Raw genomic sequence first — 188,557 nt, 5'->3', positions numbered from 1 at the left:
ATCAGTTCCTCCAGTATGACCTTGGCGCGAAACAAAGGCCAGCTACGACGAGGGATATGATCGCACGGAACTAAACACTTAGGTGGCAAGTCGATGGATATAAGCTTCAGACTGCATTAGGAAGGCGTTGAATCCACTGACATAAAGGCGCTGGAAACTGAGACGGTCCGGCAGCAGGAACTCCATCTGCTCGTCCGACAGAGTGAACCAAAGCTGGACCTGGAGGATACGCACCCTGTCCTCGGTGAGTAATGGCGGACGGCAGCCACGCTCACGGCTGGGGTGCGGCACCGCTGATCGACCGCTGCCGCCATCGCCGCGAAGTCAACGTGCCGCTCCAGCACTTGCAGCGCGTCGCCCAGCTTGGTCAGCTTGGCCTCACGCTCCTGGGCGGCAAACAGGCCCGGTCTCATCCCGGCATTGTCGCCATTTTTGATGGGCCTACATCATGTCTCAATGCGGAGCTTTTCGAGGTTCCCTCCAGTCTCAACCTCTTAATCAATCCCGTCATATCTGCGCCACTCCGGCGAATGCGGTATAACCCTCCACGCATACCAAGCATCGCACTAGCCCTATTGGTTGCCCTGCGTGCAACTGATAACCTGCACAAATACCTGCACCATCCATCAGCTCGGAGCATTCATGTCTGACCCAGTTCGTTTTTTCTACCGCGGCGAGGTCCACAGCGTCGCGGATAGCGCACCCACCCGTACCCTGCTCCAGCACCTGCGGGAAGACTTGCACTGCACCGGCACCAAGGAAGGCTGCGCCGAGGGTGACTGCGGCGCCTGCACCGTGGTCGTGGCCGAGCTGCAGCCGGATGGCGAGGTCGCCATGAAATCGGTGAACTCCTGCATCCAGTTCCTGCCCACCCTGGACGGCAAGGCCGTCTACACCATCGAAGACCTGAAGCAGCCCGACGGCGCCCTGCATCCGGTGCAGGAAGCCCTGGTCGAATGCCACGCTTCACAGTGCGGCTTCTGCACGCCGGGCTTTGCAATGTCGCTGTGGAGCCTGTACCTGAAGCAGGAAGGCAAAGCGGACCAGCCCTGCCGCAAGACCATAGATGAAACGCTGTCCGGCAACCTGTGCCGCTGCACCGGCTACCGCCCTATCATAGACGCCGCGCGCCGCATGGGCGAGCTGCCGCCGGTGACCTTCGACCGAGCAGCCCTCAAGGCCACGCTGCAATCGCTGCAGCGCGACACCATGGCCAGCTTCAGCCACGGCGGCCAGACCTTCTACGCCCCTCGCACCCTGGACGAGCTGTGCGCCCTGCGCGCGGAAAAGCCCGGCGCCACCATCGTGGCCGGCTCCACCGACGTGGGCTTGTGGGTCACCAAACAGATGCGCGACCTGGGCGACATGATCTATGTGCGCCAGGTGCAGGAGCTGTTCCACATGCAGGAGGCGGACGGCATGCTGACCGTCGGCGCGGCCGTGTCGCTGAACGATGCGTATGCAGCCATCTGCCGCCATTACAAGGACGAGCTGACCGAGATGTGGCAGCGCTTCGCCTCCCAGCCCATCCGCAACACCGGCACCCTGGGCGGCAGCGTCGCCAACGGTTCGCCCATCGGCGATTCGGCGCCCTGGATGATCGCGCTGGGCGCCGAGATCGTGCTGCGCAGCGTGCACGGCCAGCGCACCCTGCTGCTGGAGAAGTTCTACCTGGACTATATGAAGAAGGACTGGCAGCCCGGCGAGTTCGTGGAGGCGGTGCGCATCCCGCTGCCGCGCAAGGACGTTCGGTTCCGCACCTATAAGCTGTCCAAGCGCTACGACCAGGACATCTCCGCCGTGTGCGCAGCCTTCACCATCACGCTCAAGGACGGCGTGGTGAGCGACGCCCATGTGGCCTACGGCGGCATGGCCGCCACCTCGCGCCGCGCCCCGCTGGCGGAAGCGGCCATGAACGGCCAGCCCTGGAACGAGGAGACCGCGCTGGCCGCGATGGCAGCACTGGCCCAGGACTACACGCCGCTGACGGACATGCGCGCCTCGGCCGCCTACCGCATGAAGACCGCGCAGAACCTGCTGCGCCGCTTCTGGCTGGAGACCGATCCGGTGGCCGGCCAGCCCCTGCAATCGATCAACGCTTTCCACTATGCCGAAGGAGCCGCATTCGCATGAACAGCAAAAACGACGCCTTCCTGAATCAGCCGGAGAAGCAAGCCTGGGCGGCGGTGGGCAAGAACGCCAAGCACGAATCGGCCGAGCTGCATGTGCTGGGCGAAGCCACTTACACCGACGATATCCGCGAAGAACATGGCACGCTGCACGCGGCGCTGGGCATCTCGGCCAAGGCCCACGCCAATATTTTGTCCATGAACTTCGATGCCGTGCGCGCCGCGCCGGGCGTGGTGGCCGTGTACACCCACAAGGATATCCCGGGCACCAACGATTGCGGCCCCATCATCCATGACGATCCGATCTTGTCGGAAGGTCTGGTGCAGTATATCGGCCAGCCCATCTTCATCGTGGTGGCGGACACCCATGACAACGCGCGCCGCGCCGCCCGCAAGGCCGTAATCGAATACGAGGAACTGCCCGCCGTGCTGACGCCGCAGGCCGCGCGCGATGCGCAGTCTTTCGTGGTACCGCCCATGCACCTGGCGCGCGGCGATGCGCAGGCAGCCTTTGAGCGCTCCAGGCACAAGCTCAAGGGCGAGCTGTATGTCGGCGGCCAGGAGCAGTTCTACCTGGAGGGCCAGATTTCGTATGCCATCCCCAGGGAAGGCAACGGCATGCTGATACACTGCTCCACCCAGCACCCGACCGAGATGCAGCACGTGGTGGCCCACGCCCTGCACCGCCACTCGCACGACATCGTGGTGCAATGCCGCCGCATGGGCGGCGGCTTCGGCGGCAAGGAGTCGCAATCGGCGCTGTGGGCGGCCTGCGCGGCCATCGCGGCGGCGCGCCTCAAGCGTCCCGTCAAGCTGCGCGCCGACCGCGACGACGACATGATGGTGACCGGCAAGCGCCACTGCTTCTATTACGAATACGAGATCGGCTACGGCGACGATGGCCGCATCGCCGCCGCCAAGGTGGAAATGGTGAGCCGCGCCGGCTACTCGGCCGACCTGTCGGCGCCGGTCGCCACCCGCGCCATGTGCCACTTCGATAACGCCTACTACCTGGGCGACGTCGATATCCGCGCCATGGCGGGCAAGACCAACACCCAGTCCAACACGGCTTTCCGCGGCTTCGGCGGTCCTCAAGGGGCGATCGCCATCGAATACATCATCGATGAAATCGCGCGCAACCTGGGCATGGATGCGCTCGACGTCCGCAAGATCAACTTCTACGGCCGCAACGACGAGGAAGGCCGCAACGTCACCCAATACCAGCAAAAGGTGGTGGACAATGTGATCCACGAACTGGTGGCGCAGCTGGAGCACGACAGCGAGTACCGCAAGCGCCGCCAGGACATCAACGCCTTCAACAAAGGCAGCAAGGTGCTCAAGCGCGGCCTGGCGCTCACGCCCGTGAAATTCGGTATCGCGTTCAACGTCACCCACTTCAACCAGGCCGGCGCGCTGGTGCATGTGTACACGGACGGATCGGTGCTGGTTAACCACGGCGGCACCGAGATGGGCCAGGGCATCAACACCAAAGTCTGCCAGGTGGTGGCGCATGAGCTGGGACTGGACCTGGACTGGGTGCGCGCCAGCGCCACCGATACCAGCAAGGTCGCCAACACCTCGGCCACCGCCGCCTCCACCGGCGCGGACCTGAACGGCAAGGCGGCCCAGGATGCGGCCCACACCATCCGTAGGCGGCTGGCCGAATTCGCGGCAAGCCGCCATGACGGCAATCCGGACGAGGTGCGCTTCGAGGATAACTTTGTCCATGTGAACGGGCAGGCGATTCCGTTCGCGGAGCTGGTGCAAAAGGCCTACATGGCGCGCGTGCAGCTGTGGTCGGACGGCTTCTACGCCACGCCCGGCCTGCACTGGGACCCGAAAACCATGAGCGGCAATCCCTTCTCCTACTTCGCCTACGGCGCCGCCGTGTCGGAAGTGGTGGTCGATACGCTCACCGGCGAATGGAAGCTGCTGCGCGCCGATGCGCTGTACGATGCCGGCAATTCGCTCAATCCCGCCATCGATATCGGCCAGGTCGAGGGCGCTTTCATCCAGGGCATGGGCTGGCTGACCACCGAAGAACTGTGGTGGAACCCGGCCGGCAAGCTGATGACGCATGCGCCGTCCACCTACAAGATCCCGGCCGTGTCGGACTGCCCGGGGAATTTCAAGGTCCAGCTGTACAAGAACCGCAACGCGGCCGACAGCATACACCGCTCCAAGGCGGTGGGCGAGCCGCCGCTGCTGTTGCCCATCTCCGTGTTCCTGGCCATCCGCGACGCCTGCTCGGCCGTGGGCGGACACCGTTACAACCCGCCCTTGAAGGCGCCGGCCACCAGTGAGGCTATACTGAACGCCATCAGCGCCGTGCAGGAGCGCGCCGCCGTACAGGATGCGGCCGAAGCGGCCGATTAAGCGAACCAGCAGCCATGTCCAACAGCTTGCCATTACAACAAAATGCCCTATTCGCCGCCGCCAGCGAGGCCGTGCCGCGCGTGCTGGTGACGGTGGCGCAGGTGGCCGGTTCCGGTCCGCGCGAACCCGGCGCCAAGATGCTGGTGACGGCGCATCACACCTTCGACACCATAGGCGGCGGCCACCTGGAGCTGCGCGCCATCGAGATCGCGCGCGAGATGCTGGCTGCGGCGCCGGGAAAACTGCAGCACGAGCGCCGCTACGAACGCTTCCCGCTCGGTCCCAGCCTGGGCCAGTGCTGCGGCGGCGTGGTGTTCCTGGTCTTTGAGCGTATCCACGCCCAGTCGGGCGGTCCATCGGGCGCCCATTTCCTTACCCTGGCCCAGCGCTGGCGCGAAGGTCAGACCAGCTGGCGCTTGCTGCCGCTGGACGTGCTGGAAGCGCCCAGCAGCTACGATGGCAGCGGCGTGCTGCTGTCCGGCCCAGGTCCGCTGCGCCTCACACTGCCCGGTCCCGGCGTGGACTGCAAGCTGCGCGTGGACGAGCAAGGCCGGCGCTGGCTGCTGGACGCCATCCAGCCACATCGCCATACGCTGTATATCTTCGGCGCGGGCCACGTCGGCGCCGCCATCGTGCGCGCGCTGGGCGAGCTTCCCTGCCGCGTGGTCTGGGTCGATGAGCGGGACGACCTGTTCCCCGCCATCCTGCCCGCCAATGCCCGCATCGAAGCCACCGATACGCCGCAAGCCGTGGTCGACCAGGCCCCGGCCGGATCGTCCTTCCTGGTGCTAACCTACAGCCATGCGTTGGATTTGCAGCTGTCCGAGCATATTTTGCGGCGGCGCGATGTCACCTGGTTCGGGCTGATCGGCTCCAACACCAAGCGCGTCTCCTTCGAGCGCCGCTTGCAGGAGCGCGGCATCGCTGCCGGGCGCATGGCGGACATGACCTGTCCCATCGGCCTGCCCGGCATCACCGGCAAAGCCCCGGCCGTGATCGCGGTGTCGGTGGCGGCGCAGCTGATGCAGGTCTGGGAGCCGGCCAACGCCCGCCTTGCAAGCGCCCCAGTTACTGCTACAATGGCCGATGCTGCACATCGCAGCGCAACAGAACAACACACCACATGCAAGGTTTGAATTTTATTCCATCGCCTGTATCTCGGGCACCCTCACTCTCCGGCAGCGCCGGGGCGGGAGCGTGCCATCGCCTCTCATTGAGCTAGCCCCGCGCTAGCAATTCACCACCCATCGACCGTCCGCGCGCCTCGCGCCGGGGACCATGCCGCGCGCCATTCCAATGCCTGCGGCGTCTTCGCGCGCGCCCCGCCGGTCCAGCGATCAACCGACATACAAGATAGATACAAGATAGATACGAGGATAGACTCATGGCACAAGCTACCACCTTCGAGGCATACCGCGCCAGCCTGCTGCACTTCAAGGCCGATCCGGCCTACCACACCGATGCCACCGCCTGGCACGAGGATGGCCTGCTGCTCCTCAAGGACGGCAAGGTCCACCAGGCAGGCGACTACGCCGCGCTGGCCACGACTCTGGAACCCGGCACGCAGGTGCACGACTACCGTGGCAAGATCATCATGCCCGGCTTTATCGACACCCACGTCCACTACCCGCAAACCGACATGATCGCCTCGCCGGCGCCCGGCCTGCTGCCGTGGCTGGAAAAGTACACCTTCCCTACCGAGCGCCGGTTTTCCGATCCTGCACACGCGGGCCAAGTGGCCAGCTTCTTCCTCGATGAGCTGACCCGCTGCGGCACCACCACCGCCATGGTCTATTGCACCGTCCATCCGCAATCGGTGGACGCCTTTTTCACCGAAAGCGAAAAGCGCAACCTGCGCATGGTGGCCGGCAAGGTGCTGATGGACCGCCACTGCCCGGACTTCCTGAAGGACACGGCCGAAACCGGCGTGCGTGACAGCGAAGACCTGATCAAGCGCTGGCACAAGCGCGGCCGCCAGCTGTACGCCATCACGCCGCGCTTCGCGCCTACCTCCACCGAGCAGCAGCTGGAGCTGGCCGGTGCGCTGGCGCAGGCATACCCGGACACCTATCTGCAAACCCATGTAGCCGAGAACACCGACGAAGTGGCCTGGGTCAAGTCGCTATTCCCCCATGCGCGCAGCTACATGGATGTGTACGACCATTTCGGCATGCTGCGTCCGCGCTCCATGTATGCGCACTGCATCTGGCTGGACGACGGCGACCGCGCGCGCATGGCGCAGACACAATCGGCGGTGTCGATCTGCCCGACCTCCAACCTGTTCCTGGGCAGCGGACTGTTTGACTTCGAGCCCGCCGACGCGCAGAACGTCCCGCTGTCGCTGGCCACGGACGTGGGCGGCGGCACCTCCTTCTCCATGCTGCAGACCATGAACGAAGCCTACAAGGTGGCGCGCATGGGCGGGACCTATCTCCCGGCGCTGCGCATGTTTTACCTGGCCACCCTGGGCGGTGCGCGCGCGATGCAGCTGGAAGGCGTGATCGGCCATTTCGTGCCGGGCGCGGAGGCGGACTTCGTCGTGCTCGATCCCAAGGCCACGCCGCTGCTGGCGCGCCGCACGGAGCGCACCGACAGCCTGGAGGAACTGCTGTTCGCGCTCGCCATGCTGGGCGACGACCGCACCATCGCTGCAACGTACGCGGCTGGCCACGCCGTGCATCACCGGGACGCGTGACCCGGGCCACGGGCGGCAAAGCTGTGGTCCGATCAGGAGTGAACTAGGCGCGCAGGCGCGGGCGGACTTCGGCCCCTGCCGGCAGCGCGGCGGGCAGGCAACCCAGGCCGGCCAGCGTGGCATGCACCGCAATGTCCAGTGGCGTGCGCGGTTCGCCGCCCAGCACTTCCAGCAAACGGCTGTTATTCATGCGGACCGGCGTTTGCCACAGATAGCGCATCTCCACCAGCTCGCGGAACAACGGCACCAGCGGCGCAGCCAAGCGCATCAGCCACCACGGCATGCGGTTCACCTTGAGGTCCGGCAGCCCGGCGGCGCGGCGTATGGCTTCCACCATGCGCGTGCCGTCCGCGTCCCAGTGGCCGTCCATGTGGAAGCTGGCGAACGGCTCCAGCTTGTCCTCCAGTTCCACCAAACGCACCATGGTTTCGGCCACGTCGGGCAGATACGCCCATTGGTGGCCGACGCCGGGAGCGCCAGGGTAGCCGATGGAGCGCAGCGGCTGGCCCGGTTTGACCAAACCCTGTGCAAACCAGCTGTTGCCGGCGCGCGGGCCGAAGAAATCGCCGGCACGCACGATCAGGGTGCGCACGCCCTCTCGCGCCGCCGCCTTCAAGCGCGCTTCCAGCTCGGCGCGGATTGCCCCCTTGCGGGTCACCGGATGCTGGGCCGAGCCTTCCCGGATATCGGGAAAACTGTCCGGGCCATAGTTGTAGACCGTGCCCGGCAGCAGGATGCGGGCGCCGCTGGCACGGGCGGCGGCGATGGTGTTGTCTATCATGGGCAGCACCAGCTGGCCCCAGTTGCGGTAACCGGGCGGGTTGACCGCGTGCACGATCAGCTGGGCGCCACGCGCCGCGTTCACCACGTCGTCGCGGTGCATGGCGTCGCCCTGCATCCAGTGCAGGCCATCGCTGCCCTTGCTGGCCTGCGCCGGGGCGCGGTGCAGCGCCTTGACATGCCAGCCGCGCGCCACCAGCAGGCGCGCCACCTCGCCGCCCACGCCGCCCGTTGCGCCCAGTACCAAAGCCGTCTTTTTCATGTTTCGCTCCTATCCGTTGGTTGATGGAGCCAGTGTGCCTGCGGCCGAGCTAAAAGAAAATTACTGAAATCAGCATATCCGCTATACTATTTTGTATGAACCACACAGAACCGGATTGGGGTCTATACCGTACCTTCCTCGCCGTGATGGCGGAAGGATCGCTGTCAGGCGCGGCCAGGGCGCTGGGATTGACACAGCCCACCGTGGGGCGCCATATCGATGCGCTGGAACAGGGCTTGTCGCTGTCCCTGTTCACGCGCTCGCAAAATGGCTTCAGCCCGACCGAGGCCGCGTTCGCGCTGCAGTCGTACGCTCAAACGCTGGCCTCCACCTCGGCGGCGCTGTTGCGCGCGGCGTCCTCCATCGGACGCGGAGAGGGACAGGAGATCCAGGGCCGGGTGCGGATCACGGCGGCGGAGGTGGTCGGGGTCGAGGTACTGCCGCCCATCCTGGCCAGGCTGCACGAACAGCATCCAGGCATCGTGGTGGAGCTGGGCATTTCGAACCGCATCGAGAACCTGATACGGCGCGATGCCGACATCGCCATCCGCATGCAGCGGCCGGAGCAGGACGTGCTGATCGCCCGCCGCGTGGGCGTGATCGAACTGGGCCTGCATGCTCACCGTGATTACCTGAAACGGCGCGGCAAGCCGCGCAGCTGGGACGACCTGGCGGGCCACAGTCTGATCGGGGTCGAGCGCGAGAACGCTTTTACGCGCTCGATCAGCGCCCGGCTGGCTGGCGTGGCGCGCGCCCATATCGCCCTGCGCAGCGATAACGACCTGCTGCACCTGGGTGCGATACGCGCCGGGCTGGGACTGGGCATCTGCCAAGTTGGCGCGGCGCGGCGCTATCCCGGGGTGGAGCGGGTGCTGCCCGGCCTGCTCTCCATCGAGCTGGAAACCTGGATCGCCATGCACGAAAACCTGCGCAGCAATCCGGCCTGCAGCGCCACCTTCACCACTCTGGCCGAAGGCCTGGAAGACTACATCCGGGGCGCCGCAGCGCCGGAAGAACCCAGAAAAAAGGCATAAAAAAGCTCTCCACGGCGTTGCACCGGGAGAGCAAACAGCACAGCATCCCGGAGTTTGGAGGTTCCCGGGACCCGGCCTTCGAGAAGACTTCAGGCGGCCGCCGCCTCGTCCAGCGGCCAGATTTGGGCGATGCGCAGCAAATTGGTGCTGCCCGGCTGGCCGAAGGGCACCCCGGCCGTGATGGCGATCTGGTCGCCCGGCCGGCCGAATCCCTCGCGCAGCGCGGCCTGGCAGGCGGAATTGACCATGCGGTCCACATTGCGCACGTCCTGGCTCACGGTGGAATGCACGCCCCACACCACCGCCAGCCGCCGCGCCGTCAGCAAATTGGGCGTGATGCTGAGGATGGGCGCCGAGGGCCGCTCGCGCGCCGCCCGCAAACTGGTGTGGCCGGAGCTGGTGTAAGTCACGGTGGCCACCGCGCCCACGATGCTGGACACGTCGCGCAGCGCCGAGCAGATCGCATCGCCGCTGTTGGCCTGGGGCGGCGGATTCTGGGCGTCGATGATCTGGCGGTAAAGCGGGTCCTTTTCCACTTCCACGATGATGCGGCTCATGATGGACACCGCCTCCACCGGATACGCCCCGCTGGCCGATTCGGCCGACAGCATCACGGCGTCGGCGCCGTCGTAGATGGCGCTGGCGACGTCGGACGCCTCGGCGCGGGTCGGCACGGGCGAGGTGATCATCGATTCCAGCATCTGGGTGGCGATGATGACCGGCTTGCCCTGCTGGCGGCAGGCGCGCACGATGCGCTTCTGTGCGCCCGGCACCTGCTCCGGCGGTAGCTCCACGCCCAGGTCGCCGCGCGCCACCATCACCGAGTCCGACACGGCGACGATGTCATCGAGGGTATCCATGGCGGCGGGCTTCTCCAGCTTGGACATGATGGCTGCACGCTCGCCTATGATGGCGCGCGCCTGCAGCACATCCTCCGGCCGCTGCACGAAGGACAGCGCCACCCAGTCCGCCCCCATGGCCAGCGCGAACTCCAGGTCGCGCAAGTCCTTTTCCGTCAGCGACGGTATCGGCAGCACGGCGTCCGGCACGTTCACGCCCTTGCGGTCGGACAGGGCGCCGTTGTTCAGCACCCGGGTGCGGATGTGGCGGCCGTCGCTGTCCAGCACCGCCAGCTTGACCTTGCCGTCGTCCAGCAGCAGCGACTGGCCGCCCTTGATGGCCTCGAACAGCTCCGGGTGCGGCAGGCACACGCGCGTCTCGTCGCCCGGCGTCGGGTCGCGGTCCAGGGTGAAATCCTGGCCGGCGGACAGCGCGATTTTCCCGGACCGGAAGGTGCCGATGCGCAGCTTGGGGCCCTGCAGGTCGGCCAGGATGGCGATGGGACGGCCTACCTTGCGCTCAACCTCACGCACGATGTTGCAGCGCGCCTGGTGGTCCTGGTGCGTGCCGTGGCTGAAGTTGAAGCGAAATACATCGACACCCGCTTCGAACAAGGCCAGGATGGCCTCCTTGCTGCTGCTGGATGGTCCCAGCGTGGCCACGATCTTGGCCTGGCGTGTGCGCCTCATGTTGGTTTCCCCTACTCGTTTTTGGTTTGTTACAGTATCAGCACTGCGCGGAAGTCATTGACGTTGGTGCGCGTGGGGCCGCTGACCACCAGGTCGTCCAGCGCACTGAAGAAGCCGTAGCCATCGTTATTTTCCAGCAGCGTCCTGGCGCGCAGACCCTGGGCGGCGGCGCGCGCCAGTGAATCCGGGCCGTACAGCGCGCCGGCGTTGTCTTCCGAGCCGTCGATGCCGTCCGTGTCGCAGGCCACGGCGTGGATGTCGGGATGGCCGTCCAGCGCCACCGCAAGGCTGAGCAGGAATTCGGCGTTGCGCCCGCCTCGCCCGCTGCCGCGCACCGTCACCGTGGTTTCGCCGCCGGAGATGATGACGCAGGGTCGCTGGAAGGGCTGGCCGCGCGCCGCCACCTGCCTGGCCATGGCAGCGTGCACCAGCGCCACGTCGCGCGACTCGCCTTCGATGCCGTCGGACAGGATGTAGGGCGTGATGCCGGCCGCGCTGGCGTGCGCCGCCGCCGCTTCCAGCGCGTCCTGGGCGATGGCGATCACGTGGTGGCTGTTACGGGCGAAGATGGGGTCGCCCGGCTTGGGCGTTTCGCCGCGTCCCGACTCCAGGTATTCGCGCACGGAGCCCGGCACCTCGATGCCGTACTTGCGCAGCACGGCGATGGCGTCCTCGCAGGTGGTGGGATCGGGCAGCGTGGGGCCGCTGGCCACCACCGCCGGATCGTCGCCCGGCACGTCGGAAATCAGCAAGGTCACCACGCGCGCCGGCGCGCAGGCTTGCGCCAGGCGGCCGCCCTTGATGCCGGACAGGTGCTTGCGCACGCAGTTCATCTCGGAGATGGTGGCGCCGGACTTGAGCAGCGCGCGGTTCAGCGCTTGCTTCTGTTCCAGCGTGATGCCGGGCGCCGGCATGGATAGCAAGGCCGAGCCGCCGCCCGAGATCAGGCACAGCACCAGGTCGTTTTCGGCCAGGCCCTGTACCATCTGCAGCATGCGGGCGGCTGCCTTGCGGCCCGCTTCATCCGGTACCGGGTGGGCCGCCTCCACCACCTCGATGCGCTGGCAGTCGGCGCCGTGTTCGTAGCGCGTCACCACCAGGCCCGAGATGTCGCCCTTCCAGTGCTGCTCCACGGCGCGCGCCATGGCGGCGGCGCCCTTGCCCGCGCCGATGACCAGCGTGCGTCCGTTCCTGGGCGGCTCGGGCAGGAAGGCGGGCAGGCATTTGGCGGCGCTGACGGCGTCCACCGCGCTGCCATACAGGTCGAGTAAGAATTGGCGTGGATTGAAGGTGCTCATCCGGATGCTTTCGTATAAAAAGAATGTGGCGGCCGCTTAGGCTTGGGGAGTCGAAGCCGCCACATTGCGGTAACTGGTATATCTCGTTAAAAATGGTCAGGGCTACGCGCAGGCCAAGGCCGCGGCGACGACGACAGTGCGCTTGCACGGCAAGGAGCTGCAACGACGCCCTGGCCATTTTTTTATGCTTGGGCGATCTGGTGGTTGGACATGATCTCGATAGCCCGGCACAGCGCCGAGTGGTCCGAACCGCTCAGGCCATTGGCGGCGCAGGCATTCATCAGCTCCTGGGCCTGGGCCGTGTTCGGCAGCGACACGCCCATGGCCTTGGCGCCCTGCAGCGCCAGGTTCAAGTCCTTCTGGTGCAGCTCGATGCGGAAGCCGGGGTTGAAGGTACGCTTGACCATGCGCTCGCCGTGCACCTCCAGGATGCGCGAATTGGCGAAGCCGCCCATGAGCGCGGCGCGCACCTTGGCCGGATCGGCACCAGCCTTGGAGGCGAACAGCAGGGCCTCGGCCACGGCCTGGATGTTCAGCGCCACGATGATCTGGTTGGCCACCTTGGTGGTCTGGCCATCGCCATTGCCGCCCACCAGGGTGATGTTCTTGCCCATCAGTTCAAACAGCGGCTTGACGGTATTGAACGCGCCTTCCGGGCCGCCCACCATGATGGTCAGCGAGGCCGCCTTGGCGCCCACTTCGCCGCCGGACACGGGCGCGTCCAGGTAGTCGCAGCCCAGGGCGTTGATCTTCTTGGCGAATTTCTTGGTTTCGATGGGCGAGATGGAGCTCATGTCCACCACGATGGTGCCCGCGCGCAGGCCTTCGGCCACGCCCTTCTCGCCGAACAGCACCGCTTCCACGTGCGGCGTATCCGGCACCATGATGATGATGATGTCGGCCCGCATGGCCACTTCGGCGGCCGAGGTGCACACGGTGGCGCCGCCTTCGATCAGCGAATACGGCGGGTTCTTGACGTCGTGCAGATACAGCTTGTGGCCGCCGTTCAGCAGGTGCTGCGCCATCGGGGCGCCCATGATACCCAGACCGATAAATCCAACTCGCGACATGATGATTTCCTTTTATGGTGTTGAAGGGATACGCTTGCGGCCACCGCTCGCCGGCGGCCGGCACGGCTCTTCTTTACAGTCCGTGTTCCGCACGCCAGCCCAGTCCATCCCTGGTCGTGGTGCGGGGCTTGTATTCGCAGCCCACGTAGCCGTCATAGCCGAAGGCGTCCAGCTGCGCAAACAGGAAGCGGTAGTTGATCTCGCCCGTGCCCGGTTCGTTGCGGCCCGGATTGTCTGCCAGCTGCACATGCTTGATCAGCGGCAGGTTGGCCTTGATGGTGTTGCTCAGCTCTCCCTCCATGCGCTGCATGTGGTAGATGTCGTACTGGATGAACAGGTTGTCCGAGCCGGTTTCCTCGATGATGCGCACGGCCTGGCTGGTGCGCGACAGGAAGAAGCCCGGAATATCGTAGGTGTTGATCGGTTCGATCAGCAACCGTATGCCGTGCTCCTTGAGCGCCGCCGCAGCGAAGCCCAGGTTGGCGACCACGGTGCGGTGCGCCGCGTCCTGGCTGACGCCGGGCGGCACGATACCGACCAGGCAGTTCAGCTGCGTCACGCCCAGCTGTTTAGCGTAGCTGATGGCGGTCTGCACCCCAGCGCGGAACTCGTCTACCCGGTCCGGATGGCAGGCGATGCCACGCTCGCCGGCGTCCCAGTTCCCGGCCGGGAGGTTATGCAGCACCAGTTCCAGCTTGTGGGCCTGCAGGCGTTCGGCCAGTTCCCGCGCTTCATACGGATACGGGAACAGGAATTCCACTGCCGTGAAGCCCGCTTCCGCGGCCGCCGCGAAGCGGTCCAGGAAAGGAAGTTCGGTAAACAGCATGGTCAGATTGGCGGCTAATTTGGTCATGTTCTTGTCCCTTTCTCAATCGAGCATCTCGGTGAGCGCGGTCGGCGCGTCGCCCGGCTTGGTGGCCAGTTCTTCGAATTCGTTGATCTTGTCGATGTCGGTGCCCATGGCGATGTTGGTCACACGCTCCAGTATCACTTCCACCACCACCGGCACGCGGAACTTGGCCATCAGGTCCTGGGCTTGCTGGAACGCGGCCGGCAGGTCGGCGGCGTCGTGCACGCGGATCGCCTTGCAGCCCAGGCCTTCCACCACCGCGATGTGGTCGACGCCGTAGCCGTTCAGCTCCGGCGCATTCACGTTCTCGAACGAGAGGGAGACGCAGAAGTCCATGTCGAAGGCGCGCTGCGCCTGGCGGATCAGGCCCAGGTAGGAGTTATTCACCACCACGTGCAGGTAGGGCAGTTTGAACTGCGCACCCACGGCCAGCTCCTCGATCATGAACTGGAAGTCGTAGTCGCCGGAGATGGCCACCACCTTGCGCTGCGGGTCGGCCGCCACCACGCCCAGCGCGGCCGGGATGGTCCAGCCCAGCGGGCCGGCCTGGCCGCAGTTGATCCAGTTGCGCGGCTGGTACACGTGCAGGAACTGGGCGGCGGCGATCTGCGACAGGCCGATGGTGCTGACGTAGCAGGTCTCGCGGCCGAAAGCCTTGTTCATTTCCTCGTACACGCGCTGCGGCTTGACCGGCACCTGCTCGAAGTGGGTCTTGCGGTGCATGGTGCGCTTGCGTTCCAGGCATTGCGCTGCCCAGGCCGAGCGGTCCTTGAGCTTGCCGGCGGCCTTCCACTCCGTGGCCACCTCGACCAGCAGCTTGAGCGCGGCGCCGGCGTCGGACACGATCCCGAAGTCGGGACCGAACACGCGGCCGATCTGGGTCGGTTCGATATCGATGTGGACAAACTTGCGGTCCTTGGTGAACACTTCGATGGTGCCCGTATGGCGGTTGGCCCAGCGGTTGCCTATGCCCATGACGAAGTCAGAAGCCAGCAGCGTGGCGTTGCCATAACGGTGGCTGGTCTGCAGGCCGACCATGCCGGCCATGAGCTTGTGATCGTCGGGGATGGAACCCCAGGCCATCAGGGTCGGAATCACCGGCACCCCGGTGAGTTCCGCGAACTGCACCAGCAGTTCGGAGGCGTTGGCGTTGATGACGCCGCCGCCGGCCGTGATCAAGGGGTGCTCGGCCTCGTTCAGCATGGCCAGCGCCTTTTCGATCTGAGCGCGGGACGCCTTCGGCTTGTAGGCTTCCAGCGGCTGATAGGTATCGGCGTCGAATTCGATTTCCGCCACCTGCACGTCGAACGGCAGGTCGATCAGCACCGGGCCGGGACGGCCCGAGCGCATGATGTGGAAAGCCTGCTGGAACACCTGCGGCACCAGGGCCGGCTCGCGCACGGTCACGGCCCACTTGGTCACAGGCTTGGCGATGGATTCGATATCGACCGCCTGGAAATCCTCCTTGTACAGGCGGGCGCGCGGGGCCTGGCCGGTAATGCAGAGGATGGGTATGGAATCGGCCTGGGCGGAATACAGGCCGGTGATCATGTCGGTGCCAGCCGGGCCGGAGGTGCCGATGCAGATGCCGATATTGCCCGGTTTGGCGCGGGTGTAGCCCTCGGCCATGTGCGAGGCGCCCTCCACGTGGCGCGCCAGGATGTGCTTGGCGCTGCCCTGTTTCTTCAACGCGGCGTAAAACGGATTGATGGCGGCCCCGGGGACGCCGAACACCTGGTTCACGCCCTCTTTCTCCAAAACGATTGCCGCTGCCTGCGCTGCTGTCATGCGTGCCATGCTGGTCTCCCTGATTCGATGGTGGCGATGTGATGCTTGCATCGTAGCGGGATAGGGGAAGCTTGATAAGAACACAAAATATCGTTTTATTCGGTACTGAAAATACGGAATATGTGTGGTTTAATCTTATCCATGGACAAACTCACCCAAATCGAAGCCTTTGTGGACGTGGCCGAGAAAGGCAGCCTGGTCCGCGCCGCCCTGGGACAGCACATCACGCCCGTGATGCTGGGACGCCGCATCGACGCGCTGGAGAAGCGCCTGGGCGTGAAGCTGATGCACCGCACCACGCGGCATCTGACGCTCACCGAGCAAGGCACGCTGTACCTCGACCATTGCCGCAAAATCCTCGCGGATCTGGGCCATGCGGACCGCATGGTGTCGGAAGGCCGCCATCGCGCCACCGGCCACCTGATCGTGTCGGCTCCGGCCGCCTTCGGCCGCAAGCACGTTGCGCCGCACGCGGCGGGCTTCGTGCGCGCCCATCCGGACGTGCAGATTTCATTCAACCTGACCGACCGCGTGGTGGACCTGGTGCGGGACGGCTACGACGTGGGCATACGCATAGGCGGCGCCATCGATCCCAGCTTCGTGGCGGTCAAGCTGGCCAGCAACCGGCGCGTGGTGTGCGGCACGCCGGAATACTTCGAGCGCAACGGCATCCCGCGCACGCTGGACGACCTGGCGCACCACAACTGCCTCGCTTTCAACCTGCAAGGCGGACAGCAGCGCGGCTGGTACTTCCAGGACCAGGGCAAACAGGTGACGATACGGGTGGAAGGAAATTTGAACTGCAACGACGGCGAATTGCTGCACCGCTGGGCCACCGAGGGGCTGGGGCTGGCCTGGCGCTCGTCGTGGGAAATCCAGGCGCAGCTGGCGTCCGGCGAGCTGATCACGGTGCTGGACGACTACGCGCTGCCGCAATACGACATCATGGCGGTGTATCCTCAGCAGCGCCACCTGCCGGCCAAGGTGCGCTTCTTCATCGATATGCTGAAGGATATCTACAGCAAGCCGGCCTACTGGCTGAATGCCTAGCGGCTGGCCATTGCCACCTGGCGGCGCAGGCCGTCCTGCATCACCATGGTGCTGCGCGCGGCCTGCAGGGTGGCGGCATCCAGGCTGACCGCGCGTTTGGGAACGGGGCGCGGCAGGCTGGCCCACGGGCTGCGCACGTCGCGCACGGCGATGGACAGATCGTTGCCGTGGATGCGTTCACCGCTGCTGCTCAATTGTGGTTCGCCAGTGGCCAGCGTGACGCCTTCCCGCGCGGCGCCTTCCCGCGCGGCGCCTTCCCGCGCGGCGCTTTCCTGCGTGGCGCCTTCCCGCGCCGGGCTTTCCTGCACGGCGCCGGACTGCAGGCCGGATGCGCCAAGCGGCGTGGCATTCGGACCGGCGCACGGCGCATCGGTGAAGGTCACACGGCCTGCGGCGTCCACGCATTTGTTGATATCGGCATTGGCGCCTGCGGCGCAGGCCAGCAGCGCGCCAGCCATCAGCAGTTGATAGGTTTTCATCATGCAGCCCTCCCCTGTGGATGGCTAGATGATGCGGCGCGCGCGGCCCGGGTTCTGTGCGGATGTTCACCAACCCGTGTAGGCGGGGAACCCGTTTCAAAGTGTAAGCGTGCGGGGCAGGCGTTATCGTGAAGGTTACAATATCGTTTCCACAGTAACGAAACGGCCCAGTTTTTTGCCCATGCGGATGAAATCCCTCACCATGCTGGCGGCGGCCCTTGCCCTCGCCCACCCGGCGGTCCACGCCGATTCCATCGAACCCACCAACGCCCACGGCTGGAACACGTCCGCTGAACTGGGCGCCATCACCACTTCCGGCAACACGGTCGGTACTTCCGTCACCGGCAAGATCGACGCCAAGCAGGAACTCCCCGACTGGAGCAACGAATACATCCTGGCCGGTTACTTCAAGGACGAGGAAGTCACCCTGGACGATGGCGAAAAAACCCGCGAGCGGTCGGCCCAGCGCTATTCGGCATCGGCCAAGGCCGCGTTCAAGCTGCTGCAGCCGGGCGACAAGCTGTTTGGCCTGGTCACCCACGTGGACGACCGCTTCGGCGCCTACACCCGCTACTCCACCGTGGGCGTCGGTTATGGCACCCAATGGTACAAGACCGACACCCGTTCGCTGGACGTGGAGCTGGGCCCCGGCTACTTCCATGGCGCCCGTCCTGCAGGCGAAATCGAAAGCGGCATGACCATACGCGGCGCCGCCAACCTGAAATGGAAGCTCAGCGACAGCGCGCTGTTCACCCAGAACGTGAGCGTGGAACGGGGCACCTCCAACATCCACTCGCTGGCCGAGACGGCGGTACGCACCAAGATCAACAGCACCATGCAGATGAAGGCCGCCTTCAGCGCCCGCAACGACACCAACGTCCCTGCCGACAAGAAGAACACGGATACCCAGACTTCCGTGACCCTGGTCTACTCGTTCTGAACCGCGGCGCTCCCTCAGCGCCCATTCAGCACCCACGCGGCGCTGTCCAAAGCGGTGGCATTTTGCTATAGTCGGCCCGCGCGCCGCGCATCATGGCGGCGCGGCCCTTTCACCGCACTTTCTGGATTCCGCCATGACCACCACACCCCGCACTTTCGGTACGCCGCTCTCTCCCAACGCCACCAGGGTCATGCTGCTGGGATCAGGAGAACTGGGCAAGGAAGTCATCATCGCGCTGCAGCGCCTGGGCGTGGAAGTGATTGCCGTGGACCGCTACCCGAACGCGCCGGGCCACCAGGTCGCACACCGCGCCCACGTCATCAGCATGACGGACGGCGCCGCACTGGCTGCGCTCATCGAGCAGGAGAAACCCGACCTGATCGTGCCCGAGATCGAAGCCATCGCCACCGATACCCTGGCTGCGCTGGAGCAGGCGGGCAAGATCACCTGCATCCCCACCGCGCGTGCGGCCCAGCTGACCATGAACCGGGAAGGCATACGCCGCCTGGCCGCCGAGACACTGGGCCTGGCCACCTCGCCCTACCGCTTCGCCAGCAGCCTGGAAGAACTGCAGGCCGCCTGCGCCGAGATCGGCTTCCCCTGCGTGGTCAAGCCTGTCATGTCCTCCTCCGGCAAGGGCCAGTCCAAGCTGGATGGCGCGCATGAAGTGCAAGCGGCCTGGGACTACGCCGCCGCCGGCAGCCGGGTCGATTCCGGGCGCGTGATCGTGGAAGGCTTTATCAACTTCGACTATGAAATCACCCTGCTGACGGTGCGCTCCATCGACGCCGACGGCCAGGTACAAACCCAGTTCTGCGAGCCGGTCGGCCACGTGCAGGTCAAGGGCGACTACGTGGAATCGTGGCAGCCTTGCCGCATGCATCCGCTGGCGCTGGAACGGGCCCAGGACATCGCCCGCAAGGTCACCGGCGACCTGGGCGGCCTGGGCCTGTTCGGGGTCGAGCTGTTCGTCAAGGACGAGATGGTGTGGTTCTCCGAAGTGAGCCCCCGTCCGCACGATACCGGCATGGTGACCATGGCGACCCAGGTGCAAAGCGAATTTGAGCTGCACGCCAAGGCCATCCTGGGCCTGCCGGTCAACGTGGCGCTCAAGTCCCCGGGCGCCTCGGCTGTGATCTACGGCCAGCACGAGGCGGCCGGCATCGCCTTCGAAGGGGTGGCGCACGCGCTGCAAGTGCCCGGCAGCGATATCCGCCTGTTCGGCAAGCCGGAATCGTTCGAGCGCCGGCGCATGGGCGTGGCCCTGGCCACCGCCGATGATGTGGAAACGGCACGCGAGCGCGCCAAGGAAGCTGCCTCGCGCGTCAAACCCGTGCTTCCACGATAAGCCGCTTTCGGTTCCGCAGGTGCGGCATCCGATACCGAGACTACAAGGAGACTTGGTGTGAGCACAGCTACTGAACATCCCACCGTCAGCGCATGGCTGGCCAAGGCCAACAAGTGGCAGGACGAATATACACGCCTGCGCGCAATTGCCTTGTCCAGCGGGCTGACCGAAGACTTCAAGTGGGGCAATCCTTGCTACACGCTGGACGGCCAGAACGTGGTCCTGATCCACGGCTTCAAGGAATATTGCGCCTTCCTTTTCTTCAAGGGTGCGCTGATGCAGGATCCCAAGGGTATCCTGATCCAGCAGACCGCCAACGTGCAATCGGCGCGCCAGGTGCGCTTCACCAGCGCGCAGCAGATCGACGGACTGAAAAAGACGCTGAAGGCTTACATCAAGGATGCCATCCAGGTCGAGCAGTCGGGCGCCAAGGTGGAATTCAAGAAGACCACGGAATTCACAGTACCGGAAGAATTCCAGAGCCGGCTGGATGAGGACCTGGCGCTGCGTGACGCTTTCCAGGCCCTGACGCCGGGTAGGCAGCGCGCCTATCTGCTGCACTTCTCGTCGGCCAAGCAGTCCAGCACCCGCGTGGCCCGCATCGAGAAAAGCATACCCATGATTTTTGCAGGAAAAGGTTTGAATGACTAAGGTGTTGGACCGGCTGCCGCCGCGCCGGGCGGTGTTTTCCGCCGAAGAAGCGGAGGCCCAGCGGGAGGAACGCGAGCGCAAGGAGGCCCATATACGCGGCGTGGACTCCATCCCCGCCATGCGCGAGGCCATCAAGCAGGCCAGCCGCCGCGCGCCTGTCATCACCGAGGTGCCGCGCCTGCGCAAGCCCGATGCGGCAGCCTTCCGCCGGCAAGCCGCCATCGGCTTGCCCTTCCTGATTGACGGCATCGTCCAGCGCTGGCCGCTTGCTGCGCTGCCGCCGTCCATCCTGCGCGAGCAATACGGCCACATGCCGGTGCGGGCGCGCGTGGGCGACTACATCAACACCGCTTTCGCCGCCGACCGCGCCATGCAGGACATGGCGATGGCCGAGTATCTGGACCTGGTCGATACCTGGAGCGCCCCGCTGCCGCCCTATCTCGGCAACCTGGAGCTGCGCGAGCTGAACAGCCTGTGCCATTGGCCCGGCTACTTCGGGAAAATGGGCCCGGCGCGCTTCTGGGTCGGCCCGGAAGGCACCTGCACCCCGCTGCACTGCGACTACGACGACAATATCTTCGCGCAAGTCTGGGGCACCAAGCGCATCTGGTTGGCGCCCGCGCACCATGATGAATACCTGTACACCTGGCAGGCCAACTCGCTGCTGTACGGGTCACATTTCAATCCTGAGGCGCCGGACTACGACAAGTATCCGCTGGCGCGCCAGGCGGCGCTGATCGAATGCGTGGTCCAGCCGGGGGATATGCTGTATGTGCCGGCCGGGTGGTACCATCAGGTCAACGCACTGACATTTTCACTGTCGTCCAACCGCTGGGCCAGGAGCGTGCCGTTTGCCCTGGCCGGAAAATAGGGGAGCGGCATGCGGCTCTCCCTCCAGGCTACCGCGTTGCTGGCCTGTTTGTGGAAGTGATTCACGCTGCGCTGGAAGCGGATACATCTCGCAGGGTTCTTCTACGAGCCGGGATTGGAGGCGCTGGCACGGCCGTATTCCCGCGCCGCGATCTATCTGTCCGCGCTGGGCGTCGTGATGCATGAGTTTACTGCGTTCAACAAGCGAAACTGACAGTTCGCCCCCTGAAATCAACCGCATATCGCATGAAGGCCCGCTGTTGGGGCGGCATGGATTATCTTCATGAATCCGACTACCCCCCCCCAGGAGACCTCATGACGCGCTTGTTCATCACCGCTTTGCTCGCCGCCACCGTACACGGCCCCGTCCTCGCCGGCCCGGACTTTTCACCGGGCGCATACAAGCTGCAGCGGGGGACCAGCAACGAGGCGATGGTGCTCGGCACCCCACATCTCTCCGGATTGCCCAAGTCTTTTGATACTGCCAACCTCGGACTGCTGCTGGACCGGCTGGCGGAATGGCGGCCACAGGCAATCGCCATCGAGGCCTTGTCCGGCATGCAGTGCGCTTACCTACGGTCCTATCCACAGCGCTACCGCGATTCCATAGCGCCGTATTGCTGGGATCCCGCGCCCGCGACGTCTGCGACCGGGCTGGAGGTCCCGGCCGCCAACGCCAGGGCCGCCGAGCTGCTGGCGGCGTGGCCGGCATCGCCCTCGCCTGCCCAGCGGCGCACGCTGGCCTCGGTGTTCCTGGCCGCTGGAGAGCCCAGTTCCGCGCTGGTACAGTGGCTGCGCCTGCCGGAATCCGAGCGCCACGCCGGCGACGGCTTGAATGACAGCCTGGTCGCCGTGCTGGAAAAACTACGCCAGCGCCGCAACGAAGACAACCTGGTGGCGGCGCCGCTGGCCGCCAGTCTGGGGCTGGAGCGCGTCTACCCCATGGACGATCACACCTCCGACGCAGCCAGCGCGGACGAGAAAGCGGCCGGTGAGGCCATCATGAAGGCCTGGGACAACCCGTACACGGCGGCACGCCGCAAGCAGGATGATGAATTGCGCAGCAGCCTGACCAGTCCAGCCAGCGTGGTCGCCATGTACCGCGCCTACAATGCGCGCGGCACGGCCGAGCAAGCCTTCCACAGCGACTTCGGCGCCGCGCTGGAGGAGCCCTCCCCGCAGCGCTACGGACGCAGCTACGTCGCCTACTGGGAGGTGCGCAACCTGCGCATGGCGGCCAACATCCGCGAGGTGATGCTGGACCGCCCCGGCATCCGCACCCTGGTCATCGTGGGCGCTTCCCATAAGGGGTATCTGGAAGCGTATCTCGACCAAATGCATGACGTGCGCATCGTGAGCACAGAGCAGGTGCTGCGCTGATACAAGCCCGACTCGCCAATTGTATCCGGCTCTGAAGAAAGCATCGCGGTCGCGGTGTCACCAACACATGTTAATTGACACAGGGGGAAGCGGAGACATATAAATATCAGAACTGATGCGGCGCAAGCGGCTTGGCCGGATCGAAGGAAACCAGGTTTCCTTCGATCCACGAAGCAACGTCGGTGACCGCCATGCCGCGCCGGCTGTTGAACGTCGCATTCTTGTCCCAAGCGACACCGCGTCCCTGGGCAAATGCGGCACGGTACTTGCGCATCATCTTGCCCGGCTCGCGTTCCAGCTCGGCCAGCAAATACTCCTCGCTCCATTCCGAACGCCGAAACGGACGGCCCAGGCCCGATTCCAGCTTATCGGCGACTTCTCCATACGTCACGGTGTCGCCGGCCAGATAGATGATCTCATTGCGGATGCGAGGCATTGCAAACATGACCTCCGCGGTCAGCGCGCCGATATCGTCAGGAGTCGTCAGCGTCACAGCGGTGTCGAGGCTGCCCAGTGCATGGACTGCGTCGTTTTGCAGGTCTACCACACCGAATTCGGGCTCGAACAGATAGCTCATGAACATGCCCGTAGAGATGATCACCCATTCGGTCTGATGCTGGCTTCGCAACAAGTCCCGCACGTCCAATTGCGCGTCGAATACGTCTTGTGGGCTGCCGCGACCGATGACGTCGAAATCGACCCCGAACTGCCACGGAAAATACCTGGGGATTCGAGCCTGCAGGGCAGCGTGGGCCAGTTTCATGGGCGTGTCGATGCCGGCCGCATAACCGGCGCAGCCGACGACGGTGTCGTATTGTGCAAACACGGCAGCCAGCTCGTCAACCGAGCTCTTCACCAGGTCGCCTGTCACTATCCCCAGATCCCGAAGCTCGGCGATAGTGCGCCGCTTGTCCTGGGCCTTGGACTCGACGGTACTGGCGCGCAGCAGGACGCTGATCCTCACGCCGTCCATGCCCCTGGCGCGGCGCGCCAGACTGCGCAGCACCGGCAATCCGAGTTCCCCGGCGCCGAGCACGAGAATGTTACGGGACGGTGTGTCAGGTTCGGCCTCGTTCATCGATGCCGGGACTCGCGGTGCTTGGACTTGATTGGACATGGTTGAGTTCTCCTTGTGGTGTGATATCTGCACTGTAGCGACCGGACCTGTGCGAAAAAAGTAGCCGCCAAGGTTTTCAACATACCGAAAAGGCGAATAATCATGGGTTATAGTGCGGTTTTTGTATCGCTATGAGGACTATTCATGGACCGCGTACAAGCAATGCAGGTATTTATACGCGTGGTCGAAAGCAGGAGTTTTGTACGCGCGGCGGAGACCCTGGGCTTGCCGGCGTCATCAGTGACCGGCCTGATCAAGAGGCTGGAACAGCATTTGCAGACCCGTTTGCTCAACCGTTCCACCAGGAACCTCAGCTTTACACCGGAGGGTGAGCGCTACTTTTACCGCTGCCGCGAAATTCTTGAATTGATAGACGATACGGAATCCGGCCTGCGCGGCGCCGGTGAGCGCCCACAGGGAAGACTGAGGGTGGATGTACCCGGAGGCATAGCCCATGGCATCATCCTTTCCCGACTGGAACAATTCCAGAAACGTTATCCCGGCATCTATCTGATGATCGGCATAAACGACCGCCAGGTGGACCTGGTACAGGATGGCGTGGATTGCGTGATCCGTACTGGGAGCCTGAATGACTCCACGCTGGTGGCGCGCCGCTTGGGCGAGTTGCGCTGGATCACCTGTGCGGCGCCATCTTACCTGGAAGACATGGGAATTCCTGCGGATCTGGCGGATTTGCAGCGTCACCGGGCGGTTCATTACTTTTCCAGCAACACGCGGCGAGGTGGCGAACTGCATTTTCTGGATGCTGGAAGCAGCGTCAGCGTTCCTGTGCACGGTACGGTTGCAGTCAACGAAACCGGGCTGTACATCAAGCTAGGGATCCGAGGGCTGGGCCTCATGCAGCTGGCCGAAATACTGGTAGCGGACCAGCTGCGCACCGGCACATTGGTCGAGGTGCTTGCGCACATGCGCCCTGCACCCGTGCCGGTATCACTGGTCTACCCGCATCACCGTTTTCTCTCACCGGCCATGCGGGCCTTCGCCGATTGGACAGCCGAGTTGTTCAACAATGCCGGCGCGGGCGCAAGCCGGCGCTGACCGGGCAGGCCGCCTACATCTGTTTGAACAACTCCACGTAATTCCGGCTCACCACCAGCTCATCCTTGCGGCCCTTGAGGCGCACCATGAGGCGGCCGCGGAAATCGTGGCGGGTACCGGCGATGTGGCGGGCGGCGACGATCACGCTGCGGTGGATTTGCCAGAACTCGTCCGGGTCCAGCTGTTCGCGCAGCTTGCTGAGCGGGGTGCGTATCAGGCTTTCGCCATCGGCCAGGAACACGCTGGTATATTTGTCGTTGCTCTCGAAGTAGATCACTTCTTCGATGGGGATCAGGCGCACCTCTTCGCCGTGGGCGGCGCGTATCCAGCGCAGCGGTGCGACCGGCGGCGGGACCGCAGGGGCCGCAGGGGCGGCAGGGGCGGCGGCGGCCAGCGCCTGCGGCGCTACGCCCAGCTGCTGCAGCAGCGCCTGCAGCACCGGGGCCGAAATGGCCGGCGCCGCAGGCGCTGCAGCGGCGCCCTGCGCCGCACGCGCCGCCAGCGCCTTTTTCAGCTTGTCCACCGTGCGCGCCAGCCGCTCCTGGGTGGCCGGCTTGAGCAGGTAATCGACTGCCGAATGTTCGAACGCGTCCACCGCATACTGGTCGTGCGCCGTGACGAATACGATCTGCGGCGGATGCTCGCCACCCACCAGCTTTGCCGCCACATCGAGCCCGGTAAGGCCGGGCATGCTGATGTCCAGGAAGGCCACGTCCGGCGCTTCCTCGTCAATCAGGCGCAAGGCGTCCAGGCCGTTGGCGGCGCGGGCGACGATGCGCAATTCGGGCCAGGCGGTTTTCAGCTGGGTTTCCAGGTAGTCGCGCAGATGGGCTTCGTCATCTGCGATCAGGGCGCGTACGGGTTCGATGTTGGTACCTCGTTCAAGGGCAGCAGCAGACGCACGATCATGCCGCTGGGTTGATTTTCCAGCAATTGTACTTGAGCCGCGCCGCCATACAAACTGGCCAGCCGTTCGCGGAGGTTGCTGAGGCCGACGCCGCCGCCCGGCTTGGCGGATTTGACCGGCGCCCCGTCCAGGCCGACGCCGGTGTCGCTGACCTCGATGCGCAGCCGGCTGTCCTGCCGGCCCACCGTCAGCGCCACCTCGCCGCCCTCCACCTTGGGCTCCAGGCCATGGGCGATGGCGTTTTCCACGATGGGCTGCAGCAGCATGGGCGCGATGGGGACCTGGCGCAGCTCGTCCGGCAGCTCGATGCGGTAGCGCAGGCGATCACCCATGCGCACCGCCAGCACGTCCAGGTAGGCCGCGATCAGGCGCGCTTCGGCGCCCAGGGTCGAGCGCTCCTCGCGGCTGGCGGCCAGGCTGGCGCGCAGGTAGGCAATGAAGCGCTCCAGCATGTGCTGGGCGCGCTCCGGCTGCGGACCGATCAGGCTCAGGACATTGGCCAGGGTGTTGTACAGGAAGTGCGGCTCGATCTGGGCCTGGAGCGCGCGCAAGCGGGCTTCGGACAACAGGGCGGCAGTGACGGCGGCCTGCTCCTTTCCGCGCGCTTCCAGGATTTCGCGGGCGATGCGGTGCTCGCTGGCCACGTGCACCAGGGTCATGAACAGGCCGATACCGACCGCGAACAGCAGGGTCACGGTCAGCGCGCCCGAGTTCTGCAGGATGGCCAGCGGGCTGCGGCCGCGCAGGATGGCGGTGCCCAGCACGATGCCCAGCACCACCGAGACGGCCACCAGTACCGCTCCATACAGCCGCCGCTGCCTGCCGCTGGCCTGGCGCGGCCGGCTGCGCAGCACGCGGTTGAGCAGCACCGAACCGCCGTGGATCAGGAAGCCGATCAGGTTGGAGATCAGCAGCATCGGTATCCAGTGCGGCAGGAAGCCCTGGTGGCTGCGGTCGGTCAGCATGCTGGCCAGGGCCAGCATCACGGACACGCCGGTGCTCCACAGCGCCGTGTACAGCACATTGCGCATGCGCGACGGCCGCCAGCGCCGGAACAGGGGGATGGTGTCCAGCGGATGCCAGAGCAAGGCGGTGCCATCCGGGTCGAGTTCCAGCTGCGGGTCCAGGCTGTCGCGCTTCATGCTGTGGGTTCCTTTGATTCTGTTTACTTAGGCAGGCAGGAAGTTACCATGAAAGCAAACCGGCGAGCGATATGGCAGCCGCGCCAGCGCCACCGGACCGGCCGCCACCCGGGCCGCATCGAACACGGTCAGCACGGTGCGGTCCTTCCTGGTGTCCTGCGCCACGCCGACCAGGTAGCCGTCGGTTTCCGAGCGGGCGCCACGGCGCGGCACCAGCACATGCTCCTCCACGCGCCAGCCGGCGCCGAAGCGGTAGCTGTCCACCTTGCCGCTGTCGGTGTCGATCAGGTTCACGCTGTTGAGGGTGAAGTCCGGGCTGTCGGCGCTCTGGCCCAGCACCAGCAACTTGCGGTGGCGGGCCGCGATCACCTGCGGCGCCACGCGCGGGAACTCGCTGACGCCCAGCATGCGCGCTTCGCGCGCCTGGCCGTTCTTGAAATCCAGGGTGATCTGCACCGTGGCGCTGCGGCTGGCAAGGTTGGCGCGGACTTCGCCGTGCATGGGCAGGCCCGCTTCGCGCAGGGCGTCGCCTTCATGCAGCACGGCGTCCAGGCGCAGGCTGTCGCCATCGTCCCAGGCGTTCCCCAGATGGAAGCCGACGCGCGGCGCCAGTTCAAAGACCTGGCGCACTTCCAGCGTATCCTTGGCCACCACCACGGCCCGCAGCGGGCGCGCTTGCGGTCCCGCCCCGGCCCAGAGATGGCGCTCGGCGAAGGCCAGCGCGCTATCGGGCGAGAAGTCGTAGGGCGGCACCAGGAACACCAGGTGGCGGGCGCTGACCACGAAGTCATGCACCATGTTCAGCTGCGGCACCTGGACCACATTCACCCGGCGCACCGCACCGCTGGCGTCCAGCTGGTACAGTGCCAGGCGGTTGGCGCCCGGCAGGATGCCGAAATTCCACAGCTGTCCGTCCGGATCGACCTTGGGGTGGGCCGAGAACGGCATGGATTTCATGTCCTCGCGCCAGGTCTTGAGACCGCGCGTTTCCAGCGTCACCGGATCGAGCTCGGTGGCCGAGCCGCCTTCCCACAGGGCGTACACGCCGCCGGCGAACGGCAGCAGGTTGGTGTTGGCGGTATTGATGGTGTCGTTGTTCTTGACCGGCTTGCGGTTGATGGCGGTGCCGAAGGCCGGGTACAGGAAGCGTCCGGCCTCGCTCTCCTCGATGAACTTCTGGGTGCGCACGAAGCGGCCCCGGTGGCTGACCTTGCCGCCGGCGATCTGCCAGCGCTGGGCGTAGCCGTCGCCATCGAACCAGTGGTGCAGGCGCTCGCCGTCGCGCTCGAAGCGCCCCGGCCCGTTGCGGAAATAGACCCCATTCAGGTCGCGCGGCAGTTGCCCGCTGACGACGGCCTCGCCGGACTGGTCGCCCTCGACGCCGGCAAAGGCCGACAGTTCGGGGTGGCGCCCCAGGGCCTCGTGGAAGCGGCGGTAGGTGTCGCTGTCGGCCAGGGCGGAGCCGGAGGCCAGGCCGAGGGCGGCCAGGCTGGCGGAACGGGTCAGGAACAGGCGGCGGTCCATGTCGGCTCTCCTTATTTCAGGTTGATGCTGGTGGCCAGGCCGTCGGCCGGCACGGTGATGCGGGCCTGCTCGAAGCTGGGCGGGCCCATCTTGCCCAGGGCGTTGTTGCTGAAACCGTAGTCCTCCACCGGCATGCCCATCATGTTGGCGTCCATCTTGCCGTTGCCGTTGGCGTCGTGCAGGACCACCAAGGCGTAGTCGCCCGGCGCCAGGTCCTTGACCACCACGCTGCTGCTGCCGGCCACCGCCGGGACCACCATGCCGGCCACGGGCTTGCGCTGGAAGGTCTCGGCCGAGTTGAACACGGCCACGCGCAGCTGGCCGTCGGCGCTTTTCACATTGTCGATACGGATGGTGAGGTCGGCGGCCTGGGCCAGGCCGGCGCCGGCCAGGGCGCCCAGGAAGATGGCCAGTGTCAGTGCTTTCATGTTCGGTCTCCGCTAAGTGGTGGTTGATGGGTGTACTGTAGCGGCCGGCGGCGGGCCAGGGCCGGCCGTGCGACGAATTGCACGCGGGTGGCGCGAAACGCAGCCAGTCGGCGCGAAATGCCGTGCAAAGCGGAATGCAAGCCACACGCCGCCCGCTCCGCCCTGTGGCGCGCCCGACACGTCCGCCATGCGCGCACGGCGCCACCCGCACCGATTTGGGCTATAGTTTTACTTGACGACAACAATGAGACGCAGCCATGGCGGTAGGCACGGATACCGATCTGCATACAGCCGCGGCGCGGCCCCGGCGGCTACAACACGATGCCTGGGCCAGGCTCGCGCCGCCGCCCCGCCTGCGTAACGGCGCCCTGCCGCGCGCCATTCTGCTGCTGGCGCTGTGCTATTTTGCGGTGGCCCGCGCCAGCCTGCTGCTGGCTTTCGCCCAAAGCAACGCCACCCCGGTATGGCCGCCTTCCGGCATCGCGCTGGCCGCGGTGCTGATGCTGGGCCCCCCCGTATGGCCGGGCATCCTGCTGGGCGCCCTGGCCGCCAATGTCGCCAGTTTCCTGTCCAACGGGCTGCCGGCCAGCGGCGCGGTGGGCCTGGTATCGCTGCTGATCGCCATCGGCAACACCCTGGAGGCGCTGTGCGGCGCCTGGCTGCTGCGGCACGTGACCAACAGCCGCCAGCCGCTGGGCCAACTGCAGAATGTCTACAAATTCGCCCTGGTCGCCATGCTGATGTGCGCCGTCAGCGCCGCCATCGGCAGCACCGCCCTGATGCTGTCCGGCCTGGTGCCGCCGTCCGCCTACTGGACCGTGGTGCTGACCTGGTGGGTGGGCGACACCGCTGGGGTGCTGCTGGTGACGCCGGCGCTGGTGGCCTGGCGCCTGGGGCGGCGCAGCCGCTGGCAGCCCGGCCGCCTGTTCGAGGCCTGCGCCTCCCTGGCCCTGCTGCTGGTGATACTGCTGGTGTTCGGCATGCGCTACGAGGCCGATGGCGGCATGGGCTGGCTGGCCTTCATGTTCGTGCCCTGCGTGGCCTGGGCCTCCTACCGCCACGGGCTGCGCGGCGCCACCCTGGCCTGCCTGCTGACGGCCGGCGGCGCGGTGCTGGGCACCGTCAACGGCCTGGGCCCTTTCGCCTTCGGCACCCTGAACGACGCCCTGATCGCGCTGGAAACCTATATCGCCCTGTGCGCCCTGGTCGGCCTGGTGTTGTGCGCCGATGCCAGCGAGCGCCAGCGCATGCGTCCCGGTATGCGAAAAGGGCTGCTGGCCCACTGGGGCACGCTGCTGGGCGGCGTCGGGCTGACGGTGGTGGTATGGCACCTAGTGGCGCTGGACACGGAACGCCGCGCCCACGAACAGTTCGACGCCAGGTGCGCCGACATCAGCCAGCGCATCGTGCGCCGGGTGGCGCTGTACGAGACCGGCCTGCGCAGCGCCCAGGCCCTGTTCCAGGCCGAGCCCTCGCTCAGCCGTGAGCAGTGGCGCGACTTCGTGGCCGGCATGGACATCGCCCACAACTTCCCGGGCATGCTGGGGCTGGGCTATGCACGCTACGTGCCGGCCACCGATGCCACCCAAGTGGAGCGCGCGGTGCGGGCCGAGCTGATGTCCGATTTCCGCATCTGGAGCAATCCGGCCCACACGGCGCCGCCCGACCCGGCCAACGGCGCCCCGGCCGCCCACGTGCCGGTGTACTACCTGGAGCCGTTCAACGATCACAACCAGCGCGCCCTGGGCTACGACATGCTGTCCGAGCCGGTACGGCGCCAGGCCCTGATGCAGGCCGCGCACTCAGGCCAGGCCGCGCTGACCGGCAAGGTGACCCTGGTGCAGAACGCCAGCGCCGACGGCCAGCCGGGCTTCCTGATCTACCTGCCCATCTACCGGCGCGACGCGCCGCAATCGAGTGCGGCCGAGCGCCTGGCCGCCCTGCACGGCTACGCCTACAGCCCGATCCGCGCCGACGACCTGATGCGCGACATCATGGGCCCGGCCGAGCGCGACCTGCAGCTGGAGATCTACGACGGCAACCGCGCCGATCCCGCCTCGTTACTGTACAGCAGCACCAGCATCAGCGCGCACGACCGCCAGCTGTATCCCAATCCGTTCGAGCGCGAACTGGACCAGCAGCTGGTGCAGCACGGCTGGACCCTGCGCTTCACGTCCCTGCCCGCCTTCGAGGCTTCGATCGACCGCCAGAAGTCGCACATCCTGCTGCTGGCGGGCGCCATTATCAGCCTGCTGTTCTTCGGCGTGGTGCGCGCCCTGAACGCCCGCCAGGCCTATGCCCTGGCGCTGGCGGACGACATGACGGCCGCCCTGCGGCGCTCGGAAAGCTCGCTGATCACCGCGCGCGATGCAGCCGAAGCGGCCAGCCGCGCCAAGAGCGAGTTCGTGGCCAACATGAGCCACGAAATCCGCACTCCGCTCAACGCCGTGCTGGGCATGAGCCAGCTGCTGGGCAACACCGCACTGACCCGGGAACAGCAGCGCTACCTGGCCATGATCAGCACCGCCGGCAATTCGCTGTTGTCCATCCTGAACGATGTGCTGGATTTTTCCAAGATCGAGGCCGGGCGCATGGAACTGGCGCCGGCCCCTTTTCATCTGTGCGCGGAACTGGAGGCCATCGCCACCATCATGGCCGTCAACGGCGGCGACAAGGAACTGGAGCTGGCCATCGGCGTACAGCCGGACGTACCCCAATGGCTGTACGGCGACGGCCACCGCCTGCAGCAGATCCTGATCAACCTGGTCGGCAACGCCATCAAGTTCACCGAGCGCGGCAGGGTTTCGGTGCTGGTCGAGGTGGCCCGGGCGGCGCCGCTCCAGCTGCGCTTCGTGGTGCGCGATAGCGGCATCGGCATCGCCCCGGAGCGCCTGGCGCAGCTGTTCGCGCCCTTCGAGCAAGCCGACGCCTCGATGACGCGGCGCTTTGGCGGCACCGGCCTGGGGCTGGCGATCTCGCGCCGCATCGCCGCCTTGATGGGCGGCGCCATCGAGGTCGCCAGCACGCCGGGACAGGGGTCGGAATTCATACTGACCGTGCCGCTGGCGGCCGCCCCGGCGGCGCCCGCGCCGGACCCGGCGCCGCCGCTGCGGCTGCTGGTGGCCGACGACGACGCCGTCAGCGCCGACTACCTGTGCCGCACCATACGCTGGCACGGCTGGCAGGCGCAGTGCGTGGGCGGCGGCGCCGCTGCCATGGCGCTGCTGCGGGAAGCGCCGGCGGCCCACGACGCGCTGCTGGTGGACTGGGACATGCCCGGCATGGACGGCCTGGCCGCCATCGGCGCCATCCGCGCAGAATTTGGCGCCCAGGCGCCGGCCCTGGTGCTGATGGCCAGCGCCGCCGCCCAGGCCAGGCTGCAGCAGGCCGGCGGCGCCGCCCAGGCCGACGCCGTGCTGCTCAAGCCAGCAACCGCTGTCGGTATCGCGGAGACGGTGCGTCAGGCGCTGGCCGCGCGCCGCCCGGCGCAGGCGCCGGTACAGGAGGCCGCGCAGGAAGCAGGGGGCGACGCAAGACAGGAAGCGGCGCCAGCGGCAACGCAGGCAACCGGGCTGGAATCCGGTCCGGCGCCGGCACAGGCCGTGGTGGCGGGCCAGCCGCCGCGCATCGACGGCGTGCACATCCTGCTGGTGGAGGACAATCCCATCAACCAGCTGGTGGCGCGCAGCATGCTGGCCTTTGCCGGCGCCACCATCGAGACGGCCGACAACGGCCGCGCCGCCATCGAGCAACTGGCGGCCGCGCCGCAGCGCTACGACATGGTGCTGATGGATGTGCAAATGCCGGAAATGGACGGCTTCGAGGCCACCCGCCAGATCCGCACCCGCCTGGGCCTGACCCTGCCGGTGCTGGCCATGACGGCCGGCGTACTGCTGTCCGAGCGCGAGCAATGCATCGCCTCCGGCATGGACGATTTCATCGCCAAGCCCATCGACGTCGAGCAAATGCTGCGCGCCATCGCCCGCAACCTGCCGACGGCACGGCGCGCCGCGGCCGGCAGCTAGCGCCGCCCGGGCGCCTAGGCTTTCCTCAACACGCTGAAATTTGGGGACTGGCGCGGCATGCCGGGAAAGATGCGTTCCAGCGCGCCGTCGCCCAGCCGCAGGTGGCGTTCGGCCACCTGCGCCAGCACACTGCGGAAATCCGTGGTCACCGGCAAATCGCGGCCCTCGTGCAGCTGGGCGTCGCCGACGCCTTGCCAGTCGCCATAGACCTTGCCGCCGGCCACATCGCCGCCCAGCAGCCACATGGCGTTGCCGTGGCCGTGGTCGGTGCCGCCGTTGCCGTTTTCGCGGGCGGTGCGGCCGAATTCGGACATCACGACGATGGTGGTGTCGTCGAACATGGGCCCCAGGCGCCGGGCCAGCACGGCCAGCCCCTGGCCCAGCGGCGCCAGGCGGCCGGCCAGCTGGCCGCTGCCGGCGCCCTGGTTGGCATGGGTATCCCAGCCGCCCAGCGCCACGAAGGCCAGCTGTATCCTGGGATCGTTGCGCATCAGCGTGGCCAGGCGCGCGGCGTCGTCGGGAAAGCCGTTCGGCAGCGGCGCGCCGCCGTTGGCGGCCTGCTGCTCGCTGTCCATCATGGACGGCGCCATGGCGGCATCCATCACTTCGCGGTGGGTATCCTTGCCGACCTGGTAAGCCTTGCCGAAGCGGGTATTGTCCTGGTACAGGCGGTCGAAGGCGCCGCCCACGGCCGGCTTGTCCAGGATGCTGGCGCGGGTGCCGGCCGCGCCGTTGGCGATGTTGGTGGCCGGCGCCTGTCCGGCCAGGATGCGCGGCATGACGGGACCGATGCTGACCGCGCGCGTCGGTCCGGAGGCGCCGGGCAGCGCCGTCACCACCCGGTTCAGCCAGCCATCCGGCGTATTCTTGCGGCCCGGCGTGGCCGATTCCATGTAGTCCTGGGCGTCGAAGTGGGAACGGGTGCCGTCCGGCGAACCGCTGGCGTGCACGAAGGCCAGCTTGTGCTCGCGCCAGAGCGGCAGCAGCGGCGAGAGCGCCGGATGCAGGGCGAAATAGCCGTCCAGGTCCCAGGCGCCGCCATCGCAGCCAGGAGCGGCCAGGGCGATGCGCGGGCGCAGCCGTGCATAATTGGGGTCGCCCAGCGGCGCCACCACGTTCAGGCCATCGACGGCGCCGCGCAGCATGACGACCACCAGCTTGCGCCGGGTGCCGCTGGCGGCCTGCCCGTCGTCGGCAGTCGCGGCCCAGGCGCTGCGGCCCAGGGGGGTGGCCAGGCCGGCGCCGGCGGCCAGGGCGTTGAGGAAGTCTCTGCGCTGCATGATGTTCTCCAGTGGGTGATCAACGCTGCATGAAGTCGGGGCTGCCCAGTATCATGGCTGTCTGCAGCTGCTGTGGGCCCTGCGCCACGGCGCTGCGGGTCTGCGCCGACAGCGCCCCGCCCAGCGTGGCCTCCAGCCGCGCCGCGTCCAGCGCCGGCGCATAGCCGGCCAGGGTGTTGGCAAAGGCGATGCGCCGGTTCAGCGCATCCGGATTGAGCCAGGCATCCTGGGTATTCTTGTAGCCGTCCGGCGTCTGGCAGCCGTACAGCGGCATGCCCAGGCGGTTCAGGGCGCCCAGCACCGGCTCCACCTTAGTGATCTGCACGCCGCTGGCGCGGATGGCCGAGATCACGTACTGGTAGGGCGTCTTGAACTTGGCGCCTATCGCCGCCGGCGCCGTGAACTCGGGGCTGGTGAACAGGGTGCGCAGCACCGCCGCGATATTGCCCTGGCTGGCCATCCAGGTGGCCGCCATGCGCTCGACCAGCGCCGGCGGCGGGTCATCCTGCACAAAATACTGGGCCAGCTGGTAGCTGACGTGGCGCGCCGTGGCCGGATGCATGGCCAGCACGTCCAGGGCCTGTTCGCCTTCGGCCTGCCCGGCGCCGGCCACGCGCCGGCCCAGCCATTCCTTGCCGCCGCGATCGTGGCGGCGCGGGTCGAAGGCGAAGCCGACATTGGAGCGCACCAACTCGCGGTTGTCGTAGGTCCAGCCGGTCAGCATGCGCGCCAGCTCGGTCACGTCCTTCTGCGTGTAGCCGCCGTCCACGCCCAGGGTATGCAGCTCCATCAGTTCGCGTGCGTAGTTTTCGTTCAGTCCCGAGGACTTGGCCTTCTGCCCGCCGGCCTTGCCGCGCGGCTGGAAGTCCTTGCCCGTCGATAGCCAGTTATCCAGGTAGTACAGCATGGCCGGATGCTTGGCGGTGGCGCCCAGCAGAGCGCGGAAGGAACCCAGGGCATAGGGGCGGATGGCGTCGCGCTCGTAGCTGGCCACCAGTGCGCGGTCCAGGCCCTTGCCGATGTAGACATTGAAGTGGTTGTACCAGAAGTCCACCATCACTTCTTCCAGCTGTCGAGGGCTGGCGATGGCGCGCTCGATACGGGCCGCCTCGGTTTCCACCGTCATGCGCGTGTAGAGCTGCTTGCGCTGCGCCGCTGCGCCGGTGCCATCCTCCCTGGCCTCTTTGCGCGCCGCCAGGAAGGCGCCCAGGGTGGCGCCGGCCGGCGCCTGGGCTGTCTCCAGCGCCGCCAGCCTGGCCTGCAGCGCTTCCGGCAAGGGAATGGCGGACGGATTCAATTGCTCGTCGATATAGGCCGCCACTCCCATGCGCCGCACCCGCTCGATGTCACCCGGCGCGGGACCGTAGGCCAGGCGGTTCAGCACATGCTCGGCCAGCTGCTGGCCGCCTGGCTGCAGGCCGGCTGCGGGGACCGGCGCCTCGGGGCTGGCGGCCACCGCGCAGCAGGCGGCGGCCAGGGCAACGGTCAGGGTCAGGCGGATGCGCGGCAACATGGCGGCCTCTCTGGTTGTCGGGAAATAAAATCCAGTGTAGCCCAGCTTTCTTGCTCCCGACTGGCAGCCATGTATATATTGTAAGGGGATGTTACATCAGCCTTCCACCACCATGGCCGGACGCAGGCGCTTGCGCGAGGCGCGCGCGTGCGGCACCCAGGCTTGGGTGGCCCAGCGCCGCCACATGATGAGGCCGCGCAGCCATTCGTCGGCGGCGTAGGCCAGCCACACGCCCTTGAGGCCCCAGCCCAGCACCACGCCCAACAGCCAGCTGCCGCCGGCCAGTACGATCAGCATGGAAAAGGCGCCGGCCGCCACCGGGAAGCGCGCGTCGCCGGCTGCCCGCAGCGCGTTGATCACCACCAGGTTGAAGGTGCGGCCCGGCTCCAGCAGCACCGTCATCCACAGCAGGACCAGGCCGGCCTCGATGATGTCCGCATCGTGCGTGAACAGCGCCAGCAGCGGCCGGCCCAGCAGGGCGGCGGCGGCCGCGATCAGCACGCACACCAGCAGGCCGCGCAGCAGCGCGCGCCGCACCACCTTGTGCGCCTCGCGCAAATGGCCGGCGCCGATCAGGTAGCCGACCATGATCTCGACCGCGAAGCCGGTCGCCAGGCTGAACATCATGATGCCGTTCATCAGCTGCAGCACATATGCCTGGGTGGCCAGCGCCCGCGCGCCCAGCTGGGCCGCGGTGGCGACGCTGACCATGAAGGCCAGGCGCCAGGCGATGTTTTCGGCGGCCCCCGGCAGCCCGATGTGCAGCACCGCCGCCAGTTCGCGCCGCGGCAGCTTCCACCAGTCGCTGCGCCGCGGCACGATGTGCAGGTGCAGGCGCCACATCCACAGGTGCAGCACCAGGCCGATGCCACGGCCCAGCGCCAGCGCGATGGCGTAGCCGGGCAGGCCCAGGGCCGGCAGCGGCCCCCAGCCGAACATCAGCGGGAAGGCCAGGGCGAAGTGGCTGGCGTGCATGATCACCAGCACCAGCAGGGTGTCGCGGGTGCGCAGGTGGGCCCGCATCACGCTGGCCATGGAGGCGTTCCAGGCGTCGAACAGCATGGCCGGCGCCAGCGCCTGCAGGAAAGGGATGGCCAGCGGCATGACCTCGGCCGGGGCGTTCAGGATGCGCAGCAGGCCGCCGGCGCCAGCCAGCGCCACCGCCGCCGTGAGGGCGCCCAGCCAGGTGCTGGCGCCCAGCACAGCGCGCGCCACCTGGTCGGCCGCCGCGCGCTGCTGGCCGCCCAGGTTCTGGGTCACCACCACGCTGACGCCTGCGCCTATGATGCGGAACAGCACGAACAGCATGGCCGACACCTGGCTGCCCAGGGCGAAAGCGCCGCCGGCCGTGTCGGACTGGCGCGCCGCCATGGCGGTACCGACAATACCGGCCGCCATCGCCAGGCCCAGTTCGACCAGCAGCGGCCAGGCCAGGGCGAACATGGCGGGCTTGGGCGCGACGGGGGCAGATGACGTTGACATGTAGAAATTGTAGCGCAGATCAGACTGGAAACGCTTCCCATCGACTATGCATCGGAAAAATTTCATGCTTTGCCGACAAAAAACTTGCGTGCAACGCTACACTGCGCCGAATGCCTACGTCCGCCCTTCCCCGCCCACCCCGCCTGCGCCGCGCCGCACGCCGGCTGGCCGCGCTGCTGCTGTGGAGCGGCGCCGTGCTGGCGCAGGCGCAAGGGCTGGCGGTGCTGTATCCCGATACCGGCGAGCCCTATCGCAGCGTGTTCATGGAAATCATCGAGGGCGTGGAGGAGCAGGCGCGCGCCCGGGTCCGGGCCTATCCCGTGGCCGGCGCCCCGGCGGCCGGCGTACCGGCGGCCGAGCTGCAGGCGGCGCTCAAGGGCAGCAAGGCGGTGATTGCCCTGGGCCGCCAGGGGGTGAAGGCGGCGTCCGCGCTGGAGGCCGCGCTGCCGGTGGTGGCGGGCGCCGTCAGCGCCCCTCCCGATCCGGACAGGCAAGCCGGCATCAGCCTGGCGCCCGATCCGGCCCTGCTGTTCGCGCGCCTGAAAAGCCTGCTGCCCGGCGTACGGCGGGTGCTGGCGGTCTACCAGCCTCAGCAGAACGAAGCACTGATGCGGCTGGCGCGCGATGCCGCCCGCAGCGCCGGGCTGGAACTGCTGGCGCTGGAGGCGCCCGACCTGGCCGCCGCCGCGCGCCGCTACGAAAGCCTGTTTGCCGCCGCCGACGCCCGCCGCGACGCCCTGTGGCTGCCGCAGGACAGCGTAAGCGCGGACGAATCCACGCTGCTGCCCATGATACTGAAGGAATGCTGGAACCGCAGCCTGCCGCTGTTCTCCAGCAGCTATGTGCATGTCCGGCAGGGCGCCCTGTTCGCCCTCTATCCCAACCATGTCGAACTGGGACGCGACCTGGCCGCGCTGGCCCTCGCCATGGCCGGCGGCGAGCCGGCGCGGCGCGGCATGGCGCCGCTGCGGGCCGTGCGCACCGCCTTCAACAGCCGTACCGCCAGCCACCTGGGGCTGGTCCCCTCGCCCGCGCTGCAGCGCGAATTCGATGCGATCTTTCCGCAACCGTAGCGCGCCAGCCTCTTGAGAACGTTACCATCCTTTAACTATTGGTAAATTTGTTTCCAATGAGGAAAGGGCGGCTTATACTTGCAGGTTGTACTCCTGTCCGGCGCCGCCCTGGCGCCGGGCTGCAATTGACTGTTCAATGACCAAGATACTCATGAAGGCCGGCCGCCTGCTACGCGCCGGCACGGCGCTGCTGCTGGCCGCCCTGTCCGCGCCGGGCACGGCCTCCGGCCTGGGCTATGAACCGGCGCCGGCGCCCGTGCAGGCCCTGCTGGAGCGGCCAGCGCCGCCGCATCCGGCAGTGCGCGAATTGACCCTGGCCCAGCTGGAGGACCAGCTGCGCCGGCCCGAGGTCCAGGCCACGATCGGCAAGGGCAGCATCGCCGTGCTCTACCCCAACGTGGACGAGCCGTTCCGCTCCGCCTTCGTCAGCATGATCCAGGGCATAGAGGAACGCACGCGTATCAAGGTGCGCAGCTACCCGGTCGATCCCAAGGTCGACACGGCCGACCTGAACGCTACGCTCAAGCACAACGGCACCCGGGTGGTGATCGCCCTGGGGCGCCAGGGCTTGAACGCCGCTACCGGCCTGGACCGCGACATCAGCGTGCTGGCCGGCGGCGTGCTGCTGCTCTCCGAGTCCGAAAACGTGATGGGCATCAGCATGACGCCCGATCCGGCCATGCTGTTCGCCCGCCTGCGCGCCCTGCTGCCCGAACTGCGCCGCGTGATCGTGGTGTACAACCCGCAGAAAAGCGAGTGGCTGGTCAAGCTGGCGCGCGATGCGGCCCGCGCCCAGGGCCTGGAACTGGCCGCCCACACGGCCAGCGACATGGCGCGCGCGGTACAGCTGTACCCGCAGCTGATCGCCGCCGCCGACAACCGCCACGACGCGCTCTGGCTGCCGCACGACAGCACCACCGTGGAGGAAACCACCATCCTGCCGCTGGTGCTGCGCGAATCATGGAACAGCGGCGTGCCGCTATTTTCCAGCAATGCCCTGCACGTCAAGAAGGGCGCGCTGTTCGCCATGGTGCCCAACAACGTGGAACTGGGCCGCACCCTGGCCAGTTCCGCGCTGGGCGTGATCAACGGCGACACCCGGCGCCGCAACCTGGTGCCGGCGCGCGAGCTGCAGACCGCCATCAACCTGCGCACGGCCAGCCACATCGGCCTGAACCTGGGCGCCCAGCAGCAGCGCGCCTTCGACTTCATCTATCCGCAGCCCTGACCATGGTCTCCGTGTTCCGCAACTACCTACGCCGCACCGGCTTCCAGCGCCAGCTGACCGTGATCGCCTCGGCCTCGATACTCGGGCTGGCGCTGTTTTCCTCCATCATGAACTCATGGGAAGCCAGCGCGCGCATGCGCGACTACTTCCTGGGCCAGGGCCAGCGCATCGCGGAGAACCTGGCGCGCCAGAGCACCCTGGCGCTGCTGCTGCACTCGCCCGAGAACGCGCGCGAGGTGGTGGGCGCCACCCTCGCCTTCCCCGACGTGGTGGCGCTGCAGATCACCGACGCCAGGCACAAGGTGCTGCTGGCGCGCACCGAAGGCAAGACCGCGCTGCTGCGCGAAGCCCAGGCGCACGAGGTGGCGGCGCGCGCCAGCCTGGCCGGCGAAGACAAGAACGCCTGGCTGTTCACCGCCCCGGTATATGGCGGCCAGGCCGAGGCCACGCCGTTCGAGCTGCAGGACCACGCGCCGCAGCTGCTGGGCTATGTCCACGTCCAGATCGGCAAGGATACCCTGCATGAACTGACATGGTCGCTGTTGCTGGTCAACCTGGCGCTGACCCTGTCGTTTGCCGTGGTGCTGCTGGTGCTGGGCCGCATCCTGACGCGCCACATGATGAATCCCCTGAACGCCCTGTCGAGCCGCATGCGGCGCGCCGCCGCCGGCGAGTCCGGCATGCGCGCGGCGCCGGCCGGTCCGCGCGACCTGATCGACATGGCGCACGCCTTCAACAAGATGATGGACGTGCTGGAACAGCGCGAGCAGGAACTCAAGGAATCGCGCGACGACGCCGTCAACATGGCGCAGATGAAGGCGCAATTCGCCGCCACCGTCAGCCACGAGGTGCGCACGCCGCTCAACGGCGTGGTCGGCATGCTGGACATGCTGAAGGAGACCCGGCTCAGCCCGCGCCAGCAGGAGTGCGTGGACGTGGCCTGGAATTCCTCGCGCACCCTGATCGAACTGATCAACAACATCCTGGACTACTCCAAGATGGAGGCCGGCAAGCTGGTGCTGGAAGAAACCGAATTCGACCTGCGCCTGCTGCTGGAGGATGTGCTGGAGCTGGTGGCCCGTCCGGCCCAGCAGAAGGGGCTGGAGCTGGGCTACCTGATGGCGCCCGGGGTGCCGGCCCGTATCCACGGCGACGCCCTGCGCCTGCGCCAGATCCTGATCAACCTCGCCGGCAACGCCATCAAGTTCACCGAGCGCGGCGAAGTGGCGCTGCGCGTATCGCTTGAGGCAGAAATGCACCCGGCGGCGCAGGCCGGCCAGGGCGTGTGCCGGCTGCGCTTCGAGGTGCAGGACACCGGCATCGGCATGAGCCGCCAGGCCCAGGAGCATCTGTTCGAATCCTATGTGCAGCCTGATCCCTCCAGCACGCGGCGCCATGGCGGCACCGGCCTGGGCCTGGCCATCTGCAAGCAGCTGACCGGCCTGCTGGGCGGGCAGATCAGCGTCGCCAGCACCCTGGGGGCGGGCACCACCTTCGTGCTCTCCCTGCCATGCCGCGCCGGCGCTGCGCCGCACACGGCCGGCCAGGAACTGGGCGGGCTGCGCGTGCTGGCCGCCGACAGCGGCGCCCTGGGGCGCGCCTTCCTGCAGGATGTGCTGGCGCGCCATGGCGCCGACGCCGCCGTCCACGCCTCGGGCAGCGACGCGCTGCAGGCGCTCAAGGAAGCGGCCGGCGGGCCCCGGCCCTACCGCGTCTTCATCATGGAACTGGGTGGCGCCGACGACCACGGCGCCGACCTGGCGGCGCGGGTCGCGGCCAGCGGCGTGGCAGTGGAGCTGCTGGTGCTGGACCGCCACGGTCCGGGCGCCGGCGGCGTCAGCGTCGACGGCCACGCCCTGCTGGGCAAGCCGCTACGCGAACGGCGCCTGGTGGACACCCTGCGGCGCCTGCAGTCAGAGCGGCGCGCACCGCGCCCGCAGCGCGCATGGCTGGCGCCATCCCCGCCGGCGCCGCAGGCGGACGCGCCGTCCGCACATGCGGCGGCGCCGCACCAGTTCCGCGTGCTGGTGGCCGAGGACAACCGCACCAACCAGATGGTGGCGGCCGGCATGCTGTCCATGAACGGCTGCATCTGCGAATTCGCCGCCAACGGCCGCGAAGCGGTGGAAGCGGCCGAGCGCGGCCACTACGACCTGATCCTGATGGATTGCAGCATGCCGGAAATGGATGGCTACGAAGCCACCGCCCACATCCGCGTGGCCGAGCAGGCCCTGGGACGGCGTACCCCGCTGATCGCCATGACCGCCAACACCCAGCGCGGCGATGCCGAGAAATGCCTGGCGGCCGGCATGGACGATTACCTGGCCAAGCCCATCACCCTGGTCGAGCTGCGCCATAAACTGGAAAAATGGCTGCCGCAGGGTGCGCCGCGGCGCCCGCCGGCGCACACGGAGGATGTTGTGCACGGCGACGGCGCCATCGACCACAACGTATTCGACAAGCTGCGCGAGATCCTGGGCCCGGCGCTGTCGCACGCCATTGCCCCCTACCTGGAGGATACCCCCGGCTACCTGGACCAGCTGGAGCAGGCGGTGCGCGAGGGCGACGCCGGAACCGCCCGCGCCCGCGCCCATGCGCTCAAGGGCTCGTCCAGCAATTTCGGCGCCGATCCGCTGTCGCAGCTGGCGGCGCAGGCCGAACAGCTGGCCATGGCGGGCCGCGTGGCCGAGATCGCGCCCCTGCTGCCACCCCTGCGCACCAGCTACGAAGCGGTGCAATCCTTCCTGCGCGCGCAGCTGGACGCCCAGGACAGCGCCACGCACGGCCAGGAGGACCGCCCCCAGGTACTGGTGGTGGACGACGACCGCAGCACCCGCAGCACCCTGCGCCACACCCTGCAGCGGGACGGCTTCCGGGTCGAGGAGGCGGCCGACGGGGCCCAGGCCCTGGCCCTGCTCAAGCGCTTCCAGCCGGACGTGATCCTGATGGACGCCGTGATGCCGGTAATGGACGGTTTCACCGCCTGCGCGCGTCTGCAGGAACTGCCCAACGGCAGCAGCATCCCGGTGCTGATGATCACCGCCCTGCAGGACAATGCCTCGGTGGAGCGCGCCTTCGCGGCCGGCGCCAGCGACTACATCCCCAAGCCCATCCACTACGCCGTGCTGTCGCAGCGGGTGCGCCGCATCATCGAGGGCAACCGCGCCGAAAAGCGTATCCGCCACCTGGCCTACAACGACCTCTTGACCGGCCTGCCCAACCGCGCCCTGTTCTTCGAGCTGCTGGGGCAGAGCATTGAGCAGGCGGCGGCGGCCGGCACCCAGGCGGCGGTGCTGTTCATGGACCTGGACCGCTTCAAGTACGTCAACGACAACCTGGGCCACGACGTCGGCGACCGCCTGCTGCAGGCGGTGGCGCAGCGGGTGCGCCACACGGTGCGCACGGTGGACACCGTGGCGCGCCTGGGGGGCGACGAATTCACCGTGGTGCTGGGCGACCTGGACAGCCCGGCGGCGGCCGCCACGGCGGCCCACAACATCTGCCGCATGCTGGCCGCCCCGTTCGAGATCGACGGCCACGACATCTTCGTCACCAGCAGCGTGGGCATCGCCATGTATCCGCACGACGGCGCCGACGTGGCCACCCTGGTCAAGCATGCCGACAGCGCCATGTACCGCGCCAAGCGCACCAACACCGGATTCCAGTTCTACGAAGCCTCGATGGAGCACACACTGTCCGAACACGTGCGCCTGGAGAGCGACTTGCGGCGCGCCCTGGAGCAGCAGCAGCTGGAAGTGTACTACCAGCCGCAGGCCTGCTTCGACAGTGGCCGCATCCTCGCGATGGAGGCGCTGGTGCGCTGGCGCCATCCCACGCGCGGCATGATCGCCCCGCCCGACTTCATCCCGCTGGCCGAGGAAACCGGCTTGATCAACCCGCTCGGCGACCTGGTGCTGCGCACCGCCTGCAACCAGCTGCAGCAGTGGCTGCGCCAGGGCCTGCCGCGCATGCGGGTGGCGGTCAACCTGTCGGTGCGCCAGCTGCTGCAGAAGGATTTCGCCGCCAGCGTGGAAGCGGCGCTGGCCGACACCGGCCTGCCGGCCGAACTGCTGGAACTGGAAATCACGGAAAGCACGCTGATGGAAAACGCGCACGATACCCTGGCCGCGCTGCACAAGCTGCGCTCCCTGGGGGTGCGGCTGTCCATCGACGATTTCGGCACCGGTTATTCCTCGCTGTCCTACCTCAAGCGCTTCCCGGTCGACATCATCAAGATCGACCGTTCATTCGTGCGCGACGTGCCCATGGACGCCGACGACGCCGCCATCATTACGGCCATCATCGCGCTGGCCCACAGCCTGCGCCTGGAGGTGGTGGCCGAGGGCGTGGAGACCGAGGCCCAGGCCCAGTTCCTGCGCGGCCGCCATTGCGACCTGCTGCAGGGCTACCTGCTCAGCCCCGCCGTGCCGGCCGAGCAGTTCGCGGCCCTGGTGCTGGAACGCCAGAAAACCATCCCCCAGACCCAATGACCCCCAACACGACCACCCCGACCACGACGATGACCATGAGCATAGCGCGCGCCTGCCGCCTATGGCTGTCCACCCTGCTGCTGCCGGCAGCGGCGCTGGCGGCCCAGCCGCCCCTCCAGGACGATGAGGAAGACCTGGCCCTGGTCTACGCCGAGAGCGGCAGCGTCAGCATCGCCACCGGCACCAGCCTGGCGCTGCGCCGGGCGCCGGCCGTGGCCTCGGTGATCACGGCGGCCGACATCGCCGCCATGGGCGCCACCGACCTGGACCAGGTCCTGGAAAGCGTGCCCGGCATGCACGTCAACCGCACGCCCAACAGCTATTCGCCGCTGTACGTCATGCGCGGCATCGTCAGCGCCTACACGCCGCAGCTGCTGGTGCTGCAGAACGGGGTGCCGGTCACCACCGCCTTCACGGGCAACAAGGGCAATATCTGGGGCGGCTATCCGCTCGAGCACATCGCCCGCATCGAGATCATCCGCGGTCCCGGCTCGGCGCTGTACGGCTCGGACGCCTTCTCGGGCGTGATCAACATTATCACCAAGGGCGCGGCCGACACACCCGGCACCGAGATCGGCGCCCGCGCCGGCTCCTTCGGCACCCTGGACGGCTGGGCCCAGCATGGCGGCAAGGCCGGTCCGCTGGAAGTGGCGGCCTATGTGCGCGCCGGCCGCAGCGACGGCTTTCGCAGCATCATCGAGGCCGACGCGCAAAGCCGCAACGACAGCCTGTTCGGCACCCACGCCAGCCGGGCGCCGGGGCCGGTGAACGTCAACTACGAGGCCATCGACGCCAACCTCGAGCTGGGCTACGGCAACTGGCGCGCGCGGGCCGGCTACAAGCACCGCGACACCGGCAGCGGCGCCGGCATCGCCTCCGCGCTCGACCCCACCGGCCAGCAGCGCAGCGAACGCATCACCGCCGGCCTGTCCTGGAGCGATGCGCAATGGAGCCGGGACTGGGGCCTGGGCGCCAGCCTCAACACCCTGCAATACACCCAGGAGGTGCAGACCGACTACCTGCTGCTGCCGGCCGGCACGGTGCTGCCCAGCGGCGCCTTCCCGAACGGGATGATAGGCGGACCGGACACCTGGGAGCGCCAGTACCGGCTCGCCTTCTACGCCGACTACGGCGGCTGGGCCGCGCACAAGCTGCGCCTGGGCGCCGGCCATGACGACATCGACCTGTACCGCACCCACGAGACGCGCAACTTCACCTATGCCGCCAACGGCGCCCCCATCCCGCTGGCGCAGGTGGCCGAAATCGCGGGCGCGGCCTCCTTCCTGCTGCCGCAGCGGCGCAGGATCGATTACGCCTACCTGCAGGATGAATGGCGCCTGGCCCAGGACTGGGCGCTGACCGCCGGCGTGCGCCACGACCGCTATTCCGATTTCGGCGGCACCACCAATCCGCGCCTGGCGCTGGTATGGGACGCCAGCTATGACCTCACCGCCAAGCTGCTGTATGGCCGCGCCTTCCGCGCGCCCTCGTTCAACGAAGCCTACAGCATCAACAATCCAGTCGCGCTGGGCAATCCTAACCTCAGGCCGGAGCGCAACGCCACGCTGGAGGCGGCGCTGTCGTGGCAGGCCAGCATCGATGCGCAATTGAATGCGACCGCGTACCGCTACGACATGAAGGACATCATCCGCACCGTGGCCAACCTGGTGCCGGGAACTGGCGCCACCTACGCCAACACGGGCGACCAGAGCGGCCACGGGATCGAGCTGGAGGCGGTGTGGAATCCCGACCGCGAACTGCGGCTGAGCGGCAACTACGCCTGGCAGCGCTCGACCGACCAGGCCACCCATACGGATGCCGGCTATGCGCCGCACCACCACCTGTACGCCCGCCTCGACTGGCATGGCCTGGGCGGCTATGTGCTGAGCAGCCAGCTGAACTGGGTGGCGGGCCGCCAGCGCGCCTACGGCGACGCGCGGCCGCCGCTGGGCGACTACCAGACCGTGGACCTGAGCCTGTCGACCCGGCACGGACGCGGACGCTGGAACTATACGCTGGCCCTGCGCAACCTGTTCAACGCCGACGTGCGCGAACCCAGCCAGGCGCCCGGCCTCACGCTGCCCAAGGACCTGCCGATGGCGCCGCGGGCGGTTTCCCTGCAGGCGGTCTACAGGATGTAATTTGGTGAGCATGCGCGGGCCATGCCGGGCCGCGCAGGCCGGGCCGCACAGGCCGGGCCGTGCAGGCCGCGCCGTGACGTAAAGGCCGGGTCAGGCCTCCACGTCGCAGATGCGGTCGCGGCCTGCCGACTTGGCCTGGTACAGGCGCCGGTCTATACGGTCCAGGAACACGTTGGGATCGTCGTTCGCGCCCGGGATGATGGTGCCCGCCCCCAGGCTGATGGTGACCAGCCGCCCCGCGCCGGAACGGGCGTGCGGTAGTTCCTTCTGCCCCACCAGCTTGCGGCAGCGCTCGGCCACGCCGCGCGCGCTGGCAGCGTCGGTGGATGGCAGCAGCAGCACGAATTCCTCGCCGCCCAGGCGCGCGCACAGCTCGTGCGGACGGGCCGCAGCGCTGTCCAGCGCCTGCGCCACCGCGCGCAGGCAGGCGTCGCCCTGCACGTGGCCATAGTGGTCGTTGTACTGCTTGAAGTAATCGATATCGATCACCACCAGCGACAGCGGATGGCCGCTGTCGCGCGCCTTGGCCCATTCGACCGGATACAGGGTGTCGAACAGGCGGCGGTTGGCGACCCCGGTCAAGCTGTCGCGGTAGGACAGCACCTCCAGCTCGCGCTGCAGCTGCAGGATTTTTTCCTCGGCCTGCTTGCGCTCCGTGATGTCGAACATGAAGCCCACCAGCGCCTCCACGCTGCCGTCGGCGCGCCGCACCACGTGCACCACGTCGCGTATCCAGACGTAGTCGCCGTCGGCCGTCAGGGCCCGGTAGTCGGCCTCGTGGTCCACGCCCTGGCGCGATTGCGCAATGCAGAAATCCACGGTCTTCTGGCGGTCGTCCTCGTGGATGCGGGCGGCCCAGTCGTTTGCCGACAGCCAGCTGGCCTGCTTCCAGCCCAGCAGAGCCTCGATTTGCGGGCCGATGTAGGTGAACTGCATGGTGGCCCAGTCTATGCGCCAGGGGATGGCGCGGGTGGATTCAAGCAAGGTGCGATAAACGGCGGGATCGGTCATGACTCTTCAAGGATGCAAGCAACCCCGTATTGTGCATCAAAACGGGGCGGCCGCACATCCTAGCCATGCAGCTGGCGGCCGCGCAGGGCCTTGCCGATTGCGTGGTTGAGCTCGGCGATCTTGAAGGGTTTGCGCAGCACGGTGCCGTTGCCGATGGCGCTTTGCACCGCCTCCATGTCGGCGTAGCCGGTGGCGACGATCACCGGCAGGCCGGGGAAGCGCCCCACCGCCGCCTGCGCCAGTTCGGCGCCCGTCATGCCCGGCATCAGGTAATCGGTCAGCAGCAAATCGGGGCGCTCCTGCGCCAGCACGGCCATGCCCTCGTCGCCGCTGGCAGCCTGGGCCACGTCGAAGCCCAGCGCCGTCAGCGCATCGACGATGCCGCCCCGCACCGTGTCGTCATCCTCCACCACCAGCACCCTGGCGCCCGCAGTGGCGGCGTTATCCGCCGCTTCCTGGCGCTCGTCGCTGTCGCTGTGGATGGCGGCGCGCAGCCAGACCTCCACCGTGGTGCCCTGGCCGCGCTGGCTGTCGATGCGGGCCAGTCCGCCCGACTGTTCGGCCATGCCGTACACCTGGCTCAAGCCCAGCCCGGTACCCTTGCCCACGCCCTTGGTGGTGAAAAAGGGTTCGAACACGTGTGCGGCGATCTCCGGGCTCATGCCGCTGCCATTGTCCGACACCGCCACCCGGATGTAGCCCTGCCCGGGCGCCAGTCCGGACGGCGGCGGCGCGGCGGCCGCGCTCAAGCGGATGCGGCCGGCGCCGGACATGGCGTCGCGCGAATTGATCAACATGTTCAGCAGCGCCATTTCCATCTGCCCGGCATCGGCCAGCACCCCGTCCGCGCCCTCTTCTATCTCGACCTGCAGGTCGATGCTGGCGCCCAGCAGCGGGCGCGCCAGCGAGGCCACGTTGTCGAACAGGGACTGCAGGTGCAGCGGCTTGATGTCCAGCTTCTGGTTGCGGGCAAACGTCAGCAGCTGGGCGGTCAGGCGCGCGCCGCGCTCGCAGGCAGCCTTGGCGATCTGGGCCCGCTTGCGCACGCCCTCGTCGTTGCTGGTCAACAGGGTCAGCTCCATGCTGCTCTGGATCACGCTGAGGATATTGTTGAAGTCGTGCGCCACTCCGCCCGTCAGTCGGCCCAGGGATTCCATTTTCTGGTACTGCAGCATGGCTTGCTGCGCTTTCTCGCGCTCGAAGATCTCGGCGGTCAGGCGGTCGTTGGCCTGGGCCAGCGCCCGCGTGCGCATCTCCACCCGGTCCTCCAGGGTGGCGTTCAGGGCCGCCAGCTGGTCCGACACGGCCTGGCGGTCGGACAGCACGGCGCGCGCCTGGTACTGGCGGCGCCTCGCCCGCAGCGCGGACAGGCCGGCGCTGCGCAGGGTCCCGGCGCTCAGCGGCCGCTCCAGCAGGATCACGTTGCCGAGCGAGTCCAGGGCCGCGTGCAGCGCCACGTCCTTGCTGTCGAGCTTGCGCGACAGCAGTATCACGAAGGGGAAGTCGGACCAATGCTCCTGCGCCTCCAGCCAGGCCCGCAGCGGTCCCAGGTCGGCGCCGACAAAGGCTTCCTCGGCAATCACCGCGGCGGCCGCACTGGCCGCCACCGCCGCGCACAGGGCGTTGAAGTCGGCCACGGCCTCGCAAGCCAGGCCATCGCGCCCCAGCACCTCGGCGATCACGGCGGCGTCGCGGCCACGCGGCGCCAGCACCAGCACACGTTCTTCCGCGCTAGCCATGGGCATCCGGCGGCATCATGGCGATCTCGCCCCGATAGGTCGGCAGGCCGGTCAGCACACCTTCGAAGCCGGTCAGCACCTCGCCGATGCGGATGCCGCCGGCATCCATGCGCATTTCGTGGATGGTCATGGCGTGGCGCGACATGCGGCTCTTGATGACGGTGATGGCGCGCCGAAGCTGGCCTTCGGCCTCGAAATAGCGCAGCACCACGGTGGCGTCGCTCAGGTAGCTGAGGTCCACGTTGCGGTGCATGTCGCCCACCAGGCCGCTCTCGCCCAGGATGATGGCGGTGGTCACGCCCTGCTGGTTCAGGTAGGACAGCAGTTCGTGCATCTGCAGGGTGAGGAACTGTTCGCCCGGCATGGCCTGCAGGTAGCCGTTCAGGCTGTCGATCACGAGGAAACGCGCGCCGTCCGTCTCCACCGCGTCGCGCAGCAGCTGGGCGAACTCGCCCGGCGACAGCTCGGCCGGATCGACATGGCGCATCAACAGCTGGCCGCTGTCGGCATAGGGCTGCAAATCCAAGCCCAGCTGCCTGCAGCGCCCCAGAAGGGTGCCCATGCCCTCGTCGAACAGGTAGAAAGCCGCCTTCTCGCCGCGCTGCAGGGCGGCCACCATCCATTGCGCCGTGACGCTGGTCTTGCCCACTCCGGACGGGCCCACCACCAGGGTGTTGGTGCCGGCCATCAGGCCGCCGCCCAGCAGCGCGTCGAACTCGGCCACGCCGGTGGAGCGCTGCTCCGGCTGGAAGCTGGCCTGGTGCTCGAGCGCCACCAGGCGCGGGAATACCCGGATGCCGCCGCGCTCCAGCACATAATCGTGGTAGCCGCCGCGGAAGCGGATGCCGCGCATTTTGACGATGTTCACACGGCGGCGCTCGCGGCCGAATTCGTGGGCGTTCTGCTCCAGGCTGATCACGCCGTGGGCGATGCTGTGCAAATGCTGGTCGGAGGCGCTGGTCTTGTCATCCAGCATCAGGACGGTGCAGGCCTTGGACGAGAAAAATTGCTTCAGAGCCAGTATCTGGCGCCGGTAGCGCAAGGGGTGCTGGGCCAGCAGGCGCAGCTCGGACAGGCTGTCGAACACCACCCGCGCCGGATTGACGCGCTCGACCTGCTCCATCACGCCGCGTGAGGTTTCACCCAGTTCCATTTCGGCCGGGTGCAATATCGATTGCTGGGTGTCGGGGTTGAGGGCCTGGTCGTCGGCCAGCTCGTAGATGGACAGCTGGTCGATGGACCAGCCATGGCTCTCGGCCACGGCGTACAGTTCATCGGCCGTCTCGGACAGGGTGATGTACAAGCCGCGTTCGCCGCGCGCCAGGCCGTCGAGCAAGAATTGCAGGCCCAGCGTGGTCTTGCCGGTGCCCGGGTCGCCTTCCACCAGGTAGACCCGTTCGGCGGTCAGGCCGCCGCACAACACGTCGTCCAACCCCGGCACACCGGAGCTGATGCGGATGGTCGGCTTGCGCGTGGATGGTGTGGATGGTGTGGATGTCATGGGACTGGTCCCCAGCTCGTTTTGTTATGACAATTCTAAGCCTGACCGCCGCCGCGTTTTGATACCTAGGTAACAGTGCGCGCATCTCAGCAGTACCAACTGCCGCGCTCAGCTCTTGTCGTACAGCGCTTCGAGCTCCTCGCGCCGGTCGGCGTCGGCAATGTGCACGATCAGGGTGTCGCGCAGCTCCTGCCCGGGATGGGCGGCGCGGTGCCTGGCGTACCAGAATACTTCCTCAATATCCTCATCCTCGTGCGCGGAGGTCAGCACCGCCAGTTCGGCCGGCACGTCCTCGTAGTCGGTGGCTTCCAGGAAGGCGTCCTCGACGGACTCCTCCCAGCTTGCGCAGCCGGCGCCCCACACCTGCACGTAGCGCGCGCCGGCCGCCACCAGCCAGCGGCTCACTTCCCATTGCCAAATGTCGGACACTTCCTCCTCCACCAGCACGATGGCGCGGAAGCGCTCCAGGCCGGGCAGCGCCGGCAGTGCGCTGTCGACCGGCAGGTGCAGGTATTTCACGGGGTTGTTTTGCATGGCGTTCTTTCCATCATCATCATCGGCGACGCGGGCGGCGACTGCGTCCAGCGTCGCCGCATTCTATCGCAGACACCACGCCCATCACCAGATCAGTCGGACACGCGGTCACGGATGGCACCTTGCGGGAGGAATAGCGCATATACTTGCAGGAAGATAAACACCAGCCGGGAGTGCCATGACTTTCCAAGCAGACCGCCGCAAGCTACTGCGCCTGGCCGCCGCCGGCGCCGCACTGGGCGCCACACCCACCCCCACTGCAGCAGCCGACTGGGATGGCCTGGCCGGCCTGTATGAGGTATCGCCCGACTTCGTCAACCTGGAAAACGCTTACTACGGCATCATGGCGCGGCCTGTCGCCGACGAATTCAAGCGCAATATCGACTTCCTGAACCGGGAAAACTCCCGCTACCTGCGGCGCGACTTCGACCGTGGCGGCATCGAGGCCATACGCCGGCAGCTGGCGGACCACCTGGGTGTGCCAGCCGACGAGGTCGCCATCACACGGGGCGCCACCGAATCGCTGCAAAACCTGATTTCCAACTACCGCCTGCTGCGCCAGGGCGACGCCATCCTGTACGCCGACCTGGACTACGACGCCATGCAGTACGCAATGAACGACCTGGCGCGCCGCAGCGGCGCCCGCACCGAGGTGCTGCGCATCCCGGAACCGGCCACCCGCCAGGGCGTGCTGGACGCGTACGACAGGGCCATGCGCTCCACCAGGCGCCCGAAGCTGATGCTGCTGACCCACATCAGCCACCGCACCGGCCTGGTCATGCCGGTGAACGAACTGGTGCGTATGGCCAGGGCGCTCGGCATCGACGTGATCGTGGACGTGGCCCAGTCCTGGGGCCAGCTGGACTACCAGTTGCCCGCGCTGGGCGCCGACTTCATCGGCGGCAACCTGCACAAATGGATAGGCGCTCCGCTGGGCCTGGGATTCCTGCACATCCGCAAGGACAGGCTGCGCGACATCGGCGTGCACCTGGGCGACGAGGACTACGGGCCCGCCGACATCCGTTCGCGCGTGCACTCGGGCACGCTGAATGCGGCCGCCATCATGACCATCCCGGCCGCGCTCAAGCTGCATGAACAGATAGGCACCGCCACCAAGGGCGCGCGCCTGCGCCAGTTGCGCGACTATTGGGTGGCGCAGGCCCGCGAACTGCAGCGCCTGCAAATACTCACACCGGACGAACCCGGCATGTCGGGCGCCGTCACCTCGTTCCGCGTGCGCGGCCTCACTACGCCGGAAGCCAATGCGGCGCTGGTGGACCGGCTGCTGAACGAATTCGGCATCCTGACCGTGATACGGCGCGGCCCGGTGGGCGGCGCCTGCATCCGCGTCACGCCGGCGCTGTTCACCAGCACGGCCCAGCTGGACCGGCTGGTGGCGGCCCTGCGTGTGATCGCAGCCTAGGCCATCAGGAGGAGCGGTTGGACGGTATCAGCCGCCAGCCCAGCTCCTCGCGGATACGCTCGGGTCCGGGCGGCGGCCGGTCCTCGGCGCGGCGGCGCTGCAAGTGGGCGCGCACGCTTTCCTTGCTGGGATGGGTGGTTTGGATCGCACGCTGCGACTGAGCCATGATGACCTCCGCTCGGTAAGACCGTCCCGCCATCTTGCGCCCGACTGTATGCATGAGATATGAGGAATAGCAAAGCCTATGCGCGCCTGCTGTTCCTTTTAAGGCCATGCGGCGCCGGCGCAACGGCCGCCTCAGCTGTCGTGTAACCCCGGCGTCAGACAGACACCGTCCCCGGTGTCGGCCCGCGGTGTCAGGTCTGCCATTGGTACATGAGTCCGTCAGGCCCGCGGTGTCGGCCCCCGGTGTCGGTCGGCCCCCAGTGTCAGGTCTGCCATTAGTACATGAGTCCGTCTTGCGAGGCAAACTCATGTACCAATGGCAGATCTGACACCAGGTTGGGTTGGACACCGGGTTGGTTTGGGTTCGTGACACCGGGTCCCGGGTTGGATTGTTTAGCCGGCGCTGCGTGCGTTCAGGTAGGACACGCGGGCGTCCTGGGCTGGCTGCTGCGGGAACAGGAAGCGCTGGCGCATGCAGGCTTCGATGTCGGCCGGCGGCATGGGCCGCGCCACGTAATAGCCCTGCACTTCGTTGCACTGCAGCTCCTGCAGCATGCGCAGCTGCTGGGCTGTCTCCACTCCCTCCGCCACCACCGACATGCCCAGCGCATGCGCCATCGAGACGATGGCCTGGAAGAACACCAGCCCTTCCTGCGAGTTGCACAGCTCCGAGGTGAAGGCCTTGTCGACCTTGAGCACGTCCATGCGCAGCTTCTGCAGCTGCGACAGCGAGGAATAGCCGGTGCCGAAATCGTCCACGTGCAGCTTGACGCCCAGGTCGCGGATGGCCGCCAGCTCGGCGATGATGTCCTCCTGCTCGCCCATCATGGCCGACTCGGTGATCTCCACCTCCAGCAGGCCGGGTTCGATGCCGTGGCGCGCCAGCTGCTGCGCCAGCTGACGGTGTATGCTGCCCTGGGAGAACTGCTTGGGCGACACATTGATCGACACCGGCACCAGCGCCAGCCCGCGCGCGCGCCATTCGGCCAGCTGGGCGCAGGCCTTGGCCATCACCATCTCGCCTATGCGCAGTATCATGCCGCTGCTTTCGGCCAGCGGGATGAATTCCAGCGGCGGAATCAGGCCCATCTCGGGATGCACCCAGCGCACCAGCGCCTCCATGCTGCACAGCTCACCCGTGACCGTGTCCACGCGCGGCTGGTAGTACAGCTGCAGCTGGTCGCGCTCGATGGCTTCCAGCAGGCTGTGCTTGAGGCGCGCGCGCGACTTGAGCCGCGTGTACAGGGCCGGGTCGAAGAAGCGGTACTGGCCCTTGCCCTCGCTTTTACCGGAATACATGGCGATATCGCCATGCTTGATCAGGCTTTCGGTATCGTCGCCATCGCGCGGGAACATGCTGATGCCGATCGAGGCGCCCACCGCCTGGCTTTCCTCGGCCACCACGAAGGGCTGGCCGAAGGCGCGCAGGATGCGCTCGGCCACGGCCGCTACCCGCGCGTCCGACTCCACCGGATCGAGCAGCACGATGAATTCGTCGCCACCGAAGCGCACCACCCGGTCGCTGGGGCGCAGCAGCGATGTCAGGCGCTGCGCGGCCTGCTGCAGCAGCACATCGCCGGCCGCATGGCCCTGGGTATCGTTGACGTGCTTGAACTCGTCCAGGTCGATGAACAGCAGCGCCACCGCATGGCCCTGCGCGCGCGCGGCCGCCAGCGCGCCCGGCAGGTAATGGTTCAGCCAGTGCCTGTTGGGCAGCGACGTGAGCGCGTCCTCGTTGGCCATGCGCAGCAAATCATCCTCGTGCGCCTTGCGTTCGCTGATGTCGCGCAGGGTGATCGCCAGGCCGTTGCCGACCCGGACCAGGCGCCGCCGCCCCCACTGGATGTTGAGGCGGTTATCGGCCGGCAGGCGGCGGTCGTCCTCGTGGAAGCCGGCGGCCATGGCTTCCACATAAGTCTCGAACAGCCCGGCGCCGAACACGCTGGCGTCCACCTGCGACAGGCGCGCCCCCAGCAGCTGCTCGCGCGACAGGCCGTAGAAATAGGCGCCGCGCTCGTTGCAGTCGACCACTTCGAAGTCGACGATGGCGCCGGCGTCATTGCGCACCGCGCTGGCCATATAGAAGCCGTCGTGGGCGCTCTCAGTGGCGGTGCGGTAGGCGCGCCGCACCTCCTCTTCCTCGTCCTGGCGGCGCTGGGCGCGCCAGGCCAGCAGCGCGCCCGCCGCCGACAGCGCCATCAGCACCGCGGTCCAGATCCCGCCCTGGCGCCAGGCGGCGGCCCGGCTGGCTTCGGAAGCGGCCATCATCTCATCCCGCGCCAGCCCCACCAGGGCCAGCACCGGGTACACGCCGGAACGTCGCCAGGCCAGGATGCGAGCCTGGGCGTCGCGGAAAACGCCGGCGCCGCCGGCCAGCCGCACGCCTTCGGCGCTGGCCGGGGCGGCGGCCAGCAGCAGCGAATCGCGGCCGGTGTCGGACACGCCGGCGCCGCGCCGCTCCAGGCGCGCCCCGCCCTCGCCCAGCAGCGCGATCATGCCCTGCTGCCCCAGCGCGCGGGCGCTGTAGAAGGCATTGAAATAGGCGGCGCCGACGTTTACCACCAGCACACCGGCAAAGCTGTCGTCCGGGCCGTCCAGGCGGCGCGAGAACAGCAGGCTGTCCTGAACCTGGCCGGGCAAGGCGCCCTGCGGCGGAGCGCTGATGCGCAGCGCGGTGGAATTGTTATTGCGGTGATAGGCGAACAAACCGGTGCCGCGCAGGTCGGGCGGCAGGCCTGCGCGGGTGGCGCTGCGCACCTTGCCGCTGGCGTCGGCGATGACCACGGAAAGGAAGGCGCTATCGGTAAACATGCCGTCGCGCCGCATGTCCTCCAGCCGCAGGCGGGCCCCGGACTGCTCCCAGCTGTGCTTGAGCTGCATGGTGACCTGGTCCATCTGGGCGATGGAGCGGGTCAGGTATTGTTCATACGCTTCAGCGTAGAAGGCGGCGTCGCGTTCGGCCCCGCGCTCGGCGCGATCGCGTTCGCTGTCAGCGCCGGCGATGGTGACGGCCCACAGCACGGCCGACAGCATCAGCCCGGCCAGCGGCCACACCAGGAAACGCCAGCGCCGCGCCGTGCCGCCACGGCGCCAGACGGCGCCCTGAGGCGCCGCAGCTGCGGCCATGGCGACCTGCGGCGGCCGGTGCCGGCCCTCGGAGGCCATGTCGCCCATGCTCACCGGCGCCGCCATCTCATGCGGCTGGCGCCAGCAAGCGCAGCTGCGGCGCCCCCAGCGCGAGCGCACCCGCCACACCGTCCAGGCGGAACTGCCCGACCATGGCGGCCAGGCCGCGCGCCTGGGCCTGCATGGCGCCGGCGGCGGCCGCCGCCTGTTCCACCAGCGCGGCGTTCTGCTGGGTCACCCGGTCCATCTCGGCCACGGCCGCGCCGACCTGCACGATCCCGATCTCCTGTCCGGCGCTGGCGGTGCTGATGTCGCCCATGATGCGGGTCACCTTGTCCACGCTGGCCACGATATCGTCCATGGTGGCGCCGGCCGCCTGCGCCAATGCGCTGCCGCTGGCGATGCGCGCGGCCGAATCGGCTATCAGCTGCTTGATCTCGCGCGCCGCGTCGGCCGAGCGCTGCGCCAGGCCGCGCACCTCGCTCGCCACCACCGCGAAGCCGCGGCCCTGCTCACCGGCGCGGGCCGCTTCCACCGCCGCGTTCAGGGCCAGGATATTGGTCTGGAACGCAATGCCGTCAATGACGCCGGTGATGTCGCCTATCCTGCCGGCATAAGCCTGGATCTCGGCCATCGTGTCCACCACCTGCGACACCACCTGGCCACCCTTGCCAGCCACCTCCGCCGCCGACAGCGCCAGCGCGTTGGCGGCGCGGGCATTGCTGCTGTTGCGGCGCACGGCTGCGGTGAGCTCTTCCATCGAGGATGCGGTTTCCTGCAGGGCGCCGGCCTGGTGCTCGGTGCGGTGCGACAAATCCATGTTACCGCTGGCGATCTCGCGCGCCGCCGTGTCGATGGCCAGCGCGCCGTCGCGCACCCGGCCGACGGTGCTGGCCAGGCTGGCCGTCATGTGGGCCAGGGCGTCGAACAGCTGTCCGAATTCATCGCTGCGCGCATGGGCGATGCTGGCGCCCAGGTCGCCGTCCGCCACCTGGCCGGCCAGCGTGGCGGCCTGGCGCAGCGGCCGCACCACGCTGCGCGTCAGCCACCAGGCCAGGGCCGCGCCCAGGGCCAGCGCGGCCAGCCCGAGTCCGGCCACCATGGCCCGGCTGAGCGCGAACTGGCCGGCCGAGTCGTGCGCCTGGGCCTGGGCCCGGCTGGTCTGCAGCGCCAGCTGCTGCTCCAGGGCGCTGCTGTAGGCCTGGAACACGGCCGCCATCTTGTTGTCCAGCAGGTCGTTGACCTCCTGGGTGCGGCCCATGTCCTTAAGCTTGAAGACCTGTTCGCGCAAACCCATGTAGGCTGCCTTGCGCTGCGCCACCTGGCGCAGCCGCTCCTGCTCGGCGGCGTCGTGCGGCAGCGCCGCAAGCCGGGCTTCCAGCGCCTGCTGGGCCAGGTCACCGTCGCGCAGCTGGGCCGTGAACAGATCGGCCACTTCCAGGCTGTCGCTGCGGGCGATCGACGTGGCGCGCACCGCGTTGAGCTGGGCCGCGGACAGCAGCGCGGCGCCCAGCTGCTGCTTGGCCAGCTCATTGTTGACGAGGTGCGCGGCAGCCGCGTCGGCGGCCTGCAATCGCCACAGCGACAGCGCGGACATGCACAGCAGGAGCAGCAGCACGGCCGCAAAAGCGGCCACCACGCGCAGGCCGGTGTTGAGGGCGGGTAATCGTATGGATTTCATGGCGAGGACATCCGGGGCGATGGAAAACATGCCCTGCAGAATACTCACCAAATGTTACGCCCGAGTTACAGCAAAGAAATTAATTCACTTAGAGAATTTATATTACTTATTTATAACTCTAATTTCTTACAAATAATCCTGTAATGAAGCAGTAACAATTGCTCGCTAGCATGCCACATCAGCTTTCATCCCATAAGGATACCGCTCGTGGAGTTCAACGCATCCCGCCATCACCTTCCCCGCTTCCGCCTGTCGGTGGCCGCCGACCTGTGCGTGGAGACAGTTTCGGTACAGTCCGAGGCCAGCAACTTCGCCGTGCTGGAACTGTTCACCGAACGGCGTGACCTGATGAGCTTGCCGGTGATAGAGGATGGCCGCCCGATCGGCCTGATCAGCCGCAACATCTTCATGTCGCAAATGTCCAAGCCCTTCTACCACGAGGTCTATGGCAAGAAAAGCTGCATCGCCTTCATGGACAAGGAACCCCTGATCGTGGATGCCGCAATGAGCATCGAAGCCCTCACCTTCCGCGCCGTGGAGTCGGGCGAGAAGGCGCTGGCGGACGGTTTCATCATCACCCGCAACGGCGCCCTGGCGGGGGTCGGCTTCGGCCTGCAGTTGATGAATGTGGTGGCCAACATGCAGGCCGAAAAAAACCGCCAGATCATGCACAGCATCGATTACGCCAGCGTGATACAGCGTTCGCTGCTGCGCCCGGCCCACAGCGCGCTGGCCGAAGCGCTGGACGACGCCCACCTCGAATGGCAGCCGCGCGACGTGGTGGGCGGCGATTTTTACCACTTCGCCGATTTCGGCGATGGCTGGTTCGCCGCCATCGCCGACTGCACCGGCCACGGCGTGCCGGGCGCCTTCATGACCCTGATCGCCTCTTCCATCCTGGCGCGGGCCCTGCAGCAGCAGGGGCCGCGCGATCCGGCCGCGCTCCTGGCCGAGGTCAGCCGGGGCGTGAAAGCCATGCTGGGCCAGGATGGCGGCGCCAGCGAATCCAACGACGGCATGGACGCCGCCTTCCTGTGGTACGAGCGCGCCAGCCGCCGCCTGCATTTTGCCGGCGCCAGACTGCCGCTGTTCCTGCTGGCGCCGGACCAGCAGGCAGTGCAGGCCGTGGACGGCGAGCGCATGGGCGCCGGCTATGTCGACACCCCCGCCGGCCATGCGTGGAGCAACCGCCAGCTCGACATCGCGCCCGGCACCCTGCTGTTCCTGACCACGGACGGCCTGATCGACCAGATCGGCGGCAGCAAGGATATCGCCTACGGCAAGCGCCGCATGCGCGACGTGCTGCTGGCCCAGCGCGGCCAGCCGGCGGCGCAGGTGGCGCAGGCGATGCTGGAGGACTTCGGCGCCTGGCAGGGGGCGCAGCCCCGGCGCGACGACCTGACTTTTTTCTGTTTCCGGCCCTGAGCGGCCGACCTCACCTGGAGCAGCCGTGCTGTACGAAGAATTCAACGACTTCTGGGACGTGGCGCGCAAGCGCCATATCATCTTTTTCTACGTGGGCTATTTTTCCCAGCACGTGGTGGCCGCCATTTCCGAGACCATCAAGGCGCGCCTGGACACGGCCGGCGCCGCCGGCCCCACGCGCCGGCGCATCTTCTCGTCCTTCGTCGAAATGTCGCAGAACATCATGCACTACTCGTCCGACACCCTGGCCACGGACCACCCGGAGGGCAAGCAGATGCGGCGCGGCTCGTTCTGCATCGGCATGAAGGGCGACAGCTTCTTCCTGCTGTGCGCCAACCCGGTCGACAACGACAACGTGGACCGCATCCGCAGCCGCCTGGAGCCGCTGCACAGCATGACCATGGAGGAAATCAAGTCCGCCTACAAGAAGGCCCTGCGCGACGAGACCCCGGCCGACAGCAAGGGCGCCGGCCTGGGCTTCCTGACCATGGCGCGCGACGCCAGCGAACCGCTGGAGTTCGAATTCGTGCGCGAGGCCCTCGCGCCGGACACCACCGTGTTCTGCATCAAGGCCATCATCTAACCGCTATCGACCACAAGCAACCATGGAACCATTGTTCATCCCCGCCTCGCCGACCTCGCCGGAAATCGACTTCCGCTTCGACCTGGCCACCCTGTCCATCAAGGGCGAATCCTACCCCGAGAACGCGGCCGCCTTCTATGGCCCCCTGATCGAACGGGTGCGCGCCTGGCTGGCCGGCTGCAGCGAAGCCGCCATCACGGTCAATGTGTCGCTGGCCTATTTCAACAGTTCCAGCACCAAGATGCTGTTCAGCTTTTTCGAGGCCCTGAACGGCGCCGCCCTGGCCGGCAACCGGGTCCGGCTGAACTGGTACCACGACGAGGATGACGACACCATCCTGGAATTCGGCCAGGAGCTGCAGGACGACTTCGAAGCCCTGGACTTCGTCGACCACGCCATCGGCGCGGGCTGACCCATGGCGCCCGAAGCCGACCTGTTTGCCATGGAAAGCGCGGCGCTGGCCAACGCCCGCGCCGCGCATGGCGATCCGCGCGCCGACACGCGTGCGGCCTTGGGCGAACTGATCGTCCACTACGAACGCCTGATGCGCGAGAGCCGGCGCCTGATACGGCGCAGCGACCGCGCGGAACTGGACATGAACCAGCTCAACCGCCAGCTGCACGAGCTGGCCGCCCAGCTGGAATATCGCGCCACCCACGATCCGCTCACCGGGGCCCTGAACCGCAGCGCCGTGATCGAGCGCGCCAGCGCCGCCCTGGCCCGCGGCGACCTGGCCCTGATCGTGCTCGACATCGACCACTTCAAGTGGATCAACGACGATTTCGGCCATCCCACCGGCGACGCCGTGATACGCACCGTGGTGCAGTGCCTGACCCGGTTGCTGCCGCCCCGCACCGTGATCGGCCGCGTCGGCGGCGAGGAATTCTCGGTGGCCTGGCCCACCGCCAGCGTGGAGGAGGCGCGCGCCATCGGCGCCGCCATCTGCGACGCCATCGCCGACCAGGTATTCGAGGCCCCGGTGGACCGCCAGATCACGGCCAGCGTGGGCATCAGCTGGTGCCCGGCCGGGACCAGCTTCGAAAGCGCCTACGGCCACGCCGACGAAGCCCTGTACGCCGCCAAGCGCGCCGGCCGCAACTGCGTGCGCCTGACCGCGCTGCCGGCGCCGGCCGCGCTCGATAGTGCGCCGTGTAACGCAAACTGAAAACTAGTGCAAACAGGACCGCCGCCGTCTCGCATCGGCGGCCCAAAGCTGGCATAGTAGTGTCCTGGACAATATTTCCGGGAGACGCGACATGAAAACCGATCTGCATCTGCCCCGCTTCGACAGCAGCGGCGTGGGCCAGTGGAAGGGACTGCTGGGCTGGGTCCTGCTGTGCTTTGCGGCCGCCGCCGTGGGCGCCGTGGCCTCGGCCGGGGCCCAGGACTTCTATCTCAACCTGAACCGGCCCTCCTGGGCGCCGCCGGCCAAGGTGTTCGGCCCGGTCTGGACCGTGCTGTACGCCATGATGGCGGTGGCGGCCTGGATGGTGTGGCGGGTACGCGGTTTGCGCGCCGCGCCGCGCACCCTGGGCCTGTTCCTGGCCCAGCTGGCCGCCAATGCCCTGTGGAGCTGGCTGTTCTTCAAATGGCAGCTGGGGCTGGCAGCCTTGGTGGAAGTGCTGCTGCTGTGGGCCCTGATCCTGGCCACCGCCATCGCCTTCTGGCGCGTGCGGCCGCTGGCCGGCATGCTGCTGCTGCCCTACCTGGCCTGGGTCAGCTTCGCCTCTGCCCTGACCTGGGCCTGCTGGCGCCTCAATCCCGGCGTGCTGGGATAGGCGGGGCGGACGCCACGAAATGCCCACACCGCAGGCCTGCGGCGTGGACATTCCCATGACAATTCCGTATGCTTCCCTGAAACATTAACTAACAGCAGCAGTTTTCAGGGAGAGCACCCGGAGTTGAACGCCCATGCCCAGCATGCGCAGCGCGCCCGCCGCGCCGCGTCTCTCCGCATGCCGCAGCCGGCGCCGGCCCTGCCACGCCGGACCGGCAGGCTGTTGCTGTCGTTATTGCTGGTAGTCCTGCTGCAGCTGGCGCCCGCCGCGCGCGCGGCGCCCGACCGCTGGGACGCCCTGGCCACGCCGCTGTTCGAGCACCTGGGCCTGGAACAGGGCTTGCCCAACCCGGTCGCCATGGCCGTGGCCCAGGATGGCGAAGGCTATATCTGGATAGGCACCCAGAGCGGCCTGGCGCGCTGGGATGGCTACCGCATGCGCGTATTCCGCCACGACGCCGCCGATGCACGCTCGCTGCCGGGCGACTTCATCCAGAGCCTGCACGTGGACGGCGCCGGGCGCCTGTGGGTAGGCACGGCGGCGGCCGGGGTCGCCATGTACGACAGACAGTGCGAGTGCTTCGCGGCGCTGCCGGTGGCGCTCAACCAGGGCGCCATCACCGGCCTGGCCAGCGATCCGGACGGCGGCCTGTGGATAGGCAGCTCGGCCGGCCTCGATTACTTCCATCCGGTCAGCAAGCGGCACCGGCGCTACCAGGCCGCAGCGCCGGCTGCCGCAGCGCCGGCTGCCGCAGCATCGGCTGCCGCAGCAACGGCTGCCGCACCTTCCTCCCTCCTGCCGGGCAACCAGATCCGCGCCCTGCTCACCGACCGCGACGGCCAGCTGTGGATAGGCCACAACGGCGGCCTGGCGCGGCGCGACGCCGCCAGCGACCGCTTCATCCCGGTCCCCATCACCGGCGGCCCGCCAGGCTGGAGCGACGCCGTGATGGCGCTGGGCCAGAACAGCGGCGGCCAGATCGCCTTCGGCACCCTGAAAAGCGGGGTCGGCATGGTGGATGCGGACCGGCGCGCTGCGCGCCTGGCCAACCCCGCCGGGGTGGGAGACCTGGGCGCCAACATGGTGCTGGCGGTGGCCGAGGTGGTCCCCGGACGCTGGTGGGCCGGCACCTACGGCAACGGTGTGGTCCAGTACGAGCAGGACGGCAGCCATGGCCGCCGCATCCAGCACCAGGCGGCCGTGTCCTTCAGCCTGGCCAGCGACCGCACCGCCGCCCTGCTGCGCGACCGCAGCGGCCTGGTATGGATTTGCAACGAGCGCGGGGTGGACATCTACGATCCCCGCAACGAGGGCGTGGATGCGGTGTTCGGCGCCGAGGGGGCGCTGGAGGCGGGGGTCTCGGCCCTGATGGCCGACAGCCGCGGCCGGGTCTGGATAGGCCTGGCCGACCAGGGCGTGGACATCGTCGATGCGCAGGGCCGGCGCAGCGCCGCCCTGCGTCCCGATCCATTGCAGCCGGACAGCGCCCTCCCCAACCGGGTGCTGCTGGCCTTCGAAGAGGCCGAGTCGGGCGAGGCCTGGATAGGCACCCAGCTGGGCCTGTACCGCACCGGCAGCCAGGGCCGTACCGTGCGGCGCGTGCCGCTGCCGCAGGCCAACCCGTATCCGCGCGTGGGCAGCGTGCTGGAGCGCCACGGCGAACTGTGGCTGGGCACCTTCGACGGCCTGCTGCGCTACAACCCGGACAGCGGCCGGCTGCAGCGCTACGCCCAGGGCGCGGCGGCCGAGGGCGGCCTCACCGACAACCGCATCCACACCGTCCTGCCCGACCTGGACGGCAGCCTGTGGATCGCGACCCGCAATGGCTTGAACCGGCTGCTGCCGGACACGGGCAAGGTGGAACAGGTGCTGCCCAAGCCGGCCGTGGCGCACGCCCTGTCCGATGCCGTGGTCAGCGCGCTGGCCCTGGACGGGCGCGGCCGCCTGTGGGCCGGCACCTATGGCAGCGGCATCTGCGTGATGACCGGCCGCGACGCGCGCGGCGAGCCGGTATTCCAGCGCCTGGGCACGGCCGACGGCCTGCCCAGCGCCACCATCATGGCCCTGCTGGCCGACCGCAACGGCCACATCTGGGCCTCCACCGCCGACGGCATCGCCCATATCGACATGGGCACGCTCAAGGCGCGCGCCGTGGGCCGCGCCGACGGCCTGGCCTTCCGCACCTTCTTCGTCGGCGCGGCCGCCGTCTCGCCCGAGCACGATCTGCTGTATGGCGCCACCACCGGCCTGGCCGTGGTGCATCCGCTGGAGCTGAACGACTGGGGCTACCGTCCGCCCCTGGTGATCAGCGCGGTGCGGGTCAACGGCAAGGCGCTGCCGGCGTCCGCCCTGCGCGGCGCCAACGGCGTCCTGGCCCTGAACGTGCCGCCGGAAGCGCGCAACATCGAAATCGAGAGCGCCGCCCTGGACTATTCGGCGCCGCAGCGCAACCGCTACAGCCACATGCTGGAGGGCTATGACCGCCAGTGGGTGGACAGCGACGCCGGACGCCGCCTGGCCAGCTACAGCAACCTGTCCCCCGGCCACTACCTGCTGCGGCTGCGCGGCAGCAACCGCGAAGGCTTGTGGAACGCGGACGAACTGCAGCTGGCCATCGAGGTGCTGCCGGCCTGGCACCAGACCTGGTGGGCCCGCCTGGCCTACCTGCTGGGCGCCAGCGCCGTGGCCTGGGCCGTGTACCGCTGGCGCGTGCGGCGCCTGCACCTGCGCGGCGAGCGTCTGCAGGCGCTGGTCTATTCGCGCACCCTGCACCTGGAAAAGCTCAACGCCATCGTACGCTCCATCAACGAGCAGCTCGATTTCGACGCCCTGCTGCAAGCCATCCTCAAGGAATCGGCCGTGATCGAGGGGGTGGACGGCGCCCTGGCCCTGGTGCTGGACCCGGACAGCGACACCCTGGTCCAGCATGCCAGCTGGGGACGCATCGACGCCGGCGCCGCGCCGCTGCGCATGAGCCAGCAGGAGGCCGCCGCCCAGTATGCCCGCTACACCGACCAGATCGCGCCCGACATCTACCTGCGGCGCGAGCAGTCGCCGCGCCTGGACCAGCCGCGCGCCGTGCTGTCGGTGCGCATCCGCATCGCCGGCCGCACCGAGGGCTACCTGGTGTTCGAAAACTTCCAGTACCACCCGGTGTTCACCTCGGCCGACCTCGACCTGCTCAAGGCGCTGAAGGAACCGTTCGCCTCCGCCTTCCACAAGGCGCGCGCCCTGCGCCTGCTGGAACAGGCGCGCGCCAACGCGGAGGCGGCCACGCGCGCCAAGAGCGACTTCCTGGCCAATATCAGCCACGAGATCCGCACCCCGATGAACGCCATCCTCGGCTTCGCCGGCCTGGGCACCCACCTGGAGCTGAGCAGCCAGGCGCTGGACTACTTCCGCAAGATAGGCCGCGCCGGCCAGAGCCTGCTGCAGATCATCAACGACGTGCTGGACTTTTCCAAGATCGAATCGGGCAAGCTGGAACTGGAACAGGTGCCGTTCGACCTGCCCGACACCCTGAACCAGCTGGCCGACCTGTTTTCCTGGCGCGCCGCCGAACGCGGACTGGAACTGGTGATCTGGGCCGATCCCGAAGTGCCGGCCCAGCTGTGCGGCGATCCGCTGCGCCTGAGCCAGGTGCTGGTCAATCTGGTCGGCAACGCCCTCAAGTTCACGGCGCACGGCCACATTGCCGTGCACGTGACGCTGGACACGGAGGCGCAAGCGCCGCCGGACTGCATCGGACTGCGCTTCACGGTGGAGGACACCGGCTTGGGCATCAGCGCCGAACAGCAGCAGCGCCTGTTCCAGGCCTTCGCCCAGGCCGACGCCAGCACCACCCGGCTGTATGGCGGCACCGGCCTGGGACTGGCCATCTCGCAGCAGCTGGTGCGCAAGATGGGCGGCGTGATACGGCTGGACAGCCAGCCCGGCGCCGGCAGCCGCTTCAGCTTTGCCATCTGCCTGCCCTGCCCCGGCGGCCAGGAGCCGCGCCTGCCGCCGGCGCCGTCCGGGGTGCAGGGACGGCGCGTGCTGGTGCTGGACGACAGCGCGCCGGCCACCCAGGCCCTGGCCTCGCAGCTGGCCTTGCTGGGCCTGCGGGTGCGCAGCGCCGCCACCGTGCCCGAAGCCGTCCTGCTGCTGGCCGACGAGCCCTGCGAGCTGCTGATGGTGGACTGGGGCCTGCCGGACATGAACGGAGTCGAGGCGCTGCAGCTGCTGCGGGCCGACGCCGCGCTGGCGGCCATCCCGGCCATCATCATGGCCAGCGCCTACGCCCGCGAGCAAAGCCGCGAGGCCCAGGAATATGCCGGCGTGCTGCCCTTCCTCGACAAACCGGTCAACCCCTACCTGCTGCGCAGCGCGGTACTGATCGCGCTGGGCGCCGAAACGGAACAGATGGCGGTGCGGCCGGCCGCCGCGCCCTCCGCCGCCATGCAGCGCATCCGCGGCGCGCGCGTGCTGGTGGTGGACGACAACACCATCAACCAGCAGGTGGCGCGCGAGATCCTGCAGCGCGCCGGGGTCCAGGTGGCGCTGGCCAGCAGCGGCGCGGAAGCGACGCGCATGAACGACGAGGCCCACTACGACGCCATCCTGATGGACATCCAGATGCCGGACATGGACGGCTACCAGGCCACCGCCCTGATACGCGCCTCGGAACGCCATCCCTCGCTGCCCATCATCGCCATGACGGCGCACGCGGTGGGCGGCTACCGCGAACGCTGCCTGGCGCTGGACATGAACGACTACGTCACCAAGCCGATCGACCCGGATACCCTGTACGCGGTGCTGGCCAACTGGGTCCAGGGTGACGCCGGCGCCGTGGCCTCGGCCGCGCCGCCCCCGGCCCCTCCACAGGCGACGCCACGGCCCGGCATCGACATTGCGGCCGCCCTGGAGCGCCTGGGCGGCCACGGCGCCCTGCTGAACCGCCTGCTGGCGCTGTTCATCCAGGATTTTGGTGCAAGTTTGCAACAGATCGAGGAAGCCATCGCGGCCGGCGACCTGGCCCGCGCGGCGCAGCTGGTGCACAAGGTGCGCGGCGCGGCCGGCAACCTGTCGGCAACCGGCCTGTTCGACGCGGCCGGCGCCCTGGAGGAACGCCTGCGGGCACCCGAACACAGCCTGCCCGCGCTGCTGGAAGACTTTGCAACAGCACATCAGGAAGTCCTGGCAGGCGCGCGCCAGCATCTGGACCAGCCCGATAAACTTGCAACTTGATACGTTTGATAGTCCTTGAGCTGGCGCACATCCTGTCCTAGGATGAATCAGGCGTACCCAACGCGCTGCAATCCCTACCTCTGATGAAAGGATTCAACAATGGCAACCCATGCTCCACACGCTATCGACACCCTGCTGGACAAGCTGGCCGGCGACGACGTATTCCGCGCACAACTGGTGGACCGTCCACAGCAGGCGCTCGACAGCATCGGCATCCAGGTCGAGGCCGAGCGGATTCCCGCCGTGCGCTGCCTCCCGGCCAAGGAAGTGATTGCCGCCAACCGCGCCGCCCTGCGCGGCAAGCTGGACAACGTGGCCGCCGCCTTCCCCTTCTTCCTCGGCGACAAGTAAGCGTCCCTCGGACGTTGCAGCGGACGGCGCGCGCCAGCGGCCGTCCGTTTTTTTATGGCCGCAGCTCCAGCATGTCGTCGCGCCCGGAAGCCGGGCCGCAGCCGCACACCGCCACCACCATGTGGCGCAGCGGGTCCAGACCGAAGGCCTGTTCCAGTTCGCCCTCATTGATGGCGGCCGTGACGAAGGCCGGCATCCCGGCCTCCTGGGCCAGCAGGTAAAAGGTTTGCGACAGATGGCCGCAGTCCAGCAGCACGGCGCGATGCGCCTTGGCGTGGTTGCGGTACTTCCAGAAGTTGCGCTCGACCCGGGCCGCCAGCACCACCAGCATGGGCGCATCGACGAACCACTCCTGGTCGGCCACGGCGCCCAGCGCCAGTTCAGCGGTCTGCGCCGTGTCCATGGCGCGCAGCGGCTCCAGCACGTGGCGCAGCGGATGGTAGTGGTACAGGCCGGGCGCGACGCCCGCTATGCGCTGGGCGATCACATAGGCCTCGGTGGGATGCAGGCCCCCGGCCGACGGGCTGGCTTTTTTCAGCACCATGGCGCCGGGCGCCATCTCGCGCTGGAACTGGGCGCCGAAGGCGCGCTGCAGCAGGCGCGCGGCCACGGCCAGCGGCAGCGTGGCCTGCGGGTCGAAATTGCGGCCTGTATAGCGGGCCAGCAGCAGCTGCTCCAGCGGGGTGCATTCCGCTTGTGTCCCAGGTTGCGGCTCAACTTGAGTCTCCGCGCGCGGATCGGCTTGCGGCGCCGTTTGCGGCGCCGGTCGCGCCCCGGCTCGCGGTTCCTCCTGCGATTGCGGCGCCGGCTGCGGCAGCGCAATGGCGTCTTCCAGTGAAGACAGTTCGATGGTGGGCGGCGGCGGCGCGCCGTAGGAATCGACCAGCTGGTCGAAGCTGGGGAATTGCATGCCCTTGTCGGCCCGCATCCCGGTCCAGCGGCTGTAGACGTGCGCCAAAGCCGACAGCGGGCGCCAGTGCTGCGAGCGCAGGGTTTCGTCGCGCTCGCGCATGGCGGCATGTTCGGCGCCGTCGGCTATCAGCAGCCCGAGTTCCAGCAGGCGCGCCACGGTGTCTGCACCGTGGCGCTGCTCACAGGCGGCGCGCTCCAGCCACAGCGTCTGGCCGATGGCGCCGATGGCGGCCGCTTCCTGCGGCGACAATTCGGTTTCCGTGCCCAGGTGCGGCGCCAGCGCGATCCAGCGCGTGGCCGCGCCCAGCACGCCCTGCCCGGAGAATAGCGCGGACAAATCCAGGTCCAGTTCCTCGCGGGGTTCCAGGTACAGCACGGCGCAGCGGCGTATCAGCATGGGAACCTCGTCTCCAGGAGAAAATTGGGGGACAAGCATCCCCGGCTTATTTTACCCTCTGCTTTTCCAGCTTGCGGGCCAGGGTGCGGCGGTGCATGCCGAGGCGCCGCGCCGCTTCCGAGATGTTGAAGTCCGTTTCCGCCAGCACCGTGTGGATGTGCTCCCACTCCAGGGTCTTGATCGAGGTCGAGCGGGCCGTCACTTCAATGTCTTCCGCGCCCGCCACGTGCTCGAAGGCGGCTTCGATGTCGTCCGTGTTGGACGGCTTGGCCAGGTATTGGCAGGCGCCCAGCTTGATCGCTTCCACCGCCGTGTTGATGCTGGCGTAGCCGGTCAGCACCACAATCAGCATGTCCGGATCGTGCTCGTGCAGCAGCTGCACGCAGGCCAGGCCGGAGGAATTTCCCTTCAGTTTCAAGTCCACCACGGCGTAGCCGGGCGAGTGTTCGGCCAGCAGCGCACCGGCTTCGTCCACATTCTCGGCCAGCAGCACGCGGTAGCCGCGCCGCTCGAACGAGCGGCTCAGGGTGCGCGCGAAAGCCGCGTCATCTTCCACTATCATCAACAGACGATCACTCGTCATCCTGTGCATCCTCTTCATCAAAAACGATGGCGGACAGCGGCAGGCGCAAGCGCACCGCCGCACCGCCCTCGGCGCGGTTGCTGGCCGAGACCGTCCCGCCCAGCTTGCGCGCCACATTGGTCACCAAGAACAGCCCCAGGCCGCCGCCCGGCTTGCCCTTGGTGGACTGGTAGGGCTTGCCGATCTGGCCCAGCATGCCCGGCGCGAAGCCCGGGCCCCGGTCCAGCACCGCCAGTTCCAGGGCGTCGCCATCGAGCCCGGCCTGCAGGCTGACCCACTGCGGCGACGCTTCCAGCGCATTATCCAACAGATTGCAGATGGTCTGCTTGAGCGTGGAATCGGACACCACCGGCCGGTCCTGGCTGATGGCGTTGTGGAACTCGAAGGTTGCCACCGGGCGGCTTTCGCGCCACTCGTCCACCAGGTCTTCCAGGAAGGTGTTGATGGTGGTCTTGACCGCCGACTCGCCGCGCGTCTCGCCGGCCGACATCAGGATGCCGCTGACCGTGGCCTTGCAGCGCTGGAGCTGGGTCTGCATCTCGGCAATCTCGCCCAGCAGTTCCGGGTTGTTGCGGAACTCGGGCATGCGCTTCCAGTCGCCCAGGATCACGGCCAGGGTGGCCAGCGGCGTGCCCAGTTCGTGGGCCGCGCCCGAGGCCAGCAAGCCCATGCGCACGATATGGTCTTCCTCGGCCGCGCGCTGGCGCAGGTCGGCCAGCTTGGCGGCGCTGGCGTTCAGGTTGGCGTTGATGCGGGTGATGAAGTACACCAGCAGCCCGGCGTTCATCACAAAGCACAGCAGCATGCCCTGCATGTACAGCGAAAAGAAGCCCAGCTCGCGGTCCAGCGGCAGGGTCAGCGGCTTGGAAAACAGCGCCAGCCCGGCCACGCAGCAGCTGGTCACCACCACGATCAGCCAGGTCGACCAGGTCTCCAGCAGAATGGCGGACAAAATCACCTGCAGCAGGTACAGCGAGACAAAGGGATTGGTGGTGCCGCCGCTCAGGTACAACTGGGCCGTCAGGCTGCCGACGTCGACCAGCATGGCCAGCACCAGCTCGTGGTTGCTGACCTGCTGCACCTCGTGCCAGCGCAAATGGCTGGCGATGTTGAAGGCGATCAAACAGGCCAGCACGTTGAGCATGGCCGCCATCGGCAGCTTGACGTCGAACACCAGGGTGGCGGCGCAGATGGTGGTGATCTGGCCGAACACGGCGATCCAGCGCAGCTGTATCAGCTGCTGCATGTTCTTGTGGCCGGCCGCGTGCACGATCTCCTCGGCCGGCACATCGCGCTCGGCCTTGCCCAGCACCTTGAACAGATTGGGTATCACCATCTACAACAATCTCACCGAGTCAATCCAGGCGGGCCTTGCGCCCGGAGCGCAGCACCCAGATAAAAGCGCCCACCACCATGGCGGCCAGGGCGTACCAGGTGACAGCATAAACCAGGTGGTTGTTGTGGAAGGAAATCACGGTCAGTCCGCCCACCGGACGGCCGGCGTCAGCCTCGCTTTTCGAGCCTTTCGAACGGTTCGCATCGGCATCGGCGTCGATGAAGTACGGCGCCACCTGCGGCACGCCACGGGTGGCGGCGATGGCCTGCACGTCGCGCGAATGCCAGCGGTCAGCGGCCGGATCATTGGCGCGCAGGTAGCCGCCGCCCGGTTCGCTCAGGCGCAGCAGCCCGGTAACGGTCACGTCCTGCCCTTCGCGCGCCTCATGCGGCCGGCAGCCGCCGTCGGCGCCCGGCGCGGGAGCGGGGAGCGGCGCGCGCGCCGCCGCAGCCTCGGTAATGAAGCCGCGGTTGACCAGCACCACATTGCCGTCCGTGCCGCACAGCGGGGTCATGACCCAGAAGCCGGCGCCCAGGTCGGTGGTGGCCTGCACCCGCGCGCTCAGCGCTTCCAGGTAGGCGCCGGTGACGCGCACATGGCGGTATTCGTCGCCGTCGGCCGTGATGGCCGGCCATTGCGCCGGGCCGGGCGCGTCCGCCACGGGGGCGTGCACGCGCTGCTCAACACGTTCGATCAGGGCCAGCTTCCAGTGCAGGCGCTTCACTTGCCAGGTGCCTAAAGAAAAAAAGCCTGCAAACAGCAGGCTCGCGCACAAGGCCAGGAAGAACCGCGAGGCGGCGGAGCGGCGCTCCGCCTGGCCTTGCGGTCCGGCCATCATGGCATCTTGTGCATGGCGTCTTCTATCATGCCAGGCATCATGTTGTGGTTCATGTGATACATGACCCAGATCGAGCCGGCCAGCATGATGACCACCACCATCACGGTGAAGATCAGGGCCAGCAGGTTCCAGCCGCCTTCCGATTTCGGGCTCATGTGCAGGAAGTAGATCATGTGCACCACGATCTGCACCGCGCCCATGGCCAGCAGGACGAAGCCGGCCGTGCTGGAGTCGCTGAACACCTTGCCCATCACCAGGTAGAACGGGATGGCGGTCAGGATCACCGCCAGCACGAAGCCGGTGGCGTATTCGCGCAGGGTGACGTGCGGATGGTTGTTATCGTGGCCGTGGTCGTCGTGACCGTGGCCGTGATCATGGTGGTGGTCGCTCAAGGCAGTACTCCCATCAGGTAGACAAAGGTAAACACGCCGATCCACACCACGTCCAGGAAGTGCCAGAACATCGACAGGCACAGCAGGCGGCGGGTGTTGGCGGCGTTCAGGCCGTGTTTTTTCAGCTGGAACAGCAGGGTCACCAGCCAGATGATGCCGAAGCTCACGTGCAGGCCGTGGGTGCCGACCAGCGCGAAGAACGAGGTCAGGAAGCCGCTGCGCTGCGGACCGGCGCCTTCGTGGATCAGGTGCACGAACTCGTACAGCTCGAAGTAGATGAAGCCGGCGCCCAGGAGGCCGGTGATGGCCAGCCAGACGATGGTGCCGTTCAGGTGCTTGCGCTGGGCCGACAGCATGGAGAAGCCGTAGGTGATGGACGACAGCAGCAGCAGCGCCGTGTTGAGCGCCACCAGCGGCAGGTCGAACAGTTCGGCGCCGGTGGGGCCGCCCGCATAGTTGCGGCCCAGGACGGCATAGCCGGCGAACAGGCTGGCGAACACCAGGCAGTCGCTCATCAGGTACAGCCAGAAGCCCAGCAGGGTGCCGTTCTCCGGATGGTGCTCGGTTACGAAGTAGCGCGAGCTGGGGGCGGCGCTCGCGGCGCCGGCAGCGGTTACGTTAATCTCAGACATGGCTTTCCAGCAAACGGGTGCGAGCATTTTCCACGCGGACGACTTCTTCCGCCGGGATGTAATAGTCGCGTTTGTAGTTGAAGGTATGGGCGATGGTGGCGGCCGCCAGGGCGACAAACGAGATGACGGCGATGGCCCACATATGCCAGATCAGGGCGAAGCCCACCACGAAGCTCAGGGCCGCGATGATAAAGCCGGCGCCGGTGTTCTTCGGCATGTGGATGGACACGAAATCCTTCAGCGGACGCTGGTAGCCGTTTTTCTTCATGTCGGCAAAGGTGTCGTTGTCATGCACGTACGGGGTGAAGGCGAAGTTGTAGTCCGGCGGCGGCGACGAGGTCGACCACTCCAGGGTACGGCCGTTCCACGGGTCGCCGGTCACGTCGCGCAGCTCTTTGCGGCGCAGGAAGGAGACGGCGAACTGGACGACCATGGCGCCCACGCCCAGCGCGAAGATGCCGGCGCCGATGGCGGCGATGATGAACCAGATGTGCAGCGACGGGTCTTCGAAGTGGCTCATGCGGCGGGTCACGCCCATCAGGCCCAGCACGTACAGCGGCATGAAGGCCAGGTAGAAGCCGACCACCCAGCACCAGAACTGCACTTTGCCCCAGAACACGTCCAGCTTGAAGCCGAAGGCTTTCGGGAACCAGAAGTTGATGCCGGCGAACAGGCCGAACAGCACGCCGCCGATGATCACGTTGTGGAAGTGGGCGATCAGGAACAGCGAGTTATGCAGCACGAAGTCGGCCGGGGGAACGGCCAGCAGCACGCCGGTCATGCCGCCGATGACGAAGGTGATCATGAAGGCGATGGTCCACATCATGGGCAGCTCGTAGCGGATGCGGCCATGGTACATGGTGAACAGCCAGTTGAAGATCTTGGCGCCGGTCGGGATCGAGATGATCATCGTGGTGATGCCGAAGAACGAGTTGACGCTGGCGCCCGAACCCATGGTGAAGAAGTGGTGCAGCCACACCAGGTAGGACAGGATGGTGATCACGACGGTCGCATACACCATGGAGGTGTAGCCGAACAGGCGCTTGCCGCAGAAGGTGGACACCACTTCCGAGAAGATGCCGAAGGCCGGCAGCACCAGGATGTAGACCTCGGGGTGGCCCCAGATCCAGATCAGGTTCACGTACAGCATGGCGTTGCCGCCCATGTCGGTGGTGAAGAAGTGGGTGCCGAAGGTGCGGTCCAGCGACAGCATGGCCAGCACGGCGGTCAGGACCGGGAACACGGCCACGATCAGGATGTTGGTGCACAGCGAGGTCCAGGTGAAGACGGGCATCTTCATCATGGTCATGCCGGGGGCGCGCATCTTGATGATGGTGACGATCAGGTTCACGCCGGACAATAGCGTCCCCACCCCGGCTATCTGCAGGGCCCAGATGTAGTAGTCGACCCCGACGTCCGGACTGGCCAGGATGCCGGACAGCGGCGGATAGGCCAGCCAGCCGGTGCGGGCGAATTCACCCACGAACAGCGAAGCCATCACCAGCATGCCGCCGAACACGCTCATCCAGAAGGAGAAGTTGTTCAGGAACGGGAAGGCCACGTCGCGCGCGCCGATCTGCAGCGGCACCACGTAGTTCATGAAACCGGTCACCAGGGGCATGGCCACGAAGAAGATCATGATCACGCCGTGGGCGGTGAACACCTGGTCGTAGTGGTGCGGCGGCAGGAAGCCGTGCGAGTCGCCGAACGACAGCGCCTGCTGGGCGCGCATCATCAGGGCGTCGGCAAAGCCGCGCAGGAACATGATGAGGCCGAAGATGATATACATGATACCGATCTTCTTGTGGTCGATGCTGGTGATCCAGTCGCGCCACAGCGGGCCCCACAGCTTGAATTTGGTGATCAGGGCCAGCACAGCCAGGCCGCCCAGCGCCACCGCGCAGAAAGTCACGAGCAGGATGGGCTCATGGAACGGTATCGCGTCCCAGCCCAGCCGGCCCAGGATCAGGTCGTTTTGGTCTTGCATTATTGAGTCTTCTTCGGGTTGGTGGGCGTGATGCAGACTTCGTCGATGCTAGCCTGCGCGATGCGGCGCGCGCTGCGTTCCGCCGCCAGCGACATCTCGGTGGCGTGGCGTATCATGCGCTCGCTGTCCTCGGCTACCTGGTCGCGGATGCACACGGCATTGCGGTCCACGCAGCGGTTGACGATGGCTTCATACAGGTCGGCGTCGACGCCGGCGTAGTGTTTCACCGCATCCTTGATGCTGGGCTCGGCCAGCTGCTGGTAGGTGGCGCGGTCCAGCTTGGCGGTCGCGCCCTTGGCCGATTCCACCCACTTGTCGAAGTCGGCCTGGCTGTCGCCGTGGAACTTGAAGCGCATGTCGGAGAAGCCGGCGCCGCTGTAGTTCGAGGAGAAGCCTTCATACACGCCGGGCTTGTTGATCACGGCGTTCAGCTGGGTCTGCATGCCGGGCATGGCGTAGATCTGGCCGGCCAGGGCGGGCACGTAGAACGCGTTCATGACGGACGAAGCGGTCAGCTTGAAGCGGATCGGACGGTCCACCGGCGCGTGCAGCTCGTTGACCGAGGCCACGCCCAGTTCCGGGTAGATGAACAGCCATTTCCAGTCCAGCGCGATGGCTTCCACTTCCAGCGGCTTGACGTCGGCCGGCAGCGCGCGCTGGTGGTCCAGGCGCGACAGCGGACGATAGGGATCGAGCAAATGGGTGCTGATCCAGGTGATCAGGCCCAGGGCGATGATGATCAGCAGGGGCGCGCCCCAGATCACCAGTTCCAGACGGGTCGAGTGGTCCCAGTCCGGCTCGTACTTGGCAGCCGTGTTGCTTGCGCGATAACGCCAGGCAAACAGGATCGTCAGGGCGATCACGGGGATGATGATAAGGAGCATGAGGCCGGTGGAGACGGCGATCAGGTGCCCCTGCTGGGCGGCGATGTCTCCTGACGGATTCATTACTACCGTATTGCAACCAGCAAGCGCAATAAGCGGGGTAACTAACAGCCAGCGACGAATGAGTTTAAGTATCATGCGATAAAAGTGCTGTACAGAGTGTGGAGATCGTGCCAATGTACACTTACCGCCGCGTTTTGGACATTGGACACTTTGTCCCACCCCGGGGCGTGGCGGCCTAGGCATGTATAAAAAAGATCACAACTTTTCGAGACGAAGACTATGGCTAGCATACATACGACGCATGACGGCAGCGTAGCTGCCGATTACCCCCTTGGACCCAACTCGGAGGCGGCACGCCGGCTCAACACCGACAACCATCCGATTTCCCCCGGCGAGATCGCGGTCGGCGTGGTGATCGGGCGCGCATCCGAATATTTCGACTTCTTCGTCTACGCCATCGCTTCGGTGCTGGTGTTTCCTTCCGTGTTCTTCCCGTTTGACGCGCGCCTGGAAGGAACGTTGTACGCATTCACTATATTTGCTTTCGCTTTCATTGCAAGGCCGTTCGGCACCATCCTGTCGATGGAGATACAAAAACGCTACGGCCGCGAAGCCAAGCTGACCCTGGCGCTGTTCCTGCTGGGGACCACCACCGCCGGCATCGCCTTCCTGCCCTCGTATGCCGAACTGGGCGCGAATGCCATCCTGCTACTGTCGCTTTTACGCATCGGCCAGGGCCTGGCGCTGGGCGGTTCCTGGGACGGCCTGCCCTCGCTGCTGGCGCTCAACGCGCCGGCCGAGAAGCGCGGCTGGTACGCCATGCTGGGCCAGCTGGGCGCGCCGGTCGGCTTCTTCATCGCGGCGGCCCTGTTCTGGTACCTGATCTCCAACCTGGACAACATGGACTTCCTGACCTGGGGCTGGCGCTACCCGTTCTACGTGGCCTTCGCCATCAACGTGGTGGCCCTGTTCGCCCGTTTGCGCCTGGTGTCCACCAATGAATACACCCACCTGCTGGAAGACCGCGAGCTGCAGCCGGTCAGCGTGACGGAAATCAGCCACACCCAGGGCCGCAACGTGGTGATCGGCGCCCTGGCCGCACTGGCCAGCTACGCCCTGTTCCACCTGGTGACGGTGTTCCCGCTGTCCTGGATCTCGCTGTATTCGCCGCGTAGCATGGCCGAGTTCCTGTACACCCAGATGACGGGCGTGGTCATCATGGCGGTGTGCGTGATCATCTCCGGCGTGATCGCCGACCGCTTTGGCCGGCGCCGCACGCTGGGCTCGCTGGCCATGGCGATTGCCGTGTTCAGCGGCTTCGTTCCCATGCTCATGGATGGCGGCAAGCTGGGACAAGACGTATTCATCATGGTCGGCTTCGCACTGCTGGGCCTTTCCTACGGCCAGGCCGCCGGCGCCGTGACCGCCAACTTCACGCCACGCTTCCGCTACACCGGCGCGGCCCTGACCTCGGACCTGGCCTGGCTGGTGGGTGCCGCCTTTGCCCCGCTGGTGGCGCTGGGCGTGGCCTCGCACTTCGGGCTGGCGTATGTGGGCCTGTACCTGTTGTCCGGCGCGGTCTGCTCACTGGCCGCACTGAGCCTGAACCGGGCCCTGGATATACGCAACTAGGCCCGCACCAGTCCGCTGGGCGGCGCATCCGACGGGGAACCCACACGGGTTCCCCGTATTATTTTTACCACACCTCAGCGACACCTCACCCACGCCTCAGCTGCGCACCTTAGCCTCTGCGCAACATTGCCCTCCCCCGCTATGATCGCCCTCAACCAACTGGCGAAGGAGAGCGGCAATGGCGGACACAGTGGGCGATTTCGTCCTCAAACGGCTGGGCGCCTGGGGCGTCAAGCGCATCTACGGCTATCCCGGCGACGGCATCAATGGCGTGATCGGCGCCTTCGGCCACAGGGACACGGGCATAGAATTCGTGCAGGCGCGGCACGAGGAGCTGGCCGCCTTCATGGCCTGCGCCCACGCCAAGTTCAGCGGCGAGGTCGGGGTCTGCCTGGCCACCTCGGGCCCCGGCGCCATCCACCTGCTCAACGGCCTGTATGACGCCCGCATGGACCACCAGCCGGTGGTGGCCATCGTCGGCCAGCAAAGCCGCATGGCGCTGGGCGGCGACTACCAGCAGGAAGTGGACCTCATGTCGCTGTTCAAGGACGTGGCGCACGACTTCGTGCAAATGGCCACCACGCCGGAACAGGTGCGCCACCTGATCGACCGTGCCATGCGCATCGCCATCGAGCGCCGCACGGTCACCTGCGTGATCCTGCCCAACGACCTGCAGGAACTCAAGGCCGTGGAAACGCCGCCGCGCGAGCACGGCACCATCCACAGCGGCATAGGCTGGACCGGACGCGCCCTGACCCCGCCCGAGGCCGAGCTGCAGCGCGCGGCCGACATCCTCAACGCCGGCAAGAAAGTCGCCATCCTGGCCGGGGCCGGCGCCCTGCACGCCACCGACGAACTGATCGCCGTGGCCGAGAAACTGGGCGCCGGCATCGCCAAGGCGCTGCTGGGCAAGGCCGCCGTGCCGGACGAACTGCCTTTCGTGACCGGCTCCATCGGTCTCCTGGGCACCAAGGCCAGCTGGGACTTGATGAACGAATGCGACACCCTGCTGATGGTGGGCTCGGCCTTCCCCTATTCCGAATTCCTGCCCAAGGAAGGCCAGGCGCGCGGCGTACAAATCGATATCGACGCGCGCATGCTGAACCTGCGCTACCCGATGGAAGCGTCGCTGGTGGGCGACAGCGCCGCCACCCTGCGCGCCCTGCTGCCGCTACTGCAGCCACGCACCGACCACGGCTGGCGCCAGCAGGTCGAGAACAACGTGGCCGAGTGGTGGAAGGTGCTGGAGGCGCGCGCCATGAACGAGGCCAAGCCGGTCAATCCGCAGCGCGTGTTCTGGGAATTGTCGCCGCGCCTGCCGGACGACTGCATCCTGTGCTGCGATTCCGGCTCGGTGGCGGGCTGGTATGCGCGCGACCTCAAGCTGCGGCGCGGCATGATGGCCTCGCTGTCGGGCGGGCTGGCCACCATGGGTTCGGCCGTGCCCTACGCGCTGGCCGCCAAGTACGTGCATCCGGAACGTCCCGTGATCGCGCTGCTGGGCGACGGCGCCATGCAGATGAACGGCATCAACGCCCTGATCACGCTGGCGCGCGTGTGGTCTTCCTGGCGCGATCCGCGCATGACCATCATGGTGCTGAACAACGGTGACCTCAACATGGTGAGCTGGGAGCAGCGCATCACCGAGGGCGACGCCAAGCTGCCGGCCTCGCAGGACCTGCCCTCCTTCCCGTATGCGGCCTACGCAGAACTGCTGGGCCTGCGCGGCATCCGCGTCAGCAAGCCGGAGGAAGTGGGCCCGGCCTGGGACAAGGCGCTGGCGTCCGGCATCCCGACCGTGATCGAGATGGTCACCGATCCCGACGTGGCGCCGCTACCGCCGCACATCTCCAACAAGCAGACCCGCAACTACCTGCGCGCCCTGCTGCGCGGCGACCCCGACGCGCTGGGCGTGGTCACCGCCACCATCAAGGAAGCGTGGGACGGACTGTTCCCGGGGCGCGGCAAGAAGGACTAGGCGGCCAGGCTGCCGTAGAATGGGGGCATGAAAACCTATCACGGCAGCTGCCACTGCGGCGCGGTGACCTTCGAGGCCGGCCTGGACCTGGCCCGGGGCACCATCAAGTGCAATTGTTCGATCTGCGCCAAGGGCAGGATCTGGTCGGCCATCGTGCCGCGCGAGGCGTTCCGGCTGCTGTCCGGCGCAGAGGCGCTGGCCGAGTACCGCTTCCTCAGCCGGCGCGACGGCCACTATTTTTGCAAGCACTGCGGCATCCGCCCCTATGGCACCGGGAGTTCGCCGCGCTGGGGCGATTTCTACGCGGTCAACCTCGCCTGCCTGGACGGCATCAGCGACGCCGAGCTGGCCGCCGTCGCTGTCACCTACCTGGACGGCAAGCACGACAACTGGGCCAGCGCTCCTGCGGAAACTCGCCACCTATGAAAATCAGACCTTACCAGGCGGCCGACTTCCCGGCGATCTGCGCCATCTACGCCGACGCCAAGCGCGACGAACTGGGACCGGTGCAGGTGGACATCATTCCCTTGCAGGACGATCCCGGGCTGCTGGCCGCCTTCCATGAGTCACAGGTTACGGTATGCGAAGACGGCGAGGTGCTGGGCTTCAGCGCCACCTTTGAAGGACAGCTACGCGCACTGTTCATCCACAGCGGCGCGCGCGGCAAGGGCGCTGGCGGCGCGCTGCTGGCGGCGGCACTGGCCAGCCCGCAGCCCTGCACCTCGCTGCGCGTCGCGCAGACCAATGTACGCGCCATCAAATTCTATGAGCGGCATGGTTTCAAGGTGAGCGGCCGGGCGAGCAGGGAGTACAACGGCCAGCGCATCGTCTATCTCGACATGGTGCATGCATAAAGCGGGTTTCCGCCACCCCGGTGTCCACCCGGTGTCAGATCTGCCATTGGTACATGAGGCCGCTGCGTCTACCCGGTGTCAGATCTGCCATTGGTACATGAGGCCGCTGCAACTGGCGAGCCCATGTACTCTTGGCAGATCTGACACCGATTTGCCGATTTGTGGACACCGATTTGTGTGACACCGGTTTACATGCAAGTTGCCCACCCTGCGCCGCTGATTAAGCACCTTCCGGGGCCATGCGCGCCAGCGCGCCGGCCAGTTCCTGTTCGAGGGCTTGCACGTGCGGTCCGGCGCTGGCCAGTTCGCCGGCGTCGGCCAGCTTTTCGATCAAGGCGCAACGCGTGTGCAAGGCTTCGGCGCCGAGATAGGCGGCGCTGCCCATCAGGCTGTGGGCGGACAGCGCCACCGCCATCGCATCCCCTTGGTCCAGGCCCTGCTGCATGACCGCCAGCAGCCGCGGCCCTTCACCGACGAAGGCGGCCCGCATGGCGGGATACAGACGGCCTGTCATCGGGATGGCTGCGGGCGCATTGGCGCCAGCCGGCAGGTCCGCCACGCCGAACAGCGCATCGAGCTCCGCCAGCGCCGGTGCGCCGGCCGCCATGGCGCGCTGCTCGCCGATCAGCGTGCTGCCCTGCGCCAGCAGCGCCGCCAGTTGGCGCGCGATTTCCGCGTGCAGCGCGGCCTCATCCACCGGCTTGGCCAGGAAACCGTTGGCGCCGGCCGCCAGGAAACGCTGGCGGTCCTCGGCATTGGCATTGGCAGTCAGCGCGATCACCGGCACCTGGGGATTGCGTACGCCGTCCAGCCCCGCGCGCAAACGCTGCAGGGCAGCCATGCCATCCATGCGCGGCATGCGTCCATCCATGATCACCAGGTCGTAATCATTGGCCGCCAGCTCGTCCAGTGCGGCGACGCCGTCTTCGGCGATCGTGATGCTGTGGCCCATATTCTCCAGCAGCTCGCGCAGGATGATCTGGTTGGTGCTGCCATCCTCGGCGCACAGCACGGCCAGCCGGGCCGCGTGAGGGCGCGCCAGCCCGGCCTCGCTGCCGGCCGTTTCCACGCCGGGCTGCAACGGCAGGTGGACGCGGAATTGGCTGCCCACGCCCACGGTGCTGCGCACGTCGATGCGCCCGCCCATGGCGGACACGATGTTCTTGCAGATCGCCAGCCCCAGGCCGGCGCCGCCATATTTGCGCGAGGTGGCGGCGTCGGCCTGCTCGAATTTCTGGAACAGGCGGCCCAGCGCTTCGGCAGGAATGCCGATGCCGCTGTCACACACCGCCAGCACGATCCCGCCGCCCTCATGCAAGGCCAGGCTGACCCTCACCTCGCCGCGCGCGGTGAACTTGATGCCGTTGCCCACCAGGTTGACCACCACCTGCCGCAGCCGGGTCGGATCGCCGCGCCACCAGGCCGGCAGCGCCGGGTCCAGGTCGGCGATCAGCGAAACGCCCTTGGCCTCGGCGCGGTCGGCCAGCAATCCCACCACGTCGTTCAACAGGGCCGGCAGGTTGAAATCCAGTTCCTCCAGCGGCATCTTGCCCGCCTCCAGGCGCGAGAAGTCCAGGATGTCGTTGATGATCTGCAGCAGCACCTCGGCATTGCTCAGGCTCAGGCGCAGCTTGTCGCGCGTGTGGGGCGCCAGGCTGCCATCCTTCTGGGCCGAGCGCAGCATGCCGATCACCCCGCCCAGCGGAGTGCGCACCTCGTGGCTGATCATGGCCAGGAAATCGCTCTTGAGCTGGCTGGAAACTTCGGCCGCGCGCTGCGCCGCCAGCGATTCCGCATAGCGCGCCTGCGAGGCCCGCAGGTCGGCTTCACGCGCATGCAGGGTGGCGATCTGGCTTTCCAGGGTCTGGCGGTAGCGCGCCTCGTTGTCCTGAATACGGGCGTGCACGGCGCGCTGGCGCGCCAGGGCGCCGTCCAGCCCGCGCAGCAGATAGGTGCAGGACAGGGTCAGCACCCCGCCCACCAGCAGGAAATTCAGGGTGAGGATGGCCCAGTGCGCGGCCGGCGCCACCACCACCAGGGCCATCCCCGGCTCGATGCCGCCCACGTGACCGGCCAGGAACAGCGTGGCGGCGCAGCCCAGCAGCGCCGCCATCGCCACGCGGCTGCCGGCCAGCACCGTGCACAGCACCGGCACCGCCAGCAGGTAGATCTGCGACACCGGCCCGATCGAGAACAGCAGCACCACCGCGATCAGGTAGGCGATGGCCATGATGGCGAAAGCGCGCAGCCGGTAGGCCAGGTCGCGCCGGTAGTGCAGCAAGCCCATGGCGGCCAGCGCCAGCGCGTCGGTTGCCACCAGCGTCCAGTGCTGCTGGCTAGCGCTGCCCCACATGCTGGGCAGCACCGCCAGCAGGCCCAGTCCGAAGGCGACCGCGCACAAGCCGTCCAGCAGGCGGTTGCGCCAGCCTTGCAGGTCTTCCGCGCCGCCGTCCAGCGTTTCCAGGCGCCGCGACCAGGCGGCGCGCAGTGCGCGTACCGGTGGACTATCTATCAAAAGAGGGACTCGCTAAAAGGTAGCCACAAAGTTACGATTGTACTACCACTTGTTGGCCCTTCACTTACCTCCAAGTGCGTACTTACGAAAAGTAAGCTTTTGAATTACCCTACCGCTACCCTACAACCCCGAAAGAGGAAATCATGAGCAAGATCGTCATCGTCTACCATTCCGGCTACGGCCATACCAAGCGCGTGGCCGAGTACGTGGCCCAGGGTTCGGGCGGCGAGCTGCTGGCCATCGACGCCGAAGGCAATCTGCCGGACGGCGGCTGGGACAAACTGAACGCGGCCGACGCCATCATCTTCGGCACGCCGACCTACATGGGCAGCCCCAGCTGGCAGTTCAAGAAATTCGCCGACGCCAGCTCCAAGGCCTGGTTCACCCGCGCCTGGCAGGACAAGGTGTTCGGCGGCTTCACCAACAGCGCCAGCCTGAGCGGCGACAAGCAGGTCAGCCTGATCGCCCTGCAGACCCTGGCCTCGCAGCATGGCGGCATCTGGGTCAGCCTGGGCGTCCCGCCAGCCAACAGCAAGGCGGCCCAGCGCACCGACATCAACAACATTGGCGGCTCGGTGGGCGCCATGGTGCAGTCGCCGTCCGACGCCAGCGTGGATGAAATCCCGCAGGGCGACCTGGACACCGCGCGCGGCTACGGCGAACGCGTGGCCGCCATCACCGCCCGACTGCGCCCGGCCGCCTGACCCAGCGCTCTTAACGCGCGGCCAGCTCCGGCATGGCCGAGGAGTGGTGGTTGAGTATCTTCCACTCCTTGCCCACCTTCTTGTAGACATAGGTGTAGCGCGCCTGCACCTTGGCCGGCTGGCCGTCGCGCGTGATGGCAAAGGTGTAGACCCCGGTATCGAGCGCCGTGTCCGGCCCCAGCAGGCGGATCTGGCGGAAGTTGATGGTGCCCTGCGGCGACAGCTTGAGGAAGTGCTCGAAGTAATCCTGGATGCCGGCCGGCGTGGTGCGCACCTCGTTCGAGACGGTGGGCTCCAGCACGCCGTCCGGCGCATACAGGGCGGCCACCTTGGCCGCGTCGCCCATGGCCAGGGCCGCGTTCCAGCGGTCGAACAGGGCCGCGATTTCCGCTTCGCGCGCGTTGCCGGGCGCCTTGGCAGTGTCGGTGTAGAACTTGGGCGCCGGGCCTTCCGCGTGGGCTGCAAGCGAGCTGGCGGCCAGGACCAGGGCGATCAGGATACGTTTCATGCTGTGCTCCATCGATATGTTGTTGCCCCAGCGGCATGCTGGCGGCTTGCATCCAGTATGGCGCGCCCTCCCCCTGAAAAAATCTGCCGGCCGGCGGGTTGGACGTATGCCGGGTGGCATATAATCGGCAAAAACTCCCGATATGCCGACCATGTCCGACACCCCTGCCAGCGCGCGCACGGCGCGCAGCCGCTACCGCCAGGCCGAGAGCAGCGTGGCCCGTTTGCGCCTGCTGTCCGACAGCGCCGCCGTGCTGGCCGAACAAGGACGTCGCCCGTCCGCCCTGGGCGCGGTGCTGTCCAAGGTCCTGGCCTTCCTGGCGCTGGAGGATGGCTTGCTGCTGGCCAGCCAGGACGACGCCCTGCACGTTTGCGCCGCGCAAGGCCCGGTCCATCCCATCGGCGCCCGCCTTTCTTACGACCGGGTGCTGCAGGGCGCGCTGCAGCGGGCGCCACAGGTGCGGCAGGACGTGGCCAGCGCCCTACGCGTGGGCCGCGAACAGCGTGCCGGCCTGGAAGTGCTGGTGCCGCTGGTCTACGACGGCAAGGGCCGCGGGCTACTGGCCCTGCTCAGCGCCCGCCCCGCGCCTGCGCCGGATGCCGAGGACCTGGAAACCCTGCAAGCCCTGGCCACGCTGCTGGGCGCCGCCCTGGCCACCGCCCAGCCGTCCACGGCGCGCAGCGCTGCTGCCGACAGTTCCGCCGTGCTCAGGCAGCTGACGCCGCGCGAACTGCAGGTCTTCAAGCTGCTGCCGGGCGGACTGACCAATGCCGAAATCGCGCACCAGCTGGGCATCGCGCCCGGCACGGTCAAGATCCACGTCGAACGCATCCTGGCCAAGCTGGACCTGCACGACCGCACCCAGGCCGCCGTACGCGCCGCCGATTGCGGGCTGGGCGCGTGATGAACGCGGCCAAACACCACGCCGGCCACGCCCTGCATCCGCGCCACTGGTCGCTGGGCCTCAAGGGCGGGGTGCTGATCGCGGCCTCGGTCTCGCTGCTGCTGGGATCGGCGGTAACCAGCTACACGGTGGAGCGCAAGACCGCGGCCGCCACCGCCGACATGCTGCGCACCATGCAAGTCCAGGGCGACATCCAGCGCCTGCACACCCAGATCGCCGAAGCCGCCACCGGCGTGCGCGGCTACCTGCTGACCGGCCGCGACGACTTCCTCACACCCTACCGCACGGCGGCCGCCCAGCTGCCCGCCACCCTGGCCAGCCTGCAGAACGAGGTCCAGGACCCGGAACAGCGCGCCCGCCTGCAGCGCGTGCTGCCGCTCATGCAAAGCAAGCTGGCCAGCCTGGAACTGATGCGCCAGCAGCGCAACGCCAGCCCGGCCGTGCTGCAGGAGCACCTGCTGCGCAGCAAGCAGATCCTGGACCAGCTGCGCGCCGAGATCGGCGCCATGCACAGCCACGAGGCGGCCGTGGTGGCGCAGCGCACCCTGGCCCTGCAGGAAGCGTCCAGCCGCAACTTCTGGATGACCATGGCCGTGATCGCGGCCGGCCTGTTCGGCGCCCTGGCCACGCTGGGCTTCACCGTCGGCCTGGTGCGGCGGGTGCAGCTGGCGGCCGAGAACGCCGAACGCTTGACCAGCGACCTGCCCCTGAAACCCACGCCGGACACCACAGACGAACTGGGCCAGCTGGCCCGGCGCTTGCACCAGGCCTCGGTGCTGCTGGCCGGGCGGGCCTCGGCGGCGCAGGCCGCCAGCCAGGCCAAGACCGCCTTCCTGGCCCGCACCAGCCATGAACTGCGCACCCCGCTCAACGCCATCCTCGGCTATGCGCAGCTGCTGGAATCGGCCTTGCGCGACACCCGCGAGCACGAACAGGCCGTGCAGATTCGCGAAGCCGGCCAGCACTTGCTGCTGCTGATAGAGGAAGTGCTGGACATAGGCCGCATCGAGGCCGGCAAGCTGACCCTGGCATGCAGCCCGGTGGCGCTGGGGTCGCTGGTGGTGGAAGCGCTGCGCCTGATGCATCCGCTGGCCCAGCAGCGCTCGGTACAGCTGCGGCCGGAAGGCATGGCCGGCGCCGGCGCGGTGCTGGCCGACCGCCAGCGTCTGCTGCAGGTGATACTCAACCTGCTGTCCAACGCCATCAAGTACAGCCCGCCGGGCAGCTGCGTGGAAATTGCCGCCGCGCGCGCGGATGGCGCCGTGCTGCTGCACATCGACGATGTGGGTCCCGGCATCGCGCCGGCCCTGCGCGAGCGCCTGTTCACGCCCTTCGACCGGCTCGGCGCCGAGCGCGGCAAGACCGATGGCGTGGGACTGGGCCTGGCGGTATCGAAAGCGCTGATGCAGGCCATGCAGGGCGATATCGCCCATGCGGACAAGCAGGGTCCGGGCAGCCGCTTCACCCTCAGCCTGCAGCTGGCCAGCGCGGCGCCGCCGGCGCCGGCCCAGCCCACGGATGCGGCGCCGGAGCCGGAACAGGCCGCCAGCAGCGCCACCCACAGCCTGCTGTGCGTGGACGAAGATGCCTCCACCCGCACGCTGGTGGCGGCCCTGCTGCGGCGCCGTCCGCACTGGCAGGCAGCACTGGCGGCCAATGTGGCCGGCGGCGTGGCCCTGGCCCGCCAGCGCCGTCCCGACCTGCTGCTGCTGGCCGATGGATTGCCGCAAGACGCGCTGCACGTGGTGTGCGGACCCGGCGCCCAATTGGTGCTGCTGGGCGGCGCTGCCGGTAGCGATGCAGCAGCGGAACTAAGGCTGGACAAGCCGCTCGAAGTGCCCGCCTTCCTTGCCTTACTTGACCAGATAGAACAACGCCATGTTGGAAAATGAAATCCTGGCCTCGCGCATCCTGATCATCGACGACCAGCCAGCCAATTTGCGGCTGCTGGAAGACTTGTTCATTGCCGAGGGCCTGACCCACGTGGTCGGCACCACCGACGCCGAAACGGCGCTGGGCCTGTTCGCCGCCTTCGATCCCGACCTGATCGTGCTGGACCTGATGATGCCGGAGATGGATGGCTACGCCGTGCTGGAACGCCTCAAGCGGCGCGGCGACCCCTACGATTTCCGGCCGGTGCTGGTCATCACGGCCGACGCCACCGCCGAAGCGCGCCGCCGCGCCCTGGCCCTGGGCGCCAGGGACTTCCTCACCAAGCCCTTCGACATGCTGGAAGCCATGCTGCGCGTCTGGAACCTGCTGGAAACCCGCGCCCTCTACAAGCGCCTGCAAGCCCTCGCGCCCGAGCACGGACTTGCGCCGCAAAGCTACCGCAGCCGCCAGACGGATGGCTGATGCTGCTGTTCACTGATATGAGCACCGCATTTCCATTAATAGTCGAGCTGCCCTTTCGCGGCTGCGACCGTTTCTACCGGTTGTCAACGCGCCCATGGCTTTATCCGCCTGCGCGATGTACGCGCCTACTGCTTGCGGCGGAATTTGATCTATATTTTTACGTTCAGCAAGTTCGATAGCATCCAATATCGAGCAAGCAATCTTCACAGCGGCCTCGTTGGGCACATCAGACTCTACATCACGGAAGTAGTCCCTTTTTACCTCCTTGGGCAAGCCTGCCTGCTCCAGAGCCTTCACGCAGTAATACAGCGCCTCCGTTCCAATATTCCGTGGGGCATCGCCGACGAATTTCAACATGTCCATATTTTCCTCCGAATTCACAACTCAATAGCATCAAATAGTGCCCTGGGCAGATCTTCGATAATGTACTCCTCGGAGAGAGGATTCGCGCGCTCTCTCACTGCCACCGGCTTCAGTAGCGTGGCGACAGGGGCTCCGGGAATGACTAACAACAGGGGCCGAAAGTCAGCTATCTCGACCAATTGCACGATGTCGCAGATTTCATCGTGCTGCGCCGTACTAATCAATCCGGACTGCAGCCGGACATAGGCGCCGTGCCTAAGCCGCGCACGCCCGCTGGAAATTTTCGCTGAATGAAGGTCGCCGCACTCCACTTCCTTCTTCAAACGCCAATAGATATCACGCGGACTGGAGGTCGGTGGAATTGAATTGCTGGGATTGAGAGATGACGTCGGATCAAAATACGGTGTACACCAAACATAGTGCAGCCCGCCATAAAACCGCTGATTGATTTCGTACGCCAGCCATGTGCTGCAAGAGTAATAAATGCTTTTCGTATTCATTTACCTGTCTCCGCGAGGTGTCGCTCGTCCGATAATATGCAGAACACGGTCGCGCTAGAGGACTTGCATCAAGGCTGCGTGCGGACACGCACAGCCAGGGGTTGGTGGGCCTGTCATCCTGTCACGTCACTCTCTTTTAATAACGGAGGATACGATGACTCAAGTAAATACCGAATTGCAGGGCAAGCGTGTGGCAGTGCTGATGACCGATGGCGTGGAGCAGGTGGAATACACCGGCCCGCGTGCATTCCTGGAACAGCACGGCGCCCAGGTCATCCTGGTCTCGCCCAAGGGCCAGGGCGAGCAGGTACAGGGCTTCAACCACCTGGACCATGGCGACCGCTTCGAGGTCGAACTGGACGTGCGCGACGCCCGCCCGGCCGAATTCGACGCGCTGGTGCTGCCGGGCGGCGTGGCCAATCCCGACCAGCTGCGCCTGAGCACGGAAGCGATTACCTTCATCCGCGAATTCGCACGCGAGAACAAGCCCATCGCCGCCATCTGCCACGGCCCCTGGACCCTGATCGACGCTGATATCGCCAAGGGCAAGCAGGTGACCAGCTGGCCCACGCTGGAACTGGACCTGCGCAATGCCGGCGCCGAATGGCGCGATGCACAGGTGGTGGTGGATGGCAAGCTGATCACCAGCCGCAAGCCGGACGACATCCCGGCCTTCAATGAGGCGCTGCTCAAGGAGCTGCGGCATTAAGAATGGATACGAAACGAGCAGGGCCAGGTGCGAGCACCGCGCTCTGGCCCTGTTGAGACAGCTCCGAAGCGGAAGCAGGCAATAGCGGGAACAATTCGCCCTGGCCTTGGCCTGCGCCCCGCCCCGCCCCGCTCATTTTTCAAAGCGGGTCAGGCAGGACCTTACTGCGTCCGCGTGCCCAGCACGCTCCACACCTGTTCCAGCCCCAGCGGGCGCCACAGCAGGCCGCCGCCTATGTGCTGCGCGTCCGAATCGATGCCATTGAACTGCAGGCCCAATAAGCCCGTCCCCTCGATGCTGCTGAACAGGGTGGACAGTGTGGGCCCCACCAGGCTCACCAGGCAAATGCCGCTGATGGGGATGGGCAGCGGACCGGTCGCCAGCGGCGCCGTGAAGGTGCCCTGGACCGTGAAGATGGACAGCTCTATCTTGGGACGCTGCAGCTGGGTTTCCGCAACCAGCTGCGCCAGGTCGCTGGCGGCCGGCAGATCGAGGTCGGTGAAGCGGTAATTCAGGTTGCCGCGCACGCTGTCGCCTTCCGGGTTTTTCAGGATCAGCTTGTAGATCAATTCGCTCATGATGCGCTCCAGTAAGTTGATTTAAAAGGATAGGAACATTGCCTACTTAACATCAGATAGAATGTCCAGCTTATCCATCCCGGAGAGACGGACCATGATCAGATCGATATTTTCCCTCACTTTGCTGGCTTCCACGCAGGTTTCGGCCGATGAAGTGCTGTTTTCCGGCCACGTCCTGTCTTCCACCGTGATACCGATAGGCGCGCCGGGCTGCCCCAGCCTGAACAGCAACACCCCAACCGGCAATGGCGGCGCCACCATCACCATCTCCAACGACTGCGGCTGCATGACCACGAGGCTGAAGGTGGATGAAGTGCTGGCCGGCACCATGAACGAGGCAGAATTCACCCTCAGCCAGCGGGTGGGAGAATGGTGCCGGCTGGACCTGGCCGCGGCCACTGGCCCGGTGCTGATGCAAACGGGCTCCGGCCAGCCGTCATGGTCCGGTACGCGCAAGAAGCCGGACGGGCTGTATTTCCAGACCAGACGCTTCCAATCGCTGGCCGGCATCCTCGCCAGCTCACTGAAGGCCGATGGCGAAGGCATGGCATCGCTGGACGAACTGAAGCAGCGCCTACGCCAACAGCGCGGTGGCAACTGAAGCACGCTGCACTGCAACAAAAACCGAGAGTTGCGATATAATTCAGGGTTTTTGCCCGGAAGAATTGCAATGAATCAGGACAAATCGATCAGGGAAGCGGCCGAGCTGGCGGCCCGCGTGTGGCGCCAGGCCGCCGTGTTTTTCATGAGCATAGAAGTATGGCTGCTGGTTGCCACCGCCTTCATCACGGTGGGCGGCATGTTCCTCGCTTTCATGGGCGACCTGCGCTGCCTGCCGGCCTTCGGCTTCGTGCTCGCCTACTTCCTGGCCCGCCCCATATTGCACGTCAAGGGCATATTGCGCTGGCCCTTCCTGTAAACACCCGTTTCAGGAGACCATGGCGTCGTTGCCGCTGCTTGCCGTGCAAGCGCATCTGCGTCGCGGCGCCTGGCCCTGCTCATTTTGAAACGGGCCCTGGGCGGGTGGCGGCGTCATGGCCGTGTCATAAAGGACGACTACACTGGTAGGCCGACATTTGTCCGATCCACGAGGCTTACCATGATGAACACCGAACCCCAGGACCTGGCGCGCCGCGTGCAGCTCGACATCGACGACAGCTACGACGAGGAACTGGAGCTGGAACTCGACGACCGCGACCTTGATCCCGACACCCTGCTGCCCGCCAAGGGCCGCAGCGAGGAGGAAAAGGAAGCGCGCCGCATGTATTTCCGCGAGCTGTTCCGCCTGCAGGCGGAGCTGGTCAAGCTGCAGGACTGGGTGGTCCACACCGGGCACAAGGTGGTGATACTCTTCGAGGGCCGCGACGCGGCCGGCAAGGGCGGCGCCATCAAGCGCATCGTGCAGCGCCTCAATCCGCGCGTGTGCCGCGTGGCCGCCCTGCCCGCCCCCAACAACCGCGAGCGCACCCAGTGGTACTTCCAGCGCTACGTGTCGCACCTGCCGGCCGCCGGCGAAATCGTGCTGTTCGACCGCAGCTGGTACAACCGCGCCGGGGTCGAACGCGTGATGGGCTTCTGCACCGATGAGCAGTACGAGGAATTCTTCCAGACCGTGCCCGAGTTCGAGCGCATGCTGGTGCGCTCCGGCATACAAGTGATCAAATACTGGTTCTCGATCTCGGACGAGGAGCAGAACGCGCGCTTCCTGAGCCGCATCCACGATCCGCTCAAGCAGTGGAAGCTCAGCCCCATGGACCTGGAATCGCGCCGCCGCTGGGAGGAATACACGCGCGCCAAGGAAATCATGCTGGAGCGCACCCACATCCCGGAAGCCAGGTGGTGGGTGGTGCAGGGTGTGGACAAGAAGCGCGCGCGCCTGAACTGCATCCATCACCTGCTGCAGCAAATGCCCTACGTGGAAGTGGAACGCTCGGTGATACAGCTGCCCGAGCGCGAATACCACGACGATTACGTGCGCCGCCCGGTGCCCAGCGAAATCATCGTCCCCGAGGTGTACTGACACGGACGGCGCCGGCGCGATAGCGGCGCTGGACGCATATGCATGCGCGTTTATCTTCGTTCCGCCGGGGGTGGCAGGGTGCTAAGCTGATTGCATCGATGACCACTTGCCGACGTCTCGCGACGCGCTTACGCCATGTCCCAATTATCCTACCTGCACTCCGTACAGACCCCGCCCCCGCACGCGCCCCTGGAGCCGGAACCGCTGGACAGGGACCTGGCCACGCTGGTGGCGGCCAATTTGTCGCGCCTGCGGGCGCTGCGCCGTTTGTCGCTGGATGCGCTGGGACGCAAGGCCGGCGTGAGCCGCGCCATGCTGGCGCAAATCGAGTCGGGCCGCAGCGTGCCCACCATCCGCATTTTGCAGCGCATCGCCACCGCGCTGCAGGTGTCGGTGCCGGCCTTCCTGCGCGACCTGAGCACGGCCGGCATCCAGGAAATCCGCGCCGCCAGCACGCCGCGCCTGATCAGCGCCAGCGGCAAGCTGTCGATCCGCGCGCTGTACCCGCAGCAGCGCCAGCTGCGCAGCGACCTGCATGAGGTGCGCCTGGCGGCCGGCGCCAGCGAAACGCTGGCCACCCTGCTGCCTGGCACTGCAAAGAATGTGGTGCTGGTGCAGGGCCAGCTGGAAGTGACGGTGGCCGGCCAGGCCAGCCTGCTGGGCCAGGGCGACGCCCTGTTCTTCGACGCCGACCAGGCCCACAACTACCGCAATCCCGGCGCCGTCGAGGTGCTGGCCTATGTGGTGACGCATCACCCCGAGGCCTGAGCTGCGGGCCTTACCTGGCCTCCACCAGCACCGGACCCGGAATACCCGCCTCCTTGCCCGGCTCCGCCTCCACCAGCACATTCAGCTGGCGCTTGGCGGCGCCGGCCGGCAGGTCGATGCGCCAGTCGCGCACCTCGTACTTGTCCTTCTTCCCTATCAGTACGCCGTCCAGCCAGGCTTCGGCCTTGCCCGCCACCTTCTCGAAGCGGATACGGCCCTTGCCCTCGGCAGCCGGACCGCGCGGCGTGAACTCGGTGCGGTACACGCGGTAGCCGCCCACCGTGGCGCCATCCACCATGGGCGGCTGGCCCGGTTCCCAGGTGTTCATGTCGTTGGCCGCCAGCTGGCGGTTGGGGTCCGGGCGCTCCTTGCTGGCCGGCGAGATGCGCCAGCCCTGCAGGTAGGTGGCGGGCGCCTCGAACGGCGGCACGTAGGCCACGCCGGCCGTCTTGCGCACCGGGATGGCGACGCTGGCCGGCGCCAGGCCGGGCGCGCTGGCGGCAATGCGCAGCTGGCCTTCGCTGTCATAGGCGCTTTGCACGATCAGCTGCGCCAAGCCGTGGAACAATCGGCGGGTCTTGCCCTTTTCATCCTCATGCGAGTTCGGATCGCCATTGCCGTGGCCCAGGGACTGGCCCGCGCCCGTCACCTCCAGGGTGACCAGCGGATCGGCCTCGGGCACTTCGCGTCCGGCCGCGTCCACGGCGCGCACCGTGACCGGCATGGCGTCGCGGCCATCGCCGGCCAGCGCCTCGCGGTCCGGCACCAACTGCAGGGCCACTGCCGGGCCAGTGGTTTCCACCGTGGCGCGCACCGTCTCCTTGCCCTTGCTGTAGCCGACCGCTTCCAGCTTGCCCGGCTGGTACGGCACCTGGAAGAAGTTCATGCGGTAGGGATCGACCTTCTGCTCGCCCAGGTCCTTGCCGTTCAGGCTGAGGCGGATGGTGTCGGTATTGGCCATCACCATCACGCGGATGTCCTGTCCTTCCTTGCCGGCCCAATTCCAGTGCGGCGCGATGTAAATCAGCGGCTTGTCCTTGATCCACTGCACCTGGTGCATGTAATAGGCCGTCTTGGGGAAGCCGTTCAAGTCCATGATGCCGAAGAAGGAACTGACCGAGGGCCACTCGTAAGGCGTCGGCTCGCCCCGGTAGTCGAAACCGGTCCAGACGAAACCGCCCGCCACATAGGGCCGGGTGGCGATGGCCTGCCAGCCGTCGCGGTGGCTGTTGCCCCAGGGAGCAAAGTCGTCATCGTAGCTGGCCGCGATGTTGCGCGACTTGTCGGTGGTGAATTCGCCGCGCGTCATGAAGGCCGAGGTATCCTCCGAGCTGGTGAAGGGCTTGTCCGGATTGGCCGTGTGGTAGCGGTCGTAATCCTTGACCTGGTAGTTCGCGCCCAGCACGTCCACCGCGTGCGACACGTTCAGCGGCGTGAAGAAGCCGCCGTTCATGGCCGCCGTCACCGGGCGGGTATCGTCCAGCGCCTTGACGGCCGCCGCCATGCGGCGCGCCATCTCGTAGCCGATCTCGGTGGCCTGCACCGGCTCCTCGTTGAACACCGACCACAGGATCACGCTGGGGTGGTGGCGGTCGCGCCGCACCATCCATTCGAGCTGCTTCATGTAGTCGGGCGAGGGATTGAAGTTGCGGTTCTCGTCCATCACCAGGAAGCCCATGCGGTCGGCCATGTCCAGCACCTCCGCGGCGGGCGCGTTGTGCGAGAAGCGTATCGCGTTCACGCCCAGCTCCTTCAGGCGGCGCAGCCGGTACTCCCACACCGCGTCCGGCAGCGCCACGCCGACCCCGGCATGGTCCTGGTGTATGCACACGCCCTGCAGCTTGACGTGGCGGCCGTTCAGGAAGAAGCCCTCGCGGCTGTCGAAGCGCAGGGTACGGAATCCGGTCTTGAGCGTGAGCTCGTCCACCGCCTTGCCATCCTGCCTGACCACGGCGCGCACGCTGTACAGCTTGCGCTGCTCCAGGCTCCACAAGGCCGGCGCCTTGACCGCCACCGGCAGCGCCGCCCGGCCCTGCCCCAGCAGCGGCACGCTGACGGCCTGCTGGCGCTGCGCCACCTGCTTGCCGTCCGGGTCGAACACGGTCACTTCCACCGTGACGTTTTCCGCCTTCTTGCCGCTGTTGGACAGGCTGACCTCGACCGGGATGCTCCAGGCGCCGTTCTTGTCCTGGCGCGGGGTGGCGTGGATGCCGTCGGTATCGATATGCACCGGGTTGGTCTTGACCAGCCAGGTGTGGCGATACATGCCGGCGCCCTCGTACCACCAGCCCTCCATCACGCTGGCGTCGGCCCGCACGGCGATGGTGTTGCCGGCGTCGCCGTAGCGCAGGTAGGGCGTGATGTCGATATAGCTGGCGCCGTAGCCGGACCAGTTGCGCTCCACCACGTTACCGTTGACCCAGACCGTGGAATTGCTGGCCACCGCGTCCAGCTGCAGCTCGAAGTGGCGGCCACGCTCGCTCTCGTCCACCTTCAGGTAGCGGCGGTACCAGCCTATGCCGCGCGGACGGTAGCCCTGGCCGATGTTCGCCTTGGGATCGAAGGGGCCTTCCACCGCCCAGTCGTGCGGCAGGTCCAGCTTGCGCCAGCTGGCGTCGTTGTAGCGGGTGCCGGCGGCGCCGGCCGCGTTGCCGGCCTTGGCGTTGAGGTAGGTGTCCTCGTGGGTGACAATGTCCGGCGGGGCGATGTCGCCCAGGTGGAACAGCCAGCCCCGGTCCAGGGACAGGCGTTCGCGCCCGGCCTCGGCGCCGTAGACACAGGAAAGGGAGGCCGCCAATGCGGCGGCAAGCACGGTACGTGCGAGCTTGAAGCGGATTGTCATTGTTATCGCTCTCTGGGTTCTCGGGGCGGATCGCCGCGCCGATTGTATGACAACGCTGCCATAGGCGTCACGCGCTGGCCAAAAAGTCATCCCCGCGCACGCAACGGTTATCGCCTCCCGCCATCTGCAGGCCCGCCCCATTGCGGGGTGGGCCATGTCATTTACGGCAGAAGCTCAGCCCAGGCGGCGCACCTGGAAGTCCGTGATCCTCTGGCGCGACTGCGTGGTACGGAAGCCGAAGTAGCCGCCCAGCGGCGCCCCGGGCGCCGCAAAATACAGCGCATCATTGACGTACACCCGGGTGCCCTGCCCGTCCACCACGGTGCGGATGCGGTACGGCGTGTTCGGCTTGAGCAGGTAGGGCGCCTGCAGATACTCCTTGAGCAGCTTGCGCTCCTTGCCGTCGTAGCGGCGGAAGCGTGTGGTGCTGTTGGTGTTGCCGCCTATGCCGGCATAGTACATCGGCAGGTCGTCGTAGCTTTCGAACTTGCCGCTGCGCGTGAAGCGCTGGCCGCTGTCGGGCAGCTGCGCTTCCCAGAACTGGTTCAGGTCCGACACGCGGTCGTTGGGCCCGCCCTCGGACAGCACGGTGCGGGTGTAGCTGATTTCATAGCTGCCAGAGAGGCGCTGCGCCAGCCACACGGTCAAGCCCCTGGGAGCATCCAATACCAGGGCGCCGCCGCTGGCATAGGCCACCTTGCCGGCCTCGCCGGCTTCCGCTTCCACCGCCCACAAGCTGGCGTCGAAGCTGCGGAAGCTATCCCGCACCAGCAGGCTGGCCTGCGCCTCCAGCGCCAGCATGCCGATCGCGCCCAGGCCCCACTGCGCGGCCGAGTTGGTCGAAATGGCGGCCGCCTCGTCCACCGGCTGCAGCACTTCCGGCGGCAGCAGGCGTTGGGACTGGAAGGCGGCGTCCTTCAAGCCAGCCTCGCCCTTGCGGAACTGGGCCCAGGCCTGGTCCAGGGTGGCGCGCTCGCCACTGAGCACACCGGCGTAGCCGAGCAGGCGCGCATGGCCCTGCCCCAGGTTGAGCTTGCCCAATTCCTTGCCCAGCTCGCGGCGCTGCGCCTCGGCGCTGGCGCTGTACAGGCGGCCGTACTGCATCCAGGCCTTGCGGAAGGCCGTTTGCTCGGGCATCGAGCGTATCAACTCGCTGCACACCTCGGCCAGGCCGAACACGGCGCTCAGGTGCGAAACATCGAGCTTGCCGCTCTGGTCGATCTGGTAGGCGCCGGTATCCAGGTTCATCACGCTGATGCCGGTGAAGAAGCCGTGCGGTTGGGCCGCGATGGTGGCCATGCTGCTCAGCAGCCGGTCGCGGTAGACCGTGTTGCCGGTGCGTTCCCACTCCGTCAGCCAGGCGGACGCCACCGAACTCCAGTCGGTGCCGAAAGCCACGGTGGCGTTGCGCGCGCCTTCGGCCAGCTTGTCGCCTACCTTGCGGCCCGGGATCAGGGTGCGCAGGCGCTCGACGGCGTCGGCCTGCTCGTGCAGCAGGTCGCCCAGGCGCTCATCCGCGCTCAGGTAGTACATGAAGCGGCGGTTGATGGCCGTGGAAACGCGCAGCTGCTTGCTGCTGTCGCCCCAGTGCTGCACGGCGTGGCGCGATCCCAGGGGGCTGAACGGTCCGATGTGGTGGATATCGACCTCGCTGGTGTGGCGCGTCATGGCTTCGGCGAAGCGGAAGGCTTCGGGCCGGCCGCTGTACAGGAAGTAGTGCCACAGCCAGATCTCGGTGCTCAGTTCCGAGTTGTCCCAGGCAAAGCCGCCCACGTCGTAGCGCCACACATGGCGCTTGGGATCGTAGGTGTGCATCACGTCGCCATAGTCCCAGTAGCCGTACCACTTGTGCTGCTCGACCTGGGCGCGGTAGAAATCGAACAGCCAGTCGAGCTGCTGGTGCAGGCGCGCTTCATTGGCGTTGGGCGTGGCCGAGGCGGGGATCCAGAATTCGCTGAAGGCCTGGCCCTCATACAGGCGGGCCGGCGGCGGCAGCAGCGTGGGCGGCGACTGGATGCGGCGGCTGATGGAAACCAGCTCGGCCGCGCTGGGGGTGGCCGGCAGCAGCTGCAATTCCAGTTCGCTGGTGCGGGCCACGCCGTAGGGCGTGCCGAAGCCCGGCTCGTAATCCTCGTAGGTGATGTCGAGCGCGTCGCGCTGCTTGTCGTAGCTGTCCTCGCCCAGGCCGTCGTGGAAGAAGCGCAGGTCCATGGGCTGGGCCTTGGGCGCCCACAGCCACAGGGTCAGCGTGGCCAGCTCGCTGGCGGCGTTGCTGATGTCGATCTGGCCGGGATAGCTTTGCCAGAAGTTGCGCACGCCGAAGGCCACCCCGCCCTGCGGCGTGCCCAGGTAGCCGGCGCCGGCCGCGCGCGAACCGCTGGCGGCATGTATCCAGCCATAGCCCTTGGCGGTGCGCTTGCTGATGGCGTAGCCGTCGGCATGGCTTTGCAGCAGGCTGTAGTCGCCGTAGGCCGGGATGTAATGGATGTTCTTCTGCACCGCCTGGCTGATGGAGGGAACGGCCAGGCCTTCCAGCTGGGCCTTGTTGGCGGCCTCGCCGGGATCGCGGCGCAGGCCGGTCAGGCCGCGCACCGCTTCGCGGAACACGCCGCCCTCGGCGCTGACGAAGCGGATGTGGCGGTCGTACAGCGGACCGGCCAGCGGCGCATCGAAGCGCAGGCCGATGCCGCGGATGTAGGCCTGGGCCGGATCGGCGTCGTAGGTGATGGTGTGGACCACCCGCACCGTGTCCGAATTCTTGTAGAAGTACAGGCGCACCACGAAAGGCAGCAGGCGCTGGCCGTCGGCGTGGCGGTGGCTGCCGCTAACCTTGACCACGGCGCGCTGCGGGCCATTGTCCTCGATCGCCACCTGGTCCACCGAACCGCTGTAGCTGCGGCGGCCGTCGCCGGCCGCTTCGTCGTCCAGGCTGGCGTCGGTCAGCAGCACCAGGCGGCCTTCGCGCAGCAGCGGCTTGCCGGCGCGTTTCAAGGTGGACAGCAGCAGCTCGCCCTTGCCGGGCAGCGTGCATTGCAGCACGCCGGTATCGATCTCGATGGCGCCGCCGCTGGCGCGCGCCAGGCCGGCGCCTGCAGCCGGCGCCTTTTCTGCCAGGTGCAGGCTGTAGGTGCCGCTGGCGCGCTTGCCCGGCTGCGGGGCCAGCGCATAGGCCGACCATTTGAGGGAACCATCCGGCCAGCGCGCCAGCGGCCAGGATTGCACCGGCGTGGCGGCGCCGTCCGCGTCGCGCAATTCGAAGGCGGCGCCCAGCGGAACCCGGCCCTGCGGCCACGGCACGCCCCAGGTCACGCCCTGGAAGCTGTCCGGCGCGCCGTCCAGCCAGCGCAGCGGGGTCTCGGCCCAGGCGCCTCCGGGCGCGGCTACGGCGCCCCCGCCTTGCGGCGCGCCGGCCGGGCTGTCGCCGCCAGCCCCTGCCGCCAGCACCGGCGCGGCGCCCGCGCCGGCCAAGAGTCCCGCCAGTTTGATGAATTGACGCCGTTGCGGCGATGTAGCCATACTTGCAACTCCCTATGCTGTGGTCGTGGAATCCGGTTGAAGTCCGCAGCGCGGGGGCCATCCCCGCACGCGAACAGCGAATTATCCACGCTTCCGCGCTGGCAGCCACGCCGTGAGCCGCTAGCGCTCACAAAGTTGAGCAATCCGTGAGCGAAATATCCGCATGCGCCCATGAAAAAGGCCGCCTGGTGCAGGCGGCCCTGGTTGCGGTGGCCAGGCAGATGCAGGCTATGCGGCCACTGCGACGTGCGGCGCGTATCTTCTGCGCCGCCGCGCCAGTGCGCCCATCAGCCCCAGCCCGGCCAGCCACATGGCGTAGGTCTCCGGTTCAGGCACGGGCGTCACACCATCCCACAGCGCGGATTTGCCCTCGGCCAGCGCGAAGGCCTGCAGGCCGACAGTGGTCTCCACGGTGCCGAAATTGAAGAAGGTGACCGAGAGCTCGCCGCTCCAGCTGTCCTGCACGCCCATGGTGGTGTTATCGTCGCGCACGTCGAAGGCGGCGTACAGGTCGCGCCCCTGGCTGTCGATCTGGAAGATGCCATTGACATTGCCGAAGACGTTCAGGAGGCTCTTGGCTTCCGCATACTCGTCCATGTCGGCATCCAGGTTATAGCCCATGCTGGTGGCCACCGACAGCGCGGAGAGCGCGGTGAAGGTAATACTGGTCAGGGGCGATAGCGTGAAACTGGCCAGAGGCTCCGAAGCGTTGGCATAGGCGCGGAAGGCGCCATAGCCGTCCAGGGTGCTGGCGGCCTGTCCCCGGGCCGACAGCGCGGTAAATCCTGCGGCGTTGTCGGCCGCCATGACGCTGGTGGTGGCCGACGACCAGCCGGAGCTGGCCTGCGTCGCGAGCGGCCCGGCCCGCTCCGGCGCAAACTTGATGGAGACGTAGCCATCCTGGCTATCGCCGTAGCCGGAGGCGTCGGCCACCACATTGGCGCGCGAGGTCGGATCGACCGTCACCCATGGTGTGATGCCGTCGGTGGGATTGAGGTCGCCCAGCGTGATCACCAGGCTGCCGAGGGTGGCGCTGCTGCGCGCTTCCGCGCCAGCCGGGCCGGACGCCGCCAGGCAGCCAGCGGCCACCAGGGATAAGGCAAAATACTTCATGGGTTCTCCTGAGTTGCTGAATTGCTGAGTTTTCAAAAGGTTAAAGCGCTGCGAATGCGGCGCCGGGCCAGGCCGGCCAGCATGGCCAGTCCGCCCAGCAGCATGGCGTAGCCCTCCGGTTCCGGCACCGCCACCACGGATGTGCCGCGCACCCGCGCATAGGCCTGGATTTCTCCTTCGGCGCTGGCGGCCGCCAGGTTGCTGTAGCTGACCGACATGGTGCCGCTCCAGGCCTCGGCGCCGCCTCCCTGCGCCATCCCGGCCAGGTAGCTGACCGACGCGGACTGGATGCGCTCATCCGCCACCCAGGTAACGCCATCCTGCGCCCAGCCGCCGGCATACAGCGTGGCTTCGGCCAGCGCGCTCTCGCTCGCGCCGTCACGGCCCAGTCCCAACGTGGTGGAGGCGGCCAGCGTGGCATCGACGGAAAACACCACCTGGGTATGGGCCGACAGGACGAATGCGCGCTTGTCGTAGGGGCTGCCAGGAATGCTGGCTTCGGCAAAGAAATAAGCCGATTGCGACTGCGTGCTGAAGGCCGCACCGGACAAGCTGGCTGCGGTAAATCCGGCCCCGCTCGCCGCACCGCTCACGGCGGCCGAGGCGCTGGCCAACTCGCTGGAAAAGTTACCGCTAACATTCGTACCGGGCCAAGCGGCTGTTTTGATGAAGCTTTCGTAGTGGTTCCCGGGTTCGGTGCCGCCAAACTGGCCGGTCTGGGCGACCCCGGAAATGAGAGCGCCGTCCGCGTACTTGACGGTCGACGGCAGGAAGGAAATACTGGCCGCGATCCCATCGTCCGAGTCCAGGTCGATCAGCACCACGCTGACCTTTCCCAGGCTTGCGCTGCCGTAGGAATCGGCCAACACCGGCCCGACGGCAGCCGCGGCGCATATCGCGACCCACGCCTTCAAAGTCTTGGATTTCATCACACCCCCCTGAAGTTAATAAGAAACCAAGTATGCATAATCGGATCACCCTCGTCTATACGTGATCTCAAGCAACCTGATATTTACGCTAAATCTATGTAACACTTTTACACTTAGTCCTACAAAGATAGCTTTCGTCTTCATAGGGTTTATTGTTAAACTAGCGTATTTATATCTTACAGAAAACGATTTCACAGTCGTTGTAAATCTTGCACTCCGAAACATCTATAATTATTCTTATATAAATTTTTTTGTTAAATTTTTATAGTCGACGCTTCCACCTCAGGCATACCACCACTTACCACGGAGCACTTCTATGGCGAATTACAGTCCACCTCGGCACCTACCTTCCCTGCTGTTCGCGGGCCTTGCGCTGTTGTCGGCGGCCCATTTGCTGCACGCCGACGAGTTACGCCGGGCCTATATCGTGCAGTTGCCCGACGAGCCGCTTGCTGCCCACCAGGGCAAGGCCGCCGGCGCGCGCACAGCGCTGAAAATGGGCGGAAAAAGGGTAGACCTGGACAGCGGCGAAGCGCGCCAGTACCGAAGCTACCTGGGCGCACAGCATGCACGCATCAAGTCGATGCTGCCTGATAGCGCTATCACCCGGGAGTACAAGGTGGTGTTCAACGGCTTTGCGGCGCGGCTCACCGACGCCGAGGTTCGCGCCATCAAGGGCAGCGCCAAGGGCGTGCGCATCGTCCCCGACGAGCGCCGCCACGTGGTCACCAACTACACCCCGACCTTCCTCGGCCTGGACCAGCCGGGCGGCCTGTGGGAGCAGCTGGGCGGCAAGGAGCATGCGGGCGAGGACATCATCATCGGCGTCATCGATACCGGCGTCTGGCCCGAGAACCTGTCCTATGCCGACCGCGTGGACGCTACCGGCAAACCCACCTTCGACAGCAGCGCCACCCTGGCGTACGGCCCACCGCCAGCGCGCTGGAAAGGCGTGTGCCAGCAGGGCGAAGGCTTCAGCGCCGCCAGTTGCAACAACAAGCTGATCGGCGCGCGCTATTTCAACGCCGGCTTCCGCGCCAGCGGCGCCACCCTCCACTGGAGCGAATTCGTGTCGCCGCGCGACTCGCTCGCTCCGCCCGGCGGCGATGGCGGCCACGGCACCCACACCTCCTCCACTGCGGCCGGCAACGCCAACGTGTCCGCCTTCGGCGCCAGCGGCAGCAACCTGGGGGTACGCAACGGCATCGCGCCGCGCGCCCGCCTGGCGATGTACAAGATCTGCTGGAGCTACAATGCTGGCGGTCCGGGCAGTTCGGAAGTGAAGAACGGCTGCTTCGACAGCGACAGCATCGCGGCCATCGAGGCCGCCGTGGACGACGGCGTCGATGTGCTCAACTATTCGATTTCCGGGGGCACCAGCCCGCTCGATCCGGTGGCGCAGGCCTTCCGCCATGCCGTGGAGGCCGGCGTGTTCGTGGCGGCCGCCGCCGGCAACGACGGCCCCCAGAACGAAGTCAACCACATCAGCCCCTGGCTGGCCACGGTGGCCGCAGCCGCCCACGACAAGACCCACAGCGCCACCGTCACCCTGGGCGATGGCCAGCAGTACACCGGCGTCTCGATCTCGCCTGCGGGCGTGGCGCGCCACCCGCTGGTGCTGGCCGCGGACGCCGCTGCCGCCGGCGCCGATCCATCCCTGGCCGCGCAGTGCTACCCCCAGCAGGACGCCGGCGCCGTGCAGCTGGACCCGGCCAAGGTGGCCGGCAAGATCGTCGCCTGCCAGCGCGGCGGCAACAACCGCAGCGCCAAGGCCGACGCGGTCAAGGCCGCCGGCGGCCTGGGCATGATACTGCTCGATGACGGCAACGGCCCGCTGGTGGACGACTACAGCGTGCCCACGGTCCACGTCACGCAGCAGGATGGCGTGGCGATCGCCGCCTATGCGGCCAGCCAGGGCGCCACGGCCGCGCTGTCCGCCGCCGTCGCGGCTCCTGTGACAGGGCCAACACTGGCCGCATTTTCATCGCGCGGGCCGAACAGATACGACCCCGGCGTGCTCAAGCCCGACCTGGCTGCGCCCGGCGTGGACATCCTGGCCGGCATCGCGCCCAGCCTGGATGCGGCCCAGCGCGCGGCCATCGTCGCCGGCCATGGCGGCAGCTACGACCAGTCGGCCTATATGTCGGGCACCTCGATGGCAACGCCGCACGTGGCCGGCCTGGCGGCCCTGCTCAAGCAGCGCCATCCCGGCTGGTCGCCAGCCGCCATCAAGTCGGCGCTCATGACCGGCGCCCGCTCCGTGCTGCCGACCGAGCTCGCGGGCGACCAGGACGGCACCCTGCCCTGGGGCCAGGGAGCGGGCCTGGTGCAGCCCAACAACGCATCCGACCCGGGCCTGGTGTACGACCTGGCGGCCGACGACTACCTGCGCTACCTGTGCGGCGTGACCGGCGAAACGGTGGACTGCGGCGACGGGCCGATCCAGGGCTGGGAACTGAACCTGGCATCGATCTCTGCGCCCGGCGTGGTGGGCCGCCAGACCATACGGCGCAGCGTCACCAACGTGGGCGACAAGCCCGCCATCTACACCGCCAGCGCCGCCATAGCCGGCTTCGAGGTCAGCGTGACCCCGGCCACCCTGCAGCTCGACCCGGGCCAGAGCGCCAGCTACGCGGTCAACCTGGCGCGCACGGACGCTCCGGCCGGGACCTGGAAATTCGGTGAAGTAATCTGGGGCGACAGCGAACACACGGTGCGCAGCCCGCTGCAGGCGCGCTACAACGATGGTGTGGAAGCGCCGGCGCTGCTGGCGGCCACCGCCACCAGCGGCACCCGCCAGCTCCTGTTCCAGGCCGGGTTCGACGGCAAGCTGGCGGTGGCGCGGGCCGGCCTGCGCGAATACACCCGGCTGGCGCAGAGCGTCACCCAGGCCGGGCCGCTGCCCGAGCTGAGCGACGTCAGGAACGCCTGCACGGCGCGCGGCGCCGGGGTCAAGGCGGTCACCCTGGCCATCCCGCACAACACCATGCTGGCGCGCTTCGAGCTGTCCAACCGCGATACGGCTGGCGGCGCCGACGACGACCTGGACCTGTTCCTGCTGGACCAGTCGAACACCGTGATCGCCTCCAGCGGCCACGGCGATTCCAACGAAAGCGTCACCCTGATCAATCCCGGCATGGGCGTGGTCAAGGTGTGCGTGCTGGGGTACAAGCTGAAAAATGGCGCCAGCACCAGCTATACGCTGTCCTACGCCACCGCCATTCCCAATGACACCAAAGGCAGCGTCAAACTGGCGGCGCCGGAAGCGGTCAACGTGGGCGGCGCGGGCAGCGTGGGGGTCAGCTGGAGCGGGCTGGAGGCCGGCAAGCACTACCTGGGCGGCGTTCAGCTGAGCAATCCGGCCAGCCAGCAGGGTTCGGTGACGGAAATCGATATCGATACCCGCGATGTGACGCCGGTACGCTGAGCCGGTGCGGCGCTACAGCTGCTTGCGCAAGTCCCTGGCGGCGCCCAGCACGGCTTTCGGGTCGCGCGACAGCAGCGCCGCCGCCAGGTCCACCAGGCTGGCCGCCACCTTGATCGCCTTCTTGGTCTTGGCCACCTGCTCCAGGGTCTCGCGGGCGCCGGCCACGGCAAGCTTCAGCTCCGCCACGGCATCGGCCGCGCCGGCCCCGATCAGGCGTATGCCATAGCCGCGGAACATGACCACCATGTGGTCCAGGCGGTCCTCGCACTGCTCCAGTTCCTGGGCCTCGGAGGGCGTCAGTTCGGCGCGGTGATTGACGCGGTAGTCCAGCACCCGCGACGAGGCCTGGGCGAAGCTGTCGGCGATCTCGTAGGCGTCGGCGACGCCGGTATCTTCAGCCATGGGATTCTCCTTGCGTGATCAGTAGGCGGCCATGACCTGCTTGCGCAGCCCGGCCACGTCGCGCGCCAGCGCAGCCAGCTGGGCCACCTGTTCCTTGCTGTCGGCGCGCCCCTGGTTACGGCGCAGTTCGGCATTGGCGCTGCGCAGCCGGGACACGGCCGCCACGAAGGCGTCGATGGCCTGCTCGCGCGCGATGGCCTGGCGCTCGTCGCGCAGCAGCACGGTCTTGAGGTAATTGGCGGCCAGCGGTTCGCTGCTGGTGGACTGCGCGAGCATGCGCTGCAGGATGTCGTTGTCACGCCGCTCGTCTCGCAGCCAGGCGCGGTAATTGTGGTCGGCGTAGGCGCGCAGGGCGTCGGCGATGGCGTTGACGGCCTCCTCGTGCGCCAGCAGCTCGTTGACGGCGGCGCGCTGCTGCCTGCAGCCGGCCAGCCGCGCCAGGGCCTGGCCCAGGGCGGTCACCGCCTCCAGGCGCTGCGCAGGTATCAGCGGCTCGCCGGTGGCGCGGTCGGTGAGAGCCGCGGCGCTGCTGCTCAAGGTCGCGAAGTCCTCCTTGTATGAAGGCAGCCTGTCGTCAGCCAGCGCCGCCAGGGTATCGGCATACTGCTCCAGCAGCGCGTTGAGGGCGGCAATGGCCTGGTTGTCGCGGGCAATGGGCCCGCACAGTTCGGCGGCGGCCTGCTCGGCAGCCAGCGGATCGAAACCGGGGGAAGTGAGCATCTTCTTGCGCACATATTTGTCGGTGCAGCTGGACACCGCGCCCTGCAGCATGGGCGCGAAGGCGGCCGACAGCTTTTTGGTTTCATCGGCATAGCCGCGCACGGCCGACAGGTCGGCGCAGGCGCCCAAGAGCAGCGCCACAGCCAGCGGCGCCATCCGTAACAAGTTCATATCGCCTCCGCGCAGGATGTCATCATGCCCAAGTGTAATGGCGCCGGGCAAATTCGGCATTCCTGCAACACCAGCGGAGCGGGATCACTGGCAGGCGGGGCTTTACTTGGCGTAGGGGACCGGGCTGCCTATCGGCTCTGGCGCCGCTTCCAGCACCTCGTCCTGCACCGGCTGTGGACGGCTGGCGTAGCGCTGCGCCAGCACCGAGCACACCAGCAGTTGCAGCTGGTGGTAGACGATCATGGGCAACACGAAGATGCCCATGCCGGGGGCGCCGGCAAACATGGCGTTGGCCATGGGCATGCCGTTGGCCAGGCTTTTCTTGGAGCCGCAGAACACAGCGGCGATCTCGTCTTCGGTGCTGAAACCCAGGCGCCGCGCCAGCCAGGTGGTGAAACCCAGCACCAGCGCCAGCAGCACGGCCGTCATGGCCAGCAGCAACAGCAGGCTGGGCAGCGGATAGCCGGACCACACCCCGGCCTGCTGCGAATCGCAAAAGGAGGCATGCACGATCAGCACGATGACGCCGCGATCCAGCAGGCTCAACGCTTTCTTGGTGCGCTGCAACCACGCGTGCAGCGGCCGGCGCAGCAGCTGGCCGGCCGCAAACGGCACCATCAGCTGCCACATCACGTCGGCAATGGCGGCGCCCAGCGACATATGGTGGCCGCTGTGCGCCATCACGGCGCTCATCAAGAGCGGCGTCACCACCATGCCCACCAGCCCGGAAATGGTGGCGTTGAAAATGGCGCCCGGCAGGTTGCCGCGCGCCAGGGCCGTCATGGCCACCGAGGAACTGATGGTGGATGGCAGCGCGCACAGGTAGAACAAGCCCAGCAACATATCGCCAGGCAGATAAGACCGGCCCGCCAGGTAGATACCGGCGCCGATCAGCGGAAACAGCACGAAGGTCGAGGCTTGCACGAACACATGCAGCCGCCAGTGCGACACGCCGGCCTTGAGGCTGGCCGGCGACAGGCTGGCGCCATGCAGGAAAAACACCAGCATGATGCCGACCTTGGTCACCGCGCCCAGGTGCAGCACGCCGCCGCTGCTGCCCGGACCGGGCGCCAGCAGCCCGAGGATGGCGGCGCCCACGATGCAGGCCATGTAGCCGTGCTGCTTCAGGAATGGCGGCATGTTTATGCTCCCGCCGCAGAGCTGAAATACTGACTAACCATCTGTTTTTACTGGGTTTATTAATCACGCAAGCGCACTGGGCGCGGTTTGGCGCTGCAGCGCAGCAAATATCTTACTACGATACGGACCAAACCGGCGTTTAAGAATAATGCTTTTAAGATATAAGCTTATTTGAATATCAGCAGGGGCAAAGCGGCGGGTATTCCGTTACAATATCGCCTGCACAAAAGCGTGCACACCGCAGCAATTCCTGGCACAGCGCCTGCCCGACCAGCAAACAGCCACTCGCAGGGGTGCGGTGCACTCACTTTCTAGTAGACAGAGCTACAACACTATGAGTTCGATGAACGAAGAGCGCGTATTAAGCGTGCACCACTGGACGGACACCCTGTTCTCCTTCACCACCACCCGCGATCCCTCCCTGCGCTTCTCCAACGGCCATTTCACCATGATAGGCCTGAAGGTCGATGGCAAGCCGCTGCTGCGCGCCTACAGCATTGCCAGCGCCAACTATGAAGACCACCTGGAATTCTTCAGCATCAAGGTTCCCGGCGGCCCGCTGACTTCGCGCCTGCAGCACTTGCAGCCCGGCGACACCGTGATTGTCGGCCGCAAGCCGACCGGCACCCTGGTGGCCGATTACCTGCTGCCCGGCAAGCGCCTGTACATGCTGTCCACCGGGACCGGCCTGGCGCCCTTCCTCAGCATCGTGCGCGACCCGGATATCTACGACAAGTTCGACGAGCTGATCCTGGTGCACGGCGTGCGCCAGGTGGACGAACTGGCTTACCACGACCTGCTGGTCGAGCACCTGCCCAAGCACGAATTCCTGGGCGAGATGGTGGCAAGCAAGCTGCGCTACTACCCCACCGTGACCCGCGAAGAGTTCCGCAACACCGGCCGCATCACCACCCTGATCGAGAACGGCAAGCTGTTCGAAGACCTGGGCGTGCCGCCGCTGGACCCGGCCAACGACCGCATCATGATCTGCGGCAGCTCGGACATGCTGCGCGACCTTAAAGACATGCTGGAAGCGCGCGGCTTCAAGGAAGGCAACACCTCCACTCCCGGCGATTTCGTCGTGGAACGGGCGTTTGCCGACAAATAAGCCTGCCTCATGGCCAGCCCACCCCGCCCCGGCGGGGTTTTTTTTCGCCGTTTTTCAAGGGTTTTTAAGCATGTAGTGGTTTTCCCACTCGATTTCACAGAGGGGACTGTTTCGTTGCAGCATGACCTGATAGACTGGCAGGCTTGCAAGTCACGCAAAAAGATTGTGTTTTTTGTAACATGATTGGCCGCAGGCCAATAATTGGGGATACGTTTCAATGACCAAACATCGGGTGCGACGCAGCCCAGCGCTGCTGGCGGCCTCCCTCTATGCCTCCGCGTGGCAAGCGGCCCTGGCGCAATCGGTCAACGGAAACGCCGACGCCGTCCAGATACCGGAAGTTACCGTCACGGCCCAGCGCCAGGTATCGCTGGAATCGCGCACGCCGGTGGCCATGAGCGTGCTGTCGGGCGAACAGCTGGACCAGGCGGGACTGGACAATCCGGCCAGCCTGGGGGCGCGCCTGCCCAATGTGCACCTGGACGGCGCCGCTGACGGCCTCAAGATCACCATCCGCGGCATCACCAACGCCGACGCCACCGACAAGGGCGATCCCTCGGCCGCCTTCATGATGGATGGGATCTACATTGCCCGCCCACAAAACCAGGGCTTGAGTTTCTACGACCTGGAACGGGTGGAAGTGCTGCGCGGTCCACAAGGCACGCTGTACGGCCGCAACACGACGGCCGGCGTGGTCAACGTGATCTCGCGCGCGCCGACAACGGAGCTGGAAGGCGAAGTGGCCACCGAGCTGGGCAACTATGGCAGCCGCAAGGCCACCGCCATGCTCAACGTGCCCGTCAACGACGCGCTGGCGCTGCGCGCCGCCCTGGCCTACAACCGGCACGACAGCTACCTGATCAACCGCCAGGGCACAGGCCACACCCTGGGCCTGGACCGCGACGACCTGTCCGTGCGCCTGTCGGCCAGGCTGGCGCTCAGCCGCGACGCCACGCTGCTGCTGCGCTACGACCACAGCACGGTGCGCGACAGCGACGACAACACGGTCCCCGACACCAATTTCTACACCGGCGTCAGCGACGGCAAGCCGCAATGGTTGGGCGCCAGCACGGAGCAGCGCCTCAGCAACCGTTTCGTGCCCTTCAATACCACGCCGGAACAGGGCTACAGCCACAAGACCACCTCCGGCCTGGCGGCGCAGCTGGACTGGAAACTGGGGCCGGCCACCCTGTCCTACCTGGGATCGCACCGGAACTACGCGCACGACATGCTGGTCAATTACTACTACCGCGTGACACCCAAGGTGGCCATCGGCGTGCACGAGAACTTTGACGGCGACTACCGGCAGGACTCGCACGAGCTGCGCATCGCCACCCATGGCGGCGGGCCGCTGTCCGCCCAGGCCGGGCTGTACTACTTCGACGAGCAATCGCGCACCTATTACGTGTTCCGCGACCTGCAGGTGATTGGCCTGTCGCCCTACTACGCCTTCCCCACCGACCCGACCACTGCGCGCAGCAGGGCCGCCTTCGGCCAGGCCACCTACACCGTGCTGCCCTCCCTGCGCCTGACGGCCGGCCTGCGCACCACCCACGACCAGAAGTCGCGCGTGGGCTCGACCAACCTGCAGGCCGGACCGGCGTACAACCCGGCCACCGACACCCGGCTCCTGAACGACGCCATGCTGCGCACCCACCAGGCCACCTGGCGCCTGGGCGCCGACGTCGACCTGGCGCCGTCGGCCCTGCTGTACGGCGCCCTCGCCACCGGCTACAAGGCGGGTGGGTTCAACGACGGCTGCCTGGCAGGATCGGCCCAGAACGGCATCCCCTGCCCGGCCGCGCTGGCAGTGGCGCCCGGCACCCTGTTCTACCAGCCGGAAAAGCTGCGCTCCTACGAGGCCGGCCTGAAGACGCGCCTGTGGGGCAACCGGGCCAGCCTGAACCTGGCCCTGTTCAACTACGACTACACCAACCTGCAGCTGTCCGGCGTGGCCATCGTGCACGGCACGCCGCGCTTCGTGACCCAGAACGCGGGCGTGGCCAGCATCAAGGGCCTGGAAGTGGACGGCCGCGTCAACCTGACGGCGCTGGACAGCCTGCACTACGGCTACACCCTGCTGGACGCGCACTACGTGGCATACACCCCGGACGGCGTGCACTCGTGGGCCGGTGAAAAGCTGGACCGCGCGCCGGCCTACACCGCCACCCTGGGCTATGAGCGCCGCATCGCGCTGGCGCAGGGCCAGCTGCGGGCCGGCGTCGCCACCCGCGCCAGCGCCGCCTACACCATCGCGGTGCCCAGCCAGCTGCTGCGCTACCGCGTGCCGCGCCGCACCGAGAGCGACGCCAGCCTGGCCTGGGAGCCGGCCGGCGCCCGCTGGAGCGTGCTGGCGCGCGTGAAAAACCTGGAAGACAAGGTACAGCCCATCACCATCGACAGCTTCGGCATGGTGGTGCCCAGCGATCCCCGGACCTGGCAGGTCCGTATCGACTATCGTTTCTAACCCGAGAGAGTAAACCGTCCGATGCTCAACAACCTCCCGCGCATCACCTACGCCCTGCTGGCAGTCTTCTTCGCCGTGACCGTCGCCCGTGGACAGTCCGACACCACCACGCTGCTGATACTGTCCTCGATCGTGATGTTCGCCTGCTGCTGGACCAGCGCCATCCACTTGCTGGGCGGCGCGGCGGCGGCCCGCTTCGTCGGCATCGCGGTGGTGGTGGGCTGGACCGCGGAGGAGCTGGGCGCCACCTACGGCTGGTTCTTCGGCAGCTATACCTACACCGACGTGCTGGGTCCCACCCTGGGCCACGTCCCCGTGATCATCCCGCTGATGTGGTTCGCGCTGACCTACACCGCCTACGTGCTGTCCAACCTGATGGTGTGGCAGACCCCGGTGGACGATCCGCGCCCGCTGCTGCAGGGCCTGACCATGTCCTTCCTGGCCGCCGCCCTGGTGACGGCCTACGACCTGGGCGCCGATCCCTACATGGTGTTCGTGCTCGAGGCCTGGATCATGGCCAAGAAGGATGGCTGGTGGTTCGGCGAAACGCTGCAGGGCTTTGTCGGCTGGATGTTCGTGTCCTTCGTGATCGTGATGGGCTTCCGCTTCAGCGTCTATAACAAGCCGCCGGTGGCGCCGCTGCCGGTGGAACGCAAGCACACCATCGTGCCGCTGCTGGTGTACGCCGGCTCCATGGTGTTCCAGTCCATCTATGGCCACCCGGTGGAAACCCGCACCATCGCCCTGTTCGCGATGGGCATCCCGCTGGTGACGGCGCTGTGCGGTTTGAGCCGCTGGCAGGCGCCCGCGTCCAGGACCCCGGCATGACGGCCGCCGCCATCCTGCGCGCCGATCCGCTGGCCGACGACACCATCGCCCGCATCCTCGGCCCATGGGACGAAAGTTCGGATAACCTGCGCCACTGGGCCGACATTGCCGTCGTCAACCAGCAGCTGGCCCAGTGGCAGACCAACGGCGGCCTGAAGGCATGGCAGCCGGATGCCTCGGTGCCCCCGCACATCGCGGACGCGCTGCGCGACTACGTGGCGGCCGGGCTGGCCCTGCCCGCCTGGGCCGACTGCGCCAAGATAGAACGGGCCGAAACCCTGTTCTTCGAAATGAGCATGCTGTCCTGCACCCTGCTGTTTTGCGCCAGCCTGCCGCAATGCTATGTCTATCCCGACCTGGCCGGCGTGCTGCACGTGGCCGGGCAGCTGGAGCAGCACACCGACTACCGCATCCGCTCCACCGCCGCCATGATCTTCCCGGTGATGATGAAGGGCGGGCTGACCACGCCGGAAGGCGGCGGCCTGGCGCAAATCCTCAAGGTGCGCCTGATCCACGCCACCATCCGCAACCTGATCCTGCGCGGCGCGCCGCACACGGCCTGGGACAACGGTGCAACGCGCGCCATTCCAGCCCTGCCGCCACAGGGCCTGGGCGCGCACCATGCCATGTACGCACGCGGCTGGGACGTGGAACGCTACGGCCTGCCCTGCAACCAGCAGGAGCTGTCGTACACGCTGCTGACCTTTAACTACGTGTTCCTGGACGGCCTGCGCACCCTGGGCATAGGCCTGAAACCCGAGGACGAGGAAGCCTATTTGCATGCCTGGAACGTGACCGGCCACGTGCTGGGAATCGGCCCGGACCTGATGGCGCACACCATGGACCAGGCCAGGACGCTGTTCGCGCGCCTGCAGGCCGAGGGCCGCGCCGCTCCCTACCTGCCCGATCCCCGTCCCGCCCTGGCCGCGGCCCTGATGCAGGAAATGGAAAACGAACTGCCGCTGCGGGTGCTCAAGCCCTTCCCGGTGCTGTTAACGCGCAAGCTGTGCGGTGCGCAAAGCTCGCGCGACCTGGGCATCGACGGCCGCGTGTCGCTGCTCTCGCGCGCGCTGTTCACGCTGGGCCTGGGCCTGGTGCGCCTGGTGGACGGCGTGGCGCGCCTGTTCGTCCCCGAGTTCTCGCTGTGCCGCATGGTCACCCGCGTGGTCGGCTACCAGTTCACCGTCAAGGTGCTGATGGACCAGACCCGCCCGCTCAAGCTGCCGGAAGCCTTGCTCAACCAGGTCGGCAGCGTCACGCGCGGCTGGCACCAGGACCCCAAGGCGCCGGGCTGGGTCAACAAGCTGGAAGGCCGGCTGACCGGCCGCCGCCTGCGCGCCGCCAGCCAGGAAAACCACGCATGATGCTCCGTTCCGCGCGCTCCGTCCCGTACCGCCTGGCGCTGCCGCTGCCGGCACTGCTGCCCGCCCTGCTGTTTTTCCTGGTGACCGCGCTGCTGCTGGCGCCAGCGCCCGCGCACGCCGCCGGCGACACCCTGCTGCTGCACGACAGCCAGCAGGAAAGCGAAGCCTGGCCCTATGTGACGGTGCTGGCCGACCCGGGCGGCAAGATGAACATCGCCGACGTGCTGGCCGCGCGCAGCCGCTTCGAAACACCCAGGTCGGCCTACGCCACCCTGGGCGTGCACAAGGAAGTGCTATGGCTGCGGGTGCCGGTGGCGCTGGCCGCCACCGCGCCTGCGGCCTGGATCATGAATATCGACTACGCGGTGCTGAACCGGGTCGACATGTACGTGGACAGCGGCGCCGGTGCGGCCCGCTACCACGCCCTGATGGGCAACCTGCATCCGCCGCAAGGCTATGCGCTGGGCGGCCGCACCCCGGCCGCCTCCCTCTACCTGCAGCCGGGCCGCCGCTACGAAGTCTACCTGCGCATAGAAACCGGCGGCGCCATGATCCTGCCGATCAAGTTCTCGCGTCCCGTGGCCTACCACCAGTCCAGCCAGGCGGAGCAGATGCTGCAGGGGATGCTCGCGGGGCTGAGCCTGTGCCTGGTGCTGTACGGCGTGGCCAACTGGTACAACCTGCGCGAACCGCTGTTCGGCAAGTACGCGCTGCTGATCTCGGGCACGGCCCTGTTCTCGGTCGAGTTCTTCGGCCTGGGCGGCCAATACCTGTGGCCCTACAACGCCTGGATGAGCTTCCACTCGGGCAGCCTGTTCTCGCTGATGGCCACCTGCGGCGCCTACCTGTTCGTGGAACAGGCCTTGGCCCGGCCCGGCATGGACCGCACCTTCAGCCGCCTGATGAAGGGCGGCGCCATCATGGCCGTGCTGGTCGCCGCGGCCTTCACCCTGGGGCTGATCTCGATCACGGCCACCGTCATTTTCATCAGCACCATCGGCAACATGCCCATGCTGCTCGGGCTGCCGGGCGCCTTCCAGCGTGCGCGGCGCGGCGACGCCGTCGGCGTCTACTTCCTGTTCGGCTGGAGCATCGCCTTCAGCACCTCGGTGGTGGTGACCATGACCATAGGCGGCGTGCTGGGCGCGAACTTCTGGACCATGCACGCCCTCCAGCTGGGGAACGCGGTTGACATGCTGGTGTTCATGCGCATCCTGGGCCTGCGCACCAAGGCCATGCAAAGCGCCATGCTGCGCGCCGAGGCGGCCACCCGCATGAAATCGGACTTCCTGGCCAATATGAGCCACGAAATCCGCACCCCCATGAACGCCATCATCGGCATGAGCCGGCTGGCCCTGATGACCGACCCCACTCCGGCCCAGCGCAACTACCTGGGCAAGATACTGGGCGCGGGTGAGCACCTGCTGGGCATCATCAACGACATCCTGGACGTGTCCAAGATCGAGGCCGGCAAGCTGACCCTGGAAAAAGTCCCGTTCGACCTGTACGAGCTGCTGGATCACCTGTCCAGCCTGACCGCCATCAAGACCGACGCCAAGAAGGTGGAACTGGTGTTCCGGGTGGCGCGCGGCGTCCCTGCGCGCCTGGTGGGCGACCCGCTGCGCCTGGGCCAGATCCTGCTCAACCTGACCAGCAACGCCGTCAAGTTCACCGAACAGGGCGAGATCGTGGTGGCCGTCACCGTGGCCGAGCGCTCGCCCGACGGCATCAGCCTGCGCTTTTCCGTCAGCGACACCGGCATCGGCATGGACGAGGAGCAGCTGTCGCGCCTGTTCCAGGCCTTCAGCCAGGCCGACAATTCCGTCACCCGCAAGTACGGCGGCACCGGCCTGGGGCTGACCATCTCGCGCCAGCTGGTGGAAATGATGGGTGGCGTCATCAGCGTCACCAGCACGCCCGGCGTCGGCAGCCGCTTCACCTTCAGCGCCCGCCTGGGCCTGGGCGATCCCACCAGCGAGCCGGTGCCGGCGCCGGCCGCCGACCTGCACCAGATGCGGGTGCTGGTGGTGGACGACAGCGCCACTGCGCGCGAGGCCCTGGTCGAGATGCTGGGTTCGTACGGCGTCAACGCGCACGCCGCCTCTTCGGGCGAGCAATGCCTGTCCATGCTGGCGCGCGCGGTGGAAGCCGGCCAGCCCTACCAGGTGGTGCTGCTGGACTACCTGATGCCGGGCTGGGATGGCGTGGAAACCATACGCCGCATCCGGGCCGACCAGCGCTTCACGGCGCCGCCGGCCATTCTGATGGTCAGCGTCTGCACCCGCGAGACGGTGCTGGAGCAGGAAGGCCAGCTGGCCTTGCAGGGCTTCCTGACCAAGCCGGTGGGTCCGGCCCTGCTCTACCACAGCCTGCTGCACGTGCTGCGTCCCGAACTGCGCACCCGGGAGGACGGCGACCTGGCCACGGAGGGCGGGCTGCACGACCTGTCGCGCCTGGACGGCGCCCGCATCCTGCTGGTGGAGGACAACGCCAACAACCGCGAGGTGGCGCTGGACTTCATGGCCGCCATCAACGCCCGCATCGACGTCGCCGTGCATGGCGGCGAGGCGGTGCGCATGGTGCAGGAAGGCGATTACGACCTGGTGCTGATGGACATCCAGATGCAGGTAATGGACGGCCTCACGGCCACCCGCCAGATCCGCGCCATGAAGCGCTTCCAGGACCTGCCCATCATCGCCATGACGGCGCACGCCATGGCCGGCGACCGCGAACGCAGCCTGGCGGCCGGCATGAACGACCATATCACCAAGCCCATCGATCCGGACCTGCTGTTCCGCGCCCTGCTCAAGTGGATCCCGCCGGCGCGCCTGGCAGGGCGCGGCGCGCCGTCTGGCGCCGCACCCTCCGGGACGCAGTCCGCGCCCGCGGCGCAGGCCGGCGCGCGCGGCGCCGCCCAAGCCGGCGCCGCCATGGCGCCGGATGGCGCACCACTGCCGGCCGTTCCCGGCGTCGACTGGCAGCGCGCCCTGGCCCTGGTGGATCGCCAGCCGGCGCGCCTGCACAAGCGCGTGCGCGGCTTCCTCGGCGAATACCGCGATGGCCCGGCGGCGGTGCGCGGCGCCGTAGTCAGCGGCGACTATGGTACGCTGCAAGGCACGGCCCACAACCTCAAGGCGGCCGCCGTCTATGTCGGCGCAGCGGGCCTGGCGGAACAGGCCGACCGCATCGAACAGGCGCTGCGCCTGGGCCACCAGGACCAGGCCCTGGCGCTGGCGCCGAGCCTGGCCGACACGCTGGAGCAGGTGGTGGCGGGACTGGCGCAGGCGCTGGATCAGCCGGCGGCCCAGGCGCTGGAGCAGGCCCCGGCAGGACCCGGCCCTGATCCAGCCGCCGTGGCCAGCCTGCTGCGCCAGCTGGAAGCCCACCTGCGCGGCGACGACGCCCGCGCCGAGGATGCGCTGCAGGAGCTCAGGGCGCGTTTGGGCGGGCGCCACGCCGGGGCGCTGGCCATGATCGCGCGCGCCGTGGAGGACATAGAATACGGGGCGGCATTGGAGCCGCTGGCCCGCCTGGCCCGGGCGCTGGACGTGACACTGGAAGAAAACGCATGAACCTGGCGGGAGTCCAAAAAGTCCTGGTGGCGGACGACGACGCCATCAACCGGCAGGTGCTGGCCGAGCTGCTCAAGCCGGAGTACACCGTGCTGCTGGCCAAGAACGGGGCGCAGGCGCTGGAGCGCGCCAGCCGCCACGCCCCCGACCTGATCCTGCTGGACGTGATGATGCCGGACATGGATGGCTACGAAGTGCTGCGCCGGCTGCGCGAGGACCTCCAGACGGCGCACATCTCGGTGATCTTCATCTCCGGCCTGGACCGGCCCGAGGACGAGGCCAACGGCCTCAAGATGGGCGCCGCCGACTACATCGCCAAGCCTTTCAACGCCACCGTGGTGATGGCGCGGGTGGCCCTGCACCTGCAGATGGTGCGCCAGCGGCGCATGCTGGAGCACCTGGCCCACGTGGACGGCCTGACCGAACTGGCCAACCGGCGCCGCTTCGACGAGATGTACGAAGCCGAATGGCAGCGCGCCCAGCGCGCCGGCAAGCCGCTCTCGCTGGCCCTGCTGGACATCGATTCCTTCAAGCAGTACAACGACCATTACGGCCATCCGGCCGGCGACCGTGCACTGCGCGCCGTGGCCCGCACCGCGTCCAGCCTGCTGCGCCGCCCCGGCGACCTGGCGGCGCGCTACGGCGGCGAGGAACTGGTGCTGCTGATGCCGGACACCGACGCCGCACAGGCGGCGCAGATGGTGCGGGCACTGTGCGACGCCATCGCCGCCCTGGCCATCCCGCATGCGGCCTCGCTGGCCGCGCCCATGCTCACCGTCAGCGCGGGCGGGGCCACCCGCGACGCGGCCGGCGCCGAAAGCGCGGCCGAGCTGTTCGCGGCGGCCGACACCCATCTCTACCAGGCCAAGCAGGCCGGCCGCAACCGCGTCGTCTGGCGCGCGGCGGCGCCGGCCTGAAGGCTCGACACCGGCATCGTCACGCCGGCTGCCCGGCGTGGCCGGCATGGGCCCGCACCGACCAGGCCACGCCCGCCACCAGCAGCGCTATCGCCAGCGCCTCCAGCGGACGCGGGCCATGCTGCTGGCGCAGGTAGCCATACAGCAGCGCAAACAGGGTCTCGAACAGGATCAGCTGCCCGGCCAGGGTCACCGGCACGCTGCGGCTGGCCACGTTCCATAGCTGGTTGCCGATCACCGAGGCCCCCAGCGCCACCAGCGAGACCAGCATCCAGTAGCGGCTCCAGTCCCGCACCCCTTGCATCGCCGCTGGCGCCTGCCCCCTGCTGTACAGCAGCGCCGCCCCCAGCAGCAGCGCCACCAGGCCGCTGGCCACGCCGTACAGCCCCGACCACTCAGCGCTGCTGAAATGCGGGTTGCGCTTGAGGTAGCGGGCATTGTCCACCGCATACCAGGACCAGCAGGCCAGCGCGCCGCAGGCGCACAGCACACCCAGCGCCATGCGCGGCAGCGGCACGTCCGCGCTGCGCGCATGCAGGAACAGGTCCAGATTCATGCACGCCATGCCGGCCGCCACCAGCGCCAGCGGCCAGGCCAGGATGCGCAGCGGCGGCGCGCCGTGCTCGCGCCGGCCCAGCACCGTCACGCACAGCGGCAGCAGGCCGATGATGAGCGAGGTGGCGGCCACCCCGGCCAACTGCACGCCCAGCGACAGCAGCACGTAATAGACCACGTTGCCGGCCAGGGCGTGGCGCAGCAGGGCCGCGTAATCGGCGCCGCCGAGGCGGGCCATCAGCGCCGGCCAGCGCGGCGCCAGCAGCACCAGCGTGATCAGGCCATAGACCAGGTAGCGCCCCACCGCCAGCTCCATGGGCGAAAACGCCGCCAGCCATTGCGGCAGGATGAACACCATGCCCCACAACGCCCCCGCCCCCAGGCCGCACAATACGCCATGCCACATCGCCCGCCACTCCCCGCTGACCGAAAGCGCCCAGTATGGCAGGGCTGCGCGGCACGGTATTGTGGCGGGCTACTGCGTTTTTGCCGCAGGCTGTTACGTGTTTTCCGCATATGCATATACCGATTCCGGGCTGGCCGCCTCGCCGTCGCGGGCATACAATGCGCCACCGCACGCCCATGCCCCCCGATACGCCGGCACTACCATGCCGTACCGGCCCGGCGAGGGCCGGCTCCTCGCTCGCATGGGGCTGTATGCGCCGCCAGGAATAAGGGATAATTCAGCTTTCCCGCTACACAAGGATCCATCATGTCGCGCCTCACCCTGCATACCCTGGGCAGCGCCCCCGAGGCCAGCCGTCCCTACGTCGAAAAAGCCATCGCCAACAACGGCTACCTGCCCAACCTGATCGGTGTGCTGGCCAACGCCCCGGTGGCGCTGGAAACCTACCTGACCGTGTCCGGCATCAACGCCCGCGCCAGCCTGACCCTGGCCGAACGCGAAGTGGTGCAAATCACGGCCGCCCGCATCCACGGCTGCGATTTCTGCGTGGCCGGCCACAGCGCCATCGCCCTGAAGAAGGCTGAACAAACCCCGGACACCGTGCGTGCGCTGCAAACCGGCGCCGCCACCGGCGACGCCCGGTTCGACGCCGTGGCCGCCTTTGCCGCCGCCGTCATTGCCCGCCGCGGCGCGGTGGACGACGCCGACCTGCAAGCCTTCCTGGCCGCCGGCTACAACCAGCAGCAGGCCCTGGAGGTGGTGCTGGGCATCAGCCTGGCCACCCTGTGCAATTTCGCCAACAGCCTGGCCGGCACCCCGGTCAACCCGCAGCTGCAGCCCTACCTGCCGGGCGCGGTCTGAGCATGGCGGCCCTGTACGACTGGCTGCGCGAGCACGCCGACACGCTGGACCAATCCGAAGCCCTGTCCGACGCCGTGATGCCGGCGCTGGCCGACCAGGGCTGTTTCGAGGTGGGCGTGCCGGCCCGCCTGGGCGGTGGCGGCGGCGACGTGCGCGACGCTATCCAGGCCATCGCCAGGGTGGCCGAGCACTCGGTGACGGCGGCCTTCGTTTACTGGAGCCAGCGCAGCTTCATCGAATACCTGCTGCAAAGCCCGAACACGGCCCTGCGCGAGCGCTTGCTGCGGCCCCTGATGAAGGGCGAGGTCGCCGGCGCCACCGGCCTGTCCAACGCGATGAAATTCCTGTCCGGGATGGAGACGCTGCAAATCGACGCCACGCCAGAGGACGGCGGCTGGCGCCTGGACGGCAAACTGGCCTGGGTCACCAACCTGAGGCCGCAGCGCTTCGTGGCGGCGGCCGCCGTCTCGCCTGCGAATGGCGCGCCGCCGGCCATCGTCGCGTTTGAAAGCGGCGCGCCCGGCGTGCAGCGCAGCGGCAACCTGGAACTGATCGCCCTGCGCGGCAGCCACACGGCGGCCATCGCGCTGGAACAGGCGCACATCGGCCCTGATGACATCATCAGCGATGACGCACCGGGCTGGCTGCCGGCCGTGCGCCCGGCCTTCCTGGGCCTGCAGTGCGGCATGTCGATCGGCCTGGCGCGCGCCAGCCTGTCACAGGCCGCCCTTGCCGCCTCGCGCAGCCGCGGCCACCTGGGCGAGCGCGTCGCCATCACGCGCGACCTGCTGGAGCAGCAGGTCGCCACCCTGCTGGAAGGCGTGGCCGACGGCCGCTTCGTGCGCCAGGCGCCGGACATGTTCAGGCTGCGCATCGCCCTGGCCGGTTCGGTGCAGCAAGCCCTGATGCTGGAATTGCAGGCCAAGGGCGGCCTGGCCTACCTGGACGAACACCAGGATGGCTTCGCGCGGCGCTGGCGCGAATCGGCCTTCATCCCGGTGATCACGCCCAGCCTGACCCAGTTGCAGGCGGCGCTGGCCAAGTTCGAAGCGGCCCAGCCATGACGGCGCAGGCGGCACCCAGCCTGGCGCTGCAGGCCGAGGCCCTGCGCTACGCCTATCCGGGACGCGGCGCGACCTTCGCGGACATCACGCTTTCCGTGCGCCCGCGCGAGATCGTGTGCCTGCTTGGCGGCAGCGGCTGCGGCAAGTCCACCCTGCTGCGGGTGCTGGCCGGACTGCAGCCCCCCTCCTCCGGCCAGGTGCGCTTCCTCGGCCAGCCCTTGAGCGCACCCAGCCCGCGCAGCGCGTTGGTGTTCCAGCAAGCCAGCCTGCTGCCCTGGCTGACCGTGGCCGGCAACGCCGGCTTCGGCCTGGACTTCGCGCGCCAGCCCGCCATCACCCGCGAGGAACATGCACAGCGCGTGCGGCAGGCCCTGGCCGCCGTCGGCCTGTCCGGCCACGAGAAAAAGTATCCGGCCGCCCTGTCCGGCGGCATGGCCCAGCGCGTGGCCCTGGCCCGCGCCCTGGCGCGCCAGCCGGAGCTGCTGTTTGCGGACGAACCCTTCTCCGCGCTGGACGCCGTCACCCGCGCCGAGATGCAAACCCTGCTGGTCGACGTGGTGCACCGCTGGCACAGCGCCGTACTGCTGGTCACCCACGATATCGATGAAGCCATCCTGGTCGGCGACCGCATCGTGCTGATGGGGGGCCAGCCGGGCCGCATCGTGCGCGAGTGGAAGCTGGACGCCCTGGCCCGTCCGCGCCTGGCCCATGGCGCCGCCGAGGCCGCGCTGCGCGCCGACATCCTGGCGGCGCTGCTGGACCAGCGCGCCGCCTGAACCGAATACCGACTACCCATCACTACACAAGACACCACGCCATGACCGAATTGAATCCCTACCACGTCTGCGCTTCCTCCGACTGCGACTGCGGCATGACCCGGCGCGACTTCCTGCGCTTTTCCGCCCTGACCGCCGCCGGCGCTGCCTCGCCGCTGCTGTTTGCCGGCGACGCCATGGCCCAGCAAGGCCCCAAGGGCGACGACCAGCCGGTCAAGATAGGCTACCTGCCCATCACGGACGCCACTCCGCTGCTGGTGGCGCATGGCCGCAAGCTGTTCGAGGCGGAAGGACTGCAGGCCGAGGCGCCGCGCCTGTTCCGCAGCTGGGCCCAGATCGTCGAAGCCTTCGTGTCGGGCCAGGTCAACGTGATCCACCTGCTGTCGCCGGCCACGGTGTCGGTGCGCTACGGCGCCAAATTCCCGGCCAAGGTGGTGGCCTGGAACCACATCAATGGTTCCGGCCTGACAGTGGCCAAGGACATCAACCGGGTTTCCGACCTGGGCGGCAAGACCGTCGCGATTCCTTTCTGGTATTCGATCCACAACATCCTGCTGCAGCAGATCCTGGCCAAGAACGGCCTGGCGCCGGTGGCCAAGGGCCGCGAAGCGTCCATCGGTCCCAAGGAAGTCAACCTGGTGGTGCTGGCCCCGGCCGAGATGGTGTCTGCGCTGGCCAGCAAGTCCATCTCCGGCTTCATCGTGGCCGAGCCCTTCAACGCCCTGGCGGAAACCACCGGCGTGGGCCAGATCCTGCGCTTCTCGGGCGACGCCTGGAAGAACCACGCCTGCTGCGTGACCTTCCTGTCCGAGCGCGACATCACTACCCGTCCGGAATGGGCGCAGCGGGTCACCAACGCCATCGTCAAGGCCCAGCTGTGGACCCGCTCCAACCAGCTCGACACGGCGCGCCTGCTGTCCAATGGCGACCCGCACCGCTACACGCCGCACACGCTGCAAGTGCTGTCCAAGGTGCTGGCGGTGACCGACTACTTCGACTACGAACGGCGCGGCATCGTGGCGCACAAGGACTGGAACCAGCGCCGCATCGACTTCCAGCCCTATCCCTTCCCCTCCTACACCCAGCAGATGGTGCAGGCGCTGAAGAATTCGCGCCTGGAGGGCGATACCGCCTTCCTGCAGAAGCTCGATCCGGCCTTCGTCGCGCGCGACCTGGTGGACGACCGCTTCGTGCGCAAGGCCATGGACGCCGTCGGCGGCCCCGGCGTATTCGGCCTGCCGGCCAGCCTGCAGCGCAGCGAAATCGTGGCGGTGTAAGCGATGGCGGTCAGCTTCAAGGCGCGCTACGGCCTGCCGCTGCTGGGCTTTGCGGCGGCGCTGCTGCTGTGGGAGGCCGGCGTGGCGGCCCTGCAGGCCGGCACGCCTATCGCCTCCGCCTTCGCGCCGCTGGAGGCGGCCAGGTCGCTGCTGCAGCTGCTGCAGGGGCCCGACATCTGGCGCGACATCGCCGTGAGCCTGCGCCGGGTCGGCGTCGGTCTGGCGGCAGCGGCCCTGCTGGGCGTGCCGCTGGGGGTGCTGGTCGGCAGTTCGGCGCGAGTATCTGCCGCCGTGATGCCATTGTTCCAGCTGCTGCGCATGGTGTCGCCGCTGTCGTGGATGCCGCTGGCCGTGATGACCTTGGGCGTGGGCGACGCGCCGGTGTACTTCCTGCTGGCCTTCGCGGCGCTGTGGCCCATCGTGCTCAACACGGCGGCCGGCGTGGCGCGGCTCGATCCCAACTGGCTGCTGCTGGCGCGCAGCCTGTCCGCCACCCGTACTGAAACCGTGCTGCGCGTGGTGCTGCCCGGGATCACAGCCGACGTGCTGACCGGGCTGCGGCTGGCGATAGGCATCATCTGGATCGTGCTGGTGCCGGCCGAGATGCTGGGCGTGTCGGCCGGCCTGGGCTACTTCATCCTGGACGCGCGCGACCGGCTGGCCTATTCCGAGCTGATGGCGGTGATCGTCATCATCGGTATATTGGGCTACGCGCTGGACTGGCTGGCCCGCACTGCCCATGCTCGCTGGCTGCATACGCCACGTTGAACAGGCCATGCACGCTCGGCTTGGGCTCCTGCCTGCACAGGAGCGACCACGCCGTCATTCCTGCGCAAGCAGGAATCCATGCTGAGCCTGACCTTCCCGCAGCCTACGCCAGCCCCCGGCGATAAGCCGCCGGCGTGGTGTCCATGGTGCGCCGCATGGCGTGCGTGAGCGCGCTCTGGTCGGCAAACCCCGCCTGCAGCGCCAGCTGCGCAATCGGCAGCCGCGTCTCGCGCAAGCGGCGGCACACCCACTGCAGCCGCACACTAGTCAGCCAGGCCTGCGGCGTGGTATCGAGCTGCTCCCGGAACAGCGCATGCAGGCGGCTGACGCTCAGGTTGCCATGTTTCGCCATGGCCTCGGCGCTCCACGGCGACGCCAGGTGCATTTCCACATGGGCCAGCAGCGCGGACAGGCGCGACACCGGCTGCGCCGGTCGCCCGGCCAGCGTCTCCAGCAGCAGCGGCAGCCAATTGGCCAGCGTCCCGGTCCCGGCGCCGCCCTGCTCGCGCATCAAGCTGATGAACTCCACCAGCTTGCCGGCCGCAGCGCCGATAGCCGGATACGGCTGCTCCAGCAGCCGCTGCGCCGTATCGGGCGGCACCGCATCGAAATCGAAATCCACGATCAGGGAACGGTTCACGCCGTCGGCATGCTGGATGTGGTCTGTTTCGGGCCGTACGAAAGCAGCCTGCAAGGGGCTCACCTTGCCATATCGGCCGCCGATGTCCATGGCCAGCTGCCCCTGCAAGGGCAACACCAGCTGCGCGTAGCGGTGCCAGCCCGGCGTGGGCACGTGGTCGTAGCTGCGCAAATGCAGTTCGGTGGAAGGCAATGACATGATGGGAAAAGGATGGCTGATTTCCCCTATTGTAGCGCGCTGCGGTCCTGCCGCAGCGCAGCCTCGATCAGCTGCTTGAGTGTGCCGTCGTGACGGAAGCCATACACCTCGGCCGCTGAGGCATCCAGCGGCGGCTGGGCGCCGAAGCCGGCTTCGATGGCGGCATCGGGACGGTAATCGACCAGCGCCAGGCGGTCCACGCCATAGCGCCGCGCCAGTCCTTCCACCACCTCGCCCATGGACAGGCGCAGCACCGGCAGCGTGAATTCGCGCCGCTGCGACGCCTGTTCCTGCGTTAAAGCAGCGGCGTGCAGCAGGTTGTCCACGCAGCACGCGGCCGACATCCACCAGGAAGTGGCGGCCGGCGACACCGGGCAAATGAAACGTTCGCCGGCCGCCAGCTTCCAGAACACGTCGCTCATGAAGGCCGAGATCAGGCCGGACGATGACGGCGGCCGCGCCACGATCCCGGGCAGGCGCAGGATGCGGCCATCGATCCAGCCGCGCCGGCTGTAGTCGTGTATCAGCACCTCGGCCGCCAGCTTGTGGGCGCCGTAGCTCAGGTGCGGACGAAGCGGCGTGGCGTCGTCTATCAATGACGGCAGCGGGGCGCCGTACACCGCAATGGAACTGGCGAACACGAACACGGGCGCCCTCCCCTGCCGCCGCGCACACTCCAGCAACCGGATGGTGGCCTGCAGGTTGACTTCCATGCCCAGGGCGAAATCGCGTTCCGTCGCGCCACCCGGCACGCTGGCCAGGTGATAGACCAGGTCCACCGGCTGCTCGAAGGCGCGCCGCAGCAGCGCCTCCTCCGCTATGCTGCCCTCCAGCTGGCGCACCCTGGGGTCGGTGGCCGGCACGCCGAAGCACATGTCCAGCAAGGTAAAACTATGGTCCGGCGGCGACTCCGCCAGCAGCCTGGCGCACAGGGCGCTGCCGACAAAGCCGGCCGCGCCCGTGATCAGGACGTGCATGCCACCACCTGCTGGTCTATCACGCCAAAGGGACCGGGGCCGCCATCGGCGCCCTGGGCCTCCATGCGCACCCGGTCGCCGAAGCGCATGAAGGGTGTGGAAGGGGCGCCCTGGTCGATGATCTCGATCACGCGCCGCTCCGCGATGCAGGCCGACCCCGCCGCCCGCGATACATTCGACACCGTGCCCGAACCGACAATGCTGCCCGCACTCAGCTTGCGGCTGCGCGCCGCATGGGCCACCAGCTGGCCGAAGCTGAAATGCATCTCGCCGCCGTGCGGGTTGCCGAAGCGCTCGCCGTTCAGCTCCACCCGCAGCGCCAACCGCACGCGGCCATCGCGCCAGGCCTCACCCAGTTCATCAGGCGTGACTGCCACCGGCGCGAAGCTGGTGGACGGCTTGGCCTGCAGGAAGCCGAAGCCGCTTTTCATCTCGCGCGGTCCCAGCGCGCGCAGGCTCCAGTCGTTGATCTGTACAATGAGCCGCACCGCATCCAGCGCCTGCTGCGGCGTGGCGGCCATGGGCACGGGTCCGACAATGACGCCGAATTCACCCTCGAAATCGATGCCGTCCGCCTCGCTGGGCAGCGGCACGTCCACGTGCGGACCGAGGAAATCGTCGCTGGCGCCCTGGTACATGACGGGGATGGTGTCGAAGTCCGGTATCGGCTCGGTCTTGAATGCCTGTTCCATCAGCCTGCCGTGGTTGAGGAAGGCCGAGGCGTCCAGCCATTGCGGCGCGCGCGGCAGCGGCGCCAGGCAGCGCTGCGGATCGAAGGGCGTGGCGGCGCGCGCTTCGCCGTCGTTCAGCTTGTGGTACAGGCGCTCCAGTTCGGAGCGCACCTGCTCCCAGCGCTGCAGCGCCGCCAGCAGGGTCGGTGCCACAAAGCTGGCGTCCAGCGCATGGCGCAGGTCGCGCGAGACCAGCAGCAGGCGGCCGTCCGGCGTGCCATCGTCAAAAGTGGCGAATTTCATGCTCAGTCCTTGCTTGAAAGATGCGACAGTTCAGGCGCATAACGGCCGCTGACCAGCACGAACAGCATGCGGCACGGCTTGCCGGAACGGTTGGCCCAGGCGTGGTTGGTGCCGCGCTGGACCACCACGCTGCCTGGCTTGAGCTGCACCTCGCCCCGGTCCAGCACCAGGGTCAGCTCGCCCTCGATGACGACGCCGTAGTCGATGGACTCCGTGCGGTGCATCAGCGGGTGCGGCGAATCCTCGGCCACGGTGGAGGCGGCGGCGTCGCCAATCTGGGTGAATGCGTCATGCATGCGCGCGGCGCCGTGCGCCAGCAGGTCCTCGGTATCGGGCGGGATGTCGACGAAGCGGATGCGCGTGCCGCCGTGGGGCGGGGGCAGCACCAGCGGGCCCAGGGTGGGGTCAGCGCCATTGTCGACCGGCGCCGGGCTGGCCGAGGTGGACCAGACTTCATGGAAGATGGTGCCGGGGATGGCGGCCACCTCGACCACCTGGGGAAGCGGACCGCTGGAAGCGACGATGGCCTTGCCGTCGGCGTCGTGCGCGGTCACCACACGGTGTATGGGGGGAAAGCTCATACGGTGTCCTCTTGAAAAATGGCGACGGCGCGGGTCCAGCCCGCCGAGGCGCGTCGTATCTTGTGGGGGAAGCAGCTGATGGTGAAGCCGAACGGCGGCAGCGCCTCCAGGTTGTGCAGCTTCTCCAAATGGCAGTAGCCGATGTCGCGCCCGGCCTTGTGGCCTTCCCAGATCAGCGACTTGTCGCCGGTCTCGGCCACTTTTTTGGCGGTGTACGAGAATGGCGCGTCCCAGCTCCAGGCGTCGGTGCCGGTCAGGCGCACGCCGCGCTCCAGCAAATACATGGTGGCTTCGTAGCCCATGCCACAGCCGGCGCCCAGGTAATCGCTGTTACCGTAGCGCGAACCGGCGCGGGTGTTGACCACCACGATGTCCAGCGGCTGCAGCCGGTAGCCTATGCGCTTGAGTTCCGCCTCGACGTCGGCGGCGGTGGCCACGTAGCCGTCCGGGAAATGGCGGAAGTCCAGCTTGACGCCGGGCTGGAAGCACCACTCCAGCGGCACCTCGTCGATGGTGATGGATGGCTTGCGCTCGCCCAGGCTGGCGTCCATGGTCGAGTGGAAGTGGTAGGGCGCGTCCAGATGGGTGCCGTTGTGGGTGGTCAGCGTGACCCATTCGGCGGCCGCGGCCTCGCCATCCGGGTAATCCTCCGCCTTGGTCCCGGGCAGCATGGCCATGAACTCGGGCAGCGTGTCGGCATGGGTCTGGTAGGTGATCCTGGGCGCCAGCGGCGGCGGATCGGACAGCACATCGTTCTCCAGGTAGATGGAGAGGTCGACGAAGCGGTAGACGGGTTTCTTGTGCATGCCGTCTCCGCTCAGATGGGTTGTGCCAGCGCCATCATCGATGCGCGCATGATGTCGGCATGTTCCTGCTTGTCGCCGCCGGTGATCTCGATCTCGCCCAGGCGGCCGGAATTTTCCACCACCATGCGGCAGCGCTGGTAGCGGCGCTGCTGGAAGCCCTCCAGCGCCGCGGCGACGCTGCTGGCCCTGGCCAGTTCATCGGCCAGCACCAGGCCGTCCTCGATGCCGATGCAGGCGCCCGAGGCCAGGTGCGGCGTGGTGGCGTGCACGGCGTCGCCTATCAGCACCACCCTGCCCACGAACCACGGCTGCGGCAGCAACAGGCTTTCCAGCGGGCGGTAAATCACTTGCGACCGGTCCGTGATCTGCTCGCGGATCTGCTGCATCAGCGGCGCCGGGAACGGCGCCAGCAGATCGCCCAGGATGGCCGGCTGCTGTGCGGGCGGAATGTATGCCTGCCGTTCGCGGTCCTCGGTCACGAACAGATACATCTCGTCCTGCGAGACCGGATTAACGCCGGTCTTGACCTTCTGGCCCATCCACATGGCGGGGCGCACCAGGTCGGCGGGACGCGGCAGCACGGCGCGCCACACGCCCTGGCCGGTGTAACGCGGCGCCGGCGCGTCGGGGAACAGCAAGCCGCGCAAGCGCGAATACAGGCCGTCCGCGCCCACCACCAGGTCGTAGCGCTGGCGCGTACCGTCGGTCAGGGTGACGGCGACGCCATCGTCGTCCTGTTCGATGGCGCTGAAGCTGCAGCCCAGGCGCACATTGGCGCCGTTGGCCCGGGTCGCCTCGGCCATGACGCGCGCCAGCACCGGTCGCATGACGGCGGCGCCGCCCGGCACCTCGGCGCCGGCGATGCGCGGGGTCGGCATCCGGACGATGTGCATGCCGGCCGGGGTGTACAGGTCCACCCCATCCGATCCATAGGCATGACGGAGGAAATCCTCCAGGATGCCCAGCGTGGCGAAAGCGCGCAGGGTGGCCCCGCCCAGGCTGATGCCGGCGCCGTAGGACCGCCAGCCGGCGTCTATCTCCACCAGGTCCACTGCGATGCCATGTTTGCGCATCTCGATGGCGGCGGCCATGCCGGAAAATCCTCCGCCCACGACCAGGGCTTTTTTCACTGCTGTCATGATGTTGTCTCCATATGTGTAGTCAGGTGGCGGCAAGGCGCAGGCCGCCGTCGGCGTCCTGGTCCAGCGCGACCGGTATCAGTTTTTCGCCCAGGCAGGGACCGAGCAGGCAGACCCCGGTGTCGGGCGCGAACTCTGCGCCGTGGGCGGCGCATACGATGCGGCTGCCATCGGCGTTCAGGTATGCGTCCTTGCGCCAGGCCAGCGGGGTGTCGCCGTAATGCGGGCAGGCGTCGCGGTAGGCATACGCCCTGCCCTGGTGTCGCAGGATGAAGAAGGACGGCTGGCCGGCCACGTTCTCGAAGCCGATGCTGTGGCCTTCCCTCAGTTCATCCGCACTGCACAGCCTTGCGGATGGCGCCATCAGTGGGCCTCCGCCGCTCCGGCCCGGGGTGGAGGGCCGCCGGGCGCCCACTTTTCGCGCTGCTGGAACAGGAACAGCTGGGAGGCGTCGGCGCCCATGGGGGCGGTGCGCGCGGTCCATGCCTCGTCGTGCAGGTCCATGTCGGCGTCGTACTCGACGTGGCAGCCCAGCGGGCTGTTGAAGTACCAGAACCAGTTGGAGCCGAACAGGTGGCGTCCCGGTCCCCAGAACGACTGGTAGCCCTTCTCCACGAAGCGGGTCCCGGCCAGCATCACCTCGGTGGGACCGCCCATGTGGAAGGTGAAGTGTTCGCAGCCTTTCATGAAAGGCGGGGTCTGTATCAGGAACAGGGTGTGGTGGTCCTGGGTGCCGGCCGGGCGCAGGAAGGGACCGACCTTGTCGAAACGGTCGGTGCAGACAAAGCCGATGCGGGTATAGAACTGCTCGGCCACGGCGGCATCGGGCACGAAGTACACCACATGCGACAGGGTGCGCGGGCGTGGCACGGCACCGGTGTCCACGGCGACGCGGTTGACGCCGCGCTGCGCCGGCGCGCCGGGGGCGTTCACGGTTTCCGCCGGCAGGTCCAGCGGGCGGCGCACGGTCAGCTGGAAGCCCAGCACGAAGCCGGCATTGTCTTGCGCCTCGATGGAGCCGTCCGGCAGCCGGCGCACTTCGCGGTCGCGGCCGATTTCGGCGGCGATGGCGTCCAGGCTGGCCTGGTCGGCCACCCCGTAGATGGTCTTGCGCAGCTTGCTGGCGGTGGGCAGGGCGGGCGGCAGCGAGGGATCGTCTTCGCGTGCCAGGATGATGGCGGTGCCGTCCAGCGCCTCGTAGCGGTATTCGCCCACCTGCTGCAGGCCGTAGTCGATCAGATACTGGCTGCAGGTGGCCATGTCGTTGACGCCGAAGACCAGGGCGTCCGGTCCGATGATGTTCATCGGCTTATTGTCCACGTTATTGTCGATGTTATGGTCCATGTCTCTCTTTCTCGTTCAGGGTTCAGCGGGTGCGGCCGCCCAGGGTTTCGGCCACCCAGTCGGCGATGTAGGCGCCGGCGTTGGCGGAATTGTCAAAGCTGGAGTGCTGCACGCCGCCTTCGCGGCTGGTGAAGATCTTCAGTTCGCGCTTGGGGCTGTTGACCAGCTGTTCGTAGGTGCGCTCGGCCCAGTGCAGCGGAATTTGCGAGTCCTTCTCGCCGTGGGTGACCAGGAACGGCACCTTGATGCGGTCCAGCACACCGTCCAGGTGCACGTTTTCGGCGATGCGCATGAAATCGTCGATATCCCTGGCGCCCCAGACCCAGCACACGTGGGCCCAGTAGTGCGGCACCGGCAGGTTGCCCTCGCGCGCCAGGCGCTTCTTCTGCACGTCGCGCCAGTCGTGATTGGCGCCCCAAACCACGCCGGCGGCGAAGCGCGGCTCGAAGGCCACGGCGCGCGGGCAGTAGTAGCCGCCCAGCGAGACGCCTTCCATGCCGATGCGCTTGGGATCGACGTCGGCGCGGGTTTCCAGCCAGTCGACCACCTTGCTGGCCCAGTGTTCGCTGTCGTAGCGCGCGGTCAGGCCGCGCAGGCGCAGGGCGTCGCCGGTACCCGGCTGGTCCACCAGCAGCGAGGCCACGCCGCGCCTGGCCAGCCATCCGGGCAGGCCGACCAGGTATTTCATCTCCTTGGTCGAATCGAGGCCGTTGACCTGCACCAGCAGCGGCGCCGGGCCCTCCGCGCCCTCGGCGGGAACATAGAGGCCGCTCAGGAAGCTGTCGCCGTAGGGGATGCGCACGATGTCGCACTTGGCGCCGGACAGGCGCAGGCCGCGCTCGAACACTTCCAGGAAGCGCTGGTACAGTTCCACGCGGCCGGGCGCGCCGTGCGCCTGCAAGCGTTCGCAGGTCAGCAGGTAGTTGGCGGCGCGCAGGTACTTGTCTCCGGCGGAGAGCAGGCGGCCGCGCGCCTCGTCCTCCTCGGCCAGGCCGCACAGCTTGTCGGCCATGCGCTGCCAGGTTGCACGGAAGGCGGCGGTGCCGGCGGCGTCGGGCTGCCTGGCGGCTTCCTGCAGCGGAGCGCACATCTCTTCGATCTCGCCGATGCGGGCGCCCATTTCGATGGACAGGTCCACCGACAGGTTCCAGACATAATTGGTGGGGAAATAGCGGAACATAGTGTAGGCCTTGATGATGATGAAGGCCTAGCTTACGAACCGTGGAGCAATGCGTAAAATGGTTTATACGGATTCAATGTATTGACGCCGCCAATACATAAAACCCTGTGTCCATAAAACCCGGTGTCAGATCTGCCATTGGTACATGAGCCCGCCACGTTAAGGCGAGCTCATGTACTATTGGCAGACCTGACACCGGGTGTGGACACCGACACCGGGTGTGGACGCCGGATGCTAGGCGGCGCCGGCGCTGGCTTGGGGTAGCGGCGCGGCGCCGGCAGCGATGCCGGGCTGGCGGCGCCGCGCGGGCAGCAGGAAGCTGGCCAGCGCCGGCAGCAGGATCAACGCTCCCGCCATATTCCAAAGGAACATGAAGGCCAGCAGTATGCCCATGTCGGCCTGGAATTTGATGGGGGAAAGTGCCCATGTCGCCACACCCACCGCCAAGGTCACGCCCGTCAGCAGCACCACCCTGCCCGTGAAGCGCAGCGCGCTGGCGTAGGCCTGTTCCAGGCTGTCGCCGGCCCGCATGCGCGACAGCATGATGCTCATCACGTACAGCGCGTAGTCGATGCCGATGCCGACACCGAGCGCGATCACCGGCAAGGTCGCCACCTTGACGCCTATGCCCAGCACCACCATCAGCGCCTCGCACAGGATGGAGGTCAGCATCAGCGGCAGCACTGCGCACACCACCGCGCGCCAGGAGCGGAAGGTCACCAGGCATAGCAGGATCACGGCGCCATACACCCAGTACAGCATGGCGCGGCTGGCGTCGCGCACCACGATGTTGGTGGCGGCCTCGATGCCGGCGCTGCCGGCGGCCAGCTCGAAGCGCACGTCCTTGCTGTTGTTGGCGGCGGCAAAGCGCTCCACCGTGTCCACCACGCGCGCCAGGGTGTCGGCCTTGTGGTCCTGCAGGTAGGCGTACAGCGTCAGCAGGCTGCAGCTGTCGTTGTACAGGCCGCGCGGCGCGCCGGCCGTCACCATGTTGAGCGAGGTCTGGTTGCGCAGCAGTTCATACCATTTCAGGCTGCCCTCGTTCATCCCGCTCATCACGCGCCGGTTCAGCAGCGACAGCGAATTGGTGATCTCGACGCCAGGCAGCTGGCGCAGTTGCCATTCCAGCGCATCCACCTTCATCAAGGTGTCGTAGGCCGAGCAGGCGCCGTCCGGGGCCTTGACCATGACGGCAAACACGTCGCTGCTGGCCGCATAGTTGGCGACGATGTAGGCCTGGTCGCGGTTGTAGCGCGAATCCGCGCGCAGCTCGGCCGCGCCGGGATCGAGGTCGCCAGTCTTGAGCTGCAGGCTGAGCACATAACCGCCCGCACCCAGCAGCAGCGACACCGCCAGCGCGGCCAGCGCCCAGCGGCGCTGCGTGAAGGCCGCCAGCCCGCGCCACATCCGCCCTGGTTCGGCCAGCTCTGTCTCCAGGCTGCGCCGCGCCGCCCGCTCGCTCACGCCCAGGTAGGACAGCAGCACCGGCAGCAGGATCAGGTTGGTGAAGACCAGCACCGCCACGCCTATGCTGGCCACGGCCGCCAGGTCCCTGATCACCTTGATATCGATCAGCATCAGCACGGCGAAGCCGACCGCGTCGCACAGCAGCGCCGTCAATCCGGCCATGAACAGGCGGCGGAAGGTGTAGCGCGCCGCCACCAGCCGGTGCGTGCCGCGTCCTATATCCTGCATGATGCCGTTCATCTTCTGCGCACCGTGGCTCATGCCGATGGCGAACACCAGGAACGGCACCAGCACCGAATACGGATCGAGGCCATAACCCATCACAGGCAGCGCGCCCAGCTGCCACACCACCGCCACCACGGAACACAACACCACCAGCACGGTGCTGCGCACGCAACGCGTGTACCAGTACAGCGCCGCCGAGGCGATCAGGATGGAGGCTGCAAAGAACAGCACGATCTGGCGCAGGCCTTCCAGCAAATCGCCCACCACCTTGGCAAAGCCGGTGATGTGCAGAGTGACGTTCTGCGCGTCGTACTTCCTGCGCAGATCCTCCAGGCTGGATGACAGCGCCGCGTAGTCGATGCCCTGGCCGCCAGACAGCAGCGGCACGTACAGCACGCTGGACTTGCCATCGAGCGCAACCAGCTGGCCGACCTCGCCTGAACGCTGCACATTGGCCGCCACCTGGGCGATGCTGCGCGGCGAGGCATCGTAGTCGTTGGGGATCACGGGACCGCCCTCCATGCCATCCTCGGTCACCCCTACCCAGCGCGTGGACGGGGTCCACAGCGATTTCATGTAGGCGCGGTCCACGCCCGGCAGCAGGAATACTTCGTCGTTCAGCTTCTGCAGCGTGGCCAGATAGACCGGATCGTAGATGCTGCCCTGTTTGGCCTCGACCGCGATGCGCACCGCGTTGCCCAGTCCCGCCAGCTCGTTCTTGTTCTTGAGGTAGTTGGCGATGTAGGGATGGCTGGCCGGGATCATGGCCTCGAAGCTGGGATTGATGCGCAGCCGGGTCGCCTGCCAGCCCGCCATCACAGTCAGCACCAGGCAGACCGCCATCACCACCATGCGGTAGTTGAAGAACAGCCGCTCCAGCCAGTTGCCGGAGCCGGTATCGAATTCGGCCAGGGTGCGCACCACCGGCTGGTCACCTCCGCTGTTGACCTGTATGCTCATTGCGGATCTCCCTGCAGGACGACGCGGTCGACCCCATGTGCGCCCGCCGCCAGCAGCGCGCCATCCGGCGTCTGCAGCAGTGCGCTGAGCGGCAGGCTGGCGCCGCGCTGGGCCAGGCGCGCCGCGCCCAGGCCGGCGCCGATGTACAGCTGGCCGGCCTGGTTGGCGTACACATGGCGGCCGTCGCGCAGCGTCAGCGTGGCGCTCAGCGAGACCGGCTGCAGCCCCGTGACCGGCTCGAAGCGGTCGCCTGCGGCGCTGACGCGCAAGGCCGTACCTTTCAGCCCGCCCAGCAGCACGCCGCCATCGGCCAGCGGCGACAAGGTGAAGAAGGTGCCGCGGTACGGCGCCTGGATGCGCTCGAAATGCTGGCCGCCGTCGCCGGAGCGCGCCAGCATGCCCTGCTCGCCCGCCACCCAGACCGTATCGCCCTGCACTGCCAGCGCATACAGGTGCAGGCCCTTGGGATTATCCAGGCACTGCATCAGCGGCTGCCAGCTGCGGCCGCCGTCGGTGGTGCGCAGCAGCAGGCCGTAGGCGCCCACCACCCAGCCATTGGCGCCATCGCTGAACTGCACGTCCAGCAGCGGCTTGTCGGCGCCGTCGGCAGCGAACTGCGCGGCGACGGCCGCCAGCGCCGCATCGACCGGCGCCGCATCGGCGGCCTGCTTGAGCAGCGCGATGATGGCGTGGCCATCCAGCTGGCGTTTCCAGTGCTCGCCGCCATCCTCCGTATGCAGCACCACGCCGCTGTGGCCCACGGCCCAGCCCTGGCGCGGCGAAGGGAAACTGACCGCGGTCAGCGTGACGGACACCGGCGACGCCGCCTGGCGCCAGTGGCGGCCATCGTCGTCGGACAGCAGTATCAGCCCGCGCTCGCCGACCGCAACGGCGCGCTTGCCGGCCTGCGCCAGCCCCAGCATGACCTGGCGCGCCGGCTGGACCGCCGGCGCAGCGGGACGCTGCAGCGGGTCGGCCACCGGCTCCGCATGCACCACGTAGGCGCTGGCCAGCAGCACCAGTCCGGCCGCCGCCTGCGCCAGCAGGCCGCTCATCCATTCTTTCATCGCACTTCCCCTCATCAGCGCAGGCCGCCGCCGGACAGCGCTTCCGGCGTGAAGACGGAATCCGGATAGCGCGGCATGATCTTGTAGTGCGCGGCCTTCTCGTTCATCACGTCGTTGGCGTACCAGGCGCCGGACAGCAGGTCGTAGAAGCCGAAGGTGGGCGCCACCACGCCCGGCACGTCCGGCATCAGCACCGGCAGCTGCCACATGGTTTTCCACAGCTGGCCCTTGGCGTCCCAGCGGTCGCCCAGCACGGCGATCCAGCTGTCCTCGTCCACGTAGTACACGCCCTTGGGCGCTACGTGGCGCTGGCCGGCCTTGAGCGTGGCTTCCACCACCCACACGCGGTGCAGCTCCCAGCGCACATGGTCGGGATTGAGGTGGCGTCCCGCCACCACATCGGCATCCTTGGCAGGCGCCAGCGACTTGTTGGTGTTGTAGGGGATGATCAGCTCCTTCTTCCCGGCCAGCTTCCAGTCGAAGCGGTCCAGCCGGCCGCTGAACACTTCCAGTTCATCGAAGCTCATCACCCCGGCGGTGGCGGGGGTGGGCGTGTCGCAGCAGGCGTTGGGCAGCTTGCGGGTGCGGCGCTGGCCGGCCAGGTAAACGTAGGTCACGTCCTTGTCCGAGTCCAGGTTGAGGCGGCCCATGATGGCTTCACCGGCGCGTATCGGCGGCCCGGTGTTAATCAGGCGCAGGTTCCAGTAGTCGCCATTGTATTTGTCCAGGCCCTTGTCCTTGTAGTAGTAGGGCATGCCCTGGTCGCCCACGCCATCCACGGTCAGCACGGATTTGCCATCGGCCGTGACCAGGATGCCGTGCTGTTCGAACTGCCAGCTCTCGCCGCGCCAGCGCAGCTGGTGGTTGGCCATGACTTCGGCGCCGGATTTCGGGATAGGGAACGGTATGCCGCCAAAGGCGCCGGTGGTCACCAGCTTGTCATCGAGCCTGGCGCGCGTCGCATTTTTTGCGGTGTTCTCGTACACCCATTGCGGCGCGGCGGCCGAACGGTGCGAGGGATAGACGTCGATGCGATAGCCCGGATACTTCTTGAGCATGGCCTTGGAGCCGTCGCTCAGCTTGTCCGCATACTGGTCCATGTTTTTGGCCGTGATGGTGTACAGCGGCCTTTCGGCACTGAACGGGTCGGCGTCGCGCCGGCCGCCATTCTTGAAGCCGGCCACCGGCGTGGTCACGCCGCCGGTCCATGCTGGAATCGAACCATCCTTGTTGCCTGCCTTTTCCGCGCCCAGCGGGGTCAGTGTGGTGCGCAGTAGCGCCGCTTCCTCGGCCGTGACGGCCGCGTGCAGCGGCGCGCAGCAGGCTGCCGCGCCCAGCGCCAGCAGCACGAAGTGACGCCAGCTGCGATTAAACATGCTATTCATACCAGTCTCCGTTATGGTGAAATCAGAAAGTCTTGCGCACGGTGAGCGAGACGAAGTCCCGGTCCTTGAGGTTCTGCTTGTAGGTATAGACCGTGCTGCTGCCGACCTGTTTGGTCACGGTGTCGGCCGCGCCGTAGTAGTGGGTGTAGGCCAGGCCGATGTTCCATTCGCTGAGATAGACGCCGTTCAGGCCTATACTCATGTCGCCGCCCTTGTCGGTCCCGAATGCGCTGACGACAGACGAGCGGCCCTTGGGAAAGTAGGAAAGGCCGAGCGGCACGCTCAGGTCCAGGCCCGGCAGCACCTGCCGGTAATTCGGTTCGTAAGAAACGCGCACGCCCCAGGCGTCGCGGCTGGCGTTGGGGTCCAGCGCTTGCGCGTTGCGGGTGATGCTGGTGCGGCGGTTCCAGGCCACCTCGCCCGCCAGCGATGCTTCCTGTGAGATGAAGCTGGGGCCCAGCGAAGCCAGCACCGACACCTGCGCGTGGGCCGAGTTGCCGACCGGGTAGCTGGGATTATCGCTGTTATCCGCCTTGACAGTGGGGCCGCCAAAGGCCGCCGGGACGATGCCGAACAGGTCGGCCGAACCGGCATTGACCAGCGCCGTATTGCGCCGCACCGACACCTCGCCGGCGAAGTTGGCCTCGCCCAGCGTGGTGCTGAAGCTGGCGCCATAGGTCTTGATGTTTTCCTGGTAGGCCAGCACGTAGGTGGAGGTCAGCGGCTGTATCACGATCTGCGGCGTCTTGTCGTGGTAGCGGGCGGCGTAGAAACCAAGGTCGACGCCGCTGCCTTCCGGGGTCCAGCGCAGCTGCATGCCGCCCTGGCCGGAGTCCCTGGCGTTCAGGTCGCGCCCGCGCACGTCGGCGCTGGCGGGACCGGTGAACAGGCGCTCGCCGCCCTCGCCCAGGAAGTCGGTGCCGGAGAAGTAGCTGCCGGCCGCCGGCAGCACCGAGGCCTCCCAGCGGTACTGGTAGTAGGCGCCCAGCGACAGGTTGGAGCGTAGCTGCAGCTGGCCGGAGAGTTGTCCCACCGGCCGTATCAATTCCTTGAACTGGGTGTTGGGCACGGACAGGGCCTTGACCACGTCGATGGGCTGCTGCGCGGCGGCGATGCCGTTATTCCCGAAGAACAGGCTCTCGCCGTACACCAGCGCGTGGCGGCCCAGGCGCACCGTGGCGGGCATGTCGCCCACTTCGCCCTTGGCAAACAGGAAGGCGTCCAGCAGCTCGCCCTTGCGGCCGTGCAGGTCGCGCGTGTCGCGCGTGAAGTCGCCGTTGCCGACCGAAAGCGGGTTGTAGGTATAGGGGCTGTTGTTGTCCGTGCCCCGGTTGTAGGCCTGGTCGTACCAGGCCGCGCCGCTGACGCGCGCGCCCAGGTTGCCGTAGGTGAGGTCGAACTCGGACAGCAAATCGACCCGGCTCGAAATCAGCCCCTTGCCGAAGTTGCGGTCGCCGTCGTCGAGGTTGGCGTCCGCGGTCAGCCTGGCCGAGGGATCGTTGAGGCGCCAGGCGGCGCTGTACTTGACGGTGTTATCCCAGCGCAGCTTGAGTTCGGGATTGCCGGTATCGATTTCCGCCGCCATGCCAGGCGTGGACAGTGCGGCCGCCAGGCTGATGGCGATGGCGCAGCCGCGGTTCATTTCCTGCTTCATTGCGTCTCCTTGTGTTGGCATCTGCGTGCCGTGTATCCGGAATGGACCACGGCCAGAATAAGAGAGCGTCAACTATTTGAGAAATGATTTATACCGATTCAATGTATCGGATTTCTTGATGCCTGATGCATGCCCAGGGCATGACGGCGACAGGCGCGCGCAGGCCGCCGCGACGCTACCCTGGGGTGCGGCGCGGCGGCCTGCGGAGTCTCACTGCGTGCTATTGCTCAGCAGCCGCCGGCATCCATTTTCTCCGACGCCGCCAGCGTGCGCAGCAGCTCGCGGAACCAGATATGGGCCGGGTCCTTGTCCAGGAACTTGTGCCACTGCGCCATCACCTTGAGCTTGGGAATCTGCATGGGCGCCGGCACCAGGCGCAGCGGGAAGTAGCTGGCGAAGATGCGCGCCAGCCGCGTATGCATGGTTGCCACGCGGTTGGTGCCCAGCACCATGTGCGGCAGCGCATTGAAGTCGCTGGTGGTGACGTCGATGCGGCGCGCCAGGCCGGTACTCTTGAGGAACCATTCCTCGAAGCTGGTCGACTGCTGGCTGCCGCCGAAGATGGTCGAGACATGGGACAGCGCCATGTACTGCTCCAGCGTCAGCGACTCGCCCACCACCGTGTTGCCGCTCCAGACCACGCAGCTATAGGTATCCTCGAACAGCAGCGTGCTGGGATGGCCATCGACCAGGTACTTCTCCGGCATGATGAGCATGTCCACCTCGCCGCGCTCCACCTTCTCGGGGAAGCCATCGGTTGGCGTCAGCATCTCCAGCGTCACGTTGGGCGCATGCCAGCTCAGGTGCTGGGCGGCGTCGGCCAGCAGCACCGTGGTCGGATAGCTGGAGGCGATCACGCGGAAGTGGCGCGAGGACTGTTCCGGCACGAAGGCCGGTTTGGTTTCTATGGTCGATTGTATCTGCAGCAGCACGCCGCGCACCGGGTCGCTCAGGCTCATGGCCAGCGGGGTGAGCACCATGTTGCGTCCCACCTGCACCAGCAGCTCGTCCTCGAAATACTCGCGCAGGCGGGCCAGCACGCCGCTGGTGGCGGACTGGCTCAGGTTGAGGCGGCGCGCCGCGCGCGTGATGCTGCGTTCCACCAGCAGCGCATCCAGCGCCACCAGCAGATTCAAATCCAGACGGTTGAACCGCACTTTGTCTCCTATGGGCTGTGCCCTTGTATTGGGTCTTATTATGCCCGATCGGGCAGCGCGGAGCGGCCGCCGCGCAGCAAGGCCAGCCCTGCCGCCAGTGCGGCGGCCGCCATCAGCAGGCCATACAGGCCGATGGCCCCGGCCATGCCGCCGGCCACGCCGCCCAGGCCTATCACCACCAGCGGGCTGACGAAGTGGCCGAAGAAGAAGGAGCCCATGAACACGCCCGAGCCGCGTCCGCGCTCCTCGAAGCGCAGCTGGCGCATCATCCAGGTCAGCAGCGTGGGCAGGGCCAGGCCGCCGCCGTAGCCGGCCACCACGCCGCCCGCCGTGACCATCTGCGGTCCGGCGGCACAGGCCACCATCAGGAAGCCGGCGGCCAGCGTGGCCCAGGCCGGCAGCAAACAGGCCGCCACGCCGCGCCGGGACAACGGCCGGTAGCTGGCCGCGCCGGCCACGGTAGCCGCGCTGGCCAGCGCCATGGCCAGGCCTATGCTGGCGGCCGAGCCGACACCCTTGGCGCTCAGCAGCAGGCCCAGGTGCACGGGCAGCAGGTAGAAGGCAATCGATGACATCAGGGTCAGCGCGCCGATGGCGGCCACGGCACGCCACGGGAAGGCGCGCGGCGGCAAGGCCTGCACGGCGGCCCGCTCCTGCTCAACGGCGCCGCCCTTGGGCTCCCACAGCATCCAGGCAAACAGGGGCAGCAGCAGGACGCCGGCCAGGTACATCCAGAACGGCGTGCGCCAGCCGCCCTCGCCCAGCGCGCCGCCTATGCCGAAAAACAGCGTGGCGGCAAAGGCGCCCAGCACGGTCTGCAGCGTCAGGTAGCGTTCACGCCGCGCGGCGTCGTAGTAGTCCGCGATCAGCGCCGTGCAGCTGGTCATGATGAAGGCTTCGGTCATGCCGACCCCGGCGCGGCTGGCTATGATGGCCGGCAGGGTGTCCAGGAACAGCGGCGCGCAGCCGAACACGGAGTACAGCAGCAGCGCGGCCAGCAGCAGGCGCTTGCGGCCATGGCGGTCGGCCGCCAGGCCCGCCACGGGACCCAGCAGTCCGACCAGCAGCGCCGGGGTGGTCAGCGCCAGCGGCACCAGGGCTTCGTGCCCTGGCACGCCGGAGAAGTGCTGCATGATTTGCGGCAGGACTGGCGCGATCAGCACCGTCGCCATGATGGGCAGGCAGCTGCCCGCCAGCAGCAGATAGGCGTGGCGGGGGGCTGCCACGCGCGTGGCTTGCATATTCGTAGTCATGTGTCTCCCATGCTCCAAGGATGGTGATGCGGCTGTCTTGTTCGCAGCGCGCTGATGTCAGGATACGGCGCGCGCAGGCATCGGAGAAATCGAATGTGCGGATGACTCGCATCCACAGGCCCGATACATCGCACGGGGCCGCGATTGTGTCATGGGCGAATTCTCGCTTAGAATGCCATGAAGAAACGCCTTTGCCCCACTCCTTGAAGCCGAAACATGATCGAGACGACGCGAGCGCTGTGGCGTGAAACCCTGAACAATCACCCACGCGGATTGCTGGTGACGCTGGGTTCCGTTATAGGCATCGCGCTGGCCTTGCGCGTCCAGGCGGTCGACTGGCTGCAGGGCTGGACCATGGCGGCGCTGATGCTGATTGGATTGCGCTACGGGGTGTATTTGTTGTGCCGGCCCAGCCTGGCTGACGGGGCGGCGCCCGCCAACGAAGTCCTCATGATACGTCTGCACCATGTGGGCGTCATCAGCTCAGGCCTGGTGTGGGCCATGCTGGCCTGGTGGGGCGTGCCCTGGTACCAGAATGTGGAGCGCTTCACCATCCTGGTGGTCCTGTCGGCGCTGGCGGGCGGCTCGACCGCGACACTGGCGCCGTTGCGTATCAGCGGCAAGATATATATCGCCCTGCTGTTGCTGCCAGCCTGCTTTCAGCTGCTCCTGATTGGCGATGACGCCAACATCACGCTGGCGGTGCTGGGTGCTATGTTCTGCGGCGTCATGATGTCCACCCACGCCAGCAATCATGGCCTGCTGCTGCACGCCATTGAGCTGTCGCAGGACAAGGAAAACTTGATACTGCAGCTGTCGAGCGCCAACTCGGCGCTGGAGGGGCGGTATACGACCGCACCAGGACGCTGCGCGAGATGGCCCGGCGCGACCTGCTCACCGGCCTGTTGAACCGGCGCGGCCTGCAGGATTTCGAGCAGGAGGCGGCCGCGCTGGATGGCAGCCTGCTGTGCATCTTCATTGACCTGGACAGCTTCAAGCATATCAATGACAGCCATGGACATGAATTCGGCGACGAATTGCTCAAGGCGACCTCCGCCCGCCTGCTGGAGGGCGCCCAGCGCCTCGCGCGGCAGTGGGAGGTGCGCAGCCAGGCGGTATGCCGCTGGGGTGGCGACGAATTCGTGCTGTTTCTCGCCGGCCGCGTCCCCGGCCAGCCTGCCGTACAGGATGCCATACACGCCTTGCACGCACTGTTGTCAGAGACCTTGCAAGTGTCGGGGCTGAGCATACAGGCCGGGGCCAGCATCGGCTACGCCCAGTGCGCGATAGGCCAGGAACAGCTGCGGGACGTGCTGGGCTGGGCCGACCTGGCCGCGGCCGAAGCCAAGCGCCAGGGCCGCGGCCGCGTGGTCATGATGACGGACGCGCTGCTGCGCCTGCACCGGCGCCGCCTGCAGCTGCTGGACGCGATGGCCACGGCCACGCTGGACCAGAGCCTGAGCCTGGCCTACCAGCCCATCGTCGCGGCGGCCGATGGCCGGGTGGTCGCCATGGAGGCGCTGCTGCGCTGGAACAATCCACGCACCGGACCGATTTCGCCGGCTGAATTCATCCCGCTGGCCGAGAGTTCGGACCACATCGTCAGGCTGGGGCACTGGGTGCTGATGCAGGCCTGCCGGGAAGCGGCCAGCTGGCCGGACGCATCCGGCATGGCGCGGCCCCGTATCGCCATCAACACCTCGATCAAGCAGCTGATGTCCAGCCAGTTCATCGCCGGGCTGACCCACGTGCTGGAGACGACCGGACTGGCGCCCACCCGGCTGGTGGTGGTGGTGACCGAAAGCGTGTTCGACGAATCCCGCATCGAGCAGACCCTGTCCAACCTGCTGGCGCTCAAGCAGCTGGGCGTGGAGATACACCTGGACGATTTCGGCACCGGATATTCGTCGCTGTCACGGCTGCAGGAATTCCCGCTGCACGCGGTAAAGATCGACAAGAGCTTCGTGCACAGCCACGACCACCGCTCGTGGACCGTGATCGAAGCCGCCGTGCTGATCGCCCATAGCTTCGGCCTGCGCGTCATCGCCGAGGGCATAGAGACGCCGCAGCAGGCCGAGGCGCTGGCCAGGCTAGGGGTGGATGAGTTTCAGGGGTATTGGTTTGGCCGGCCCGATGCTGATGCGCTGCAATGGCTGGCCCCGGCCATCACGCGCGTTCCAGGCTGACGGTTTCCAGGCAAGCGACGTCGGTTTCCCTTTGCAGCAAGATGCGCAAGTGGGAAACGAAGTTATCGATCAAGACCGGCTCGGTTTGCAGATAAAAGCGGCATTCCGGCCGCAGAATCTGGCCATCGGCCTGGAACATCTCCGCCACGCCATGTACGGAGATGACTACCTTGGCATTTTTTTTGCGGTTCAACACCAGCCGGACCCCTCCGCCAGCGTATCCAGCTTGGAGATTCCCCAGTTCCAGCACCAGGCTGTCGCCATCGGTGGCAAATGAATACCGCTCCAGCTGGTCGGTAAAGGACAGGATGGCTTTTACTGTCAGGTAGCAGAACAACCTGAAGCATCCACATTCGCTGGTGATGGATATCTCGAACTGATCGTAGTCGTCATCGACGCTGATTCTGGATAAGGTAAGGCCTGTTTCCATCTGAGCACTCCGAGTTCCCCAGCAACGTTATCATGTCGCCGATAATTCGATTGTCGAACAAAATTTCCCGGGACATCCCGTTCAGGTACATGGTACCTTTTATCTCCCGCCGCAGCTGGTCTCCATCGTCCAGCAACAGCTTGAGCTCCCCACCGGCGCTATCTCTCAGATAAATCGCATTTCTCAGGCCTGCTCCAAATCCGGCGCTCTTTTCTCCTGTGATACGGGCGGACAACGCACGTTTTACGAGATTGATCGTTTTGGCGTCGGTCGTGGAGATGATACAGGATGAAGATAATAGATCAGATTCGTTCCATCTCGTCCTGGTGAGCAAGCCAGGCGGATTCAATGCGATTTTCACCTCGGTATACGCGCGATCAAGCTCCCACGGCCAAGGCACAGGCTGATGCTGATCTTCACCCGCGTTCGCCACGATGAGGTGCAAGCCCAGCACGCAGCATACAAAATACTGGATAGTCCTTTTCACGTGCCCTCCTGCCGATGCACTCAGCTGCCGACACTAGCAGCATCACAAACCAAAACCTTGATATCCCTCAAACGAGATAGTTGACCACTGCCATTGCGTTATATCAAGCGAATCTAAACAAAAGTTAATCTGGCGCTCATGTTGGCTTTAGGCATGGGCGGGCATAGTGATGCTGAGCTCGGCTGCGCCATTCCCAGCCTACCCCTACCCCGCTTATCGACAGGACCAGATGATGAAATCGACTCTAACCATACCGGCCGCCGCCACCCTGGCGCTGCTGTCGGCCTGCGGCCAGGCGCCGAAGAGCGCCGCGCCTTCCGCGCCGCCCCAGGTGACGGTGATGGCCGTGCACCGCACCGATGTCCCCATCAGCAGCGAGCTGCCCGGCCGCACCGCCGCCTACCAGGTGGCGCAGATCCGCGCCCGTGTCGATGGCATCGTGCAGAAACGCGAATTCGTCGAGGGCTCGGACGTCAGGGCGCAGCAGCCGCTGTACCGCATCGACCCGGCCCCCTACCGCGCCACCCTGGCCAGCGCCCAGGCCGTGCTGCAAAAGAACGAGGCCACCCTGGCCGCCAGCAACAACCTGCTGGAACGCTACCGCCAGCTGGTGGGCGCCAACGCGGTCAGCAAACAGGTGTTCGACAACGCCGTCGCCGCCCAGGGCCAGGCCGCCGCCGACGTGGCCGCCGCCCGCGCCGCGCTGGAGACGGCGCGCATCAACCTGGGCTACACCACCGTCACCGCGCCCATCCCGGGCCGCATCTCGACCTCGCTGGTGACCCAGGGCGCCTATGTGCAGGCCAGCGCGGCCACGCTGCTGACCACCGTCGAGCAGCTCGATCCCATCTATGTCGATATCCAGCAATCGAGCGCCGAGGGCCTGCGCCTGCGGCGCGCCATCGCCAGCGGCCAGCTGCAGGCGGGCGGCGGCAAGATCAAGGTCAGGCTGCGCCTGGAGGATGGCAGCGACTTCGAGCAGGCCGGCACCCTGCAGTTCAGCGGCGTCTCGGTGGACAGCGCCACCGGCTCGGTCAGCCTGCGCGCCCTGTTCCCGAATCCGCAGCACCTGCTGCTGCCGGGGATGTTCGTGCGCGCCAGCGTGGACCAGGGCGTGCGTCCCAACGCCGTGCTGGTGCCGGCCGGCGCCGTCACGCGCGACCGCCAGGGCGTGGCCTCGGTGCTGGTGGTCGGCAAGGACCAGAAGGTGGCGCAGCGCCAGGTCCAGGCCAGCATCCTGACCGGCGGCGCATGGGTGGTCGACGCCGGCCTGGCCGAGGGCGAGCGCGTCATCATCGACGGCCAGCTGAAGGTCAAGCCCGGCGCCACGGTGCAGGCGCAGGAAGCGTCGGCCGCCGCGCTGGCCAACACCTCCGCACCGGGAGTAAAAGACAATGGCTAAGTTCTTCATCGGACGCCCGGTGTTCGCCATCGTGCTGTCCCTGCTCATCATGCTGGTGGGCGGGATCGCGCTGGTGGCGCTGCCGGTCGAGCAATTCCCGCCGGTGGCGCCGCCCACCATCCAGATCGCCGCCACCTACCCCGGCGCCTCCGCCACCACCATGCAGGACACCGTGGTGCAGCAGATCGAACAGCAGATGACCGGCATCGACAACCTGCTCTACCTGTCCTCCACCAGCGATGACACCGGCCAGTCGTCCACCACGCTCACCTTCGCCGGCGGCACCGATCCCAACGTGGCCCAGGTCCAGGTGCAGAACAAGCTGCAGCTGGCCGTGCCCAAGCTGCCGGCCGCCGTGCAGCAGGCCGGGCTGCGGGTGACCAAGGCCAATCCCTCCTACCTGCTGGTGATGGGCGCGGTCTCCACCGATAACAGCATGAGCAAGTACGACATTGCCGACTTCCTGGTCTCGCACGTGCAGGACCCGCTCAGCCGCGTCGACGGCGTGGGCGACATGACGGTGTTCGGCACCCAGTACGCCATGCGCATCTGGCTCGATCCTGTCAAACTGTCCAGCTACTCCCTGACGCCGCTGGACGTGACCACCGCGCTGCAGGCGCAGAACGTGCAGACCTCGGGCGGCCAGCTGGGGGCCATGCCGTCGGTGCAGGGCCAGGCCATTTCGGCCTCGGTGCGCGCCTCCACCCTGCTGCGCACGCCCGAGCAGTTCGGCAATATCCTGCTCAAGACCAGCACCGACGGCGCCCAGGTGCGCCTGCGCGACGTGGCCCGCATCGCCCTGGGCGGCGAGAACTACAACGTGGACGTGAACTACAAGGGCCAGGCGGCCAGCGGCATCGGCATCCAGCTGGCGCCGGGCGCCAATGCGCTCAAGACGGCCGAGGCCATCCGCGCCCGCGTCAAGGAACTGGAACCGTTCTTCCCCAAGGGCCTGCAGGTGGTGTGGCCAAATGACACCACGCCCTTCATCCACATCTCCATCGAGGAAGTGGTCAAGACCCTGCTCGAAGGGATAGTGCTGGTGTTCCTGGTGATGTATCTGTTCCTGCAAAACCTGCGCGCCACCATCATCCCCTCGGTGACGGTGCCGGTGGTCCTGCTGGGCACCTTCGGCATCATGGCGGCGCTGGGCTTTACCATCAATACCCTGTCCATGTTCGGCATGGTGCTGGCCATCGGCCTGCTGGTGGACGACGCCATCGTGGTGGTGGAAAACGTGGAGCGCGTGATGCACGAGGATGGCTTGGGACCGGTCGAGGCGACCTACAAGGCCATGGGCCAGATCGGCAGCGCGCTGGTCGGCGTGGCGCTGGTGCTGAGCGCCGTGTTCGTGCCGGTGGCGTTCTCCAGCGGCACGGTGGGCGCCATCTACCGCCAGTTCGCGCTGACCGTGGTGTCGGCCATGCTGCTGTCCGTGTTCGTGGCGCTGACGCTCACACCCGCCCTGTGCGCCCTGATCCTGCGCGCGCCCGAGCCCGGCCACCACGAGAAGCGCGGCTTCTTCGGCAAATTCAACCGCGGCTTCGACCTGGGACGCGACCGCTACCTGGGCGGCGTGGGCGGCATCATCGCCCGCAGCGGACGCTGGATGCTGGTCTACCTGGCCGTGATCGGCGCCGTGGCGCTGATGTTCGCGCGCCTGCCGACCGGCTTCCTGCCCAACGAGGACCAGGGCTATCTGTTCGTGCAGGTGCAGACGCCGCCCGGCACCACCCAGCCGCGCACCGGCGCCGTGCTGGACGATGTGACCCGGTACCTGCTCAAGGAGGAAGGCGGCATCGTGGACGCCACCTTCATGCTGAACGGCTTGAGCTTCTCGGGACGGGGCCAGAACCAGGGCCGCTTGTTCGTCCACCTGACCCACTGGGATGAGCGCAAGAAGCCCGAGCAAAGCGCCGCCGCCCTGAGCGCCCGCATCGCCAGGCACTTCGCCAACTACCAGGGCGCCAGGATCACGCCGGTCGATCCGCCGCCCATCGCCGGCCTGGGCGTGGCGGCAGGCTTCGACTTCGAACTGGAGGACCGTGGCAGCGTGGGCCGCGAGGGGCTCAAGGCCGCGCGCGACCAGCTGCTGGCCATGGCCAGCAAGGACCCGGCCCTGACCCAGGTGCGCTTCACCGGCCAGGACGACGCACCTTCCTTCCAGCTCAATATCGACCGCGCGCAGGCTGCCGCGCTGGGCGTCTCCATGACGGACCTGGACCAGACCTTCTCCATCCTGTGGGGTTCGCGCTACGTCAACGATTTCTTCGACATCGACAACCGCATCAAGCGCGTCTACGTGCAGGCCGACGCCCAGTACCGCATGACCCCGGACGACCTGCGTTATATCCAGGTGCGCAACGCCAGTGGCCAGATGGTGCCCTTCTCCGCCTTCGCCACCAGCAGCTGGTCGCTGGCCTCCCCGGCCTCGCAGCGCTACAACGGCGTGGACGCGGTGCAGATCCAGGGCAAGCCTGCCCCCGGCTACAGCACCGGCCAGGCCATGGAAGCGATGGAAAGGCTGGCGGCCCGGCTGCCGACCGGCATAGGCTATGAATGGACCGGCGTGTCGCTGCAGCAGAAGCAGTCGTCCTCGCAGGCGCCCATGTTCTATGCGCTGTCCATCATCGTCGTGTTCCTGGGGCTGGCCGCGCTGTATGAAAGCTGGGCCATCCCGGTGTCCGTCATCATGGTGGTGCCGCTGGGCGTGGTTGGCGCGCTGGGCGCGGCCCACCTGGGCGGGCTGCAGAATGACGTCTACTTCCAGGTCGGCCTGCTGACCACCATAGGCCTGTCGGCCAAGAACGCCATCCTGATCGTGGAATTCGCCCGCGAGCTGGAACAGCATGGCCACACGGCCCTGCAGGCGGCCATGGAAGCGGCCAAGATGCGGCTGCGGCCCATCATCATGACCTCCATGGCCTTCGTGCTGGGCGTGCTGCCGCTGGCGCTGGCCCATGGCGCGGGCGCAACCAGCCAACGCGCCATCGGCATCGGCGTGATCGGCGGCATGCTGACCGCGACCTTCGTCGCCACTTTCGCCATCCCCATGTTCTATGTGCTGATCAGCGGCATGGCCAGGCGCCGCAGCAACACCCGGGCCGCCACCCTGCCCCAAGCCGCCGCACAACCAGGAGCACACTGACATGCGCACACTGACACTCACCCTGATGGCCGCCGCTGCCCTGGCCAGCGGCTGCGCCAGCCAGCAGCCGCTCACCCTGCCGGCGGCGCCGCTGCCGGCCGCCTATCCCAGCGGCGCGGCCTACCAGTCCAATGCCGACGATGCGCAGCACGGCGCCCGTTCGGCGGCCGCCACCGGCTGGCGCGACTTCCTGCGCGATCCGCGTTTGCAGCAGCTGGTCGAACTGGCGCTGCAGAACAACCGCGACCTGCGCGTGGCCGCCCTCAATGTCGAGAAGGTGCGCGCCCAATACCAGGTGGCGGACGCCGCCCTGGCGCCGCAGGTCACGGCGGGGGCCAACGCCACGAAGCAAAGCGCCAACACCCTGGCCGGCTCGCACGCCGGCGTGCAGCGCAACACCTCCGTCAACCTGGGCGTGAGCTGGGAGGCCGATTTCTTCGGCCGCCTGCACAGCCTGGACCAGGCGGCCATGCAGCAGTATCTGGCCAGCGTCCACGCCCGCGCAGCGGCCCAGCTGCTGCTGGTGTCGCAGGTGGCGGACCAGTATTTGGCCATGCGCGCCGCCGACGAACAGCTGGCCGTGACCCGCAACACCCTGGCCACGGCCCAGGCCTCGCAAAAGCTGATCGCCCTGCAGTACCAGGTAGGCACGGCGTCCGAGCTGGAATTCCAGCAGTCGCAGGCCACGGTGGAGCTGGCGCAGTCCAACCTGGCGGCCCAGCAGCGCGCCCGCGCCCAGGCCGAGAATGCGCTGGTCCTGCTGGTGGGCCAGCCGCTGCCTGCCGGCCTGCCCGCGCCGCTGGCCTTCGACGCGCCCGGCATGCTGGCCGATGTCCCGGCCGGCCTGCCGTCCGAGCTGCTGGCGCGCCGTCCCGACATCGCCCAGGCCGAGGCCACGCTGCAGGCGGCGCACGCCAACATAGGCGCGGCACGCGCCGCCATGTTCCCGCGCATAACCCTGACCGGTACGCTGGGATCGGCGGCGCCGGCCCTGTCCTCGCTGCTGGGCGCGGGCACCGGCGTGTGGAGCGTCGGCCCCGCGCTGCTGGCGCCCATCTTCGACGGCGGCGCCAACCGCGCCAACCTGGAAGGCGCCAGGGTGCAGCAGGAGATTAGCGTGGCCCAGTATGAAAAGGCGATACAGACGGCGTTCCGTGAAGTGTCGGACGGCCTGGCCGCGCGCGGCACCTACGACAGCCAGCTGGCGGCGCTGCAGCGCTACGCGGGCGCCCAGCGGCGCCGCCTGGAACTGGCCCAGCAGCTGTACGCGGCCGGCATCAACAACTACCTGGAAGTGCTAACCGCCCAGACCGACGCCTACAATGCCGAAAGCAGCGTGGTGACGGTGCGCCTGAACCGGCTCACCAGCCTGGTGGACCTGTACCGCGCCCTGGGCGGCGGCTGGCAAGAGCACAGCAGCGACGCCCCGCCGCTGGCCTCGGCCGCAATCGGTTATGCTACGACCCGGTGACGAATAGCAGGGAAGGATCATGAAACTACTGCTGGTGGAAGACAACGAGCGCGCCGCGAATTTCGCGGTCAAGGGCCTGACCGAGGCTGGGCACACGGTCGATCACGCCGACAACGGACGTGACGGCATGTACCTGGCCGTCAGCGAGGCCTACGACGCCATCATCCTGGACCGCATGCTGCCGGGCGGAGTGGAAGGGCTGGCCATCGTCGATGCGCTGCGCAAGACCGGCAACAGCACGCCCATCCTGATCGTCAGCGCGCTGGGCGACGTGGACGAGCGCATCCGCGGCCTGCGCAGCGGCGGCGACGACTACCTGGTCAAGCCCTTCGCCTTCGGCGAGCTGCTGGCGCGGCTGGACGCCCTGCTGCGCCGCTCGCAGACCAGCTACACCCAGACCACGCTGACGCTGGCCGATTTGAGCATGGACCTGCTCTCGCGCAAGGTGACGCGCGGCGGACGCCAGATCGAGCTGCAGCCGCGCGAGTTCAAGCTGCTGGAATACCTGCTGCGGCACGCCAACCAGGTGGTGACGCGCACCATGCTGCTGGAGAACGTGTGGGACTTCCACTTCGACCCGCAGACCAATGTGATCGACGTCCACGTCAGCAAGCTGCGCCAGAAGCTGGACGCGGGCGCCGACAAGCCGCTGCTGCGCACCGTGCGCAACGCCGGCTACATGCTCACCGGCGATGCCTAGGCTGGCCAATCCGCTGCGCTTCTCGTCCACCGGGGTGGCGCTGGTGTATTGCGCCGCCAGCCTGCTGGTCCTGGCCATGTTTGCCGGGCCGCTGTGGTACTCGTGGCGGGTGACGGTGGCGGCCGGACGCGTGGAGCGGCTGGACGACGACATCCAACGCTACACACTGATCGCGCAGCAGCGCGGCATAGCCGGCCTGGCCAGGGTGCTGGACACCAGCGTGATGCAGCCGGAGCGCGTGATAGGCCGGGTGCTGATGCTGGCCGATGCCCAGGGCCGCCACCTGGCCGGCAACCTGGACGTGTTTCCCCGGCTGGGCCCATCCCCCGGACCCTATATTTGCAAGCTGGACGTGCGCGGGCAGCACATCGGCGTGGCCTACATGACGGCGCAGCTGCCGGGCGGCTACCACCTGCTGGTCGGGAATAACGTGGACCGCTTCGAGCGCCTGGAAAAGCTGTTCATCTACGGCCTGCTGGGCTGCTCCGTCACCCTGCTGGCGCTGGCCGTGGCGGGCGCGCTGCTGATGCGCCACGCGCTGCTGGCCCGCGTGCGGCACATCGAGCAGACCACCACCGCCATCGTGCAGGGCGAACTGTCCTCACGCCTGCCGACGCCGGCCAGCAACGATGAACTGGACGCGCTGGCGCGCACCTTGAACCGCATGCTGGACCAGATCGAGCACCTGGTGCTGGGCGTGCGCGAAGTCTCCAACGCCATCGCCCACGACCTGCGCACGCCGCTGGCGGCGCTGCGCTACCGGCTTGAGGAGCTGGTGCTGACCCGCCCCTCTCCGGAGCAGACCTGGAGCGAAATCGACGCCGCCATCCTGGACGTGGACCAGGTGCTGGCCATCTTCAACGCCCTGCTGCGGCTGGCGGAAATCGACAGCGGCGCGCGCCGCGCCGGCTTCGCCGACATCGACGTGGCGCGGGTGGCGGCCGAGGTGGTGGAATTCTACTCGCCGCTGGCGGAACTCAAGGGTATCAAGCTGTCCTACGACGGCCCGCCACAGCTGCCAGCGCGCGGCGACGCCCTGCTGGTGGCGCAGGCCATCGGCAACCTGATCGACAATGCGCTCAAGTATGTGCCGGACCAGGGCCATATCGCGGTGCAGGCCGAAGCGCGCGGCGATGGCGCGGCCGTCACGGTGGCGGACGATGGTCCCGGCATCCCGGAGTCCGAGCTGGACAAGGTGGTGCAGCGCTTCTACCGTGTCGACCCGAGCCGGGTGACGCCGGGCGCGGGCCTGGGATTGAGCCTGGTGGACGCGGTGGCGCGCCTGCACGACGGCGAACTGACGCTGGAATCCAACGCGCCCGGCCTGCAGGCACGCCTGCTGCTGCAGGTGCCGGCCCGCGCCGCCCTCCAGCACCCGGCTCCAATATGAGCATGGCGCCGTAGCGGCCCCTCGCCGTGCAAGCGCGCTGTCCCGGTTGGCGCGGCTCGGGCCCACGCCACACCCTGCCCGTCTTGAAACGGTACTACGGCATCAGCTTCATCCGTGTCAGCTCATCGCGCACGCCCTGCACCAGCCACTTCGCCATCCCGGGTATCTTCAGGCGCACCAGCACCGACAGCAGCGCCCACTGCACGGGCGTGCGCCAGAAATAATGGCCCAGCAGGCGCGCGCCCACGATGCGCATGCGGCGCTGCAGCGCGCCGCGCAAGGCCTGCAGATCGGATGGCTGGCAGGACGGCCATGGCGGCGCCGGACAATCGAAGGCTGCGTCACCCATCAGCGGGATGACGGGCAGCAGGCGCTGGCCATTGCGCAGCACCGGCTGGCCGTCCTGCCCGCGCACGTGGAAGCGCTCGCGCATGGCGGCGCTCCAGCCGTCGAACAGCGCATCGGTTTCGGGCAGGACGAAGTGGTCGCGGAAGAATTTTTGCGCGTTGCGGCGGGCCAGGAAGTAATCGTGGGCGCGGAACTCGCGCTTCAAGAAGCCGCCGAAGCCTTCCAGCGAGCCGCAGGCGATGGCGTGCTCCTCGCCGTCGCGGCTGGGGGCGATCATGTAGTGGGTGGAGTTGCCGGCGCGGGCGGCCTGCAGCAACTCCTCCGGCTTGAAGCGGGCCTGCTGCTTCATGGCGCCGAACAGGGACCAGGCCAGGCCGAGGATATCGGCGGGCGGGGTGTAGTCGTTCCTGAACGCGGGAGCGCTGGGAAAGGGGGCAATCATCAGCACCGCCTTGTGGGCCGCGCCGCTGCCGCTGGTGGCCAGGTGGCGGCGCGCCAGCTCCAGCGGTTCGTTGTCCATCACGCCGCCATCCACGCAGGGAAAGCGGTAGCTGAACGGGCCCTGCACGGCGCCCCAGCGGGCCGCGATGCGTTCCGGTTTGACGCAGGTATGCGGTTCCTTGCTGTCCGGCGCGGGCACCGGCCAGGTGCGGGCGCTGTACCAGTCGGGCTGCTCGCCTATCTCGTGTTCCAGGGTGCGCGGCGCCAGCGCAAAGGGAAAGGCGCCGGACGCCAGGGCGGCGTCCTTCAGGCGCGCCTTCACTTCCGAGCCGGATGCGCCGAAGTCCGACCACGGCATGGCGTAGCGGTCCGGCCCGGCCGGGGTGCCGTCGTCGCTGATGGAAAACTGCAGGTAGTCGGCGTGCAGCGTCATCTCGTAGTAGGAGTCGCGGCCCGCGTCCAGCTTGAAGCCGTAGGGCACGCCGCGCAGATTGGTCACAGTCAGCATCAGCTCGAAGCGCGGCGCCACGTAGGGGCGGCGGATGGCGCGCGGCTGGACTTGCAGGCCGGCGTCGGCAATGCGGACCAGGACCGTGGAATCGAGCAGGGACAGCACCGGGGCGCGCCAGCTTTGCAGGTCCTGGGCCTTGAGCAGGTGGGCGATATCGATGCGTTCCACCCAGCTGTCGAACAGCTTGTTCTTGTCCTTGTGGATGGCCGCATCGGCCGGGGTGGCGATGGAGGGCTGGTCGGAGCACAGGTAGGCGGTGGACAGCGCCGCCGTCATGGCCCCGGCCGAGGCGCCGGAGAAGACGCTGAGCAGCACATCGTGCGGCGGCGCGTCCGGATCGCCGGCCGCCTTGGCGGCGTACCAGTGGTCCAGTGCATGGACCATGAAGTCCACCACCCCGCCGGTGTAGGCGCCAGCCGAGATGGCGCCCGCGCCGACCAAGCCGATTTCAAACGTTCTGCCACCCGCCATGCCATCTCCACATTATTCCAATGCGCAAGTATGGCATACCCCCACTCCTTCGGTGTCTACCCCTTCGGTGTCATACCCCTTCGGTGTCAGATCTGCTATTGGTACATGAGTCCGCTAACGTTAGGCGAGCTGATGTACCAATGGCAGATCTGACACCGGGGTTGCCGGGGTTGGGGTTGTTACCGGGGTTGTTATTCGGCTGGCGGCTACAGAGGGGTGGCCACGGTGGCGTTGCGGTCCACCAGCAGGCGGCCGTCGGCGTACTTCAGTTCCGCCACCTGGATTACCGTGCGGTGGCCCCAGGCTGGGTCGGCCTTGGCTTGCGGTTCGGCGCTCTGGTGCACGAAGTAATAGATGTAGGCGCGGCCGTTGTTGACCACCACGTCGGCGTGCTGGCCTTTCTCGGTATCGGTCGGCGCGCTGCCCGGCGTTTCCAGGATGCGCTCCGGCTGGGCCGTCCAGTGGGTGGCGTCGTCCGAGCGCAGCACCGTCATGCCGCGCCAGGCGTCGATGATCATCCAGTACCAGCCCTGGAAGCGGAAGATCTTCGGACCTTCGCCGCGCCCGTCGTAGGCCGGCGCTTCGGCGCGCACCCAGGTTTTCAGGTCGCGCGAGTCGGCGCTGTAGATGCGGCTTTTCGCCAGGTCCTTGAACCAGATACGGTAAGTGCCGTCGTCCAGCTTCAGCAGGCCGGTATCGATCACGCGCGGCGTGCCCAGGTCGTAGGTTTCGCCGCAGTTCCAACTGGCCAGGTCCTGGCTGGTCAGATGGACCACCTTGGTGCGTTCGCGGGGATCGTTCCAGCGCGAGAAGACGCCCTCCACCACCGACAGCGTCATGTGGTAGGTGCCGTTTTCGTAGTACAGGTCGGGAGCCCACAAGGTCGGCCCGGTGCAGGAGGCGGGGATGTCGGCCACGCCCTGGTACTGCCACTGCAGGCCGTCGCGGGAGGTGGCCATGCCGATCGCCGTGCCGTGCACCCAGCTCACGTCCTTCTCGTCCGGCAGCTTGAGGTCGGCGCGGCGGTTGGTGTAGAACATGGTCCACAGCCGGCGCGCACGGTCGTAGACGATGGAGACGTCGGCCGCGCCGTCGTGGACGGGATCGCGGAACAGGGGCTTGGGTGCGGCGGCGGGCGTGACGGCCGGTCCGGTGGCGGGTGTGACGGCAGATGCGGCCGGTGCGGCTTGTGCGGCGGATACGGCGGCGCGCGCAGCGGCGGATGCGGCGCCAGGTGAGGCGGGTGCGGCGGCGGGTGCGGCGGCGGGTGCCGCGTCGAGTGCAGCAGCTTGCGCGGCGGCGCCTGCGGCCAGCTGCAACACGGCAGCCGCCAGCAGGGCGCGCCTGGTGTGGTCGGCCATGGACTCTCCCTGAATAAAGCGCCGAGACTACCGCAGCACCGGCAGATGCGCAATGCGTGTACCGCTAACGCTCGGCATCTTGAGCGGAACGGTGTCCTACAGGGGCCGCAGCAGCGCCTCGAAGCGGTCCGGCGTGCCCGGGATGCGCTCCAGTACCGGATAGCGCAGCCCGCCGCTGTAGTCGATGCGCACCGTCCTGGTCCGGCCATCCTGCCGATAGCCCAATTCAAGCGGCGCTTCGGCGCTGCGCGCAATGGCCGTCTTGAACGCCTCCAGGCTGAAGGGCTGCCCATTCACCGTGACGATCTGCGCGCCGGGGGCCAGCCCGGCCCGGAAGGCCGGCCCCTGCCACGATACCGCGCGCGCCACTCCCTTGGCCGTTACCGCCAGGCCCACCGAGTACGACAGGTCGGCATAGCCCATTTCCTCCTCGACTGCGTTGAAGTAAGGCGTAGGCTCGGTGCTGAAGGCCAGGCGGTAGCCGGCCCGGGTCAGCCCGTCCAGCAGGCCATGGTCGTCGTGCGCGTCCAGGCGGTTGCGCAGGTAGCCGCGCCAGTCGTAGGGGGCGACGCGGTTCAGGTCCGCGCACACCTCGTCGAAGGTGTAGGTCAGCACGATCCGGCTGCCATCCCGCACGCCAAAGAAGGCGGCGGCGAAGTCGTCCAGGCTGCGCCGTCCGCCGGTCAGCTCGCGCAGGCGCATGTCGACGTCCAGCCAGAGCAGCATGCCTTCGCCGTAGTAATCCTCGCGCCGCTGCCAGTCGCGCCAGTGCACAGGCTTGCCTGCCACGAAACGCGGATCGTTGGAGCTGTCCTGCAGCGACTTCCAGGCGCGCCCCGCCCGGCCCTGGGCCAGCGCCGCTTCGGCGGCGAACACGTCCAGGGTCTGCTGCGGGGTGCGCAGTCCGGCGCGCGCGGCGACCACATGGCCCCAGAACTGGGTCTGGCCCTCGTATATCCACAACAGGGTGTCGCGCATGACACTGTTGAGGTCCGGCGTCCACATGTCTGCCGGCTGGCGAAACTTGCCGTTCCAGGAGTGCACATATTCGTGCACGAACAGGTCGCCCGACAGCAGCTGGCCGCCTGCATCGAACATGCCAGGCGCGCCGTTCAGCTCCGCCGACTGATGGTGTTCGAGGCCGCCCGCGGCCACCACCTCGGATAGCGAGGCCAGGAAGTCGTAGTGGTCGTAATGCTCGGACTTGAACAGCTTGCGCACCTGGCTCACCGCGGCCCTGTACTTGTCCAGCTGGGCGGGGGCGATGTCCAGTGGTTCCGGCGTGTCGGCCATCACGTTCAGGACCACCGGCCGCCTGGCCTGGACATCGAGTTCGTAGCGCCGCAGATGGCGGCCGGCAAACACGGGAGCATCCACCAGCTCATCCATGGGCACGGGCTTGAAGGCGGCCGGGTTGCCATCATGCTCCAGCGGCAGGGCGGACGCGGTGCGGAAGCCTGCCGGCAGCAGCAAGGAGGCGCGTACCGGCATATTGCGCATGAACCAGCCGGCCGGATACAGCAGCAGCCGGTTCCATGGCACCACCGCCAGCTCGGGGCCCATGACCGTGGCGCCGCTGGGCGGCGACAGATACTGGAACTCCAGCTCCAGGGTGGCGGCGCCGCGCGGCACCTCGACGTGGAAAGCAAACACGTAGCCCGGATCGCGCCGCCACGCCAGGCGCTTGCCTCCGGCCCGCATCACCAGCCCGGCCAGCGGCGCCACGGTGCCGGTATCGGCGTGGCTGGCCGCCTCCCATTGCGGATAGTACAGCACCATGGCGCCGGGACGCTGCACCGGTATGGACTCGCGTACGGCAAAGATCTTGTGCGCTGTATCGGTGGCGTCCACTGCCAGCTGTATCGTGCCCTTGAACGCGATGTCGCGCGGGGCGGGAATGGCCTGCTCCAGCGGTAGCGGTTGCGGCCCCGGACTTGCGGCGGCGCCTGCGGATAGCAGCGCGGCCAGTACCAGCTTGGTTTTCATCTCTCATATCCGTAGGCAAGCCACATGGCGCCGGGGATTATAGCGCCGCCACTGAGCAAATCGGTTAAACTGTTCCATTAGTAAAATAAATGTAAATTAAAAGCAATGGTGTCTTTTCGGAACTGGCTGGCCATCTGCCTGCTCGCCATCTGTGGCTGGGCGCAGGCGGCGCAGGACCAGCTGGCGTCCCTCCCCCACGGCAGCCTGCCGCTGACACCCTATCTCTCGGTGCTGGAGGACCCCACGCAGTCGCTCACGCTGGAGCAGGTGCGCCAGGCCGCCTTCCGGCCTGCAGGCCAGGGCGACGATGCGCTCAGTTTCGGCTACACCAGCTCGGCCTACTGGCTGCGCCTGGAACTGGGCAACCATGGTGAGCAGGCCTTGGCGCGGGTACTGGAAATCAGCAACGCCCGTCTCAGCTCGATCCGCCTGTATGTGCAGGGACCGGATGGCACGCATGCCTTGCCCGAAACCGGCAGCGCCCAGCCCTATGCGACGCGGCCGTCGCGCAACCGCTATTTCGCCTTCCCGCTGCAGCTGGCGCCGCACGCCGACTATGTGATCTACATCCGCGTCGCCTCCAGCGGCGCCAAGCTGATTCCAGCCAAACTGTGGACGCCGGCCGCCTACCAGGACTATGCCGCCAAGGACTACCTGCTGCAGGGCGCCTACTTCGGCGGCGCGGCCGCCATGGTGCTGTTCAACCTGGTGCTGTTCGTCACCCTGCGAGACCGCCTCTACCTGCTCTACATCGGCTTCGCGCTGTTCGCCAGCTTGGCGCTGGCGGGACAGAACGGGCTGGCGCATGAATGGCTGTGGCCCGGCTTGGGCGGCGCCTGGCCGAACCTGTCGGCGTCGCTGTGCTTCTCGCTGTCGGCGGCCTTCTTCGTGGCCTTCATGCGCGCCATGCTGGCCACGCGCCGCCTGATACCGCGTCTGGACAAGTTGCTGCTGCTCCTGCTGGCCGTGTTCATCGCCACCCCGGTGTTCATGCTCTTCTTTTACCGGTACATGGCCGGACCGGTGACCACCTTCTGGGCCGCCGCCTCGCCCACCGTGCTGGTGATCTGCCTGGTATGCGTCTACAAGCGCCAGCGCAGCGCCTATTACTTTGCGGCCGCCTTCATCACCCTGTTCATCGGGAACACCACCAGTTCGCTGGCGGCGCTGGGCGTGATGCCGCACAATATGCTGAGCAACTACGGCACCCAGCTGGGCTCCGCCTGCGAGATGATGATGCTGGCCTTCGCCCTGGCCGACCGCGTCCACGTGATGCGGCGCGAGAAGGAGCAGGCCCACACCGCCCTGCTGGCGGCGCTCCAGAGTTCCGAGCGCCAGCTGGAAGAGCGCGTGGCGCGCCGCACCGAGGAATTGCACGCGGCCAACGAAAAGCTGGCGGCGCTCAGCATGACGGATGGCCTGACCGGCATCGCCAACCGCCGCTGCTTCGACGAAATCCTGGCCACCGAATGGACGCGCGCCAGCCGCCTGGGCCACGCCCTGGCCGTGGGCTTGATCGACGTCGACCACTTCAAGCAGTACAACGACCACTTCGGCCACCAGCAAGGCGACGAGTGTCTGCGCAGCGTGGCGCGGGCGCTGGAATCGCAGGTGCAGCGCGCCGGCGACCTGGTGGCGCGCTACGGCGGCGAGGAATTCGCCTTCATCGTGCCCGCCACCGATGAGGCCCAGGCGCTGGCCGTGGCCGAGCGCATCCGCAAGGCCATCGCCCAGCTGCGCATGCCGCATCCGCAGACGGCAGCCGGCTACGTCACCGCCAGCGTGGGCGTGGCGGCGGCGATGGCCGGCACGGGCAGCCGTGACCAGCTGCTGCGCACGGCCGACCAGGCCCTGTACCGCGCCAAGCGGGCGGGGCGCAACCGGGTCGAGGGCGCACTGCAGGCGGCATGACGGGGACCCGATAAGCTGCCATGCACCCGGCGCGGCAGGCGCCTGCCGCTTTCTCTGCAGGCTACCCGCTGCGGCTGCACCCTGCGCGGGCGGTGTGGCCTAGTAGCCGGCCTCGCCCGCCGACTCGAACAGGAAGTCGCGCAGCAGGCGTGCGCTGGGACCGATGCGCTGCGAATGGACCAGGTAGATCTCCAGCGGCGCCGTGCGGGCTTCCGGCAGCACCTGCACCAGGTCACCGGAAGCCAGCAGCGCGGCGGCGTCATAGGCCGGCAGTCGCGCGATGCCGTCGCCGGCCAGCACGAAGGCCAGGCGCGAGGCGGCGCTGTCGGTCACCACATCGCCCTTGACAGCGATCTGTACGTCCTGGCCGCCGGCGTGCACGGTGGTGGTTTTCTGGCTGGGCGGGTAGATCACCCAGCGGTGCTGCTCCAGCTCGGCCACCGAGGCCGGCGCGCGGTGGCGGCGCAGGTAGGCCGGGGCGGCGCACAGCATGGTCGGTTCGCGCACCAGGCGCCGCGCCACCAGCGAGGAATCGGCCAGGGGCCCGGCGCGCACGGCCAGTTCCACGCCCTGCTGGACCAGGTCGACATTGGCGTCGTTCATGGACACATGCAGGCGGATGGCAGGGTAGCGGCGCCGGAAATCCAGCAGCATGGGCAGGATGCGCTTGCTGCCGAAGTGGTGCGAACAGGTGATGCGCACCTCGCCGCGCGGTTCGGCGCGCAGCAGCTCCATGCCGCGTATGCCGTCGTTGGCCTCGTCCAGCAGGCGTTCGCAGTGCACGCGGAAAGCTACCCCGGCCGGGGTCAGGCTGAAGCTGCGCGTGCTGCGCTGGGCCAGCGGCACGCCCAGCTTGGCCTCCAGCGCGCGCACGTGGTGGCTGACCACGGCCCGCGTCAAGCCCAGGGCGCGGGCGGCGGCCGCAAAACTGCCGCTGCGTACCACGGTGGCAAAGATGGCCATGGCGCGCAGCTCGTCCAGGATGGGCGATGGATCAGCGCTTGATTGTATTATTTCGTTTGACATTGCGTCATGATAGCAGTATCTACCGCCTTAGACTGCGGCTCCGTATAGTTCATCTCAACGGCGATGTGTCGCTTAATTTGACAAAAGGAGTCAGCCATGAAAACCAAACATATCCTGTTTGTTTTGACCAATGCCAGCGAGATCGGCCCCAACAAACGTCCCACCGGATACTTCTTTTCGGAGGTGGCGCATCCCTTCGAGGTGTTCGACCATGCCGGCATCGCCGTGGAATACGCCTCGCCGCTGGGCGGCGCCATCCCGCACGACGGCTATGACGAGAGCGACCCGGCGCAGCGCGCCTTCCTGGCCAGCGACGCGATCCGCCGCCTGAACCGCAGCCGCAAGCTGTCCGAGGTCGATCCGCTGGACTACGACGCCATCTTCTTCCCCGGCGGCCTGGGTCCCATGGTCGATATCGCCCGCGACCCGGATGTGAAGCAAGCCATCGCCCGCGCCTGGGGCGGCGGCAAGATCGTGGCGGCGGTGTGCCACGGACCGGCCGCCTTCCTGGGCGTGACGCTGGAAGATGGCACGCCGCTGGTCCGGGGCCGCAAGCTGACTTCCTTCTCCAATGCCGAGGAAGCGGGCTACGCCCAGGCCGATGTGCCCTTCAACCTGGAGGACGCGCTGCGCGCCGAGGGCGCCGATTATGCGGCCGCCGATGTGTGGCAGCCCAAGGTGGTGGTGGACGGCCGTTTGCTGACCGGCCAGAATCCGGCTTCGGGCGCGCCGCTGGCCCAGGCCATCGTCGCCGCCCTGCATGGAGCAGCACAATGAGCGCCGCCAACGAGGTGACCGTAGTGGCCCAGTGGCAGACCACCAGTATCGCGCTGCCCGAGGTGCTGGGGCTGCTGGCGGAACTGCGTCCCAGGTCGCTGGCCGAGCCGGGCTGCCTAAGCTACGAGGTGTACCGGAGTGTGGAGACGCCTGCCAGCGTGCTGCTGGTGGAGCGCTACCGCGACGAGGCGGCGCTGGAGCAGCACCGCCAGTCGGAGCACTACCAGACGCTGGTCATGGCGCGCGCCCTGCCGCTGCTGACCGCCCGCAAGGTGGAGTTCCTGCGGCCGCGCAACGCTGGCTGATGCGATGCGGCCTATGCATCAGCGCATCACCGCCTGGCACAGGCCCTTTGGCGTCCAGTGCTGGACCAGGGTGGTGGGCGGCTGGGCGTGGTCGTGCAGGATCAGGGCAAAGCCCTTGCGGGGTTCGGGGCCGGGCGCCATCAGCAGCATGGGCGGCCCGCCCCGTATCACCAGGCTGTTGCCGGGGCCGCGCCCGAACTGCACGCCATCCGGCGTTTCCAGGCAGGTGTCGCCGCTGAGGGCATAGAAGGCTTCCGGGCCGGAATGCACGTGGATGGGCGCCGTCATGCCGACGCTGAAGGTGGATTTGAGGAACTCGGCGTCGTAGCTGACGCCCGCGTTGACGGCTATCGGCCCCACATCGGCCACATGCTGGCCGCCCGCCAGCCTCTCATCCCTGGCTCCCACGGTGAACAGCCAGGTATGACCGAAGGCCGCCACAACGGCGCCGCCGGCGGGTTTGGCGCGCGCGGCAGCCGCCGCATCCGGATACTGGTAGAGATGCCAGTAGACCTCGCCGTCAGGCAAGGCGCCGACCGCCACGTGCGACATCAAACAGGCCGGCCCCGCCCTGTCCTCAGTGGCAGCATCGGGATTGCAGGAACGCGACGTGGCCTGGGCCAGGGCGCCTGAGCAGGACGCCGCCAGCAGCACGCCGGCCATCATGGATAGCAACCTAGCTTTGCTCATCGCCCACATGATCCCCCCGAAAACCGTAGCTAAAAAACAATTTTAGCGCAGCTTCAGGGCTGGCTGGCGTTTTCCTTGGCCACGATGGCGTCCAGCATGCGTACGGCCTCCGCTTCCACCGTGTCGCTGCGGCGTTTCATGGTCAGCACCACCTTGTCGGGGCCGATGCACACCAGCGCGGGACCGGAGGGGTCGTAGCGGCAGTGGAATTTCAAGTCACGCTGCTGCGCTGGCGCGCCCGGCATGAAAGGCGTCAGCACCAGGCCGTCGCCATCGAGCGCGGCGCGGGTGGGAAAGCCGATGATGGCGCGCGGCAGCGGCTTGCCGTCGTCCTTGCCGTCGATGCGGTGCGGCGCCGCCGAGGAGCCGGCCATCAGCCCGTAGCCGTCCGCCCGCAGCTGTACCTCGCTTTGCTTGTCCGTGCCGGCAAACAGGGACTCGGCCGTGCTCCACTTACCTGTGAGATAAGAAGGCAGCTGCTTGTCGCTGGACCACACTTTCATGGTCTGCAGCGCCAGCAGCTTGCAGCGGCCGTTGTCGTTGACGTAGGTGCGCATGAACTGGTAGCGGTTGCTGCGCCAGGTCTTGCCGTCGGCATTCCATTGCTCCACCGTGCTCAGGCCGCGCAGCACCACGGTGTCGCCCAGGATGTGGGCGCGCACGCCGCTGGTGGTGCGCGACTTGGGCGGCTCCCCGGCGGGCTTGCGGGCGCGCGCCAGGATAACGGACTTGTCCTCGATGGCCGAGGCCAGCGTGTGCACCCAGACGAAGTCCTCGGCCAGCAACTGGTCGAGGAAGGCGGCGTCGCCGCGCCGGGTGGCGTCCTCGTATTGGGTGTCGAGGGCGATCAGCTCGGGCGTCGGCAGGCAGGGCGCGGCCATGGCGCCCAGCGGGGCCAGGGCCAGCATCCAGGGCAATATCGTGGTCAAGGACGGCAGTATTTTCATGCGGGTCTCGTCTGGGGTGGGTCGGCTATGGTACACCAGCGCCCGTTCGCCAACGTGGCAGGCATGGCAAGCCCGATGCAATGTTGCGGAACCGGCTACAATGGCACATCCAGTCACCACAGAAGGAGTAACACGATGAGCGCCAAAGCCGTCAAGATCGACATCGGCCTGTCCGAGGAAAGCCGCGCCACCATTGCCGCCGGCCTGTCCGGCCTGCTGGCAGACAGCTACACCCTGTACCTCATGACCCACAACTTCCACTGGAACGTCAAGGGTCCCATGTTCAACAGCCTGCACCAGATGTTCATGACCCAGTACACCGAACAATGGGCCGCCCTGGACCTGATCGCCGAGCGCATCCGCGCGCTGGGCTATCCGGCGCCCGGCACCTACGCCCAGTTCGTGAAGCTGGCCAGCATCAAGGAAATCGAAGGCGTGCCGCACGCCATGGACATGGTGCGCCACCTGGTGGAAGCCCAGGAAGCCACCGCCCGCACCGCGCGCAAGCTGCTGCCGGTGGTGGGCGAAGCCGACGACCAGCCTACCGCCGACCTGTTGACCCAGCGCCTGGACGTGCACGAGAAAACCGCCTGGATGCTGCGCAGCCTGCTGGAAGAATAAGCCCGGCGACTACCCGCTCACGAGGCGTGCTCCTACGCGCCGGCCGCCAGGCCGGTGCGACAATCATGGCAAACAGGAGCACGGACATGAACACACTCACCAGCGCAATCCTCTCAGCCACGCTGCTGGCCCTGGCCGCCAGCGGCGGCGCGGCCGCGCAGTCGGTCAGCACCAAGAACATGGTCGGCCAGAACACTGCCGACCACAAGAAGCCGGACCCGCAACAAGACCAGCGCAAGCTCAAGACCAAGCGGAAAACCGGCGCCGCCAAGGCTTCCACTCCCAGGACCGCCGAACAGCGCAAGCAGGCCGACGCCGCGCACCAGGCGCCCGACCCGGCCACCATGCACGGCCAGCCGCCCAAGCCGGTCGAGGGCAAGGCCTTCAACCAGTAAGACCCACGCCGAAGGCCGTAATTACAACAGCCGCTACCGGCAGGCAAGCCGGTGCGTCAAATAATCCGGCCATCATGGCTATAATGGGGCGCATCCACCTTTCCCAGGAGGCAAGATGCATGCGCCACGTGCCAAAGACGATGCCGCCCGGCTGGCCCGGCTCGCGTCGCTGCAGTTGCTCGATACTCCACCGGAACCCGTGTTCGACCGGGTGATACGCCTCGCCAGCCGCATCCTGGACGTGCCGATTTCCGCCTTTTCCCTGGTCGACCACGATAGGCAGTGGTTCAAGTCCCAGGTCGGCCTGACGGTCAGCGAAACCCCGCGCGACATCGCTTTCTGCGCGCACGCCATCATGCAGGGCGATCCGCTGGTGGTGCCGGACGCCGCCGTCGACACCCGCTTCCAGGCCAATCCCCTGGTGACCGGTGCCCCCAAGGTGCGCTTCTACGCCGGCGTACCCATCCAATCGCAGGACGGCCACGCCATCGGCACCCTGTGCGCCATCGACACCAGGCCGCGCCAGCTGCCCGGCGACAAGCTGGCCGCGCTGCAGGACCTGGCCGCCATCCTGACCGACGAGGTGCACGCGCGCGAGCGGCTGGCCAGGGCGCGCGCACTGGTGGTCAGCGCCGACCGCGACCTGGCCGAAAGCCAGGAACGCTTCCGCCACATCTTCGAGCTGGCCAACGTGGGCATCGCCATGGTGGCGGCCGATGGCAGCTGGCTGGGCGTCAACCCGGCCCTGTGCCGCATCCTGGGCTACGGGGCGGAGGAACTGCACGGCAAGCGCTTCATCGACATCACCCATCCGGACGACCGCGACGCCGACCTGGTCGCCATGCGCGCCCTGTCCAGCGGCGAACTGGCACGCTACCTGGCCACCAAGCGCTACCTGCACAGGGACGGCCATCTGGTATGGGCCGATATCAACGTCACGCTCAAGAACGACGCCCAGGGCCGGCTCGAATACTACATCGTCGTGATCCAGGACATCACCGCGCAAAAAGCCGCCGAACAGCAGCTGGCCACCCTGCACGCGGAACTGGAAGACCGCATCGCCGCCCGCACCCGCCAGCTCAGCGCAGCCAACCAGCAGCTGCTGCAGGCCGAACAGGCGGTGCGCCAGCGCGAGGCGGAGCTCAGCAACGTCATCGAATATGGCAACGACGCCTACATCAGCCTGACCCGCGATGGCCGCGTGCGGGCCTGGAACCGCCAGGCCGAGCATATCTTCGGCTGGAGCGCCGCCGAGGCCCTGGGCCTGCCGCTGGAGCAGCTGCTGATCCCGCCAGAGCTGTGCGCCAGCCACCACGCGGGCATGGCGCGCTACCTGGACACCGGCCAGGCCCGGGTCCTGGGCCAGCGCCTGGAACTGCCGGCCCTGCGCAAGGACGGCAGCCGGCTGACGGTGGAGGTGCGCATCACGGAACTCAAGGCCGGGGACACGGTGATCTTCAGCGCCTTCCTGCACGACATCACGGAGCGCAAGCGGGTCGAGACCCAGCGCGAACACGAGACCCGGCACGACGCCCTCACCGGCCTGCCCAACCGGCGCGCCTTCGGCGAGGCGCTGGCCGCCACCCGCCGCGAAGCGCGCCGCCACGGCCAGGGCGTGGCCCTGCTGTTCGTCGACCTGGATGGCTTCAAGGCCGTCAACGACAGCCTGGGCCACGACGCCGGCGACGAGCTGCTGCGGGCGGTGGCGGCGCGCATGCGCCAGGCCGTACGCCAGACCGACCAGCTGTTCCGCCTGGCCGGGGACGAATTCACCGTGCTGCTGCAATGCCAGCCCTGCACGCTGGAGCTGGCGCACCGCATCGCGGCCAAGCTGATCGCCGCCATCTCGGCGCCGGCGGCGCTGGCGGCCGGCCCGGCACGGGTGGGCGCCAGCGTCGGCGTGGCGCTCGATGCAGGCCGGGACGGCGTGTCCGACGCCGAGCTGATACGGGAGGCCGACCACTGGATGTACGCCGCCAAGCGCGCCGGCAAGGGCGTCGCCTGTCCGCCCCTGGCAGCGCCGGAGGAAGCCGCCCTCCCGGCTGATGCGCACGGCGTCTTGTAAATACGCCACCCGCCTCCATCTTGCGGCCATGACATCAACACAGAGGAGCAGCATATGACGACAGCAAGCGAGACCGCCATCCTGGCCGGCGGCTGTTTCTGGGGCATGCAGGACCTGTTGCGGCGCCGTCCCGGCGTGCTGGCAACGCGCGTGGGCTACAGCGGCGGCGACGTGGACCACGCCACTTACCGCAACCACGGCACCCACGCCGAGGCCATCGAGATCGTATTCGATCCGTCGGTGCTCAGCTACCGCGAGCTGCTGGCCTTCTTCTTCCAGATCCACGACCCGACCACCCGCAACCGCCAGGGCAACGACGTGGGTACCAGCTACCGTTCGGCGATTTACACCACCAGCGAGGAGCAGCGCAGGGTGGCGCTGGACACCATTGCCGACGTGGACGCATCCGGCCTGTGGCCCGGCAAGGTGGTGACCGAGGTGGCCCCGGCCGGACCGTTCTGGGAAGCGGAGCCTGAGCACCAGGACTACCTGGAGCGCATCCCCAACGGCTACACCTGCCACTACGTGCGGCCGAACTGGGTGCTGTCCCGCCGTTCAGCTTAAATTGGCGCGGAGCCCAGCCTCCCTGCCAGTCGGTCCAGGAAGCCACGCCCGCAGGCCAGGCCGGTGTCGTAGTCGTGCTTCAGGGCCTGCGGCGTGCTGCCCAGCATGCAGCTGGCCAGCGGGCCGCTGGGGGCCAGCTCCACCACCGTCACACTATCCGGCGGACGGGCCATGAAGGCCACTGCATCGTCGTAGCCGCGCACATGGCGTTCGGTCAGCGCCGCCACTTCCTGCAACCGGCCACGGTGCAGCGGACGCGGTAGCTTGAAGGCAGTGGCGCCGGCGCCGCGCGGCACGGTGCGTATCACCACGATGCAATCGGCGCCCTCCTGGTGCGCCCTGCGCACCGGCAGCGCGTCCGCCACCCCGCCATCCCACATCACCACCCCGTCCACCGCCACGCCGCCGCGATAAAACAAGGGCACGGCGCTGGAGGCCTTGATGGCCGCGCCGGCCGTGGCGGGAGTGAACGGCAGGTAGGCCGCTTCCAGGGTGTCGCGCCGGGTGGCGCCGAAGTACAGCGCGCGCCTCCCCAGGCGCCGCCCGCCTTGGCCCACGTCCAGCGGCGCCTCGCGCCGCAGTATCTCGAAATACCAATCGAGGTCGATCAGGTGGCCGCCGCGCGCAAAGCGCAGCGGATCAAAGAATTCCTTGCCGGTGGTATAGCCCAGGATGGCCTCGCGCCCGTAGCCGCGCGCGCCGCAGGCGTAGGCCGACAGGTTCTGGGCGCCAGCCGAGGCGCCGACCATGAGCGCAAACGGAAAATAATCGTGCTCCATGAAGCTGTCCAGCACCCCGGCCGTGAAGATGCCGCGCTGGCCGCCGCCCTCGCACACCAGCGCCATGCGGCGGCGCGCAGCGGGCGCCGCCCCGGTCACGCGGATGCCCGCGCCGGGCGACGGATGGTGATAGGACGCATAGCGGCCATGCAGATGCTGGGCCATCAGGTGTTGGGCCATGTTCTCCCCTGCTGCGGATAGCGGCAACCATTATGGCTCAAATCACACAATTGCGTTTCCCTCCATGGGCAGACGGTACAATGCCCTTGCCGTACTACTACAAGGAGACGCTTTTGGACCGCGCACACCAGGCTGCGCGCCCGCTGGACGGGCGCGACTACAAGACCCTGTCGCTGGCCGCCCTGGGCGGGGCGCTGGAGTTCTACGATTTCATCATCTTCGTGTTTTTCGCCCCCGTCATCGCCAGCCTGTTCTTCCCGCCCACGGTGTCGGACTGGCTGCGCCAGGTGCAGACCTTCGGCATCTTCGCGGCCGGCTATGTGGCGCGCCCGCTGGGCGGCATCATCATGGCCCACTTCGGCGACCTGATGGGCCGCAAGCGCATGTTCAACCTGTCCATCCTGCTGATGTCGGTGCCGACCCTGTGCATGGGATTGCTGCCGACCTATGAGAGCGCCGGCGTGGCGGCGCCGCTGGCCCTGCTGTTGCTGCGCCTGCTGCAGGGCGCGGCCGTGGGCGGCGAGGTGCCGGGCGCCTGGGTGTTCGTGGCCGAGCACGTGCCGGCCCGCCGCACCGGCTTCGCCTGCGGCACCCTGACGGCCGGCCTGACCGGCGGCATCCTGCTCGGCTCCCTGGTGGCCACCGCCATCAACAGCGGCTGGAGTCCGGCCGAGGTGCAAGCCTGGGGCTGGCGCCTGCCCTTCCTGCTGGGCGGCGCCTTCGGCATCGGCGCCATGTATCTGCGGCGCTGGCTACACGAGACCCCGGTGTTCGCCGAACTGCAGCGCAACAAGGCGCTGGCCGCCGGGATGCCGCTCAAGGCCGTGCTGCGCGCGCACCGCGGCGCGGTGGCCGTGTGCATGGCGCTGACCTGGATGCTGTCGGCCGCCATCGTGGTGGTGGTGCTGATGACCCCGACCTTCCTGCAGAAGATGTATGGCGTCGCTCCCGGCACGGCGCTGGCCGCCAACAGCGTGGCCACCTTGTGCCTGCTGGCCGGCTGCGTGATCGCGGGCGCCCTGGCCGACCGCTACGGCGCCCGCCGCGTGATCGCCCTTGGCGGCCTGGTGCTGGCGGCCAGCACCCTGGCGCTGTATGCCTCGCTGCGCGGCCATCCGCAGCTGCTGTTCCCGCTGTATGCGATCACCGGACTCACGGTCGGCACCGTCGGCGCCGTGCCCCATGTGCTGGTGCGGGCCTTTCCACCGCAGGTGCGCTTTACCGGGATATCGTTCTCCTACAACGTGTCCTACGCCATCTTCGGCGGGCTGACGCCGCTCCTGGTGTCGCTGCTGCTGAAGGTCGATCCCATGGCGCCGGCGCTGTACGTGGCCGCCATCTGTGGCCTGGGCATGCTGACGGCGGCCTTCATCAAGCCGGCCGCCCGCGGCTGAACCGGTTCAGCTGCAGCGGCAGCTGCTGTCCAGCAGCTCGTCGAGCGCACTGCGGGCCAGCGACCCTGCGGCCAGCAGCAGTTGCTGGCCGCCCTCGGCCGGCCGCAGGCGCAAGCGGCCCGCCAGCGCGTGCAGGCGCAGGTGCAGGCGCTTGACGCGGTGCGCCAGCCGGCCCTCGGCGCCTTCCAGCGCCAGGCCATCCACGTGGCCCAGGAAGGCGCACAAATCCGGTCCGGACGCACCGTGGCCGCCGTCCAGCGCCTGCAGCCAGGCCCGGTATTCGACCCGCGCCGCCAGCAGCGGCAGCAGGGCCGGCCCCAGCGGCTCGATCCCGCCCAGGTAGGCCGGATAGCGCCAGCCGTCCAACCAGGCCGGCAAGAGGTCGGCCGGCATGGGACGCGCGATGCCATAGCCCTGCCCCAGCCTGCAGCCCAGCTGGCGCAGCATGCGCACGTGCGCCTCGCTCTCCACGCCTTCCGCGATGGTCTCGCGCTTGAACGCCGCCGCCAGGCCCAGCACGCCCTGCAGGATGGCCAGGTCGTCCGGGTCCTCCAGCATGTCCTGCACGAAGCCCTTGTCGATCTTGATCTGCGCGGCCGGCAGCCGTTTCAGGTACAGCAGCGAGGAATAGCCGGTGCCAAAATCGTCCAGCGCGAATTGCACGCCTATTGCGGCGCAGGCCTTGATCACGCTGGATACATGGGCGATATCTTCCAGCGCGCTGGTCTCCAGCACCTCCAGCTTGACGCTGGACGGCGCCACCGAAGGATGGCGCGCCAGCAGCGCGCGCAGCTCGCCGACGAAGCCGGGCTGCTGCAGCTGGTAGCTGGAGATGTTGATGCTCACGCCGATCTCCACGCCCTGCTCCTGCCAGGCCGCCAGCTGCCGTACCGCCTCGCCCATCACCCAGGCGCCCAGCTGCCCGGCCAGGGCGTTGCTCTCGATATCGGGCAGGAATTCGGCCGGCGGCAGCAGGCCGCGCTGCTGATGCTGCCAGCGCACCAGCGCCTCCACCGCCACCGGCTTACCGCTCTGCAGGTTGATGATGGGCTGGTAATGCAGCACCAGCTGGCCGTCCGCCAGCGCATGGCGCAGCGCCTCCACCGTCGCCGCCCGGTTCGCGCTGCTGCGCTGCTGCTCGGCGTCGAAAATGGCGTAGCGGTTACGGCCGGCCGTCTTGGCCTGGTACATGGCGTAGTCGGCCTGGCGCAGCAGTTGGTCGGCGTCGGTGTCCTCGCGCTGCGGGTAGAAGGTCACGCCTATGCTGGCCGATACCTGCAGCAGCCTGCCCTGCACCAGCACCGGCTGCGAACATGCTTCCAGCAGCCGTTCCAGCAGCGGCGCGCACCCCTCGTCCAGGTCCAGGTCCTGCAGCACGGCAACGAATTCATCGCCGCCCAGGCGGCATATCGTGTCCGAATCGCGCACCGCCTGGCGCATGCGCTGCGCCACCGCCAGCAGCAGTTCGTCGCCATATTCGTGGCCATGGCCGTCGTTGACCGCCTTGAAGCCGTCCAGGTCCAGGTAAGCCACCGCCAGCCCGCGTTCCTGGCGCGCCGCCATCAGCACGGCCTGGCGCAAGCGGTCGGCCAGCAAGCGCCGGTTGGGCAGGCCGGTCAGGGCGTCGAAGTGGGCCAGGTGTTCCAGCTCGCGTTCGTAGTCCTTTTGCGGCGTGATGTCGCTGAAGGTGCCGACATAGTTCTGCACCCTGCCATCCGGGCCGGTGATGGCGCTGATGCTGAGCAGCTCGGCGTAGATCTCGCCATTCTTGCGGCGGTTCCAGATCTCGCCCTGCCAATGGCCCTCGGCCGCCAGCATGGCCCACAGCTGGCGGTAGAATTCCGGCGGCTGCCTTCCCGACTGCAGCATGCGCGGATTGCCGCGCACCACCTCCTCGCTGGCGTAGCCGGTGATGCGGGAGAAGGCCGCGTTCACTTCCAGGATGGCGCCGCCCGGGTCGGTGATCATGATCCCTTCGTGCACGTGGCGGAACACGGAGCGGTAGCGCGCCTCGCTGTCGGCAAGCGACTGCAGGGCGCGCCAGCGCTCGACGGCGCCGCCCAGCCAGCGGCAGAACAGCTCGACGAACTCGCGGTCCATCAAGCTGAAGCGCCGCCAGGCAGGGCCCGCGGTGGCAAAGCATGCGTAGCCGCAGGGCAGTCCCGCCACCTCGATGCGCATGCCGATGTAGCGCACGGCGCCCAGCGGCGCTACCCTGGCGGGATCATCGTCGCTGGCCAGCACGCCGGCGCAGTCCATGAACTGGGCGGCATGCGCCCGCAGCACGGCCGCCTCTTCCCGGGCGCGGCCGCTCGCGTGCAGCGCGGCGCATTCGGCGCCGTGGTTGTCGCGCCATAGCGCCAGGCCCTGCTCCAGTCCCAGCAGGCGTGCCGCGATGGCCAGCGCCGCTTCAGCCTTGGCGTGGAAATCGGCATGGCCCAGCGAGGCGATGGCGCTCATGGCGCGCAGGCAGGAATGCAGCTGGGCCTCGGGCTGAGGCGCAGGAAAGTGGTCATTCATAGGGGATGGCGAAGGCGGCGGATGGAGCAGCGGTGGCGGGGCTGCGTCGGCGACTTGTCCGGCTTGGTTTGAGGCGGCACGGCCAGTATAGACCGGTACCGAATTACCACAAAGAAATCCCCACCCCTTGTGGCAGGGTAGCCACAGCTGCTGGCGGCGGCGCCGGCCGCGCCACCGCTACGCCAGTAGACCGCGGACGCCGGCGGGCCGGGCCTGCAGCAGCGCGTGGGCGTGCCGCAGCAGATGCGCCAGGTCCAGGCCGTCCAGGCAGGCCAGCCGGCGCAGCTCCTCGGCCTGGCGCCGGATGGTCAGGTGCACCTGTACCCGGCGCTGCAACGCCAGCGCGTGCAGCGGCTTGGCCACGAAGTCCACCGCGCCGGCGTCCAGGCAGGCCTCGTGCCCGGCGCTGTCGGCAACCAGGAATATGATGGGGATATCGCGCGTGGCGGAATCGCGCTGGAGGTGCTGCGCCACCGCCAGGCCTGCCATGTCCGGCAGGTCCAGGTCGAGCAGGACCAGGTCGGGCCGCAGGCGTTGGCAGGCGGCGATGCCGTCCGCGCCGCTGGTGGCCGTCAGCACCTCGTGGATGCCGGCCAGCATTTCGCGCGCGGCCTGCAGGGCCTGCGGCTGATGGTCGATCACCAGGACCGTCGTGCGCCGGAAACCCGGCAGGGATGCGCCACCGGCCACGCCGGTGTCAGCTTGAAAAGAAGGATACATGTCACGCTCCGCATGGCGCCTGGCGAAGCAGGCGCTGCAATCAACTGGAGCGGCAGGATGGGCCGCGGGAGCCGGCGCGCCGTCCGACAGGGGACGGCATGGCTGCGGCAGCATCTGCGTGGCGGCGGTGCGGGGCGGCCACGGGAACGATGCTGCGGTTAGTCATGCCATGTTAGCATAGAATATTTCGCTTCATCATTTTTATTTTCCACTGAGTAATTTTCAGTGTCAGCGCAGCCCCTGCCCCAGCGCATACAAGGTTTCCGCAGCACCCACCAGTTCGCTGGCCACATCGTTGAGCTTGCGGTGATGCGAGCGCGCGTGGTCACGCAGCAGCTTGAGGGCGGCATGGCGGTCCAGGCTATAGCGCTCCATCAGCAGGCCAACCGCCATGCCGGTCTCGCGCCCTTCGCGCAGGGCCTGGCCCAGGCGCAGCTCCTCGGCGCGCAGGGTCTGGATCTCGGCCGCGCGCGCCAGTGCGGCGCGCACCGCCGGCAGCAGCTGCGGCGGGTCGATAGGCTTGCGCAGGAAGCCGACCGCGCCGGCGTCGGCAGCCTGCTGCACGACTTCCGGGCCATCGTTGGCGGATAAAAACATGCACGGCAGCCCATCCAGCTGGCCGGCCAGTTCCAGTCCCGACATGCCGGGCATGGTGATGTCCAGCACCGCCAGGTCGGGCCGCGCGGCGCCGCTGGCCAGCTGGTCCAAGGCCTGGGCGGCGCCAGCCGCGCGCAGCACGCGCAGTCCGGACGCCTCCAGGGTACGCGCCAGCAGGGCCAGCATGATGGCGTCGTCGTCGACCAGCAGGATCAGGGGTGCTGCAATGCTGTCGTTGCTCATGGTTGTGACTCCTGTAGGGTAAGGGCGGCGCCCTCGGCGGCGGCAGCCGCGCGCAGGGCTTGCAGGCCGGCGTCAGCCTGGGCGGGGTCGCGCGCCTTGCAGGCCGCTTCCAGGCGCGCCGCCGCCGCGCCGCTGGCCGGGCAGCCGAAAGTGGCTCCCGACCCTTTTATGCTGTGGGCCTCGATTTCCGCGGCCTGCCAGTCGCCATCCCTCAGGGCGCCGGACAGGCGCTCAAGGCGTTCGGCCAGGCTGGCGCGGTAGGTCTCGCACATGGCGGCAAATTCCGGCAGGTCGGTGAATTCCTGCGCCGGGGCCGGCGCCAGGTAACGCGCCAGGGTGCGCTGGAACGCGGCATGCTCGATGGGCTTGGCCAGCCAGCCGTCGAAGCCGGCCGCCGCGTAGCGCTCGCGCTCCTCGGCCATCACATTGGCGGTCAGCGCCACTATCGGGGTGCGGAAGCCGGCCGCGCGCAGGCGGGCGGTGGCGCTCAGGCCGTCCAGCAGCGGCATCTGTATGTCCATCAACACCAGCGCGGGCGACTCGGCCAAGGCCATCGCCACGCCCTGCTCGCCGTCGGCCGCGCACAGCACTTCCAGGCCGGCGCGCTGCAGCAGGGCGGCCACCAGCTGGCGGTTGTCGGCGCCGTCCTCCACCAGCAGCACGCGCCCGCTCAGGCGGGCCGCCGCCGCCTCCGGCGCCGCCTGCTGCTCCACCGGACCGCCCACCCGCAGCAGCGCACCCGGCGCCAGCGGCGCCCGCACCGAGACCGTCATGGCCGTGCCCACGCCCGGGGTGCTGTCCACCCGCACCGTGCCGTCCATGGCGGCGGCCAGGCGGTGCACCAGGTACAGGCCCAGGCCGGTGCCGCCGAAGCGGCGCGCCACGCTGCTATCGGCCTGTTCGAACGGCGCGAACAACCGGCCCACCTGCTCGGCGCTCATGCCGATGCCGCTGTCGCGCACCTCGCAGTGCAGCAACGCGGCGTCGGCCTGGTACCAGACCCGCACCCCGACCTCGCCGCGCTCGGTGAACTTGATGGCGTTCGACATCAGGTTGAGCAGGATCTGGCGCCAGCGGGTGGGATCGCCCAGCACCGCGCTCGGCGCCGGCCCCTCCACGCGCCAGCCGAAACCGATGCCGCGCTGCGCCGCCGCGCCCTGCATCAGGGCCGCCACCGCCGCCAGCGCCTCGTCCGGCGCAAACGGCACCTGCTCCAGCACCAGCTTGCCCGACTCCACCTTGGACATGTCCAGGATGTCGTTGATCAGTGCCAGCAGGTGATGGCCATTGCGCGCGATCACCCGCCCCAGTTCCTTCGCCGTGTCCACCCGTCCGGCCAGTTCCAGCTGCTCGGCATAGCCGATCACCGCTGTCAGCGGGGTGCGGATTTCATGGCTCATCATGGCCAGGAAATCGCTCTTGGCGCGGTTGGCGGCGTCGGCCTCGACCTTCAGTTCGCGCTGCTGGCGCACGGCGTCGTCGCGCCGCCGCATGGTCTGCATCAGTACCGCGAAAATGCCGACCACGGCTGCGCAGCACACCGCCGCCACCCCGCCCAGCTGCCAGGCGAAGCCGCGCCAGTCGCGCATGTACAGGTCCTCGGTCACGGTGATGTTGATCAGCATGGGGTAGTTCGGGATCAGGCGCGCCGCTCCCATGCGGGTGACCCGCTGCCCGCCCTGCAGCTGGCGCGGCGAGTCGGTCACGATCACGCCGCTGCTGCGGCCCTCGCGCTCGATGATCTGGTAGGAGCTGCCGGAACGGTTCACCACGCCCATCTGCGCATCCCGGTGCGGCCAGCGCGCCAGGGTGGTGAAGTCGCGCCGGTACAGGGTCACATTGGCGCTGTCGCCCAGGTTGATCTTGCTGAAAAAACTGCTCAGCTGGCGGCTGGACACGCCCACCAGCACCACGCCGAGGAAGCTGCCGTCCGGGGCGCTGATCCGGCGCGTGAGATAAAAGGTCCAGTCGCCATTGCCCTTGTTGCGCACCGGCTGGCTCACATACAGTCCCAGGCCGTCACGTTCGCGGTGGGCATGGAAATAGTCGCGGTCGGCCAGGTTGATGGGCGGATGCGGGTAGGCGCGCGTGAAATTGACGATGTCGCCGTTGGCCGCCACCACCGTGGCGACGTCGATCTGGGGCACGGCGCGCTTGCGGTCCACCAGGCGCTGGAACTCGGCCTCGCCGGACAGGCGCTCGCGCAGGCTGGCGTCATCGCGCACCCCCAGGGTGGCGATGCGCTCCAACATGCCGTCCAGCACCAGGTCGGCCGCGCCCATCTCGTGCGAAGTCTGTTCGGCCAGCAGCAGCGACATATTGTTGAGCTGGCCGCTCCAGTCGTCCAGCTCCGTCAGCCGCACCTGGTACAGGGCGAACGAGAGCGCGGCAAGGATGGTGAACACCAGGGCGGCGCCGGTGGCGGCAATCAGGCGGCGGGAGCGGCGGGATTCAGGCATGGGCACTATCGGTCATCGGGTTCACGATACCACGCCCCATGGGGGCGGACCCGCCCTGCCAGCCTTTTGTCCAGGGCAACGTTGCTCAAGAACCACATTACGACCATGCGCAAGCGATTGCCATCCTGCCAGGCATGGCCGCCCATCGCGCCGGCAATGAAAAAAAGTAATGGCAAAACGCAAATTCGGAATGGCAAGTTGTCCCCGGTTCAGGTAATGTCTCGGCTGGCGTGTTGCGTCCCTTGCATGTGGGACGCCACCTATAACAAACATCGGTCGGCGCCAGCCCTCCGGACTTCGAGACACTAACCTTGCGCTCCTATGCCTCAATTCTCAACCCTGGACTCGGTCGTATTCCTCCTGTATTTCCTGATCGTCGCCGGCTATGGCTATTCCGTGTACCGCCGCAAGAACGCCGGTTCCGGCTCGGCCTCGCATGACTATTTCCTGGCCGAAGGCTCCTTGACCTGGTGGGCCATCGGCGCCTCGCTGATCGCCTCCAACATCTCGGCCGAGCAATTCATCGGCATGAGCGGTTCCGGCTACCGCATCGGCATGGCCATTGCCGTGTATGAACTGATGGCGGCCGCCACCCTGGTGATCGTGGCCGTGTTCTTCATGCCGGTCTACCTCAAGAACCGCATCTACACCATGCCCCAGTTCCTGGAGCAGCGCTACGGCAAGGCCGTGGCCACCACCATGGCGCTGTTCTGGCTGGGCCTGTACGTGGTGGTCAACCTGACTTCCATCCTGTACCTGGGCGCGCTGGCCATTTCCAGCATCGCCGGCCTGAACCTGTTTGCCTGCATGCTGTTCCTGGCCGTGTTCGCCGCCGTCATCACCCTGGGCGGCATGAAGGTGATCGGCTACACCGACGTGATCCAGGTGTTCTGCCTGGTGGTCGGCGGCCTGGTCACCACCTGGCTGGCACTGGACCTGGTGGCGGCCCTGGCCGGCACCAAGGGCGCCGGCCACGGCATGACCGAGCTGTTCCACCGCGCCCGTGACCACTTCGACATGGTGCTGTCGCGCGGCAATGCCAACTACATGGACCTTCCCGGCCTGTCCACCCTGATCGGCGGCATGTGGATCGTCAACCTGAACTACTGGGGCTGCAACCAGTACATCACCCAGCGCGCCCTGGGCGCCGACCTGCCGACCGCCCGCAAGGGCCTGCTGTTTGCCGCCTTCCTCAAGCTGCTGATGCCTGTCATCGTGGTCCTGCCCGGCATCGCCGCCTACGCGCTGGACAAGTCCGGCGCCCTGGGCGACGCCATGCGCACCGACGGCGTGCTCAACCCCGACCGCGCCTACCCCACCCTGCTGGCCCTGCTGCCGTCCGGCCTGAAAGGCGTGGCCTTCGCCGCCCTGACCGCCGCCGTGGTGGCCTCGCTGGCCGGCAAGGCCAACAGTATCGCCACCATCTTCACGCTGGACGTCTACAAAAAGCACTTCAAGACCGACGCCAGCGAACAGAAAATGGTGTGGATAGGCCGATTGACCGTGGTGTTCGCCCTGGCCCTGGCCGTGGTGATCGCCCCCATGCTGGGCATCGACAAGGCCGGCGGCTTCCAGTACATCCAGGAATACACGGGCTTCGTCTCGCCCGGCATCCTGGCCATGTTCCTGCTGGGCTTCTTCTGGCATAAAACCACCTCGGCTGCCGCCATGTTCGCCACCGTGGGCGGCCTGGTGTTCTCGATCTTCCTGAAGTTCCTGCCTGGCATGATGGACCTGAGCTTCCTGGCCCCGATCGGCTTCGCGGTCGACAATGGCCACGGCGTGTTCGAGATCCCCTTCCTGGACCGCATGCTGATCGTGTTCCTGCTGGTGGTGGCGGGCATGTACCTGCTGAGCACCCTGGTGCCCCAGGACACCAGCAAGAAACGCATGATCATCGACCGCTCGCTGTTCAGCGTGGACCGTCCGTTCGCGATCGGCTCCATCGTCATCTGCATCCTGCTGGCCATCATCTACGGCGTACTCTGGTAATCTTCAGCAAGCCGCGCTGGCCGGAGGCTTCCGGCCGGCGCGCGCCACAGCATCACCGCCCGGCACCCGCCGGGCCGTCCCCCCCCCATTCCCTGCCTTTCCTCCCCCGGCCTCCCCTGCCAGTGGCAGCGCCGCGCACTGATACAGCGTGAATCGCAAGCGGCCGTCCTATATCGATTTCATATACGAACTGAGAGAAATTGAAGTGGCAAGGGTGGCGCCGGATCTCTAGAATCGCTCAACAAACTGACTATTTGCCATGTTTTGGCATTTTGTCATAACAATTACATACCCCCGGAGATTCGATGAAACAGACCACGTTGAGCGTCCTGGTACGCTCGCTCTTCCTGCTCCCCGCCGTACCCGCAGCCTTTGCCCAGCAAGCCGACGCCCCCGCCCCCGGCGGCGACACCGCCGTGCAACAGGTGACCGTGTCCGGCATCCGCGCCTCCATCCGCAGCGCCCTGTCGGTCAAGGAAAACTCCAACAGCATCGTCGAAGTCGTCTCCTCGGAAGACATCGGCAAGCTGCCGGACACCACCATTGCCGAATCGCTGGCCCGCCTGCCGGGCCTGGCAGCCGGCCTGGACCGCGGCAATGCCAGCCAGATCGTCGCGCGCGGCATGGGTGAGCGCTTCATCGGAGCCACCCTGAACGGCCGCGAGCTTGCCTCGTCGGAACCCAACCGTGCGGTGCGCTTCGAGCAGTTTCCATCCGAATCATTGAGCGGCGCCGTGGTCTACAAGACCCAGAACGCCGACCTGGTGGAGGGCGGCGTCGCCACCACCATCGACCTGCAAACCGTGCAGCCCCTGAAGTACAAGGGCCGCCAGGCCTCCATCAAGGCCGACGCCCTGTACTACCCGCTGGCCAAGGACGTCAACGCGCAAGCCACCCGTCCGCGCCTGGGCGGCATCTACATCGACCAGTTCGCCAACAACACGGTGGGCGTGGCCCTGGCCGCCAGCTACCAGAAGCAGCCTTCCATCGAGGAACGCAAGAACCACTGGGGCTTCAACGAAACCAATTCCGTCGACATCAACAAGGACGGCAAGGTCGACAAGACCCCGTGGGGCTTCGAGGACGAGGTCAAGCGCGGCACCAATGAGCGCAGCAGCGTGCTGGGCAAGGTGGAGTGGAAGCCCAACGCCGACACCCTGATCACGGCCGACGTCTACTACGCCAAGAACAATATCCGCGAACCGAGCGTGCAGCACTGGACCGGCGACGTCGGCAACTGGGATGGCTACCAGTCGTCCAATTACTCCAACATGGACATCCGCAACGGCTACGTGGTGGGCGCCACCGTCACCAACGTCGGCCTGTCCACCCACAGCACGCTGTGGACCCAGAACATGGACAACCTGGCCGGCGGCCTGAACGGCAAATTCACCGTGGGCGACTGGAAGGTCGAGGCCGATGTGGCCACCTCCAAGGCCGGCCGCGACAGCCAGTGGGCCGACGTGCGCCAGTACACCAACAGCGGCGGCACCCTGCAGTGGTCGTTCACCGGCAACGAGCAGCAATCCTACTCGTACAGCCAGAACACCGGCTCGCTGGCGATCTACGGCACGCCCTCGCTGTACATCGACAACGACGGCCACGTCGACGACAAGCTGAACTCGGCCCAGATGAGCGCCGCGCGCCAGGTCGAATGGGGCCCGGTCAGCCGCATCAAGGTCGGCGCCCGCTTCGCCGACCGCGAGAAGAGCTACCACCAGACCACCTGGAACATCTCGCCGTCCAACGCCAGCATCCCGGCCTCGGCCTACGAAAACATCAACGTCGACGGCTACTTCTCCGGCCTGATGCTGAAGGACTTCAACAGCACCGTGGCCTCCGTGTTCGGCGCCGGCGCCCTGTCGCCGGACGGCCGCACCCCGACCGCGTCCGACCTGCTGGCCGGCTGGCGCGTCAAGGAGCGCACCAGCGCCATCTACGCCCAGGCCGACCTCGATGGCGAAGCCTTCGGCAAGAGCTACCGCGGCAACGCCGGCATCCGCGTGGTGCACACCAGCCAGGACAGCACCGGCATGGAATCGCGCAACGGTGCGGCCCCGACCCCGGTGGAAGGCGGCGCCTCCTACACCCGTGTGCTGCCCAGCGCCAACCTGATCTTCAACCTGGACGAAGCCCAGAAGCACCAGCTGCGCGTCAGCCTGGCGCGCGCCATGTCGCGCGCGCCGATGGACGAGATGCGCGCCTCGCGCCAGATATCCATCGACACCACGCCCGGTTCGCAGCAGCCGCTGACCGGCAGCGCCGGCAATCCGCAGCTGAAACCCATGATGGCGGACCAGGCCGACCTGTCCTACCAGTGGTATTTCGACCAGGGTTCGCTGCTGTCGGGCGGCCTGTTCTACAAGAAGATCGGCACCTACATCGGCATCACCACCGACAACACCACCATCGACGGACGCCAGGCGGTCATCACCCGTTCCATCAATGGCGAAGGCGGCTATGTGCGCGGCCTGGAGCTGGTCTACCAGCAGGCTTTCAACAAGCTGCCGGCGCCGTTCAACGGCCTGGGTATCTCGACCAACTACTCCTACAACAACAGCAACATCAAGGAGTACACCAACAACTACCCGATGGAAGGCCTGATGAAGCACAACGCGGGCTTCACGCTGTGGTACGAGCGTAATGGCTTCGAGGCGCGCCTGTCGGCCAACTACCACAGCCCCTTCGTGCGCATGCCGCGCTGGACCGCCGGCTACCTGATCCAGAACGAGGAGGAGACCTACGTCACCGCCAACTTCTCCAAGTACCTGACCGCCCAGCTGCAGCTGCACGTGGGCCTGGACAACATCACCAACCAGAAGGTGGTGCACACCCAGGCCGGCAATCCCTACATGCAGAACGTGATGGAATACGGCCGCCGCTACAACGTCGGCGTGACCTACAAATTCTGAGTCTGCTGTGACTCCAAGGCGGGCGGCATGCAAATGCCGCCCGTTTTACCATTACCCATGAAGGAAACCATGCGCATCCAGCGACTGAATACCTCCCTCTGCCTGGCCGCCGTCCTGTGCCAGGGCGCCTATGCCGACACCCTGCGCGTGGACGCCAGCGCCCCCACCCCTGCCCCGCTGACGGGCCACATCAAGACCGGCAGCGCCACCGCGCCCGGCGGCCACACCCTGGCCATCAACAATCAATACCTGACCCGCGACGGCCAGCCCTGGCTGCCGGTGATGGGCGAATTCCACTATTCGCGCTCGCCGGAATCGAGCTGGCCTGCCGAACTGGCCAAGATGAAATCGGCCGGCATCAACGTGGTGGCCTGCTACATCATCTGGAACCACCACGAGGCCGAGGAAGGCCGCTTCAACTGGAAGGGCAACCGCGACCTGCGCCGCTTCGTGCAGCTGGCGCGCGAGCAGGGCCTGGACGTGGTGGTGCGCATCGGCCCCTGGTCGCACGCCGAAGTGCGCTACGGCGGCTTCCCGGACTGGGTGGTGGACGCCATGCCCACCCGCCGCAACGACCCGCAATACCTGCGCTACGTGGAGCGCTACTACCGCGAGATCGGCCGCCAGCTCGATGGCCTGATGTGGAAACAGGGCGGCCCCGTGATCGGCGCCCAGATCGAGAACGAATACAACCTGGCCGGCCCCGGACGCGGCGCCGAGCATATCTCCACCTTGAAGCAGCTGGCCATCAAGGCCGGCGTGGACGTGCCCTTTTATACCGTGACCGGCTGGGACCACACCCTGTACCCGTCCGGCGAAGTGACGCCCGTGTTCGGCGGCTATCCCGATGAACCGTGGGGCACCTCCACCAAGGAGCTGCCGCCCAAGGAGACCTACGCCTTCCGCTTCGACACCCGCGTCTCCGGCGACCTGGGTGCGCAAACCCGCGCCACCCAAAAGGGCACGGCGGAAACCGACATCGGCCTGACGCCCTTCCTGGGCGCGGAATACGGCGCCGGCCTGCCCGCCATGTACCGCCGCCGCACCCTGGTGTCGCCCGACGATATCGCTTCCATGCTGCCGGTGCAGCTGGGTTCCGGCGTCAACCTGATGGGCTACTACATGTTCCACGGCGGCCGCAATCCGGTCGGCGGCACCACGCTGGAAGAAAGCACGCGCAGCGGCGGCTACAACGACACGCCCGCCATCAACTACGACTTCAACGCGCCGCTGGGCCCGGACGGCCAGCAGCGCCCGGTGCTGGCCTGGCTGCGCCCCTTCCACTACTTCATGAACGACTTCGGCGCCCGCCTGGCGCCCATGACCGTGCGCAAGCCGGAAGTGACGCCCGCCGACCCGACCGACCTGGCCGCGCCGCGGTGGTCGGTGCGCAGCCAGGGCGATCAGGCCTACCTGTTCTACAACGGCCACGTGCGCCAGTACGACACGCCGGTGCAGCGCCAGGTGCGCTTCGAGGTCAAGCTACCCGGCGGCACCGTCAGCCTGCCGCGCAAGCCGGTCGACCTGGCCACCGGCAGCTATTTCATTTGGCCGGTGAACTTCGACCTGGACGGCCAGCGCCTGCGCTACGCCACGGCCCAGCCGGTGGCGCGCCTGGAGGGCGGCGCCTCCGGCAGCACCTATGTGTTCGCGGCCCAGGATGGGGTGCCGGTGGAATTCGCCTTTGACGCCTCGGCGCGCAGCTGCCTGCAAGCGCCCAGGGCGCAGCTGGCGGAAGATGGGGGCCAGCTATACGTGGACCAGATCAAGCCCGGCCTCGATGCGGCGCTGACCCTGCGCTGCGCGGGCAAGCGTCCCGTCACGGTGCTGGTGCTGTCGCAGCAGCAGGCGCGCCAGCTGGCCATCGGCCAGCTGCAGGGCCAGCGCCGCCTGGTGGTCAGCGACAGCGAAGCCTATTTCGACCATGGCAAGCTGGTGCTGCGCTCGGCCGGCTCGCCGCAGCTGCGCGCCGCCGTCTACCCGGCACTGCCGGCGCCGGTGAAAGCCAGCGCCACGCTGCAACCGGTGGGCACGGATGGTGTGTTCCAGACCCTGGAAGCGAAGCTGCCCGAGCAAACCATCACGGCCAGCGCCAAGCAGGTGCGCGAGGCGCAGCCGGCGGCCCCGATCAAGATAGGCGGCGACGCCAAGGCCGCGCTGCAGCCGGCGCCGGAAGCCTTCGGCGCCTCGGCCGCCTGGGAACTGAGCCTGGGCCCGGTGCCTAAAGGCGTGGACGGCGCCCTGCTCGACATCGACTTCGTGGGCGACGTGGCGCGCCTGTTCGACGGCACCCGCATGGTGGATGACTGGTACTACAACGGCCAGCGCTGGCAATATGCGCTGTCCAACCTGCCAGGCAAGCGCCAGGGCGCAGCGCGGGCCACGCTCAGCCTGACCGTGCTGCCCCTGCGCGCCGACGCGCCCATCTACCTGCCGCGCGAACACCGCCCGGCGTTCGGCGACCAGAAGCAGCTGGCCGCCGTGCGCGGCGTGAAGGTGGTGCCGGTGTACCGGGTCGAGATCGGGCGCTGATCGGCTTCGAGCGGCTTTGCGCGGCCAATGTTCAACCGAATGTCCGGCCGCAGCGTAGCCGCCGCACGCCGGATGGCGGGCCGCAACAGGCCGGTGGCGGCGGTGCTGGTTCACCGGCTGGCATAGCCGCTGGACGGCCCCTGCGCGGCCGGACAACGGACAGAAACAAGGCCGGTGGCGGTCCTCACACGACGGCAATGCTGTCCGCCCCCGGCCGGCGCGCCAGCAGGCCGGACAGGCGCCGCAGTCCGGCCTGCAACTGGCCACGGTCGCGGACACTGCCCAGCGACACGCGGATCGCATTCACGGCTGCGTCGCCGATGGCGAAAGCCTGGGCCGGCGTGACCGCGATGCCCTCGCCGTCCGCCGCGCGCACCAGCTGCGACGCTTCCCAGTAGGCCGGCAATTCCAGCCACAGATGCAGGCCTTCCCCGGCGCCGCCGGTCCGTCCCGCCAGGATGTCGCCGGCCATGCGGTAGCGCAGGCGGGCCTCCTTGCGCACCCCTTCCATCAAGCCCGCCGCCGAACCATCGAGTATCCACTGCGCGGCCAGCGCCGCCGTCAGGGGCGCGGCCATCAGCGCGAAGGACCGCAGCGCGGAAAGGAAGCCTTCGCGTTCCTGTTCACCGCGTATCAGCACGAAGGCCACGCGCAAGCCCGGCGTCAGGCATTTGGACAAGGTGGAGATGTAAGCCACCTGTTCCGGCGCAAAGGTGGCCACGGGCGGCGGCGGCGCCTCGGCCAGCAGCCAGTAGGGATCGTCCTCGATCACGCGTACCGCATGGCGCCGCACGATGGCGGCCAGCTCCCGGCGCCGCTGCTGCGGCATGGTGACGGCGGTCGGATTGTGCAGGGTGGGATTGAGGTAGACCAGCGCAGGCCGGTGCTGGCGGCAGGCCTGCTCCAGCATGTCGGGCCGCATGCCCTGCGAGTCCGCGTCCACCGCCACCAGGCGCCGCCCGAATTGCTCCGCCGCGGCGCGCAAGCCGGGATAGCTCATGGCCTGCGCCAGGATCACATCGCCTGGCTGCGTCAGCGCCAGGACCAGGGCGGCGATGGCCGCCTGCGCGCCCGGACAGACCACGATCTGCTGCGTATCCAGCGGACCGAACATGGGCGCCAGCCATCGCGCCCCGGCCTTGCTGTCGGATGCGCTGCCGCCGGCCAGGTGGTAAGTCATCAGCGCCGCATTATCGGCCCGCATCAGCACCTGGGACAGGCCTTGCCGCAGCATGTCGTCGAAGTCCACGCCGTCCGGCGCGGGCGGGGTATTCATGCCCAGGTCCAGGATGGCGCTCAATTCGACCCTGGGCGGCGCCACATAGGTGCCGCGTGCGCCGCGCCCCTCCAGCAGCTGGCGGCGCCTGGCTTCGTCGTAGGCGCGCGTGACGGTGGTCAGATCGACGTCCAGCTGCGCCGCCAGCAGGCGCTGCGGCGGCAGACGGTCGCCCGCCTTCAGCGCTCCCTGCGCCACTGCCGCCTGCAAGGCATCGGCGATTTGCAGGAAGCGCGGCCCGCCATGCGCGGCCAGCCTGGGCAGCCAGGCGGGCGGGCCGTCATCTTGTATGGCTGTTAACTGGGACATTTTGTCTCAATGTATGGAAATTGCTTTTAGGTAGTATGCCTCATGATCAATAGCGAGGCTGGAAATACCATGGATTGGGTGCCTATCGTTTTCGCAACATTCAAGCTGCTGGTGCTCGGCATCGGCATGTTCTACGCCATCAAGTGGCATTACGACCAGGGCAAGAAGCGCAAGCAGATGGCGGCGGGGGCGCTGCTGCGCGCCAGCGGCAAGGTGGCCGCGCTGTTCCTGCTGTCGCTGCTGGGCGTGAGCCTGATTGCCCTGGCCCTGGTCAGGGCGACCGGCCTGGACCTGAACTAGCGGGGCAGGCCGGCCGGCGCTGCTGCCTATGCATGGCCGGCCGGGCCTGGGCCAGGCCGATGGCCGGTCTTTCGCCGGGCCTTGCCGGCCAAGGTTCAGGCCCGGGCCGGGATGCGCGCCTGGTGGCGCGCCTCACCCCGCCGCCCTGCGCGCGCCGTCCAGCGGCACGGCGGCAGGCTTGCCGAACTTGCGCGCGCTCCGGGCCCGCGACTGCTGCACTGCTTCGCGCAGCGCACTGAGCATCACCTCGGCCGCCGGCGACAGCTGGTGCTGGCGGCGCGTGACGAAGCCATACACGTCCATCCTCAGGTTCAGGTCCACCGGCAGCACGGCCAGCAGACCGCTGTCGAGCTGGGGCTGCACCAGCGCGTCCGGCACCGGCGCCACCATGTCGCTGCTGGTCAAGAGCGAGGTGACCACCGGCAGCGCCGCCGTCGACACCATCTCCTCCGGCTGCTCGTAGCCCTGCGACAGGAACATCGAGATCACGCGGTCGCGCAGGAAGCTGCCCACTGGTGGCACGATCCAGGTTTGCCTGGCCAGTTCCGCCATGCCCAGCTCCGGCACGGCCAGCAACGGATGGCCGGCCCGCACCAGCAGGCTGTGCGGCTCGTCGGTGATGGGTTCGAAACAAAGCTGGCTGGCCACGGATGCATCCTGGATGCGGCCGATGACGATATCGAGTTCGCCGCTCAGCAGGCGCTCCACCAGCTTCTTGCTGTTGTCCACCTCGATCGATACATTGACGTGGCCGCCCCGCTGCTTCAGCAGCGCCACCGCCGCCGGCACCAGCGTGGTGGACGGGGTCAGGATGGCGCCCACGGCGGCACGGCCGCGCAGGCCGCTGGCCAGCTCCATCACCTCCTGGTGGGCCGCATCCATCTCGGCCAGGGCGGCGCTGGCGCGGCGTATCAGCACCTTGCCGTACCAGGTGGGCACCACCCCGCGCGGCAGGCGTTCGAACAGCTGCACCCCCAGCACATGTTCCAGTTCGCTGAGCAGCTTGGACGCGGCCGGCTGGGTCAGCTTGGCCGCTTGCGCGGCCTGCATCACCGAGCCGTAGCGGCCCAGTTCAACCAGGAGCACGAGGTGGCGGGTTTTCAGGTAGCTGCGGACGAAGCGGTCGGAACTGGGGTCAAGCATGGGGTGGATCTCTATGCGCAAAAGCAATCCAAAATTGTAAGCCCAGCGCCCGCTTTCCATGAAGCTTTGTTGATCTGGCACCACAAGAAGCAGCATTAAATAGGTGTTGACAGGCCGACGCCGGCCTCCCCGGCAGCCATAGCCCCGCAGGAAACCATTCCAATCACTGCTACACAGTTATACCAAGCTGCTAAACACTGAAACTTGCTTTATACAGTGCAGCAACATTCGGCCGGTAACATGCAGGGCATCATCACCACTGTCCTCAGTTGAAAGATACCGAATGCAAAGAATCCGCCTGAATCTGATGGCCGGCAGCGCCCTGCTGTGCTGCGCCGTCACCGCCCATGGCCAGGACAGCGCACCGGCCGGCACCGCGCAGGACACCAAGGCCGCAGCCGCAAAGAAGCAGTCCGCGCCCGGCAACCGCCAGGCAGAACCCGCCGCCACCGTGCCCTCCGTGACCGTGGCCGGCGAGCGCCCCACCAACCGCATCGACCGCCAGGTGTACGAGGTCAAGTCCGACATCAGCAGCAGCAACGGCAGCGCCGCCGATGCGCTCAACAACGTCCCCTCCGTTAACGTGGACCCGGACGGCAGCGTCACCCTGCGCGGCAGCAGCAATGTGCAGATCATGGTGGACGGCAAGCCATCGGCCATGCTGCAGGGCGATAACCGCGGCCCGGCCTTGCAGGCCATGCCGGCCGAGGATATCGAATCGGTGGAAGTGATCAACAACCCCGGCGCCGAATTCGGCAACGAGGCCGGCGGCGGCCCCATCCTCAATCTGGTCATGAAGCGCAACCGCAAGCCGGGCGGCTATGGCACCGTCAATGCCAATGAGGGCACCAAGGGACGCTACAACGGCGCCGTCAACGGCAGCTACAACGAAGGCGCCTGGGGCTTCCAGGGTGGCATCAACGTGCGCCACGACGGCCGCAACCCATCCGGCACCACCGAGCGCGACCAGCTCGACGCCCGCAGCGGCCAGTTCGCCCACACCAGCCAGTATTCGAATTCCGCCGGCCTGAACGACATGGTGGGCGCGAACGGCACGGTCAGCTACAACCTGAGCCCGGCCGACACCCTGACGGCCAGCATCAACTACAACGGCCGCAGCAACGACCAGCACGGCACCGACCGCTACCTGCAATACCTGGCCGGCACCGACAGCGCCGTCACCAGCGACTACACGCGCAGCACGGTGCGCACCGGCGACAGCAAGAACTACGCATGGGGCGCGCGCTGGGACCACAAGGGCGCGCTGCCGGGCGAAACCCTGAAGATAGACTTGCGCGTGTCCGGCTCGCTGAACCAGAGCGACACCGATTACGCCAACGCCTACGCCGTGCTGCCGCCGGGCGCCGCCAACAGCAAGGCCTGGCAGGACAGCCACAGCGCCACCCACATCGCCGATTTCACGGGCGACTACGAGCGGCCGCTGGCGGGCGGCATCTTCAAGGCCGGCTACAAGGTCGCCACCAACGACAACACCGTCGATACCGAATACTACGACATCGACACGGCCACGCTGGTCCAGACCCGCAACGCCGGCCGCAGCAACAACTTCAAGCTGGACGAGACGGTATCGGCGCTGTACGCCACCTACCAGATGCGCCTGAACGAACGCTGGGGCGTGCTGGGCGGCCTGCGCAGTGAATATACGGACATGGACATCCAGCAGTTCAGCAGCCAGGCCGAGGCCAGCAACCACTACATCAACTTCATGCCCAGCGCCTTCGCCACCTATAAAGTGGACGACACTACCAACCTGCGCTTTGCCTACGCGCGCCGCATCCGCCGTCCGCAAGCCGGCGACCTGAATCCGGCCGTGCTGTACCGCGACGAGTTGAACGTGCAGTCAGGCAATCCGAACCTGAAACCGACCAAGACCGATTCCTTCGAAGTCGGCTACGAGACCAAGGTGGCGGGCCTGGAGACGGCGCTGCGCGGCTACTACCGCCGCGACACCGACGCCATCGTCGACCGCCGCTACTTCATCGCCGACAACGTGCTGCTGACCACCAAGGAGAACGGCGCCGGCAGCCACTCGGGCGGGCTGGAATTCACCGTCAGCGGCAAGCTCTCCAAGGACCTGACCCTGAACGCCAGCGGCAACCTGGCGCGCAATCAGCAGACCGTGCAGGACGTGAACGGCAACGACGTGATACGCACCGCCAACGCCCTGAGCGGCCGGGTGCGGCTGAACTACCAGATCGACGCCAGCGACCAGTTGCAGGCGGCGCTGCAAATGCGCGGCAAGATGCTGTCCGGGACCGGCTACCGCTCGCCCAACTCCACCTTCAACCTGAACTACCGCCACAACATCACGCCGGCCCTGAGCCTGGCCATGAACGTGACCGACCTGTTCAACACCAACAAGCAGGAAACCATCGTCGATTCCGACACGCTGCGCGAGACCAGCATCCGCCGCTACGACGGCCGCGTGATCTACGTCGGCCTGTCCTACCGCTTCGGCGGCGCATCCGGCGCGCAGGAAGGCGGCGAACGGCGCGGCATGCAATACCGCCGCGGGCAAGGCGGCCCCGGTGGCCAAGGTGGTCCGGGTGGCCAGGGCGGCGGCATGGGCGAGGAATAACACCCGGAACACTCGGTGTCAGATCTGCCATTGGTACATGAGACTGGTTTAAGAAGCAAGCACATGTACTAGTGGCAGATCTGACACCGGCTTGTGACACCGGCTTGCGGTGGCCCGGGCGGCCAGGGCGGTACGGGCGAGGAATAAGTCTCCGGTGCCCACACCCCGGTGCCTGTCCACACCCCGGTGTCAGGTCTGCCATTGGTACATGAGTCTGCTTCACAAGGCAAGCCCATGTACCAATGGCAGACCTGACACCGGGGTTGACACCGGGGTCGCCGGGTCGTGACACCGGGTACGGCCACCTGCCCTGGGAGTAAGCTCTGCAAAAAGGGACAGCAGCCTCGCCGCATTACGAAAGACGCGCTGCCTGGCGCGATTGCCTATCCTTGCAGTTCATTTGACTGCGACAGGAGACATGCATGACCACGTCCACTTTGGATAAGCAAACCGCCAACCTGGGAGTGGCTTGGGAAGACGCCTACGGCTACACCCAGGCCGTAAAAGTGAAGGACACCATCTACATCTCGGGCCAACTCAGCCACGACGATGAGGGCAAGCTGGTCGCCCCGGCCCCGCTGGACGCCAACGGCAAGCCGCTCGACTTCGACAACATGGGCGCGCAAATGCGCCAGACCTACCAGAACGCCATCAAGCTGCTGGCCAGCTTCGGTGCGACGCTGGACAACGTGGTCGAGGAAACCCTGTTCGTGCTGGACGTGGACGCCGCGTTCAAGGTGGCCGGCGGCATCCGCAAAGAACTGTATGGCAGCGCGCAACCCGCAGTGGCCAGCAACCTGATCGGGGTTTCCCGCCTGGCCTTCCCCGACCAGCTCATCGAAATCACCTTCCGCGCCATCGTCTAGCCCTCAAGGCCTTCCCGGCAAAGTGCGATGAACCAAAAAAAAGGCCGCATCCGTAAAGACGCGGCCAAGGAGTGACGAAACTTCGATCAGAACTTGTAGGTGGCTCCCAGCACGAAGGTGCGGCCCGAGTGCACGTACAGCAGGGTGTCGTTGCGCTGGGTGTCGCGGCCGTAGCGCAGCGGGGTATCGGTCAGGTTCTGGCCTTCCAGGCTGATACGCAGGCGCGGGTTGACGTTGTACGAGAAGCTGGCGTCGATGTTGGTCGAGCCGTCCACGATGGTGTAGTCGGCGCCGTTCACGTCGCCCAGCACCGCCAGCAGGTAGCTGGAACGGTGCGCCGCCGAGACGCGCGCGCTGAACTTCTGGTCCTCGTAGTACAGGGTCAGGTTATGCGTGCGCGGCGACAGGCCGGTGAAGTCCGCCACCTGGGTCAGCTGCTCGTTGGCTGCCGTGGTCGGATTGTCGACCCGGGTGATGTAGGTGATCTTGGACTTCACGCGGGTGGCGTTGGCCAGCAAGCCGAAGTTGCTCCAGGCGCCGGGCAGGAAGCTGAACGGCATCTGCAGGTTGAACTCCAGGCCATTCAGTGGGCCGCCCGGGGTGTTGACCTTGCGGCTCACCACCACCTCGGTGTTGGGCAGCGTCGGGCAGGCCGGGGTGCCGGTCAGCGAGCAGCCGTTGAACACCAGCAGGTCGTTCGGCAGTCCCAGCGAGGAATACGGTACGCGCTCGTTGACGGTCTGGATGAAGGTGCCGATATCCTTGTGGAAGTAGCCCAGCGAGACCATGGCGTTCTTGGCGTAGTACCACTCGGCCTGCAGGTCGTAGGTCTTGGCGCGGATCGGATCCAGGTTCGGATTGCCGATCGAGACCGACTGCGAGATCTGCGACACCGTGGCCGACGGCGCCAGGTCCACGTACTCGGGACGCGACAGGGTCTTGCCGGCCGAGAAGCGCATGAACACGTCCTTGGGCAGCTGGGCCGTCAGGTTCAGGGCCGGCAGCCAGTCGCGGTATTTCTTCACGCCGGTATTCGGCTGCAGCACGCCGTTCACGTTGATCATGGCCGAGGAGCTGGCGGTGGTGTCGGCGCCGCGCACGCCGACGTTGCCGCGCCAGCCCACGCCGAAGGCGTCGTAGTTGAAGTCCACCATGCCGTACAGCGCATCGATCTTCTCTTCCACCGTGCGGTTGGTCTGGCCCAGGATGTTGTAGGCCGAGCCGGGCACCGCCGCGCAGTGGCATTCGATGTTGTACACGCCCAGGAATTTGTCCAGGTCCACGGCCGCCCACGACGAGGGCACGCCGCTGCCGCCCAGGCCACTGCCGAAGCCCGTGATCTGGCGCGAAATGCTGGACATGGTGACGCCGGCCGGCAGGGTCAGGCCGTTGGCGCCCGAGCCGACTTCATAGTTGGTCCAGATGTTCTTGCGCTTGGACAGACCGGCGCGCGCGGTCAGGTGGTCGTTGACTTCCCAGCTGATGTTGGCGGCATGCGTTTCCAGCTTGTTGGTGGTGTCCAGGTAGCGGCCCACGAACTGGCCGTGCACGGTGCCGTCGGCTTCCTGCGGGCCGAAGGTGAAGCTGTTCGGATTGGTGATGTCGGTGCCGAAGGTCAGGGTCGGCACGTTGCGGTTGTTGCGGAAGTCGAAGGCGAAACCGTTCACGTTGGGCGCGTCGAACTGCACCGTGGCGCGCATCGGTTCATTCAGGTTGGCGTTCGAGTTACCAGCCATGAAGTCCACCTTGACCGTGTCGCTCAGCTTGTGGCTGCCGGACAGCACGTGCTGGCGGAAGGTGGTGGTGTACACGTCCAGCAAGCCTTCGCTGCGCACGTCGACCGCGTTGAACTTGCCGTAGTCCCAGCTGCCATTCTCGTTGAAGTGCGCGTCCAGGATGGAGGTCTGCGGCTTGCCGTTGGCCTGGCCCAGGGTGCGGCCGAACGAGATCGCCGAGATGTAGTTGTCGTAGCGCTTGTTCTCGAACTTCCCGTACATCAGGTCCAGGTTCAGTTCCGTCTCATTGCTGGGACGCCATTGG

At 67.4% G+C, this 188,557-nt stretch carries 146 protein-coding genes (1 of these 146 running past the window's edge); 71 read left to right on the top strand and 75 right to left on the bottom strand.

The window, feature by feature from the left end; translation table 11 throughout:
* Window positions 1-78: 78 nt before the first annotated feature.
* Window positions 79-291 (bottom strand): transposase, encoded by a 213-nt coding sequence (locus ACLB1G_RS07800; RefSeq protein WP_491626628.1) that lies wholly within the window; start codon window positions 289-291, stop codon window positions 79-81.
* A 351-nt stretch (window positions 292-642) separates the two neighbouring features.
* Between ACLB1G_RS07800 and xdhA the strand changes: the two genes are divergently transcribed.
* The 4 genes from xdhA (at window position 643) to guaD (ending at window position 7,200) form a co-directional block, all read left to right on the top strand.
* Window positions 643-2,133 (top strand): xanthine dehydrogenase small subunit, encoded by a 1,491-nt coding sequence (gene xdhA, locus ACLB1G_RS07795; RefSeq protein WP_491626627.1) that lies wholly within the window; start codon window positions 643-645, stop codon window positions 2,131-2,133.
* On the top strand, window positions 2,130-4,505 hold the full coding sequence (gene xdhB / locus ACLB1G_RS07790; protein WP_491626626.1) for a xanthine dehydrogenase molybdopterin binding subunit: 2,376 nt from the start codon (window positions 2,130-2,132) through the stop codon (window positions 4,503-4,505). Before xdhA ends, xdhB begins: the two co-directional genes overlap by 4 nt.
* 14 nt (window positions 4,506-4,519) lie before the next feature.
* Window positions 4,520-5,641: a xanthine dehydrogenase accessory protein XdhC gene (gene xdhC / locus ACLB1G_RS07785; RefSeq protein ID WP_491626625.1), complete on the top strand. Its 1,122-nt coding sequence runs from the start codon at window positions 4,520-4,522 to the stop codon at window positions 5,639-5,641.
* Window positions 5,642-5,889: 248 nt separating this feature from the next.
* Window positions 5,890-7,200, top strand: coding sequence for a guanine deaminase (gene guaD, locus ACLB1G_RS07780; RefSeq protein WP_491626624.1), 1,311 nt, complete (start codon window positions 5,890-5,892; stop codon window positions 7,198-7,200).
* Between the two features lie 43 nt (window positions 7,201-7,243).
* On the opposite strand, the gene ACLB1G_RS07775 is transcribed toward guaD, so the two are convergent.
* The gene (locus tag ACLB1G_RS07775) at window positions 7,244-8,242 is read right to left on the bottom strand and encodes an NAD(P)H-binding protein (RefSeq protein WP_491626623.1); all 999 of its coding nucleotides are present in this window, start codon (window positions 8,240-8,242) and stop codon (window positions 7,244-7,246) included.
* A 95-nt stretch (window positions 8,243-8,337) separates the two neighbouring features.
* On the opposite strand from ACLB1G_RS07775, the gene ACLB1G_RS07770 reads away from it, so the two are divergent.
* On the top strand, window positions 8,338-9,276 hold the full coding sequence (locus ACLB1G_RS07770) for a LysR family transcriptional regulator (RefSeq protein WP_491626622.1): 939 nt from the start codon (window positions 8,338-8,340) through the stop codon (window positions 9,274-9,276).
* Between the two features lie 89 nt (window positions 9,277-9,365).
* Here ACLB1G_RS07770 and pyk read toward each other — a convergent pair whose 3' ends face one another.
* The 5 genes from pyk to gcl all read right to left on the bottom strand — a co-directional run bounded on the left by pyk (window position 9,366) and on the right by gcl (window position 15,820).
* Window positions 9,366-10,805: a pyruvate kinase gene (pyk, locus tag ACLB1G_RS07765; RefSeq protein ID WP_491626621.1), complete on the bottom strand. Its 1,440-nt coding sequence runs from the start codon at window positions 10,803-10,805 to the stop codon at window positions 9,366-9,368.
* A 29-nt stretch (window positions 10,806-10,834) separates the two neighbouring features.
* Window positions 10,835-12,103: a glycerate kinase type-2 family protein gene (locus ACLB1G_RS07760; RefSeq protein ID WP_491626620.1), complete on the bottom strand. Its 1,269-nt coding sequence runs from the start codon at window positions 12,101-12,103 to the stop codon at window positions 10,835-10,837.
* Window positions 12,104-12,285: 182 nt separating this feature from the next.
* On the bottom strand, window positions 12,286-13,173 hold the full coding sequence (locus ACLB1G_RS07755; RefSeq protein WP_491626619.1) for a 2-hydroxy-3-oxopropionate reductase: 888 nt from the start codon (window positions 13,171-13,173) through the stop codon (window positions 12,286-12,288).
* A gap of 73 nt (window positions 13,174-13,246) precedes the next feature.
* Complete coding sequence (gene hyi / locus ACLB1G_RS07750) at window positions 13,247-14,026, bottom strand: hydroxypyruvate isomerase (protein WP_491626618.1); 780 nt, start codon at window positions 14,024-14,026, stop codon at window positions 13,247-13,249.
* 15 nt (window positions 14,027-14,041) lie between these two features.
* Window positions 14,042-15,820 carry a glyoxylate carboligase gene (gene gcl / locus ACLB1G_RS07745; protein ID WP_491626617.1) on the bottom strand — a complete coding sequence of 593 codons (1,779 nt, stop codon included), beginning with the start codon at window positions 15,818-15,820 and terminating at the stop codon, window positions 14,042-14,044.
* Between the two features lie 132 nt (window positions 15,821-15,952).
* On the opposite strand from gcl, the gene ACLB1G_RS07740 reads away from it, so the two are divergent.
* A complete protein-coding gene (locus ACLB1G_RS07740) occupies window positions 15,953-16,861 on the top strand; it encodes a LysR family transcriptional regulator (RefSeq protein WP_491626616.1) in 909 nt (302 codons plus the stop codon).
* Here ACLB1G_RS07740 and ACLB1G_RS07735 read toward each other — a convergent pair.
* Entirely contained in the window at window positions 16,858-17,343 is a 486-nt protein-coding gene (locus ACLB1G_RS07735) for a DUF4124 domain-containing protein (protein WP_491626615.1), read from the bottom strand. The genes ACLB1G_RS07740 and ACLB1G_RS07735 overlap by 4 nt on opposite strands.
* 184 nt (window positions 17,344-17,527) lie before the next feature.
* Here ACLB1G_RS07735 and ACLB1G_RS07730 point away from each other — a divergent pair, with 184 nt between their 5' ends.
* From ACLB1G_RS07730 to ACLB1G_RS07710, 5 genes are all read left to right on the top strand, one after another.
* Window positions 17,528-18,280, top strand: coding sequence for a DUF481 domain-containing protein (locus ACLB1G_RS07730; RefSeq protein WP_491626614.1), 753 nt, complete (start codon window positions 17,528-17,530; stop codon window positions 18,278-18,280).
* Window positions 18,281-18,413: 133 nt separating this feature from the next.
* On the top strand, window positions 18,414-19,628 hold the full coding sequence (purT, locus tag ACLB1G_RS07725) for a formate-dependent phosphoribosylglycinamide formyltransferase (RefSeq protein WP_491626613.1): 1,215 nt from the start codon (window positions 18,414-18,416) through the stop codon (window positions 19,626-19,628).
* Between the two features lie 57 nt (window positions 19,629-19,685).
* Complete coding sequence (locus ACLB1G_RS07720; protein ID WP_491626612.1) at window positions 19,686-20,279, top strand: YdeI/OmpD-associated family protein; 594 nt, start codon at window positions 19,686-19,688, stop codon at window positions 20,277-20,279.
* Window positions 20,272-21,150, top strand: a complete 879-nt coding sequence (locus tag ACLB1G_RS07715) for a cupin-like domain-containing protein (protein ID WP_491626611.1) — start codon at window positions 20,272-20,274, stop codon at window positions 21,148-21,150. Before ACLB1G_RS07720 ends, ACLB1G_RS07715 begins: the two co-directional genes overlap by 8 nt.
* Window positions 21,151-21,464: 314 nt before the next feature.
* Entirely contained in the window at window positions 21,465-22,529 is a 1,065-nt protein-coding gene (locus ACLB1G_RS07710) for a DUF5694 domain-containing protein (protein ID WP_491626610.1), read from the top strand.
* A gap of 106 nt (window positions 22,530-22,635) precedes the next feature.
* On the opposite strand, the gene ACLB1G_RS07705 is transcribed toward ACLB1G_RS07710, so the two are convergent.
* A complete protein-coding gene (locus ACLB1G_RS07705) occupies window positions 22,636-23,607 on the bottom strand; it encodes an aromatic alcohol reductase (RefSeq protein WP_491626639.1) in 972 nt (323 codons plus the stop codon).
* A 183-nt stretch (window positions 23,608-23,790) separates the two neighbouring features.
* On the opposite strand from ACLB1G_RS07705, the gene ACLB1G_RS07700 reads away from it, so the two are divergent.
* Window positions 23,791-24,705, top strand: a complete 915-nt coding sequence (locus tag ACLB1G_RS07700) for a LysR family transcriptional regulator (protein WP_491626609.1) — start codon at window positions 23,791-23,793, stop codon at window positions 24,703-24,705.
* Between the two features lie 13 nt (window positions 24,706-24,718).
* On the opposite strand, the gene ACLB1G_RS07695 is transcribed toward ACLB1G_RS07700, so the two are convergent.
* The 4 genes from ACLB1G_RS07695 to ACLB1G_RS07680 are packed head-to-tail and all read right to left on the bottom strand — an operon-like array spanning window position 24,719 to window position 28,706.
* Window positions 24,719-25,531 (bottom strand): LytR/AlgR family response regulator transcription factor, encoded by an 813-nt coding sequence (locus tag ACLB1G_RS07695; protein ID WP_491626638.1) that lies wholly within the window; start codon window positions 25,529-25,531, stop codon window positions 24,719-24,721.
* A gap of 20 nt (window positions 25,532-25,551) precedes the next feature.
* Window positions 25,552-26,754 (bottom strand): sensor histidine kinase, encoded by a 1,203-nt coding sequence (locus ACLB1G_RS07690; RefSeq protein WP_491626608.1) that lies wholly within the window; start codon window positions 26,752-26,754, stop codon window positions 25,552-25,554.
* 27 nt (window positions 26,755-26,781) lie between these two features.
* Complete coding sequence (locus tag ACLB1G_RS07685; protein ID WP_491626607.1) at window positions 26,782-28,278, bottom strand: carotenoid oxygenase family protein; 1,497 nt, start codon at window positions 28,276-28,278, stop codon at window positions 26,782-26,784.
* A gap of 11 nt (window positions 28,279-28,289) precedes the next feature.
* Complete coding sequence (locus ACLB1G_RS07680; RefSeq protein ID WP_491626606.1) at window positions 28,290-28,706, bottom strand: DUF2141 domain-containing protein; 417 nt, start codon at window positions 28,704-28,706, stop codon at window positions 28,290-28,292.
* Window positions 28,707-28,963: 257 nt separating this feature from the next.
* Between ACLB1G_RS07680 and ACLB1G_RS07675 the strand changes: the two genes are divergently transcribed.
* Window positions 28,964-32,731: a CHASE domain-containing protein gene (locus ACLB1G_RS07675; RefSeq protein ID WP_491626605.1), complete on the top strand. Its 3,768-nt coding sequence runs from the start codon at window positions 28,964-28,966 to the stop codon at window positions 32,729-32,731.
* A gap of 14 nt (window positions 32,732-32,745) precedes the next feature.
* Here ACLB1G_RS07675 and ACLB1G_RS07670 read toward each other — a convergent pair whose 3' ends face one another.
* From ACLB1G_RS07670 to ACLB1G_RS07660, 3 genes are all read right to left on the bottom strand, one after another.
* On the bottom strand, window positions 32,746-34,011 hold the full coding sequence (locus tag ACLB1G_RS07670) for a DUF1501 domain-containing protein (protein ID WP_491626604.1): 1,266 nt from the start codon (window positions 34,009-34,011) through the stop codon (window positions 32,746-32,748).
* A 19-nt stretch (window positions 34,012-34,030) separates the two neighbouring features.
* The gene (locus ACLB1G_RS07665; RefSeq protein WP_491626603.1) at window positions 34,031-35,524 is read right to left on the bottom strand and encodes a DUF1800 domain-containing protein; all 1,494 of its coding nucleotides are present in this window, start codon (window positions 35,522-35,524) and stop codon (window positions 34,031-34,033) included.
* A gap of 96 nt (window positions 35,525-35,620) precedes the next feature.
* On the bottom strand, window positions 35,621-37,006 hold the full coding sequence (locus ACLB1G_RS07660; protein ID WP_491626602.1) for an MATE family efflux transporter: 1,386 nt from the start codon (window positions 37,004-37,006) through the stop codon (window positions 35,621-35,623).
* A 110-nt stretch (window positions 37,007-37,116) separates the two neighbouring features.
* Between ACLB1G_RS07660 and ACLB1G_RS07655 the strand changes: the two genes are divergently transcribed.
* The 4 genes from ACLB1G_RS07655 to ACLB1G_RS07640 all read left to right on the top strand — a co-directional run bounded on the left by ACLB1G_RS07655 (window position 37,117) and on the right by ACLB1G_RS07640 (window position 45,938).
* Window positions 37,117-38,079, top strand: a complete 963-nt coding sequence (locus ACLB1G_RS07655) for an ABC transporter substrate binding protein (RefSeq protein ID WP_491626601.1) — start codon at window positions 37,117-37,119, stop codon at window positions 38,077-38,079.
* Window positions 38,080-38,215: 136 nt separating this feature from the next.
* The gene (locus ACLB1G_RS07650; protein WP_491626600.1) at window positions 38,216-39,307 is read left to right on the top strand and encodes an ABC transporter substrate-binding protein; all 1,092 of its coding nucleotides are present in this window, start codon (window positions 38,216-38,218) and stop codon (window positions 39,305-39,307) included.
* A 2-nt stretch (window positions 39,308-39,309) separates the two neighbouring features.
* The gene (locus ACLB1G_RS07645) at window positions 39,310-43,797 is read left to right on the top strand and encodes an EAL domain-containing protein (RefSeq protein WP_491626599.1); all 4,488 of its coding nucleotides are present in this window, start codon (window positions 39,310-39,312) and stop codon (window positions 43,795-43,797) included.
* Window positions 43,794-45,938 carry a TonB-dependent receptor plug domain-containing protein gene (locus tag ACLB1G_RS07640; RefSeq protein WP_491626598.1) on the top strand — a complete coding sequence of 715 codons (2,145 nt, stop codon included), beginning with the start codon at window positions 43,794-43,796 and terminating at the stop codon, window positions 45,936-45,938. Before ACLB1G_RS07645 ends, ACLB1G_RS07640 begins: the two co-directional genes overlap by 4 nt.
* Before the next feature lie 90 nt (window positions 45,939-46,028).
* Here ACLB1G_RS07640 and ACLB1G_RS07635 read toward each other — a convergent pair whose 3' ends face one another.
* The 4 genes from ACLB1G_RS07635 to ACLB1G_RS07620 all read right to left on the bottom strand — a co-directional run bounded on the left by ACLB1G_RS07635 (window position 46,029) and on the right by ACLB1G_RS07620 (window position 50,723).
* The gene (locus ACLB1G_RS07635) at window positions 46,029-46,949 is read right to left on the bottom strand and encodes a diguanylate cyclase domain-containing protein (RefSeq protein WP_491626597.1); all 921 of its coding nucleotides are present in this window, start codon (window positions 46,947-46,949) and stop codon (window positions 46,029-46,031) included.
* A gap of 59 nt (window positions 46,950-47,008) precedes the next feature.
* Window positions 47,009-48,688 (bottom strand): response regulator, encoded by a 1,680-nt coding sequence (locus tag ACLB1G_RS07630; RefSeq protein ID WP_491626596.1) that lies wholly within the window; start codon window positions 48,686-48,688, stop codon window positions 47,009-47,011.
* Window positions 48,681-50,189, bottom strand: a complete 1,509-nt coding sequence (locus ACLB1G_RS07625) for an ATPase domain-containing protein (RefSeq protein WP_491626595.1) — start codon at window positions 50,187-50,189, stop codon at window positions 48,681-48,683. Before ACLB1G_RS07625 ends, ACLB1G_RS07630 begins: the two co-directional genes overlap by 8 nt.
* A 108-nt stretch (window positions 50,190-50,297) precedes the next feature.
* Window positions 50,298-50,723 (bottom strand): DUF7684 family protein, encoded by a 426-nt coding sequence (locus tag ACLB1G_RS07620; protein WP_491626594.1) that lies wholly within the window; start codon window positions 50,721-50,723, stop codon window positions 50,298-50,300.
* Between the two features lie 178 nt (window positions 50,724-50,901).
* On the opposite strand from ACLB1G_RS07620, the gene ACLB1G_RS07615 reads away from it, so the two are divergent.
* Window positions 50,902-52,146 carry an aminotransferase class V-fold PLP-dependent enzyme gene (locus tag ACLB1G_RS07615; protein WP_491626593.1) on the top strand — a complete coding sequence of 415 codons (1,245 nt, stop codon included), beginning with the start codon at window positions 50,902-50,904 and terminating at the stop codon, window positions 52,144-52,146.
* A 4-nt stretch (window positions 52,147-52,150) separates the two neighbouring features.
* Here ACLB1G_RS07615 and ACLB1G_RS07610 read toward each other — a convergent pair whose 3' ends face one another.
* The 3 genes from ACLB1G_RS07610 to ACLB1G_RS07600 all read right to left on the bottom strand — a co-directional run bounded on the left by ACLB1G_RS07610 (window position 52,151) and on the right by ACLB1G_RS07600 (window position 57,118).
* The gene (locus tag ACLB1G_RS07610) at window positions 52,151-52,312 is read right to left on the bottom strand and encodes a hypothetical protein (RefSeq protein ID WP_491626592.1); all 162 of its coding nucleotides are present in this window, start codon (window positions 52,310-52,312) and stop codon (window positions 52,151-52,153) included.
* A gap of 392 nt (window positions 52,313-52,704) precedes the next feature.
* The gene (locus ACLB1G_RS07605) at window positions 52,705-55,485 is read right to left on the bottom strand and encodes a bifunctional diguanylate cyclase/phosphodiesterase (RefSeq protein WP_491626591.1); all 2,781 of its coding nucleotides are present in this window, start codon (window positions 55,483-55,485) and stop codon (window positions 52,705-52,707) included.
* Between the two features lie 19 nt (window positions 55,486-55,504).
* Window positions 55,505-57,118: a methyl-accepting chemotaxis protein gene (locus ACLB1G_RS07600; RefSeq protein ID WP_491626590.1), complete on the bottom strand. Its 1,614-nt coding sequence runs from the start codon at window positions 57,116-57,118 to the stop codon at window positions 55,505-55,507.
* A gap of 207 nt (window positions 57,119-57,325) precedes the next feature.
* On the opposite strand from ACLB1G_RS07600, the gene ACLB1G_RS07595 reads away from it, so the two are divergent.
* From ACLB1G_RS07595 to ACLB1G_RS07565, 7 genes are all read left to right on the top strand, one after another.
* Window positions 57,326-58,543 carry a SpoIIE family protein phosphatase gene (locus ACLB1G_RS07595; protein ID WP_491626589.1) on the top strand — a complete coding sequence of 406 codons (1,218 nt, stop codon included), beginning with the start codon at window positions 57,326-57,328 and terminating at the stop codon, window positions 58,541-58,543.
* A 25-nt stretch (window positions 58,544-58,568) separates the two neighbouring features.
* Window positions 58,569-59,126, top strand: a complete 558-nt coding sequence (locus tag ACLB1G_RS07590) for a SiaB family protein kinase (RefSeq protein ID WP_491626588.1) — start codon at window positions 58,569-58,571, stop codon at window positions 59,124-59,126.
* Window positions 59,127-59,148: 22 nt separating this feature from the next.
* On the top strand, window positions 59,149-59,538 hold the full coding sequence (locus ACLB1G_RS07585) for a DUF1987 domain-containing protein (protein ID WP_491626587.1): 390 nt from the start codon (window positions 59,149-59,151) through the stop codon (window positions 59,536-59,538).
* Between the two features lie 3 nt (window positions 59,539-59,541).
* On the top strand, window positions 59,542-60,291 hold the full coding sequence (locus ACLB1G_RS07580; protein WP_491626586.1) for a GGDEF domain-containing protein: 750 nt from the start codon (window positions 59,542-59,544) through the stop codon (window positions 60,289-60,291).
* Window positions 60,292-60,382: 91 nt separating this feature from the next.
* Window positions 60,383-60,904, top strand: coding sequence for a TspO/MBR family protein (locus ACLB1G_RS07575; protein ID WP_491626585.1), 522 nt, complete (start codon window positions 60,383-60,385; stop codon window positions 60,902-60,904).
* A gap of 123 nt (window positions 60,905-61,027) precedes the next feature.
* A complete protein-coding gene (locus tag ACLB1G_RS07570) occupies window positions 61,028-66,130 on the top strand; it encodes a hybrid sensor histidine kinase/response regulator (RefSeq protein ID WP_491626584.1) in 5,103 nt (1,700 codons plus the stop codon).
* A gap of 99 nt (window positions 66,131-66,229) precedes the next feature.
* Window positions 66,230-66,481, top strand: a complete 252-nt coding sequence (locus ACLB1G_RS07565) for an NHLP-related RiPP peptide (protein WP_491626583.1) — start codon at window positions 66,230-66,232, stop codon at window positions 66,479-66,481.
* Window positions 66,482-66,533: 52 nt separating this feature from the next.
* Here ACLB1G_RS07565 and ACLB1G_RS07560 read toward each other — a convergent pair whose 3' ends face one another.
* Genes ACLB1G_RS07560 through cyoA form a run of 8 tightly spaced genes read right to left on the bottom strand, consistent with a single transcriptional unit; the run spans window position 66,534 to window position 74,580 of the window.
* The gene (locus ACLB1G_RS07560; protein WP_491626582.1) at window positions 66,534-67,790 is read right to left on the bottom strand and encodes a putative peptide maturation dehydrogenase; all 1,257 of its coding nucleotides are present in this window, start codon (window positions 67,788-67,790) and stop codon (window positions 66,534-66,536) included.
* Window positions 67,791-67,836: 46 nt separating this feature from the next.
* Complete coding sequence (locus ACLB1G_RS07555) at window positions 67,837-68,373, bottom strand: response regulator transcription factor (RefSeq protein WP_491626581.1); 537 nt, start codon at window positions 68,371-68,373, stop codon at window positions 67,837-67,839.
* The gene (locus ACLB1G_RS07550; protein WP_491626580.1) at window positions 68,363-69,709 is read right to left on the bottom strand and encodes an ATP-binding protein; all 1,347 of its coding nucleotides are present in this window, start codon (window positions 69,707-69,709) and stop codon (window positions 68,363-68,365) included. The genes ACLB1G_RS07555 and ACLB1G_RS07550 overlap by 11 nt, the downstream gene beginning before the upstream one ends.
* A gap of 19 nt (window positions 69,710-69,728) precedes the next feature.
* The gene (locus ACLB1G_RS07545; RefSeq protein ID WP_491626579.1) at window positions 69,729-70,547 is read right to left on the bottom strand and encodes an SURF1 family protein; all 819 of its coding nucleotides are present in this window, start codon (window positions 70,545-70,547) and stop codon (window positions 69,729-69,731) included.
* A complete protein-coding gene (cyoD, locus tag ACLB1G_RS07540; protein WP_491626578.1) occupies window positions 70,544-70,939 on the bottom strand; it encodes a cytochrome o ubiquinol oxidase subunit IV in 396 nt (131 codons plus the stop codon). Before cyoD ends, ACLB1G_RS07545 begins: the two co-directional genes overlap by 4 nt.
* The gene (cyoC, locus tag ACLB1G_RS07535; protein WP_491626577.1) at window positions 70,936-71,571 is read right to left on the bottom strand and encodes a cytochrome o ubiquinol oxidase subunit III; all 636 of its coding nucleotides are present in this window, start codon (window positions 71,569-71,571) and stop codon (window positions 70,936-70,938) included. Before cyoC ends, cyoD begins: the two co-directional genes overlap by 4 nt.
* Window positions 71,564-73,558, bottom strand: a complete 1,995-nt coding sequence (gene cyoB, locus ACLB1G_RS07530; RefSeq protein ID WP_491626576.1) for a cytochrome o ubiquinol oxidase subunit I — start codon at window positions 73,556-73,558, stop codon at window positions 71,564-71,566. Before cyoB ends, cyoC begins: the two co-directional genes overlap by 8 nt.
* Complete coding sequence (gene cyoA / locus ACLB1G_RS07525) at window positions 73,558-74,580, bottom strand: ubiquinol oxidase subunit II (protein WP_491626575.1); 1,023 nt, start codon at window positions 74,578-74,580, stop codon at window positions 73,558-73,560. Before cyoA ends, cyoB begins: the two co-directional genes overlap by 1 nt.
* A gap of 144 nt (window positions 74,581-74,724) precedes the next feature.
* Between cyoA and ACLB1G_RS07520 the strand changes: the two genes are divergently transcribed.
* From ACLB1G_RS07520 to ACLB1G_RS07505, 4 genes are all read left to right on the top strand, one after another.
* Window positions 74,725-76,077 carry an MFS transporter gene (locus ACLB1G_RS07520; RefSeq protein ID WP_491626574.1) on the top strand — a complete coding sequence of 451 codons (1,353 nt, stop codon included), beginning with the start codon at window positions 74,725-74,727 and terminating at the stop codon, window positions 76,075-76,077.
* Window positions 76,078-76,255: 178 nt separating this feature from the next.
* On the top strand, window positions 76,256-78,055 hold the full coding sequence (locus tag ACLB1G_RS07515) for a thiamine pyrophosphate-requiring protein (RefSeq protein ID WP_491626573.1): 1,800 nt from the start codon (window positions 76,256-76,258) through the stop codon (window positions 78,053-78,055).
* Window positions 78,056-78,082: 27 nt separating this feature from the next.
* A complete protein-coding gene (locus ACLB1G_RS07510; RefSeq protein ID WP_491626572.1) occupies window positions 78,083-78,481 on the top strand; it encodes a GFA family protein in 399 nt (132 codons plus the stop codon).
* Window positions 78,478-78,909: a GNAT family N-acetyltransferase gene (locus tag ACLB1G_RS07505; RefSeq protein WP_491626571.1), complete on the top strand. Its 432-nt coding sequence runs from the start codon at window positions 78,478-78,480 to the stop codon at window positions 78,907-78,909. Before ACLB1G_RS07510 ends, ACLB1G_RS07505 begins: the two co-directional genes overlap by 4 nt.
* A gap of 220 nt (window positions 78,910-79,129) precedes the next feature.
* Here ACLB1G_RS07505 and ACLB1G_RS07500 read toward each other — a convergent pair whose 3' ends face one another.
* On the bottom strand, window positions 79,130-81,424 hold the full coding sequence (locus ACLB1G_RS07500; protein WP_491626570.1) for an ATP-binding protein: 2,295 nt from the start codon (window positions 81,422-81,424) through the stop codon (window positions 79,130-79,132).
* 143 nt (window positions 81,425-81,567) lie between these two features.
* On the opposite strand from ACLB1G_RS07500, the gene ACLB1G_RS07495 reads away from it, so the two are divergent.
* The gene (locus ACLB1G_RS07495) at window positions 81,568-82,128 is read left to right on the top strand and encodes a flavodoxin family protein (protein WP_491626569.1); all 561 of its coding nucleotides are present in this window, start codon (window positions 81,568-81,570) and stop codon (window positions 82,126-82,128) included.
* Window positions 82,129-82,138: 10 nt separating this feature from the next.
* On the opposite strand, the gene ACLB1G_RS07490 is transcribed toward ACLB1G_RS07495, so the two are convergent.
* Window positions 82,139-82,636: an SgcJ/EcaC family oxidoreductase gene (locus ACLB1G_RS07490; RefSeq protein ID WP_491626568.1), complete on the bottom strand. Its 498-nt coding sequence runs from the start codon at window positions 82,634-82,636 to the stop codon at window positions 82,139-82,141.
* 151 nt (window positions 82,637-82,787) lie between these two features.
* Between ACLB1G_RS07490 and ACLB1G_RS07485 the strand changes: the two genes are divergently transcribed.
* From ACLB1G_RS07485 to ACLB1G_RS07475, 3 genes are read left to right on the top strand one after another with little or no spacing between them, the layout of a single operon-like run.
* Window positions 82,788-83,540 carry a helix-turn-helix transcriptional regulator gene (locus ACLB1G_RS07485; protein WP_491626567.1) on the top strand — a complete coding sequence of 251 codons (753 nt, stop codon included), beginning with the start codon at window positions 82,788-82,790 and terminating at the stop codon, window positions 83,538-83,540.
* The gene (locus ACLB1G_RS07480) at window positions 83,540-85,432 is read left to right on the top strand and encodes an ATP-binding protein (protein ID WP_491626566.1); all 1,893 of its coding nucleotides are present in this window, start codon (window positions 83,540-83,542) and stop codon (window positions 85,430-85,432) included. The genes ACLB1G_RS07485 and ACLB1G_RS07480 overlap by 1 nt, the downstream gene beginning before the upstream one ends.
* A complete protein-coding gene (locus ACLB1G_RS07475; protein ID WP_491626565.1) occupies window positions 85,419-85,895 on the top strand; it encodes a response regulator in 477 nt (158 codons plus the stop codon). The genes ACLB1G_RS07480 and ACLB1G_RS07475 overlap by 14 nt, the downstream gene beginning before the upstream one ends.
* Before the next feature lie 9 nt (window positions 85,896-85,904).
* On the opposite strand, the gene ACLB1G_RS07470 is transcribed toward ACLB1G_RS07475, so the two are convergent.
* Both ACLB1G_RS07470 and ACLB1G_RS07465 read right to left on the bottom strand, forming a co-directional pair.
* A complete protein-coding gene (locus ACLB1G_RS07470; RefSeq protein WP_491626564.1) occupies window positions 85,905-86,252 on the bottom strand; it encodes a hypothetical protein in 348 nt (115 codons plus the stop codon).
* 20 nt (window positions 86,253-86,272) lie between these two features.
* Window positions 86,273-86,758 (bottom strand): hypothetical protein, encoded by a 486-nt coding sequence (locus ACLB1G_RS07465; RefSeq protein ID WP_491626563.1) that lies wholly within the window; start codon window positions 86,756-86,758, stop codon window positions 86,273-86,275.
* A 154-nt stretch (window positions 86,759-86,912) separates the two neighbouring features.
* Between ACLB1G_RS07465 and ACLB1G_RS07460 the strand changes: the two genes are divergently transcribed.
* The gene (locus tag ACLB1G_RS07460; protein WP_491626562.1) at window positions 86,913-87,467 is read left to right on the top strand and encodes a type 1 glutamine amidotransferase domain-containing protein; all 555 of its coding nucleotides are present in this window, start codon (window positions 86,913-86,915) and stop codon (window positions 87,465-87,467) included.
* A 161-nt stretch (window positions 87,468-87,628) separates the two neighbouring features.
* Here ACLB1G_RS07460 and ACLB1G_RS07455 read toward each other — a convergent pair whose 3' ends face one another.
* Entirely contained in the window at window positions 87,629-88,045 is a 417-nt protein-coding gene (locus ACLB1G_RS07455; RefSeq protein ID WP_491626561.1) for a hypothetical protein, read from the bottom strand.
* 94 nt (window positions 88,046-88,139) lie between these two features.
* On the opposite strand from ACLB1G_RS07455, the gene ACLB1G_RS07450 reads away from it, so the two are divergent.
* From ACLB1G_RS07450 to ACLB1G_RS07435, 4 genes are all read left to right on the top strand, one after another.
* Window positions 88,140-88,646, top strand: coding sequence for a hypothetical protein (locus ACLB1G_RS07450; protein WP_491626560.1), 507 nt, complete (start codon window positions 88,140-88,142; stop codon window positions 88,644-88,646).
* Between the two features lie 69 nt (window positions 88,647-88,715).
* Window positions 88,716-88,964 (top strand): hypothetical protein, encoded by a 249-nt coding sequence (locus ACLB1G_RS07445; RefSeq protein WP_491626559.1) that lies wholly within the window; start codon window positions 88,716-88,718, stop codon window positions 88,962-88,964.
* Between the two features lie 183 nt (window positions 88,965-89,147).
* Window positions 89,148-90,065 (top strand): polyphosphate kinase 2, encoded by a 918-nt coding sequence (ppk2, locus tag ACLB1G_RS07440; RefSeq protein ID WP_491626637.1) that lies wholly within the window; start codon window positions 89,148-89,150, stop codon window positions 90,063-90,065.
* A 135-nt stretch (window positions 90,066-90,200) separates the two neighbouring features.
* Window positions 90,201-90,833, top strand: coding sequence for a helix-turn-helix domain-containing protein (locus ACLB1G_RS07435; RefSeq protein ID WP_491626558.1), 633 nt, complete (start codon window positions 90,201-90,203; stop codon window positions 90,831-90,833).
* A gap of 10 nt (window positions 90,834-90,843) precedes the next feature.
* Here ACLB1G_RS07435 and galA read toward each other — a convergent pair whose 3' ends face one another.
* The 4 genes from galA to ACLB1G_RS07415 all read right to left on the bottom strand — a co-directional run bounded on the left by galA (window position 90,844) and on the right by ACLB1G_RS07415 (window position 99,233).
* Window positions 90,844-93,675 (bottom strand): beta-galactosidase GalA, encoded by a 2,832-nt coding sequence (gene galA, locus ACLB1G_RS07430; RefSeq protein WP_491626557.1) that lies wholly within the window; start codon window positions 93,673-93,675, stop codon window positions 90,844-90,846.
* 174 nt (window positions 93,676-93,849) lie between these two features.
* Complete coding sequence (locus ACLB1G_RS07425) at window positions 93,850-97,191, bottom strand: exo-rhamnogalacturonan lyase family protein (protein WP_491626556.1); 3,342 nt, start codon at window positions 97,189-97,191, stop codon at window positions 93,850-93,852.
* Window positions 97,192-97,419: 228 nt separating this feature from the next.
* Window positions 97,420-98,304 carry a PEP-CTERM sorting domain-containing protein gene (locus ACLB1G_RS07420; RefSeq protein WP_491626555.1) on the bottom strand — a complete coding sequence of 295 codons (885 nt, stop codon included), beginning with the start codon at window positions 98,302-98,304 and terminating at the stop codon, window positions 97,420-97,422.
* Between the two features lie 32 nt (window positions 98,305-98,336).
* Window positions 98,337-99,233, bottom strand: coding sequence for a PEP-CTERM sorting domain-containing protein (locus ACLB1G_RS07415; protein WP_491626554.1), 897 nt, complete (start codon window positions 99,231-99,233; stop codon window positions 98,337-98,339).
* Between the two features lie 316 nt (window positions 99,234-99,549).
* Here ACLB1G_RS07415 and ACLB1G_RS07410 point away from each other — a divergent pair, with 316 nt between their 5' ends.
* Window positions 99,550-102,660 carry a S8 family serine peptidase gene (locus ACLB1G_RS07410; RefSeq protein WP_491626553.1) on the top strand — a complete coding sequence of 1,037 codons (3,111 nt, stop codon included), beginning with the start codon at window positions 99,550-99,552 and terminating at the stop codon, window positions 102,658-102,660.
* Between the two features lie 12 nt (window positions 102,661-102,672).
* On the opposite strand, the gene ACLB1G_RS07405 is transcribed toward ACLB1G_RS07410, so the two are convergent.
* From ACLB1G_RS07405 to ACLB1G_RS07395, 3 genes are all read right to left on the bottom strand, one after another.
* A complete protein-coding gene (locus tag ACLB1G_RS07405; protein WP_491626552.1) occupies window positions 102,673-103,062 on the bottom strand; it encodes a hypothetical protein in 390 nt (129 codons plus the stop codon).
* A gap of 18 nt (window positions 103,063-103,080) precedes the next feature.
* On the bottom strand, window positions 103,081-103,953 hold the full coding sequence (locus ACLB1G_RS07400; protein WP_491626551.1) for a hypothetical protein: 873 nt from the start codon (window positions 103,951-103,953) through the stop codon (window positions 103,081-103,083).
* 102 nt (window positions 103,954-104,055) lie between these two features.
* Window positions 104,056-105,093, bottom strand: a complete 1,038-nt coding sequence (locus ACLB1G_RS07395) for a bile acid:sodium symporter family protein (RefSeq protein ID WP_491626550.1) — start codon at window positions 105,091-105,093, stop codon at window positions 104,056-104,058.
* 334 nt (window positions 105,094-105,427) lie between these two features.
* Here ACLB1G_RS07395 and ACLB1G_RS07390 point away from each other — a divergent pair, with 334 nt between their 5' ends.
* The 6 genes from ACLB1G_RS07390 (at window position 105,428) to ACLB1G_RS07365 (ending at window position 115,349) form a co-directional block, all read left to right on the top strand.
* Window positions 105,428-106,201: a ferredoxin--NADP reductase gene (locus ACLB1G_RS07390; protein WP_491626549.1), complete on the top strand. Its 774-nt coding sequence runs from the start codon at window positions 105,428-105,430 to the stop codon at window positions 106,199-106,201.
* A 232-nt stretch (window positions 106,202-106,433) separates the two neighbouring features.
* A complete protein-coding gene (locus ACLB1G_RS07385) occupies window positions 106,434-108,668 on the top strand; it encodes a TonB-dependent receptor (protein ID WP_491626548.1) in 2,235 nt (744 codons plus the stop codon).
* A 21-nt stretch (window positions 108,669-108,689) separates the two neighbouring features.
* Entirely contained in the window at window positions 108,690-109,496 is an 807-nt protein-coding gene (locus tag ACLB1G_RS07380; RefSeq protein WP_491626547.1) for a carotenoid biosynthesis protein, read from the top strand.
* Window positions 109,493-110,860 (top strand): oxygenase MpaB family protein, encoded by a 1,368-nt coding sequence (locus ACLB1G_RS07375; RefSeq protein ID WP_491626546.1) that lies wholly within the window; start codon window positions 109,493-109,495, stop codon window positions 110,858-110,860. The genes ACLB1G_RS07380 and ACLB1G_RS07375 overlap by 4 nt, the downstream gene beginning before the upstream one ends.
* A complete protein-coding gene (locus ACLB1G_RS07370; protein ID WP_491626545.1) occupies window positions 110,857-114,432 on the top strand; it encodes a hybrid sensor histidine kinase/response regulator in 3,576 nt (1,191 codons plus the stop codon). Before ACLB1G_RS07375 ends, ACLB1G_RS07370 begins: the two co-directional genes overlap by 4 nt.
* Window positions 114,429-115,349 carry a diguanylate cyclase domain-containing protein gene (locus ACLB1G_RS07365; RefSeq protein ID WP_491626544.1) on the top strand — a complete coding sequence of 307 codons (921 nt, stop codon included), beginning with the start codon at window positions 114,429-114,431 and terminating at the stop codon, window positions 115,347-115,349. The genes ACLB1G_RS07370 and ACLB1G_RS07365 overlap by 4 nt, the downstream gene beginning before the upstream one ends.
* Before the next feature lie 19 nt (window positions 115,350-115,368).
* Here the strand turns inward: ACLB1G_RS07365 and ACLB1G_RS07360 are convergent, their stop codons facing one another.
* On the bottom strand, window positions 115,369-116,310 hold the full coding sequence (locus tag ACLB1G_RS07360; RefSeq protein ID WP_491626543.1) for a DMT family transporter: 942 nt from the start codon (window positions 116,308-116,310) through the stop codon (window positions 115,369-115,371).
* Window positions 116,311-116,616: 306 nt separating this feature from the next.
* On the opposite strand from ACLB1G_RS07360, the gene ACLB1G_RS07355 reads away from it, so the two are divergent.
* From ACLB1G_RS07355 to ACLB1G_RS07335, 5 genes are read left to right on the top strand one after another with little or no spacing between them, the layout of a single operon-like run.
* Window positions 116,617-117,171, top strand: coding sequence for a carboxymuconolactone decarboxylase family protein (locus ACLB1G_RS07355; protein ID WP_491626542.1), 555 nt, complete (start codon window positions 116,617-116,619; stop codon window positions 117,169-117,171).
* Window positions 117,172-117,173: 2 nt separating this feature from the next.
* Window positions 117,174-118,235, top strand: coding sequence for an acyl-CoA dehydrogenase family protein (locus tag ACLB1G_RS07350; RefSeq protein ID WP_491626541.1), 1,062 nt, complete (start codon window positions 117,174-117,176; stop codon window positions 118,233-118,235).
* The gene (locus tag ACLB1G_RS07345; RefSeq protein ID WP_491626540.1) at window positions 118,232-119,011 is read left to right on the top strand and encodes an ABC transporter ATP-binding protein; all 780 of its coding nucleotides are present in this window, start codon (window positions 118,232-118,234) and stop codon (window positions 119,009-119,011) included. The genes ACLB1G_RS07350 and ACLB1G_RS07345 overlap by 4 nt, the downstream gene beginning before the upstream one ends.
* Window positions 119,012-119,052: 41 nt before the next feature.
* Window positions 119,053-120,288, top strand: a complete 1,236-nt coding sequence (locus tag ACLB1G_RS07340) for an ABC transporter substrate-binding protein (protein ID WP_491626539.1) — start codon at window positions 119,053-119,055, stop codon at window positions 120,286-120,288.
* Window positions 120,289-120,291: 3 nt separating this feature from the next.
* Entirely contained in the window at window positions 120,292-121,056 is a 765-nt protein-coding gene (locus ACLB1G_RS07335) for an ABC transporter permease (RefSeq protein ID WP_491626538.1), read from the top strand.
* Between the two features lie 103 nt (window positions 121,057-121,159).
* Here ACLB1G_RS07335 and ACLB1G_RS07330 read toward each other — a convergent pair whose 3' ends face one another.
* The 15 genes from ACLB1G_RS07330 to ACLB1G_RS07260 all read right to left on the bottom strand — a co-directional run bounded on the left by ACLB1G_RS07330 (window position 121,160) and on the right by ACLB1G_RS07260 (window position 138,063).
* Window positions 121,160-121,894 (bottom strand): helix-turn-helix domain-containing protein, encoded by a 735-nt coding sequence (locus ACLB1G_RS07330; protein ID WP_491626537.1) that lies wholly within the window; start codon window positions 121,892-121,894, stop codon window positions 121,160-121,162.
* Window positions 121,895-121,920: 26 nt separating this feature from the next.
* The gene (locus ACLB1G_RS07325) at window positions 121,921-122,871 is read right to left on the bottom strand and encodes an NAD-dependent epimerase/dehydratase family protein (RefSeq protein WP_491626536.1); all 951 of its coding nucleotides are present in this window, start codon (window positions 122,869-122,871) and stop codon (window positions 121,921-121,923) included.
* Window positions 122,859-123,845, bottom strand: coding sequence for a fumarylacetoacetate hydrolase family protein (locus ACLB1G_RS07320; protein WP_491626535.1), 987 nt, complete (start codon window positions 123,843-123,845; stop codon window positions 122,859-122,861). Before ACLB1G_RS07320 ends, ACLB1G_RS07325 begins: the two co-directional genes overlap by 13 nt.
* 2 nt (window positions 123,846-123,847) lie before the next feature.
* The gene (locus tag ACLB1G_RS07315) at window positions 123,848-124,426 is read right to left on the bottom strand and encodes a cupin domain-containing protein (protein ID WP_491626534.1); all 579 of its coding nucleotides are present in this window, start codon (window positions 124,424-124,426) and stop codon (window positions 123,848-123,850) included.
* Window positions 124,423-125,232, bottom strand: coding sequence for a cyclase family protein (locus tag ACLB1G_RS07310; RefSeq protein WP_491626533.1), 810 nt, complete (start codon window positions 125,230-125,232; stop codon window positions 124,423-124,425). Before ACLB1G_RS07310 ends, ACLB1G_RS07315 begins: the two co-directional genes overlap by 4 nt.
* Window positions 125,233-125,243: 11 nt before the next feature.
* Window positions 125,244-126,374: an FAD-dependent oxidoreductase gene (locus ACLB1G_RS07305; protein ID WP_491626636.1), complete on the bottom strand. Its 1,131-nt coding sequence runs from the start codon at window positions 126,372-126,374 to the stop codon at window positions 125,244-125,246.
* Window positions 126,375-126,393: 19 nt separating this feature from the next.
* A complete protein-coding gene (locus ACLB1G_RS07300; RefSeq protein WP_491626532.1) occupies window positions 126,394-126,735 on the bottom strand; it encodes a Rieske (2Fe-2S) protein in 342 nt (113 codons plus the stop codon).
* Entirely contained in the window at window positions 126,735-127,676 is a 942-nt protein-coding gene (locus ACLB1G_RS07295; protein WP_491626635.1) for a VOC family protein, read from the bottom strand. The genes ACLB1G_RS07300 and ACLB1G_RS07295 overlap by 1 nt, the downstream gene beginning before the upstream one ends.
* Window positions 127,677-127,737: 61 nt before the next feature.
* A complete protein-coding gene (locus ACLB1G_RS07290) occupies window positions 127,738-128,895 on the bottom strand; it encodes an alpha/beta hydrolase family protein (RefSeq protein ID WP_491626531.1) in 1,158 nt (385 codons plus the stop codon).
* Between the two features lie 234 nt (window positions 128,896-129,129).
* Complete coding sequence (locus ACLB1G_RS07285; RefSeq protein ID WP_491626530.1) at window positions 129,130-131,547, bottom strand: efflux RND transporter permease subunit; 2,418 nt, start codon at window positions 131,545-131,547, stop codon at window positions 129,130-129,132.
* Window positions 131,544-132,614 carry a WD40/YVTN/BNR-like repeat-containing protein gene (locus ACLB1G_RS07280; protein ID WP_491626529.1) on the bottom strand — a complete coding sequence of 357 codons (1,071 nt, stop codon included), beginning with the start codon at window positions 132,612-132,614 and terminating at the stop codon, window positions 131,544-131,546. The genes ACLB1G_RS07285 and ACLB1G_RS07280 overlap by 4 nt, the downstream gene beginning before the upstream one ends.
* A gap of 14 nt (window positions 132,615-132,628) precedes the next feature.
* Entirely contained in the window at window positions 132,629-133,999 is a 1,371-nt protein-coding gene (locus tag ACLB1G_RS07275) for a DUF1329 domain-containing protein (RefSeq protein WP_491626528.1), read from the bottom strand.
* Between the two features lie 22 nt (window positions 134,000-134,021).
* Window positions 134,022-135,653, bottom strand: a complete 1,632-nt coding sequence (locus ACLB1G_RS07270; RefSeq protein WP_491626527.1) for a DUF1302 domain-containing protein — start codon at window positions 135,651-135,653, stop codon at window positions 134,022-134,024.
* A gap of 227 nt (window positions 135,654-135,880) precedes the next feature.
* On the bottom strand, window positions 135,881-136,810 hold the full coding sequence (locus tag ACLB1G_RS07265; protein WP_491626526.1) for a LysR family transcriptional regulator: 930 nt from the start codon (window positions 136,808-136,810) through the stop codon (window positions 135,881-135,883).
* Between the two features lie 38 nt (window positions 136,811-136,848).
* Window positions 136,849-138,063, bottom strand: a complete 1,215-nt coding sequence (locus ACLB1G_RS07260; RefSeq protein ID WP_491626525.1) for an MFS transporter — start codon at window positions 138,061-138,063, stop codon at window positions 136,849-136,851.
* Between the two features lie 216 nt (window positions 138,064-138,279).
* Between ACLB1G_RS07260 and ACLB1G_RS07255 the strand changes: the two genes are divergently transcribed.
* Window positions 138,280-138,972: a hypothetical protein gene (locus ACLB1G_RS07255; RefSeq protein ID WP_491626524.1), complete on the top strand. Its 693-nt coding sequence runs from the start codon at window positions 138,280-138,282 to the stop codon at window positions 138,970-138,972.
* Complete coding sequence (locus ACLB1G_RS07250; RefSeq protein WP_491626523.1) at window positions 138,939-140,249, top strand: putative bifunctional diguanylate cyclase/phosphodiesterase; 1,311 nt, start codon at window positions 138,939-138,941, stop codon at window positions 140,247-140,249. Before ACLB1G_RS07255 ends, ACLB1G_RS07250 begins: the two co-directional genes overlap by 34 nt.
* On the opposite strand, the gene ACLB1G_RS07245 is transcribed toward ACLB1G_RS07250, so the two are convergent.
* Both ACLB1G_RS07245 and ACLB1G_RS07240 read right to left on the bottom strand, forming a co-directional pair.
* Entirely contained in the window at window positions 140,230-140,679 is a 450-nt protein-coding gene (locus tag ACLB1G_RS07245) for a hypothetical protein (RefSeq protein WP_491626522.1), read from the bottom strand. The two genes, ACLB1G_RS07250 and ACLB1G_RS07245, sit on opposite strands and share 20 nt — an antisense overlap.
* Complete coding sequence (locus ACLB1G_RS07240; RefSeq protein ID WP_491626521.1) at window positions 140,639-141,166, bottom strand: hypothetical protein; 528 nt, start codon at window positions 141,164-141,166, stop codon at window positions 140,639-140,641. The genes ACLB1G_RS07245 and ACLB1G_RS07240 overlap by 41 nt, the downstream gene beginning before the upstream one ends.
* Before the next feature lie 232 nt (window positions 141,167-141,398).
* Between ACLB1G_RS07240 and ACLB1G_RS07235 the strand changes: the two genes are divergently transcribed.
* From ACLB1G_RS07235 to ACLB1G_RS07215, 5 genes are read left to right on the top strand one after another with little or no spacing between them, the layout of a single operon-like run.
* Window positions 141,399-142,568, top strand: a complete 1,170-nt coding sequence (locus tag ACLB1G_RS07235; RefSeq protein ID WP_491626520.1) for an efflux RND transporter periplasmic adaptor subunit — start codon at window positions 141,399-141,401, stop codon at window positions 142,566-142,568.
* Entirely contained in the window at window positions 142,561-145,716 is a 3,156-nt protein-coding gene (locus ACLB1G_RS07230) for an efflux RND transporter permease subunit (RefSeq protein WP_491626519.1), read from the top strand. Before ACLB1G_RS07235 ends, ACLB1G_RS07230 begins: the two co-directional genes overlap by 8 nt.
* A gap of 1 nt (window position 145,717) precedes the next feature.
* Window positions 145,718-147,187, top strand: coding sequence for an efflux transporter outer membrane subunit (locus tag ACLB1G_RS07225; protein WP_491626518.1), 1,470 nt, complete (start codon window positions 145,718-145,720; stop codon window positions 147,185-147,187).
* Between the two features lie 19 nt (window positions 147,188-147,206).
* Complete coding sequence (locus tag ACLB1G_RS07220) at window positions 147,207-147,887, top strand: winged helix-turn-helix domain-containing protein (RefSeq protein ID WP_491626517.1); 681 nt, start codon at window positions 147,207-147,209, stop codon at window positions 147,885-147,887.
* Window positions 147,880-149,277: a sensor histidine kinase gene (locus ACLB1G_RS07215; RefSeq protein ID WP_491626516.1), complete on the top strand. Its 1,398-nt coding sequence runs from the start codon at window positions 147,880-147,882 to the stop codon at window positions 149,275-149,277. The genes ACLB1G_RS07220 and ACLB1G_RS07215 overlap by 8 nt, the downstream gene beginning before the upstream one ends.
* Before the next feature lie 94 nt (window positions 149,278-149,371).
* On the opposite strand, the gene ACLB1G_RS07210 is transcribed toward ACLB1G_RS07215, so the two are convergent.
* The 3 genes from ACLB1G_RS07210 to ACLB1G_RS07200 form a co-directional block, all read right to left on the bottom strand.
* The gene (locus ACLB1G_RS07210) at window positions 149,372-151,048 is read right to left on the bottom strand and encodes a patatin-like phospholipase family protein (RefSeq protein WP_491626515.1); all 1,677 of its coding nucleotides are present in this window, start codon (window positions 151,046-151,048) and stop codon (window positions 149,372-149,374) included.
* 206 nt (window positions 151,049-151,254) lie between these two features.
* The gene (locus ACLB1G_RS07205) at window positions 151,255-152,409 is read right to left on the bottom strand and encodes a family 43 glycosylhydrolase (protein ID WP_491626514.1); all 1,155 of its coding nucleotides are present in this window, start codon (window positions 152,407-152,409) and stop codon (window positions 151,255-151,257) included.
* 96 nt (window positions 152,410-152,505) lie between these two features.
* Window positions 152,506-154,395 (bottom strand): M61 family metallopeptidase, encoded by a 1,890-nt coding sequence (locus ACLB1G_RS07200; RefSeq protein ID WP_491626513.1) that lies wholly within the window; start codon window positions 154,393-154,395, stop codon window positions 152,506-152,508.
* 105 nt (window positions 154,396-154,500) lie between these two features.
* On the opposite strand from ACLB1G_RS07200, the gene ACLB1G_RS07195 reads away from it, so the two are divergent.
* Window positions 154,501-156,306, top strand: a complete 1,806-nt coding sequence (locus tag ACLB1G_RS07195) for a diguanylate cyclase (RefSeq protein ID WP_491626512.1) — start codon at window positions 154,501-154,503, stop codon at window positions 156,304-156,306.
* Between the two features lie 99 nt (window positions 156,307-156,405).
* Here ACLB1G_RS07195 and ACLB1G_RS07190 read toward each other — a convergent pair whose 3' ends face one another.
* Complete coding sequence (locus ACLB1G_RS07190) at window positions 156,406-157,332, bottom strand: LysR family transcriptional regulator (RefSeq protein WP_491626511.1); 927 nt, start codon at window positions 157,330-157,332, stop codon at window positions 156,406-156,408.
* Between the two features lie 96 nt (window positions 157,333-157,428).
* On the opposite strand from ACLB1G_RS07190, the gene ACLB1G_RS07185 reads away from it, so the two are divergent.
* The gene (locus tag ACLB1G_RS07185) at window positions 157,429-158,109 is read left to right on the top strand and encodes a type 1 glutamine amidotransferase domain-containing protein (protein WP_491626510.1); all 681 of its coding nucleotides are present in this window, start codon (window positions 157,429-157,431) and stop codon (window positions 158,107-158,109) included.
* Entirely contained in the window at window positions 158,106-158,414 is a 309-nt protein-coding gene (locus ACLB1G_RS07180) for a putative quinol monooxygenase (RefSeq protein ID WP_491626509.1), read from the top strand. Before ACLB1G_RS07185 ends, ACLB1G_RS07180 begins: the two co-directional genes overlap by 4 nt.
* A gap of 18 nt (window positions 158,415-158,432) precedes the next feature.
* Here the strand turns inward: ACLB1G_RS07180 and ACLB1G_RS07175 are convergent, their stop codons facing one another.
* Entirely contained in the window at window positions 158,433-159,104 is a 672-nt protein-coding gene (locus ACLB1G_RS07175; RefSeq protein ID WP_491626508.1) for a hypothetical protein, read from the bottom strand.
* 53 nt (window positions 159,105-159,157) lie between these two features.
* The gene (locus tag ACLB1G_RS07170; RefSeq protein WP_491626507.1) at window positions 159,158-160,051 is read right to left on the bottom strand and encodes a nuclear transport factor 2 family protein; all 894 of its coding nucleotides are present in this window, start codon (window positions 160,049-160,051) and stop codon (window positions 159,158-159,160) included.
* 135 nt (window positions 160,052-160,186) lie between these two features.
* On the opposite strand from ACLB1G_RS07170, the gene ACLB1G_RS07165 reads away from it, so the two are divergent.
* From ACLB1G_RS07165 to msrA, 4 genes are all read left to right on the top strand, one after another.
* Complete coding sequence (locus ACLB1G_RS07165) at window positions 160,187-160,672, top strand: Dps family protein (RefSeq protein WP_491626506.1); 486 nt, start codon at window positions 160,187-160,189, stop codon at window positions 160,670-160,672.
* A gap of 86 nt (window positions 160,673-160,758) precedes the next feature.
* Complete coding sequence (locus tag ACLB1G_RS07160; protein WP_491626505.1) at window positions 160,759-161,067, top strand: hypothetical protein; 309 nt, start codon at window positions 160,759-160,761, stop codon at window positions 161,065-161,067.
* A 115-nt stretch (window positions 161,068-161,182) separates the two neighbouring features.
* Window positions 161,183-163,132 carry a PAS domain S-box protein gene (locus ACLB1G_RS07155; protein ID WP_491626504.1) on the top strand — a complete coding sequence of 650 codons (1,950 nt, stop codon included), beginning with the start codon at window positions 161,183-161,185 and terminating at the stop codon, window positions 163,130-163,132.
* 54 nt (window positions 163,133-163,186) lie between these two features.
* The gene (gene msrA, locus ACLB1G_RS07150) at window positions 163,187-163,696 is read left to right on the top strand and encodes a peptide-methionine (S)-S-oxide reductase MsrA (RefSeq protein ID WP_491626503.1); all 510 of its coding nucleotides are present in this window, start codon (window positions 163,187-163,189) and stop codon (window positions 163,694-163,696) included.
* On the opposite strand, the gene ACLB1G_RS07145 is transcribed toward msrA, so the two are convergent.
* Complete coding sequence (locus ACLB1G_RS07145) at window positions 163,693-164,655, bottom strand: patatin-like phospholipase family protein (protein WP_491626502.1); 963 nt, start codon at window positions 164,653-164,655, stop codon at window positions 163,693-163,695. The two genes, msrA and ACLB1G_RS07145, sit on opposite strands and share 4 nt — an antisense overlap.
* Before the next feature lie 80 nt (window positions 164,656-164,735).
* On the opposite strand from ACLB1G_RS07145, the gene ACLB1G_RS07140 reads away from it, so the two are divergent.
* Window positions 164,736-166,049, top strand: coding sequence for an MFS transporter (locus ACLB1G_RS07140; RefSeq protein ID WP_491626501.1), 1,314 nt, complete (start codon window positions 164,736-164,738; stop codon window positions 166,047-166,049).
* Between the two features lie 6 nt (window positions 166,050-166,055).
* On the opposite strand, the gene ACLB1G_RS07135 is transcribed toward ACLB1G_RS07140, so the two are convergent.
* The 4 genes from ACLB1G_RS07135 to ACLB1G_RS07120 form a co-directional block, all read right to left on the bottom strand.
* Window positions 166,056-168,569 (bottom strand): putative bifunctional diguanylate cyclase/phosphodiesterase, encoded by a 2,514-nt coding sequence (locus tag ACLB1G_RS07135; protein WP_491626500.1) that lies wholly within the window; start codon window positions 168,567-168,569, stop codon window positions 166,056-166,058.
* Between the two features lie 177 nt (window positions 168,570-168,746).
* Window positions 168,747-169,289 carry a response regulator gene (locus ACLB1G_RS07130; protein ID WP_491626499.1) on the bottom strand — a complete coding sequence of 181 codons (543 nt, stop codon included), beginning with the start codon at window positions 169,287-169,289 and terminating at the stop codon, window positions 168,747-168,749.
* Window positions 169,290-169,517: 228 nt separating this feature from the next.
* Window positions 169,518-170,129 (bottom strand): ANTAR domain-containing response regulator, encoded by a 612-nt coding sequence (locus ACLB1G_RS07125; protein ID WP_491626498.1) that lies wholly within the window; start codon window positions 170,127-170,129, stop codon window positions 169,518-169,520.
* A complete protein-coding gene (locus ACLB1G_RS07120) occupies window positions 170,126-172,588 on the bottom strand; it encodes a hybrid sensor histidine kinase/response regulator (protein ID WP_491626497.1) in 2,463 nt (820 codons plus the stop codon). The genes ACLB1G_RS07125 and ACLB1G_RS07120 overlap by 4 nt, the downstream gene beginning before the upstream one ends.
* A 321-nt stretch (window positions 172,589-172,909) precedes the next feature.
* Between ACLB1G_RS07120 and ACLB1G_RS07115 the strand changes: the two genes are divergently transcribed.
* The 3 genes from ACLB1G_RS07115 to ACLB1G_RS07105 all read left to right on the top strand — a co-directional run bounded on the left by ACLB1G_RS07115 (window position 172,910) and on the right by ACLB1G_RS07105 (window position 180,024).
* The gene (locus ACLB1G_RS07115) at window positions 172,910-174,580 is read left to right on the top strand and encodes a sodium:solute symporter family transporter (RefSeq protein WP_491626496.1); all 1,671 of its coding nucleotides are present in this window, start codon (window positions 172,910-172,912) and stop codon (window positions 174,578-174,580) included.
* Window positions 174,581-174,885: 305 nt separating this feature from the next.
* Window positions 174,886-177,492: a TonB-dependent receptor gene (locus ACLB1G_RS07110; RefSeq protein WP_491626495.1), complete on the top strand. Its 2,607-nt coding sequence runs from the start codon at window positions 174,886-174,888 to the stop codon at window positions 177,490-177,492.
* A gap of 69 nt (window positions 177,493-177,561) precedes the next feature.
* The gene (locus tag ACLB1G_RS07105; RefSeq protein ID WP_491626494.1) at window positions 177,562-180,024 is read left to right on the top strand and encodes a beta-galactosidase; all 2,463 of its coding nucleotides are present in this window, start codon (window positions 177,562-177,564) and stop codon (window positions 180,022-180,024) included.
* Between the two features lie 184 nt (window positions 180,025-180,208).
* On the opposite strand, the gene ACLB1G_RS07100 is transcribed toward ACLB1G_RS07105, so the two are convergent.
* Window positions 180,209-181,609, bottom strand: coding sequence for an aminotransferase-like domain-containing protein (locus ACLB1G_RS07100; RefSeq protein WP_491626493.1), 1,401 nt, complete (start codon window positions 181,607-181,609; stop codon window positions 180,209-180,211).
* Window positions 181,610-181,678: 69 nt separating this feature from the next.
* Between ACLB1G_RS07100 and ACLB1G_RS07095 the strand changes: the two genes are divergently transcribed.
* On the top strand, window positions 181,679-181,909 hold the full coding sequence (locus ACLB1G_RS07095; protein WP_491626492.1) for a hypothetical protein: 231 nt from the start codon (window positions 181,679-181,681) through the stop codon (window positions 181,907-181,909).
* 132 nt (window positions 181,910-182,041) lie between these two features.
* Here the strand turns inward: ACLB1G_RS07095 and ACLB1G_RS07090 are convergent, their stop codons facing one another.
* The gene (locus ACLB1G_RS07090) at window positions 182,042-183,052 is read right to left on the bottom strand and encodes a LysR substrate-binding domain-containing protein (RefSeq protein ID WP_491626491.1); all 1,011 of its coding nucleotides are present in this window, start codon (window positions 183,050-183,052) and stop codon (window positions 182,042-182,044) included.
* 283 nt (window positions 183,053-183,335) lie between these two features.
* On the opposite strand from ACLB1G_RS07090, the gene ACLB1G_RS07085 reads away from it, so the two are divergent.
* Both ACLB1G_RS07085 and ACLB1G_RS07080 read left to right on the top strand, forming a co-directional pair.
* Window positions 183,336-185,651 carry a TonB-dependent receptor domain-containing protein gene (locus tag ACLB1G_RS07085; protein WP_491626490.1) on the top strand — a complete coding sequence of 772 codons (2,316 nt, stop codon included), beginning with the start codon at window positions 183,336-183,338 and terminating at the stop codon, window positions 185,649-185,651.
* 422 nt (window positions 185,652-186,073) lie between these two features.
* Window positions 186,074-186,517 (top strand): RidA family protein, encoded by a 444-nt coding sequence (locus tag ACLB1G_RS07080; protein WP_491626489.1) that lies wholly within the window; start codon window positions 186,074-186,076, stop codon window positions 186,515-186,517.
* A gap of 86 nt (window positions 186,518-186,603) precedes the next feature.
* Here the strand turns inward: ACLB1G_RS07080 and ACLB1G_RS07075 are convergent, their stop codons facing one another.
* Window positions 186,604-188,557: the 3' portion of a TonB-dependent receptor gene (locus tag ACLB1G_RS07075; RefSeq protein ID WP_491626488.1), read on the bottom strand. Its footprint extends 1,040 nt past the window's final position; the window shows 1,954 of its 2,994 coding nt (coding positions 1,041-2,994); its start codon lies off the right edge, out of view; the stop codon is at window positions 186,604-186,606.

It is taken from the genome of Duganella kummerowiae (assembly GCF_053572355.1).
This window is presented reverse-complemented; position numbering and strand designations above follow the sequence as displayed.

Excerpts from the sequence above, each read along its gene's own strand:
- xdhA (WP_491626627.1), top strand. The coding sequence starts at position 643 with ATGTCTGACCCAGTTCGTTTTTTCTACCGCGGCGAGGTCCACAGCGTC.
- xdhB (WP_491626626.1), top strand. The coding sequence starts at position 2,130 with ATGAACAGCAAAAACGACGCCTTCCTGAATCAGCCGGAGAAGCAAGCC.
- xdhC (WP_491626625.1), top strand. The coding sequence starts at position 4,520 with ATGTCCAACAGCTTGCCATTACAACAAAATGCCCTATTCGCCGCCGCC.
- guaD (WP_491626624.1), top strand. The coding sequence starts at position 5,890 with ATGGCACAAGCTACCACCTTCGAGGCATACCGCGCCAGCCTGCTGCAC.
- ACLB1G_RS07775 (WP_491626623.1), bottom strand. The coding sequence starts at position 8,242 with ATGAAAAAGACGGCTTTGGTACTGGGCGCAACGGGCGGCGTGGGCGGC.
- ACLB1G_RS07770 (WP_491626622.1), top strand. The coding sequence starts at position 8,338 with ATGAACCACACAGAACCGGATTGGGGTCTATACCGTACCTTCCTCGCC.
- pyk (WP_491626621.1), bottom strand. The coding sequence starts at position 10,805 with ATGAGGCGCACACGCCAGGCCAAGATCGTGGCCACGCTGGGACCATCC.
- ACLB1G_RS07760 (WP_491626620.1), bottom strand. The coding sequence starts at position 12,103 with ATGAGCACCTTCAATCCACGCCAATTCTTACTCGACCTGTATGGCAGC.
- ACLB1G_RS07755 (WP_491626619.1), bottom strand. The coding sequence starts at position 13,173 with ATGTCGCGAGTTGGATTTATCGGTCTGGGTATCATGGGCGCCCCGATG.
- hyi (WP_491626618.1), bottom strand. The coding sequence starts at position 14,026 with ATGACCAAATTAGCCGCCAATCTGACCATGCTGTTTACCGAACTTCCT.
- gcl (WP_491626617.1), bottom strand. The coding sequence starts at position 15,820 with ATGGCACGCATGACAGCAGCGCAGGCAGCGGCAATCGTTTTGGAGAAA.
- ACLB1G_RS07740 (WP_491626616.1), top strand. The coding sequence starts at position 15,953 with ATGGACAAACTCACCCAAATCGAAGCCTTTGTGGACGTGGCCGAGAAA.
- ACLB1G_RS07735 (WP_491626615.1), bottom strand. The coding sequence starts at position 17,343 with ATGATGAAAACCTATCAACTGCTGATGGCTGGCGCGCTGCTGGCCTGC.
- ACLB1G_RS07730 (WP_491626614.1), top strand. The coding sequence starts at position 17,528 with ATGAAATCCCTCACCATGCTGGCGGCGGCCCTTGCCCTCGCCCACCCG.
- purT (WP_491626613.1), top strand. The coding sequence starts at position 18,414 with ATGACCACCACACCCCGCACTTTCGGTACGCCGCTCTCTCCCAACGCC.
- ACLB1G_RS07715 (WP_491626611.1), top strand. The coding sequence starts at position 20,272 with ATGACTAAGGTGTTGGACCGGCTGCCGCCGCGCCGGGCGGTGTTTTCC.
- ACLB1G_RS07710 (WP_491626610.1), top strand. The coding sequence starts at position 21,465 with ATGACGCGCTTGTTCATCACCGCTTTGCTCGCCGCCACCGTACACGGC.
- ACLB1G_RS07705 (WP_491626639.1), bottom strand. The coding sequence starts at position 23,607 with ATGAACGAGGCCGAACCTGACACACCGTCCCGTAACATTCTCGTGCTC.
- ACLB1G_RS07700 (WP_491626609.1), top strand. The coding sequence starts at position 23,791 with ATGGACCGCGTACAAGCAATGCAGGTATTTATACGCGTGGTCGAAAGC.
- ACLB1G_RS07690 (WP_491626608.1), bottom strand. The coding sequence starts at position 26,754 with ATGAAGCGCGACAGCCTGGACCCGCAGCTGGAACTCGACCCGGATGGC.
- ACLB1G_RS07685 (WP_491626607.1), bottom strand. The coding sequence starts at position 28,278 with ATGGACCGCCGCCTGTTCCTGACCCGTTCCGCCAGCCTGGCCGCCCTC.
- ACLB1G_RS07680 (WP_491626606.1), bottom strand. The coding sequence starts at position 28,706 with ATGAAAGCACTGACACTGGCCATCTTCCTGGGCGCCCTGGCCGGCGCC.
- ACLB1G_RS07675 (WP_491626605.1), top strand. The coding sequence starts at position 28,964 with ATGGCGGTAGGCACGGATACCGATCTGCATACAGCCGCGGCGCGGCCC.
- ACLB1G_RS07670 (WP_491626604.1), bottom strand. The coding sequence starts at position 34,011 with ATGCAGCGCAGAGACTTCCTCAACGCCCTGGCCGCCGGCGCCGGCCTG.
- ACLB1G_RS07665 (WP_491626603.1), bottom strand. The coding sequence starts at position 35,524 with ATGTTGCCGCGCATCCGCCTGACCCTGACCGTTGCCCTGGCCGCCGCC.
- ACLB1G_RS07660 (WP_491626602.1), bottom strand. The coding sequence starts at position 37,006 with ATGTCAACGTCATCTGCCCCCGTCGCGCCCAAGCCCGCCATGTTCGCC.
- ACLB1G_RS07655 (WP_491626601.1), top strand. The coding sequence starts at position 37,117 with ATGCCTACGTCCGCCCTTCCCCGCCCACCCCGCCTGCGCCGCGCCGCA.
- ACLB1G_RS07650 (WP_491626600.1), top strand. The coding sequence starts at position 38,216 with ATGACCAAGATACTCATGAAGGCCGGCCGCCTGCTACGCGCCGGCACG.
- ACLB1G_RS07645 (WP_491626599.1), top strand. The coding sequence starts at position 39,310 with ATGGTCTCCGTGTTCCGCAACTACCTACGCCGCACCGGCTTCCAGCGC.
- ACLB1G_RS07640 (WP_491626598.1), top strand. The coding sequence starts at position 43,794 with ATGACCCCCAACACGACCACCCCGACCACGACGATGACCATGAGCATA.
- ACLB1G_RS07635 (WP_491626597.1), bottom strand. The coding sequence starts at position 46,949 with ATGACCGATCCCGCCGTTTATCGCACCTTGCTTGAATCCACCCGCGCC.
- ACLB1G_RS07630 (WP_491626596.1), bottom strand. The coding sequence starts at position 48,688 with ATGGCTAGCGCGGAAGAACGTGTGCTGGTGCTGGCGCCGCGTGGCCGC.
- ACLB1G_RS07625 (WP_491626595.1), bottom strand. The coding sequence starts at position 50,189 with ATGACATCCACACCATCCACACCATCCACGCGCAAGCCGACCATCCGC.
- ACLB1G_RS07620 (WP_491626594.1), bottom strand. The coding sequence starts at position 50,723 with ATGCAAAACAACCCCGTGAAATACCTGCACCTGCCGGTCGACAGCGCA.
- ACLB1G_RS07615 (WP_491626593.1), top strand. The coding sequence starts at position 50,902 with ATGACTTTCCAAGCAGACCGCCGCAAGCTACTGCGCCTGGCCGCCGCC.
- ACLB1G_RS07610 (WP_491626592.1), bottom strand. The coding sequence starts at position 52,312 with ATGGCTCAGTCGCAGCGTGCGATCCAAACCACCCATCCCAGCAAGGAA.
- ACLB1G_RS07605 (WP_491626591.1), bottom strand. The coding sequence starts at position 55,485 with ATGGGCGACATGGCCTCCGAGGGCCGGCACCGGCCGCCGCAGGTCGCC.
- ACLB1G_RS07600 (WP_491626590.1), bottom strand. The coding sequence starts at position 57,118 with ATGAAATCCATACGATTACCCGCCCTCAACACCGGCCTGCGCGTGGTG.
- ACLB1G_RS07585 (WP_491626587.1), top strand. The coding sequence starts at position 59,149 with ATGGAACCATTGTTCATCCCCGCCTCGCCGACCTCGCCGGAAATCGAC.
- ACLB1G_RS07580 (WP_491626586.1), top strand. The coding sequence starts at position 59,542 with ATGGCGCCCGAAGCCGACCTGTTTGCCATGGAAAGCGCGGCGCTGGCC.
- ACLB1G_RS07575 (WP_491626585.1), top strand. The coding sequence starts at position 60,383 with ATGAAAACCGATCTGCATCTGCCCCGCTTCGACAGCAGCGGCGTGGGC.
- ACLB1G_RS07565 (WP_491626583.1), top strand. The coding sequence starts at position 66,230 with ATGGCAACCCATGCTCCACACGCTATCGACACCCTGCTGGACAAGCTG.
- ACLB1G_RS07560 (WP_491626582.1), bottom strand. The coding sequence starts at position 67,790 with ATGCTGATACGCCGCTGCGCCGTGCTGTACCTGGAACCCCGCGAGGAA.
- ACLB1G_RS07555 (WP_491626581.1), bottom strand. The coding sequence starts at position 68,373 with ATGACGAGTGATCGTCTGTTGATGATAGTGGAAGATGACGCGGCTTTC.
- ACLB1G_RS07550 (WP_491626580.1), bottom strand. The coding sequence starts at position 69,709 with ATGGTGATACCCAATCTGTTCAAGGTGCTGGGCAAGGCCGAGCGCGAT.
- ACLB1G_RS07545 (WP_491626579.1), bottom strand. The coding sequence starts at position 70,547 with ATGATGGCCGGACCGCAAGGCCAGGCGGAGCGCCGCTCCGCCGCCTCG.
- cyoC (WP_491626577.1), bottom strand. The coding sequence starts at position 71,571 with ATGTCTGAGATTAACGTAACCGCTGCCGGCGCCGCGAGCGCCGCCCCC.
- cyoB (WP_491626576.1), bottom strand. The coding sequence starts at position 73,558 with ATGCAAGACCAAAACGACCTGATCCTGGGCCGGCTGGGCTGGGACGCG.
- cyoA (WP_491626575.1), bottom strand. The coding sequence starts at position 74,580 with ATGATACTTAAACTCATTCGTCGCTGGCTGTTAGTTACCCCGCTTATT.
- ACLB1G_RS07520 (WP_491626574.1), top strand. The coding sequence starts at position 74,725 with ATGGCTAGCATACATACGACGCATGACGGCAGCGTAGCTGCCGATTAC.
- ACLB1G_RS07515 (WP_491626573.1), top strand. The coding sequence starts at position 76,256 with ATGGCGGACACAGTGGGCGATTTCGTCCTCAAACGGCTGGGCGCCTGG.
- ACLB1G_RS07510 (WP_491626572.1), top strand. The coding sequence starts at position 78,083 with ATGAAAACCTATCACGGCAGCTGCCACTGCGGCGCGGTGACCTTCGAG.
- ACLB1G_RS07505 (WP_491626571.1), top strand. The coding sequence starts at position 78,478 with ATGAAAATCAGACCTTACCAGGCGGCCGACTTCCCGGCGATCTGCGCC.
- ACLB1G_RS07495 (WP_491626569.1), top strand. The coding sequence starts at position 81,568 with ATGAGCAAGATCGTCATCGTCTACCATTCCGGCTACGGCCATACCAAG.
- ACLB1G_RS07490 (WP_491626568.1), bottom strand. The coding sequence starts at position 82,636 with ATGAAACGTATCCTGATCGCCCTGGTCCTGGCCGCCAGCTCGCTTGCA.
- ACLB1G_RS07485 (WP_491626567.1), top strand. The coding sequence starts at position 82,788 with ATGTCCGACACCCCTGCCAGCGCGCGCACGGCGCGCAGCCGCTACCGC.
- ACLB1G_RS07480 (WP_491626566.1), top strand. The coding sequence starts at position 83,540 with ATGAACGCGGCCAAACACCACGCCGGCCACGCCCTGCATCCGCGCCAC.
- ACLB1G_RS07475 (WP_491626565.1), top strand. The coding sequence starts at position 85,419 with ATGTTGGAAAATGAAATCCTGGCCTCGCGCATCCTGATCATCGACGAC.
- ACLB1G_RS07470 (WP_491626564.1), bottom strand. The coding sequence starts at position 86,252 with ATGTTGAAATTCGTCGGCGATGCCCCACGGAATATTGGAACGGAGGCG.
- ACLB1G_RS07465 (WP_491626563.1), bottom strand. The coding sequence starts at position 86,758 with ATGAATACGAAAAGCATTTATTACTCTTGCAGCACATGGCTGGCGTAC.
- ACLB1G_RS07460 (WP_491626562.1), top strand. The coding sequence starts at position 86,913 with ATGACTCAAGTAAATACCGAATTGCAGGGCAAGCGTGTGGCAGTGCTG.
- ACLB1G_RS07455 (WP_491626561.1), bottom strand. The coding sequence starts at position 88,045 with ATGAGCGAATTGATCTACAAGCTGATCCTGAAAAACCCGGAAGGCGAC.
- ACLB1G_RS07450 (WP_491626560.1), top strand. The coding sequence starts at position 88,140 with ATGATCAGATCGATATTTTCCCTCACTTTGCTGGCTTCCACGCAGGTT.
- ACLB1G_RS07445 (WP_491626559.1), top strand. The coding sequence starts at position 88,716 with ATGAATCAGGACAAATCGATCAGGGAAGCGGCCGAGCTGGCGGCCCGC.
- ppk2 (WP_491626637.1), top strand. The coding sequence starts at position 89,148 with ATGAACACCGAACCCCAGGACCTGGCGCGCCGCGTGCAGCTCGACATC.
- ACLB1G_RS07435 (WP_491626558.1), top strand. The coding sequence starts at position 90,201 with ATGTCCCAATTATCCTACCTGCACTCCGTACAGACCCCGCCCCCGCAC.
- galA (WP_491626557.1), bottom strand. The coding sequence starts at position 93,675 with ATGACAATCCGCTTCAAGCTCGCACGTACCGTGCTTGCCGCCGCATTG.
- ACLB1G_RS07425 (WP_491626556.1), bottom strand. The coding sequence starts at position 97,191 with ATGGCTACATCGCCGCAACGGCGTCAATTCATCAAACTGGCGGGACTC.
- ACLB1G_RS07420 (WP_491626555.1), bottom strand. The coding sequence starts at position 98,304 with ATGAAGTATTTTGCCTTATCCCTGGTGGCCGCTGGCTGCCTGGCGGCG.
- ACLB1G_RS07415 (WP_491626554.1), bottom strand. The coding sequence starts at position 99,233 with ATGAAATCCAAGACTTTGAAGGCGTGGGTCGCGATATGCGCCGCGGCT.
- ACLB1G_RS07410 (WP_491626553.1), top strand. The coding sequence starts at position 99,550 with ATGGCGAATTACAGTCCACCTCGGCACCTACCTTCCCTGCTGTTCGCG.
- ACLB1G_RS07405 (WP_491626552.1), bottom strand. The coding sequence starts at position 103,062 with ATGGCTGAAGATACCGGCGTCGCCGACGCCTACGAGATCGCCGACAGC.
- ACLB1G_RS07400 (WP_491626551.1), bottom strand. The coding sequence starts at position 103,953 with ATGAACTTGTTACGGATGGCGCCGCTGGCTGTGGCGCTGCTCTTGGGC.
- ACLB1G_RS07395 (WP_491626550.1), bottom strand. The coding sequence starts at position 105,093 with ATGCCGCCATTCCTGAAGCAGCACGGCTACATGGCCTGCATCGTGGGC.
- ACLB1G_RS07390 (WP_491626549.1), top strand. The coding sequence starts at position 105,428 with ATGAGTTCGATGAACGAAGAGCGCGTATTAAGCGTGCACCACTGGACG.
- ACLB1G_RS07380 (WP_491626547.1), top strand. The coding sequence starts at position 108,690 with ATGCTCAACAACCTCCCGCGCATCACCTACGCCCTGCTGGCAGTCTTC.
- ACLB1G_RS07375 (WP_491626546.1), top strand. The coding sequence starts at position 109,493 with ATGACGGCCGCCGCCATCCTGCGCGCCGATCCGCTGGCCGACGACACC.
- ACLB1G_RS07370 (WP_491626545.1), top strand. The coding sequence starts at position 110,857 with ATGATGCTCCGTTCCGCGCGCTCCGTCCCGTACCGCCTGGCGCTGCCG.
- ACLB1G_RS07365 (WP_491626544.1), top strand. The coding sequence starts at position 114,429 with ATGAACCTGGCGGGAGTCCAAAAAGTCCTGGTGGCGGACGACGACGCC.
- ACLB1G_RS07360 (WP_491626543.1), bottom strand. The coding sequence starts at position 116,310 with ATGTGGCATGGCGTATTGTGCGGCCTGGGGGCGGGGGCGTTGTGGGGC.
- ACLB1G_RS07355 (WP_491626542.1), top strand. The coding sequence starts at position 116,617 with ATGTCGCGCCTCACCCTGCATACCCTGGGCAGCGCCCCCGAGGCCAGC.
- ACLB1G_RS07350 (WP_491626541.1), top strand. The coding sequence starts at position 117,174 with ATGGCGGCCCTGTACGACTGGCTGCGCGAGCACGCCGACACGCTGGAC.
- ACLB1G_RS07345 (WP_491626540.1), top strand. The coding sequence starts at position 118,232 with ATGACGGCGCAGGCGGCACCCAGCCTGGCGCTGCAGGCCGAGGCCCTG.
- ACLB1G_RS07340 (WP_491626539.1), top strand. The coding sequence starts at position 119,053 with ATGACCGAATTGAATCCCTACCACGTCTGCGCTTCCTCCGACTGCGAC.
- ACLB1G_RS07335 (WP_491626538.1), top strand. The coding sequence starts at position 120,292 with ATGGCGGTCAGCTTCAAGGCGCGCTACGGCCTGCCGCTGCTGGGCTTT.
- ACLB1G_RS07330 (WP_491626537.1), bottom strand. The coding sequence starts at position 121,894 with ATGTCATTGCCTTCCACCGAACTGCATTTGCGCAGCTACGACCACGTG.
- ACLB1G_RS07325 (WP_491626536.1), bottom strand. The coding sequence starts at position 122,871 with ATGCACGTCCTGATCACGGGCGCGGCCGGCTTTGTCGGCAGCGCCCTG.
- ACLB1G_RS07320 (WP_491626535.1), bottom strand. The coding sequence starts at position 123,845 with ATGAAATTCGCCACTTTTGACGATGGCACGCCGGACGGCCGCCTGCTG.
- ACLB1G_RS07315 (WP_491626534.1), bottom strand. The coding sequence starts at position 124,426 with ATGAGCTTTCCCCCCATACACCGTGTGGTGACCGCGCACGACGCCGAC.
- ACLB1G_RS07310 (WP_491626533.1), bottom strand. The coding sequence starts at position 125,232 with ATGCACAAGAAACCCGTCTACCGCTTCGTCGACCTCTCCATCTACCTG.
- ACLB1G_RS07300 (WP_491626532.1), bottom strand. The coding sequence starts at position 126,735 with ATGGCGCCATCCGCAAGGCTGTGCAGTGCGGATGAACTGAGGGAAGGC.
- ACLB1G_RS07295 (WP_491626635.1), bottom strand. The coding sequence starts at position 127,676 with ATGAACATCATCGGACCGGACGCCCTGGTCTTCGGCGTCAACGACATG.
- ACLB1G_RS07290 (WP_491626531.1), bottom strand. The coding sequence starts at position 128,895 with ATGTTCCGCTATTTCCCCACCAATTATGTCTGGAACCTGTCGGTGGAC.
- ACLB1G_RS07285 (WP_491626530.1), bottom strand. The coding sequence starts at position 131,547 with ATGAGCATACAGGTCAACAGCGGAGGTGACCAGCCGGTGGTGCGCACC.
- ACLB1G_RS07280 (WP_491626529.1), bottom strand. The coding sequence starts at position 132,614 with ATGAAAGAATGGATGAGCGGCCTGCTGGCGCAGGCGGCGGCCGGACTG.
- ACLB1G_RS07275 (WP_491626528.1), bottom strand. The coding sequence starts at position 133,999 with ATGAATAGCATGTTTAATCGCAGCTGGCGTCACTTCGTGCTGCTGGCG.
- ACLB1G_RS07270 (WP_491626527.1), bottom strand. The coding sequence starts at position 135,653 with ATGAAGCAGGAAATGAACCGCGGCTGCGCCATCGCCATCAGCCTGGCG.
- ACLB1G_RS07260 (WP_491626525.1), bottom strand. The coding sequence starts at position 138,063 with ATGACTACGAATATGCAAGCCACGCGCGTGGCAGCCCCCCGCCACGCC.
- ACLB1G_RS07255 (WP_491626524.1), top strand. The coding sequence starts at position 138,280 with ATGATCGAGACGACGCGAGCGCTGTGGCGTGAAACCCTGAACAATCAC.
- ACLB1G_RS07250 (WP_491626523.1), top strand. The coding sequence starts at position 138,939 with ATGGCCCGGCGCGACCTGCTCACCGGCCTGTTGAACCGGCGCGGCCTG.
- ACLB1G_RS07245 (WP_491626522.1), bottom strand. The coding sequence starts at position 140,679 with ATGGAAACAGGCCTTACCTTATCCAGAATCAGCGTCGATGACGACTAC.
- ACLB1G_RS07235 (WP_491626520.1), top strand. The coding sequence starts at position 141,399 with ATGAAATCGACTCTAACCATACCGGCCGCCGCCACCCTGGCGCTGCTG.
- ACLB1G_RS07230 (WP_491626519.1), top strand. The coding sequence starts at position 142,561 with ATGGCTAAGTTCTTCATCGGACGCCCGGTGTTCGCCATCGTGCTGTCC.
- ACLB1G_RS07225 (WP_491626518.1), top strand. The coding sequence starts at position 145,718 with ATGCGCACACTGACACTCACCCTGATGGCCGCCGCTGCCCTGGCCAGC.
- ACLB1G_RS07220 (WP_491626517.1), top strand. The coding sequence starts at position 147,207 with ATGAAACTACTGCTGGTGGAAGACAACGAGCGCGCCGCGAATTTCGCG.
- ACLB1G_RS07215 (WP_491626516.1), top strand. The coding sequence starts at position 147,880 with ATGCCTAGGCTGGCCAATCCGCTGCGCTTCTCGTCCACCGGGGTGGCG.
- ACLB1G_RS07210 (WP_491626515.1), bottom strand. The coding sequence starts at position 151,048 with ATGGCGGGTGGCAGAACGTTTGAAATCGGCTTGGTCGGCGCGGGCGCC.
- ACLB1G_RS07205 (WP_491626514.1), bottom strand. The coding sequence starts at position 152,409 with ATGGCCGACCACACCAGGCGCGCCCTGCTGGCGGCTGCCGTGTTGCAG.
- ACLB1G_RS07200 (WP_491626513.1), bottom strand. The coding sequence starts at position 154,395 with ATGAAAACCAAGCTGGTACTGGCCGCGCTGCTATCCGCAGGCGCCGCC.
- ACLB1G_RS07195 (WP_491626512.1), top strand. The coding sequence starts at position 154,501 with ATGGTGTCTTTTCGGAACTGGCTGGCCATCTGCCTGCTCGCCATCTGT.
- ACLB1G_RS07190 (WP_491626511.1), bottom strand. The coding sequence starts at position 157,332 with ATGTCAAACGAAATAATACAATCAAGCGCTGATCCATCGCCCATCCTG.
- ACLB1G_RS07185 (WP_491626510.1), top strand. The coding sequence starts at position 157,429 with ATGAAAACCAAACATATCCTGTTTGTTTTGACCAATGCCAGCGAGATC.
- ACLB1G_RS07180 (WP_491626509.1), top strand. The coding sequence starts at position 158,106 with ATGAGCGCCGCCAACGAGGTGACCGTAGTGGCCCAGTGGCAGACCACC.
- ACLB1G_RS07175 (WP_491626508.1), bottom strand. The coding sequence starts at position 159,104 with ATGAGCAAAGCTAGGTTGCTATCCATGATGGCCGGCGTGCTGCTGGCG.
- ACLB1G_RS07170 (WP_491626507.1), bottom strand. The coding sequence starts at position 160,051 with ATGAAAATACTGCCGTCCTTGACCACGATATTGCCCTGGATGCTGGCC.
- ACLB1G_RS07165 (WP_491626506.1), top strand. The coding sequence starts at position 160,187 with ATGAGCGCCAAAGCCGTCAAGATCGACATCGGCCTGTCCGAGGAAAGC.
- ACLB1G_RS07160 (WP_491626505.1), top strand. The coding sequence starts at position 160,759 with ATGAACACACTCACCAGCGCAATCCTCTCAGCCACGCTGCTGGCCCTG.
- ACLB1G_RS07155 (WP_491626504.1), top strand. The coding sequence starts at position 161,183 with ATGCATGCGCCACGTGCCAAAGACGATGCCGCCCGGCTGGCCCGGCTC.
- msrA (WP_491626503.1), top strand. The coding sequence starts at position 163,187 with ATGACGACAGCAAGCGAGACCGCCATCCTGGCCGGCGGCTGTTTCTGG.
- ACLB1G_RS07145 (WP_491626502.1), bottom strand. The coding sequence starts at position 164,655 with ATGGCCCAACACCTGATGGCCCAGCATCTGCATGGCCGCTATGCGTCC.
- ACLB1G_RS07140 (WP_491626501.1), top strand. The coding sequence starts at position 164,736 with ATGCCCTTGCCGTACTACTACAAGGAGACGCTTTTGGACCGCGCACAC.
- ACLB1G_RS07135 (WP_491626500.1), bottom strand. The coding sequence starts at position 168,569 with ATGAATGACCACTTTCCTGCGCCTCAGCCCGAGGCCCAGCTGCATTCC.
- ACLB1G_RS07130 (WP_491626499.1), bottom strand. The coding sequence starts at position 169,289 with ATGTATCCTTCTTTTCAAGCTGACACCGGCGTGGCCGGTGGCGCATCC.
- ACLB1G_RS07125 (WP_491626498.1), bottom strand. The coding sequence starts at position 170,129 with ATGAGCAACGACAGCATTGCAGCACCCCTGATCCTGCTGGTCGACGAC.
- ACLB1G_RS07120 (WP_491626497.1), bottom strand. The coding sequence starts at position 172,588 with ATGCCTGAATCCCGCCGCTCCCGCCGCCTGATTGCCGCCACCGGCGCC.
- ACLB1G_RS07115 (WP_491626496.1), top strand. The coding sequence starts at position 172,910 with ATGCCTCAATTCTCAACCCTGGACTCGGTCGTATTCCTCCTGTATTTC.
- ACLB1G_RS07110 (WP_491626495.1), top strand. The coding sequence starts at position 174,886 with ATGAAACAGACCACGTTGAGCGTCCTGGTACGCTCGCTCTTCCTGCTC.
- ACLB1G_RS07105 (WP_491626494.1), top strand. The coding sequence starts at position 177,562 with ATGCGCATCCAGCGACTGAATACCTCCCTCTGCCTGGCCGCCGTCCTG.
- ACLB1G_RS07100 (WP_491626493.1), bottom strand. The coding sequence starts at position 181,609 with ATGTCCCAGTTAACAGCCATACAAGATGACGGCCCGCCCGCCTGGCTG.
- ACLB1G_RS07095 (WP_491626492.1), top strand. The coding sequence starts at position 181,679 with ATGGATTGGGTGCCTATCGTTTTCGCAACATTCAAGCTGCTGGTGCTC.
- ACLB1G_RS07090 (WP_491626491.1), bottom strand. The coding sequence starts at position 183,052 with ATGCTTGACCCCAGTTCCGACCGCTTCGTCCGCAGCTACCTGAAAACC.
- ACLB1G_RS07085 (WP_491626490.1), top strand. The coding sequence starts at position 183,336 with ATGCAAAGAATCCGCCTGAATCTGATGGCCGGCAGCGCCCTGCTGTGC.
- ACLB1G_RS07080 (WP_491626489.1), top strand. The coding sequence starts at position 186,074 with ATGACCACGTCCACTTTGGATAAGCAAACCGCCAACCTGGGAGTGGCT.